Genomic DNA, 183,308 nt, shown 5'->3' with positions numbered 1-183,308 from the left:
ACTGCGACCGGCTCTACCGGACCTTCGGCATTCGCCTGCCCTATTGGCGCGACAGCCTCGCCCGCACCGTCTCGGCCCTCGTGGCCGACACCCCCACGCCCTAGAGCGGCCGGCCGATGGATTCGATCCGTTTCATCGACGACATCGACTTCGCCGGGACGGTTGCGGAGGCGGCCCCCCTCCCGCCACGATGCCCGGCGGCCGACCGGCCCGCCGTTCCCGTGACCATCGTGCTGTCGGTCTACGACGGGGCGGCGTTCCTGCCCGCGCAACTCCGCTCGATCCTGGCGCAGACCTGCACGAACTGGACGATCCTGTGGCGCGACGACGGATCGTCGGACGGATCGGCCGAGATCATGCGCGCGTTCCAACGCGGCGACGGCGCGGGCCGGTGCGTCGAGATCGACGCGTCGGGCCGGCATCTGGGCATCGCGCCCTCGTACCTGCGGCTGCTGCGCGCGGCGCCACGCGGGTCGGTCGTCGCCTTCGCCGACCAGGACGATGTGTGGCTGCCCGACAAGATCCGGCGCGGGCTGGACCATCTGGGGCGCCTGCCCGCCCACCGGCCCGCCCTGTATTGCGGGCGGCAGATCCTGGTGGACGGCGAGTTGCGGACCATGGGTCTGTCGCCCGTCCATGCCGCCACGCCATGCTTCCTGTCGGCGTTGACGCAGAATGCCGCGACGGGCTGCACCATCATGCTCAACGACGCGGCGCGCGCCGTGATCGCGGCCTGCGCCCCGCCGCCGCCCATGGTGCTGCACGACTGGTGGGCCTATCTGCTGGTGCTGGGCGCGGGGGGCGTGGCGCATGTCGACCCCTGCCCGATGGTGCTGTATCGCCAGCATCCCGACAATGCCGTGGGCGCCCCCAGCCTGCCGGTTCGCGCCCTGCGCGCGCTGCGGCGCGGACCGCGCGCCTTCATGGGCGTATTCCGCCAGAATGTCGGCCAGTTGCTGGCCCAGGACGGCGTGCTGACCGACAGCGCCCGCCGCGACCTGGCGTGCATCGGCCGCGCCTTGCGCGGCCGCCGCCGCGACCGGCTGCGCCTGATCGGGGCACTGCCGGCGATGGCCCGCCACGGCGCGGTCGAAAACCTGGTGTTCCGGCTATGGCTGTTTGTCGGGTAGCGTCGGGCCTGCAAGACGCCGCTCGCCACCCCGCGCAGGTCGGTAGTCGGCGCGAGGTCGCGATTCTCGAAAAGCCGGCCCGGCCGCAATCCGGGGCATGTGCCGTGCAGGCGGCCCCGCGCGGCCGCCCAGCGATTTCATCCTTTCCTTACGCCACGCGATCGATCATGAAGGCGTATCGACGGAAGACGGATCGGCGACGTGAAGGTCAATCGCATGCCGGCCGACTGGATACCGCCACCCGGATCGTGGACCCACGCCCCCCGATGATCCTGCCCCTGACCATCATCCTGGTGATCCTGCTGACCAGCAGCAACTATATCGGCGCGTGGCTGCAGGATCGCCGGCAGGTGGCGATGCTGTGGATGACGGCGTCCGCCCTGCTGGTGGCGGTGTCCTTCGCCGTCCGCACGCTTCTGCCGCCCCTGCCGGGGATCGTCCTCTCCAATGTCGGGGTGATGGAGGCGATCGGCATCATCTGTGTCGCCTGCCGGAGGACGCGCGGGCGACGGGTCCCGCCATGGGTGGTCCTGGCGCCCGGAGTGGCCTGGCTGGCGCTGTACCTCGCCCTCGATTTTCCCGATCACCCCGACCTGCGGGTGGTCGTCACCAACCTGCTGGCCGGGTCGCTCTTCATCGTCGCCCCGATGGAACTGCTGCGCGGCGAAAGGGAGGGACTGGTCGCCGGATGGTGGGTGGCGGGCATCCTGGGCATCGAGAGCCTGTGCTGTTTCGGCCGCACGCTGATCACCGCCTGGCTGTCCGGCGGCGATCGGGCCGCCGAGGTGGCGCATGCCGGCCTGATCTTCGTCGGCCTGTCGTCGCTGGTCCTGATGATGCTGCTCAGCGCCGGCATGGTGGCGCTGGTAAAGGAACAGACCGAACAGTACCACCGCCGGATGGCCGGGCTGGACGCCCTGACCGGCCTGGGCAACCGGCGCCGCCTGAACGAGTGCCTGGAACAGGCGGTGCCGCAGGCCGGCCGAAGCGGCCGGCCCCTGGCCGTCATCATGATCGATGTCGATTCCTTCAAGGCCTACAACGACCACTATGGCCACCCGGCCGGCGACAACTGCCTGCGTGCCGTCGCCGACGCGCTGCAGGGCGGCCTGGTACGGCGCACCGACCTTGTCATGCGCTATGGCGGCGAGGAGTTCGTGGTGCTGCTGCCCGACACCTCCGCCGCCGAGGCCGAGCGCATCGCCGAACGGCTGCGCCTGGCGGTGCGTGGCCTGGGCCTGTGCCACGCCGGGCGCCACGCCGGGCGCGACGACGGCGTGGTCACGATCAGCCTGGGCGTGGCGGTGCTGGAGCCGGGTGCCGGGATGACGGACGGCGCGGCCCTGCTGGGGGCGGTGGACCAGGCCCTGTACGAGGCCAAGCGGCGCGGGCGCGACCAGAGCGTATCCTACCTGCCCCTACAGCCCGAACCCGTCGCGATCACCGCACCGTAACCGTCAGAGCCTGTTTGAAAATGTGGGCTGGCGAGCGAGAGCGGAACGCAGTGAAACGCCCGGCGTGTGTTTTCGAGCCCCGAAGCGGAGCGGCCTTATGGGCCGTGAGCATCGGAGCGCAGAAAACGCGCGTCGGATCGCCGCCAGCGCGCATTTTCAAACAGGCTCTCAGACCGTGTGGTGATCCAGCGCGTCGGGCGGCGGCAGGATATGCCTGCGCCAGCGTCGCGACAGCTTGCGCACGACCCACGCGCGGACGCGTTCCAGCAGCAGATAGACCACCGGCGTGGTATAGAGCGTCAGAAGCTGGCTCATCGCCAGGCCGCCGACCACGGCGATGCCCAGCGGCCGGCGCAGTTCGATCCCGTAGCCGGCGCTGACGATCAGCGGCACCGCGCCGAAGGCGGCGGCCAGCGTCGTCATCAGGATCGGCCGGAAGCGCTTGGCGCAGGCCTCGCGGATCGCGGCCTCGGGCGACATGGCGCCGTCGCGTTCGGCATGCAGGGCGAAATCCACCATCAAAATCGCGTTCTTCTTCACGATGCCGACCAGCAAAATCATTCCGATCATCGCGATCAGCGAGAATTCCTGCCCGCTGAGCCACAGGGCCAGCACCGCGCCCACCGTCGCCGACGGCAGGGTCGACAGGATGGTCAGGGGATGGATGTAGCTTTCGTACAGGATGCCCAGCGTCACGTACATCGTCGCCAGCGCCGCCAGGAACACCAGCAGTTCGTTGATCAGCGCGGTCTGGAACTCCGCCGCCTGGCCGGTAAACCCGCCCTGGATGGTGCTGGGGATGCGCATGCGCACCATGGTCGCCTCGATCTCGGCCGTGGCGTCGCTCAGCGTCCTGTCCTTGGCCAGGTTGAACGAGATGGCGCCGGACACGAACCCGCCGCGATGGCCGACCGAGATCGAGGTCGGCCGCATGTCCATCCGGGCCACCACCGGCAGCGGCACCATCGTCTCGACACTGGAGGACACGGCCGAACCGCTGGACGCCCCGGCGCCGCCGGCCAGCCGGTTGGCCACGGCGTTGCGGAACGACTGCTGGCTCAACGTCGTGGCCCGCGATGCCGCCTGTCCGTTATCGACGCGCACCCGCACCGTATTGGACACCGTGCCGCCGCCCGCCGTCCCGCCGGCGGTCGACACCCGGAAGGCCTGCATCACGTCCGGCGTGTCGCGATAGGACGGCGCGACCTCCATGACCACATGATAGGTCGCAAGCGGCGTCGAAATGCTCGACGCGCTGCGCTGGCCGTACGCGTCGTACAGCGCGTTGCCGATCAGCTGCGGCGTCACCAGGTAGCGCGCGGCGGTGTCGCGTGCGATCTCGACATGCACGGCCGAGGCGCGGTCGCTCAGGTTGGTGGTGATGTCGGTCATCACCTTGCTGCCCTGCAGGGCCTGGGTCAGCCGGGGCACCCAGGTATAGATATCCTCGGCATCGTCGCTGCGCAGGACATAGCGATAGGCGCCCTGCTGCTGCCGGCCGCCGCCGCCGTTGACATCGCCCGCCGAAAACAGCGACAGCCGCAAGCCCGTCAGGCCCGTCAGGCGCTTGCGGATGCGCGCGATCATCTCGTCCGGGCCGTCGGCGCGGTCGCGCTTGCCGATCATCTGGGCGAAAGCCTGGCCCTCGACCCGCGTATCGCCCGAGAAGGCGGCCACCGATTCGGTGTCCGGGTCGGCCATTATGGCGTCGCCCACCGCGCGGATCTTGCGGTCCATGGTCTGGAAGGACCCGGCCTCGTCCCCCCGGAAATAGCCAACGATCAGGGCCACGTCCTGCTTGGGGATGATGTTCTTGGGCATCAGGACGATGATGCCCACGGTCGCCACCAGGCTGAGCGGCAGCGTGGACAGCACCCACCAGCGATGCCGCAGCGCCCGGTCCAGCGAACGCACATAAAGATGCAGCACCGCCTCGAACATCGCCTCGATCCCGTCCGAGAGGCGGCGCAGCACACGGCGCACCCGCGACGCGCCGGGGGGCAACGGCGCATTGTGGCTGACATCCAGCAGCAGGCTGCACATCATCGGCGTCAGGCTGACCGACAGGAACAGCGACACCACCACCGTCACCGCCAGGGTCATCGCGAATTCGTAGAACACCTTGCCCGCCGTGCCGGGCATCAGCAGCAGCGGCAGGAACACCGCGACCAGCGAGATCGTGATCGACAGCACGGTGAACGCGATCTCGCGCGAACCCAGCAGCGCGGCCTCCAGCCGCCCCATCCCCGCCTCCATGTGGCGGGCGATGTTTTCCACCACCACGATCGCGTCGTCGACCACGAAGCCGGTGGCGATGGTCAGCGCCATCAGCGACAGCGTGTCCAGCGAGAACCCCAGCAGGTACATCGCCGCCAGCGTCCCGGCCAGCGAAATGGGCACCGTTACCGCTGGAATCAGCGTCGAGCGCGGCGCGCGCAGGAACACCAGCACCACCCCCACCACCAGCAGGACCGAGACCAGAAGCGTCAGCTGCGTGTCCGCCAGCGAGGCGCGGATGGTGATCGACCGGTCCATCGCCGGCGTCAGGGTCATGCCGGCGGGCAGCGCGCCCATCATCGCCGGCATCCGCTCGCGGATCTGGTCCATCACGCGGATGACGTTGGCGCCGGGCTGCGAGCGGACCACGGCCATGACTGCGCGATGGCCGTTGAAATAGCCCGTCTGGCGTTCGTTCTCGACCCCGTCGGCCACGGTGGCCACGTCGGCCAGCCGGACCGGCCGGCCGTCGCGATAGCCCACCACCAGGTCGCGATACTGGGCCGCCTGCCGGGCCTGGTCGTTGGTCGACAGGCTGTAGCGCTGCTGTCCGACATCGACGAAGCCCTTGGGCGTGTTGGCGTTGGCCGAGGCCAGGGCCGAGCGGACGTCCTCGAACCCCAGGCCGTACTTGAACAGGGGGAAGGGATTCATCTCGACCCGCACGGCGGGGGGCGAACTGCCGACCATCTCGATCCAGCCGACGCCCTTGATCTGCGCCAGCATCGGCTGGAGGCGCGTGGTCATGACGTCATGCAGTTCGGCCACCGGCCGTGTGTCCGACGTCAGCGCCATCACCATGATCGGGCTGTCGGCAGGGTTGGCCTTCCAGTATTGCGGCACCATCCGCAGGGTGGTCGGCATGTCCCGCGTCGCCGCCCGCAGCGCCGCCTGCACGTCGTTGGCCGCCCCGTCGATGTTCCGGCTGTCGTCGAAGGTCAGCAGGATGAACGAGGTACTGTCGGTGGAATCGGATTCGATCTCGCTGATGCCGGCGATCTGGCCCAGGCGCCGCTCCAGCGGCGTCGTCACCGAACTGGCCATCTGCTGCGGCGACGACCCCGGCTGGGTCGCGACGACATAGATGATCGGCACCGAGATGTTGGGCAGGTCGCCCACTGGCAGCACGCGATAGGCGAACATCCCCGCCATCACAAGCGCCAGCGAAATCAGGGTCGTGGCCACCGGCCGCAGGATGAAGGGACGGCAGGGATTCATGCGGCGCGGGTCATCGGCGGGTCACGATCCTTATTCATGGGGCGGCGACGTGCTTGCCCGCCCGGCGCCATACCACAGGGCCGCTCCGAAGAAGCCCACATAATAGCCGATGTCCGCCCCGCCCAGCCATTGCGCGACCGGACCGGTATAAAGCTGGCTGGTCGAGAACAGCAGGATCGTCGCCACCGAGGTAACGACGAAGATCGTCGCCCCGCGCGTCCAGCCCGGCGGCACCGGCCGGGGGGTCCTGTCGCCCAGGTACCAGTCCGCCAGCACGATGCCGATCCACGGCGCGATCCAGTACATCGTCACCACCAGATAGTCGGTATAAAGCGCGGCATAGCGCCCCGCCCCCGCGACCGCCAGCACATAGCCCAGCGTCGCCGTGATGATGGCGGCCAGCACGCGCGGCACATGGATGCCGGCGGAAATCAGGCTGTAGCTGGCCGTATTGTCGTTGAACGAATTGCCGGTGACCGACGACAGCGCGATCGCCGCCAGCACCACCGGCCCCAGCGGGCCGGCGGCGTGCTGCAGGCTGGCGATCACCGCCGTGGGCGACGGTTCGGCAATGCTGGCCGCCGTCAGCAGGCCCAGGATCTGGAACGGCACGGCCGACCCCAGCAGCCCCGCCAGCGCCAGCCCGACCACCCGGCGCGGATCGCTGTCGGCGGGCAGATAGCGCGTGTAGTCCGACGAATAGGACGCCCACGACAGGTTGAAACTGGCCAGGATCGCCACCGCCAGCAGAAACGTCGCCAGCCCCGGCGAATGGGCGGCCCGCGGCACCGCGATCCCGCGCGAGACGCATTCCACCCCGATCACCGTGAACGCCAGCAGCAGGACGCCGCCCAGATATTTCTGCAGCGCCTGCACCATGTCGTGGCCATAGATGCTGGCCACCATCTGCACCGACGCCAGGATGCCCAGCGCCACCCAGAACGGCAGGCCGACCCCCGCGATGATGGACAGGAACGCGATCAGCGCCGCCGCCGCCGGCACATTGTTCACCGCGTCCCAGCCGACGCAGTACACCCAGTTGAGGAAGGCCGGCGGGCGGATGCCGATCCGGCCCAGGGCGCGGCGCGAGGCCTCCATCTGCGTCAGGCCGGTCGCGGGGCCGATCGACGCCGCCAGCGCCACCGGCAGCGCGCCGACCACGTTCCCGATCAGGATCGCCACCAGGCCCGCGCGGAAATCCAGCCCCAGCGACACCAGCAGCACGCCCGTCACCCACCCGCCGGGGCCGAGATTGGGGGAAAAATGGCTCCAGAACACGCGATCGACGGGCATGGTCTTGCGCGCGGCCGGCACCGGGCGGGACACCGCCGCGACGCCGAGTTCCTCCATCAGGGGCGGGCGCGGAAAAGGCATCGTCACAGGTTCCGATCGCGCGGGGGAATGGCGGTGCAATCGTTGCGTGAATAGATCCTTATGGCAAGTCGGCGGCGATGCCGCCCCCCGTCTCGGGCATCGAGCCCGCCCGTCCGGCGGGCTGGCGGAAATAGAACGCATCCGCCACGCGCGGCGGCAGCAGATCCATCATCCGCGACCCCGCCGCCAGCCACCACGGAAAGGCGAGGCGCCGCCGCCCGGCCGCCACCCCGCGCAGGATGGCGGCCACGGCATCGTCCATTTCGGTCAGGCCGGGCATGGGAAAGCAGTTGGCCGCGGTCATCGGGGACCGGACGAAGCCGCAGCACACGCTGGACATCAGGATGCCGTCGCGGGCCATGTTGCCGCCGGTCGCCACCATGAAGCGGTCCACCGCCGCCTTGGACGCGCAATAGGACGGCGTGCCGGGAAAGGCGACATAGGCCGCGACCGAGGCGATAGCGCAGATCCGTCCCCGCACCCCGCGCGCATCGCGCGCCTGCCCCGCCTGCACCGCCAGCGCCGGCAGGACGGTGTTGATCACCCCGCTCAGATTGGTGTCCATCATGCGGCGGACCTGGCCGTCCGGCTCGCACGGGGCGTCGCGGCCGGCGGGACGCGCGGTCGAGGCCGTGATTCCGGCGCAGGCGAACACCAGGTCCAGCGCGCCGGCCCCGCCGATCCATTCCTCCATGCCCGCGCGGTCGCGCACGTCCTGGCGGCGGATGCGCACCGTTGCCCCGCGCCCGGTGCAACGCGCGGCCACATCGCGCAACCGCGCCGGATCGCGCCCCCCCAGATGCAGCAGCGCGCCCGGGCGCGCCAGGGCCAGGGCGATGGACCGACCGATGCCGGACGATGCCCCCGTGACGAGAATCGTATCCTGTTTCATGTTCGCCAGATTAGAGACCGCCTGATAAAAGACCGCAAACCCGCGCCGCCGCGGGCCGATTGAGGATCTGAGGAATGTGCCGCCGATGACGCCCACCAGCGAACGCCAGGCCCACCCCGCGCGCCAGACGCCCGCCCGGACGCCGCTGGGGCAACCGATCGCGCGCCGGGGGGTCTGCCTGGTGATTTCCGCCCCGTCGGGCGCCGGGAAATCGACCATCGCCAATGCGCTGCGCGCCGCCGACCACCGGCTGCTGCATTCGGTGTCGGTCACTACCCGCCAGCCCCGCCCCGGCGAGACCGAGGGCGTCCATTATCATTTCCGCACCATGGACCAGTTCCAGCGCATGGCCGAGGAAGGCGAGATGCTGGAATGGGCGACGGTGTTCGGCCGGGGCTACGGCACGCCCCGCGCCCCGGTCGAGGCCGCGCTGGCCGCGGGACGCGACATGGTGTTCGACATCGACTGGCAGGGGCACCGGCAGATCCGCGATGCCCTGCCCGACGACGTGGTCAGCCTGTTCGTGCTGCCTCCGTCCCTGGCCGAACTGGAACGCCGGCTGTGCAACCGCGCGTCCGACCATGCCGAGGAAATCGCCCGCCGGATGAAGGCCGCCCGCGACGAGATCTCGCACTGGCGGGAATTCGACCATGTAATCGTCAATACCGAGCTGGACCAGGCGATCGCCGAGGCCCGCGCCGTGCTGGTGGCGGCGCGGCTGGAAACCCGGCGCCAGGCGGGGCTGGCCGGCTTTGTCGCCGGGTTCGACGCGGCCGGATCGGGCGCGTAACACCGTGGATTTCTCGTCGATCACGGTGCTGTGCATCGGTGACGTCATGCTCGACCGGTTCGTCTATGGCGAGATGGAGCGCATCTCGCCCGAGGCCCCGGTTCCCGTCCTGCGCCTGGGCCGCACGCGCGAAATGCCCGGCGGCGTCGGCAACGTGGCCAACAACATCCTGTCGCTGGGCGGGCGGGCGATCCTGATCGGGCTGGTGGGCCGGGACGCGCCGGGGGCGGCGCTGCGCGCGCTGCTCAGCGCGCGGCCGGGGCTGACCGACGCGCTGGTGGACACCGACGCCCGGCCGACGATCTGCAAGACCCGCTTCATCGCCGCCAACCAGCAGGTCGTCCGCGCCGACGAGGAAAGCCGCCTGCCGGTGCAGGAGCCCGAGGTCCACGCGCTGATCGCCGCGATCGACGCCCATATCGACGCCGCCACCATCGTCGTGCTGTCGGACTACGCCAAGGGCGCTTGCGCCGACCCGGTGATCCGCCACGCCATCGCCCGCGCGGGCGCGCGGTCGGTCCCGGTCTTCGTCGATCCGAAATCGCGCGATTTCTCGCGCTATCGCGGGGCCGCCTGCATCACGCCCAACGCCCGCGAACTGGCGCAGGCGACCGGCCTGCCGGTGGACAGCGACGCCGAGATCGAACAGGCCGCCCACGCCGCCATGATGCAGGCCGACGCCCGCGCCATCCTGGCCACCCGGTCGGAAAAGGGCATGGCCCTGGTCGAACGCGACGGCGCCGCCCAGACCGTTCCCGCCCGCGCGCGCGAGGTCTTCGACGTGTCGGGCGCGGGCGATACGGTCATTGCGACCCTGGCCCTGGCCGCGGGCTCGGGCATGACCCTGGCCCAGGCGATGCATGTTGCCAACGCGGCGGCCGGCGTCGTGGTCGGCAAGCTGGGCACCGCGACGGCCGACATCGCCGAGGTGCTGGCCGAACTGGATGCGCAGGACCACGCCCATGCGGGCGGCGCCCCCGTCCTGCTGTCGCGCGAGCAGGCGGCGGAGCAGGTCGCACGGTGGAAGGCGCAGGGGTTGCGGGTGGGCTTCACCAACGGGTGCTTCGACCTGCTGCATCCCGGCCATGTCGGGCTGCTGGCGGCGGCCCGGGCGGCGTGCGACCGGCTGATCGTGGCGCTGAACACCGATGCCAGCGTGACCCGGCTGAAAGGTCCCGAGCGTCCGGTCAATACGCTGCGCGACCGGGCGACGGTCATGACGGCGATCCGCCATGTCGACGCCGTCGTCGCCTTCGACGAGGACACGCCGCTGGATCTGATCCGGCTGCTGCTGCCCGACGTGTTGGTGAAGGGCGCCGATTACCGCCCCGATCAGGTCGTGGGCGCCGACGTGGTGCAGGCGGCCGGCGGCCGGCTGCTGCTGGCGCGGCTGGAGGACGGGCAGTCGACGACGCGGACCCTGGGCCGCATCCGCGCCGCCGGAACAGCCGGGACGCGCGATCAATGACCCCCTCCGTGCCGGCGCTGCCCGACGACATCCGCCAGGCCCATGCCGCGTTCGGATCGTGGCTGTTCGACCGCGCCCTGCCCGTCTGGGGGGCCACGGGGTGCGATGGCGACGCGGACGACCCCGCCCGGCTGGGCGCGCGCGAACAGCTGAACCCGGACGGCACAGCGGCCGATCCGGGCTTCAAGCGCCTGCGCGTGCAGGCCCGGCAGCTGTACGCCTTCACCCGCGCCGCCCTGTACGGCTGGCCCGGCGGCGCGGCGCGGGCCGGGGGCATCTATCGCTTCATGCGGCATGGGCTGCGCGACGACGGCGGATGGGTCAGCCGCCTGACCGCCGGCGGCGCGGTGCTGGACCCGACGGCCGACCTGTACGACCTGGCCTTCATCATCTTCGCCCTGTCCTGGTACGGGCGGCTGGACACGTCGGGCGCGCCGGTTCATCTGGCGCGGCAGACGGTCGCCTGGCTGCGGCGCGCCATGGCCACCCCCAACGGCGGGTTTCTGGACACCCTGCCGCGCGGGGACGGTCCCCGGCAGCAGAACCCGCACATGCATCTGCTGGAAGCCGCGCTGGCGCTGTTCGAGACCACGGGCGACGAGTCCGACGCCACCCTGGCGCACGACCTGGTCGATCTGTTTCGCACCCGCCTGTTCGACGAGCGGACAGGCACGCTGGGCGAAGCCTTCACCGATGACTGGCGGCCCGTGCCCGGCGCGGCCGGCGGGCTGGTCGAACCCGGCCACCAGTACGAATGGGTGTGGCTGCTGTGCGAGTACGGGCGCCTGACCGGCCGCGCCCTGTCCGATCACGCGCGCACCCTGTTCGGGTTCGGCCACCGCCACGGCGTCGATCCCGAGACCGGCCTGATCCGCGACGTGCTGCGCCGCGACGGTGCCATCGTGCGGGGGTCGGCGCGGCTGTGGGCGCAGACCGAGGGCCTGCGCGCGGAAATCGCCATGTACGACCCCGCCACCAGCGGGGCGCGGATCGTCCGCATCGTCGATAATCTGCTGGGCCGCTATTTCACCGGCTGTCCGACCGGCACGTGGAACGACCATCTGGACGATGCGCTGCGTCCGATAGGCGACCGGATTCCGGCCAGTTCCTTCTATCACATCGTCGCCGGCTACGCGGAACTGGACCGCCTGGTCCGCGGCTGAACAGGCGTCCACGGGACCGGGCCTGTAAAGTTATCCCCATGTTCCTTGGTTATCCACAGACCGGTCCACAGCCTGCGTCTGGTAAGAGGACCCTGTGAACCAGATCGACCCCTCCCCCGACGAGTCCCGCGACACGCTGCTCGGCCTGTCGCAGCGCCAGCCCCCCGCCAACATGCAGGCGGAGCAGGCGCTGCTGGGCGCGTTGCTGACGAACAACCGCGCCTATGACCGGGTGTCGGACTTCCTGACCGGCGAGCATTTCGCCGATGCCGTCAACGGCCGGATCTATGACGCCGTCGCCCGGCGGATCGAGGCCGGGCATCTGGCCGACCCGGTCACGCTGCGCGCCGAATTCGAACATTCCGGCCTGCTGGATGCGGTGGGGGGCACCGCCTATCTGGGCCGGCTGCTGACGGCGATGGTCGGCATCATCAATGCCGGCGATTATGGCCGCGCGATCCACGACGCCTGGGTCCGCCGGCAATTGATCGACATCGGCGAGACGGTCGTCAACAACGCCTTCGGCGCGCGGCCCGACCTGGACGGCGTGGACCAGATCGCCGCCAGCGAGGAAGCCCTGTTCCGCCTGGCCACCGAAAAGGGGCAGGAAGGCGGCTTCACCAGCTTCGACCGGGCGTTGGCCGATGCGCTGGACGTGGCGGAAAAGGCGTTCCACCGCACCGGCGACGTCGTGGGCCTGACCACCGGCCTGCGCGACCTGGACAAGAAGACCGGCGGCCTGCACCCGTCGGACCTGCTGATCCTCGCCGGCCGCCCGGCCATGGGCAAGACGGCGCTGGCCACCAAGATCGCCTTCAGCGCCGCGCGCGCGCTGATGCGCGAGGCGCAGGACGCCCCGCCCGGCACCCAGCCCAAGGGGTCGGTCGCGATCTTCTCGCTGGAAATGTCGGCCGAGCAGCTGGCCACCCGTATCCTGTCCGAACAGGCCAGCGTGTCGGGCGAGCGCATCCGGCGCGGCGATATCGGACAGAAGGAATTCGACCGTTTCGTCCATGTCACGCGCGAACTGGCGCAATTGCCGCTGCATATCGACGACACGCCCGCCATTTCGCTGTCGGCGATGCGCACGCGCTGCCGCCGCCTTGCCCGGACCAAGGGGCTGAGCCTGGTGGTGGTCGATTACCTGCAGTTGATGCGCCCCTCGGTCGGCACCCGCCCGGAAAGCCGCGTGCTGGAAATCTCGATGATCACGCAGGGGCTGAAGGCCATCGCCAAGGAACTGAGCGTTCCAGTGATCGCGCTGTCACAGCTGTCGCGCCAGGTCGAAAGCCGCGAGGACAAGCGGCCGATGCTGTCGGACCTGCGCGAATCCGGGTCGATCGAACAGGACGCCGACGCCGTGATGTTCGTCTATCGCGACCAGTATTACCTGCAGCAGCGCCAGCCCAAGGAAACCGCCCACGAGTCGAGCGAGAAATACCAGACGGCGATGGAAGAGTGGCAGCGCAAGATGGACCTGGCCCACAACCGCGCCGAGCTGATCCTGGAAAAGCAGCGCCACGGCCCCACCGGCACCGTGCATCTGTTCTTCGAGGGCGAATTCACCCGCTTCGGCGACCTGGATCTGGTGCACGACGCCTGAGAGCCTCAGGGCGTTGCCCTTGTCCCCCAAAGGGCCAGGCCCTTTGGAAACCCGGCACTTTATGAAACGAATGGGATGCAAGGGCCTAGGCCGACAGGCAACCTGTCGCCTGGTTCGCCGTTGAAAGCACTCACCTGCCAGAAGCATAGGCCGTGCCGATCCGGTCCCTTTCATCCCGCCCTTCGATGGTCGTCGCCATTCCGGTACGTGACGAGGAAACCCGCATCGGCCCCTGCCTGCTGGGCCTGGCGGTACAGGGCCGGCACACGCCCGACCATGTCGTCCTGCTGGTCAACAACACCACCGACGCCACCGTCGCCCGCGCCCGCGACATGTCGCCTTCCCTGCCCTTTGCGCTGACGGTGGCATGCCGCGTCTATCCCGACGCGCACGCCCATGCCGGCACTGCCCGGCGCGAGGCCATGGAGATTGCGGCCCAACGCGCCGGGGCCGGTGGTATCCTGCTGACCACCGATGCGGACGGCATCGTGGCCCCGGACTGGATCGGGCGCACCCTGTCCGCGTTTGCCGACGGCGCGCAGGTCGTGTGCGGGCGCGCGCTGATCGACCCGACGGAGGCCCTGGCCATCCCGGCGCACCTTCATCGCGACGACGACCGCGAGGTCGCCTACGGCACGGTGCTGGACCGCATCCATGACCTGGCCGATCCGGACCCGTACGACCCGTGGCCGCGCCATACCGAACATTCCGGCGCCAGCATTGCCGTCACCGTTGCCGCGTGGGCCCGGGCGGGCGGTGTTCCCGCCCTTCCCATTGCCGAGGACCGCGCTTTTATCGCGGCCCTCCGCCGGGTCGACACGCCGATCCGTCATGCCGCCGACGTGCAGGTCACCGTTTCGGGCCGCATCCGCGGGCGGGCCAGGGGCGGGATGGCCGATACCATCGCGCGACGGATGAAACGCCAGGACGAACTGCTGGACGACAGCCTCGAACCGGCGGACGACTGCCTGCGCCGGGCCCGCGCCAGGGCATGGCTGCGACATCTTCATGACGAACGGGGGATGGGCCTCGGCACGCGGGCGTCAACGGCCGACCTGGCGGCGATGCTGGGCGTCCCCGCGCATCATGTGGCCCATCGGATGATAGGGCCATATTTCGGCATGTGCTGGGAACGGCTGGAAGCCGAAACCCCGTCCCTGCGGCGGCGGGGCGTGCGCCGCAGCGACCTGGCATGGCATCACGCCCGGGCGGCGGACATCGTCGCCGGCCTGTCGGGCAGCAGGCCGATCCAATCCCCTCAGCCCGCCTTGATGTCACCGGCAAGCAGGTCGATCCGATAGCCGTCCTGCCTTTCGGAAAAGGCGCCGTTCATCCCGGCTCCGCAACACTGCCGTACGAAAAGATCGGCCGCTTCGTCGCCCGTACAGGGCGTATCCGTCGGCCCGGTCCAGTTCACCAGCAGGATCGCCGCATCCGATCGCCGCACCGTCAGAACCCGCTCCGCCAGGCCCCCGATGTCCGCCCGCGACAGGAAATACAGAAATTCCGAGACCACGATCAGGTCGCACGAACCCGGCGGCAAGGCCGGAAACGCGCCGGGCAAATGCCCCTGATGGAACGAGACCCCCGGCCAGCCCCGGCAGCGCGCGCGCGCGCGCAGCAATGCCGCTTCCGCCACATCCACCCCCAGCAGCCGGCTGCAATAGGGAGCAAGTTCCGCCGTCATCACTCCGATGGAGCAGCCGAGTTCCAGTGCGAAATCGAAACGCCGGCCGCCGAGCACCGCCAGCGTCCGGGCATATTTGCGGCGTTCATAGTCGCGGGTCTCGAACCCCCAGGGGTCGGGATGCCCGTCATACAGGCGGGCGAAGACCGATCCGGGCCAGGTCTCGCTACTCATGATCGAGAAAGACCTCGAAGGGCACATCGAAGACCGACAACAGCTTTTCCGGAAGATGGAATCCGGTCGGGTCATCCACGATCAGGCCGCCATACTGGCTTTCATGCGCGCGGATCGCCTCGGTCTTCGCCGGCAGATGGCGCGCGATATCGAGGCGCATTCCATGCGGTGGTGGCTGGTCCAGTTCGGTGTCCGGCGCAATCAGCCAGCCCCACACCGGATAGGCGAGCAGGGACAGATCGCACATTTTCCTCAACGCCACGCCCATTTTCCATACGGCCTCATGATCGCAGTGCGGGTCGTGACGCCAGGGGGCCAGCACCGTGCCGCACGCATGCCGCGCCGCCAGTTCGGCCAGGGTGGCCACCGCCCGATCGAATGCCGGCCCCTCATGCGGCGCGTCGGCGTCCGGCAGGCCGAGAAAGACGACGCGCCCGGGCGCGAGTCCCAGGAGGGAGACGGCATGCCGGGCCTCGGCCTGCCGCCGTGCCCGCAGGCGCGGGGCCGGCCACGCATGCGAATGGGGGTGCGAGGCCGCGCCGTCGGTCACGATGGCCACCACCGGCGGCCGCCCGGCGGCGCAGCACGCCGCGATCAGCCCCCCGCAGCCCAGGCTTTCATCGTCGGCATGCGGGGCCAGGATCAGGGCGGTGCCCGGCACGATCCGGTCGAGCGGCCCGAAGGGCAAGGCCCGGAACGCCGCCTGGACCAGCCCGGCCTTCATGCCGGCCCCTCCGGCTGGGGCAGGTCGCGCCGGGTGAACCAGCCGGCCGCCTCGACCAGCGTTTCGTCGGGCGCGGGCTGGCGCAGATAGGTCGCCAGATCCCGCAGGATCCGCTCGACGACATTGGCTTTCACGAAAGCCGACAGGCCGAGCCCCCGCTGCACGAGTTCGATGACATCCAGCCCGGCGCGCTCGGCCGCGATCCGGGCCAGATTGACCGTGGCGGCGACGTCGCCGGGGTCGAAGCCGCGCCCTTCCGCCACAAGGGCGGCCTTTCTGGCCCACTGCGCGGCCGTTTCCCGCGCGATCAGCGCCAGGCCCACGCGTACCCGCTGATGGGGATCGCCGTCGCGCGCCCTGTCCGCCAGTTGCAGGCGCAACAGATCCACCAACCGGTCGATCCCGCCCAACGCCACCGCGATGCCCCGCCATGCCCCGGCCGAGAATTCCGGCTGGCGCAGGTAATCGCCCGGCTGTCCGATCAGGGCGTCCGGCGTCAGGACCACCCCCGTGAAATCGCAGCGCCCCGTGCCCGCCCCGCGCATGCCGGTGATGCCGCCGATCGACAGGCTGGCCGCACTGGCATCGTCGCGCGGCACCAGGATCATGCGCGTGTCGCCGTCCGGCGCCCGCGCCGTGATCAAGGCCCGCGTCACCTGCAAGGCCCCGGAGGCGAACAGTTTTTCGCCGTGCAATATGATCGCCGCGCCGTCGTCGTGGAAACGAACGGGTTCGACCCCTTCCGTGACCCAGATGCCCAGCAGCGCCCCGTCGCGCACGTCCGCCGCCACCCGCCGCATGTGCGCGTCCGTTCCATAGCGGGCGACCAGCCGGATGGCGTTCACATGCCCTTCCAGCAGCCGCCCCACCGCCAGGCTGCCCTGCCCCACCATGCGCAGCAGCCGAAGAAGACCCAGCGCGCCCCCAGGCTCGGTTCCGTACCCGCGCCCACCCCATGCGGGCGGCAACGGGGCGGAGAACGCCCCCAGGCGTCGCAGATGCGCCATGCCGTCATGCGGAAACGCGGCGGCGCCGTCGTTTTCCGACGCTTCCTGTTCCAGGGCCGGCAGCAATTTGACCAGAGCGGCAAAGGGAAAACTCATGTCCGACCCAACGTCCTGCACGCCGGGATGTTTCAAATACCGGTCCGCGTCATGATCGGGTCCAGGGCCTCAGGCTCTCCTCACGTGGCCTCGTCGTCCACCACGCGCGGCACCGACTGCCCGCGCGTCAGGTCGGTGATCCGCGCCACGGCCTCGGTCATCCGGTCGTCGGGGACGGCGATCACCAGCGCCGCCCCGGTCGCGTCGAACGCCTCGTCCTCGACCGTCGCGTCCAGCGCGCCCAGCCGCGCGCGCAGCAGGGCCAGATCGGCGAAGCCGCAATGCAGGGCCAGGCGCGTCATGGGCACGATCGGCAGCCGGGGGGCCAGGCGCAGGCATTCCGCCGCCGTCCCGCCGTAGGCGCGGACCAGCCCGCCCGCGCCCAGCTTGATGCCGCCGAACCAGCGCGTGACCACCACCACCGTCCGGTCGAACCCCTGCCCGTCGATCACCTGCAGGATGGGCCGGCCGGCCGTGCCGCCGGGTTCGCCGTCATCGTCGCTGCGGTAATCCTGCCCGATGCGGTACGCCCAGCAATTATGGGTGGCGTCCGCAATGCCGACCGCGCGCACGAACGCCAGCGCCTCGGCCGGCGAGGCGACCGGGGCCGCCTGCGCCAGAAACAGGCTTTTGCGGACCTCGCGCTCCAGCCGGGCGGGCGCGGTCAGCATGACGCGCCCGGCGGTCATGCCGCGTCCCCGTCCTCCTCCACGCCGCCGAACAGCGCCACCAAGTCGCCCAGATGCCCGATTTCGTTCAGGTGCAGCCCCTCGGGCGCGACCAGCCGCGTGTTGCCCCGGGCAACCCGGCGCGGCAGGAAGGCGGCGTCGAAGCCCAGCTTCTGCGCTTCCTTCAGGCGGGCATCGGCCTGCGCGACCTGCCGGACCTCGCCCGACAGGCCGACCTCGCCGAAATAGACCGCCCCGGCATGGGTCGGCCGCCCGGTGGCGGCGGACACCAGCGCCGCCGCCACCGCCAGATCGGCCGCCGGCTCCAGCACCCGCAGGCCGCCGGCAATGTTCAGATGGACGTCCATGCCCTGCAGCTTCATGCCGCAGCGTGCTTCCAGCACCGCCAGCAGCATGTTCAGCCGCGAGGAATCCCAGCCGACCACCGCGCGGCGCGGCGCGGAATCGCCGGATTTGGGCGACAGCAGGGCCTGGACCTCCAGCAGCACCGGGCGCGTGCCCTCGATGCCGGCAAAGACCGCCGATCCGGCGATGTGGCCGCGCCGTTCCGCCAGGAAAAGGGCCGAGGGGTTGGGAACCTCGACCAGCCCCTGGTCGGTCATGGCGAAGACGCCGATCTCGTCCGTGGCGCCGAAGCGGTTCTTGGCGGCGCGCAGGATGCGGAACTGGTGGCCGCGATCGCCCTCGAAATACATCACGGCGTCGACCATGTGTTCCAGCACGCGGGGGCCAGCCAGCGCGCCCTCCTTGGTCACGTGCCCGACCAGGATCAGGCTGAAGCCCCGCTGCTTGGCCAGGCGGATCAGTTCGAACGCCGTGGCGCGGACCTGGCTGACGGTGCCGGGCGCGCTGTCCACGCTTTCCAGCCACATCGTCTGGATCGAGTCGATGACGACCAGCGTCACGTCGCGCTCGGCCTCCAGCGTGCCGGCGATGTCGGTCACGTTGATCGCCGCCGCCAGGTCCAGCCCGGGCGCGTCCAGCCCCAGCCGCCGGGCGCGCAGGCGGATCTGGTCCACCGCCTCCTCGCCCGAGATGTACATGACCCGCCGGCCGCTGCCTGCCAGCGCGCAGGCCGCCTGCAGCAGCAGCGTCGATTTGCCGATGCCCGGATCGCCGCCCACCAGCACCACCGAAGCCGGCACCAGCCCGCCGCCCAGCACCCGGTCCAGCTCGCCGATGCGGGTGCCGATGCGCGGCGGCGGCTCCGCCTGGCCGTCGAGGCTGACGAAGGCGATCTTCGCCCCCCGGGCACGCCGCGTGGCCGGCGCACCGGTGGCCGACGGCGTCGCTTCCTCCTCGACGATGCTGTTCCACGCGCCGCAGGCCTCGCAGCGGCCGGCCCATTTCGGGAAGGCCGCCCCGCAGGACTGGCAGACAAATCGGGGCGACGACGGACGACGGGCCAAGCGACGTAACTCCGGAACGGAAAACGGACGGGGCGGAGCGCGTGCTAGCGGCGCAGTTCCATGCTGATCGGCCCTTCGCGCCGGCCATGCGTGAACTGGTCCACCATGGGGTTGCCGCTGTTCAGCAGCGCCGATGCCGCCCCCTGCCAGATCAGCTTGCCCTGATAGAGCATGGCCGCCCGGTCGCCAATCCGCTGGGCCGAGGCCATGTCGTGGGTGATGGCGATGGCGGTCGACCCCAGCCGGCGCACGCAATCGACGATCAGCCCGTCGATCACCGCCCCCATGATCGGGTCCAGCCCGGTGGTCGGTTCGTCGAAGAACAGGATGTCCGGCTGCGAGGCGATGGCGCGCGCCAGGCCCACGCGCTTCTGCATGCCGCCCGACAGTTCGGACGGGGACAATGCGCCGACCGAAGGATCCAGCCCCACCTGTTCCAGCACCCGTCCGGCATGGGCGCGGGCCTCGGCACGGGCCATGCGCGCGCCGTGCCGCCGCCCGGCGGCCATCAGGCCGAAAGCCACGTTTTCCCAGACGCTGAGGCTGTCGAACAGGGCGCCGTTCTGGAACAGCATGCCGATCTTCTCGATCGCACTTTCGCGCCGGCGCGCAGGCAAGGCCAGGATATCCACGCCGTCGATCTCGATCGAGCCGGAATCGGGCGTGATCAGGCCCAGGATGCAGCGCAGCAGCACGGACTTGCCGCTGCCCGACCCGCCGATGACGACGCACGACGTCCCCGGCATGACGTCGAGGTCGATCCCGTCGAGCACCCGTTTCGGGCCGAAGGATTTGGTCAGGCCGCGAATGCGGATCTTGGGTGTTGCGTCCGTCATTGCGAGAAGAACACGTCGGTCAGCAGGTAATCGAACGCCAGCAGCAGGATCGAGGCCCCCACCACCGCCGAGGTCGTGGCGGCCCCCACCCCTTCTGCGCCGCCGCGGCTGTGGTAGCCATGATAACAACCCATCAGCGCGATCAGGAACCCGAAGACCGCCGCCTTGGCCAGCCCCACGGTGATGTCGATCGGCTTCACCGTCGCCAGGGTCGCGGCGATATAGGCGGGGGCCGAGAAATCGAGCTTGACGACCGACACGGTGAACCCGCCCAGAACACCCAGGATGTCGGCCACCAGCACCAGGAACGGCAGCGCCAGCGTCCCGGCCAGCAGCCGGGGCGTCACCAGATATTTCACCGGGTTGGTCGAAAGCGTGGTCAGGGCGTCCACCTGGTCGGTGACGCGCATCGTCCCGATTTCCGCCGCCATCGCGGCGCCGACCCGCCCCGCCACCATCAGCCCGGCCAGCACGGGCCCGAGTTCGCGCGTAACCGACAGCACCACAATCCCGGCGATGGCGCTTTGCACATGGTACTGGGCGAAGCCGGTATAGGATTGCAGGGCGATGACCCCGCCCGAAAACAGCGCCGTCAGCGCCACCACGGGCAGCGAGAAGAATCCGATCTCGACCAGCGACCCCAGGAAGATCCGCCAGTAGAAGGGCGGGCGGATCAGATGCGACAGGCCGGCCAGGCCGAACAGGGCCATGGCCCCGGCCATCCGGACCAGATTCAGCGCCGCACGGCCCAGCGCCGCGATGAAATCGAAAATAGCGTTCACGAGAGACGCCGGGAAACGCGCGTCGGATCGCCGGCAAAAAGCGTTTTCAGACGGGCTCGGGCAGGTCGATGGGGCATGACACTGCCGTAGCGCGGGACGGCGGGCACGTCAAAACAAGGACGACCGACCGGCGCGGAAAACGGTCCCGAATAAAAAAAAGCGGCGTCCTGAAACGCCGCCGTAGTTTAGGGAGGAAACGTCCATGAAGCGCGCGCAGCGCCACTTCATGGCGTATCTATGACCGGGCGACCGTCGGCGGGTCAAGCAAATTGTGCGGCGCAAAAATACGCCGCCGGTGCGCGAACGCGAAGGCGGGCCCCGCGCGCCTCTGGCCAAATCGGACCCCGCGCCCCATAGTCCGGCGCAACCGGGAATTTCCCTGTCTTTTCGGGAGAATGTCTGTGCGCATCGCAATGATCGGCGGAGGATATGTCGGCCTGGTCTCGGCAGCCTGCTTCGCCGAGTTCGGCAACGATGTTTCGGTGGTCGAGATCGATCCCGCCCGCCTGGCGGCCCTGCGCGACGGCCGCATCCCCATCTACGAACCCGGGCTGGATACGCTGGTCGCCGACAATGTCCGCGCCGGCCGCCTGTCCTTCGGCCATGACATCGCCGCCGCCGTGCGGGGGGCGGAAGCGATCTTCATCGCGGTCGGCACCCCGCCGCGCAACGGCGACGGCCAGGCCGACCTGACCTATGTCCACGAGGCCGCGCGGCAGATCGCCCGCGCCATGTCGGATTATGCCGTCATCGTCACCAAATCGACGGTACCGGTGGGCACCAGCCGCCGCATCGCCGAGATCATGCGCCAGACCTGCCCCGACCTGGCGTTCGACGTCGCGTCGAACCCCGAATTCCTGCGCGAAGGCAATGCGATCGGCGATTTCATGAAGCCCGACCGCGTCATCGTCGGGCTGGACGAGGACGCGCCCGACGGCGGCGCCCGCGCCCGCGCGGTGCTGAGCAGCCTCTACCGGCCGCTCTACCTGATCGAGGCCCCGGTGCTGTTCGTGAAGCTGGAAACCGCCGAACTGACCAAGTACGCCTCCAATTCGTTCCTGGCGATGAAGATCTCGTTCATCAACGAAATGGCCGACCTGTGCGAGCGCGTGGGGGCCAACGTCCACGACCTGGCGCGCGGCATGGGCCTGGATGGACGGATCGGCAGGAAATTCCTGCATCCAGGCCCGGGCTACGGCGGGTCGTGCTTCCCCAAGGACACGCTGGCCCTGACCCGCATCGCGCAGGAAGCCGGCGCGCCCACGCGCCTGATCGAGGCCACCGTCGGCGTCAACGACGCGCGCAAGGTGGCGATGGCCAGCCGGATCATCGCAGCATGCGGCGGCGCGGTGCAGGGCAAAACCATCGCGGTGCTGGGCCTGACCTTCAAGCCCGAGACCGACGACATGCGCGAGGCACCGTCGATCCCCATCCTGGTCCGGCTGGCGGAACGCGGGGCCGATATCCGCGCCTTCGACCCGGTCGGGATGGCGCCCGCCCGCCCCCACCTGCCGCCCGGCATCACCTATTGCGACAGCGCGCTGGACGCGGCGCGGGGTGCCGACGTCCTGGTCGTCCTGACGGAATGGAACGAATTCCGCGCCCTGTCGCCGGCCCATCTGGCCGCGGCGATGCGTGGCCGGACGATCGTCGATCTGCGCAATATCTTCGACCCCGCCGCGATGCGCGGCGCGGGCTTCACCTACGATTCGGTCGGGCGGCCCTGACGGCCCCCTACCCCGCCTCGGCGTGACGACGGTGCCACAGGCCGCAGGCCAGCATCCCCGTAATGCCCATCATCATGACGCCGACCATCGGCAGCACCGTATCCATCGGCAGGCAGCCCAGCAGCGCGCCGCTGAGCGAGCCCACCGTGAACTGCAACGTGCCCATCAGGGCCGAGGCGCTGCCGGCGTGGTGCCCGTGCCGCGTGAACGCCAGCACCGTGGCGTTGGGGTTGACGAAGCCCAGCGAGCCGGTGACCAGGCTGATCATCACGCAGACCAGCACCGGATGGGCCGGCCCCGCCAGCCCCGCGATGGCCAGGGCCAGGAAAAGCGCCCCCGCCAGGGCAGAGAAGCAGACGCCCCGCAGCAACAGCACATGCAGCGGCACAAGATGCACCAGCCGGGCGTTGATCTGCGCCCCCGTGATGAACACGGCGGCATTTATGCCGAAGAACAGGCCGAACTGTCCGGGCGTGAAGCCCAGGATATGTTCGAAGACGATCGGCGCGCTGGCCAGGTAGCCGAACATCACGAAGGCCGAGCACCCCATCAGCAGCGCCGCCGACAGGAACATCGGCTCGCGCACGATGGTGACATAGCGCCACAGCACGTTGGAGACCGACATCGGAATCCGCTTCTCGCGCGGCATGGTGTCCGGCAGCGTCCAGGTGATGGCGATCACGCCCAGCACGCCGTAGATGACGGCGATCCAGAAGATCCAGCGCCAGTGGCCGAACGACAGGACCAGGCTGCCCAGGCTGGGGGCCAGGATCGGCATCAGGCCGAACACCAGGGTCAACTGCGACATGATCCGCGCGCCCTGCACGCCGGTGGCGATGTCGCGCACGATGGCGCGCGGCACCACGACACCCGCCGATCCGCCCACCGCCGCCAGGAACCGCCACATGCAGAACATGTGATAATCGTGCGACATGGCGCAGCCCACCGAGGCGATGCTGAACACCAGCAACCCGCCGATCAGCGGCACGCGCCGCCCCAGCCGGTCGGAAATCGGCCCCTGCGAGAACTGCCCCACCGCCAGCCCCGCCAGCCACGCCGCCAGGGTGATCTGCGCCGACCCCGGCCCGCCGCCCAGATCGCGGTCGATCGCCGGAAAGGCGGGCAGGTACATGTCGGTGGCCAGCGGCCCGATCGCCGTCACCAGCCCCAGCAGGATGACCTGCCACACGGGCAGGGTGCCGACGGGAATGCGGTGACGATAGGCCAGCGAAGTGGTGGTGGACGACATGGGCGGCGCCGTAAACCCGATAGATGGGGCACCGTGTTTCCTGCTTTCCCGGCCGCTTGTCCATGCCATTCTGCGGTGCCTGCCCCCGCCAGGGGCATGGCTGCCACGCAGGGCGCGTTCAGGCGCGGGCGGCCATCCGCCGGCCGGTCCGGATGCTCCAGCGCACCAGCACGATCGGAATGACGATCCACAGCACATGCATCGCCCCCAGCAGCACCGGGTTGGGCCACCACAGCACCACGGCCAGCCGCAACGCGGCCTCGCCCAGCAGCAGCGCCGCCCAGGCCAGAGTCAGCAGCCGCATGAAGCGGCGGAAGGACGGAAAGGCCCACCGCCCCTCGAACGCCGCCACCCGTTCGGGCGTCGTCCCCACCGTCGCGCGCGCCAGGTCATAGACCAGCGGCCGCCGCCGCAGCAGCGAGCCCAGGAAGACCAGCCCGATTATCCCGGTCACCAGCGAGGATTGCGCCAGAACCAGGCGCGGCGTGGTGAACCACAGCGCGCAGGCCGCCCCCGCCAGCGTGGCCGCCAGGGCCAGCAGCGTCATCGCATCCAGGCGGCGCCGGTGCAGCAATCCCGCCAGCATCACCACCAGCATCGCGCCCGTCGCCGCCAGGCTGGCGGTCAGTGCGCCATACCCCAGACGGGCCGCGCCGGTCACGATGCCCCATGGCAGCGCGACGTTCAGCGCGATTTCCCGCACCAGGCCGCCGGTTGTCAGACTCATCGACGGCAGGCCGGCCGACGGGGCGGAAGCGGGAGTCGGGTCCTGCACGATCATGGAATGCCCTTTCGCGATGCCCGTCCGGTGGAGGGGTCGCCGGGACGATTCCACATCAATCTTTACATTGTAAAGATAAAAACTCCGGGCTAGGCTGCCCGTCATGTCCACACCCCCCTATCACCACGGCAATCTGCGCGCGGCCGTGCTGGAGGCCGCCGAACGCCTGCTGGACCAGGGCGGGCCCTCCGCCCTGTCCCTGCGCGGCATCGCGCGGGAAGCCGGCGTGTCCGCCACCGCCCCGGCCCATCATTTCGGCGATCTGTCCGGCCTGCTGAGCGACCTTGCGGCCATCGGCTTCCAGCGCCTAGCCGAGACGATACGCCGCGCCGCGACCGACCCCGCGCCCCGCGCGCCGGTCCATGCCTATGTCCGCTTCGCGCAGGACAATCCGGGGCTGTATACGCTGATGTTCCGGTCCGACCGGCTGGATTACCGCCGGGAGTCGCTGGCCGCCGCGTCGCAGGCCTCGTGGGCGGTGCTGCTGCGCTCGGTCGGGTCGGAGGCGCGAATGCCGGCCGAATCCGATCTGGCGACCCTGGGCCAGGTCACCTTTCGCTGGTCGCTGCTGCATGGCTTCTGCACCCTGCTGCTGGACGGGCAGCTTCGGCCCCTGCTGGCCAACCCCGCCTGCAACGGCGACCCGCATGTGCTGCTGGACGTGATGGTCCCGCCGCCCGCGCCGGTCAGGCCGGGACCGGTTCCGACGCAGGCGCCATCGCCATGACCCGCACCGGGATCGATTTCGCCGCCGGGGTGCCGCTGATCTCGTCGAAATGGTCCAGCGGCAGCAGGGGGTTGAGTTCGGGGTAATAGCCCGCCACCGCTCCGCGCGGCAGGGAATAGGGCAGCGCGCACAGGTCGGCCACCCGCCGCACCACGCCGTCGTCCGACAGGGTTTCCACCACCACCCGGGTTTCGGGGGCGATGGCGCGGTCGCGCATGTCGTCCGCGTTCATCAGCAGCACCATGCGGGTGTCGTACACCCCGCGATAGCGGTCGGTATTGCTGTAGATGGTGGTGTTGTACTGGTCGTGCGAACGCACCGTGGCCAGGCGCAGCATGGCGGGGTCGGCCACCGGCGGGTCCATCGCCAGCCCGGCGAACGGCAGGAAATTGGCCTTGCCCGTCGGGGTCCGCCATTCGCGGTGGCGCGGCGGGTTGTACAGATGGAAGCCCTTGGGTTCGCGGATGCGTTCGTTGAAGCCCGCGAAATCGGGATAGACCTCGGCGATCTTGTCGCGGATCAGATTGTAATCGTCGATATAGGTGCCCCACGGCACCACGCTGTCGGGCAGGGTCGCCTTCGCCATCCGGCAGACGATCTCGACTTCCGACAGCAGGTGTGGGCTGGCGGGCTCCAGCACCCCCCGCGACGCGCCGACATTGGACATCGCGTCCTCGATCGTCACGAATTGCGGGCCGCTGGCCTGCGTGTCGATTTCCGACCGGGCGATCACCGGCAGGATCAGCGCCTGCCGCCCATGGACCAGGTGCCCGCGGTTCAGCTTGGTCGCGATGCCCACCGTCAGGTCCAGCCCCGCCATCGCCCGGTAGCCAATGGGCGTGTCGGGGATGGCATGGATGAAATTGCCGCCCATGCCGATGAAGACGCGCGCACGCCCGTCGATCATCGCCTTCACGGACTCGACGACGTGATGGCCGTGTTCGGTCGGCGGGGTGAAGCCGAAGGCGGCCTGCAAGCGGGCCAGATAGGCGGCGGTGGGCTTTTCGTCGATGCCCACGGTGCGGTCGCCCTGGACGTTGGAATGACCGCGCACCGGGCAGAGCCCGCCCCCCTTCTTTCCGAAGTTCCCCTTCATCATCAGAAGGTTGGCAATCTGCTGGATGGCGCGCGCGCCCTGCTGGTGCTGGGTGATGCCCATGCCGTAGCAGATGATGCTGGCGTTCGCGCGGGCATAGATGGCGGCGATACGGCGGATCTGCGCTTCCTCCAGCCCCGACACGGCGACGATGTCGGCCCAGTCGGTGGCCCGCGCGTCCTGCGCCACCACATCGAACCCATGGGTGTGGATGGCGATGAAATCGGCGTCCAGCACGCGCGGCGCACCGGACGCGCGGGCAGCGTCGTCCAGTTCCAGCAGCGTCTTGATCATGCCCTTGATCACGGCGATGTCGCCGCCGATCCGGACCTGGCAGAATTCGCTGGCGATCTCGGTGGAGCCGAAGGTGGCCATCTTCACCGGGTCCTGCGGCTCGGTGAAGCGCATCAGCGCGCGTTCGGGCATGGGGTTGATGACCACGATCGGCACCCCGCGTTTGCGGGCGTGGACCAGTTCGGTCATCATCCGGGGGCTGTTGGTGCCGGTATTCTGGCCGATGATGAAGATCGCCTCGGTGCTGGCGAAATCGCCGATGACCACCGTGCCCTTGCCGATGCCGATGGACGGTGGCAGGCCCCGGCTGGACGGTTCGTGGCACATGTTCGAGCAGTCGGGGAAATTGTTGGTCCCGAATTCCCGCACGAACACCGAATAGAGGAACGCGGCCTCGTTCGACGTGCGGCCCGAGGTATAAAATTCCGCCTGGTCCGGATGATCCAGCGCCCGCAGCGTATTGCCGATCAGAGTGAAGGCCGCATCCCACGAACAGGGCACGTAATGGTCGGTGGCCGCGTCATAGCGCATCGGCTCGGTCAGGCGGCCCTGTTCTTCCAGCCAGTAATCGCTGCGCCCCATCAGCTCGGTGACGGTATGGGCGGCGAAGAATTCACGCCCGATGCGCCGCTTCGTGGCCTCGACCGCCAGCGCCTTGGCCCCGTTCTCGCAGAATTCCAGGGTCTTTTCCCGGTCGGGGTTGGGCCAGGCGCAACTGGGGCATTTGAACCCGTCGGGGTGGTTCATCGACAGCAGTGCGCGCGACCCGGTGGTGACGACGCTCTGCTCCAGCAGGACCTTGGCCGTGGCCTTCGCCGCGCCCCAGCCGCCTGCGGGATGGGTATAGGGCCGGAATTTCACCTGTTCGGACATGCTGCCTCGCCGGGATCGTCGTCAGCCGGCCGTGTCGATGCGGCCAGGATGGGTGAATATCATCTGCGCGTCGGGTCGTGCCAGCGCAACCAGCGTCAGCCCTGCCGCCTGCGCCATGTCCACCGCCCGGCCGGTGGGGGCGGAAATCGCGACAAGGGCCGGAATCCCGGCCATCGCCGCCTTCTGCACCATCTCGTACGAACACCGGCTTGTGATCAGGCAGAACCCGTTCGCGAAGCCGTCCTGTCCCATGCTACTTCCAGGCGTGCCGCCCGCCAGCCCGGCGCCGATCAGCTTGTCCAGCGCGTTGTGGCGGCCGACATCCTCGCGCACCAGTTGCAACGCGCCGTCCACGTCGGACCACGCCGCACCGTGGACCATATGCACCACCGCGTTCAGCACCTGCCGCCCCGCCAGGGCATCCAGCGCGCGGCGGATCGCCGACAGCGCCAGGCGCGGCCCGGCCGCCACGCGCGGCGGGGGCGGGTCCAGCGCCGCCAGGTCCTCGACCCCGCAGACACCGCACCCGGTGCGGCCGGTCACGCGCCGGCGCCGCCCCAGCAGGCGTGCGAAATCCTCGCCGGGGATCCGCACCCCGATTTCCACCCCGCGCGGCCCGACATCGACCCGCAGGTCGCGGATGGCGGCGGCCGAGGACACGATCCCCTCGGTCAACGAGAAACCGATGGCGAAATCCCGAAAATCGGCGGGCGTGGCCATCATCACCGCGTGCGGCACGCCGTTGTAGGCCAGCGCTACCGGCACCTCCTCGGCCAGCGCCAGCGCGCGGTCCCCGGCCCCGTCCGGCCCCAGCCGCCGGGCGACATGCCGCCGCCAGCAACCCTCGGTGCTCATGCCCGGGGGGCGAGGCGGTTGGATTGACGGCCGGGAACCGCTATGTCAGCGCACATGATCGTCACCCTGCAAAGGTCAGCCCGATGAGTGATACCCCCCCAGACCGCCTGTCCGCCAACCCCGAAAGCCCGTTTCACGACGCGGCCCTGCTGGAACGCGGCATCGGCGTCCGCTTCAAGGGCATCGAGAAGACGAATGTCGAGGAATATTGCATCAGCGAGGGATGGGTCCGCCTGGCCGTCGGCAAGACGACCGACCGGCGCGGCAACCCCATGACCATGAAGCTGCAAGGCCCGGTCGAGGTCTGGTTCAAGGCCTGACCGCCCCCGGCCCCGGAACGACCTGACCTGTATCAAGGACCGGCCCGCCCCGGGCTGTAGTCTGCCGCTGAAAGCAGCCGGCCCCGCGCGGTTCCCGGGTCCCCCACCGATCTCAATCAAGGAGCGTGTCCCATGGTTTCGACTCAGCCGGATATCCCGGACACCGACCGCTTTACGGTCGTCATCGTCGGCGGCGGGGCGGCGGGAATCACCGTCGCGTCGCAGTTGAAGCGCAAGCGGCCCAATCTGTCGATCGCGATCATCGACCCCGCCACCACCCATGCCTACCAGCCGGGCTGGACGCTGGTCGGCGCGGGCGTGATGAAGCTGAAGGACACGCTGCGGCAGGAAGGCGGGCTGATCCCCAAGGGTGTGCGCTGGCTGCGCGCCGCCGTCGCATCCTTCACGCCCGAGGAAAACACCGTCACCCTGGCCGATGGCCGGCGGATCGCCTATCGCCGCCTGATCGTCTGCCCGGGCCTGCAGCTCGACTGGTCCAAGATCGCCGGGCTGGAGGAAACGCTGGGCCGCAACGGGGTATGCAGCAATTATTCCCGCGAGTCGGTCGAATATACTTGGTCGTGCATCCAGTCGCTGTCGGGCGGGACCGCCCTGTTCACCCAGCCGGGGATGCCGATCAAATGCGCCGGCGCACCGCAGAAAATCGTCTATCTGGCCTCGGACCACTGGCGCCAGAGCGGCGTGCTCAGCCGCATGAAGGTCGAGTTCTGCCTGGCGGGGGACGCCCTGTTCGGCGTGAAATATTTCGTGCCGTCGCTGCAGGACGCGATCGACTATTACGGTGTCGACCTGCATTACAAACATAATCTGGTCGCGGTGGACGGGCCGAACCGCACGGCGACCTTCGCCGTCACCGGGCCGGACGGCAGCAGCACGACCGTCACCCGCAGCTTCGACATGCTGCACGTCACCCCGCCGCAGAGCGCCCCCGATTTCATCAAGGCCAGCCCGCTGGCCAATGGCGGCGGCTGGCTGGACGTCGACCCCGCGACGCTGCGCCATGTGCGCTTCGACACCGTGTTCGGCCTGGGCGACGTGGCCGGCACCAGCAACGCCAAGACCGCCGCCGCCGTCCGCGCGCAGGCCCCGGTGGTGGTGGCGAACGTGCTGGCGTCGCTGGACGGACGGCCGCTGGACAAGACCTATGACGGGTACGGCGCCTGCCCGCTGACGGTGTCCTATGGGCGGGTGGTGCTGGCGGAATTCCTGTATGGCGGCGTGCCCGCCCCCAGCTTTCATTACGACCAACGCAAGCCCAGCCGCTTCGCCTGGTTCCTCAAGACCCAGGTCTTCCCCCGGCTGTACTGGAACATGATGCTGCCCGGCCGCGACGTGACCGTGCCGCACAAGCCGCTGGACGCCGGCTGACGATCTGCCTCGCCCCCTGTGCAGGCCGGCGGCCTGCACAGGGGGACCCTCAGGAAGGGCAGGCCCTGCCCGAGGCCGCGGCCCTGCCTTCGCCTAGCGTTCGTCGATCGCCCGCTTCGGCAGCAGTGCGGGCACGAAGATCAGCGTCGCCAGCAGCGTGCAGCTCAGCGACAGCAGCAGCAGCCGGCCCATGCTGGCCGTCCCCGGATGATGCGACGCGGCGAGCGAGCCGAAGGCCGTCCCCGTGGTCAGCGCCGAGAACAGGACCGCCCTCGCCGTGGGGCTGGACAGCGGCGCACGCACCCCGGCCCGCCAGTTCATCACGAAATAGATGTTGAACGACACGCCGACGCCCAGCAGCAGCGGCAGCGCGATGATATTGGCGAAATTCAGCTGTTCCGGCACCAGGACGATCAGGATGACCGTCATCAGCGCCGACAGCAGCAGCGGCGCCAGCACCAGCGCCATGTCCAGAAGCCGCCGCAGCGCCACCAGCAGGATCACCGCGATCATGACGATGGCCGACAGCGCGGCGAAGACGAAGGCGTGGACCATGGTCGTCGCACTTTCGACCACCTCGATCGCATCGCCGCCGGCATCGGGGGCGATGTTGCGGATCTGCGCGACATAGGCGTGCAGATCGGCGTTGCCCACCATTTCGCGTTTCGGATGGATTTCCACCAGCGCGCGTCCGTCGGGCAGCAGGTACTCCTGCCGGATCGAGGGGGGCACGTCCGCGATGGTGACCGGCTGCGCCGCCAGCATCTGGCGCAGTTGGTCCAGCTGCGCCGGCAGGAAGCGCACCAGCGCCGCATTTGCCGCCATCATCACCGGGTCGGGTGCGTGCGACAGGCGGTCCAGCGCCGACTGGATGCGGCGCAGCGGATCGCCGGGGGGCAGTTTGTCCAGCACGCCGCGCAGGTCCCGCGCCGTCTTGCCCGCCGACGCGCGCAGGGCGGCGGCATCCGGCGCCGGCTTCGGGGTGGGAACGATGAGGGTCGGCAGCAGGATCGACGCCGAATCCTGGATCATCGCCAGCTTTGCCGGCTGATCCTCCGGCACCATCGACCCCAGCCACATCGCATCGTCCACCAGCGGCAGGTGCGACAGGCGGCCGGCCAGGATTTCGGCCTGCTTCAGGTCCGGGGCCAGCACCTGCGCCCCGTAGGGCGAGGACTGCGGGTCGGTCATCAACTGGCGCAGCACCTGCATCCCTTCGGATTTCGGGTCCTTGGTATGCAGCGGATCGGCATCGAAGGTCAGGACCGGAATCAGCACCGCGCCCAGGACCGCCAGGAAGGTGAAGACGCTGAGGATGGGCACGCGATAGATGCGCACGGCGCGATCGGCCGGGCGGGCGACGGCGAAACCGGTCGCCGGGTGGTCCAGCGAAGGGCGGAACAGCCGCAGCAGCGCCGGCAGCAGCGTCAGCGTGCAGACAAACGCAATCAGCATGCCGAAGCCCGCGATCAGGCCCAGCTGCGCGACGCCGACGAAGGCGGTGGGGGTGAAGGCCAGAAAGCCCGCCATTGTCGCCAGCGAGGCGACCAGGATCTGGTGCCCGGTTTCGTCGCCGGTGCGCGCCAGCGCGTCATGCAGTCCCGGCAGGCCGCCGCAGGACAGACGCTGGGCGCGGAAGCGCACGGAAAACTGGATGGCGAAATCCACCGCGATGCCGACGAACAATACCGCGAAGGCCACGGAAATCAGGTTCAGCGTCCCCACGGCCAGCGCCGCGAAACCGGTGGTCAGCAGCAGGCCCGCCACCAGCGTGATGACGATGGGTACGATGATGCGCCAGGTCCGCACCGCCAGGAACAGCCACAGCGTGACCAGGGCCAGCGACCCCAGCAGGCCCGCGACCATGCCCTGCGCGACGGTGGCGAATTCCTCGTCATTGATCTGGACGTCGCCGGTCAGATGGACGCGCGCATGGCCCGACCGCACGAATTCCAGGCCGGCGATCGCCCGGCGCATCGCATCGCTGGCGGCCCCGCCCGGCTGGAAGGACCCGTAATCCAGCCGGGGCCGGGTGACCACGAACTGGAATTTCCCGCCCAGGTCGGCCAGGTCGCTGGCCAGCATCCGTTCCCACGACAGGGGCTGGGCGTGGCCGTCGGCCGCCTGCTCCAGCGTGGTGGCGAAGGCGTTCAGCGCCGGCTGGAAATTCTTGAGGTCCGCCTGGCCCTGCGACACGCCCAGCGCGATCAGCGACAGCGCGTCGAACAGCCCCCGCCCGGACGGATCGGCCGCCAGCCCGCCCAGGAAGGGCTGCGCCGTCACCGTGGTGTCCAGCACCGAGGCCAGGGTCTTGTTGTCCAGGAACATCAGCCCGTTGCGGACCAGGTACGGGTCCTGCTGGGGCAGGTCGACCGACTGGAAATGCGCCGTGTCGTCGCGCAGCCTGTCCGCCAGTTCGCGCGCGGTCACCTGCGCTTCTTCCGGCAGGTCGGCGTCGATCACCGCCACCAGGCGATCTTGGTTCTGCGGGAACAGGCGCGCCAGCTCGTTCGACCGCTTCTTCCACGGCAGGCTGGCGGAAAACATCGTGCCGGTGTCCGTCGTGACGTCCAGCCGCTTCATGCTGCATGCCACGGCGCCCCCGACCAGGACCACGAACAGCAGCAGCACGAGCACGGCGCGATGGGAACAGACCGCCACGAGGCGACCGATCGGAAGGGACTGCATGATGCGTAATTCGGCCCTTGAGAAGCTGACGGCGGAAACGAAGGAAGGAAAACTGGCGCAGGATGCCGGCTGAGGAAAGGGGGGCGGCGCGATGGCGGCGGGCATGACACCGCGCGATGCGGCATCGTTTGACCCAGGATGCGGTGCGGATGCAAGACGCATGTTCGGCCGTCAGCCCGGCGGCCGCCGCCCCAAACCCGGCAGGGGCCTCGGCCCCTGCATCCCATTCGTTTCATAAAGCCACGTGTTTCCAAAGGGCTATGCCCTCCGGCGGGTCAAGCCGGATCAGGACCCGGACAGGCCGACCCCGTGCCCCAGCCTGCCCTTGTGGCTAGGCCGCCAATGGGTTTCCATCCATTGCCAGCCCGCCAGCGACGGCAGGCCCCAGGCGATCTCGCGCAGGCGCTTGATCAGCGACAGGCCGATCGAGACGGCCGGCGGTAGGCCGAACAGGCTGCCGATGATGACGAACCCGCCCTCGGACACGCCTAGGGCGCCGGGGACGGCGAACCCCGCCGATTTCGCGGCCTGGCCCACGCTTTCGATCACGAAGCCGCTGGCCAGCGACCGGTCATGGCCCATGAAATGCAGGATCAGGCAGACCTCGACCGCGCCCAGCGCCCATCCCGCCAATTGCAGTGTCCCGGCGCGCAACGACCGGCCGGGCGCCTTGTACAGGCCCAGGATCTCGGCATGCAGGCCGCGTATGCCGTCCACGCCGCTCCATCCCAGATGGGCGGCGATGCGGATCAGCAGCCCCTCGACGATCGAGATCGCGCCCAGGCACTGGCTGCCCAGGAACACTGCGCCCAGCAGCAGCGCGACGCCGGCGCTTTCGACCAGTTCGTCGGTGAGGGCCGAACGCTTCACCAGGACCAGCAGGATGCCCAGGCCGGCCAGCGTGAACACCACCTGGCTGAGCAGTTCGATCGTCAGGTCGCAGATCGTCGCGGCGGCGGCCCGGCGCAGCCCGGCCCCCCGGCGGGCCAGCAGGCGGGCCGACATGACTTCACCCCCCACCTGGGCCACCGGCAGCAGATTGTTCACCCCCTCGCGCACGCAGCGCAGGGCGATCCAGTCGCGCAACGGCAGCGCCGGGGTGTCGTGCCCCGCGATGGTGCGCCACGACGCGGCCGCCAGCAGCACCTGCACGGCATGGAACAGGATGGCCGCTACGATGCCCCATCCGCCCTGCGCGACCAGTCCCAGGATCGCGTGAAACCCGAACCGCGACAGCAGCCAGACCGTCAGCGCCATGCCGAACAGCCCGGCCGTGAACGTAACCAGCCTCATCCCATGCCCCCGCGCCAGCCGGGTCGCCGTCCGGGCGACGGCGGCGGTCCGCGGGTCGAGCGTATCAGCCCTTGATTTTCTGTATCAAGGCCAGACTTTCCACGCAGGCCGCCGCGGCCTCGCGGCCCTTGTTATGTTCGTCCGCGCCCGAGCGCACGCGGGCCTGTTCGTCGGTGTAGGTGGTCAGCACGCCGAACGCGACCGGGACTTCGGTCGCCAGCGACGCCTGCATCAGCCCCATGGCGGCCCCCAGGCTGATGAATTCGAAATGCGCCGTGTCGCCCTTGATGACGCAGCCCAGGCAGATCACCCCGTCGTAGCGGCCGGTGCGGGCCAGCGTCTGCGCCAGCAGCGGCAGTTCGTAGGCCCCGGGGGCATAGAGCACGTCGCCCTCGGCCACCGTGATGTCGTGTTCGCGCAGCCACTCCAGCGCCCCGTCGCGCAGGCCATGGGTCACGGGTTCGTTGAAACGGCTGACCACGATCGCCAGGCGGGGCGCGCGCGCGAACGTCAGGTCGGGGGCGGGGGACGGGGTATGGGTGCTCATGTCAGGGTCTTTCCGATTTTATTATTCGGCCGCCGCGCTCAGGGCGGTGCACAGCTGGTGGCCCATGCGCGTGCGCTTGGCGTCCAGATAGGCGCGGTTGAATGGGTTGGGCGGAATTTCCAGCCCGATCCGGCTGCGGACGGCAAAGCCATGCCGTTCCACCGCCACGATCTTGGCCGGGTTGTTGGTCATCAGGTCCAGCGTCCGGACCCCCAGCGCCCGCAGGATCGCCGCCGCCGCCGTCCAGTCGCGGGCGTCGGTCTCGAACCCCAGCCGGTGATTGGCGTCGACCGTGTCGAACCCCTTGTCCTGCAAGGCATAGGCGCGGATCTTGTTCGCAAGGCCGATCCCCCGCCCCTCATGCCCGCGCAGGTACAGCAGCACGCCGCTGTCGGCCGCGCCGATGCGGTGCAGCGCGGTCTGGAGCTGCGCCCCGCAATCGCAGCGCAGCGAGCCCAGCGCGTCGCCCGTCACGCATTCGGAATGCAGCCGCACCAGCGGCACCGCGCCGGCCCGGCCCGGATCGCCCTTGACCAGAGCCACATGCTCGGTCCCGTCGGGGGCGCGGAAGGCGTGGATCACCAGGTCCTCGCCGCCGTAGCTGCTGGGCAGCGCGGCCTGGGCCACCTTCTCGATCCGTCCTTCGGAGTCGGCCGGCGTCGCGGCGCGGCGTTCCAGCCAGCCGACCAGTTCGGCGATCGACAGGATCGGCAGGCCATGGCGCGCGGCATAGGGACGCAGGTCGTCCATCCGCGCCATCGATCCGTCCTCGTTCATGATCTCACAGATCACGGCGGAGGGCGCCCGGCCCGCCAGGCGCGCCAGTTCGATCGACGCCTCGGTATGGCCGTTGCGCGCCAGCACGCCGCCGGGGACGGCGCGCAGCGGAAAGACATGGCCGGGCGACACCAGGTCGGCCGGGCGGGCATCCGCCGCCACGGCGGCCTGGATGGTGCGGGCGCGGTCGGCGGCGGAAATGCCGGTGTCCACGCCCTCGCGCGCCTCGATCGACACGGTGAACGCGGTTTCGCGCGGGCAGGTGTTCACCTGCGTCATCATCGGCAGGCCCAGGCGGTCCACCTGTTCGGCCTCCAGCGGCAGGCAGACCAGGCCGCGCCCGTGGGTGACCATGAAATTGATCGCCTGCGGCGTGACCAGGTCGGCGGCCATGACCAGGTCGCCTTCGTTCTCGCGATCCTCGTCATCGACCAGAACCACCATGCCGCCCGCCCGGATCGCCGCGATCGCAGCCTCCAGCGCGGGGCTCATCACCGATACTGACATAGGGTCTCCACATATTTCGCGATCACGTCGACCTCGACATTCACGGCGTCGCCCGGTGCCATGGTGCCCAGGGTGGTATGCGTCCAGGTATGGGGGATGATCATCAGGGCGACGGCGAAGGCGTCGGGGCCGGCGTCCCCGGCCCCGACTTCGCCGATCTCGTTCAGGGTCAGGCTGATGCCGTCCAGCGTGATCGACCCCTTTTCCACCAGATAGCGGCGCAGGCTCGCGGGGACGCCGAAGACGACGCGCCGTGCCTCGCCGGCCCGTTCGACCGACAGCAGGCACGCCGTGCCGTCCACATGGCCCTGCACGATATGGCCCGACAGGCGGGTGGCCGGGGTGACCGCGCGTTCCAGATTGACGCGGCTGCCTTCGGCCAGCAGGCCCAGCGTCGTGCGGTCCAGCGTTTCCGTGCTGATGAAGAACGCCGCGTTCCCCGTCGCGTCATAGTCGGTGACGGTCAGGCACACGCCGTTGACCGCGATGCTTTCGCCCATCGACAGGTCGCCGATGCCCGTCGCCACCCCGATACGCAGCGACCGGTCCCCATGGCTGGCGGCCGTGACGGTGCCCAGATGTTCTATGATGCCGGAAAACATGCTTCCTCCCTCGACGCAGCCAGGCCCGGGATCAGGCGCAGCGGCGTGTCCGTCCCGTTCCTGACCGTGATATCCATCCGTTCGCGCCCGTCCGGCGTGACCCCGATGGTCAGCCAGTCGTCCCAGATTCCGCCCGCCCGCATCGCGTCCAGCAGGGCCGGCCCGGCCTCGACCAGCGCCCACAGCGCGCCGGCCTCGCCCAGCAAAGCGGGGACCCGGGCCACGTCGTCGCAGGTCCGCACATCGAACCCCCGGGCCGTGGCCGCCGCGCGCCAGTCATCCGGCAGGCGGCCCCGCCGGTCGCACACCACCAGCAGGCGCCCGGCGCGGGCGGCATGGTCGGGCATCCGGCGCACATCCAGGCCCGGCCGGTCGGCCAGCACGGTGCCGATGCCGGTCACCACGGCGTCGGTCGCCCGGCGCAGGCGATGCGCCACGTCCAGCGCGCTGTCGGAGGTAAAGGTCGTCCGCCCCGCCGGCGGGATCATGGAGCCGTCGGCCGCGACGGCCTGCTTAACCGTCATCCACGCCCGGCCGGTGCGCGACCAGTGGACGAAGGGGGCGATCAGTGCCCGGCAGCCGGCGGCCAGGGCAACGGCATCGGGGCCGGCCAGATCCGCCAGCAGGCGGACATCGCATCCGGCCGCGCGCAGGCGCGCGGCCCCGCCGCCGGCAACCCGGGGATTGGGATCGGCGGCCCCGACCCAGACCGCGCGGATGGGCGACGCCAGGATCGCCTCGGAACAGGGGCCGGTGCGGCCGGTATGATTGCAGGGTTCCAAGGTCACGACGGCCGTCGCCGCGCGGTCGATCAGACCCTGCTGCGCGCATGTCCGCAGGGCCAGAGCCTCGGCATGGGGGGCACCGGCGCGGTGATGGGCGGCAACGGTCAGGATCTGGCCCTGGGCATCCAGGATGGCGCAGCCGACGGGGGGATTGGGAGCGGTGGCGCCCATGTGGCGCGACGCCTCGGCAAGCGCGGCCCGGAACGCCCGGCCGATGACGGGGGGAAGACCCGCCGGATCGCAATCCGGACGACGCACCCCTGAGCTTACCGAAACCTCAGCCAAGACAAGCGGTCCCATCCTTCGGACGGACCCGGGGCGCAACGGACCACACAGGACGCGCCACCACGTGGCGCCTCCGCGCGGACCTCGTTCTCTATCATCCGGACTATACCGTCGGCCCCGGAATCACACCGGGTCTGCTGTCCCCGCCCGGCTGGAAGGCCGTGCGGGCGCTCGCGGGCTGATGCGCCGGCCCGAAAACCGGGCGCAAATACCGCCGGTGGGGACTTTCACCCCGCCCCGAGAACGTCAATAACCCGGTCACACGAACCGGAATGCGCTATTATTGGGAAAGAATGAACCAAAAAGCAAGGCTCGCGTCACGCCTGAGGCGCGGGGCCATGCTCGACCGGCACGGATTCAAGCCGATGTTGCGGGCCTTCGGGGCGGGCAGCAAACCAACGGCAAGGGCTTTGCCCTTGACCCACCAAAGGGCTCGGCCCTTTGGAAACCCCCGACTTCATGCATGTCGGGGTGCAAGGGTCTCGGCCCTTGACGGCTCGGACGACAAAACTACTGGGGGGATGCGCCGGTCGAATGGGTGATATGTCCTTGCGTCGCGTTTGCCCCCCGCGAGACGTCATGACCGACCGAGCTGACGTCCTCGCCAGCCCCCCGCACGGTGTTGCAGGCCGACAGTCCCGCCGACACGCCCAGCATCGCCACCACCAGGAAAACGGCGCGGCACAGGCTGGATGTCGGAAAACGGTCGTGGCTCATGGAAGCCTCCTTTACAGATTGGTATCCTCCCAAAAACCCTGCGGGCGGGGCAAAGTTCCCTTCGGCCCTGCCCGGCCTCCGCCCCCGCCTCCGCCTTCCCTGCCCCGAACGGAGATCCATGTCCCTGACCGAACCCGCGATCATCGGCCTGTGCCTGCTGGCCCTCGCCGCCCTGTCGTTGCGCCTGTCGCGGGGGCGCACCGGCGCGCCGGACGGACGGCGGCCCCATGACCTGCCGACCTGGGCCATCTGCCTGTCCATCGTCGCCACCGAGACCTCGACCCTGACCGTCATCAGCGTGCCGGGGGTGGCCTACGGCGGCGGCCTGGTGTTCGTCGGGCTGGGCCTGGGCTACGTCGCCGGACGCATCGTCGTGGCGTGGCTGCTGCTGCCGCTGTATGCGCGCGACGGATTTTCCAGCGCCTACCAGTATCTGGGCGAACGGTTCGGACGCGGGATGCAGCGCCTGGCCTCGGCCGTCTTCCTGGGCACGCGGCTGCTGGCCGAGGGGGTGCGGCTGTTCGCCTCCACCCTGCCGATCTGCGCGCTGCTGGCGGCGGCGCACCTGCCCGCGGGGCCGCTGCCGGTGCTGGTCGGGCTGACGGCGCTGACCGCCGCCTATACCGCGGCCGGGGGGCTGCGGGCCGTCGTCTGGTCCGACAGCATCCAGTTCGGCCTCTATACGCTGGGGGCCATCCTGTGCGTCGGCCTGCTGTGGCCTTATGCCGACCGCGCGACGCTGGGGGCGGCATGGCGCGCCGGACGCCTCGCGGTCTTCCACGGCGACGGCGCCATCCTGACGTCGCCCTATGCCCCGGCGACGGCGCTGGTGGGCGGGGCGATCCTGTCCATGGCCTCGCACGGGGCGGACCAGCTGATGGTCCAGCGTGTACTGGCGGCCCGGTCGCTGCGCGCGGCGCGGATCGCCATGGTCGGCAGCGCGGTCGTCGTCACCGGCCTGTTCGCCCTGCTGTCGGCGGTGGGGGTGCTGCTGTGGATCCGCAATGGCGGGGCGTCGCCCGCCGCGCTGGGGCTGCGTTCGCCCGACGCGCTGTTTCCCGCCTTCATCGCCCGTGACCTGCCGCCGTCCCTGTCGGCGGTGCTGATCGCGGGCATCATCAGCGCCACGATGGGGTCGCTGTCCTCGGCGCTGAACGCGATGACCGGATCGACCCTGGCGGACCTGCTGCCGCCCGCGGCATGGCGGGGGCGGATCGGGGCAGTGACGCTGTCGCGCGGCATCACCGTGCTGTGGGCGGTGCTGCTGATCGGGGCGGCGTCGTGCTTTTCGAATACCGGTCGGTCGGCCGTGGTCTTCGGCCTGTCGATCGCAGGCTATTCCTACGGCGCGCTGCTGGGGGCGTTCCTGTTCGGGCTGCTGGTGCCGGGCGCGCGGCAGCGCGACACCGTTCCGGCCTTCGTCGGCACGCTGGCGGTCATGGCGGTGCTGATCCTGTTCGTGCATCCGGGCGGCCGCAACATCGCCTTTCCATGGCTGGTGCCGATCGGGGTGGCCGCGACCTTCGCCATCGGGCTGCCCTGCCGGCTGCGGCCCGGCCCGGCCTTTCGCGACGCGGCGGCCCGCCCTACGCTGGATCCGACCGAGATGGAGCACGAGACACGATGACGGTACCGAGCCGACGGACCATGCTGCGCCTGATGCTGGCCGCGGGCGGCGCCGGAATGGCGGGGGGCTGCGCGGCCGGCGTCGCCGGCCCGTTCACCCCGGTCGACCGGCTGGTGGACCGCGCGATCGCCGACGGGCAGACCCCGGGGGCCGTCATCGTCATCGGCCATGGCGGGCGGATCGTCCATCACCGCGCCTACGGGTGCCGCGCCCTGGTCCCGGCGCGCGAGGCGCTGGACGAAGGCACGCTCTATGACATGGCGTCGCTGACCAAGCCGGTCGCGACCACCGTCGCGCTCATGCAGTTTTACGAGGCCGGGGCCTTCCGGCTGGACGACCCGGCGTGCCGCTATCTCCCGGACTTCGCCCACAACGGCAAGGCGGCGATCACGATCCGCCACCTGCTGACGCATTATTCCGGCCTGCCGCCCGACCTGGACCTGTCCACGCCCTGGACCGGCCGCGACGAAGCCGTGCGCCGGGTCATGGAGACGCGCCCCGACCATCCGGCGGGCGAATGCTTCGTCTACAGCGACATCAATTTCATCACGCTCGGCCTGCTGGTGCAGCATTTCTCGCACGACACGCTGGACCATTACGTCCAGACCCGGGTGCTGGACCCGCTGGGCATGGCGCGCTCGCGCTTCCTGCCGCCGCCCGCCTGGCTGCCATCCATCGCGCCCACCCAGTTCGACGAGCATCACGTCATGCTGCGCGGGGTCGTCCACGACCCTACGTCGCGCCGCATGGGTGGGGTCGCGGGCCATGCGGGCCTGTTTTCGGACGCCGCCGACATGGCGGTCTATGCCCAGGCGCTGCTGGATCGCCGCGCCGGGCGGCCCAGCGCCTATCCGCTGAAGCCCGAGACGCTGGTGCTGATGACCACGCCGCAGCAGCCCGCCGGCCGGCAGGACCTGCGCGGCCTGGGCTGGGACATCCACACCCATTATTCGACCCCGCGCGGCGACGTCTTCCCGGTGGGGTCGTTCGGCCATACCGGCTTCACCGGCACGTCGCTGTGGCTGGATCCCGGCAGCGACAGCTATGTCCTGATCCTGACGAACCGGGTTCATCCCGAAGGCGGGCACAGCGTCGTGCGCCTGCGCCACGACGTCGCCACGGCGGCCGCGCGGGTGCTGCTTCCGGGAAGCTGATCCGGCGCGGTCACGGATTGTTTTCCGGCAGTTGTCCTGCCCCCGGCATCCGGGACCGACCTGCCGCGTAATGCGGCATGAGCCGGAGATCCCGCCGGGAGGCCGCCCCCCATGACCATCGCTGCCGCCACCGCCCGCATCCGCCATCCCGACACAGGGGCCGGATCGTGACCGCCGACCCCGCGCAGGACAGTTCGTCCCCGCCGGGCTTCGTCCCCCTGCCCGACCTTGCCCCCGGCGGGTTCGATGCCCTGTCGGGCGGCTTCCTGGTCGGCGTCGAAGCCGGGCAGTTGGTGGGCGGGTTCCGCGTCACGCCGGCCTGCTGCAATCGGGCAGGGCTCTGCCACGGCGGGAAGCTGGCCAGCGTCTGCGACACCTATCTGGCGATGGCCGCCCTGTTCCGCGAGGATTTGCAGACGGGCTTCCTGCCGACGATCTCGCTGAGCCTGGATTTCATGGCGGCGGTCCCGCGCGAAGTATGGGTGGAATTGCGGGCCGAAACGTTGCGCATCACGCGCAGCCTGGTCTTCGTCCAGGGATTGGCCACCGTGGACGGCACACCCGCCGTGCGGGCCGACGCGATCTACCACCGCCTGCCCCCCGGCGACGCCCACGAACCCGATATCGGCGCCCTGCTGCGCGGCCTTCTGGGCCACACCGTCGCCCCCCGCGGCGGCATGGCCCCGTAACGCGGGGTCCGATGTCCCCTGGGTGGCTCCGGAAAAAAAATGCGGAAGGGGGTTGCCGTTTCCCCGACACTCGGTTACACAGCGCCCCACAGCGCACCCGTAGCTCAATTGGATAGAGCACCAGACTACGAATCTGGGGGTTAGAGGTTCGAGTCCTTTCGGGTGCGCCAATTTTCCAAAATGCCTGCCAGCTTTGTCACCCCGATCAGGTTGGGTACTTCCGTGCCAGCCGTGGCAGGATGCGCGCCCTTCATGGACTGCCCCCGGCAGACGCAGTCGATGACGCGACCCGATGCCCCCGGACCATTCATGCAGCAGTCTTTTCCCATCTTTTATTAAGTATAATAACGTCTGAACTATTCAGAAACATCAGACTGTGCTTTATCGGCACATAATCCTCATAATCCTGTGGAGACGTGCCGCGCGGTCGGCGGACTGTCTGACGGCGATCGAGAAATGATTCAAGTCAAGAATCGACCCGCTCTATATGCATTTCGTCATGGACGGTCTTTTTAGCCTTCCTGATGGCGTATGCATCGTTATAAGGCGAGATGCAGGGGATATCGCATGGTCAAGCCGCCGGAGGATTTTTGTGCCTTTCCGCTTTAGTGTCATGACGGCATAACGCTTCCCATGCAGAACATATTGGCTGGTCTGAAGGGCCTTGGGCGCAAGCGACTGGCGGCGCTGGGGATCGCGGCTGCCGTTCTTCTCTCGGCAATCGGACTTTTCGTCTTTCGGGGCAGCGTCCAGCCCATGGCCCTGCTTTACGGCGACCTCGATCTTAACGAAGCCGCTGAAATGATCGACGATCTGGGAAAGGCCCATATCAACACCACGACCAGCTCCGACGGAACGAGCATCTACGTTCCGCGCGACAAGGTCGCCAGCGCAAGGCTTCTGCTTGCAAAGGATGGGCTCCCGAGCGGGGGGGCTGTCGGCTACGAACTGTTCGACAAGAGCGGGACGCTGACCAGCACGCAGTTCGAGCAGACCATCAACGAGACACGGGCCATGGAGGGCGAGCTTGAGCGCTCCATTCGTCTTCTCCATGGGGTGCGCAACGTCCGGGTTCACCTCGTTCTTCCGCATCGCGATCTCTTTTCGACCCAGACCAGCCCGTCTCAGGCCAGCGTCATCCTTGACATCGGCAGGGCGGGCCGCATGGCCCCCGACGGCATCCAGGCCATTCAGAACCTGGTCGCGGCGGCTGTCCCCAGCCTGCGCCCGCAGAATATCTCGATCGTCGATACGCGGGGCGATGTCCTGCTGAAGCCCGGCGACCCCGACAGCGCCGCCGGTCAGGAAACCACGGTCGAGAAGTTGCGCCACGCCGAGGAACAGCGTCTGGCCGAAGCCGTGGAAGACATGCTGGTGCCGACCCTGGGTGCGGGGCATGTGCGTGCCCGCGCAGCGGTCACCATGGATACGGACGAAATCCACGAGACGGACGAAAGCTACGATCCGAACCAGCAGGTTCTCCGCTCGCAGCAGACCAGTTCGGACAAGAGCGTCAATACCGAGGCCAACCCGAATACTTCGGTGTCGAACAACCTGCCGAACGCCAATGCGAACCAGGACAACAGGAACGGTTCGAACGACGACCGTGAGGAAGAGACCGACAATTACGAGATCGGCAAGCGCGTCCGCGTCATAAACCAGACACGCCCGCGGCTGGCCCGGATCAGCCTTGCCGTCATGGTCGACGGCACGGTGGTCAGAAGTGGCAGGAAAGACGTCTGGCAGCCGCTGGACAGCAGCGAGATCGAAAGACTCACCACGCTCGCGAAGACGGCGATCGGGTACGACAAGAACCGTGGCGACGAGGTGAATGTCGTTTCGATGCGGTTCATGCCTGATGGCGGGAATGAATTCGCGACCGCGGGCAGCAGCCTGTTCAACCGTGACACCCTTATCTACGTCGCGGAATGGGTCATCCCCATCATTCTGGCACTTGGAGCCATTTTCATAGCCGTCCGGCCGATGCTGCGGCGTGGCAAGGGGAATATTCTTGCCCTCGCCGGGCGGTCGGCGCATGAAGGCGCTCTGGGCATGTCCGCAAACGCCACCCGCCTGGCCGGCGGCGCCGCGGGGGCATTGATTCCTTCCGACGGAACCGGAGATGGAACGATCAGGATCGAGGGCGTCGAAGGAAAACTGCGGACCGAGGCGATCGCAAAGGTCTCGGATCGCGTTGAAGAAAGCCTCGACGAGAGCGTTCTGATCATTCGGAACTGGCTGGCCACACCCGAGCCAGGAAAACAGGCATGACCGAGGCCGCTATATCCCCCGTCGCTTCCGGCGGTCAGAATACTGTTACAGCGCATCTGAACGGCAGGCAGAAGGCCGCCATCCTCATGCTTGCCGTAGGGCGTGAGAAATCGGCCAAACTTCTGAAGATGCTGCACGAGGATGAAATCCGCGACATTTCCGTCACCATGGCCAGCCTCGGCCTTGTACGGGCCGATCTGGTGGAATCCGTCTGCCATGAGTTCAGCCGGAATTTTGAATCGGCCGACGGGTTGGTGGGCACGTACGAAACCACGGAAGAAATGCTGCGCAAGGCCCTGCCGGAAGATCAGGTCGCCAAGATCATGGACGAGATCCGTGGTCCGGCCGGCAGGACGATGTGGGACAAGTTGGGGAACGTTCAGGAAACCGTGCTGGCCAACTATCTGCGGAACGAATACCCGCAGACGGCCGCCGTCATTCTGAGCAGGCTCCAGCCCGCGCATGCCGCGCGCATTTTCGCGCTGCTTCCCGAAGACTATGCAACCGACGTCATGATGCGGGTCCTGCACATGGAAACGGTGCAGAGAGACGTTCTGGACAGCGTCGAGGCCACGCTTCGCTCGGAATTCATGTCGTCTCTGGGACGTTCGTCCAAGCGGAACAGCTACGAGCTTCTTGCGGAAATCTTCAACAATTTCGATCGCAAGACCGAGACACGCCTGATGGCGTCGATGGACAACCGCAATCACGACGACATGGAGAAGGTGAAGGCGCTGATGTTCACCTTCGAGGACATCAAGCGTCTGCCGCATGAATCCCTTATGCGGATCGTCAACGAGATGGATCGCGACAAATTGCCGCTGGCCCTGAAGGGGGCTTCCGAGACGGTACGGAAGATGTTCCTGCAATGCATGTCGAAACGTGCCGGGAGTATTCTCATGGAAGAGATCGAGGCCCTTGGGCCTGTCCGTGTCAGGGACGCCGACGCGGCACAGGCGGAAATCGTCGGCACCATCAAGAACATGGCAAATGCCGGTGAAATCGATCTCACCGAAAGCGGCGGCAACGACGAGATCATTCCGTGACAGCGGTGTCTGCCTCCCTGCAATCGGCGCCCGCGCCAGTCCGGCTGGAACTTCTCGATCTGGAAGATTTCGGGGCCGCCCCCGCGACGGACGCGGACACAGCAGCGGCGGAAGCGGATGCCGTTCCCGATCCCGACCTTGTCACGATGACCCATGCCCAGGTGGATGCCGTGCGTGAATCCGCGTTCCGCGAGGGGCTCGAGAAAGGATCGCGGGACAAGGAGGAGGCGCTGCAGGCGCGTTTTGCAGCCTGCGTTTCGTCCCTCACGGCAGCATTCAGTGCGGAGAACGAGCAGCGCAATCAGGTTCTGAGCGACGCCGCGAATGCCTTTCTGCTGACGGTCACGGATGTTGTCAGCAGCCTGACGGCGCTTGATGGGACCGTGCTGGCCGGCCTGCAGCGGGATCTTATTTCCGACGCATCGGCCTTCGCGAAGGAATGCGAGGGCGCCGTGACGGTCCAATGCGGCGAGGCCGACGCACAGCGCCTGCAGGCCACCTTCAAAGATGATGCGAACGTCCGCATAGAAGTGGCGCAGGATGCCGGAGCGGATACGATACGCGTCGTTTCTGTAACGAATACAATCGTTATTGATCCCGAACAGTGGCGAAAATCCGTTGCGGAGAAAATTATTGCCGCTGTTACGGCCCTCGCGCGGCAGCGCGGGGAACAGAGCGTGCAGAAGGCATAGGGCAGGCGGAGAGAACCATGAGCACAGGCAACGATATCGGACTTGAGGAGTTCGCCAGCACGTCGTCGGATCCGACCGGGACGGCGGATGGTGCCAAGACGGCTGGCCCCGAGCACCCTGCCGACGGTGCAGCGAGCGGGGTCAGCCAGATGGAGGCGGTTTACGACATCCCGGTGAAGATCACCGCCGTCATCGGCACGGCGACGATGCCGGTCAGCCAGCTTCTGCGGCTGGGACGTGGCGCTGTCGTGGAACTGGACAAGAAGCTGGGGGAAGCGGTGGACATCTACGCGAACAACCGGCTGATCGCCCGTGGCGAGGTGGTGGTTGTCGATGATAACCACATCGGTGTCACCATGACCGAAATCCTGTCGTCGTCCACCGCACCTGGATAGGAATCGGCGGTGTCCGGGGCAAATGCTCTCGCAGCCCCTCTGACGGGGTCATTTGCGCATGATCCGGGTACGTTCGGCGCCTCGTGGCTGACGTGCCTGCTGTCGTTCGTGATCGTGGTCGCACTCATCCTGCTCAGTCGCTACGGCCTGAAATTCCTGGAACCTTACCTGTCGCGGGGACGCCGGACGCGCAACCTTGCGGTGCTGGAGACTCTGGCCATAGATCCGCGCCGGCGCGTCAGCCTCATAAGCTGCGGCAAGAAAAAGGGCCTGATCCTGACGGGCGGCGGAAATGACCTGTTCCTTGGCTGGATTGAAGACGAGGCCGGCCATCTACCGCGCACAGTCCCCCCGGCGCGGCCCGACACCGATCCAGGCGAGTGATACGAGTAGTGGAGCGGACGCGTTGATATCAGGGTTGTTCACGGGACGGGTCGTCAAGGTCGGCACCATTGCCGCGTGCGTGGCCGTCGCCATGCTGGTTGTCATGCCGGCATGTGCGTACGCCCAGTCCGTGACGCTCGATCTCGGGAAGGGCATGGGTGATACGGGAACGACCAGCCGCCTTGTGCAGCTGACGGCCCTCGTTACGGTTCTCTCGTTTGCGCCCAGCCTGCTGGTGATGGTTACCGCCTTTACGCGGATCATCATCGTCCTGTCCTTGCTGCGCGGGGCGATCGGGGCACAGGGAACGCCGCCCAATACGGTCATGATCGGTCTTGCGCTGTTTCTGACGTTCTTCGTCATGCAGCCGGTTCTCGAACAATCCTGGACGCACGGCATCGTTCCGATGATGGATGGCCGCGTGAGCGAAATGGATGGTCTGGCCGCGGCGGCCGAACCCTTCCGGACGTTCATGCTTGCCAATGCGCGGCCTGCCGACATCACGACGTTTCTGCATCTTGCAAATCTGCCGCCACCCGCCGCCCCCGCCCAGACGCCATGGCGCGTGCTCATGCCGGCATTCATGATTGGCGAACTCAGCCGCGGTTTCGAGATGGGGTTCCTGCTCTACCTGCCGTTCCTCGTCATCGACCTCGTCACCTCGAGCGTCCTCATGAGCCTGGGCATGATGATGCTGCCGCCTGCCACGATCTCGCTGCCGTTCAAGCTGATTTTCTTTGTGATGGTCGACGGGTGGCAGATGGTGGCCGGAGGTCTGGTCAGAAGCTTCGGCGGCTAGGAAGCCGTCCGCGCCATAACGCGGGCGGTGCGTCCCGTGATGCCAGGATCAGAACGGCAGGACGCTGTCGAGAACCTGCTGCCCGTATCGCGGCGTCTGGAGCTTGGTCAGCTGGCCGCGCCCGCCGTACGAAATCCTTGCCTCGGCAATCCGGTCATGGGTCACCGTGTTGTCTTCCGTGATGTCCTGCGGCCTGACGACGCCACTGACCATGAGCTGACGGAGTTCGCCGTTAACCCTGACCTCCTGGCGCGCGACCACGACGAAATTGCCATTGGGAAGCACCTGCGTGATCGTCCCGGCCAGCGTCAGGACGACGGCGTCGGTCCGGGTGATCCTGCCCGTGGCCGTGTTGGCGCTTGCGCTGCTTGTGTTGACGGCGGATGCGCCGGTGATGTGCTGCAGCGCCGTACCGTGAAAGCCGAACAGGCTTGGAACACCGTAATCCTCGGACCCGCTGCCGCTGGCCGTCGTGTTGTTCGTCACCGCGGCATTATCGGCGATCCCGACCTTGATGGTCAGAAGGTCGCCGACCTGCGACGCCCTCTGGTCCTTGAAGAAGGCCCGGCTTCCGGGCCGCCACAGACTGCCGATCTCGGTGGGGGGCGCCTGAAGCGGCGGCATCGGCATTGTCACGGGGCGGTACTCAGGGGCCTGCGTCGGGTCCGACGTTGTGGTCATGCGCGGCGGGTGGCCCATCTCGCTGATTTCCGACAGGCCGGAACATCCCGACAGGCACAGCAATCCGGTCACGAGCGCACCCGGCAGGCGGTATTTTGTCAAAGCAGGTCTCCTGCGCACGCGGCGTCTACCGGATTGACAGGTCCGACCGCGTGTTTGCGCGGGCAGACGCGGTCAGACGCCGCAACATGTTCGGGTCCGAAGGAACGGCGCCTGACCCGGCATCGACATCGACCTGCGATGCACCTGCCACGCGGCCGGTCACGATCATGCTGCTCGCCAGGTTGAGGGCGTGCACGTACTGGCCGTTGCCCCCATCTTCCAAAGCCCTGCCGGTTGCAGTCAGATGAACGCCCGGGGCGGTAAAGACGATCAGGACGGGGTCCCCCTTGTGCATCAGCACGGTCCTGTGCAGATCGCGCTCAAGAACAGGTTCGCCGGCGACGACGGTGTGCAGAAGCGTCATGCCATCCACTTCGGTCTCATCCGTGAATATTTTCGCGGTCGCGTAGCCAGTATAGGATTCGTCTATATTGACATCAGACGCGGAAATCACGGCCCCGGCGGGCAGAGAGCGGGAAAACACCAGCACCCTGCGCGGGGCACGCACGATTCCGGTCAGGAGGAAGGAATCCTGCGTTATGTCGCCGGTCGGATGGGTCCGGTAGACGGTGGCGGAGAACCGCCCGGTCCTCTGGTCCCAATCGACGTCCGACAGGACGACCGGCTTCGGGTCGTCCGACGCAACCGTTATGGGATGGAAATCGGCAAGGTCGATCGAGACAGGACCCGTTCCGATGTCCGGCAGGCTTTTCTGCACGAGACCGACAAAGAATTCCTTGTCGAGGACACGGCCCGACCGTGTGATCGTCGCCATCGCCGACGGCGACTCGTCCAGCCAGTCAACGCCGTACTGGTCGGCGATGGCGATCAACTGCCGGCCGCCGACATAGATGCTGGCCCCGGGTTTGGGCGCCGGGCCGATGATTTTGTCCTGCCGCGGTTCCAGATCGGCAAAAAGATCCGACAGTTTTACAACGTCGGAGGTGATCACCGTGGCGCTTCGCAGCGTCGCCGCCGACAGGGTCGCCGTGCAGACTGTCATGATGCCCGCGGCGACCGCTGCCGCGATTGCTGCGCGCACGGGCATGCTATCTCAGATTCGTCAGCGTCTGGAGCATCTCGTCGGAGGCCGTGATGACCTTGCTGTTCATTTCGTAGGCGCGCTGCGCGGTGATCAGGTCCGTGATCTCGGTCACCACGTTGACCGAGGATTCCTCGATGAAGCCCTGGCGTACCGAGCCGAACCCCACGCTCTGGGGCGTGCCGGTGATCGGGTCACCGGAGGATGTCGTCGCCGTGAACAGGTTCTGACCCATGGCGGCAAGACCGTTCTCGTTCTGGAAGGTCGACATCTGGATCTGGCCGGCCACCTGCGCCGTCCCGTCGCCGGACACCGTATACTGGACCTGGCCGCTCTGGTCGATGGTCACATTCTCGGCGTTGTTCGGCAGGGTAATGTTCGGATTGAGGGGATAGCCGTCCGCCGTGACGATGGTGCCGTCCTCGGACAGCGAGAACGTTCCGTCACGGGTATAGGCGTATTCGCCGGACGGCAGCGTCACCTGAAAATAGCCGCGTCCCTCGATCGCAAGGTCGAGGGCATTGCTGGTCTGGGACAGCGTGCCCTGCTCGTTGATCCGGTAAATCCCGGCGGTACGCACGCCAAGACCGATCTGCGCGCCCGCCGGCACGAGGTCGCCCGTATCCGAGCTCATGGTCCCTGCCCGCCGGAGATCCTGATAGATGAGATCCTGGAACTCGGCACGGCGCCGCTTGTAGCCGGTGGTCGTCATGTTGGCGATGTTATTGGAGATCGTCTCGACGTTCGTCGTCTGAGCCTGCATGCCCGTGCCGGCGATATCAAGGGAACGCATCATAGGCGGACAGTCCTCCGGGTGTACCTTAACTTCGTGGTCATCCCACCACGCAGGCAGGAGGCATGTCATGCATGGCCATATATGCCCGAATGGTGCCCACGCTACGTACGGCTTGCGCCCGCAAGTAAGACCACGTTCACGAACATGGCAAGGTCTTTTCCGGAGAAAAGGCGGCCTTGTCGGCTTTCCTGCAGCATTCCTGCGATCAAGACCATGGGGCCGCGCATCGTATGTTGCCGTCCGGGTAATGATCCAATATCTTTCGAATAGCCGGCTTTCTGCCATATCTTCTACAAGACCACGGTCAGGAGGCGGGCGCGGCACCGGTCTGCCTGCGCGGACCCGATCCCCCTTCTGGAGGCAGACATTGGACAACACGACGTATATCGCCTTGTCCCGCATCGATGTGCTGACACGTGCCCTCGATCTGACCGTCAACAATCTTGCCAACGCCAATACCGACGGATTCAAGACGTCGAAACAGCTTTTTTCCGAATTTCTCGTTCACCAGAAGGACGTCCACGGCCTGGCCGGGGAAAAGGACGAGGCGTACACGCAGGACCAGGCGACATATCAGGACCACCTTCAGGGGGAGCTGCGGCAGACCGGAAACCTGACGGATTTCGCGATCAATGGCGAAGGTTTCTTTTCCGTTCGGACGACGCAGGGCGTTCGGCTGACCCGCAGCGGCCAGTTCCATATCCGGTCGGATGGGACGCTCACCGACGGTTCGGGAAACCCGCTTCTGGACACGAACGGCAGGAACATCGTCATCCCCCCGCAGGACGAGATCCTATCGGTGGCGTCAGACGGAACGATCTCCACTCAAAACGGAGTCTCCTCGACCATCGGCCTCGTCACCGTCGACAACCTCAACACGCTGCAACAGGAAGGTAATTATCTGCTCCGGCCGACGACGGCCACGCATACCGTGGCCCGAAAGGAAATACGGCAGGCGATGCTGGAGTCGAGCAACGTGAATTCGGTATCCGAGGCGACGAAAATGGTCGAGATCCAACGTGATTACGATCTGAACTTCCAGCTGATCCAGACCGAAGCCACCCGCCGCCAGAATGCGATAGACAAGATCACCACCGAACCGAGCGCGTAAGCCGCCTGATCCGAGGGGCGCCCTCGTAATCGGGAATGTTGATAGCGCGAAACAGCCTTGCTTTACGTAATCTACCGAAACTGCTAGCGTGCGCGGAACCTTGTAGCCGCAATTGACACCCGGCATATATCGTGGCTGTTGCAGAGCGAATACATAGTCAAGACTGCGCGGGGAAAACGAGATGGGTCTGACATCATCGCTGTCAATAGCTACCAGCGGATTGAGCGCGATCGAGTATCAGCTGGCCGTCACGTCTGAAAACGTTTCGAACGCGGGCACGGCGGGCTATGTGCGCGAGAACGCCACGGTGACAATGGCGATGGCGGGCCATGTCGGCGCGGGCGTCAAGATCGGCCAAACGTCGCTGAACGTGAACACGGCGCTGCAGACGGCCCTCTACAGCCAGAATGCCCAGGTCGCGTCCCTGACCGCGACGAGCAACTCGCTCGCGCCGCTGTCGTCCATCCAGGGATCGACGTCCTCGGATTCCGGCAGCACGGATACGCTTTCCGACGAACTGGGCAATGTGCAGAACGCCCTGATCTCGCTGACGGCGACCCCGCTGCAAAGCGCCTCGCAGTCGCTGGTGATCTCGACCGCGCAATCCCTGACCAGTACCATTCACACCCTTGCCGCGGCCTATACGGACCAGCGCCAGGCGGCGGAAGACAACACCGTTTCGACGGTATCCTCCATCAACTCGGGCCTGACGCAGATCGGGCAGCTTTCCAAGCAGATCATGAATCTCAAGGCCCTTGGCTCGGACACGGCCGACCTTGAGAACCAGCGCCTGGAAGTCATGTCCAGCCTGTCGTCCGATCTCTCGGTCACGTTTTCCGAGACGTCGAACGGCGATATGGTCGTCCGCACCGCGGACGGAACCGAACTTCCGACCCGTCCCGACCAGATCGGACAGAGCGACAGCACGGTTGCCCTGCCGACCAGCACCTGGCCGTTGTCCACGTCCGGCGCTGCCGTCACGTCGGCGATGTACTACAAGGCTGGAGATACAAACGCGCAGATCCCCGGGATCACGCTTGCGGGCAAGGACATTACGTCACATCTGACCGGCGGGACGCTGGGAGCGAACATCACGCTGCGCGATGTCACCTATCCCAAAATGCAGGCGCAGCTGGATTCGTTCTCCTACACGCTTGCCTCGCGGTTCAGCAATGCGGGGCTTTCGCTGTTTACGGATGGTACCGGCGCGGTGCCGTTATCAAGTGCGACCCTTCCACTCTCGGATACGACGAAGGCGGCAACGACACCCGCTGGGCTCGTTGGCCTTTCGTCAACGCTCACCGTCAGTTCGTCGTACGTCAACACACCTTCGTCGCTTGCGACAAACGGCGATGTGACGACCATTGCAGCGGTCCTCAGCACGGCGTTCGGAACCTCCTCGGACGACGTGAGCGGGTCTGATGGGTCTCTGGCGGCTCCCTCGACCGGCCTTGGCCCGACCGGCAGCCTGTCGACCGGATATTCCGGTACCCAGGGTCTGGTTGCCCTGGCCACGGCCCTGACCTCGGACCAGGGCGCGACCATCGGCCAGGCCAGCGATGACCTGACCTCCGCCACCTCGGTACAGACGACATTGCAGACGACGGTCACCAATGTCTCGGGCGTGGACGTGAACAATGAAATGTCCAATATCGTCGCGCTGCAGAACGCCTATGCGGCCAACGCCAAGGTGGTGACTGCCGTGCAGTCGATGTTCAGCGCATTACTTAACGCGATCGACTAAGAAGAGCGGAAGAGACTGTCATGAGCACGTCCATCGGCCAGTATGGAAACGCCGGCGCTGCCCTTATCCTTGCCGCAGGGATCAAGGAGATGACGCTGAGCCAGCAGACCCTGTCCTGGCAGCAGTCTGCGGGAACGCTTTCGGAAACCTACGCAGGGCTTGGCTCGACGCGGGCGTCCGCCATCAGCCTTACGCCGAAGATCACGCAGGTTCAGGCCTGGCAGTCCAATGTTTCGAGCGCGCAGAACAACCTGAGCGCCACATCGACTGCACTGCAGCAGATCGTGACACAAGCCCAGGCGCTGGCCACAAGCCTGCTGAGCATCGGGGGAACGACAACACCCACCACGGTCGCGGCCGCGACAACCCAGGCCCAGGATGCGCTGACCGCACTGGCAACGACGCTCAATACCTCAAACGGCGTCGGGTACGTCTTCGCCGGGCAGGCCTCGACTGAGCCTCCGCTCAAAGATCCGACGTCGATCTCAAGCGGCACCCTTGCCACGACGATCGCCGGCATCGTCGGTTCGCTCGGTTCTTCCGAGGACCCCGCGTCCGTCATGACGAAGACCACCTCGGCCGCGGCTGACAATACGGACAGTGTCTCGGTCTTCTCGGCGTCGCTGTCGGTTTCGGGGAGTGCGGCAACCGCGCTTCAGCAGTCGGTCCTCACCGGTGACAATACGGCAACCGTGATCGGCACGGTGGCGACACAGGGAACGTCCGCCACCTCGAATTCGACCGGGTCCCCGATCCGTGACCTGATGCGCGACATGATGATCGTTTCCTCGATGAACGGCATGTCGTCCTCGACGAACGGGTTTTCGGATCTGGTCAACCAACTGCATTCGTCTCTCGAAAGCACGATCAGCCAGCTTACGGACATGGAAACGTCGGTCGGCGTGACGCAGAATGCGCTGACGTCCAGATCCACCCTGCTGTCGAACATGGAGACGATGTTGAAGACGGCGCTTGGGAACTCCAGGAACGTCGACATCGCCGAAGTGGCCACGCAGTCGTCCAACCTCAGCACAAGCCTCAAGGCCTCGTACATACTGGTTGCCGACATGAAGGATATGACGCTCGCAAGTTACATCTGACGGCTCTGGGCGGCGGGGTCCTCAAGACGGGTGCGGGCGGGCCGGCAGACGGGGCTTTGCATTCGCCATGCGCTATCGTATCTCTTTACGCTATGTCCACGGTCGCGCGCTTGCGAGGATTTTTCGGCTGGACATCTGACATCCGGTCCCGTCGCATGGGCGTCGCACATGCGGCGCCTTCTGTCCTGACCGGAATGCGCCGACCATTCACGCATGGGCTGACGGCCGCAGGCGCACGGTGGCTAAAGATACCGACACGGACGCGATCAACGCCACGGCGCGCGAGGCAGCCGACGCCCGCGTGATCACATCGCTACCGTTTATACCCTCGTAACAGGACCCGACATGGACAAATTCTTCATCAGCCCAGCGCAGACTCCGGAACGCGCCGAAAGGTTCCTGGCGGTCAATGCCCACGTTCCGGGACTGGTGCATTCGCCTGGCGTCGACGGCAGCACGGTCGACGTCAATGAGATGAAAGAAAAAGGCCTCGTGGCGGACGCGTGCCAGTTCACACGCGAGGCGATCGGGTCGGGGCTTGCCCATGTCGCACTGTGGGGAAATATCGCGCAGAGAAATGTCCCGGCCCATATTTTTGAGGATGACGCCTTTCTCTGCCGCAATTTCGAGCAGGAGAGCGCGCGGATCATCGCCAGCCTGCCAGGCGATTGGGACATCATCCTGTGGGGGAGCAACTCGGACACCCCGCTTCAGTTCGAACTCCTGCCCGGAATCACGCAATGCGTTGCGGTGACCTCTGAAGAATCCGTCCGGAAAGGCGTCCAGACGTTCCGGGACATGGATGTAACGTCCGTTCCGCTCAGGCTGACCCAGGCCTTCGGCCTGTGCGGCTATGCGGTCTCGCCGGCCGGCGCCATGAAGTTAATCAAGAGCTGCCTTCCACTGACAACCGTCAACGTCTCCCACCCCTGCCTTGGGGGGCGCATCATTACGGCGAATTCCATCGACATCCTGATGAACCGCCATTACGCCGAGATGATGGCCTACACCAGCTTCCCACCCCTGTGCCTGACTGACAACGTCAGCGCCAACAGCCCCAATCTCTGACAGTCCGATGGTGCCAAACGCGCGTTCCCAAGGCCTGACGGCAAGACCGCATTGTTACGCGGCCCGGTTCATGGCCACGCTGCTCTGCGCAAGTCTGGTTGGATGCGCGCCGGCAAAACCTTACCTGGACAAGGGCATGACCTTGTCGGAAGCAGGCTTCATCGCCCATCCGGCCGACACGACCGCGCGCTACGCCATGATGAACACGCTTCCGCCGGGGCAGTTGACGTACCGACCCTCCCCGGCGGGATTTATCTATCTCTATGCCGACCCGATCGGCTGTGGCTGCGTCTATATGGGGTCGGAAGCGGCCTATAGAATATTCTCGACCGGACAGCAGAAAGGAAAGAAGCCAGCGCCTTTGCTGGCGGATATGCAGGCGATGGCGGCGGAGAACAGGCGTGACACCGCCGCGTGGGACTGGAGCGCCTGGTCGCCCAACGCCGACCCCGGCGGAAACCAGCCTCGACACGTGACCGGCGGATACTGGTAAGCATGTCCTTCGGCGCCGACGGCGATATGGGACTCGGAATTGCTTCGTAATTCTGTCTTTATTACTTTCATTTTATGAAAAACGGATGGTTTCCGGCAATCCAGCCTATGAAGGCTTGCCAGCTATTGCAGTACCTGTTCGGGTCCGTGACCTGCCGTTCAAGGGCGGATCCGGGGCGCGGAAATACGCCGGCCTTTCGAACCATCCTCTCCTTGCCTTGAGTCAGGATGATCCGGTGGCTAAACTAGCGACAAATATTTTATCCAACCATTCCGGAGCCACCCAGACATGAGCGAGACTGTAACCGGCGGCGCCCGCACCTCGCTGCTTGGAGGGGGGAAAGAGCCAGAGGCTGCCGGAATTGAAGCATCTCGCAAGGCTGATGGCAAGAAGTCGAAGGGGAAGCTGATCGTCGCCGGCCTCGCAGGTCTCATCCTGGTCGGAGGTGGCGCGACGGTCCTGGAAAAGGCAAAGCTGTTCCGGGTCGCGAGCGAAAGAACCCAGGCCGCTCTGCATCCGCCCATTATGCTGGGCATCCCGACCATCGTCTCCAACCTCGACAGCGGGGACGGGCGTCCGGTCTACGTGAAACTGACCGCCAAGGTCGAGATACAGGGGGCGAATGACGAAGCGTCCCTGCAGAACACGGTCCCTGAAATTCAGGACATATTTCAGACGTACCTGCACGAGACGCGGCCGCAGGACATCCGCGGCGACGGGATATACCGGCTGCGCGAGGCCATAACACGCCGCCTGAGGATCACTCTGTTACCTCTGCAGGTGACGAACGTGTATTTCGTCGAATTTCTCGTCCAGTAGATCGCAGGCTTCTGGAACACCGAACAAGGCACGCAGTTGGGAACCGGGGCGGCAGACGACATGCAGGATGAGAACGACACGACGGAAGGCGCCGAACACCACGAGGCGGCCGCCGAGGCGCAGCATGAGGCGACCAGCGCCCACGCCGCGCAGAAAGAGGCCCCGGAGTCGATGGGAAGCAACGTGCTGGGCGGCCATGTGCTGGACCAGTCCGAGATCGACAGTCTTCTTGGGCACAGTTTCGCCGGTTTTCCCGTCCGGGAAGAAAGCGGCATGGAACGGGTCATCAAGGCCGGTTTCGTCGCGTACGAACGCCTGCCCATGCTCGAGATCGTGTTCGACCGGCTTGTCAGGATCCTGTCGTCCACGCTCCGCAGTTTCACGAACGACAATGTCGAAATCACGATCGAGAGCATCCGGTCGATGCGCTTCGGCGACTACATGAATGCCGTGCCGTCATCATCCCTGTTCGCGGTCTTCAAGGCCGTGCAATGGGAGAATTACGGCCTCGTCGTGGTCGATTCCTCGCTGTCCTATTCGGTCATCGACACCCTGATGGGCGGCCTGCGCGGATCCGGCCACGCAGGTGTTGCGGGACGCCCGCACACCGCCATCGAGAGGTCGCTGATCGAGAAGCTCATCACACTGACGCTCAATGATCTTTCGATCGCCTTCAGCCCCGTTTCCACCATTTCCCTTGCATTCGAGAGGCTTGAGATCAGCGCGCGCTTTGCCGCGATCGCACGCGCCTCGAATGCGGTGGTGACGGCCAAGCTTCACATCGATATGGAGGACCGGAACGGCAATCTGGACCTCGTTATTCCCTATGCGACGCTTGAGCCCGTCCGCGACCAGTTGTCCCAGCAGTTCATGGGCGAAAGGTTCGGCCGCGATTCGATATGGGAGGATCATCTGGTTTCCGAGATTCTGGAAACCGACGTGCAGGTTTCCGCGGTGTTCGAGGAAAAGACCGTTGCCCTTTCCGAGCTTCTGGGCCTTCAGCCCGGCATGCGGATCACCTTTCCCCACCAGCGTGGAACGCCGATCCATGTCAGGCTTCAGAGCGGCCAGACCCCGCTGTTCGAGGGGCGACTCGGCAAACTGCATGGCAAGGCGGCCGTAAAGATCGAGCGGCGGCTGGTTCCGTCCGACAGCCAGCACCACAACGATGCGCACGCTCCCACCCCGCCCTCATCCGGCAGGCCCGAGAGCAAGGCCTGATCATTCCATTATCAGCCCGCAGCCGCGCAGCCGGACCAGACTGGAGACCATTGAGCAGATGCTGACACAGATCCAGATGATCATTGAGGTCATGCTGTCGTTCTTCCTGCTTTTGGGAATAATCTACAGCTTCTACCTCGGCCGGGTCCTGTCGAACCTGAAGCGGGACCGTTCCAGCCTTCTCGCTTTCGTCGAGAAACTGGAAAGCAGCGTACAAAGTGCCGAGGACTCCGTCGAGAAGCTGCGCATCGCCGGCGAGGTCAGCGGACGCCCGCTGAGCAGGATGATCGAGGAGGCCAAGATGGCGATGACGGAACTCGACGGCCTGGCGGGCAAGGCCGATGCCTCGGCCGATCGTCTCCAGGCGCTGGTCACCCAGGCCATCACCCGGGAGAGCCAGCTTAAAAATCTGATCGAGAAAGCCGAGAACGTCAGGGATCCGGGTCCCCATGCGGAGTCACCGCACACCCCGTCACACGTGAAAGCCGAGCCCGCCGACACGACCGCGCGCGCACCAGACCCATCCGATTCCGTCACCGGTTCTCAGGTCGACACGAATAGTGTGGCGATCGACACGGAAAAAGATGGGGCCGGCGCGTCCGTGCACCGCCTGAAGCCGGATACCCCCGCCAAGGAGGCGGCAATCGCGGACAGCGTCACCATTTCCGCGCCCAGCTCCATTACCCGCAGCCGGTCATACAAGAAGACGCTCAAAAAAAAGCTGTTTGCGGACTGATCCGGACCTGAAACGGCCTGGTGCCGATCCACGGGGATCATGATCCCGGGATTGCAGACGGCAATAGAACCATCTTGGTCCGCGCGCGCGGTGCGCGGGCGGAAAGGGCGGATCAGATCGCCGGCACGGCGTCTTCCGGCATTTTTTCTCGATGAAAATCCAAAAAAAGCCCCTCGCCTTACCTTCTCTTAGCCATTTACCGCTCTACTGAGCCTTGCACTGGCTTACCCGCTGGTCTGACTCGATATGGAGCAAACACCGTGTCTCTTTCCGTTAATACCAACCTCTCGGCGATGGTCGCCCTCGAGACCCTGAACGCGACTCAGACCCAGCTGAGCCAGACGGAAAACGCCGTCTCCACCGGCAAGAAGGTCTCGACCGCCGCCGACAACGCGGCCGCCTTCGGCATCTCGCAGCAGATGCAGGGCAACGTCTCCGGCCAGGGCGCCGTGAATGACGGCCTGTCCTTCGCGTCCCAGGTGGTCAGCTCCACGAATACCGCCGCCAGCAAGATCATTACTCTGCTGAACAGCGTCCAGGCGGCCGTTACCTCGGTGGGCGGCAACACGGGCGACCAGAACTCCCTCAACCAGATCAGCCAGCAGATCAACGGCTATCTCCAGCAGATCGACACTATCGCCCAGACCGCGACGACCAACGGCGTGAATCTGCTGGCCGGCACCACTGACAGCAGCGCAATCCAGTCGAACAACCTGTACTATGTGACGGGCCTGCAGGGCAATTTTGCAACCGTCAGTGGTTTCAACAGCACCATCAACGGCGACATGAGTGGCGCGACGGTCACGGGCACGACGGGCGCGTCCTTGACGGATGCACTGGGCCTGACATCCGGCCAGGCGGCCTCTGCCACCACGGTGACCTCGAACGTGTTTCTGGATGGAAGCGGCGGCATCGGCGCCGGCTTCTCCGCCGCTGCGAGCACCGGCGACGTCAGCACGATGATCGCCCAGGTGCAGAAGGCCATTGTTGCGATGACGAACGTCACGTCGCAACTCGGCTCCGCCACGAACCTTCTCTCCAGCATGGCCTCGTACGGCCAAAGCGTCTCGGACAACCTGACCGCCGGCATCGGCGCGCTGACGGACGCCGACATGTCGGCCGAGAGCGCGCAGCTGACCTCGCTGCAGACCAAGCAGTCGCTGGCGATCAAGTCGCTGACGATCGCGAACGGCCAGTCCCAGAACATCCTCTCGCTGTTCCAGGGCTAATCGTCTCCGCGCTCACAGCACGGAAAAATGTGCCTCCGACTTCGGTCGGGGGCATTTTTTTGTCGAGGAGGCCACGGATGGCGACCGCCCGCGTCTGCTGCTGCATATTTTGGGGTTTGGCTGCGCGTGGCGTACAGGACGACGCGGGACCACCTCGCCGAAAATAGTCCGTCGTTACCGAATGTGCCGCGCGCGCCCGTGCCACGCGGTAAAAGAAAAGCGCACGCTCTCGCTTACTTCATCAGGTTGATGGTACGTGTCAGCATGGAGCGGGTGATCTGCATGGTGTTGAGATTGGCCTCGTATGAGTGCTGGGCCTCATGCGTGTCCATGATCTCGACCATCGAGTTCACGTTCGGCATCTTGACATAGCCTTGGGCGTCCGCGGCCGGATGTGACGGGTCGTACCGCGTTTCGAACGGTGTCTGATCCTGCCCGATCTCTTTGACCTTCACGCTGGAAGCGCCGGATTCCTGATCCAGGGCCTCCTTGAACGTGATCGTTTTCCGCCGATAGGGATTCGCGCCGGGGGTCGTGCCCGTAGTGTCCTTGTTGGCTAGATTCTCCGCCGCGACCCGCAGCCGTTGCGCTTGCACACGCATCCCATCGGCGGAGACACCCATGGTGCTCGAGAAATCCATATCTTACTCCCGCCTCTAGGAATTTCCGCCGAGGGCGGTCGAGAACATTGACATGTAGCGGCTATATACGGTTGTCGCCAGACGCTGCTGGTCGTTGGTGTCAGCGACCTTCTCAAGCTGGTCTTCAAGCGAGACTTCGTTCCCGTCGGGCGACTGAGCGCCGCCGATCCGATCCGCCCGGACGCCTCCCCCCTGCCCCGACATATGGCCCGGTTCGGTCTGCGCAAGCGTCATGGTCATCTGCGTCTGCAGGACGCCGTGGAATGGCGAAACATCCTTCGCTACATAACCGGGCGTATTCGCATTGGCGACATTGCCGGCGAGCACGGACTCACGGGATTCGAGCCATTTCAACCGACGCTCGGCCAGCCCGAGCAGATCCGTCCCGCTTTGCGCTGACGCCGCCTGCGAGGATGATAATGCTTCGAGCATGTGACGCCCGTTTCCTTCCGCTTCTTCCTGCGCCATTCCACGGCATAGGCACGACGTCCGGCCACACCGAACGACGTTCGATTAACCCGATAACCATAATTTTCTCGAGGGTGCAACGCCGGTTGCACATTCCGACCCGTCCGCCAGCACAGCGGCCGGCACCTCCCGTCGCCACGCGCGATGGATGGACGCATCGGCGGCAACCGATTAGTCTTGAAGCATCTCATGCACACTGAAAGCGCGGGTACCGATCTGTAACGGACGCGGGCCGCCGGCAGGCCGCGCGACATAAAACCATTGGAATGAATATGCAGAAAGCAGAAACGGCGTCTCCATGCGAAAATGAGGCAAGCCAGCTCATGAACATCGCGCTTTGGAAAGATACCGTGCTGCGGTCCCCGACCCCGGAAAATCTCGTTCAGCTCTGCAGCACCCTGTTCTCGACAGGACAGGAGCTTGCAGCCGTCCGCCTGGCGCTTGAGGTCGTGTCCAGCCATCCGGACGATCTGCCCCTGACCACGGCGGCAGCAGGCGTGATCTCGAAGCACACGGCCCGGCACGACATCGTGGCGACGCTTCTGCGGAGCGTTCTGCTTCGTGTGCCGCATATTGTTTCGATGCAGGCTTTCCTTGCCTATACCCTTATCGCAGGCGACGATCTCACTGGAGGAATCGCGCTGTTCTCCGAGATGATGGCCCGGCACCCCGGGGAACGCACCAGCCTGTGCGAATATATCTCGACGTCGCTTCTCAACGCGGGATACCCCCTCGAGGCATTGGAAATCCTTGACCTCTGGCTCAAGGATGGAGAAATAACCGTCTGGCTCCTAAATAATATGGGATGTGCGCTCGTGCGCCTTGGCCGTTCGGCCGAGGCGCTCCCCTGGTACGAAAGGGCGCTGACGATGGCGCCGGATAACCCGGAAATCGCCTTCAGTTACGCGCTTACGCTGCTCAAGGCGGGAAAATTTCGGGACGGATTCGCGCGCTACGTCGACCGCGCCCCCATGACCAATGGCCAGGTAGGCTGGTTCATGTCGTTGCCGCGCCTGCGCCATGGCGACGACGTGGCCGGAAGGAAAATCATCCTCTATCAGGAGCAGGGTCTGGGAGACACGATCCAGTTCATCCGCTCGGTTCCCTATCTGCTGGAGCAGGGGGCGGAGGTGACGATCGCTGTCCCTGCGGGCCTGGTGCGCCTGCTGGCGCAGTCTTTTCCGGACGTATCCGTCAGGTCGATCGCGGAATTAGGCCAGGAGGACGGCTACAGCTATGCCGCCCCCATTCCGGACCTGCCTTTTATCGCCGGCGTGATGTCCGAAAGCGATATCCCCGCGCGCATTCCCTATCTCCGGGCCGATGCGGACGACATCGCGCGATTTGCCGCCATGCTGCCGGCCCGCCGGCCCCGGATCGGCCTGGTGTGGGCCGGGGATCGGCGCGTGAAGTCCGAGCATGTCGCCGCCGACAAACGCCGGTCCACGACGCTGGCCGAGATGGGCGCGGCCCTGTGCCCTGTCGACGCCACGCTGGTGAACCTCCAGTTCGGCCCCCCGCGCGCCGAGATCGAGGCGTGGCAGGGCCAGCCCCTGTTCGACCCGATGGGCGATGTCCGGGACATGGCCGACACCGCCGCCCTCATGGAAAGCCTTGACCTGATTATCTCCGTCGATACCTCGCCAGTTCATCTTGCCGGCGCGATCGGTCGTCCGGTGTGGCTGGTCAACCGCTGGGATGCCTGCTGGCGGTGGGGAGACGAAGGCGACAGCTCGCCATGGTACCCGGCCACGCGCGTGTTCCGCGCACGCGAGAAGAGCTTCGGCCCTGTCCTGCGCGAGGTCGGTGAAGCCCTGCATAAGTGGGTGGAAACCTGGAAGGCGGGTTGATCCAGCCTGCCGACAGGATGGGCGTTGCCCTGGACGCAAACCGTCGAAAAGTCATTCATAATGCAGATTGATACCTAAATGCAGAAAACAGGAACGGTGCCGCCAGGGAAAGACGCAGTGCTGCGGTCCCCGACCCCGGAAAATCTCGTTCAGCTCTGCAGCACCCTGTTCTCGACAGGACAGGACCTTGAGGCCCTCCGCCTGGCACTTGAAGTCGTGTCCAGCCATCCGGACGATCTGCCCCTGACCACGGCGGCAGCAGGCGTGATCTCGAAGCACACGGCCCGACACGACGTCGTGGCGACGCTTCTGCGGAGCGTTCTGCTTCGCGAACCACATGATATTCGGGCACAGTCCTTCCTTGCCTATACCCTTATCGCAGGTGGCGATCTCGCCGGAGGGATCGCGCTGTTCTCCGAGATGATGGCCCGGCACCCCGGGGAACGCACCAGCCTGTGCGAATATATCTCGGTGTCGCTTCTCAATGCGGGATATCCCCTCGAAGCGTTGCAGGTTCTTTTCCACTGGGTCACGGACGGGGAAGTGACTGCCGCGCTTCTGAACAACATGGGGTGCGCACTCGAGCGTCTCGGCCGCTCCGCCGAGGCGCTCCCCTGGTACGAAAGGGCGCTGACGATGGCGCCGGATAACCAAGCCATCGCCTTCGGGTACGCGCTTACTCTGCTCAAGGCGGGGAATTTTCGGGACGGATTCGCGCGCTACGTCGATCGCCCCCCGAGGACTGACCATGAGTGGTGGTTCCTGTCATTGCCGCGCCTGCGCCATGGCGACGACGTGGCCGGAAAGAAAATCATCCTCTATCAGGAGCAGGGTCTGGGAGACACGATCCAGTTCATCCGCTCGGTTCCCTATCTGCTGGAGCAGGGGGCGGAGGTGACGATCGCCGTCCCTGCGGGCCTGGTGCGCCTGCTGGCGCAGTCTTTTCCAGACGTATCCGTCAGGTCGATCGCGGAATTCGGCCGGGAGGACGGCTACAGCTATGCCGCCCCCATTCCGGACCTGCCTTTTATCGCCGGCGTGATGTCCGAAAGCGATATCCCTGCGCACATTCCCTATCTCCGGGCCGATGCGGACGACATCGCGCGATTTGCCGCCATGCTGCCGGCCCGCCGGCCCCGGATCGGCCTGGTGTGGGCCGGAGGCCGGCGCGTGATGTCCGAGGATGTCGCCGCCGACAAACGCCGGTCCACGACGCCAGCCGAGATGGGCGCGGCCCTGTGCCCTGTCGACGCCACGCTGGTGAACCTCCAGTTCGGCCCCCCGCGCGCCGAGATCGAGGCATGGCGGGGCCAGCCCCTGTTCGACCCGATGGGCGATATCCGGGACATGGCCGACACCGCCGCCATCATGGGAAGCCTCGATCTGATTATTTCCGTCGATACCTCGCTGGTTCATCTTGCCGGTGCAATCGGTCGTCCGGTGTGGCTTGTCAGCCGGTGGGATGCCTGCTGGCGGTGGGGCGACGAAGGGGACAGCTCGCCGTGGTATCCGACCATGCGCGTGTTCCGCGCACGCGAGAAGAGCTTCGCCCCCGTCCTGCGCGAGGTCGGTGAAGCCCTGCACAAATGGGTGGAGACATGGCAGGCCGACTGATCAGGCCTGCCGCCGCCTTTCCGGCGGGGCCTGCAAGGATGCCGGGGGCTTCCCGTCAGTACATCGGCCGCTGCGATCCGGCCAGCGCCACGGGCGCCGAGCGGTAGGATGCCAGCGTTCGCCCCCGCACGCCGCTCGTTACGGCCTTGTGCGTGGGGGCTTCGGCAAAATGCCTGTCGCCTTCATAGGGATGAAACACCCGTGCCGGCCCTGCGGCCGGTTTTCCGTCTTCCCCCGGCGCGGCCGCTACCATGACGGGCGTATGCCGTGCCGTGAGGGGGGCGACCGGATGCGGGAAGATTTGCGCCACGGCGGAGGGCGCCGTCTGCCCGCCCTTGCGCGGGAACGGCCGCGCACCTCGTCCATCCTGCGGAACGGCCCATTCTTCCAGCACCTTCCACTGATAGGACGGGCCCAGGCCGGGCGTCTGTGAATGATAGGCCGCCGCCGCCCGTGGCCAGCTTCCTGTCTTGTCGTGCATCTGGAGCAGGAAGGTCCCAGCGTAAAGCGCATTGCGGACAGGATCGAAAGCCTGCTCGAGTGACGGAAAGGCATCCGGGTGCTGTTGCAGGTTGACCTGCATGCAGCCGACGTCGATCGACGTGATCCCCTCCTGGCGAAACATCCGGACGGCAGCCATGGCTTCCTCACGGGTCGCGTAGTGATATCCGGCACCGGCCGCATTGACGGTCCATGGCCACGCCGAAATGACGCCGTCCGGCTCCAGCTTCCCACTTTCCACCCGGCTCATGGCGGCGAGGAACCCGTCGGGGATGCGCAGCGCCCGTTCAGCCTGCGCCGTCGCTGCCAGACACAGCGCGGCCTCCGGCGTCCGGCCCGCAGCCGCGGGCACATGAGGGAACAGAATGGCGGCAACAAGCGCCAGGCAGAGCGGACGGCGGATGGGGAAGACAGGCATGACGGGTCAGTCGGCCGATGATGGCCCGAGGCCCCCGGCGAGACCCGACGACCCGATTATCATGCCGGCGACAGGGGCCTGGCCGGGACAGCCGTTGAGATCATGCATGATCAGGTCATTATCCCGAAACTGTCCTTCCCGGCCATAGGCCGCAGCCCGCGAAGCCCACCCGGCGAATGGCCATCGCGGCGGATCATGACCAGGACGGACCCGATGTCCGTACCGGCCGCGCCGCACCGCTTATAGAGAACGAAACGAAATGAACAAGGACGTATAGTCTGTTCGGCTTCTTGCGCAAAGTCCGTCACCCTCGCGATTTCCCGCATTCATGACCGGGCATAGGACGGCGTGACCGCTGCCTGGACGCCATCTTTGTGCCGCGGGCACGAGCTTCCGAAGGCCGGCGTTACAGTCATGAGGCATTGAATGTCATGCCCGGCGGGCGTATTCTGCGGTGACGCTGTGGTATGTTCTCCGGAAGCCATTGGCTGGAATGCAAAGGTGACCGGTTCTATGAGGAATCGCCTTGAGGCGACCATTGAATGTGACGACCATGCCTGCCTGTAGCCGTGACAAGGGGTGCACTTCGCCGCACCGCCGGGAAGGAAAGAGGGCAGGTCTGTCGCGGTGGGTCCCCTCATTGATCGCGGCGGTCCTGGTCTGCGCCGGACTCTTCCCGATGACGGCAGCCCATGGCGCTTCGGTCCGAATCAAGGATATCGTCGATTACGAAGGCGTACGTGAAAACCAGCTTGTCGGATATGGCCTCGTTGTCGGTCTGCGCGGTACCGGCGACCGCCTGACCAACACGATCTTCACCCGCGAGACGCTGATCGGCATGCTGAACCGCCTTGGCGTGAACATCCGCGATCGTGAGATACAGCTTCAGACGCACGACGTGGCCGCGGTGATGGTCACCGCCACCCTTCCCCCGTTCTCGCACGGTGGCGGGCGCATCGATGTCACGGTGTCCGCCGTTGGCGACGCACGCGACCTGACGGGCGGAACCCTGCTTGTGACCCCTCTCCAGGCCGCCGATGGCGAGGTCTATGCCGTTGCCCAGGGGTCCCTGGTGACGAACGCTTTCACCGCCACCGGCGCGGCCGCCAGCGTTACGCGGAATATTCCGACCAGCGGCCATATCGCAAACGGCGGGGTGGTCGAGCGCGAAGTCCCTGTGGTGCTCGGAGCGGGTGGGATCATCCACCTTTCCCTGTTCAACCCCAATTTCACGACGGCGACACGCATCGCCAATGCCATCAACCGGCATATCGGCGGCGGCATGGCGCGGGTCGACGATCCTCGTACTATCTTCGTCGATCTCTCGGGTCGGGATATCGCACAGACACTCTATCGTATCGGTGACCTCATGATCGAGCCGGACACGATGGCCAAGGTGATTGTCGACGAGGCCAGCGGCACGATCGTCATGGGCGACAACGTGCGCATGACCACCGTCGCCATCGCCCAGGGGAACCTGACGATCCAGATCACGGAATTGCCGCAGGTCGTCCAGCCGGGCCCGTTCTCCAACGGAACGACCGCCGTGGCGCCACGCACGCAGATCAATGCAAGCACGGATAGCGAGCATCGTCTTGGGATATTGCGTGAGGGCCCGACCCTGGCCAGCCTGGTCGCGGGCATGAACGCCCTGGGGATGGGACCACGAGACATGATCGGCATCCTGCAGGCCATCAAGGCCGATGGCGCCTTGCAGGCCGATCTTGAGGTGAGGTAGCCAGAATCATGAGTGTAGGAAGCATCACAGGCGCCCTGTCATCCGTAGGCCAGCACCTGTCGTCCGCGCAGTCCGATACGGGCACCAGCGTGGTGGAGAAGGCGCGCAAGGCGGCCGTCGAGTTCGAGGGGATGACAATCGGCGAGCTTCTTCAGCCGATGTTCGACACCGCCGACACCTCGGAGGGCATGTTCGGGGGGGGCGCGGCCGAGCAGCAGTTCCGTTCGCTTCAGGTTCTGGAGATGGGCAAGCAGATCGCCAATAATGGCGGCATCGGTCTGTCCGACAGCATTTATCGCCAGATGCTGGCCATGCAGGAGAAAGCGCAGTCATGACGCGCGCGCGCGACAGATCGAAAGCCCGGCTCCTGCGCTGCTTTCAGGATGTCTGCGCCGTCCTTGAGCGCGAGAACGACTTCCTGACCGCCGGAAAACTGAAGGACGTGGCGGCCATGCTGCCGGAGAAGCAGAAGGAGATGACGGCGCTGGAAGAGGCGTTGTCCGCTCATGCTGGCAGCCCCCCTGGCGACGGGTCCTTGTCGCCCGAGCAGCAGCAGGCCCTGATCCCCCCCGACATGGCAGAGGCGGCAAAACTGTTCGGCGCTCTGGTGCGGACCAATCGCAAGCTCCTGAAAAACGCCATCGACGCACAGAACGCCGTCATCCGGCTTATTGTGGTGGATGCCGCTCAGGAATCATGTGCCGGCTACGCCCCTTCCGGTCGCTACGCGGTGGATTCCACCTCGGGAGGGGCGCTGACCTTGCGCAGCGACGTCTGACGGATACGGACAGGCGTGGATTGAATACCGCCTGCCTGACTGACTATCCGCGTCCGGAATGATCTCGCGGCGCTACACGATGTCCAGTGCGTCGGAAGGGACCATGATATTGATGCCCGGCGTCATCGGAATACTGGATTCCCTCGACACCTGCCCGATAATTCCGTCGATACCGTTCATCCTGGCCCCCACCGGGGCGAAGGCATCCTCGTTGAGGCGGTAGCCGATTCCCCATAGCGTCGTGAACGGCTCGTCAATGCCAATACTGCGCATCTTCTTCCTTACCTGGCAGATCATGACGTCAATGACCTTGCCGTGCGGTTCGCTCTGCCCGGCATAGAGATTGTCGAGAAGAGCCTCCTTGCTCAGCACCTGGTTCTTTCGCAGCGCCAGCAGTTCGACAATGTCGTATTCCCGCCGGGTCAGCGGAATCAGCTTCCCGTCGATATGGGCCTGCCGCCTGTCGACATGCACCGTCAGCCGTCCGATATGCAGGCTCAGGCTGTCATGTCCGCTGGCCCGCCGGACGATGGCGCGCAGGCGGGCCAGCAATTCCGTGGGATCGACCGACGCCGGCACGCAGTCGTCGGCGCCGACCGACAGAACCTCGGCAACACCCGCGGGGGTGATGTTCCGGGCGATGATCATGACGGGTGTCGAAAGGCGACTGTTGCGGATGTGGCGCAATAGCCGCACATCCGGCGACATCTGCTGGACAACCGCGATGTCGTACTGCGCGCGGCGCAACGTTTCCACAACCCCTTCGGGGCCCGACATCGTTATCGACACGGCTCCCTCGATCGCGGCTTTTGACAGGCCGGCGCAGGGCCGTCCATCGCCTGGGATCGAACTGTCACCGATGCATAATACCTGCATATTCACTTCCGTCATAAGTGCTGACAGCCATACACGCGCGGGGACATGGGGCCGTGACCACGCCGGGTTTGTCAGATGGTATTCTGGGTGGATAGAGCGGCTGCTGGCAAGGCTGCCATTTCACGATGCGACGCTGTTCTGCGTCGATCGCGGTTCATGACCGCTCTTTTCCGGCCTTGCTCAACACTCACGATAACGGTTACTTTCTCCCCTCTGGAAACATGGCCTCCATGCCCAGGTGACATATGGCCGGGCAGGTCGGCTTCCATGACAGACTGCGCCGGAAACACCTCGTTGCAAAGATGCGCAAAAGGGAAATCTAGTCCTTGAGTACTGCCGATGGCACTTCGGTCAAGAAACCGGTCGGCGGTACGCTGTCTGACAGAACCGCCGCGGCGCGACATAAGATTTCGTCCGCCTCGCGCAATCTGACACGTTCGGCCGAAACGCTGCGCAATGGCGGATGGCGCGACGTGCCCTGGCGGTCCATGATCCCCGGCACGGACATCGGCCTTGCGCTTGGCGTGGTCCTTCTGCTGTCCATCCTCATTCTTCCGCTGCCGACGCTGGTCCTGGACATGGGCCTGGCGCTGTCGCTCACGTCGTCGGTGCTGGTGCTCATGGTGGCGCTGTTCCTTGAGCGCCCGCTTGATTTCACGTCGTTTCCCACCCTGCTGCTGCTGACGACCCTGCTGCGCCTGTCGCTCGAAATCGCGACGACGCGCCTCATCCTCAGCCATGGCAGCGAGGGCGCCTATGCCGCGGGCCACGTGGTGGCCGCCTTCGGCGGGTTCCTGATGGGCGGCGACGTCGTCATCGGCGGGATCGTGTTCTGCATCCTGCTGGTCGTGAACTTCATGGTCATCACGAAGGGGTCGGGGCGCATCGCCGAAGTGGCGGCACGCTTCTTCCTCGACGCCATGCCCGGCAAGCAGATGGCCATCGATGCCGACCTGTCGTCAGGGGCGATCAACGAACGTACGGCGCGTGAAAAACGCAAGGAACTGGAAGCCGAAAGCACCTTTTACGGCGCGATGGACGGCGCGGCCAAGTTCGTGCGCGGCGACGCCGTGGCCGGTATCATCATCACGGCGATCAACATTGTCGGCGGGCTGCTGATCGGTGTCCTGCGACACGGCATGCCCGTGAGCGAGGCCGTCAACACCTTCACCATGCTGACGGTCGGCGACGGGCTGGTCTCGCAGATCCCCGCTCTTCTGGTTTCGACCGCCTCCGGTATCGTCGTCACCAAAGGCGGAACGGACGGATCGGCGGACGTGGCGCTTGTCCGCCAGCTGGGCGGCAATACCAAGCCGCTGGCCCTGGCCGCAGCACTTTCGGCCATCTTCGCCCTGATGCCCGGTCTTCCCGCCTTCCCGTTTCTGGCCATCGCAGTCTCGGCCGGCGCCGGCGCGTGGCTGCGCCACAAATCCCCGGTCAGGGACGCGGACGGAGACGTCACCGAAACATCGGCGCAGCCGACAGTGGCGCCCATTTCCGAGATGCTGAAGCTGGATCTGCTGCGTCTGGAGTTGGGCTTCGGCCTTCTGCCCCTGACGAGCGGCGAAAATCCGCAGCTTACCGAGCAGATCAAGGCGCTGCGCAGGACGATCGCCTCCGAGATGGGGTTCGTCACCCCCCCGGTGAGGATACAGGACAACATCCATCTTCCGTCGGACAGGTACGTCATCAAGCTCAAGGAGATCGAGATCGGCTCGGGCGATGTGAAGCCGGCGAAGCTGATGGCCATGAGCCCCTCGGGCGGCGCACCGGCCCTGCCGGGCGACAAGGCCACGGAGCCCGCATTCGGCCTTCCCGCCGTATGGATCGACCCGTCGCTCAAGGCCAAGGCCGTTGCGATGCAATGCACCGTGGTGGACCCGCCCAGCGTCATCGTCACGCATCTCAGCGAGACGGTCAGGCAGAACCTTCCGGACCTGCTGACATACGTCGCCACCCAGTCCCTTCTGGATGACCTGCCGCGTGAACAGCAGAAGCTTGTCAATGACCTGATTCCGTCGCAGGTTCCGGTCAGCACGGTCCAGCGTGTCCTGCAATCGCTGCTGGCCGAGCGTGTCTCGATACGCGACCTTCCGACCATCCTGGAGAGCATTCAGGAAGGGTGCAGCCTCGGCCTGCGCGGCGTGCAGGCCCTGACCGGCCATGTGCGGATTCGCCTGTCCCGGCAGATATGCAACGCCCTGGTCGGCCAGGCCGGATACATCCCGATGATTACGCTGTCGCCGGAATGGGAGGGGGAGTTCATAGCGCATATGACCGGACCGGCAGACGACCGGCGCCTGGCCATGCCCCCCTCGGTGCTGAACGCATTCGTGGGCAAGCTCCGCGACACCTTCAACGCGGTCTCCACGGGCGGAGAGGTGCCTGTCATCGTCGTTTCGACGCCGGTACGCGACCCCATGCGTTCCATCGTGGAGCGCGTGCGCCCATCGGTTTCCGTTCTTTCGCAGTCCGAGATCTATCCGCGTTCCCGCATCAAAACGGTCGCGACAATTTCCTGAGTGCGGGACCGCAGCCAGCAGAAGCGCGATAGAATACGCAGGCCAGCCCTGTTCGCGAAGCGGGACGCCGGGAAACCGTCTCGAAAAGGGGGCGGTCATGCAGAACATTCGACGGCAAATGATCCGGATCAAGGACAACGGCCCCGCGCGGCGAGAACAGTATCGCCGCGTTGTGTCGTCGGCAGTCTATTGCTGAAAACATGTATTCTTGATGAACAAGGGAATTCGGTCACGGGCCAGGCATTGACGCATGGCTACCCGTTCGGACATAGAGATGATTGCCTGGTTCATGACCTGATGGGACTGCCCCGCAGCATCCGAATTGTCCTGGATGCGGCAAGGCGTTCCCTCTCTTCCGTGGACGACGGGAGGGGGCGTGAAACGGCCGTCGGTGCCGGACGTGCCATCCGAAGAGGGGATTGGTGCGCGGGTAGCTCCATGCGCGGCGTCCCGAAAAATATGAAGGAAGTTGCAGCGGCATGTTGAAGTGGCTGAACAAGGACGCCCCGCTCCGCGTCAAGATCAGGGTCGTGATGCTGTGTCTGGAAGCGTATCTTATGCTCCAGATCATTATCGAGGCGGTCGGATATTTCATCAGCGAGCCGGTCGAGCATATGTTCATCATGAACATGGCTGCCCTCGGGTTTGGCGAACTGGTCGTGTTCGCCATCTGGGGCCTGCTGACGCTGGTGGTGACCACGCCGCTTGAAACCCTTGTCGATATCGGCGAGCGACTGGGACGCGGTGAAGTCCGGGGCGATGTTCCGTTCCTCGACAACAAGGACGGTACGGGACGCCTGGCCCGCGTGATGGTCGAGTTCACGCGCAGCGTGCGGGAGCAGGCCGAGGCCAAGACGCGCCAGGAGGCGATGAGCGCCGAGATCAGGGACGCCCTTGCAAACAGCCGTGAACGTGACAACCAGACGCATGAAGTCATCGACGCCCTGGGCTCGGCGCTGGCGGAAATGGCCAAGGGCGACCTGCGGATCCGGATCAAGGCGAGCATCTTCGATAAAGAGTTCGCGCCGCTGCGTGATGCGTTCAATCACTCGGCGTCGCGCCTGAGCGAGGCGCTGCGCGCCGTCGCCAGCAATTCCGACCTGATCGCCACCGGCGCCAGCGAGATTTCGACCGCATCCGACGATCTTGCGAAGCGGACCGAGAAGCAGGCCGCGAACCTGGGCCAGACGGCCGCGGCCGTCCGTACTATCGCCGATGGCGTGCAGCGCACCGCCAAGACATGCACGGCCGCCAGTACCGAAACGAAGGATGCCCTGGAAAAGGTCAAGTCGGCCACCGGCGTCATGGTCCTGACGACGCAGGCGATGGACGGGATCAAGAAATCGTCCGACGCCATTGGCGAGATCATTTCGGTCATCGACGGCATTGCTTTCCAGACCAATGTCCTGGCCCTGAACGCGGCTGTCGAGGCGGCACGCGCAGGTGACGCGGGGCGCGGCTTCGCGGTGGTGGCCCAGGAGGTTCGCTCTCTTGCCGAGCAGTCGGCAAAGTCTGCCAGCGAGATCAAGCGCCTGATTTCCGTTTCCGCCGATCAGGTCGGCAAGGGCGTCGACCTGGTGCAGCAGACCGGCACCTACCTGACCGAATTCGCCGGAAGCACGCAGAACATCTCGATCCGTGTCGAGGAAATTTCGGTCTCCGCGCAGGATCAGGCGCAACGCCTGTCCGAGATCACGGCGTCGATCGGCGACATGGACCAGGTGACGCAGCAGAATGCCGCCATGGTCGAGCAGACGACGGCCGCCAGCCACAACCTGACCGCCGAAACCAAGACGCTGGCGCAGACCCTCAGCCGGTTCAAGATCAACAATGGCCGGGACAGCGCCGCAGTCAGCGAGGCCCTTTCGGCCTTCTCGCCCCCGCGGCCGGTCGAGAAGGCCAACCGTGCCCCCGCCCCCATGCTGAGCAGCCCGCTTCCGACAACATCGCCCGACCAGGGATGGGAGGAGTTTTGATGGCGTCCAGTTCTCTGCTGAGAGAGCACGGGACGTCGTCATCCTCCAAGGTGGATGCCACCCCTTCCGATCCTGCGGTCTGCCTGACACTGCCCGAGCGCCTGGATACCTCCGCCGCCTTCGCTCTCAAGGAGATGATTGCCAAGGGGCGGAAACAGGCCGGGGCCGGTAAGGTCCATCTCGATGCATCGGGTGTCACCTATATCGGCGGCCTGTGTCTGCAGATTCTCATCGCAAGCGGATGCCCTTTCGTCGCTCCGTCAGAGCAGATCAGGGAAGCTTATGTCCTCTTCGGGGCCAGCGAGTTTCTGTCGGAACTGCCCATGCCTCCCAAGGAGCAATGAATATGGTGGGAAAACAGGCCATACGTGTCCTGACGGTTGATGATTCTCGGACCATGCAGGGCATGCTGCGCAAGGCCTTGGAGGGTGGCGGATACGACGTCATCCAGGGCGAGGATGGGGTGGCGGGGCTGGAAGTGCTGCAGGCCGCAAACCCGCCGCCCAACGCGATCATCACCGATATCAACATGCCGCGCATGGACGGCTTCGGGCTGATCGAGGCTGTCCGCAAGATGGATCAGTTCCGGCATATCCCGATCATCGTCCTGACGACGGAGAGCGGCCCCGAGAAGAAGGCCCGCGCGCGCGAGGCGGGCGCCACGGGGTGGATCGTGAAGCCGTTCAGCACCGACAGTCTTGTTGCGGCGATCCGCCGGGTTACCGCCTGAACGGGAGGAGCACTCAGAATGAGTGGTGACATGGGCGACATCCTCCTGGTCTTCTTCCAGGAGTGCGACGAGCAGCTTCAGGAACTCGAGCGCGGGCTGTCGGCGCTGTCGGACGGCGAGTCCGAGCAGGAAACCATCAACGCCGTCTTTCGTGCCGTGCATTCCATCAAGGGCGGCGCGGCGTCGTTCGGCCTCGAAAACCTCGTGCGTTTCGCACATGTGTTCGAGAGCTCGCTCGACGGTGTGCGATCGGGTCGTGTTGCGCCCACGCAGGACGTCGTCAAGATTTTCCTCAAGGCGATGGACGTACTCAGCGACCTGGTGGTCGAGGCGCGCGACGGCGGCCCGTCGGTGGATCCGGGACGCATCGCCGAGAGCCAGATCGAACTTGAGTCCATCATCGGGGGCAACGCGGAGGCGCATAAGACCGACGACGTCGTCCCCTCGGATTTCGTTCCGATTCCCATGGATTTCGTGCCCGTCCCCATGGATTTCGAGCCGGTGCCGGTGGATTTCGGGCTGGATTTCGGATTCGACCCCGCCCCCGTTCAGGCCCCTGCGCCGCTGATCGTCACGTTTTGCCCGCATGACGCCATGTACGCGCGCGGGGATGACGCCAGGAACATCCTGATCGGCCTTACAGACGCGGCGGTGGCCGTCGAGGGCGGCGAGATCACGGTGACCTGTGACGCGTCGGCTCTTCCGCCCTTCGACGCGCTGGAGCCCGACCGGTCCTATCTGTCGTGGCGCGCCGTTCTTCCCGCAGAAGTGTTGGAGGACACCGTCCAATCGGTGTTCGACTGGGGCGGCGATGTCTGCGACTTCACGATTTCCCGCGAAGGCGACCCGGCGTCGGAAGGCGGCGAGGCAATAGCTGCCACGGATGCGCAGCCGTCGGGCGAGACCCCGCTGGATGTCGCGCCGCCGGAACCGGCTGTCCCTGCTCTTGCGGAGACATCTTCCGCTGTCACGGCGGCGCAGGCCACCCCTGCCGTATCCCGCCCCGACGCCATTCAGCCCGCGGCTGTCGCGAGCGGCGCGAATGGAGCGAATGTCCGGCGGACCGAACAGGCCACGATCCGTGTCGATCTCCCCCGGATCGACAATCTGATGGATCTCGTCGGCGAGCTGGTCATCGCCCAGGCGGCGCTTGAATCCCAGTGTCGCCGGAACAATGCTTCGATGCCGCGCGAACTGGGGGAGTGCATCGCCAGCATGCAGTCCCTGACACGCGACATTCAGGATGCCGTCATGGCGGTCCGGGCCCAGCCGGTACGCAGCGTGTTCCAGCGCATGCAGCGCGTGGTGCGCGAGGCCTGCTCCATGACCGGGAAGGACGTCGTCCTGACGCTTGAGGGGGAGGATACGGAAGTCGACCGGACGCTGGTCGAAAAGCTGTCCGACCCGCTGACCCACATGCTGCGCAATGCGATCGACCACGGTATCGAGAAGGTGGAGGATCGCCTTGCGGCCGGCAAGCCGGCGATCGGCCATATCCTTCTTTCCGCCAGCCACCGATCGGGGCACATCCTGATCACGATCAAGGACGACGGGGGCGGCATCAATCGCGAGCGTGTCCTTGCGACGGCCATCAAGCGCGGCATCATCGCGCCGGACGCGGTCCTGACCGACGACGAGATCAACAATCTCATCTTCGCACCCGGCTTCTCGACAGCCGATACGATATCGAATCTTTCCGGCCGTGGGGTGGGGATGGATGTCGTCAAGCAGGCGATCCTCAGCCTGGGCGGCCGGATCACCATCCAGAGCGTGCCGGGCAACGGAACCGTGTTCTGCCTCAGCCTGCCGCTGACGCTGGCCGTTCTCGACGGCATGCTGATCGTTGCCGGCGGCGCCACGATGGTCATTCCGGTTTCGTCCGTGGTCGAGACCATGATCATCAAGCCGCAGGACACGTATGTCCTGCCGGACGGAAAGAAAATGGTTTCGATCCGCGGCGACTGCATACCGCTGGTGCCGCTGGGATCGGAATTGGGCCTGTCGGCTGCGGTGTCCGACGAACCCCGGGACGGCGCCGTCATGCTGATCGTCGAGAACGAATCAGGCGCACGGGCGGGCCTTGTCGTGGACGAAATCCGTGATCAGGCGCATGTCGTCATCAAGAGCATGGAGAAGAACTACCGGCGGATACCCGGCGTGTCGGCGGCGACCATTCTGGGCGATGGCAGCGTTTCCCTGATCCTGGACGCCCCCGCGCTGATCGCCTCTGCCGTCGGGCGCATCAATACCAAATTATCAGACGCCCGCGCAGTGCTGGCGGCGTAATAAGCAACATCAGAGCGATCAGCATTTGAGTGGGAAGCCGGACATGACGGAAGAAGAAAAGGCCGCGGAGTCCAAAGCGGTGAAGATGATCGTGTTCGCCGTGGGCGACCAGGAATATTGCATACCAATCCTCAGCGTCCGTGAAATTCGGGGATTTGAAAAAACGACCGTCCTGCCTTTCGCCCCGCCTTATGTATGCGGCGCCATCAATCTGCGCGGCATCATCCTGACGCTGATTGACCTGGCGATTTATCTCAATGTGCCGCCGCAGCTCGATAACCCGCGCCGCGTCGTGGTGATTGTCGAATCGACACAGGGCATCATGTGCGGGCTTCTGGTCGATCGTGTCATCGACATGGCCGACATCCAGGGCAGTGACATCCAGTCGGTGTCCGACGACTGCAGCAGTCTTAGCGGACTTGTCATGATCGGCAACCGGATGATCGGCGTCCTTCGACTGGAATCCGTCGTCAACCAGCTTGTCGAAGGTGTTGCGTCTGAATGAACACCATGCGGCCGGCCGGTGAGCCTGACTATACGGACGCCGATTTTCAGCGCGTGCGACGTATAGCGCAGGAGGAAGCCGGCATATATTTCCCGGACACGAAGCGCACGCTTGTGTATTCGCGCGTTTCCCGCAGGGTACGCGAGGCCGGCCACGCCTCGTTCCAAAGGTATCTCGATTTCGTGCAGGCGCCTGGCGGCCGGAACGAGATGGAAAAGCTCATCTGCGCCCTGACGACGAACGTGACGAGCTTTTTCCGGGAAAAGACCCATTTCACGCATCTGGAAGAGGTCGTTGTGCCGCGTCTCGCCGCGCAGGTCCGCGCCGGGGGGCGAGGAAGGCTGTGGTCGGCCGCCTGTTCGACGGGCCAGGAGCCGTGGAGCATCGCCATGTCTGTCCTGTCGGCCTTTCCGGACGCGCACGGGCATGACGTGCGCGTTCTGGCGACGGACATAAACTCCGACGTTGTCTCGCAGGCCGCGGCCGGCATCTACCCGAGGGCGGAAGCCGAGGCCATTTCGGCCGAGAAGCAATCCCGGTTCATGGAACCCTATGGCGACGACGCGCTGCGCTTCACGGGCGGCATTCGCAGCCTTCCGGCGTTCCGTGTTCTCAACCTCAATGCCGACTGGCCGATGAAGGGTACGTTCGCCGCCATCTTCTGCCGCAACGTCGTCATCTACTTCGACGAGGCCACGCGCGAACGTCTGTGGTGTCGCCTGGCCGAGCGGCTTGAACCTGGCGGTTTCCTCTATGTCGGTCACTCCGAGAGGGTGGCGTCCAAAAATCAGTGCGGCCTGGAGCAGGTCGCTCCGACCATCTACAGGAAGGAACCCTGAACCATGGAGAAGCCGGTCAAGGTTCTTATCGTCGATGATTCGCGGACGATGCGGGCGCTCATCAGGCGGTCTTTCGACCAGCAGCCCGAGATTGTCGTGTGCGGCGAGGCGGCCAACCCGATCGAGGCCCGGGACCTGATCATCCAGGACCAGCCGGATGTGATCACGCTGGATGTCGAGATGCCGGGGATGAATGGTCTCCAGTTTCTCGAGAAGATCATGCGGCTGCGCCCGATTCCGGTGGTCATGGTGTCCAGCCTGACGGCACGGGGCGCCGACACGGCGATAACGGCGCTGCAGATGGGCGCGTTCGACTGTTTCCCCAAACCGGCCTCGGTCGTGGGCGGGGATGCCTTCGCCGGGCTGGCACGGCTGGTCATCCAGGCGGCGCACTCCCATCCGGACGCCAGGCCCCCGCGCCGGAGTGCCGAGCCCGTGCTCCACCGGCCGAAGACATGGGGGGACTCGATCGGCCTGGTCGCGATCGGGGCCTCGACAGGCGGGGTGGAGGCGCTTGGGGAAGTGCTTTCGGGATTTCCGGAACAGAGCCCGCCCGTGATCGTCTGCCAGCACATGCCCGCCCTTTTCACGGCGAGTTTCGCCAGCAGCCTGGACCGGAAGATCCCGGCCCTGTCCATATGCGAGGCAAGGGATGGCGAGGTGCTGACGCCCGGCGCCGTCCGGATCGCGCCGGGTGGGGACAGGCACACGGTGGTGGAGCGGCGTGACGGGGGATATGCGACACGGCTGGTCAAGTCCCCGCCGGTCAACGGCCATTGTCCATCGGTCGATATATTGTTCGATTCCGTCGCCAGGCAGGCCGGCAAGGATGCGCTCGGCATCATCCTGACCGGCATGGGGCGGGACGGGGCGGAAGGGCTTCTGGCCATGCGCCATGCCGGCGCCCGCACGATCGCGCAGGACAAGGCGTCGGCAGTCGTCTATGGCATGCCGCGGGTTGCCGCCGAGATTGGGGCGGCGGCACGGATTGTTTCTCTTGGCCAGATCAGCGCCGCTGCCATGACCAGTCAAATGTATTGATATGACATATCGGCGGGAAACCGCAAACAGCGATTGACGCCGGCGACAATGACCGGAATGTGCAGGAAGAGAGAACGAGAAGACAATGCCAGCCGCTTCACAGATCAAGGCACTCATCGTCGACGACCAGTCTTCCATTCGCCAGGTCCTGGCCAACAGCCTGGCACAACTTGGTTTCATGAGTATCGCGCAGAGGAAGGACGGCAAGGAGGCGCTCGAGTATCTCGATCAGAACCCGACGCATCTTGTCATTTCGGACTTCAACATGCCGGTCATGGATGGCCTTGCATTGCTGCGCGCCGTCCGAGGCAACCCGAAGATCCAGAAAGTCGCATTCATTATCCTGACCAGCGAGGCAAGCAGGGACCTTGTTCAGGACGCCGTCAAGGCCGGCGTGAACAACTTCCTGGCCAAGCCATATACCGTGGCGAAACTGCGCGAGGTTCTGGAAAAGGTGTTCGGGCCTATAACGTGACGCACACGTCCAAAGTCACGACCGTTGTGCAGGGCGATGTCGCGATCTCGGACGACCCTTCGGTCGTCCTTGGTACCGTGCTGGGGTCCTGCATCTCGGTCTGCATGTTCGACCCCATCGCCCATGTCGGCGGCATGAATCATTTTCTGCTGCCTGGCGGCGGCGAAAGCCACGATGAAATGGCAATGCGGTTCGGCGTCCATTCGATGGAAAGGCTGGTGAACGGAATTCTCAAGGCGGGCGGAAGTCGCAATCGTCTGCTGTGCAAGGCGTTCGGGGGCGCCGCCGTCGTGCCCACCCTTGGCCGCATCGGGCAGGAGAACATCTATTTCATCCAGCACTATCTTTCGGACGAAGGCATAAACTGCGTCTCGCAAAGCCTCGGCGGCACGCAGGCCCGGCGGGTCCGTTTCTGGCCGACCACCGGGCGGGCGCAGCAGAATCTGGTGCACGACGCACAGGGCATCGGGCGTCAGGAGGTCGACTACAGCCGGCGCGAGGCGGAAGCCGAGCGCAAATGGGCAAGGGAGTGTGGCTCCGATATCGAACTGTTCTGACCCGCACGGCATGGAGAGGGAGACCACGATGGAAATGCATTCCGCCATTGCGCAGGACAGGCCAAGCCCGGAGATCACGGTGCAGCAGGTCCTCGGGCGGGCGGCGTCGCTTCTGGACCAGGCCTGCGGGGACCTTCTGGATGCGCAGCGTGCGGTGGACGAATGCTTGCAGAATCATGCACTTGGCGACAAGGGGGCACGCGATCTGCAGAAGCTGGACCTGGCGACGCAGACGATTGATGCTGTCGCGACGGTTCTGAGGAACCTGATGTCCTGCTCCGAGGCTGAAACCCCAATCCGGGTGGCCGGCCTGTATGACGGGGTGAAGCTTGGCGAGGTCGTGCGGGTGTTGCGCGGCGACAACGCGCCGGGCACGACGCAGCGTTCCGGCGAAATCGATCTGTTCTGACGGGCGCGGCATTCGCCGTGGGCCGGTGCATGCGGCCATGCGCGGGCCTTTATTCCACCGGCCATATCTGTATGGTAGGGGGTATGGGAAGCGTATACTGACTTCCAGTGGAAATGTCGTGTCCTGTCTGTCGCGGTCACGAATGAAGGATTGGACCGATGGCCATCAGCAGTATCTCTCCGGTAGCCGCGTATATCAGCGCCGAAAAGGATGAAGAGACCGCGGCCGCGAACTATGCCAAGACGGATGCCACGACCAGAAACGAGACGGCCGCTTTCGAGAAGGCCGCGCCCTCGATCACCTCCGTCGATGGTCTTCTGAAAAACTATTCGGCGCTGCAGGTTGTGCTCGGCGCCTATAATCTCAGCTCCATTTCCGGAGAGACCGCCCTGATCAAGGACCTGCTGACGCAGGACCCGACATCCTCCACGTCGCTTGCGAAGAAATCCGGCAATGCGACATGGCTGGCCTTTGCCGACGCCTTCACCACGTGGGGCCAGAACAACGGGACGGCGAGCACCACGCCATTCACGTCGGACACCATCAGTTCGATCGTCACGATGTTCCAGGAGCGCCAGTTCGAGAACAGCGACAGCAATCAGGACAACGGAGTCGGCAACGCGCTCTATTTCACGCGCAAGATGAGCAGCGTCACGACACTGTCGCAAGTGATGTCGGACCCCACCCTGCTGAAGGTCGTCGAGACGGTTTCCGGCTATGATCCCGATCAATTCGGGGCGCTCGACTATAGCCAGCAGGTCCGCCTGCTGCAGAACAAGGTTGATTTCACGAAGCTGTCGACCCCTCAGGAAATCCAGCAATATGCCGAGCGATATCTCGCCATGCTGCAGATCAATCCCCAGACGCCGGACAAGCCGGCCAGTCTGATGGATCTGTTCGGAGGCGACACGAGCGACGAAGGGATCCTGGCGTTGTTCGACACGAGCAGCTCCTCAACGTCGACGGGAAGCATCTACTCCGGGCTGTTCTAAGAGCCGGTTTGAAAATGTGGGCTGGCGAGCGAGAGCGGAACGCTGTGAAGCGCCCGGCATGTGTTTTCGAGCACCGAAGCGGAGCGCAGAAAATGCGCGTCGGATCGCCGCCAGCGCGCATTTTCAAACAGGCTCCAAGATACGGGTTGAGCGGGATGCCATGTACCGGCATGTCCGACCTGACGCCATAACCCCAGCATGTCGTCCGCCACAATAAGCACGCACGCCCCTCCGCCCTCTCCGTCCATGGGGGCCGCGTCCGACCTGCCGGATATTCTGGCGGCGATCCGGCATGCCGTCGCCGAGCCGCGTCACGATGTCCCTGTTGGCGTCCTTGAAGGACGCGTGACCGGGCTTTCCGGATTGTCCGTTTCCCTCAGCGGCCTGCGGGATTTCACCGGCGTGGGCGATCGCGTGACCCTCTTCGGCCTGGACGGGCGTGAGACCGGGGCCGAGATCGTCGCCTTCCGCGACGACACGGCAATCGCCATGCCGTATGGGTCGCTGGAAGGCATCGGGTCCGGTTGCCGGGCCATTTTCCATCTGTTCGACCAGACGCAGAGAAGACGTCGGGCCGGTGGTACGCTGAGCATCAACGGGTCCTGGCAGGGGCGCGTCGTCGACCCCATGGGCAGGCCCATAGATGGGAAAGGGCCACTGCCGCCTGACGGCGTGCCGCAGAGGCTGCATGCGCCGCCGCCCGACGCAGCACTCCGGGCGCGTCTTGGCCCGCGCATTGATCTGGGCGTACGGGCGCTCAATCTGTTCACGACGTGCCGCGAGGGACAGAGGCTGGGTCTGTTTGCCGGCTCAGGCGTCGGAAAATCGACCCTGATGGGCATGCTCGCCCGTAATACGGACTGCGATGTCGCCGTGATTGCCCTGGTCGGAGAGCGAGGGCGGGAAGTCAGGGAATTCGTCGAGGATGATCTTGGCCCCGACGGGCTGGCCAAATCGGTCGTCGTCGTCGCCACATCCGACACGTCGCCGCTGATGCGCCGGGAAGCGGCCTATGCCGCGATGGCCGCCGCCGAATATTTCAGGGACCAGGGCAAGTCGGTCCTCATGCTCATGGACAGCGTCACCCGGTTCTGCCAGGCCCTGCGCGAGATCGGCCTGTCGTCCGGCGAGCCGCCTGCCACCCGGGGCTACCCGCCGAGCGTATTCGCCGAATTGCCCCGTCTGCTGGAGCGCGCCGGCCCGGGCCCCGTCGGCCCGAACGGCACGGCCGGCCAGATCACGGCCATGTTCTCGGTCCTTGTCGAGGGCGATGACCACAACGAACCGATCGCCGATGCGGTTCGCGGTATTCTGGACGGGCATGTCGTCCTGGAGCGCCGGATCGCGGAGGCCGGCAGATACCCCGCCATCAATGTTCTTCGCTCCCTTTCGCGCACCGTTCCCGGATGCAATGCCGCCGAGGAGAACATCCTCGTCCAGGAAGCGCGCGCCGATCTGGCCACCTGGGAGGAGATGCAGGACATGGTCCGCCTTGGGGCCTATCGGGCTGGAAACGACCCGAAGGTAGACAAGGCGGTCCATGTCGCGCCGGCCATTGAAGATGTCCTGAAGCAGTCGCGCGGCGAGAAAGCCACGATTGCCGAAAGCTTCGATGCCCTGCGTGGCGTCCTCTCGTTACGTGAGACAACGTGACGGATAGCAGGACACGAACGTTGCATGCCCTGATCCGCCTGCGGAAAACGGAGGTTGATAAGGCGCGCGCCGCACTGGCCAAGGCAATGGCCGAGGAGAATGCGGCCGCGGCCAATGTGGCGCGGCGCCGCGCCTTGATAGACAGCGAGCGACGCGAAGTCTCTTGCGGGCATGCGTCGCTGGATGATTTCCGCCTGTGGCTGCCCGCTGGCGAGAACGCTGTCGAACGCGCCGAGCAGGCCTTGCGCATCGTCCGTCAGGCGTCCGATCAGGCGCGCGAAACCCTTGTGCAGGCCAACGCGGTCCTGAAGGCGGCGCAGACGATCCTGGACAGGCGACTGGAAATTGAAAAAGAGATACGCGGCCGCCGGGAGCAAGCCGAGATCGACGATCTGTCACGGCGAAACAATATTGCTTCCGTATAGTCTTGCAACGGTCATTATTGACGCCGTCACTGCGGATATCGATCCACTAAAGACGGTCCGGCGGGTCCCCGCTCACGTTTCGCCCTTGAGAAACCGGCATGCGCCCGCTATCGCTTTCTGACAGGGGCGGAATGTGATCAGGCCAGATGCAACCCGGTTTATCCCTCGGGCCATGAGCGATTAGGAAAGTGCATGCAACAGACACAGCAGCCGGATGCGAAAATATTCGTCGCCACGCCCTGCTTCGGTGGTGTGGTGACGCAGGAATATATGGAATCCGTCGTTGCCTGCGCCGGCGTGTTGCGGGTTCCGATGACTCTTTCGCTGCTCGGCGACGACGCGATGATCAGTCGGGCCCGAAATACTCTGCTGCACAAGTTCCTGACGCTGTCGGATGCCTCCCATATCCTTTTCATCGATGCCGATATCGGCTTCCCGGCGGAAGCGCCCGCGCGGCTTCTGGCCGCCGGCAAGGATGTCATAGCGGGCATGTATCCGATCAAGGACCGTTTCTGGGACAAGACGACCCAGGAGAACGTGCTGCGTGGCGAAGCGCAGGACACGGCGTCCCTGCGCTATGTCGGGGAAACCGAAGCCATGCACCAGACATGGGAGAAAGGCCCCCTCATCCAGACCCATTTCGCGGGAACGGGGTTCATGATGATCAGCCGGCGGGCCATCACCATGATGGCCAAGAGCTATCCCGAAACGGCGTATCGCCGGATTGACGCGGCAGGCGAGACGGGGGGCGAACATTACGCCCTGTTCGACGGAAGCATCGATCCCGAGACCGGAACATTTCTGAGCGAGGATTTCACGTTCTGTCGCCGCTGGCGCGAAATCGGCGGCGAGGTCTGGCTGGACACGTCCATCTGCCTGACACACGCGGGGCGTGCCGCATTCCGCGGAAATCCGTCCTGCCGGGTCGGCACGGCACAATACAGGGGCGCATGACGCCGCGGTAGCACCACATGGCGAAGAACGATAAACGCCCCGTCATCATCCGGCGAGACGACGATACGGGCACGGAAAGTCACCACGGCGGAGCGTGGAAGATCGCCTATGGCGACTTCATGACGGCCCTGATGGCGTTCTTTCTTGTCATGTGGCTGCTCAACGCGACGACGGACGAGCAGCGCCAGGGCATCGCGCAGTTCTTCAATCCGATGGCCGAACAAGGGGCGCATCTGCAAGCGACGAACGCGATGCTCGACGTCCAGCCGTCGCCCCTGACGGGAGGAACGTCGGTCAGCCGTGTCAAGGACGGCGAGACGTCGGAAACGGAGCAGAACCAGCAACCGGGGGCACAGGAATTCCCCCGAGCGTCGCCTGAGGGCGGGTCTGCCGACGACATAACGCGCGGCATCGCCACGCACCTCACGCCGTCGCCGCTTGCCATTGTTCCGATCGGCGGTCCGGAAACCGGCGCGGCCAAAGGCGTGGGCTATATTGGCGCGGATAATACGACGGGCACGGCCGCGGAACAGGCGAACATTCAACACATGGCCGACGGTCTTCAAAAGGCGGTCGAGCAGAGTCCTGTCCTGCGGGACGCCACCGGCAACATGTCCGTCCGCGTCGAAAGGGACGACATCCGGATCGAGCTTCGGGACGCGAATAATTTTTCGATGTTCGACCCGGGGTCGACCGCCGCGAACCGTCTGGGCAGCAAGATGCTGGCCGAGATCGGGCAATGGCTTGCGCCCCTGCCCGAACGCATATCCATTATCGGCTATACCGATGGGGCCCCCTACCGCGCCGGCCAGAAATCGGGCATGTCCAACTGGACCCTGTCCGCTCTACGGGCCGATCAGGCCAGGAAAATTCTTGTCCAGGCCGGCTATCCGGACCGCAACATTCTGGACGTCTCGGGCCGCGCCGACAGGGATCTCGCCATTCCATCCGATCCGGCGGCCGCAGGGAACCGCAGGGTCGTGATTATCCTGCACAGGCGATATCCCGACCCTGCCGCCCCGGCGGCAGGTAGCGGCGACGTCATGCCCGCCACGCCCACCCCGTCCGACGGGGCAGCCGGTCCGGGAACGCCGAAAGAAACAACGCCCCAATAGACATGGACCGGTATGCACCAGCATGGATCCATCCCGCGCGCGGCGCCGGATGACCTGGCGGGAAGGACCGTGAACTGCCGCAGATGGCGCTTCTGCTGCGCGGCTCAAGTGGATGGAAGTGGAGACTGCTAAATGCTTTTCATCGGGGGGCTGGTCTTTGCGCTGGTCTGTGTCTTCGGCTCGTTCGTGGGCTCCGGGGGAGCTCTGGCGCCCCTGATGAAGTCGATGCCCTTCGAACTGCTCACGATCGTCGGGTCGGCGGTCGGAATATTCGTGATGGGGAATTCCAAGGAAGCGCTCAAGCAAACTCCTGGCTACCTGAGGCTGACGCTTACCGGGGCGCGCTATGACAAGGCGGCCTATTTCGAACTGCTCGTCACGCTCTTCCGGTTCATGCGCCTCGCACAGGCCAAGGGCAACATGGCCCTTGAGGAACATATTGAGAATCCGAACGACAGCAGCATCTTCGCCCTGGCACCCGGTGTCCGTGAAGATACCGAGACCCGCAACATGATCTGCGACTACCTGCGGCTGGTCAGTCTCAATATGGGCGATGCCTATCAGCTGGACGAGGTGATGGCCCGCGAGCTGAAGAAGAACCTTACGGAAAAGCTGCACATCTCGGACTGTCTTCAGAGCATTGCCGATGCATTGCCCGCGCTGGGCATTGTGGCTGCCGTTCTCGGCGTCATCAAGACGATGGCGTCGATCAGCAAACCCCCCGCAGTTCTTGGCGCGATGATCGGCGGCGCCCTTGTCGGTACGTTCCTGGGTGTGCTCTTGTCCTATGGTGTCGTGGCCCCTCTGGCGGGACGGATGCGTAATGTGGTAATGCAGGACGGTCGCTATCAGGACATTATCCGGATTGTTCTGGTGGCGCATCTTCAGGGCAATCCGCCCCAGGTCAGTGCGGAAATCGGGCGCAAGGATATCCCGCACGCTTTCATGCCGTCGTTCAGCGAACTCGATGCCGCTCTGGCAGAGTCATCGAACTCACCCGTGGGGGCCTGACGGGGCGACGGGCTGGCCAGAAGCTTGGAGTGTCTGATGGGTATTACGGTGGCGAAACCTGCGACCATTAAGAATCAGGCACAGGCAATGCCGTTGTCGTCCCCACTTCTTTCCGTGTCGCCGCAGACGAATACGGCAACGGTGACTCCATCGTCCGGCACCGCACGGAAACCTGCGGCCAGGGGGAATGGAGCCTTCGGTGCGATCGTCAAGGACCTGACAGCGTCGCGCGACCATGAGGGGCAGGGACACACGGCGGCGACGCGGGACGCTTCGGCGATCACATCGGCTTCCTCAACGGATCACAGCGCCAGCGCACCACCGGGCACCGTGCCGGCACCAACGTCTCAGCAGGCTGCTACCCCCGCCACGTCCCCGGCACATGATGCAGACGACGAGCAGCCGGGGCGTGCCGCAGATGATGCGCGGAAGGTAAGGCAGCAGGCGCAGAACACGCTGGCATGGCCTGCCGTCGCCCTGATGCAGATGGCCGCGCCCATGCAGGTCGCCCCTCCACCGGAACAGCAGCCAAAGGAAAAAGCCGGCTCATCAGATGCTGGCGACGGGACGTCCGACACGGCGCCGGCAGGCACATCGTCAAGCGCCTCCCTGACCGGAACCGCCAGTTGGGCCGATATCGCGGCTGCCACCGCCGCTCTTCTCGTCTCACAATCATCCCCGGCCGTGCAGGGAAGCCAGAGCAAGGCATCGACGAATTCCGGTGCGGAGATAACCGGCACCGATTTTTCCCAGGTCCCTGCCCCCCCCGCAGCTGCGCCGGCGGCGGCCGTAACGACCGGGTTGGCTTCGTCCGCAGCCCTGCCCCAATTCCGGACGGCGTCGGCCTCGTCGGGTCCCGTGACCTCTTCTACGGTCAACGCCGGGCCAGCCGGAGACATTGCGGGCGCAGGAACGGATGCACGGGCGCTGACGACCGGCCTGGCTTCCTCCGCAGCCCTGCCCCAATTTCAGGCAGCATCGGCCTCGCCGGGTCCCATGATCTCTTCGAAGGTCAGCGCGGGGCCAGCCGTAGGCATTGCGGGCACGGGAACGGATGCCCTGACGTTGGCGACCGACCTTGCTTCCTCCGCAGCCCTGCCACAGCTTCAGGCAGCGTCGGCCTCGGCCGGTCCCATGGTCTCTTCGGGAAGCGCCGCGGCGTCCGGCGTCGGCGCACCCTCCGACCAGACGCCGCAGAATGCCGCCGGGCCCATGACCCTGCCCGTTCAGGTGGTTGCAGGGCAGAGCAGCGCATCGACGACGTCAGGCGCTGATGGCGTTCAATTCATTGCGGCGGCGGCAGGAACAGATGCGCAGCCGTCGGCGACCGCGCTGGCTTCGTCCACGGCCCATTCCGGTTCCAGCGCATCTTCCGCCGTCGGGACCGGGCCATCCGGAGGCGCTGCGGCGTCCGTGCCCGCCACTGGCCCAGTGGCCGCCCAGATGCCGCAGGACGTCGCCGGGGTCATCCCCCAGCAGGATCAGGCGACCACCGTCAGCAGCGTCGCCATGGCGGCATCCAGCCAGAACGACAGGCTGACGCCATTCCCCGCCTCTGCAGACCATGCGGCGTCCTCGGGATACAGTGTCGCCCCGCCTCCGACGGGCGGGATGGAAACTGTCGCGGCAACCGATTTTCAGAATGGGATGGCCGGAAATTCGGATGCATCCGACGGCGAACCGGAAGGGAACGGCCAGAAGGCAGAGGCCGAGGCCCCGAACACGCTCGGCCTCTCCATCGGAGTGTCCCAGCCCGGTTCGTTCTCCGTCGCCCACGAGGCGAAAGCTGCCGATGCGCATCCGGATCACGCCGAAGCTCAGAGGAACGGCGACGTCGACACGGAGGGCCAGATCATTTCGTCCCCATCCCTGTCACGCCCCTCCGCCGGCCCGACGTCTGTTTCCATGACCGTTCTGACGGCCGATTCGACCCCTGTTCATATTCGTCTCGAAGGGACGGATGGCGTCACGACCGGCGTTGTTCTTCACAGTGCGGACGAAGCAACCGCCCGCCATCTGGCGAACAACAGGCATGAACTGGTCGCCGCGCTGGATGCGACCGGCATGGAGACGCACAACCTGAAGATCGATGTCGTGAACGCCGGCGATAGTGGCGGAAATATCAACGACCAGGGGGCCGGAGGGCAGGCTGCATATGACGGGAGCTCCTCCGGGGGAGCTCCCGGCAACGGGGCCGGGCAGAATGGAAGGCAATCGCCCGGAAGTGGTGCATGGAGCGCCGGGGGCGTCTTCGCCGGCCAGGCGGGTAATGACACTAACGGCGGCGACGGGGCCAGGGGACTTGTCCGGGCATATGGCGGGCCGGGAATCAACATTACCGCATGACCTGGATGAAGGTCGCAGTCACAGGAAGGGAAAGAGGAAATGGCCACGTCAGCCATCACCAATGAGAACACACTGATCCGGGCGGCTGAGGCCTCTGCCAGGAGTGCGGCGAACTCGTCCGCCACCAGCGCGAGCGGAACAAGCAGTTCCACGGCGGCGCTGACGTCGCTGGCCGACAACTACACCACCTTCCTGACCCTGCTGACGACGCAGCTGCAACATCAGGATCCCAGCAGCCCCATGAGTTCCGACACCTTTACGCAGGAACTTGCGCAGTTTGCCGGGGTGGAGCAGCAGGTCCAGACAAACAAGAATCTCGCCTCGCTGATCTCGCTGAACGAGGGCAGCCAGTTGACGTCCGATGCCAGCCTGGTCGGGCAGACGGCAACCGCCAACACGACGACATTGCCCCTTCAGAATGGTTCGGCCTCGCTCAGCTTCGAAGGAAGCTCGGGGCAAACGGTTGCCATCGCCGTGGCCAACTCGGCCGGCGTGATCGTCAAGGACGTCGTTGCCTCGGCCAGCAACGGCACCAATACCTGGACCTGGGACGGAACGGACAATAACGGCAACCAGCTTTCGAACGGCGCCTACAGCGTGGCGGTCGAGACGGTCAGCAGTTCCGGCACCACCTCCGATGTACCGTTTACGGTCAGCGGCACCATCACCGGCGTGGCGAAGGGTGACTCCGACATGGAAGTGGAGATGGGCGACGCGCATATTCCGTTGTCCGACGTGACGAATGTGTCCAGCGCCACCACCAGCACCGGCACCAACTCGGGCAGCACGGGTTCCTGATCATCGCCGCCGTGGAACCACGCCGGGTCTGTTGGAGCGAAACCCTTCCGACAGACCCCTGACAGGGTACGGAATTTACCACGGCAGCCCGCGGGTTGCCGATGCTCATCGTGGCGTTTTTCCGGGCCGGACAGCCTTGTGATCGCGGAATGGCTAGGTTATGGACCCTTTGGATAATTGGCAGGAGTGCACTTGCGGTCTCGGCTGAGACCCGCGGGGGCTGGGCGCGGACACGATGATAAACGATATCACCACACGCGGTCTCGATGCGGTCAACGCCTATGGGTTGACGCAGAAAGCCATGCAGGCGTCCGCCAACACGCAGGACGCCGATGGAGGCACGCAATCGTCCGACGTGGTGTCCGGGTTCAGCGATGCACTGCAGAATGCGCTCAAGGGTGCCATCACGCAGGGGAAGACAGCCGAGGCGCAGACCGCGGCCGGGCTGTCGGGCCAGGGCAACATGACGGACATCGCAACGTCGGTCGAAGAGGCAAAGCTGACCCTGCAAACCGTGACAACGATCCGCGACCGCATTGTTCAGGCCTATCAAGACGTCATGAGAATGTCGATCTGACGGGCAGCCTCCTGGGTCACAGAAAATGGGGCAGGTCGGGCTTTGCCCGAACCCACCAGGGCCTGAGGCCCTGGACCCCGATCATGGACCTTTGGCGGCCCCCGAAGAGTTATTCGAAACGCGGATTGGTATATGCATCATTCGGTCGATATCCATGAGGTGCTGCGCCAGACACTCCTGGTGGCCGTGAAGATGGGGGCCCCGTCCCTGCTGGCGTCGCTGTGCGCCGGCATGCTGGTCTCGTTGTTTCAGGCCATGACGCAGGTGAGCGAGGCGACGCTGTCCTTCGTGCCGAAGTTCGCCGCAGCCATGGCCGCCCTGCTGCTGACGGGATCGTTCATGTATTCCACGCTGAATACATACGCTCACCTCATCTTCGACCAGATGGTCATGGTCGGTGGCTCGTGAAAGACGGGCGGGCGGCAAAGGCGGCCTCGCCCGCATGACGGGTCATCCGTCTTTCCTGGACGGATCGGTGGCCGCTCTCGCCGCCATGTTTCTTGTCGTCCTGTGCCGTGTCAGCGCCCTGGTCATGACGGCCCCCGGTCTCGGCGAAACCACCTCCCCGATGGTGGTCCGGGCCGGGATCGCCCTGTCCACGACCTTCGTTATCCTGCCGGTGGTCCAGGACCGTCTCGTGGAGGTATCGGGGGACGCCTTGCGTATGCCCTCCGTGGCGGTGGCGGTCATCGCGGGCGAACTGCTGTGCGGCGCATTCATCGGGTGGCTGGCGCGGCTTATCGCGGTGTCGCTGAATATCGCCATGCAGATCATCGCCGTTTTCACCGGCCTGTCCAGCGTGCTCCAACCGGACGCCGAACTCGGTGCATCAAGCACGGCGATCAGCAGCATGGCGTCAATGCTGATCCCGGTCATTTTTCTGTCGACCGGCCTGTATGTGTTGCCGCTGGCCGCCGTCACGGGCTCATACAGCCTGTTCCCTCCCGGGCACATGCCCATGGTCGGCGACATGGCGCGCAGTGTCACGGAGGCCACGTCGCAGGCTTTCGCCCTGGCGATCCAGCTGGCCGCGCCGTTTGTCCTGATCGGAACCTTATGGCCCGCGATGCTGGGCGTGCTGAACCGGCTTATGCCGGCGATTCAGGTCTATTCCATTGCCATGCCGGCCCAGTTGCTGGGCGGGGTGCTGCTTCTGGCCATGCTCATCCAGGTGATGACAGGCGTGTGGCAGGAACGGGCGGGGGATCTTCTTGTCGGCCTGCCCGGGATAGGTGCCGGCACATCGCACCGTTGAACGTCCGTTTGTAAACGGATTCCGAGGACCTGCGCGCATGGCTGATGAATCGACCGGCGAACGGAGCCAGGCCCCCACCGGCAAAAGGCTTCAGACCGCGCGTGACGAGGGCAACGTCGCCCAGTCCCGCGAAGTGCAGATGCTGGTGGCACTTGGCGCATTCCTGCTCATCTTCACCACCGTGACGGCCGTCACATCAGGACGCAGGTTTGTCGCGCATATGGGCGGCATCATGGGCCATTTCGACAGTATCCCGCCGGATATGACGTCGATTTACCGGGTGACCATACAGATGGGCCTGGAAGGGGCGCAGTTCGCGGCGCCGCTGGTGCTGGGCAGCGTCGTGGTGACCGTTGCATGCAGCCTGTTCCAGACGAGCCTTCTGTTCCGTCCGCAGGCACTTGTCCCCGATCTCACGCGCCTGTCGCCCCTGCGGGGTCTCAAACGCATATTCAGCCTCAACAACGTGATCGAACTGCTCAAGAGCATCACCAAGTTCTCGGTGTTTGGATTTCTTCTCTACGGCGTGGCGAAGGGGACGCTTGGCGTGGCGCCGGAGGCCGAGCGATGGACGGTTACCCGCCTCGCCTCGGAACTCGTCTCGTGGTTCGCCTATGCCACGCTGGTCATCCTTGTCGTGCAGGCCGTCATAGCGGTTCTCGATGACCTGTGGACGCGCTACGACCGGATACGCAAGCTGCGCATGAGCTTTCAGGACATCAAGGAAGAGTTTCGCCAGTCGGAAGGCGATCCCAAGGTGAAGGGACGGCTGCAGCAGATCCGCCGCAAGCGTGCGCGGCAACGCATGATCCAGGCCGCCAAAACGGCCACGGTCGTCGTGACGAATCCGACACATTACGCCGTGGCCCTATTGTACGAGACCGGTTCGGGGGGCGCGCCACAGGTTGTCGCCAAAGGGATCGACGAACTGGCGGTACGCATCCGGCATGCCGCCGAGGACGCAAAGGTGCCCACGGTGTCGAACCCGCCCCTGGCCCGCGCCCTTTATACGCTTCCTATGGATTCCGAGATCCCGCCCGAATATTTCCAGCCGGTCGCGGCGATTATCGCGTACGTCACGAAGCTCAAGACACCCGGCGCGCGCGCGCCGCAGCAGACGTAACGGCCCGCCTGAGCGCATTGCCACGGTCTTGGCCTGCGCATTATGTCCTTGTTTTCGTCGGTTGTATTACTCTGTTACAGGAAACAAATCATCGCTGTCCCGTGAAGGAAGGCCTTGCATTTCATGGGGCGCATGCTACTCAACACTCAAAGTTAAGGCACAGGTGACGCGCTGGGGATGTTTCGGCCGCCATTCCATGCCCGTAAGGCCCATCAGCTTATGTTCGCTTTACCCTGAACGGTGAAGCAAGCGGCATTGTGATGCGTTGTGCTCACGATGAAAGCAATGGTTCTTTTCTGCCGGATGGCGGACGGGCCAGACAGCAGCTCGCACGAGGCAGGGACGGCTTATGTCAGTTTTTAATGCCCTTTCCACGGCTGTCAGCGGCATCAACGCGCAGTCAACCGCGTTCACGAACCTCAGTAACAACATCGCCAACAGCCAGACAGTGGGTTACAAGGCCAACTCGACGGCGTTCCAGGACTTCGTGGCCGGATCGATGGCCGGCTCCTCGACGTCTCAGGACGTTTCGGATTCGGTCAGCGCCGTCACCGTGCAGCATGTGAGCCAGCAGGGCACCGCCTCTGCCAGCACCGATGATCTGGCCATGGCGATATCCGGCAGCGGTCTGTTCGACGTGTCGAAGGAGACCGGCCAGGCCACGTCCGGTACCACGCAGTTCGAGAACCGGCAGTACTACACGCGGAACGGCGAGTTCTACGAGAACAAGGCCGGCTATCTGGTCAACACCAGCGGCTATTACCTTGATGGGTACCAGGTCGACCCCAAGACCGGCGCCCTTGGAACGTCCCTGACGCAGCTCAACATCGCCAACGTCGCCTTCCGCCCGACGGAGACGACCACCCTGACGCTGTCAGCCGCCGTTGGAACATTGCCGAGCAGCACGTCCACGGGTCCCTACAACCAGAGCTATACGACGGCGCCGGCCACCACGTATGACGCGAACGGCAATGCCTCCAAGGTTGCGCTGACCTGGGCGCAGAGTTCAACAAACCCTCTGGTCTGGAATGTCAGCGCCTATGACGCGGACGGCACCGGAAAGATTGCCTCGAACGATTTTCAGGTGACCTTCGACAGCAATGGCGCCCTGGCCTCGGTCACCGGCACCAGCGACGGCGCCCCTTACAATTCTTCGACCCTGAGCGGGGCGTCTGTCGAGCCGACCATCACATCGACGAGCGCCAACGGGATTTCGCAGAACATAACGCTCGACCTCGGCACGATCGGGGGGACCAGCGGCACCACGATGGCCGCCGCCACGGGCACCCCGAGCACGCCCCAGGCCTCCGGCCTGACGCTCGACACAACACCGACTCCTCCCACGCTGACGATGGCGGCGACCACCCTGGGGACCAAAACAGGGTCGCAGCAGACGTACATGACGACGCCGACGGATGTTGGCGGAACCCCCGTATCGGCCGCGTGGACCCAGACGTCCGCCGCGCCTCCGACGTGGACGGTTCAGGCGGTTGATCCTTACGACGCCTCAGGGACCTCGCCGGTCAGTTCCGTCCCTTACAGTGTCGTTTTCAACGCTGACGGCACCACAACCGTGACAGACATCTCGAACCCGGCGTCGCCGACGGCGGTTCCTGGTGGATTGGGCGCTCTGAGCGCGACCGTTAACGGCACAACTTATGCCATGAATCTCAGCGGCGCCTCCCTGTCCGCGACCGCCCTGAGCACGGATTCCACGGCACTGACCAGCGACAGCGTCGCCAGCGGCACATATCAGGGGGCCGAGATCCAGGACGACGGCTCGGTCATGGCCGTGTTCGACAATGGCGACACGCAGCTTATCGGCAAGGTCGCGCTCACCAATTTTGCCAACCTCGATGGGCTGAACGCCGTCGACGGCCAGGCCTATACGGCCACGGCGTCGTCCGGCGCCGCGCGGACAGGTACCGTTGGTGAAAATGGGACGGGAAGCCTGTCGGTCGGCTACGTCGAGTCCTCGACCACGGATCTGACCAGCGACCTGTCCGCGCTGATCGTCGCGCAGGAGGCTTATTCGGCCAATACGAAGGTCGTCACGACAGCCGATCAGCTGCTTCAGAGCACGATCGCGATGAAGCAATAATGATGGTCCGGTCGGCCTGCCGATAGGGGCGGGCCGACCTTTTCGTATTCGACGGCGGGTTTCCTTCCCGAAGATTCGGGACCCGCGTGCGACGCGGCCGTTTTTCTCTGAACGATCATTCGCGGGCAATGCGGCCAAGAAGGGCCGCGTAACCTGCCTCAGACGCCTCTCCGCTTCGGTGGCCCCGCCTGCCGTTGCCTTAGAGATGGATGTCGGTGTTGAATTCCTGCTCACTGTCGCTCACGACTGCCTCCAGACCGGAGCGAACGTTTTCCGCGATCTCAATCAAGGGGGTGAGAGGCAAATCGGGCTCCAGCATGGCCTTGATCGCGTATCTCTGGGCCTGATTTGCCAGAGTGACAAAAAGTTTGCGCTCATCGAGCGGGGTGAGGCCTGCATCCAGGGCATTCACCTTCATAATCATCGACCAGAGCCGCTGATGCCTCGACAGAGCCTTCAGCCGGACAGTCGGATCGGCACTCGCCGCGGCGGTCTCAAGTTCATTGGCGAGCATTTTGAAACATGCTGCGTCGGCCTGTCTTCCTGTCAGGGAAGTGTCCGCGACGCTGCGGTAAGCCTTCATTGCGGGGTGAGTCATCATCGCACCGTCTGCCGTCCGTTACTCTTTACCATCGGTTATGAAATTCTGGCGTGTCACCACAAACCGTTTCTACACCTGGCCCACGATCCTGACCATCCTGACCCGCCTTTGGCCGTCACTCCGGGACGCGTTCCCCCGTGACAAACCCGGCGAGGTTCATGGCTATTGCCGCGAAGGTTTCAGCGGCCCCTGCTCGGCCAGCCGCTGCGTGGGCGGGTTCCGCGACCACCAGGGCGATGCCCCGATATCGGCCGCCTGCTCCGCCTTGCCGTCGTCCGATGCATGGGTCGTGTGGAAACTCCTCACGCCAGCCAGGAATTGTGAAACCAGGTTCACACGTTCCGGCGTCATGTACCCCATGATGGCTGAAACCTTCCGAGGGCTCATCGTGTTGGCGAGAGACACCAGCACATGGATATCCATGATGTTGAAGACCGCCGCAGCCTCCTTGGCGGGCATGTCCTCGTATATCCTCACCAGCCTGTCGGTCTCGGCCAGCATGATCTCGCGTTGTGCCGCCTGCTTTTGGGCAAGCTGCGCCATGGACGCGTCGAGGTCGCGCATTCGCTGGTCAAGCGCGGCATTGGCCGCATTGAGGACATGCCTCTGATCGTCCAGAGTCTTCTGTTCACTGTCGATGCCGGATCGGCGCGCCAGAATATCCCTGACCAGGTCCGCCTCGGCCTTGCCGACCTTGGGATCGACATCCCCGTCCGGGCCGGTCGCCGCCGATGCTGTTCTTGCGCAGGGCACGCCCGGCTGGCACCCCCCTTCGGACGCGGACGCCTTCTTCGCCTGCGCGGAGGGGGAAACCGCGTTTACGGCTGTGCCGTTCTCATCGGACGTCAGAAGGGACATCCACCCCTGGGCATCATTGGTGCTTTTGATGGCCTCCCTGCCGCCGGCCTGGGTCGGGGAATCCTGGCCGGACGGCTGAGGATCGTCCGAACCCGTCCCGGCAGCCGGCCCTTCCGCTGCCTGGGCCTGAGGCATGATGGTCGGCTCGGTCGCGTCCGCGCCATCGTCTTTAAAGTGGCTGGCAAGCGCATGCATGTTCATCGCCAGCAGAAGCGTCATCAGGCTTGACGAAATGGGTACAAGTTTTCCGAATGACAGACGGGGTATTTGCATCACGACCTGGTCCACTCGTGGTTTTCTGACGGCTGCCACAAGCAATGTCCCCGGCACCGGCCAAGGGCACGAATATTTATACAGTCCACAGGCTGTCCATCAGGTATTGCCCTGCCGAACGCCGGTCCACGCTACTTATACCATCTGTGCCGGTTATGCCACCTGCCGCGATCCGCTGCCACAGCCTGCGGAACGGGGGACGTAACGTCATGCGCGCGTCGCCCATGGAGAACGGCTGGACAGCCCCCGGCTGGTCTGGTCCGGCCCAGTCGCCCTGCCGAACACATGATCACCGTCCCTCATACCACTTCCCTTGGATTTTCCCTGCCTGGCCATGCTCGCGCCGTCCATTCCCGGCGGTCCGGCCCCCTCACACCCCTGGATCGGCAGCGTTGCGGTTCGGCCTGTATTGCTAGCCCTCGTAAGCAGAAAATCAGACGTCGTACAGAATACTGATGGGGTGGAATGGTCGCTCCTGTCAAGCCATGCAGAATTTTCAGCATCAGCCTGAACCTCTCGCCCCCGCCGTGGAAAGGTCGGTGATCGGGCCAACGGGCGTGCCGTCGCGGTAATCGCTGGCCGTGTCCCGACGCTGAAATTCGTTTGCGCATTCGCCAACGGCAGAATGGCAGCCATTTTCCAAATTTTCACGGTTACTGCGGATCGGCCTCAGATCCATTGCGTCAGGTCCGCACTCTATCACCGGCCCGCATCGTTACATTTCTTAAATATTTGCTCCGTGGGAAAGGACGGGGGACAGAGGCCAAAAAACACCTTGGCTAAGGCATGGCCATCCCATAATCTGAGGTGGTATAGGTCAGCCATGGCTCATGGCATGGCGGCCGTTGTGGACGGTCCTGTCGATGCCGGGGGTCAGCGGTCGCTGCCGGAACATGATGAACCAGGAAAGACGCATCGTGCCTGACAGGGATCATAAAGCAGGAAGCTACAATCCGGCGGCACGTTTGCCGTTCGGTCCGTTTCGGCTTCTCTGCCGGGAAGATCTTTGCTTTCCCTGTTCTTTCTCCGACTTTGAAGGGCGATAAAGATGGCAGACACTTCGGCGGCCGCGGCGCTGGCTTCCAGCATGCGTGCAGCGACCACGGAAATGACGCATGCGGCCTATCGGGCCGCGAAGCCGGAACATGCGGCGGCCACCGGCATGAATATCGTGTCCAGAAATGTCGATGGGTCGACGTCGTCCGCACAGTTCGATGCGACGGGACAGATCATTCCCTCGACGACGTCGCACAAGCAGAATTCCGCAACGGCAAGTTTCGTCAACCTGCTCGCCTGACCGGCGCCCGCACGTGCGCGGTTCCGTCAGATGGGTTCATCACGCGTAGGGTGGGTGCCTTCGTTTCGCCGCCGTCGGTCATCATCGCTTCATGCGCCGTCACCGACGAACCGGGCTGCGGATGATTTTCGCCACAGCGCCCAGGCATTCAGCCTTCAGGATTGACGACACGTGCATTTCAAAGCCTCGCGCGTGAGAGGTCGCATCGCGCTTCCGGTTATCATGCTGCTGTCATGCTCGGCTATGACTCCGGTGATGGCCGCCGGGCGCCACCCCGCCCCCACCTCTGCCCCTGCCCCGACCCAGGTGCAAGGCGCGCCGCAGGATAACGATCCCTCCGAAGCGGGGCTCCCGAAAGGACTGCCGTCTTCATGGAAGGCGACGGTTCTTGATGTTCCTGCCCCGCCTTCGAAGGCGGGCGCCGGCAACAGGAGCAGGAACGCCAGGGTCAGGACCACGGCCACGACCGCCGCCACGGGGGCGAACGTGCCGCCTCAGGCCGAACCCTCGCGGAATCGCGTTCTGATACCGCTGCCTCCGCACATGGGAATCGCCGGGTTCCCTAGTGGCGACAATTTCGTCATCGTCGTCGACAATGCCGAGCCGATGGACACCAGCGCGTTGCGCGGCGACGGCATCTTCTCGACACTCACCGTCAATACCCTGCCCGATGCCACCGTGATTCAGGTGCGCCTTCCCGACACCCGGCATCTCTACCTGTCGCAGCAGTCCGAAGGATGGGTGCTTGGAGACAAGCCCCCGCCCGAAGCCGATTACAACGACAGGCCCGTCATCAACCCGCGGCAGGGCGACAGCGGGGGCATCCTGTACCCGATGCGCCGGCCTGGGCGCGTGCTCTCGATCACCGACCCGACCTCGGGCGCGCGACTTCTTGTCGGCACCTCGGCAAGTGACGACGGCGGCATCCTTTCGCTTCGAAACGGAGACGGGTACGACGTGTGGCCGACGACGGAGGGGGTGGTCGTTGCGGCCCGGTCTCCGGACATCGGCCTGAAGGCGACGCCCGAGGGCGCCCTTCTGACCTCGTCCGGCACATCCGTTCCCGACAGTGCGGCGGCGGTCTACGGCAGTGACGTCGACCTGCACTGGCTGGACCTTCGAAACCTTTCGGGCAAGGCGCTTGGGGCACGCTTCCATAATGCGACCATCGCCGCCGCGGATTCCCAGCCGGCACAGCGCTTCGCGCGCCGCCTTGACGCCGCACGGGCCGCATTCGGCGCCGGAGCCTTCGTGGAAGCGCGCGGCATCCTGACCGTCGCCCTGCAGGATGACCCGGAAGAAGGGGCCCGGTCGGATGTCCGGTTCCTTCTCGCGGCGTCCGAACTGCTCAGCGGGAGCACGGAAGAAGCGTCCTTGCTGGCCGGACCATGGCCGGACGACCAGGTGCGTGCGACGCAGGTCTGGCGCGGTCTTTATCTAGCGTCCACGGGGGGGCATGACACGGAAGCCGCGTCCCTTCTGGCGCGGGATTTCGCAAGGCTGAAAAACTATCCCGATACCGTGCGTGATATCGTTCTTCCGATCGCCGCCGAAGAGATCGGGCGCTACGGGTCACCGGATGAGCTGTCCGCGCTGGACGGCATGCCGGCAGGCGCACCGTACCTGCTGGCCGCCGCGTTCAAGGAATTGCGGACCGGCAAACGCGACCGGGCCTACGCGGCGTTCCGGAAGCTGGTCGACAACAGGAACCCGATCATTTCCGAAAAGGCCCTCGAGCAGGTGATCTCGCTCGACCTTGCCGATGGTCGCATAACCCCCGACTCGGCAGCCGAGCAGTTCGGCTCCATGATCCCGGACGCACGTCTGGCCGGCCGGGAAGCCGCCGTGCGTCTGTTGCAGGCCGATGTGTATGGACGGATGGAAAAATGGAGCGACGCGCTGACCGCCATTGATCAGGCGCAGGCCGCATCGTCCCTGGTATCGCACGATATGGTCGCTCCGCTTCTTTTCCAGACCCTTGCCGAGATTGCCGACGCAGGGGCAAAGGGAACGGACCAGGGCAGCCTGCTGCACAATACGGCGCTGCTGAGGGCGCATCTGCCGGAGCTGCCGCCCGGGCCGAAGAAGGGGGACATTCTGGTTCCCTATGGCAAGATGCTTCTTGCGCTCGGGCTGCCGGACGAAGCGGCCCAGGCGTTCTCCGACGCAATCCCGATGCTTGATTCTCCTGCTGTCCGCGCGCTGGCGGGCGAGGAGCTTGCGAACGCCGATATCGCGAGGAACCTGCCGAAGGACGCGGCGGAGGCACTGGCAAGAACGGACGATCCCGGTCTTCCGGTTGAGCTGAAAGCGAACGAACGCAGGATATTGGCAAAGATAGCCCTGGCGACGGGCGACCAGACGGCCTCCCTTTCCCTGCTGCGGGGGGATACGAACATGGCCGCGCTGGACATGAGTGCGCGCATTCATGAAGGGAAGGACGAGTGGGCCGCGGCGGTGCGCGATGTGCGCAGGATCGCGGAAACCGAAATCCCGAAGAAAAACCCGCTGACAAGGAAACAGCAGGCTCTTGCGCTTCGTCTGGCGTCGGACGCCGCGCAGGCGGGTGATCGGCCCACGCTGGATTGGATCACCGACCGGGTCGGGGACAGGCAGATGGAACATAACAGCGAGCGCGTGTTCAAGCTGCTGACAAAGCGTCAGGAAGTAACGTCCTCGATAAATTCGATTTCCCTGCCCGAGTAAGGCCGGCGCCGCCGGCCGCCCACCGCCCTACGGAATATATGCGTTCGTCGGCGGGACCTTCTGGACGGGCATGTTCAGCCTGTTCGCGTTCTGGTCCTGCGTCAGACCCGTCGGCCCTTCCGCGACCTCGCGGGCGACGTTCGGCATAAGGTCGGGGCGGCTCCAGCAATCCACGCCATTCCAGCTCTGCGTGCAGTAGGGCTGCGGGGCCGGTGGCCTGGCCTGTGGCGCGCACCAGTCCTCGCCTGCCTGGATATAGCCGGCATTGCAGTCGCGTCCGGTCAGGCGCTTGGCAATATTGTCCGGGGCGCACCCGGTAACAGCCACGGCCAGGAGTAACGTAATCCTGCGCTTGATCATCATAGATACCAGTTTGCGTCCCTCAGAGGCTGATTTGAACTGCGGCCTGTCAAGCAAGAGTGCCGCCGCGCAGCGGGGCGCGAACAGGACATGGTTCAAACCAGTCTCTCAAGATTTTGCGCATGCCACGCGGTGTTGGACAAGTCCAGCCGGTGGCCGCTACGCCACCGGATCGAGGAACGTGACGATCGATGCGCCGCCTTCGACCAGTGTCTTGATCGCATCGTTGAAACGCCGGCCATGCGCCATGCCGATATGGGCCTCGAACGCGGCCGCATCGCGATAGGTCTCTTCCACATGGAAGAACGCCGGGTCGCTTTCCAAGCGGTAGACGACAAAGCGCACGCAGCCGGGTTCGGCACGGACATCGCGCGCCAGGTCCCGCAGCAGGCCGGCAAGATGCTCCGCCTGTCCCGGCAGCGCGCGCATGGTGGCGTAGAGGGATTTTTGCATCCGGTTTCACTCCCCGGGTCATGAAGTTGGGCGTCCATGCTACCCTATCATGCCGCAGCACGTCTCAGGGCGCTGCTCGCCGTGTCATTGTTCGGGCAGGGCGCTGTTGTCGGTTTCCGGCGCGGCCGTGAACAGCGCCAGCACCGCCAGCCCCAGCGCCGCGCCGGTGACGGCGAAGACCGGGGCCGTGCCGCCGCGTTCGGCGATCAGGCTGACGCCGAACACCCCGCCGATGGCCCCCAGGCGGCTGATCCCCGACGCCAGGCCCATCGCGGTCGCGCGGATGCGGGTGGGAAACAGTTCGGGCGTGTAGGCGTACAGCGCCGCGACCGCGCCGTTCAGTCCCGCCGAAAGCCCCATGGCCCCCGCCAGCAGGCCGGCGACGCCCTCTGCCCGGACCAGCAGCAGCGCCGACAGTGCGGCCAGCAACAGCGCGCCGATCATCACCCGCCGTCGCCCCAACGGGCCGTTCAGCCAGGCCGCAACGAAATATCCGGGGATCTGCGCCGCGAAGATCAGCAACGACAGGCCGAAACTGTCGGACAGGTTCAGCCCGTGCTTCAGCAACAGGCTCGGAATCCACGAAAAGAAACCGTAGAAGGAGAAGAACAGCCACGTCCACAGCCACACGCACAGCAGCACCCGCGAACGCCACCGCGCCGACCACACACCCGGACCGGCCGGCGAAGCCCCCTCCGCCCACGCCTGGTCCGGCGGAAGCCGATCGCGCCCTCTGCCCCCGGCAAATGCCTGGATGACCAGACGCGCCTCGGCATGGCGGCCCCGGATTTCCAGCCAGCGCGGCGATTCCGGCAGCGCGCGCCGCCACCACAACAACAGCAGGATCGGCAGGCCCGTCATCACCGAGGCCATGCGCCAACCCTCCGGCGCGGCCGAGACGACGAAATAGCCCAGGCACGCGGCCAGGAAATAACCGAACGAGAAGAACCCGACCACCGCCCCGCACAGTCGCCCGCGCAGGCGTGCCGGCAGGAATTCGGCGATATAGGGGATGATGACCACGGCCTCGGCCCCCGTGCCGATGCCACAGACCAGGCGCAGGACGAAATAGGACTGCCAGTCCTGTGCCAGGGCGCTGAGGCATGACGCCACGCAATACAGCGCCAGCGCCGACATCATGATGCGCCGGCGACCGATCCTGTCCGCCAGGAAGCCCGAGAGGAACGAGCCGATCAGATAACCCTGCGACGTGCTGGAGGCGATCAGCCCCGCCTGCACGCCCGACAGATGCCAGGCCCCGCGCAGGACCGGCAGGAAAAACGCCAGGGACGACCCGTCCAGACCGTCGAACAGATAACCCAGCCCCCCGATCAGCAGCAGGCGGACATGGACGCGCGACAGGGGCAACACATCGAGCACCGACGACATCATGACCGGCATATCACCCCTGTCCGCCTGCCTGTCCATATCGTCCCCTGCCCCGGTTGCCGCGTCGTTCGTCAGACCGAGTGTGGAACGATCCGCCGCCCCGATCCAGCGTTGCCGGATACGGCCAGGCGCATGGTCCGCCCGATTTGCGCCAAGGGCGAAGCCCGACCTTCCTTCTCCTACGGGGTCGTGCCTTTACGACCGGACCGGCGTCGGGACGCCCAGCCGCCCCAGCGGCGCGAAGGTGACCAGATTGCCCAGCAGGATCAGGATCACACCGGTCGTCATGCCCGATGTCCACAGCGTGCCTTCATAGACGATGGAGATCGCCAGCGCGACGACGGGCGACAGGATGGTGGTATAGGCCGCGCGGTCCGCGCCGATCCGATGCACCAGGTGAAGATAGGCCAGGAACGCCACCACCGATCCCGGGACCGCAAGATACAGCAGCGACCCGATCCATGCGGGATCGGTCGATCCGGCCAGTGACGACCCGCCCGCCAGGACCCGGACGGCCAGGAACACGCATCCCCACACCATGCCGCGAAAGACCGCGTTCGGCAGGTCGACCCCCGAAGCCACCGCCCGGCGGGACAGCATGTTGCCGCACGAGAACAGGAACGTGCCCGTCAACGCCAGGATGGTTCCGATGGGGGAAATACCGCCGACACCCGTCAGGCCGGTCAGGAACCCCACGCCCGCGATCGCGATGCACCCGCCCAGTACGCTGCGCAGGCCGGGGCGATGGCGGAAGAACACCCATTGGTTGAGCGTATTGAACAGGGTGGCCAGACTGAAGATGACCGAGACGGTGCCGCTGGCCAGATAGGTCTCCGACCCGTAGATCGCCAGGAAATTACACGAAAACAGGCAGGCCCCCATCGAGGCCAGCCAGCCATGAACCCGCAACGGGACCGGCCGCCACCGTCCCGACAGACGCAACCACGCCCCCATCACCAGGGACGCCAGAAGAAAACGCCAGAAAATGGCCGTTTGAGGCGTCGTCACGCCGACCTGGACATGAATGGCAAACCACGTCGTGCCCCAGATCAGGACGACCGCGAAGAACAGCAAGGCAAGCATGACCGGACCTTTTCTGGGCGGAACCTGATCCAGCCTAGCGGAAACAACCGGCCGGGGCCGGCCGGCCGCTGTCAGGATCATGCTGTTTGTTGGCGCCATCGTCGTTGAACCGGCCCCCCGGCGCTGTATGGTCGGTGCAGGAAGCCACGACCCCATGCCCAGTCCCGTGCGATGACCAGCCTGTCCGACCTGACCGTATTTCGCTGCCTCCACGACGCCGGCGTCGCGCTGCAGGCGTCATCGCAGATCGGCGACGGCCTGGCCATCGCGGTGTGGGACCGGAACGAAATTGCGTTTACCCGGTACGACAACCCCAACCACCATACCCTCAGCCTTTATCTGGAACATGGCGAAGGCTTCCGCAAACGGCTGAACGACGGGTGGAAGTGCAGCAACGGCGCGGGCGATCTGTGCCTGATGCCCGCCCGGGCGACCAGCGACTGGGAGGTCAGCGGGCCGATCCGGATGTTCCATCTCTATATCGCGCCGCATGCCTTCGACCGCGCGACGTGCGAGATGTTCGACATGGACCCCGCCCGCGTCAGCCTGCGCGAGGACGCCTATTTCCGGCATGGCCCGCTCGAGGACGTGGTGCGGTCGGCCATCCTGCCGCTTCAGTGGTCGCGGCCCGCCGACCGGGTGGCTGTGGGCCAGGCGGCGACGGGCCTGATGGCCTACCTGCTGGCCCACATGACCGACCGGCGTCCCGACCTGCCACGGCGAGGCGGCCTGTCCATGGCGGCATTCCGCCGGGTCGAGGCGCTGGTCGATGCCCATATGGACCACCCCCTCTCCCTCGACGACCTGGCCGGAGCAGCGGGGTTGAGCAGCTTCCATTTCGCGCGCGCCTTTCGCCAGTCGCGCGGCGAGACGCCCCACGGCTTCGTGACGCGCCGGCGGATCGAACGCGCGCAGACCCTGCTGCGCCGGGGCTGGCCCCCATCGCGGATCGCCATCCTGTGCGGCTTCAGCAGCCACAGCCACCTGACGGCCCGCTTCCGGACGCACACCGGGCTGACCCCCACCGAATATGCCCGCCATCACGGGCGGACGCCGATTGGATTTGAAGACAAGGGCGTTGTCCTTGACCCACCAAAGGACATAGCCCTTTGGAAACCCCAGACTTTGTGAAACGAACGGGATGCAAGGGCCGAAGCCCTTGCCGGGTTCGGGCAGAGCCCGACCTTCCTTTTCCTTATAATTTGGCACCCAGGGGCCAATCCCTTGAGGCGGGAAGACCCCTGAACCGGTTCCTAATCCCGATGGACGTCCAGAAGCTTCCGCGCCTCTGCCGCCGGACAGGGGTAGCTGAAGAAAAATCCCTGGATTTCGGAACAATTCACCTGCTTCAGGTAATCGAACTGCGCCTGCGTCTCCACCCCTTCGGCGGTCGCCACCACGCCCAGGCTGCCGCACAGGCCGGTAATCGCCCGGACGATCGCCCCGCCGTCGCCCATGCCGTTGCCCATGTCGCGGATGAAGCTGCGGTCGATCTTGATGCGGGTGAAGGGCAGGCTGTGCAGGAAGCTGAGGGATGAATAGCCCGTCCCGAAATCGTCCAGCGCGATCTGTACGCCCATGTCGCGCAACTGGCGCAGCACGCGGCCCGCATGGGGTACGTCGTCGATCATCGCGGTTTCGGTAATTTCCAGTTCCAGACGCATCGCATCCAGCCCCGAGCATGCCAGGGCGCGCTTCACCGTTTCGACCAGCCCGCCATGTCGGAACTGGGCCGCCGACACATTGACCGAGACGACGGTATCGGCCGGCCAGCCGACCGCCTCGCGACATGCAGCATCCAGCGTCCAGACGCCGATGTCGTACATCAGGCCCATGCTTTCGGCGGCCGGGATGAAATCACCAGGCGAGACCAGGCCCCGCTGGGGATGCTGCCACCGGATCAGGGCCTCGAAACCGACGATGCGGTTGGTCTTGAGATTCAGGAACGGTTGGTAATACAGGACGAATTCGTCCCGCTCCAGCGCAAAGCGCAGGTCGCGTTCCAGCTCCATGCGCCGGCGCCGCGCCTCATCCATGTCCGGATCGTAGAAACGGATGCGGCTGGCGTCTCCATCCTTCGCGTGCTGGAGCGCGATATCGGCGTTCCACAGCAGGGTGTCGCGATCGGCACCGTCCTCGGGGAAGCGAACGATGCCGATACCGACGCCGACCGTGACCTCATGCCCCAGAACGGCAATCGGTCGCGTCAGGGCGGTGCGCAGGCGGCGCGCCAGAGCGTCGATCCCCCCATCTTCCTGTTCCGAATGCGCGACGATCGCGAATTTGTTGCCGCGAAGATGCGCGCCCAGATCGGACGATCCCAGGATCGCCCGGATACGACCGGCGGCAATCCGCAGCAGTTCGTCCCCAGCCGCATGCCCCATCGTGTTGTTGACACGCTTGAATCCGAAAAGATCAAAATAGAAGACGGAAAACCGGTTGCCGGGCCGCGCGCAATGTATCTGCAGATGCCGCTGCAAACCGTACAGGTTCGCCAGGGCCGTCAGGGGATCGTGCTGTTCGAGGTAGGTTGCCCGGCTTTCCGCCTGCCGCCGGGCGGTCATGTCGTCGCAGGTCACGACGCGGCGGCCGTCGGGCAGCACGAAACACGACAGCAGGACCGAACGATCCAGGCGCCGGATCTCGATCGTCCAGTCGCGCTGCTCCTCCAGTCCCACATGAGTCTGATGCAGGACCATCGCATCGCCCCCATCGCCGGGGACGCCCATCAGTTCGGACAGCAGTTGGTCGGACGACGTTCCGTATCGAAGAAGGTCCTCCGACAGGCCGAGAATGGCGCCGAAGCGGGCATTGCAATAGACGAGCCCATGGTCGGCCCCGAACAGCGCAACCCCTTCGGACAGTTTTCGCAGAATGATATCCAGCGCCGTATCAGCCGGGCAGTGCGGCCCGGCCGGCAGTTTCTGAACCGTCAGGTCGCGGATGAAGGCCGCGGCCCCGACCGTCGGCCGGCCCTGGTCGTCGGTAAAGGCATGGACGACGACCTGCGCGCGGAAACGGCTGCCGTCCTTGCGCCCGGCCGTGCCGGTTCGTTCGCCTCGCCCCCAGTTCCACGCGGCCTCCAGCGCCTGCGACAGCACACCCACCCCACCCTGGTCGGACGGAAAGAGATCGGAGAACGGCCGGCCCAGGATATCGGCCGCCCGATAGCCCGAGATCCGCTCGGCATCGGCGCTCCAGCCCGTGATGTCACCGGCATGATCGAGAAGACAGATGAAATGGTCAGGCAGGACCGGCGCCGCGGCAAGGCCGATCGGTACCGGGCAGAGGAACAGCGATGAATCCGTCAGGAACGCCATGTCCATCCACTCGATCCAGATTTTCGCCGCTTCGCCCCGAAGACATGCGCGCCGACGAAAGAAACCGACAGTATACGTGCAGGGCCGGAAACAGATCCGCACGTGCGTATAAGAACCGGGCCGTCACCCCTCGCCCCGATCCGTCCCGGATCTGTCGCATTCCCTGATGGAAAAAACCGAAAAGATTCCGAAACGGCTATCCTTGCCGGCCCTTCGCATGATGTCCCTCCTGGACGTCCGGACACATCCACCCCATCACCGAAATTCCGCCGGGATGCCCGCATGCGACAGAAGCACTCCGTAAACACTAGGGACACCAGATTGACGAAGTCAATATGACATCGAAATATATACCGATCACCGAGGCGGGCGGCTGGTCACGCACAGGGATTCGGCGACGGACGGCGATGCCGGACGATGGTTCATGTCGGACAATCCATGGCCAGGCGGCCCAGAAAGACGCGGGAGCGTTACAATAGGCGCAAGCCTCGGAAATTCAAGGCCTTCTATCCGATGGGGCGCCCGCCCTGCGATACGTCGGACCGTCCGGCCCGCGCCGCCTTCCACGCGGCCTCCAGCGCATCGGGCATGGTGTCGTGAAATGCGCTCCATTGCGGTGGGGCGTCGGGCAGGCCGACCGCGGCACGCCAGCGCAGGACCGCATCGGCATCCGCCACTTTCTCGATCCGGACCGCCCAGTCGTCCGGTATCCGCGCCATCAGGCGGGCCAGACGTCTTTCGGGTGTCAGCGGCATCGCATAATTATGGGACACAGCACGGCCCTCCTGCACCCGCAGACTGGCCGATTCAGGAAAGCGGAACAAGACAACTCGGTATGCCCTGTTGCGCCGCGCGTCCCGATTGGCTTCAACCCTGTAACCGACGACCAACCGGAAGGCGCCCCATCTTGTCCCCCTTTCCCGCCCTGCTCCCCGACGAACCCGTCGACAGCGTCGCCCATCTGATCCAGACCGCGCTGACGCCAGTCTTCATGCTGTCGGGCATCGGCACGCTGCTGAACCTGTTCAACACGCGCCTGGCCCGCGTGTCCGACCATATCGAGAAAGCGACCGAAACCCTGGACCAGGCCAACAGCGCCACGCAGCGCCGCCGCCTGCGCCAGCACCTGAAGCACTTGCACCGCCGCACCCTGCTGCTGGACGCCGCCATCCTGCTGGGCGCCATCGGCGGGGCATCGGCCTGCGGCGCCGCCTTCGTCCTGTTCCTGGGCAGCCTGCGGGATTCCGCCGTCGCCTGGTGGCTGGTCCTGATGTTCGGTGTCGCGCTGACGTGCACGGTGGGCGCGCTGGGCATGTTCCTGTGCGACAGCCTGGTGGCGTGGCATGGGCTGCGCATGACGACATCCTGGATGCGGCTGCCCAAGCCGAAAAACTGACCGGCATCACGGGCAGGGGATATTCCCCGGCCCGCCGATACCAGCGAACTTTTTTCGATCACATCGGCGTGTGGTGAAAAATAAATCATTCTGCTTAAAATTAAGTCACTTTCCGGGGCCTCATTTGGTCCTGCACCGGTTATCGCCTAGAATCGCGTCAGGATTCCCTGCGATCTATTCCGTCGACGAACCCAAGTAAACGACCACATGTTCACAGAATGAACAGAATATTCATGTGTCGTTTACTATGCATTTTTCAGCTATCAGACCCCATATTCTTTCCTGTTGCGCAGGCCCGGGATTCGGTGTTGGTTCCCGCCCCAACACCAATCCATAGGATTTTAGATAATGCTTATTCAGGAAATCGGTAACCTTGTCGCCAACTCGATGGGCGTCGCGTCGTTCCTGCCGCTGGTTGCCTTTCTGCCGATCGTCGCCGCCCTGGTGGTCGCCACCGCCGTGTCCGACCGCATCGCCTGACTCCCACGCCGTCCGGCAGGGCCCGGCGCCCTGCCCTACACTGGCAGGACGGGTCGGGCGTTGACCGAACCCTACCAGGGCCTGAGGCCCCGGACCCCCGAGGGCAATGCCCCGAGAAAACCATTCATGACGCGACGTGCCATGACACCACGCCCTACGGCGTGCCGTCCGCCGGATCGACGGCGTAGGCCGACAGCGCCAGGTCCCGTCGCACCACACCCCGTTCGCGCAGGAAGGCCATGAACGCCCGGTAGCGCCGGCCGTTCAGTACTGACGGCTGCTTGCACACGCGCGGCAGGATCGCCGTCCAGGCCGCGCGATTCAACGGCGTGTCCAGTTCGGGATGCTCCTTGATGGCCTGCGCCAGGATTGTGTCGGGGTGGTTCAGCAGGGTGTTCGTCCCCTCCTCCAGCGCCGCCATGAACCGGACGATCCGCGCATCGTGCGCATGGTCGCGCGCCGCGACGAAGATCAGTTCGTCATTCAGGGGCACCCCGTGCTCCTCGGGGTAGAAGGCGACCGGCGAGACGCCCTTCTGCTGCAGGTCAATCAGCTCGTAGGTGCGCGTCGCGCCGATCACGGCATCGACCGAATGCGACATCAGCGCCTGTTCCAGCTGGAAATTCACGTTGACCTGCCGCACGTCGGACAGCGACAGCCCCACCGACCCCAGCATCGTCGCCAGCACGGCGTCGTCCACCCCCGCCATCGAGATCCCGATCGTCCGCCCCTTCAGGTCGGCCAGCGAACGGATACCCGGCGCCGCGATCAGGGTATCGAGCGGCGTGTCGATCAGCGTACCGACCCGCAGCAACGGAATGCCCTGCTCCGCCAGCATGCCCAGTTGCGTCTGGTAGGAAATCGCCAGATCCGCCTGCCCTGCCGCCACCAGCCGCGCCGGCGATCCGGGGTCGGCCGGCGCGATCAGCTTGACCCGCAGCCCGTGGCGACGAAACGCGCCGCCATACTCCGCCGCCAGCAGGGCCGCGTGATCGGCATTGAGAAACCAGTCGAGGATGACCGTCACGGTTTCCGGTGCGCTGTCCGGCGCATCCGCGCGTGCCGCCGGCCCGGCCAGGATCGTGCCCAGGATTGGCACGATCGCAAGCCCCGACAAAGCCTGTTTGAAAATGCGCGCCGGCGGTGATCCGACGCGCGTTTTCTGCGCTCCGTGGCGGGCGGCCGATAAGGCCGCTCCGCTTCGGTGCCCAAAAACATACGCCGGGCGCTTCACTGCGTTCCGCTCTCGCTCCCCAGCCCACATTTTCAAACAGGCTCCAAGCAGGCGCAGCAGCTTTTTCATCATGTCGGCTCCGGTCGATGGAGGGATCAGAACGCGCTGGAACCGGTCAGCATCACCGCAAAGCCGCCGCCGACGTAATAGGTCGGGGCCTCGCCCGCGATCGTCGTGCCGTACCGGCCGGTGGTGTCGCGCGCGTTGAGGGTGGGGTTGGCGACGCCGGACAGATAATGGCTGTCGGTGATGTTGATGAAGTTCAGGCGGAATTCCGGATGACGCGCCACGCCGATCGACGACATCCGGTAGCCCAGCGTCAGGTTTCCGGTCGTATGGTCGGGCATGCGTTCGTCGTTCATGAAGGTCGCATATTGGTGGCCGACATATTTGACGCTGGCCATGCCGAAGAACGTACCGTCGTCATAGGTCAGGCCGACCGCGGCCTGCAGCGACGGGCTGCGCACGGCCGTCTTGCCCTGAGTGGGCAGCACGTCGCCGTCCATCGTCATGTCGTTGTCGATGGTGGCGTGCAGGTACTCGCCGGATACGTACGGGCTGAAATGATGCCAGGGCCGCAACCCGGCTTCGACATCGATGCCACGCGACGTCTGGCCGCCGGCGTTGACGGTCGATCCGATCAGCGACCCGTTATGCGACACCACCGTCTGGATCTGCCGGTTGGTGAAATTGTAATTGAAGAAGGTGACGCTGCCGATCACCCGCTGGCCAGCATAGCGGTAGCCGATTTCCTCGGAAATCGAATATTCGTTGCGTAAATTGGTGTTGGCCGCATTGACCAGCGCCCCGCTGGCGGGGTCGTACGCGTCGTACAGCGAGGATTCCGCCGGGGCACGAAAATTCGTGCTGACGCTGGCGAAAATCTGATGCTGCGGATTGATCTGGAACCGCGCCCCCAGCCTGGGCAGCGGTTCGGCCACGTTCATGGTCGACCGGTATTGCGGGCCCGGCAGGTTGTTGGTGCCGTCGCGCGACAGCATGACCTCCTTGAACCCGGCCTCGATTGTCAGTCGCTGGTCCAGGAACGACATCGTGTCGCCTACGAACAGGGCGCTGACCTGCGAGATCGTGTGGTTGTCGCCGCCCAGAAGCTGCCGCCCGTCGGGCAGCAGGATCGTGCCGTCGGCCGAATCCGCCCAGATATTCCCCGGATGGCCGTTGCTCGGCAGCGGCGAGAAGGGCTGGGTTTCGGTATCGTCCGAATAGTCGTACCAGTACCCCATCGTCAGGCGATGGCGCCCCAGCCGCCAGTCCAGCGCCGAGGTGAAGCCGGTGCGATAGCTGGATTGGGTATAATCCGCCATCACCGTCGCCATGCCGTCCTGCGCGCCGGGAATGGACACGGCATACGGCAGCGCCTCGGTTCCCTGCCGGTTGCCGGTGGTGGACAGCACGGTGCCGCCGGGGGCGTTGCCGTACCCCCACTGGGCATAGGGCGTCACCGACAGGTGCAGCGCGCGCGTCAGCGTGAAGCGCGACGGCGCCGCGACATAGAACAGGCGGTACGGGTCCTGATACAGCCGCCAGTAATCCGTCCCGGCGGCCGCGTTTCCGGGGTCGTAGGTGCTGGCGTAATTGTTCGGGCCGGAGACGCCATAGGCATGCCAGTCGGCCATGCCGATCTGGGGGTAGTTGCTGGTCACTGCGTCGTTCCAGGTGCCCAGCACCGACACGCGGTTGCCATCCCCCCACTCCTTCACCGCCTTGAAGTCGATATGCTGGCGCCGGTCGCGTCCCGAGCCGCGCCAGTTGCTGGTCTCGCCATGGGAATAGGACACGAAGGCGCGGATGCCGCTGTGCCCGATCTCGCCGGTGTCGATCCGGGCGAATGCCCGGTCGGTGTGATACGATCCGTAGGAGGCGTCGACCATCCCGCCGGCGTCGTGCGACGGGTCGCGGAACCGCAGGGACATCAGCCCGCCGGAGGCATTCAGGACCGGGCTGTCCAGGTCGGCCGATCCCTGGGCCAGGGCGATTTCGTCATAATTCTCGTTGTCCGCGAACTGGCCCGGATAGCCGGAATAATAGGCGATGTCGTTCAGCGGCATCCCTTCCAGCACATAGCCGATGGAATCGCCGGACAGGCCGCGCACATTGAGGTTGGTCTGCGCCGCGAACCCCAGCGGGTCGGAGGAACTGACGTTCGCCCCCGGCAGCAGGGCCACCATGTCGAACGCGCTGGCGCTCGGCGCCTGCCGGGCAATGGCGTCCGCCGACAGGGTGCTGACCGACCGCGTGGCGGTCTCGGGCCGGATCAGCCCACCGCCGGGCTGGTTGCCGATCCGCCCGTTGGCGGTGGCGAAGGTGCCGTCGCCCGTCACCACGATCCGTTCGCCGGCGGGACGACGGACCGGCGTGCCCTCCGGCACCGTCCCGGACGATGCGGCCGGGGCAGCAGGGACCGGGGGGGACGCGGCAACGGCCAGGGCGGGAATATGGGACAGGACAAACACGCCCGAGAGCGTGCGCGCATGTCTGCGCATGCGTTTCATGATCTTCTCCCTACGCTGGCATGACCCAGGTCAGGTACAACGGGTTTGATCTCAGCCCGCGTTTGCGGACACCCCGGTTCATCGCGATAGATGATGGAAAGGCGTACGCCGCGTCAAGTTGCCGCGGTCAGACAGACGGCGGCCCTTCTTTTTGCGTGAGCCCCCGAATGCCGTCTTCAAACAGGCCGGCAGCCCCCCATATCCTGGCGATCGGGAGGCACTTTCCTCCCGGCAGGAGGGTCCCATGTTGAGGGGAGTGAGCCGTTACGGGCACGGCAGCACATATCGCGCCCGGTCGTTCAATATCTGGGATTTTGTCGGCGTCCTGGCCCTTGCGGTCGCCTTCGGGTTGTCGACCGCGCTGATTTTCTTCAATGGATGATCGTACGTAGGTCGGGCTTTGCCCGAACCCACCAGGGCCTGAGGCCCCTGGACCCCGATCAGGGATAAAACGACCGGGTTTCCAAAGGGCCATGCCCTTTGGTGGGTCAAGGGCAAAGCCCTTGTCGAAGCAACGTCAGGGGGATGAAGGCGCGAACAGCCCGATATCCAGGCGCTTGCCGGTCGAATAGTTCAGGCCCGCCACGCGGCCGAATTCGACGGCGTCCAGCCCGTTCTGGCGCAGGCGGGCGCGAAAGGCAGGTTCGTCCCTGCGGTCTACCAGCGCCAGGCCGCAGGCCCGGTTGTCCCGCAGCAGGTCGGCCGCCCCGACCGGGCCAACAAGGGCGGTGTTCTGGCCAACCAGGAACACCAGGCTGGGTTCCGAGAACGAGGGCGAGGCCACGACCGTGTCCGGACAGGGACGGTAATCGTCCACCAGCGCCGCCAGACGCGGGCTGAGCCAGATCGTCTGCAATTTCGGGATGACGGTCAGAAACAGGCCGACGTGGATGATCACGGCGGCGGCGATCGCGCTCATGGTCGCGCGCAGTGCGTCACCCCGCAGCAGCAGCCACAGCGCCACCCCCAGCAGCGGCAGGGCGCCGGCGGGCACGATCAGCGCCGCCGGTTCGGTGGCATGTTCCAGCCGCCACAGCAGGACCGGCCCCGCCAGACAGAGCGCCACCCCCAGCACGAACCAGATTGTCCCATAGGCCGCAAGCACGCCCCGCCCCCACCGGCTGGCCGGCCAGGACCAGCGATGCGGCATTGTCATGATTGCGGCGGCCGTCAGCAGGGCGATGGCCGGATAGGTCGGCAGGACGTAATGCGGCAGCTTGGTCGCGATCGCCTCGAACACCAGCCAGTGTGGTACGATCCAGCACAACAGGAACCGCACCGACGGCAGACGCCGGCGGGTCCAGACGAACGGTAACGCCATCGCCGCGAAGATCGAACCCGGCCAGAACGCGACGGCGAACACCGCCAGGTGATAGCCCGGCGGCAGCCCGTGCGCCTGCTGGCCACTGGCGACCTTGCCCAGGAAGTTGGTCCCCACCGCCCGGGAAAAGAAATCGCCGTGGCTGAGGACGCCGATGGCGATGCACCAGGGCAGGACGATCGCCAGCATCAGCGCCCATCCCCAGGCCGGCCGCAGCCGGCGCCACCAGTCCGCCCGCCGTTCCACCAGTGCCAGCGCCAGCGGCGTGCCGAAGCCCGGGATCAGCACCACCGGCCCCTTGAGCATCAGCCCCACCCCCAGCGCCGTCCAGTACAGCAGGGCGGCGGACAGCGGGGTCGGCCGGTCGCGTTCCCGGTCCAGATAGGCGCGCAGCAACCCGGTTTCGGCCAGCAGAACCACCAGCAGCAAGGTGGTGTCGATCGTGGCCATGCGCCCTTCGGCCGTCATCAGCACCGAAACCGCCAGCAGCCCCGCCGCCAGCAGCCCGCTGGCCGGCCCGAACAGCGTGGCCCCGATCCATGCCGTCAGCACGACCGAGCCCGTCACCGCCAGCAGCGAGGGAATGCGATAGGCCCATACCGCCTTCTGCCGCAGCGTGCCGGTGGCGGCCACCGACGCGGCCTCCAGCCAGTAGATCCCGGCGGGTTGCAGGTAGCGCGGCTGGTCCTGGAAGCGGACGTCGATGAAATTGCCGCTGCGCAGCATCTGCGCGCTGGCTTCCATATAGCGGGGTTCGTCGCGGTCCAGCGGCGGCAGGGTGGCCCGGCCGGGCAGGAAGATCAGGAACGCGCACAGCGCGAGCAGCACATAGTGGCGCAAGGTCAGCCGCGTCATCCGGCACGCCTCCTCAGCGTTCGATGACGCGATGGGGCAGCCTCGTGCGGTTGTTCAGCCACATCACGCCCAGAAGGTCCCGGATGCCGACCAGCGCCCGGTTCAGGTTCGTGTATTTGGAATGCCCGTGCAGGCGGTTGCGATGCCGCACGGGCAGGCACAGCAGGGGCACGCCATAACGCCCCATCAGCGAGGGCAGGAAGCGGTGCAGCCCTTCGAACTGCGGCAGCCGCATGAAATCGTCGCGCAGGAACAACTTCAGCGGCGCGCCGGTATCGGGGCAGCCATCGCGCAGCAGGCGCCGGCGCAGGCCGTTGGCAAATCGCGTCGCCATCCTGCGCGACAGCGTGTCGCGCCGGCGCAGCCGCACGCCGACCACCAGGGGCGGCCGCCCGGTCGCGGCCATGGCCAGGGCCAGCATGCCGGCGATTTCGGTGGGGTCGTCCTGGCCGTCGCCGTCGATGGTCGCGATCCAGCGGCCGCGCGCAGCCTCGATGCCGGTGCGCAGGGCCGCGGACTTGCCCAGGCGGCGATCGTGGCACAGCACCCGCAGGCCGGTCAGGATGCCCTGCTGCCGGACCGCCAGCAGGGCGTCCACGGTCCCATCCGTGCTGCCGTCGTCGACGAAGACGAATTCGCAGTCCGGCAGGGCCTTGGAGGCCTCGGCCATTTCGACGCAGACGGGACGGATATTGTCCGCCTCGTTCAGGACCGCCACCACGATGGTGAGAGCAGGGTCCGGACGGGCGGAGGACGCGGGCGCGGTCAGAAACTGCGGCCCGTCAGGCGGCGTGACGGGTCAGGGCCGACGGCAGGTCGGCAATGGCCCGGTCAATGATCGTCTGGCCGGCCTCGGCGGGCAGAGCGGCGGCCAGAGCGTCGCGCGTCGCCTGCATGGCGACGTCGATCGCCGCCAGCCGGACCTCGCGCACCGCGCTGCGTTCGGATGCCGTGATCCGGTCGCGGGCCATCTGTTCGCGTCGGCGGGCGACGGCCTCGGCTTCCTTGCGGGCTTCCTCGGCGATGCGCGCCGCCTCGGCCAGCGAATGCTCGACCAGGGCGCGGGCCTCGGCCAGGGCCAGTTCGCGCTCGCGCGTGGCGTCCTCGAGCATCTGCTCGGCTTCGCGGCGCAGGCGCGCGGCTTCGTCCAGATCGGCGCGGATGCGCGCCGCCCGGCCGTCCAGCGCATTGACCAGCGGCGTCCAGACCTTCTTCCCGAACAGGACGAAGAACAGAACGAATGCGACGGCCGACCAGAAACGGGGTTCGTGCAGCATGGTCTTGGACCTGTTCCTATTACGCCCCGGTCAGAAACCGTGGGCCGTCGCGGCGTCGTTCACCCGGCTGGCGAGCACGTCGCCCGGAACCGAAGCACCCGACACCTGATGAACCAGAGCCTGCGCCGTCTCGTCGGCGATCTGACGCAGGGACCCCAGGGCCTGGGCCCGGGCCGCGGCGACGCGCGCCTCGGCCTGGCGGATATCCTCCGCCAGACGGGCGTTCATCTCCTGCGTCTGGCGCAGGGCGGCCAGGCGGGCGTCCTCGACCACCTTCTCGACGTTGGCCTGCGCCTCGGCCATCGCCGAACGACGGGCCTGGTGCAGGTCATTGACCGCGGTGTCGGCATGAGCCTTGGCGCGGTGGGCGATATCCAGATCGTTCTCGATCGTCAGGCGACGGGTGGCAAGAACCTTCTCGACTTTCGGCAGCGCCGAACGGCTGAGAAGCAGATACAGCACCAGAAAGATGACGCCGCCCCAGATCACCTGGCCGGTGACGAGGGGGTTGGCGAAGTCAAGCTGCGGCATGCCCACGGCGCGCGCGCCCGGCGCGGCCATGGCCATCAGCGGCAGGGCCAGCGCGGACGACGTCACAAACGACGCCGCCTTTCGGGTGATCGACACCGCGGAACGTGCCACGTCGGCCTCCGATGCTCAGACGAACAGGATCAGGAAGGCGATCAGCAGGGCATACAGGGCCACGGCTTCCGTCAGGGCGAAGCCGAGCATGCCCAGGCCGAACACGTGCGGACGCGCGGCGGGGTTGCGGGCGATGCTGCTGACCAGCGTGGAGAAGATGTTACCCAGGCCGATGCCGACGCCGGCGAGGGCGATAACGGCGATACCGGCACCAATTTCCCGGGCTGCAGCGATGTCCATAGCGAGGCTTTCCTTGTTTGTTCAGGCGTTCAGGTGAGGCTGGGGATAGGTCGCGATCAGTGTGCGACCGCCTCCCGCAGGTAGATGCAGGTGAGGATCGCGAACACGTAGGCCTGGAGCGCACCCACCAGCAATTCGAGCGCCATCAGCGCGATATTGATGGCCACCGGTCCGACGGCGAGCACGTCGCCGACCAGCCCGAGCCCGGCCAGCATGATCGTGAAGGCGGCGAACATCTCCAGCATCACATGGCCTGCCACCATGTTGGCGAACAGTCGGATCGACAGGCTGACGGGACGGGAGAGGAACGAGAGGATCTCGATCGGCACCAGCAGCGGCGCCAGGGCGACCGGCGCGCCGGCAGGCATGAAATGCGCGAAGAATTTCGCGCCCTGCGCCTTGAGCGAGACGATGACCGAGAGGACGAACACCAGCAGCGCAAGCGCGAGCGTGACGGCGACATGGCTGGTGAACGCGAAGGAAAAGGGCAGCAGGCCGAGATAATTGCCGGCCAGGATGAAGAAGAACAGGGTAAAGACGAACGGGAAGAAGGCGCGGCCTTCCGGGCCGATCGTGTCCACGGCCATGTTGTAGATGAAATCGTAGCAGATTTCCGCCGCGGCCTGCAGACGGCCCGGCACGACGGCGGCGGGACGCATGCCGACATACAGGAACGCCAGCACCAGGATGGATGCGACGATCATCATGACCGGCGACTGGCTGAAGTGCAGCGACTGCCCAAGCCCACCCAGCATGGGGTGGAGTTCGAACTGACCGAGTGCGTCGATGGTGGATCCGGCCGCCAACTTCGTCTTCCCTATACCGTTCCGGCCCCTGTCACGGGCCCGGCTTGTCCCCCGGCGTGTCGATGGTCCTGACCAGACGCCAGACATTCAGCACGCCCGCAGCGCCGCCTAGGAACGTGAACAGGATCAGGAACGCCGGGCGCGAGCCCAGCCATCGGTCCAATCCCCATCCGATCGCGACACCGACCACCAGGGCCGATACCATCTCGGTGCCGGCCCGAAGGACAACCCCGAGGTCGGACATGTCGCCCCCCGCCGCCTTCGGCTGCGTCGCCCGGTCCGGCTTCTGCCGGTCCATGGCCTGTCGCAACCTGCGGTCGAAGGACTCCTGGGAGTCGTCCGGATCCTTACCCAAATTTCACACCTCCAGGCGGGTGCAGGCGCTAGCTAACGAGGTGGCAATAAGCTGTCAAGCAAACGCTGGCGTTTCCTGCCGAGGAAAACAGCCATCTTTCCCAATGAGGCAGCCCCGCTTCCCCTGTTGGCACGGACCGGGCGACCGACCGGACGGCCGATCCACGTTCACGGCCCGCCCTTTGACATGCGGATATTACAGACCTGACACGCAATTGGCGCATATAATATCCTCCGCCAACCGCAATGTTACAGCCGGCGGGATGGGTCGGGCAATCACGGCCGGGACGTGGCGCCCGGGATTTCGTCATACGCGGCGCTGCCGGGAAAGGCGCCGGCCATCGGCGCGTCGGCCGGCGCGACGCGGATGGTCTGGCCGGGCGCGGGTCCGATGTCGCGCGCGTCGATCGCCCGCCCCAGCGCGCCCGTGCTGCCATTGCCCACGGCATGCAGCGTGCGCCCCGGCTGCAGCCACGCCGCCAGGCGCGTGGCCTCGGCCGGCGTCAGATACACGACGCTGTAATCCTGCATCACCGCCCCGATCAGCTGGCCATGCAGGGAATAAAGGGGCGACCGCACCGTGCCGGTCACCACGATATCCGGCCCGCTGGTCGGCGTGGGCAGCCGCATCGAGGTCGCCCCCGCGTCCTCGACCCGCCGGCCGCGCGGGCTGGTCACCGCATAGGCGCGGACGATCGGCAGGTCGCGGCCCTTCAGCCCGCTGACGGAAATCCGGTCGCCCGGCTTCACGATGCTGGCGATGGCAAGGCCCAGTTCGTGCGAGCACAGGACCTGGGTTCCATCAGTCAGCATCAGCCCGTCGACATCCCCTGCCGGCGTCGGCAGGTACTGGGCGACGACGCCTGTCGTCACCGGCAGCGGCGCGAAATCATAGGCCGATATCGGATGGCTTTCCTGGGCCGTCATCGGCGCGACCGGCGCGGCCGCCCTGGCGAATGCCCCGGCGGACACGAACAGCCCGGCGGCCGCCAGAAGGCAGGAGGCGGGAAGGAGGAGGAAACGCCGGGAAGTGTCCATGCCAGTGCTCGTCTCTGTCGTCTTGCATCCGTCCCGGTGCGGCGGACGCGGCACGGGCGGGACAGTGAAATGGATCCCGTCCCGCCCCGCAATCCCCGCCGCCGGGGGATCAGTGCCGGAAGTGACGCATACCTGTGAACACCATGGCGATGCCCGCGCGGTCGGCCGCGGCGATGACCTCGTCGTCGCGGATCGATCCGCCGGGCTGAATCACGGCGGTGGCGCCGGCCGCGATGGCGGCTTCCAGCCCGTCGGCGAAGGGGAAGAACGCATCGGAGGCCACCACGCTGCCCGTCGTCAGCGGCTGGTCCAGGCCGGCAGCCTTCGCGGCCTCGGCGCCCTTGACCGCGGCGATGCGCGCGGAGTCCACGCGGCTCATCTGTCCGGCGCCAATGCCGGCGGTCGCCTGCCCCTTGGCGTAGACGATGGCGTTCGACTTCACATGCTTGCCGACGCGGAAGGCGAAGATCAGGTCCGCCATCTCGGCCTCGGTCGGCGCGCGGGCCGTCACGATCTTCAGGTCGGCGGGTGCGATCCGGCCGTTGTCGCGCGTCTGGGCCAGGAAGCCGCCGGCGACCGAGCGGATGGTGACGCCGCCTTCGGCCGGGTCGGGCATCGCGCCCGTCAGCAGCAGGCGCAGGTTCTTCTTCTTCGCCAGGATGGCGCGGGCCTCGTCGGTCGCGTCGGGGGCCACGATGACCTCGGTGAAGATGGCGGCGATGCGCGACGCGGCTTCGGCATCCAGGGTGCGGTTCAAGGCCACGATCCCGCCGAAGGCCGAAACCGGGTCGCAGCGCAGCGCGAGGTCCCATGCCGCCGCCAGCGTGTCGGCCGTGGCGACGCCGCAGGGGTTGGCATGCTTGACGATGACCACCGCCGGGCCGTCGAACTCCGCCACGGCCTCGAACGCCGCGTCGGTGTCGTTCAGGTTGTTGTAGGACAGGGACTTGCCCTGCACCTGGCGGGCGGTGGCGACGCCGGGGCGCGTGCTGCCGTCGGCATAGAAGGCGGCGTGCTGATGCGGGTTCTCGCCATAGCGCAGGCTTTCGCGGCGCAGGCCCGCCACGGTCAACCGATCGGGCAGCACGTCGCCGCGCTGGGCCGCGAACCAGGTGGCGATGGCGGAATCATACGCGGCGGTGCGGGCATAGGCCGCCCCCGCCAGCGCGCGCCGCGCCGCCAGCGTCGTGCCGCCGGCGGCCAGCGCGTCGATGATCGCCGGATACTGGGCCGGATCGGTCAGCACGGCGACATGGTCATGGTTCTTGGCCGCCGCGCGGATCAGGGCCGGCCCGCCGATATCGATATTCTCGATGCAGTCCTCGGGGCCGGCGCCCGAGGTCACCGTCGCCTCGAACGGGTACAGATTCACCGCGACGAGGTCGATCGGCGCAATGCCGTGCGCCTGCATCTGCGCCAGATGCGCGGGCAGGTCGCGGCGGCCGAGGATGCCGCCATGGATCTGCGGCACCAGCGTCTTGACGCGGCCGTCGAGGATTTCGGGGAAGCCGGTGTGGTCCGACACCTCGGTCACCGGCAAGCCGGCCTCGCGCAGCGCCTTGGCCGACCCGCCGGTCGACAGGATTTCCGCCCCATGGGCGACAAGGGCGCGGGCAAGATCGAGCAGTCCCGTCTTGTCGGAGACGGAAATCAGGGCGCGCCGGACCGGCACGGGCGTCTGGGTCATCGGGGGCGACCTTTCACGAGGGGGTGCAAAGCCCGCGTCCCTTATCCAACCCGGATCGCAGGGGCAATCGTCCAGTGCAAGATTCAGGCGCAGGCGGGGCCTGCCCGGTCATGGTCCCGTGTCGGCATGGTTCGATATCGCAACACTATGTATCCCAAAAGACACACCCCCTGGAAATGGGTTGAAACGTGTATTTAAAAAATTCACGATCGTATGGAGCGATGATACAAGTCACTAATCTTAATGGTGGTATTTTTTATATCAACATTATCTTTTGGTGAATTATGGAGACGCCCCTTGCCCTCACTCGTTGCACCAACCACGAATCCCGCCCGTATCGGCAAGGCGATATCCGTTCTGAATGGCAGCTTCCGGTGCACGCTGCTTGCCGCCTCCATTCTGTCGTTCGAGCCGATGATGCAGGCAAGGGCTGCCCCCACGCCTGACACGACACCCGGGCCCGCACATGCACGGACGGTGAATGCGCCTGTGCGCACGTCCGGCCGACCCGTTCAGGCGGCCGATGCCGGCGAGACCATTATCGTGACCGGCACGCGCGAGATAGGAAAAAAGGCGCGGGACAGCGTGGCGCCGATCGACATCGTTTCAGCGAAGCAGATTTCCGAGACGGGGCAGCCGAATCTTCGTCAGGCGCTCGGCCTGCTGCTGCCGTCCCTTACGCTTCCCACCGGCGGATTCGACACCGGCGCCCTGACATCGGCCTTCAGTCTGCGCGGGCTGAGCCCCAACGAGACCCTTGTCCTGGTGGACGGCAAGCGGCGCCACACCACGGCGAATCTCTATGCCGACGGCGGGCCGCAACAGGGCACGACCCCTGTTGATATCGACATGATTCCCCTTGCGGCCATCGATCACGTGGAAGTCCTGCGCGACGGAGCCTCGGCCCAGTATGGGTCGGACGCCGTCGCCGGCGTGGTGAACGTCATTCTCAAGAAGCAGAATCATGGCTTCAATGCCCAGTCGATCAGCGGCATCACCGCGGCGAAGGACGGCTTCCAGCAGGGTGTCTATCTTGATGGCGGCGCGAAGCTCGGCGCACGCGGATTCATGCATGTCAGCGGCGACTTCGTTCACCAGGATCACACCTACCGCAGCGCACCCGATCTCAGGACGGGGACGAAAATCAACAAACTTCAGGGCCAGCCGGAGCAGACGCGCGAAAGCGTGGCGATCAAGGCAGGCTATAATCTGACCGACGATATCCAGGCTTACGCACTCGCGACTTATGCCCACCGGCATGCGGAAGCGTATCAGAACTATCGCCTGCCCGGCTCTCTGACCAATTACCCCGCGTACGCGGCGATTTATCCCAGGGGTTACTCGCCTCTCGAGACGATCGACGAGAACGACTGGGAGGTCACGGCGGGGGTAAAGGGCATTCTTCTTGGCTGGAACTGGGATCTTTCATCGGTCTATGGACGCGACTATGACGCCATCGGCCTCAAGGACTCGGCAAATTTCGCTGTCGCACGCGACACCGGCCGCACGCCGACAACCATTCAGGCGCAGGGCTTCAACGACGCGCAGTGGAGCAACACCTTCGACCTGAGCAGGGCGTTTCATGTATCGGGCTGGCCGCATAGCATCAACGTGGCCGGCGGCGCGACATATCGCTACGAAAGCTATTCGGTCGGCACGGGTTCTCCCGATTCGACCTATGGCAGCGGTTCCGACGCCCTGGCGGGAACCAACCCGGGCAACGCCGGAAATTACAACCGGGATGTGGTTGGCGGCTATATCGATGTCGCCACGCATCTTCTGAAAAACTGGCAACTGGATCTCGCGGGCCGGTACGAGCATTATACCGATGTCGGCGATACGGAAACGGGCAAGGTCTCCACCCGTTACGATGCCTTCAAATGGCTTGCTTTCCGCGCCACCCTCTCGAACGGTTTCCATGCGCCCACGCTGGCGCAGGAGCATTACAGTTCGCTGACCATCTCGCCCACGGCGGCGCGCGGGCTGATTGCCGCGAATTCGCCCGGCGCCCTGGCCAATGGCGCCGCGCAGCTGAAGCCCGAGCGGTCCACGAACGCCACGGGCGGCATCATCATCGAGCCCGTGAAAAACCTGCATGTGACCGTCGACGTCTATCAGATCAATCTGCGGGACCAGATCCTGCCGGGCGGCAATATCATCGGCAATCCGGCGCGTTCCGCTCTTGCCCTGAACGGCTTCACCTTGCCCGATGGATCGGACAACTGGGCGGACGCCTCTCTTTCGGCCAACTGGTTTGCGAACGTGGCCAGCACGCGCACGCAGGGGCTGGACCTGACCGCCACTTACCCGACCCGACTGGGCAATGTCGGCACGATCAACTGGGATGTCGCCATCAATCTGAACCGCACCCGCCTTTCGCATCAGGCGGACGGTACGACTGGGCGGCCCCTTCTGTCGGCCCAGAGCATCGCATATCTGACGACGGCCTATCCGCGCAGCAAGATCATATTCGGCGGACGTTTCACGAACGGGGCGTGGACGGTCGGCGTGCACGAGATCCGTTACGGCCAGACCACGTCCGAACTGACCTATTATACCGGAGCGGCCAATACGGGCGCCCTGTCCAATTCGGTCTTCCTTCCGTTCCGGAACACGCCCAAATTCATCACGAACCTGGACATCACCTACCGTGCCAACCGGAACTGGTCGTTCACGCTTGGGGCGGACAATATCTTTGATGCGCGGCCCAGCAGGGTACCGGACAAGAACCGCTATCTCGGCGTTCCGCAGTATTACATGAGCACTTCGCAGCTCGACATGAATGGCGGATATTATTATCTGCGCGCGAACCTTACCCTGTAAGCACGACCTTCCGACCCGCCAAAGGCCCCGCGCCTTTGGAAATATCCCCCATCGGGGTCCAGGGCCTCAGGCCCTGGTGGGTTCGGCCAAAGCCCGACCTGGTATTCCTACGAATACACACAGGCCCGCATGGCGTCCGCCATTCCCGCGTTACGCGCCAGGACCACCCCGTCCAGACGGGCGACCTCGCGCACCGACAGGCTGCTGGTCAGGAACACGCCGTCGGCCTGGCGCAGATCGTCCAGTTCCAGCGGGGCCTCGTCCAGCATCCCCGCCGCCAGCAGGACCGCACGTGCAATGCCCGGCAGCGCGCCCTCGGCCACCGGCGGCGTCACCAGCCGGCCCTGGCGGTGGATGACGACGGTGCTGGCCGAGGCCTCGGCCACCCGGCCGGCCAGGTTCAGCATCAGCGCCTCGTCGCCGCCCTGCCGGGCGGCTTCCAGCCGCGCCAGGATGTTGGGAAGGTAGTTCAGGCTCTTGATCCGCGAGAGCGGCGAGGCCTCGTCCCGCCGGATCTGTGTGCTGACGATCATGTGCGCGGGCGGCGGCGGGGTGGCGGGCGGCAGGGCGGGCGTGACCAGCAGGGTCGGCGACGGCTGGGCCGGGGGCATGACCCCGCGCGGGCCGCAACCGCGCGTCAGCGTCAGGCGCAGCGATCCGTCCGTCATGTCGTTGCGCCGTACCACCTGGCGCAGCGCGTCTTCGACCCGGTCCAGGTCCGGCCTGGGGAACATCAGCACTTCCGCCCCCTGGCACAGCCGGTCCAGATGCCGGGCGACATGGGCGATACGGCCGTGGGCCACGCGCATCGTCTCGAACACGCCGTCGCCCAGGGTCAGGCCGCGATCACCTGGGTCGATGCGCGCTGCATCGGCCGCCACCAGCCCGTCATTCAGCCACAGCCACCTCATGATCCGGCCGTCCCGTCGAACAGAGACAGCAGCGGCGCGATCTTCAGGCACATTTCAGCATATTCCCGATCCGGATCGGACAGGATGGTGATCCCGCCCCCCGCCGCGGCCTCGATCCCGTGCGGGGTCGTCGCCAGCGCGCGGATGATGACCGAACTGTCCATCGCGCCGTCGGTTCCGATGCGAAAGACCGCCCCACAATAGGCGTGCCGGGCCGAGGCTTCCAGCGTGTCGATGATCCGCATCGCCTGCTGCTTGGGCGCGCCCGTGACCGAGCCCGGCGGCAGGGTGGCGCGCAGCAGGTCGAAGGCATCCCGCCCCGGGGCCAGGACCGCCCGCACCTCGGACACCAGGTGATGGACATGGGCGAAGCGTTCGACCGCCAGCAGTTCGGGGACATGGACGCTGCCGATCCGCGCCACCCGGCCCAGATCGTTGCGCATCAGATCCACGATCATCACATTTTCGGCCCGTTCCTTGTCGTCCGCCGCCAGTTCGGCGCGCAGGGCCGCGTCCTCGTCGGCGGTGGCGCCGCGCGGGCGGGTGCCCTTGATCGGCCGCGTCCGCAGGGTGCCGTCCGCCCCCAGATGCACGAACCGTTCGGGCGACGCCGACAGCAGGCCGAAGCCCGGCCCACAGGCCAGCCACGCCCCGAACGGCGCGGGCGAGGCGCGGCGCAGCGCGCGATAGATGTCGATATCCGCCAGGCCGCCGGGACGGACGGCGCGCATGCGCCCGGTGATGTTGACCTGGAAGATGTCGCCGGCGGCGATCCGTTCCACCGCGCGGGCCACCGCCGCGACGTAGTGGTCGGGCGTCTGGTCGGGCACGAAGCGCAGGTGCGGCAGGGGGGCGGGCGGCGGCGCGGTCGCGATCGCCTGCCACTCCGCCATGGTGCGGGCGAAGAGGGGGCCGGGTTCGGCACGAATGCTCGCCAGATGCACCCGCCGCGCCATGCGGTCGAACAGCAGGGCATGATCGTAATAGCCCGCCGCCAGATCCGGACAGGCCGGATCCGGGGCATGGCGGGTCGCCACCCCTTCCAGGCGCTGCCCCACCGCGTAGCCCGCGAAGCCGATCAGGCCGCTGGCGAACGGCCAGTCGCCGGCCGGGATGCGCGGCGGCAGCAGGCCGCGCAGGACCGCCAGCGGGTCGATGTCTTCCCCCGCCCCCTGGCCCGCGACCGGCACGCCGTCCAGGCGGCAGACCCCGCCGCGCCAATCGACCACATGGATCGGCCGGCGGCACAGGATGGTCCAGCGTGCGCGCGGGCCGACCTCTCCACCGCTGTCCAGGCAGGCCAGCCACGGTTCGTCCCGCCAGGACCACAGCACATCGTCCGGATCCCGCCAGGGCAGTTCGACCGCACGGACTGTCATCACCATCGGGGCGATGATCGGGCTTTGCCCGAACCCACCAGGGCCCCCTGGCCGGACGCCAACCACGCCCCGGACATCATTCGCCGGCGGCGAAGGCGTCGATCAGGGCGGTCACTTCATCGACGCCCGACACCTGCATCACGCGATGGGCCAGGCGCCGGCAATCCTCGAACGACAGGGCGCGCACCACCCGCTTGACGCGCGGCACCGCCGAGGCGGTCATCGAGAACGACCGCAGGCCCAGCCCGATCAGCAGCGGCACCACCCGGGGGTCGCCCGCGATCTCGCCACAGACCGAGATCGGCCGATACTGGCGCAGCGCAGCCTCGGTCACCGTCTGGATCAGGCGCAGCACGGCGGGATGCAGCGGGTGATACAGCGACGCGACCTCGGCCGAGGCCCGGTCCACCGCCAGGGTGTACATCGTCAGATCGTTGGTGCCGATGGCCAGGAACTCGGCCTCCTGCGCCAGGGCGTCGCCCATGATCGCGGCAGCCGGCGTTTCCGCCATGATGCCCAGCGGCGGCAGGGTGTCGCCCAGCTTCACGCCCCGGCGGCGCAGGCGGCGGGCGACGCGATGATAGATCTCGCGCGCCTCGCGGATTTCGTGCGCCGAGGTCACCATCGGCAGCATGACGCGAACCGGGCCGGCCGCCGACGCCCTGAGAATGGCGGCGAACTGCGTTTCGAGGATCGCGGGATGGCGCAGCAGCAGGCGCAGCCCCCTTACCCCCAGCGCGGGGTTGAGATTGTCGCCCGCGTCCGCCAGGCCCGCGCGGGTCAGGGCCTCGCTCTGCTTCTCGCCGCCCCAGTCGACGACGCGGATGGTGGTGGTATCGCCGGCCATCGCCGCGATCACTTCGGTATAGACCGCTTCCTGTCCGTCCTCGTCGGGCATCGTCTGGGCGTTGATGAACAGGAATTCGGTGCGCAGCAGCCCGATGCCCGACGCACCGGACTGCGCGATCAGCGGCAGTTCGGCGGGCAGTTCCAGGTTGGCCTGCAATTGCAGCTTTTCGCCGCTGGACAGTTTGGCCGGCAGGCGGCGCAGACGGCCCAGCGCCTGGCGTTCGCGCGCGTAGTCGGCCACGCCGCGACGGGCGGCCGCCAGCGTGTCCTCGCCGGGGTCGATCACCACCGTGCCGGCGCTGCCGTCGACCACGATGGTGGCGCCGTCGCGCACCCGCGCCATCAGCCCGTGGACGGCCAGCACGGCGGGAATGCCCAGCGCGCGCAGCATGATCGCGGTATGGTCGGTCGACCCGCCCTCTTCGGTCACCACCGCGACGATGCGCGACGGGTCGATCAGGGCGGCGTCGGAGGGGCGCAGCTGTTCGGTCACCAGCACCGCGCCCACGGGCAGCGCGTTGAACGAACGGAAAGGCATCTGGCCCAGATTGCGGACCAGCCGGCGCCCGATCTCGCGGAATTCGCCGGCGCGGCGCTGGGCGGCGGCGGCGTCCTCGCCGGCCGGCGCCGGGCGACCGGGCCCGCCCAGCATGGCCTGCGCCAGGGCCTCGGCCTCCTGCCGGACGGCGGCCTCGGCCAGCAGCCCGTCCTGGGCGATACGCTGCCGGATGCCGCGTTGCAGCCGCGACGGGCCCAGCATCCGGCGATAGACCTCCAGCAGCGACCCGATTTCGAGCTTGCTGTCCTCGGGCAGCAGGGCCAGCCGGTCGCGCAGGCGTTCGACCTGCCGGATCGACCGTTCGATCGCCTCGGTCAGGCGGGCCTGTTCGTGGGCGGGGTCGTCGGCGCGCGCGGCCTCGTCGATATCGGGCGCGGGGCCTTCGACGGCCATCGCCGTGGGGCCGATGGCGACCCCATGCGCGGTCGCGTCCCCTTCCAGCCGGTATTCCGCCAGCACCCGGGTCCCACGGTCGGCGGCACGCGCGCGCCGGCCGCGTCCTTCGGCGGGGACGGCGCCCGAAACGCCGCTGGACATGCCGTCAGTCGTCTTCATGGAAGCCGGCCTCGACCAGGGCCACAAGGGCCTCGACCGCCGCATGGGCATCCCATCCCGTGGCCAGCAGCATGATCGATTCCCCCCGTCCCGCGCCCAGCATCATCAGCCCCATGATCGAACGGGCCGAGACGCTCTGGTCGGCGCGCGCGACCTCGACATTCGCGTCGAACTGCTCGGCCACCGTGACCAGCTTCGCCGCCGCGCGCGCATGCAGGCCACGGCGATTGACCATGGTCACGGTGACGGACAGAACTTCGGGGTCCTGGGGATCAAGCCCGGCCGTGGACATGCCCGGATCAGCCGGCGGCGACCCGCCGCGGCGCGGCGCGGTACGCCACCTGGGGCGGCACCTCTGCCGGGCGGTCGCCATACAGGCAGCTGCGCGCGCCGCCCAGGCACTGCGGCGGCAGATGCGAGGCGGTGGAGATGTATTTGCGCCCCGCGCCTTCGGCCAGGTCCGCGCATTCGGCCAGCGTATGGCCGTTGCGGATCTGCGCCAGCTTCACCAGCATCGGCACGTTGACGCCGGCCAGAACCTCGACCCGTCCGTCTTCCAGGGTGGAAATCGCCAGGTTGGACGGCGTGCTGCCGAACATGTCGGTCAGCAACAGGACGCCGTCGCCAGTATCGACGCCGGCGATCGCCGCCTGCAGATCCCCGCGACGCAGCACGGGGTCGTCCTCGGCCTCGATATTCAAGGTGGACAACTGGCGCTGGGGCCCCACCACGTGTTCCATCGCGCGTTTCAGGGTTTCCCCCAACTCGCCATGGGTGACGAGAACCATACCGATCATGAAGAATATCGTCCTTCCACGACGTCCGTCGCGTATTCCTTCGGCCGGCTGGCCCATCGCCAGCTGCAGCGTCCCTGTCGGGCGAGCTCGCGGTGCATGACGATGACCGGCCATGCCCCCCGCCCATCCGCCATAGCCGATTGCACATCGGGCGGGCCAGAGGCCTTTTCAATATGGGGGGCAGATTCCGTTCTGTCACGCTCGGCAAGCCGTCCGGCCAGGGCTTCGACCAGCGTCACCGACCGGTGCCGCCCGCCCGAGCAGCCGATGGCGATGGTGGCGTATTTCTTGCCCTCGCGCACGAAGCGCGGCAGCACCAGGTCCAGCATTCCGTCGATCTGGTCCAGGAAGCGCAGATAATCGGGATCGGCGCCGACATAGGCCGCGACCGGGGCGTCCAGCCCCGTCAGGCTGGACAGGGCGGGGTCGTAGTACGGATTGCGCAGGAAGCGGGCGTCGAAGACCATGTCGGCCTCGCGCGGCAGGCCGGCGGGAAAGGCGAAGGACATCAGGGCGACGGTCAGGCCCTCGGCCATGCGGCCGCCCCACTGGCCGAAGCGCGTTTCGACGATCTGCCGCAGTTCCGGCGGCGGCAGGTCCGAGGTGTCGATCACCACGTCCGCCGCCGCCCGCAGCCGGGCGGTCAGCGCGATCTCGGCCTCGATGCCTTCCTTGACCGTGCCGCGCATCGCCAGCGGATGGCGGCGTCGCGTCGCGGTATAGCGGCGCAGCAGCACGCTTTCCTCGGCGGTCGCATAGATCAGTTCGGCCTGCAATTCCGGATTGACGCGCAGCCGCGCCAGCGCCGCCAGTACCGCCGTGGCGTCGAACCCCCGGGTGCGGGAATCCACGCCGATGGCCACCGGCTGTTCCGCACGGGTCACGATCTCGTCCAGCATGCCCAGCGGCGGGTTGTCGATCACCTCGTGGCCCAGATCCTCGAGGATGCGCAGAATCGAGGATTTTCCGGCCCCGGACAGGCCGGTGACCAGCAGGATGCGACGTGGCGCCGGCACTCCGTCATGTGAAGAATCCGTCACGGGAAATCCTGGCTGGACAACGGGCCGAACCGTTCGGAAACCGCGAACGGTCGTCGCGCCGCACATGGATAGGCAGTCGACGCCCCTGCATCTGACACCGAACGGGCGGGCAAGGAAAGAACCGCACGCATCACATCTGCTCGGACGTTAACATTTTGCAACGCCCATCCAGGCAGTCAAGGGCCAGATTGACCCGTGCCACGGCCGACGGCAAAGCGGGATCGATCCGGATTTCCGGCAGGCCCGTCACCCCGTCCTGTCCGGGCACCGGCAGGCGGTCGGGCCATTGCCCCGGCCCGACCAGGCGCACCATCAGCACGGCGCGCGCGCGGGCCAGGAACGGCATCCGCGCGATCCCCATGCCGCGGACTTCGATCAGCCCCGCCAGACGCGCCGGGGCCGAGGCCCACCCGTCCAGAAAATCGACCCGGTCGTCGGCGACCAGATCGTAGCCGGCATCCACCAGCCGCAGCAGCAGGTCCGATTTCCCCGCCCCCGACGGCCCCGTCAGCAGGACGCCTTCCCCGCCGCGCGCGGCGCAGCTTGCATGAAGCTGCACGCCGCCCAGACCGCCCCGATCCATTTTCACCCTCCCCGCTTGTCCCGACATGCGGACGACCGACATGATCATTGCCGTTATGGCCGCAGGGGCACAGGCTGGACCGGAAGCGCATTTCAGCGGTTGAAATTCATCGGAAACGGAATATGACGATTCCGTTATTTTTGCGATAGGCAAAGGAGCGTCCGCACGACATGACGGGACAGGACATCCATGTTCACCATCTGACGGGGATCGACCGGGCAACCGGCCAGGCCGGCCCCGGCCTGGTCGAGCAATGCCGCCTGGCCCTGGACCACGGCGCGGCGGTCCTGGCGCGGAGCGGCCATGCCATGCAGGACGTGACGCGGGTTGTCTTTCTGCTGAACAACACCGATGGCTTCGCCGCCTGCTTTCCCCACCTGCGCGAAGCGTTCGGAGCGGGCCGCCCGGCCACGACCCTGCGCCTGGTCCCCGGTTTCGACGATCCCGAGGTCCTGATCGAGATCGAACTGGTGGTGGGACAGCCCGACGCCTGAGGCCCGCTGTTCCCCTATCGGCGCTGTTGCAGGATGCAGGCCAGGGTGAACAGCCGGCGCGCGGTTTCGGCATCCATTTCGATCTTGCCCCGCAGACGAGCGATCATCAGTTCGGCGCCGTCATTATGCAGGCCGCGCCGCCCCATATCTATGGCGCGGACCCGCATCGTGTTGCCCTCGGTCACCGCTTCGTCGAAACTGTCGACCAGCAGGATGTAATCCTTGATCAGCCGCCGGAACGGCATCAGCGAGACCCGATAGATCCGCAACGGCCGGTCGTCGTCGGCGTGACGCAGGTCGAAGATCAGCCCGTTGGTCTGGACCGACAGATGCAGGTTGAACGGCCCGGTCAGCCCCTCGGGCATGAAACGGGCCGTCTGCCGCAGGTCGGCGATCGCCTGGTCGACCTCGTGCCGCCGGGTCTGGCTGGCCAGTTGCCCGTCATCCAGGTCGTCGAGGATGACATGGGCCAGGGTTCCCGGCCCCGCGTCAGGCCCCGTGTCAGGCGATGAATGCACCGAAAACCCTTCCTGTGGTCCCAGGCCCCGACACGCCCCGGGGCCGGGAACCGCACCGGGGCGTCCTCATGCTACACGACCGGGGTCAGCAGCGACTCCCCGGCGAACCAGGCCGCAAGGTTGCGCACGACCAGGTCGCCCATGGCCAGGCGCGTCTCCACCGTGGCACTGGCGCGATGGGGCTGCAACACGACATTGTCCATCGTCTTCAACGCGTCGGGCACATGCGGTTCGTGCTGGAACACGTCCAGCCCGGCGCCACCCAGCGTACCGGCCTGCAGGGCGGCGACCAGCGCGTCCTCGTCAACCACGCTGCCGCGCGCCACGTTGATCAGCACGCCCTCGGGGCCCACGGCTTCCAGCACCGCCTGGTTGACGATGTTGCGCGATTGCGCGCCGCCGGACGCCGCGACGACAAGGATATCGCTGGCGCGCGCCAGTTCGACCAGGTCGGCATGGTAGGTGTAGCCGGTCTCGGGGAATTCGCGGATGTCGTGATAGGCGATGGGCATGCCGAATGCCTGGCCCCGGGCTGCGATCGCGCGGCCGACCTGGCCCAGGCCCAGGATCCCCATCTTCTGTCCCGTGACGGTGTGGCCCAGCGCCAGCGGCGCCGTACCCCACGACCCGGCCCGGACATAGCGGTCGCCGACCGCCAGCCCACGGCAGGTCGCCAGGATCAGGCCCAGGGCCATGTCGGCGACATCGGCGGTCAGCACGCCGGGCGTCGTCGTTACACGGATGCCGCGTTCACGCGCCACGTTCAGGTCCACCGCGTCGGTACCGATGCCGTTGATCGCCACGATCCCCAGTTCCGGCAATGCCGCCATCACGTCGGGCGGCACGCCCACGCCCCCGCCCGTCGCAATCCCGCGGATGGACGACGCGACCCCCTTCAGGGCCGCCACGTCGGTGAAGCGATGCACGGTATAGGCATCGTCCAGCGCCTTTTCGATCTGCGGCATCATCGGTTCGAGCAGGAGAATGTCGGGTTTCATTCATGGTCTCCGGTCTTCGCCCGGCATGGCGGGCGGGGGAATGGAACAGGGTTGAGGCGGCCGGGCCCGGCAGATGCCAGAGTCAGCAGTGCCAGGGTCAGCAGGTGATCGACAGCGTGCCCAGATGCGCGAAGGTCGCGCTGACGCGGGCGCCGGGTGCGACGAAGATGGTGCCGGTCGTCGACCCGGTGGTGACGATCGCGCCTTCGGCCAGGCCGCCGGCGTACCGCGCGGCGTGCCCGGCCAGCCAGACCAGCGTGCGGATGGGGTCGCCCGCCGAATTGCCGCCGACATGATCGGCGACCACCTTGCCGTCGATCGTCAGGATCACCCGTTCCTCCAGCGGAACAAGCGATTGCCAGTCGGCGACCGCGGGGCCGACGAACAGGGCGCCATGGCTCTGCTGGTCGGCCAGATGGTCCAGCGCCGGCTGGCTGCCGGGGGTGACGAAGCGCGTGTCCACGATTTCGATCGCCGTGTGGACCGAGGCGATCGCGTCGCGGATTTCGGCGGTGGTGTAGGGTTCGTCGCGCGGGGGCAACGCGCGGCCGAACCGGTAGGCGATCTCGGCCTCGACGCCGATATGGCGGCACAGGCCCGGCGGCAGGACCGTGGTGTCGTCGAACAGGGTCGCCTGCAGGATCGGGGCAGCGAAGGGCTCGGCCTCGGGGGTGCGTGCCCCGACCTTCCATCCGGCGATCCGCCCGCCCAGGGCGCGGATGGTTTCGTGCTGCACCGCATAGGCGTCGGCGGCGGACACGACCCGGTACCCCTCGGGCAGGCGGGCCAGGGGCGGGGCACCGGACCGGACCCGGAGAAAGGACCCGGCCAGATGATCGACTGAAGCGGTCACGTAAATACTCCTGCACGCCAACTCGGAACGACGCCACGATACCGCCCCCGGCGGCGAAAGCCATCCGGGGGCGGCGCGGCTCTTCAGCTATTGATCAGGTCCCGCCGGTCCAGCAGGTCGCGATCGCGCGGTTCGGGCGCGAACAGGGTCGCCACGATGGTCATGCAGGCCAGCAGCATGACATACAGCGCCAGCGGCAGCCACGAGATCAGGCCCGGACGGGCCGCGTCGGCATAATGGCTGGACACCATGGCGATGATCACCGACCCCACCAGCGGGGCCAGGCCGCCCGACAGCACGGCCGAGATCTCGCGCGTCATCGACACGCCCAGATACCGGTGACGGCTGCCGAACATTTCCGGCAACAGCGCCCCCTGCGTTCCGAACATCCCCCACGTGGCGCAGCCCAGCGCGATCGACAGGGCCAGGATGGTCAGCGGCAGGTAGCCGAGGCTGAGGGTGTACCAGACCGGGATCGCCGCCACGAGTTGCAGGATCGCGAAGGCGCGATAGACCTTGATCCGCCCGAACCGGTCGCTGAGCATGCCGGCGGCCGGCACGACGAACGCCCCCACGATCGCGGCGCACAGCAGGGACAGCGCGCCGGTCGCGTTGCGCATGCCCACAACATTGACCGAATAGCTGACGGCCAGCACCTGGTAGATCGAGGACCCGCCGTTTTCCGCCATCCGCAGGCCCATGCCCAGCAGGATCGTCTTCCACGATTCCCGCACGACCTCGGCCAGGGACTGCGACTGCGCGCGCTCCTCTTCCTCGATCTCGGCGAAGGCCGGCGATTCCTTCAGCTTCACCCGCATGTACAGCGCCACCACCAGGATCAGCGAACTGAGCAGGAACGGCAGGCGCCACATCCAGCTGTCCAGGACGTCCCGGACATGGAACAGCAGCCCGAAATATACCACCGCCGCGACGACGGTGCCGATCTGGATGCCCAGGAACGGCAGTGCGGCATAGAATCCCCGCTGTCCCTTCGGCGCGTATTCGGTCATCAGCACGGCGGCGCCCGCCTGTTCCGCGCCGGCCCCCAGCCCCTGCAGCAAGCGCAGCACGATCAGCAGGACCGGCGCCCAGATGCCGATGCTCTGGTAGGTCGGGATCAGGCCGATCGCGGTGCTGGCGCCGCCCATCAGGGTGACGGTGATCAGCAGCACCATCTTGCGCCCGTACCGGTCGCCCATCATCCCGAACAGGATGCCGCCCACCGGCCGGACGGCAAAGCCCAGGAAATAGGTGCCGAAGCTGGAGATCAGCGCGATGCTGGGGCTCTGGTGCGGGAAGAAGAGCGGCCCGAACACCAGTGCCGCCGCCAGGCTGTAAAGCGCGAAATCGTAATATTCGAGGGCGCTGCCCAGGGAACTGGTCCACGCCGCGCGGCGCAGGTCCGCCGTCGTCACGGTGTGGTGCGCCATCCCCGCATCCCGGGTCGCGGCGCGCGGCAACGGACCGGCGGCGCGCATCTGCGCGGCCCCGGCAAGAATTGGCTGTTTCATGTCACGTCTACCCCGATCTCGCGTCCGGTTCTGGCGGATTCACGCAGGGCCAGCGCAATGGCCAGCGAGGCAACCCCATCCTCGCCGGTGGCGGCCGGCAGGCCGCCGCCATGGATGGCATCGGTGAACAGTTCCAGGGCTCGGTGGTAAAGATTATGGTGCTTCAACGGAATTTCACGTTCGCCATCCCCATCGCGCACCGACACGGTGCCGATCGGGCGCTGGCTCATGCAATCGCGGCCGATGATGACGCCGCGCTCGCCCATGATCTCCACCCCGCCCGGGGCATAGGGCACGGTATAGCCGCCATGGATCTGGACCAGCATGTCGTCGGGAAAGCGCAGGACGGCCATGATCCCGTCCTCGATCCCGTCCTGGGCCAGACGGCCGCTCTGCGTCATGGCGAAGACGCTGATCGGGTTCTGGTCGAACAGGAAACGCAGGGTGTCGATATCATGGATGGTGCTGTCCAGGATCACCCCGCCGCCCTGGTCGTTGACGCGCCAGCCCTGCAGGGCGGCGGCCAGGAAATTGGCGTGGAAGACCCGTCCGGCGATCAGCCGCCCGACCCGCCCGTCCTCGATCATGCCGTGGATCGCGATATGGGTCGCCGCGTTGCGCAGATGGTGGTTGGTGCCCAGCACGACGTTGCACGCACGGCAGACGCGGACCATCTCGTTCGCATCCTCGACCGACAGGGCAAGGGGTTTTTCGCACAGCACATGCTTGCCTGCCCGCGCCGCGGCGATGGTCTGCTCGAAATGCAGGCGATTGTTCGTGCTGATGTACACCGCGTCGATGTCCGGCCTGGACAGCAGATCGTCCAGCGACGTGGTGTGATAGGCAATGTCGTTGTCGCGGGCGAAGGCGGCGCCGCGCTCGGCACTGCTGCTCAGAACCGCGCGGACCTCGCCTCCGGGCTGTGCCCGGATCGCGTCGATGATCCATTCCCGTGCGACATTGCTGGCACCTATCAGACCCCATCCGGTCGGATGCGTCATTCCGTCCTCCCTCGAGGCGCCAGGCCCCGGTCCGTTCCCGTTATGTTATTGTTGAGATTGCCGTGGCGGTCGGACGTTGCACCAAAAAACACGATACGGCGCCGAGAGTTCCACAGGGCCGTATCCGGCCCCCTCCCTCGCGTTGCAGTCCTGTCTGTCGGTCGTCCGGGCAACCCGTTTCCCGGGAACGGCATGGCCGCCGCCCCCGCAGGATACGCATTGGCATGATAGAGGGCATCGCCCCATGCGCCGCAAGCACCCGCGGAGGCGATCTACTTCACAAATTCGTATTTGTGCGCTGCAAAATTTATAAACGCAATCAGGGCTGAAGCTGAATCCCATTCACCGGGACGTCCAGGAACGCGCCCAGCGCCTCGACCACCAGCCGGTGGTCCTCGCGTTGCGGCAGGCCGGACACGCAGACCGTGCCCACCACCCCGACCCCGCGCACACGCAGCGGAAAGGCGCCGCCAAAGGGGGCGTACTCGGCCTCCGGCAGGCCGAAACGCGTGGTGATGGTCTTGCCTTCCTGCTGCAGCAGCAACCCGATCGCATAGGAAGGGCGATGAAAGCGTTCGGCCACGCGGGTCTTGCGCGCGATCCAGCCCAGATTGTCCGGCGTCGCCCCGTCCAGGCACGCGCTGAACAATGTCTGCCCGCCGCGCCGGATGTCGATCGCGATCGGGTGGCCGCTGTCCGCCGCCGTACGCCGCAGCCAGCATCCCAGTTCCCAGGCGTCGTCCTCGGTCAGGCCGGGCAGGACCAGATCGCCCTCCTGCCGGGCGATCAGTTCCAGGTCCCTGACCACCGACGACACGCCGCTGGCCGCCCCGCCCGTTCCTGCCTGATCCGCCATCCATGTGCTCCATGCCTGTACGACGCCGCGATGCGGCGACATGATGTGCCGCGATAGCACCGAAAACCTCGTGGCGGCCGAGAGTGACTTTATCGTGATTTCTGTCGCCCCCCATCCGGATCAATAGTCGCGGCACGCCTTGCCGGCTCCCCCTTTTCACTGCGGATATCGACGCGATGGATCTCATGACGGATCTTTCCACCACCGACGCCCTGGTCATCCATGGCGCGGGCGACCTGCGGATCGATTCGATCGCACTTCCACCGCCCGGCCCTGACGAGGTCAGTGTCCGCATCGCCTGGGGCGGCATCTGCGGATCGGACATGCATTACCTGCACCATGGGGGGGTGGGCGCATCCGTCCTGCGCGAACCCATGGTGCTGGGGCATGAGGTGTCGGGCATCGTCGTATCCTGCGGCGCCAACGTCACCGGTTTCCAGGCCGGGGACCCGGTCGCGATCCACCCGGCCCGCCCGTGCGGGACATGCCCCGAATGCCGGCGGGGGCTGCATAACCTGTGCCGCAACATGCGGTTTTTCGGCAGCGCGGCCTACCTGCCCCACACCCATGGCGGGTTCCGCCGGACCATGACCGTCGCCGCGTCGCAACTGCATCATCTGCCGCCGGGGCTGGATCTGCGCCGCGCGGCACTGGCCGAGCCGTTCGCGGTGGCGCTGCACGCCATCGCCCGTGCCGGGAATTGCGCCGGGGCCTCGGTGCTGGTCCAGGGGTCCGGCCCCATCGGGGCGCTGATCGTCGCCGGCCTGGCCGTGCGGGGGGCCGCCCGCATCGTGGCCACCGACCTGCATGATTTTCCGCTGTCGGTCGCCCGCCGCCTGGGCGCGACCGAGACCTGGAACACCGCCACCGCCGCCCCGGACGAGGAATTCGACATCGTGTTCGAGGCCACCGGCGTCGTCCGGGCCCTGCCCTTCGCCATCGCGCATACACGCCGGGGCGGCGTCCTGGTCCAGGTCGGGATGTTCCCTCCGGGCAATATCGAAGTGCCGATGGCGCAGATCATCGCGCGCGAACTGGATTTGCGCGGATCGTTCCGATTCGATTCCGAATTCGCCGACGCGCTGGCCCTGCTGGCGACGCATCCCGACATCGCAGACGGGCTGGTCACCCACGAATTCGGCTTTACGTCCTATGACGCCGCCTTCACCGCGTCGTCCGACCGGCAGAGCGCGTCGAAGGTGCTGCTCAGTATCGGCGAATAAGGCGGCAAGGGGCGATGCCCCTTACGGTTACAGCAGCGATTGCGCGCGGCTGAGGACCATGTTGCAGATTTTCTGTGTCATCTGCTGCTTGATGCCCTGACCGGCGCCGGCCAGCGAGAATGTCCCGCCATTTCCGGTATCCAGCAGGCCGCGCTGCCCGGCCTGGTACTGGCTGCTGTCGGTGCCGGTCTTCTGGCCCAGGGCGCTCATGACCGGGGACGCCGCGCCGGCACCCAGGTAGTTGTTCTGCACGCAGAACCCCAGCACGCCCGCCAGATTGCCCGGCGCCGCCGACGTCACGGACGGCATCCCCAGCCCACTGCCCATATTCATGCCGGGCATCCCGGGCATGCTCGGCATCTGCGCCCGCGCCGCCCCGATACCCGCAGCGAGCGCCAGAACGGCAAGAGCCGACGAAACGGCGATACGTCCGGTCATGGCCATGTCCTTTCTCTTGTCACGCCGGCCATCGTGGGCCGGAATTATGTCCGCTTCGTGAAGGATGAAAATTGCCCGTCTCTCAGGGTATGCCGCCGATGATCAGGGCAAAATAAAGCTGCCGCAGCAACGGGGTGAGCAGGTATTGGATCAGCAGCAGCAGCACCAGCGGGCTGAAATCCATGTTGCCCATTGCCGGCAGGATACGGCGGATCGGCTGCAGGACGGGTTCCGTCAGGCGATTCAGGAAACTGCCGATATTCCACACGATCCGGTTACGGGGATCGAGCACGCCGAATCCATAGAGGAAACTGAACACGCACGAGATCACCAGCACCCATGTGTATAGCCGGATCAGTTCGAACAACAGGGTGAAGACAAGAGTGATCAACGCGGCAATCCCCTGCGATGGCTGGACGGAAATCCTATCGCCAGCCGCAGGCCGGCACAACTCCACCCCGCCCCCGGATCGCCGCTTGACAAACGCCGGCGTGCCGTTATTTATCCAGCGCGTCAGGCAGTGGGGCTGTAGCTCAGTTGGGAGAGCGCCTCGTTCGCAATGAGGAGGTCAGGGGTTCGATTCCCCTCAGCTCCACCACTGGCTGACTATTTTCCTCAAAAAATCAGAGCCTTGAGAGAAAAGGGTAAATCCTGCCCTTCTTGCTGCCCCTCCCGCGCGACCAACGTCGCACGGTCGAGCAAACAGCAGTGCATCACGGCCCTGCCCCGTCAGATGACCTCGTAGGCGAAGAAGGTCGAGATCAGCGCGATCGCGATCAGCCCCAGCAGGAAGCACAGGTCGGCGGAGGCCTCGCACAGGGCGCCGAGACGCGGGCGGTTAGGATGCCGCATCGCAATATAGGACCATAGTGCGCTGGCCAGGAAAAGCAGCGAGGTCAGGGCGGCATATTCGTCGACATGAGAGGGGCCGACACGGGCCTCGACGACCTTGACGAGCCCGATCAGCGTCACGCAGACGCCGATCATCGTCCCCGCGCTCTGTAAGATATGGTGCGAAAGCGTGGCTGGCCGGTTGTTCATGTTATCGCCCTTTCATCCCCATCCCCCGGCCAGACAACGTTGCTGTACGGCGACGGTTATGCGGGTTCGACGCGGACGCGCCCCATGGCCCGGTTTGGATTTGGGGCGCCGCGCCCGCATCAGGGTGCGCTCGACCTCCACCGACAGATCTGTGAAAATCTTCGCCTAACGCGGTTCTCTGCCGGCAGGAAATTCGGGCTTTGCCCGAACCCGCCAGGGCCTGAGGCCCTGGACCCCGATCATGGATAAGCGGGCAGCGCCCTGGTGGGTGCCGCTACCGCCACGTGCTCACGCGTGGCGGAGGGGCTTCGACAACGTGGTCGTTGAAGAGGGAGTAGCCGTTGCGCCCCGACGCCTTGGTCATATAGAGGGCGATATCGACCCGACGCATGATGTCGTCGGCATTGATGCTGTTCGATTCAATCGTCGCCGCGCCGATACTGGCGGTGACCGACCGTTCGATCCCGAAAAACAGATACGGTTCGCGCAGGCTGTCCGACAAGGAGGCGCAGAGAAGATCGAGCTTTTCGTATGAGAACGTCCCGGGAATGATCGCCGCGAATTCGTCGCCCCCATAGCGGGCCACGCAGCCCTGGAAGCCTTTGATCAACTCGATCAGTCTTGCGCTGAACACCCTGAGAAAATCGTCTCCCGCCTGGTGTCCCAGACTGTCGTTGATGCCTTTGAAATCATCGATATCGATGAACAGTACGGCGCCGGGCGTGGCGTTCCTGATCATCGAACGGAGGGCGGTTTCGAACATCTGGCGATTCATCGCCGACGTCAGCATATCGTGCGTCGCGACGTGTTCCAGATTGACTTTCATCAGCAGGAGCCTGCGGGTATAGCGCCGTCTCTCGCCAATGGCATTGTTGATCGGCAACACCACCAGGAACAGCGAGAACAGGTACGGCTGCAGCATATCCTCGCGCATGAGATGCCCGTCCGGCGACAGCTGGGCGATCGGCCCGAAGCCGTGCGCCGTCAAAGCCGAGGCAAAGATCGAAACGAAGAAGATCGAGATAAGAATCCAGATCGGCCTGGCATGGAAGCCCAGCATCGCCAGCACCGGATAGACAAACAGAAACAACGGCGATCTGGACCAGGAGAAACTCAGGATCGTCAACAGGATGCACAGCATAAGCAGGGTAACGGCCTTGCCGTCGGGATCGGGGTAGGGACGCGCGCGCAGTGACGATCGCACCAGATGAAGGGCCGCAGGCGTGGCCAGCATCAGGCCGAGCGCGTCGCACAAAACCCATTGCAGCCATTCCGCGAACGGCGTGCCGGGGTCGTTCAGGAACACGGTCTCGATCAGGACGCCGATCCCGGCCTCGGTGGCAGCGGACAGCATCGCGATGATCGTGAACGCCACGAAACGGTGCGGACGGGTCAGGTCCGTAAGCGCACCACAGAAACGCCGGGTGAACGGCGCGGCAAGCAACACCAGAATCACGTTGAGAATGCATGCGAGCAATGACTCGGGCGGCGACAGGGCGCTCAGCTTGTTGATGAAGAAATTCAGGAGCAAGCACGCCACCACGACAAAGACCGAAAGGCGTGCCCGCAGGGTGAGCAGGGCGACAAGCATCGCCGCATTTGCCGGCCAGAAGGAAGAATAGCCGAACTCGTCAGAGCAGAGGAAGCGCGTGGTCAGGGCGCTTACCCCGAAGGCCGCCACCAGCAGGACGGCGCTCTTGATACCCCGTTTGGACTCAGCCGGTCGGCAAGGTCTCCAGCCCAATCAGGTTCTCCACATCAACGAGACGGTGACAGACCGAAGTTGCCGGCGATCCCGTGCCTGCCGTGTTCCTGTGGTAGCGTACGCCTCTTCCTTGTTCCTTTTCAATACTTGGCGGACATCAGGGGCAAAACCTTTGGACGCAATATCGCGACCCTGTGTCCAGATATTGCGATGCTGAATTCCAGAGGGCGGCGGGTCAAGGAGGATAATCCTCCTTATTGTATTGTTTCCGACACAAAAGCCAGGATCTTCGTGATCACGCGGATCGCGCTCTGCCCCCTGCGCGGACATTCGGCGATCGGGAGTTCATTTCTCCAGGCTCATCGTCACTGCGGCATGGGCATGGAGCGCGGTGGTGTCGTACAGCGGCACCGGGCTGTCCTGCGGGCCGAGCAGCAGCATGAGTTCCGTGCAGCCCAGGATGATTGCCCCGGCCCCGCGTTCCACCAGCCGCCCGATGATCTCGCGGCACGCCTGGCGCGAGTCCGGCAGCAGACGCCCCTGCACCAGTTCCTGAAAGATCACCCGATGGATCGTCTGGCGGTCGCCCGCGTCCGGGACCAGCACGTCCAGGCCGTGCCGCCCGGCCAGGCGGCCCTTGTAGAAATCCTGCTCCATAGTGAAGGCCGTGCCCAGCAGGCCCACGCGATGCAGCCCGTCCGCGCGGATGCGTTCGGCCGTCGGGTCGGCGATGTGCAGCAGCGAAACGCCGATGGCGTCCTGCACGTCGTCGGCCATGCGGTGCATGGTGTTCGTGCAGATCATTACGAAGGCTGCCCCGCCCCGTTCCACCCGCCGCGCCGCGTCGATCATCAGCGCCGTCGCGTCGTCCCAGCGATCGGCGCGCTGAAGGGCCTCGATCTCGGCGAAATCGAACGACCACATCAGGCAGCGCGCGGAATGCAGCCCGCCCAGGCGCTGGCGCACGCCCTCGTTGATCAGGCGGTAATAGACCGCCGAACTCTCCCAGCTCATGCCGCCGATCAGGCCGATCGTCTTCATCGCGCGGCGGCCTCCTGCATCAGGGGGTAGAGCGACGCCACCAGCAGCAGCGCCATCGCCAGATTGAAGCCGCGCAGGATGGCCGGCCGCGCCAGCCAGCGCCGCATGCCCGCGCCGAACCCCGCCCAGAGGCCGACCGTCGGCAGGCTGATCGCCCCGCAGATCAGGCAGGCGACCAGCAGGTTGAACAGGAATTCGTCGCGGGGCGTATAGGCGGACACGATGCCGATGGCTATGACCCAGGCCTTCGGGTTCACCCACTGGAAACCGGCCGCCTGAAGAAAGCCCAGCGGCCGCCCGGCCCCCGACGACGACGCCCCGGCGCCCGCCTGCGCGATCTTCCACGCCAGCCACAGCAGGTAGACCGCGCTGACATATTTCAGCAGCACATACAGCCAGGGCAGCCGGTCGAAGACCGTGTCCAGCCCCACGCCCACCAGCCCCACCATGACCACGAAGCCGGCCGAGACGCCCAGCATATGGGGCAGCGTCCGCCGGAAGCCGTGCGTCAGGCCCGACGCCGCCAGCATCGTGTTGTTCGGCCCGGGCGTGATCGACGCGACCAGGGCGAACACCGCCAGGGGGCCGAAACTGTGCCAGAAGGCGGACATGGGTAAATCTCCGTTTGCGGGAAGGTGCCTGCCGACAGTATTGACGATCTGGCCGGAACAGGACCGGTACAGTTAACCCCCCTTTCGCCATACTGTACCGGGAGTTGGACCATGCCAGTTGAACACCCCCGCCCTTCGGGCCTTCTGCCCCGCTGGCAGCCGGTGCGCGGGGGCGACCGGACGCTGGTCGCGCAGTTGGAAGACGAGCTTTCGGCCCGCATCGCCGACCATGCCCTGCGCCCGGGCAGCCGCCTGCCGTCGGTACGGCGCATGGCCGACAGCGCCGGCGTCAGCCGCTTTACCGTCGTCGAGGCCTACGAACGGCTGGTGGCGCGCGGCCTGGTCGAACCCCGCCACGGGTCGGGCTATTTCGTGCGAACGCGGGCGGCGGCGGCGCCGATCGCCGATGCGGTTTCGCCGGCCGGCGTGCCGTCATCGCGACTGGATGTCGCATGGCTGCTGCGGGGCATGTTCGATGACGGCGCGCCGGTCGCCATTCCGGCCGCCGCCGGCCTTCTGCCCCCGGGCTGGCTGGATGCGGAGATGATCACCGCCGCCATCCGCGCGGTCGGTCGCCAGGCCGGCACGGAATTCCTCGATTACGGCCATCCGCGCGGACATCCGCCGCTGCGCGCGCAACTGGCCTCGACCTTGCAAAGCCAGGGCATCGCCGCCCATCCCGACCATCACCTGATGACGACGGCCGGCGTGACCCAGGGGCTGGATTTGGTCCTGCGCCTGCTGGTGCAGCCCGGCGACACCGTTCTGGTCGAGGACCCCGGCTGGTTCCTGCTGTTCGGGCGGCTGGCAGCCTATGGCACGCGCATCGTCGGCGTGCCGCGCGGCCCGGACGGACCCGACCTGGAGGCGCTGGACCGGCTGGCCGCGGCGCACCGGCCCCGGTTGTTCCTGATCAACAGCGCGGTGCATAACCCGACCGGCCATACGCTGGGCGCGGCGGCGGCCCATGACGTGCTGCGCCTGGCCGAACGGCATGATTTCCTGATCGTGGAAGACGACACCTATGCGGATTTCCACCCGGGCGTGCCCATCCGGCTGGCGACGCTGGACCGCCTGCGCCGCGTCATCCTGGTCGGGGGCTATGCCAAGACGCTGGCGGCGGGCCTGCGGGTGGGGATGCTGGCCGCGCGGCCGGACCTGATCGCGCGCCTGACCGAACTGAAGCTGCTGGCCGGGCTGACGACGCCGCGCCTGGGCGAAAGCGTGGTGCATCGCCTTCTGCACGAAGGCCATTATGCGCGACACCTGACCCGTGTGCGCCAGCGTGTCGACCAGGCGCGCCATCACTGCATCGAGGCCCTGACCGGCTGCGGCCTGATGCTGCCGCACCTGCCCTATGCGGGCATGTTCGTATGGGCCGATTGCGGGCGCAATTCCGAAACCGTCGCGCGCCTGGCCGCGGAACACGGCGTGCTGCTGGCGCCCGGCTCGCTGTTCTCGCCGATGCAGGCCCCGTCCACCATGCTGCGCTTTACGGTCAGTGTCGCCGACCAGCCGAAATTATGGCCGGTCCTGCGCGCCATCCTGGCCGAGGCAGGCGCACAGGCGGCCTGAATTCCCCCCGCCCCTGCCTTCCGACCTTACGGTGTCTAAGCGATCGCGTTTCTGTTACCTTGGCCTCATAGGATAGACAGAGGCGGACCGAGATGATTTCCCGAATACCAGGCTTCCTGCAGACGGCGAAAGCATTCGACCTGTTCGAAGAATGCGCGATGCTGGTGCTGACGTTCCTGATCGTCATCATTGCCAGCCTGTCGCTGTTCCATGTCGTGGTGGCCGTCGGACACATGCTGCTGACCACCGGCCTGTCGCCCACCAGCCCGCAGGTGCTGCAAAGCGTATTCGGCATGTTCTTTACCGTCCTGATCGCCCTGGAATTCAAACATTCCATCCTGGTACTGCCCGACGTCCAACCGCACAGCATGGTCCGCATGCGCTCGGTGCTGTTGATTGGGATGATGGCCACCGTGCGGAAATTCATCGTCCTTGACCTCAACGGCGTGAATGTCCTGGAAATGTTGGCGCTGTCGGCCGCCGTCCTGTCCCTGGGGATCGTCTACTGGCTTATCCGCACGCCGGCCCCGGCATCGTCCACGGCGGATGACATCCACCACGCGGAACACCCCTGACGAGCGCCGCAACCGGGCATGCGATGCCGCGTTAGACCGGGTCTGGAGCATTGGAGAAAATCCGATGGTTGACCTGACCCGGATCAAGGAACATGCCGATGTGATCGGTGCCGACGGCGTGCATGTCGGCACCGTCGATCATGTCGAGCACCATCGCATCCGACTGGCGAAAGCAGACGCCGCGGACGGCAAAAATCACTACATCTCGATCGGCCTGATCGCCGGCGTCGAAGGCGACACCGTGCGGCTGTCGGCGAATGGGGACGTCGCGGTGACGTTCGAGGAATAACACCGGCTGGCGAGACAGCCCGGGCTCTGCCCGAACCCGGCAAGGATTTCACCCTTGCCTTCGCCACCCGATTATCAGCCCGCGTCCAGCAATTCCGGTCTGTTGTTGCGTGTGTTGTTAACGGCCACGCCGATCGGCCAGAAGCGCAGGACATCATCCCCGGTCCCATGCAGCAGATCGCCCGCGACCTGAGGCGGGGCGTTCAGCCACGTGTCCTGGTCCCGGTCGGCGATGAGGACAGGCATCCGGTCATGGATCGGCCGCATCGCGTCGCTGGCCTGGGTCGTGATGATCGCGAACGTGCGCAGAATATCGCCCTCGTATTCCCACGACTCCCACAAGCCGGCCAGCGCCAGCGGCGCCCCGTCGCGCCGCGCAAAGGCATAGGGCGCGCGGGGGTGCGAACCGCTCTTCCATTCATAATAGGCCGTCGCCGGGACCAGGCACCGCCGCGATCGGAACGCCGCGCGAAACATGCCGGAGGTCGCCACCGTTTCGGCACGCGCATTGATCGGCTGCCGATCCATGCTTCGTGCCCAGTTGGGCACCAGGCCCCACATCAGCAGATCCAGCCTGCGTTCGCCCGTTGCCGGATGACGCCGCACGACCGGCGCGGGCTGTCGTGGCGCGATGTTCCAGGATGCCAGCCACTCCGGCGCCGGGCCCGTCGTCCGAAAGATCTGTTGCATCAGCTCTTTCGGCAGATCGTTGGCAAAACGTCCACACATTGGAAAACGACCGTATTCAAATCGGGCTTTGCCCGAACCCACCAGGACCTGAGGCCCTGGACCCCGATCATGGATAAAAACGACTGGGTTTACAAAGGGCGATGCCCTTTGGCGGGCTTCAGGGCAGCGCCCCGAGATATGCCGCCGAAGAATCATTCATACTACGGATTGAGACCAGGCTCCAGTCTTACCGACCATGCGGCGGTCCAGCTTTGCCCGGGCGCGATATGCAGCAAACCCGGCTTCGTTGCGAAATCCCCTGAAAAACCCACCGGACTGGCAAAACCATACCACGGTTCGATGCACAGGAAATCCGTCCCCGGCTTCATCCACAGACCCAGTTGCCTGAAGCCGTGCCATGCCATCGTCAGCCCCTGGCCATCCGGCGTGCGGAACGTGACCTGCCGGCTGGCCGGATGATCCAGAATCAGCGCATCGGCCGCGAACAGATCTTCGGACAGGGGCAGCTCCCGCCCTTCGATCGGCGAAGGAAACAGGTCGGGCAGCAGTAATCCCTTGGCCAGCCGCCGGACCGGCGCGGGTTCGGGATGGGCGAATTCCAGGATGTGATCCTCCTTCGCCACGTCGGGACGCAAGGGCCACGCAAAGGCGGGATGCGTGCCCAGCGACGCGTGCAGGACGACGTGATCATCGGGATTGTGCAGCGTATAGCCGACATGCAGCACGTTCCCGTCGACGCGATACGTGATCGTCAGGGAAAAGCGGAAGGGAAAGATGTGCCGGCTGGCCTCGTCATCGGTCAGGACCAGCGTGCATCCGGCCCCGGTCCGCTCGACCCAGTTGAACATCCGGTCGCGGGCGAAACCGTGCTGGGTCAGGTGGTAGGGCTTGCCGTCGATCCAGGCCGTATCGTCGGCCAGTCGTCCGACGATGGGAAACAGAACCGGCGCATGGCGCGGCCACGCCGGCAGGCCGGGCCAGATGTGCTCGCGCCCCGCCGCATCGCGCAGCGAATGAAGCTCGGCCCCCGCCGCGGCGACGCGAACCGTTATCCGGTCGGTCCCGAACGCATGATCCGTTACATCCATTGTCGCTGCCCCCATCCTGACAGGCCGAACCTATCGGAAAACATATGGCGGCGTCATTTCACAAGGGCTTTGCCCCCATAGGCATTGAAAGGAAGATCGGGCGCTGCACTTGCCTGAACCCGACCGTCAGAACGGCCGGACGATCACCATGATGACAACGACCATCATCAGCACGGTCGGAATTTCGTTTGCTGCGCGATAGAAATTTTCCGGCCGCGTGTTGCGGTCGGACTGGAATTGCCGCCGCCAGGAGGCGCAGGCGCCGTGAAAACCCGCCAGGCCCAGCACGCCGGCAATCTTGGTGTACCACCAGCCGGCATGCCAATCGACGGTGCCCGGCGTCAGGGCCAGCAGGATGCCGAACAGGAACGTGCAGATCATCGCCGGCGTCATGATCTGCCGCAGCAACTTGCGTTCCATGATCTTGAACCGTTCGCTTTCCGCCGACCGGGGCGCGACCTGGCAATGATAGACGAACAGGCGCGGCAGGTAGAACAGGCCCGCCATCCACGCGATCAGGGACATCACGTGCAGGGCCTTGAACCATGCCAGGAACGGCAGGAACCCCTCGATCAAGACCGTCCCCCGTCCCGGCCCTGCGATGCCAGGATCCGTTCCAGGAACGGTGCGAATTCGGACAGGTGCCCGATGCGGAACAGGCCGGGCCAGTCCGGCGCCGGATGGTCCAGCGGGCGCAGCAGCACGCAGGCCATACCCGCCGCCTGTGCCGCCCGCGCGCCGGTATCGGTGTCTTCCAGCACGATACAATCGTCCGGGGCTACGCCTTCGATTTCCGCGGCGTGCAGATAGACCGCCGGATCGGGTTTGGGCTTGCCCATGTCCCGCGCCGAATGAATGCGGTCGGCCACGAACTGGTCCAGGCCGGTACGACCGAATTTCACATCCATTTCCGCGATGGACGAATTGGAGCCGACGCGCACCGGCAGGTCCAGCCCGACCACCGCAGTCAGCATGCCGTGCGCCCCGTCGATGGTCCGGGCTTCCCGCCGCATCAGTTCGACCAGCTTGCCCTGCATCGTCGCGGCCCAATCCGCCGGCAGCGCGCGGCCGGTTTCGGTCTCGGCTTCGATCTTGATCGCCGTCAGCGCCTTGCCGGCAAAGCGATGGACCGCCGCCTCATCGTCCAGATCCAGCCCGATCTGGCGCAGTTCGTGCGCAACCGCCCGGCAGGACGGCCCCTCGCTGTCGATCAGCACCCCGTCGCAATCGAAGATGACGAGGCGCAGGCGCCCGTCCGGCCGAACAGCCCTGGGCAGCATGCTCACCCCTCCCTGACGATGCGTACGAGTTCGCCGACATGTTCCGGCGGGGTGGGGGGAACGACCCCGTGCCCCAGGTTGAAGACATGCGGCCGGCCTTTCATCGCATCGCGGATCGACCGGGCCTCGGCCGCCATCGCGTCGCCGCCGGCCAGCAGCAGCAGCGGGTCGAGATTGCCCTGCAAGGGCAGGTCCGGCACCAGGCCGGCCATCGCCGCCATGTCGGTTCCGGTATCCAGCGCCATGGTTTTCACGCCGGTGTCGCGAGCATATTCCGCGGCCATGATGCCCGCCAGACGCGGGAAGCCGATGACCGGAATGCCAGGGCGACGGGTCTGGATTTCCTGCACGATGGCCCGCGTGGGCGCGATGACATGACGGCGGAACTGCGCCGGCGGCAGCAGGCCGGCCCAGCTGTCGAACAGCATCACGGCCTCGGCCCCGGCATCGATCTGCGCGCACAGCATGTCCGCCGTCGCCCGCGTCAGCATGTCCATCAGTCGGTCGAACAGCATCGGGTTGGCATAGGCCATGCCCCGCGTCGCCTCGAAATCCCGCGAACCATGGCCTTCGACCATGTAGCACGCGACGGTGAAGGGCGCGCCGGCGAAGCCCAGCAGCGCCACCTTGCCGCCTTGCGCCGCGCCGATCGGGTCGGGGCCGTCCAGGGTCGCGCGCAGGCGCGACAGCGTTTCCATCACGGGCGCCGTCGCGTCGGCAACGCGCCGGGGGTCGAGCCGCGCCAGATCGGCCTCGGACCGGATCGCACCCAGCACCGGCCCCGTGCCCTGCACGAAATCCAGCGACTGGCCCATGGCCCAGGGCAGGATCAGGATGTCGGAAAACAGGATCGCCCCGTCCATCGCATAGCGCCGGATGGGTTGCAGCGTGATCTCGGTCGCCAGATCCGGCGTCATGCAGCGGGTGATGAAATCCGCCTTGTCCCGCAACGCCCGGAATTCCGGAAGATATCGCCCGGCCTGCCGCATCAGCCACAGCGGAGGTGGCCAGACGGCCTCGCCCTGAAGCACCCGCAGCAGAGGTTTGCCTGTTTCCGTCATCGCCCTGTCGTTCATTCCTGTCATCGGGGGAATATTCCGTACTTTCGCCGAAGATGACAGGACCGTCGTGAACGTCCGGTACGTCGTCACCAGCTTTCGGGTCCCACCTCTAAACATGAAATAAGAAGAAAGAAATGCTGTTGAGGGTTATAGGGCCTGTGGATGACGGGGTACCCACGTTTCCAAAAACGTACCCCGTCTTTCCCACAGGGTGTACAGTTTGCAGGCGATTGATCTTCAAGGGGTTAGCGAACTTATCCAGAAACTACCGACAAGGCGCTGTGTACAACCCACCGTACGGAGCCCGATGGACGTTGTCCACGGTACTCGGTACGGTCAAGAAGCGTCCGGAGTACTATCCCCATGTACCCCAGTACTCGTTCGGGCCGAACAAGCCCTTTGATTATCGCAGTACGGAGGCACCGATCATGAGCGACTCGTCATTAGTACCTACCCCCGCCCGGTTACAGGCCGAGTCGCCCCGGATAGTACTGGCCAGCCAGTCCCGAACCCGCAGAATTCTGCTGGAACAGGCTGGATTGTCCGTTGAATCCCGCCCCGCCCGCGTCGACGAGCACGCCATTCGGGAATCGGCGCTGGCCGAGGGCGCGTCGCCCGACGAAGCGGCCTTGCTGCTGGCCGAAATGAAGGCCGGGCGCATCGACGATCCCAACGCGGTGGTTATCGGCGCCGACCAGATCCTGGCCTGCGACGGCGAATGGTTCGAAAAGCCGGCCGATCGCGATGGTGCGCGGGTGCAACTGCTGCGGCTGCGGGGGCGGACGCATGTGCTGCATACGGCAGTCGTGGTGCGGCGTGGCGGCCAGACGATCTGGCGGCATGTCGCGCGGCCGCAATTGACCATGCGGCCGTTTTCCGAGGCCTTCCTCGACCGCTACCTGGCGGCCGAGGGCGAGGCGATCCTGTCGTCGGTGGGGGCCTACCTGCTGGAAGGGCGCGGCGTGCACCTGTTCGACCGGGTGGAGGGCGAGCACGCCGCCATCCTGGGTCTGCCGCTTCTGAAGCTGCTGGGTTTCCTGCGCCAGCATGGGGTGGTGATGTCGTAAATAGGGGGTTGCCAAGGGGTCGGACGGCAGTTATACCCCGCGCACTCACACGGCGCCGGACGGATTGGCGACGGTGACGGCGGGGCCATAGCTCAGTTGGGAGAGCGCCTGAATGGCATTCAGGAGGTCGTCGGTTCGATTCCGATTGGCTCCACCAGTTCCTGCCGGTTTTTCACAAAAAATCAGTATATCGGGTTGAGGGGCAAAACGCTGCCCCTCTTTCTACCCGTTTTGGCGATTTGGTCTGTCAGCGCCTTTGGGCATATTGACGGATAATCGCCGCGTCGCGACCTTCCCTGTTATCGATAGACAGATCTCCGATGTCCGAGCCGCCTGCGGTCCTCGCGGGATCATGTTTTGATGTCATGTCTGACCTGCCCCATCAGTTGAGGGGAGAGCGGCGACGCCAAACGGCCTGCATGGCAGGAAGGTAGACATGGACGTAACGTCACCCGGGCGCCGGGGACTGCGGATTTTGGGCCTCGGAGCCGGATCCGTGGGGGCATTGGCGGTTGGCGCGCTCTCGGTCGGCGCCTTGGCCATCGGGGCCGTCGCGATCGGGCGGCTGGCGCTGGGACGGGTCACCATCCGGGACATGCGGGTCGAGAAGCTGACGGTCGGCGAATTGAAAGTCGAACGGCGGCCTTGAGTCTCAGGGCGCTGCCCTGAAACCCGCCAAAGGGCATCGCCCTTTGGAAACCCAGTCGTTTTATGATCGGGGTCCAGGGCCTCAGGCCCCCAATCCGGGATAACGGGTGGGTTCGGGCAAAGCCCGACTTGTCTAACGTCGGTTACGCCCGGCGGCGCGCAGGGCCCAGCGGCAGAACAGCATCCCCGAGCCGATCATCGCAACCAGCGTGCCCGACAGGGTCAGGGCCAGGTCGGTCCATGCGCCGGTCCAGGGCATATGCAGGACGCCGCGCGTCACCAGCCAGGCGATGAGCGTGCCCAGCCCCGCCGCGCACAGGCCGGCGGCCAGCCCCAGCACGATGAATTCCACCAGCCAGATCGCCCGGATCTGCCCCGCGCCAGCCCCCAGCGCCCGCAGGGTGGCGGCCGTGGCGACGCGCTGCCGCCACCCTGCCGCCAATGTCGCCGCCAGCACCAGGCCGCCCGATGCCAGGACGACCGAGGCCGCCGCCGCCAGCGCCACGGCCAGACGACCCACCAGCGTTCCCAGTTCGGCCAGCACGTCGGCGACCCGGATGCCGGTGACACCAGGCAGGGCGTCGGTGACGGCCGCCAGAACGGCGGCGTCCTGATCCGGCCGGCCGGAGGTCATCACCGTCGCCACGAAGGTGTGCGGGGCGTGCGACAGCAGGCCCGGCGACACCACGAACGCGAAATTCAGCTGCAGCGACCGCCACGCCACCGTGCGCAGGTTCGCCACCCGGAAATCGATCGACCGGCCCAGGACGTTCAGCCGCACGACCGAGCCGATTTTCACGCCCCATCCGGCGGCCAGCCCGGAATCGAGCGACAGCAGCGGCGGCCCGTCATAATCGGCCGGCCACCATGCCCCGGCGGCAAGCTGCGTGCCGGGCGGGGGTGTCGCCGACAGGGTCAGCCCGTGATCGCCGCGCAGGGCCCACTGGGTCTGCGGCGTGGCCGGCACCCGTTCGGCCGGCACCCCGTCGATCGCGACGATGCGCGTGCGCATCGACGGAAGCTGGCGGATTTCGCTGACCGAGGGCTGGGCGCGCGCCACGCGGTCGAACCGGTCGAGGTCGTCGGGCTGGATATCGACGAAATAGAAGGACGGCGCCTGGCGCGGCAACTGGTCGCGCAACTGCGCCATGATGGCGCCTTCGACCAGCACGATCGTGGCCATGCCCGCCAGCCCCGCGCCCAGTGCCACGACCAGGCGGGCCGTCGGCGCGCCGGGGCGGGCGAACAGCGCCAACCCCAGGCGCAACACACCACGTTCCGTCCCCATGTGCCGTACCATCCGGCCGACGACGCGGCGCAGCCCCAGCCCGACCAGTGCCAGGGCGCCGGCCGCCGCCAGCGCCACGCCGACGAACCCGGCGACGAACAGGTGACCGGGCGTCATCGCCTCGGCCAGCAGGCCCAGCAGGATGGCACAGGCCGCCAGCGCGGCCCCCGTCCGGATCCGGCCGGCGCGGTCCAGCCCCCGCCTGCGTCCCTGGTCATGGAACAGGGACGCAGGCGGGGTCGCAGCCGCCCGAACCAGCGGCAGGATGGCTGAAAACGCGGCCACCAGCGCGCCGAACAGGCCCGCCAGCAGCACGGGCCGCACCGCCACCGTCCGCGTGGGGGCCACCGGCAGCAGGCCCGACAGAGCGTGGGCCCCCACCGACGGCAGCAGCAGGCCGGCCGCCATGCCGGCGGCGATGCCGATGCCGCACAGCCCCATGATCTGCAGGCCAAAGGTCAACGAGATCAGCCGGGCCGGTGCCCCCAGGCAGCGCAGGACCGCGATGGTGCGCCCCCGCCCCTCCAGCCATGAGGCGACCCCCGCCGATACGCCCAGCCCGCCCAGCAGCAGGGCTGTCAGGCCGGTCAGGCTCATGAACCGCGCGACCTGGTCGATCGTGCGTGTCAGGCCGGGGGCGGCGTCGGCCACGCCCCGGATTCGCCAGCCCTGGTCGGGGAAGTGCCGGGCGATGGCGTCGGCCAGCTCCGCCGCGCGCGCGCTTCGCCCCATGTCCGGCCCGTCGAGCGCGATCCGCAGCGACCGGTTGGCCAGCGCGCCGACCTGCAGCAGGCCGGCGGCGTCCAGGGCCCGGCGGTCCATCATCACGGTCGGCGCCAGCACCACGCCGCCGGCATTGTCGGGACTGTGCGTCAATGTCCCCGCCAGGCGGAACCGGGCCGAGCCGATCCGCAGCAGGTCCCCCGGTTTCAGGCCCAGCCGGTCGATCACGATCGGCTGGGCCAGCACGCCGGGCGGGTCGGTATCGGCGAACAGCGCCTGCCCGGGCGGCCGGGACGGCGTGCTGGCGACAGCGCCCACCAGCGGATAGGCCCCGTCGACGGCTTCGATTTCGACCAGCATCCGTCCACCCGGCCCGGCCTGGCTGTCGGCCGCGACGTCGTGCGGGGCATACAGCATCGAACGCATGCGCAGTACATGCGCGATCCGCCCCCCATGCGCCGTCACGAAGCGGGAGAGCGCGTCGGGCAGCGGGTCGCTGCTGTCGATCGCGAGGTCTCCGCCCAGCAGCGTGCGCTGCTGGTCCGCGATCCCGTCCTGGATCATGGCCCGCAACCCGCCGACGGCCCCGATCGCCGCCACCCCCAGCGCCAGGCACAGCAGCACGATCCGGAATCCGCCGATGCCCCCCCGCAGGTCGCGCAGCGCCAGCCGCGCCGCCAGCCGCAGCGCCGCCAGGCCCGTCGGCCCGGCGTCCTGGGTGACGACGTCGGGCGTGAGGCCGGGCGTCGGGGCCGGGCTCATGGATCGTCCCGCCGCAAGGGATGATCGGCCGTTACCCGGCCGTCGCGGACATGCAGCCGGCGGTCGCATCGGGCGGCCAGTGCCGGGTCGTGGGTAATCAGCACCAGGGTGGTGCCGTAGTGCTGCTGCAGGCTGAACATCAGCGCCATGACGCTCTCGCCGGTGCGGGTGTCCAGATTGCCCGTCGGTTCGTCCGCCAGCAGCAGGCGCGGCCGGGTGACGAACGCGCGCGCCAGCGCGACGCGCTGCTGCTCGCCGCCCGACAGTTCGGTCGGCAGATGTCCCAGACGCCCGTCCAGCCCCACCGACGCCAGGGCGGCCGTCGCGGTCGCGACCCCATCGGCGCGGCCGGCCAGTTCCAGCGGCACCAGCACGTTTTCCAGCGCCGTCATGGTCGGGATCAGCTGGAAGGACTGGAAGACGATGCCCGTGGTCCGGCGGCGGAAGCGGGCCAGGGCGTTTTCGTCCAGGTCGCCCAGCACCGTGTCCGCGATCCGCACTCTGCCCCGCGTCGGACGTTCCAGCCCGGCCAGCAGCATCAGCAGCGAGGTCTTGCCCGACCCCGAGGGGCCGACGATTCCCACGGCCTCGCCCTCGCCGACCCGCAGGCTGACGCCGGACAGGATGTCCAGGCCGCCGGCCCTGTCGTTCTGGCCGCCGCCCTTCGGGTTGACCCCCGCCGGACGGGCCGGCACTGTCAGCCACAGGTCCTCCGCCTCTATCAGGGCCGGTCGTCCGCTGGGGAATCCTTCGCCGTCCATGCGTGCTCCTTCCGACAATCCGGTTTGCCTCGTTTCATACGCTACATGGCGCGGGCGAATGGCCCGAACCCTTTTTGCCGTCCTGTGCCTGTGCGGCGCGGTCTGCATCGGTTCGTCGGGCCGGGCGGCGGACGGCCCTGCCCGCCCGGTCCGGATCCTCGCGCTGGGGGATTCGCTGACGGCGGGCTATGGCCTGGCGCATGGCGACGGGTTCGTGGTCCGGCTTCAGGCCGCGCTCGATGCGCGCGGCGACCGCATCACCATTCTGGATGGCGGGGTGTCGGGCGACACCAGCACCGACGCCCTGGCGCGGCTGGACTGGGCGCTGGGCGACCGGCCGGACGCGGTCATCGTGGAACTGGGCGGCAATGACGGGTTGCGCGGGCTGGACCCGGCGCTGATGGAGCGCAACCTGACGGCCATTCTCGATCGCCTGCAGGCGCTGCGTCTGCCGGTGCTGCTGTCGGGCATGTATGCCCCGCCCAACATGGGCACCCCCTACGGCCAGTCCTTCCGCGCGGTGTTCGACCGCCTGTCGCACCGCCCCGGTATCCTGTGGGACCCGTTTTTCCTGGACGGCGTCGCGGCCCACCCCGCTCTGGTGCAGGCCGACCATATCCATCCCAGTCCGGACGGCGTCCGGCAGATCGTCCGCCGCCTGACCCCGATGGTCGAGCATCTGGCGGCGATGGCGCAGGGGTAGCCGGAAGGCCCCAGGCCCCGAACCCCGATCATGAATAAAACAGGTCGGTTTCCAAAGGCCGCCGGCCTTTGGCGGGTTTCAGGGCAGCGCCCTGAGGCATGCCGCTGAAGGTGCGGATGAGAGCGGAGCCTGCACGAACTGAATGCTGACCGTCACCGCCCATGCGGTTCCGCACCAGGGCCTGTTTAGACCAGATGCACGGGAAGCATCGAGCAATTCACCCAGAGCACCTGGCTTTCACCGTCATGGGCATTCATGAAGCGATGAGGCCGATCGCTCGTGAAGCGGAAGCTGTCGCCCTGGCCCACCAGCATCTCCCGGTGTTCCACGATCAGCCGGATCCGGCCCTCCAGAACCAGTCCGGCCTCGATTCCTTCATGAGCGTATAATTCGTCGCCCGTCGTACTGCCCGGCGCCAGGGTCACCATGAACATTTTCAGCGGCGCCTCCTCATGCGGCGTCAGCAGCAGTTTCGTGATCCCGTTCTTCAGCGCGACAGGCGGCCGCTGCGCATGCCGCACCACAATCCGGTCCCGCGACGGCTCTTCGAACAGGTCCAGGAATTCTCCTGCCGAAGTTTGCAGAATTTCTGCGATACGAATCAGGTCCCGCACGGACGGCGAGGACATGCCGCGTTCGATCTGGCTCAGATGCCCGACCGAAATCCCGACCTGATCGGCAATCTGCTGTAGCGACAGACCCCGCGACTTTCTCCGCTCACGCAGGCGCCGCCCCAGGGCGCCGTCCAGATTTTCCATGCACATCCTTCACGAACCGATAATCATACGTCCGGATACAGCCAATTTTTCACGACAGTAAAAAATCTTGCATTCGTTTCGTCACGATACTACAACGAATTCATCGCTCACTCACTGTTTGCGTCTTTCCCGCCGTCCGGCATGCCTGCTACCGCAAAATACCGGGCCGTCAGGAAACATGCTACGGAGTTGTACGTCCATGTCCGACCGCCCCGATCCAAGGCCCGGATGCCCGCCCCCCAGGTCAGGACCAAGGTCCGCGATCACGCGGCGGGATTTCATCAACGGCGTCGCGACTGCCGCGGCATGCGCCAACATCTCCTGCAGCACATTTCCCGCTTTCGGCGCCACCGACCCGGACAGCGTGCCTCCGCCCCGCAGAACCGGCCTGCGCGGCAGCCACCCCGGCGCGTTCGAAGCCGGCCACGCCTTGCGCGACGGTACCCTCCGGCCAACCGGCGGGCATGACGACGGCGAACTCTACGATCTCGTCGTGGTCGGCGGTGGCCTCAGCGGCCTTGCCGCCGCCCACTTCTTCCACCGGTACGCAGGGTCGGGCAAATCTGTTCTGATCCTCGAAAATCATGATGATTTCGGCGGTCATGCGAAACGCAATGAATTCATCGTCGATGGCCGCCTCCTGGCCCTCAACGGCGGCACGCTCGAAATCGAGTCCCCTGCCCGCTACAACGAATGGGCAAAACGCATTCTCGACGAGATAGGCGTCGATATTTCCGCCTACCTGCGCGAGAACCGGCGGGAGGCCGGCCTGTACGAACGGCTCGGCATGGATCGCGCCTTTTTCTTCGACCGGGAAAGCTGGGCCGCGGACACCCTGGTTCCCAGACACGTCCCGCCCGGTACATCGTGGTATGGCTTCGGCCCCGATTTCGTCGCGAAGGCGCCGCTCGGCGAAAAAGCCTGCGCAGATCTGGCCAGGCTGCTGGCATCGCGGCAACCCGACTATCTCGCCGGTGCCAGCGTCGCGGAAAAGAAGAAACGCCTCGCGACCATGGCCTATGACCGTTATCTGCGCGATTGCGCCAAGGTCGATCCGTCCGTCGTGCGGATCTTCAGCAAGGCCGGCGCGGGCGTTTTCTGTGTCGGCGCCGATGCCATGCCGGCCCTGTTCGCCTGGGCGATGGGCTATCCCGGCTTTTCCGGACTCGGACTGGGTACGTTGCCCGAAGGCCTGCTGTCCGATCTCCCCGGCGGACAGCACGGCAGACAGGCCGAAAGCGGTGAGTCCGTGCATTTTCCGGACGGAAACGCCACCCTGGCCCGGCTCCTGGTCGCCTCGCTCGTCCCTGGCGCCACCAGGGCGCGGACCCAGGATGAGATGGGAACGGCGACATTCGACTATGCGAAGCTGGATCTCGCCGGCAATCCGACGCGCATCCGCCTGTCCACCCTGGCACTGAACATCGCGCACGACGGACCGCCCGATCAGGCTGAAACCGTTTCCATCCTCTGCGCCCCGGCCGGCGACCCGCATCCGGACGCGATCACCCGCATTCGCGCCCGGCAGGTCGTGCTTGCCTGCTGGAACATGGTCATCCCCTATCTTGTGCCGACCATGCCGGCGAAACAGAAGGACGCCCTCGCCTACGGCGTCAAGGGGCCGATCGTCTACGCCAACGTAGCGATCCGGAACTGGCGCGCCTTCCATAAACTTGGTGTCGCCGACATCGATTGTCCGACACTGTATTTCGAACAGGTGCAGCTTGCCGAAGCGGCGTCGCTCGGCGGCCTCAAGGCACCATCCGACCCCGCGATGCCGAACGTCGTGCGCATGATCAAGACCTTCGGGGTGCCCGGCCTGCCGACGAAACGCGATCAGCATCGCGCCGGCCGCGCCATGCTCCTTGCCACCTCCTTCGACACTTTCGAGAAGGAAATACGGGGGCAGCTGCAACATATCCTCGGACCAGGCGGCTTCGACGCGGACAGGGACATCGCCGCGATCACCGTCAATCGCTGGCCGCACGGTTATGCCTATACCTACAACAGCCTCTACGACCCGCCCGAATGGGTTTTCACCGCATCGGAAAACCGCCCCTGCGTCACCGGCCGCCAGCCCTTCGGCCGCATCGCCATCGCCAATGCGGATTCCGCCGCCAGCCCCCATACCGACGCCGCGTTCGAAGCCGCTCATCGCGCCGTCGCCGAACTGCTCGACCGCCAGATTTTTCCTTTCGTCCCGCCATCCCCCGGTCCGGCCACCTTCTGAACCGGATGCCCGCCCCAACAGGCGACATTGCATCACCCGTGGAAAGAGGTTTCCGAAATGACAAGATCCTCCATAACACGACGAGACTTCATAAACGGTGTATCCGCCGCCACCCTCTCCGGCCTGCTGGCCGGACCAAACGCCGCCTCGGCAGCGGATTCCACCATCGCCCGTGCAGACGATCCCCCGCTGAAGCAGGGTCTGCGCGGCCAGTATCCCGGTTCGTTCGAAATCGCCCATGTCGCACGCGACGGCGGCTTCACCGGGCCCGTTCAGGCCCGCGACACCGGCGAACATTACGATCTTGTCGTTGTCGGCGGCGGGATTTCCGGGCTCAGCGCCGCCTGGTTCTATCGTCGCGCGCTCGGGTCGGCCACGCGCATTCTCGTCATCGACAATCACGACGATTTCGGCGGGCATGCCAAAAGAAACGAGTACCGTATCCGGGGGCGCACGCTGCTGTCCTATGGCGGCACGATGAGCATCGAATCGCCGTTCCCCTACAGCTTCACGGCAAAGTCGCTGCTTTCCGAGCTCGGCATCGACCTGTCCCGCACGGGCGGAATCGAGCAGCCCAGGATATTCTCCGGCATGAATCGGGGTGTCTTCTTCGATAGCGACCATTTCACGGCCGATCGCATCCTGGCGGGCTACACACCGAATGCACCGGCGTCGTTCTGGAAGGACGCCCCGCTGGACGAACCGTCCCGCCGGGCGCTCATCCATCTGCATGATCCGCGCGTCAACTTCCTGCCCGGGATGACGCCGCGGGGCCGCCGCACCCTCCTGCAATCCATCAGCTATGAAACCTTTCTTCGGGACTACGCGAAACTTCCCGACCAAGCCGTCGCCTTCTTCCATGGCGACGGATATCGCAACAACATGCGTGTCGATAGCTGTCCCGCCTTCATGGCCATGCGCTACGGCGCGCCGGGCTTCGCGGGCATGAGGATCGAGCAGGACCCCGTCGACGATTCCCCGGTCTTTCATTTCCCCGACGGCAACGCCTCCATCGCCCGCCTGCTTGTCGGCCAGCTGGTTCCCGCGGTCTTCGGGACGCCGCAGACCATGGAAAGCATCGTAACGGCCCAAGCGGATTACGGCGAACTGGACAGAGCCGGGTCGCCGGTCCGCATCCGGCTCGGACAGATGGTTGTTCGTGTCGAGCATGTCGGGGGGGCAAGCGCGCAGGACAAGGCCGCCGGAAAGGCGCCGGTGCGTATCGTGTATCAGAAGCCGGACGGTTCCGACCCGGTACGTCACGCGGTCACGGCCGAGAACGTGGTCCTGGCCTGCTTCAACAACATCATTCCCTACATCGTTCCGGAATTGCCGGACCCTCAGAGAGAGGCGCTGAAATACCCGTCGAAAGTGCCGATGATGTACACCAGCGTCGTCCTCAGCAACTGGCATGCCTGGAAGCAGGCCGGTATCAGCAGCCTCAGCGTCCCGCACGGCTACTATCAGCACCTGCTTCTCGACAGCCCGGCGCGCTTCGGCGCATTCGAGACGGTTCTCTCGCCTGACGAGCCCGTCACGCTCCACATGCTGCGCAATCCGAATTTCCCCGGCCATCCGCGCAAGGAACAGAACCGCATGGGCCGGGCGGAAATGCTCGCGACACCGTTCGAAACCATAGAAAAAGAAACACGCCTGCAGCTTCAGCGTATTTTCGGACCTTATGGTTTCAGGGAGGAACAGGATATCCTCGGCCTGACCGTCAACCGGTGGCCGCACGGATACGCATACACATACGACACGCTTGGCGATCCCGAATTCCCGGAGGCCGAACAACCGCATGTCGTCGGCCGCCGCCCCTACGGCCGGATCGCCATCGCCAACGCCGATTCAGGTGCGTCGGCCTTTACGAATATCGCAATCGACGAGGCGGAACGCGCTGTCCAGGAATGCCTGGTCAGCCGGGGCTATACCTAGAAAGATACGTCTCCGAAATTCCGCGCTGTCTCATCCCGGCAAAGATAGAGTAATAATCATGGCATATACTTACCGCGCGACGTCGCGCTTTTCGTCATGCCTGCTCGTTCGCTGCTCCACAGGCATTTTCTCGGCAGTGCTTCTCACATCCACCGCCTGGGCTGCCACCGCCTCTCCCGGAACATCCGCGACATCCCATCGGCATCCCGTCGGAACGGCGCCAGCCAGTCCGGTTACGACTCGCCCGAACGGAGCCGCGCGAACACGGCATCTGCCCCCCGCGGCACCGAAGCCGGACAGCGAATCCATCGTGGTCCAGACCAGCCGCGCCGTCTCGCGCGGCAGCGAGGAAGCCGTCGGCAAGGCCGTCATGGAACAGTTCGTGGAAGGCACGAACCCGCTCAAAATCCTCGCCGCCCGCACGCCGGGTCTGAGCTTCAGCTCCGGCGACGCGCTGGGGCTCGACGCCTGGTCCAGCAGCCTCTACATGCGTGGCTTTTTCTGGGACCGGCTGGGCATGACGCTCGACGGTGTCCCGCTTAATGATCAGTCCTACAATACGATCAGCGGCCTGAATGTCAGCCAGGCCATCATCACCGACGATATCGGCTTTATGTCGGTCTCCCAGGGCGGCGGCGCCGTCGACGTTCCGTCGAACACCAATCTCGGCGGCGCGATCCGTTTCGTCAGCGACGACCCGGCAGACAAAATGGGCGGAAAACTCTCGCAGGTTTTCGGAAGCAACTCCTCCTTCCGAACGTACGGCCGTTTCGATACCGGCGCGATGAACCGGACCGGCACGAAGATGTACCTGGCCTATGCACGCTCTGACACGCAGAAATGGAAAGGCTACGGCAACCAGCTTGGGCAACAGGCGGAGGCGAAGCTTGTCCAGCCCGTCAATAACGCGTCCAAGGTGTCCGCCTTCATGAACTGGTCGAACAACTCGCAGTGGGGTTATGCCGACCAGTCTCTTGAAATCCTGAACAATCTTGGCTGGAGAACGGAATATTTCTATCCAGACTACGCCACCGCCTATCACGTTGCCCAGGGGACCTACCTTCCGCCGGGATACGACAAAATCACCGGTCAGGAGCCCTGGTCGGTCAGCCTCTATGACGGCGGGCAGCATCAGGTTTCCTATCTCGGCGCGCTCAATCTCGATTTCGAGATGACCGATCACCTGCGCTGGCAAACCAACTTCTACGGAAACAGCGAAGTCCTCTACACCACTTACGGCGACCCGTGGCAGCCCTCGGCCACCGGTGCCCCCTTCTCCGAACAGGTGTGGGAATCGCGGGAGGTTCGCTACGGCATGACCTCCGCCGTCCGCTACGACATCGCACGCAACAGCCTCAACTCCGGAATCTGGCTGGAAAACAACAATCAGGAATCGGGCCAGTATTTCTTCAACGAACCGCTTCTTGGACAGGGTGCTCCCCTCAAGACGATAGGGCCGTATAACACGTACGGTCCTGCCTTCCTGACGTCCTATGACTTCAAATGGACGACCAACACCTTCCAGTATTTCCTGGCAGATACCTATCATGTCCTGAAAAACCTGGATATCCACGCGGGATTCCGCAGCATGATCGTCAGCACATCGGGCGGTGCGAATTACAACAACACCGATTACACCGGTGAGGCCGCGCTGGCGAACGGCAGCATGACCGCCGCGTCCGCCTTCCTGCCCAACGTGAGCGCGAACTGGCGGTTCCTCCCCGGCCATGAACTGTATTTCGACGTGGCCGAGAACATGCGGGGCTATACCGTCGCACCCTGGGGCAGCGGCTCGCTCTGGGGCGTGCAGAATCAGGACGCCTTCAAGACGCTCCAGCATTCGGTGAAACCGGAAAAGGATTGGGTTTACCTTGTCGGATACCGCTACACCTCGCCTGTCGTGACGGCCTCGCTGGACGGTTACCACGCCGACGTCCGCCATAGGCTTCAGCAGGCGACCGAGGGCACACTGAATTTCCCCATCACGACCATGGTCGATACCGGCAGCATCTCGATGTACGGGATGGACGCGGGACTGACTTTCCGACCGTTCCGCGGGCTCTCCATCTACAACAGCGTGAGCTACAATCATTCCACCTACGGTCGCGACCTCGTTGAACCGGATGCCGTCTACGCCATGAAGGGCAAGAAGGTCGTCAATTTTCCGCAGGTCATGTACAAAGCCAGCCTGAGCTATGCCTGGAGAGGCGCCGAAGCGCATATCGACGCCAATTACTACTCAAAACGCTATTTCTCCTACGTCAACGATACGTCCGTCCCGGCCTACTGGCTCGTGACGCTTGGGGCGAAGTACCACTTCGGAGATTACGGGCCGCTGAAGAATCTGTCCCTCGGATTCAACGTCTATAATCTGCTGAATACAAAATATATTTCGATGATGGGCGAAAACGGCAACCCGCTGAGTGGCGACTATCAGTCGCTGGAACGTGGCGCGGTCCGGCAGTTTTTTGGTACCGTCAGCGCGTCATTCTGAACGGGCCGGAGAAGCTCGCGCCGGGCCATCCATCCGCAGGGCCGGGCGAATGGCCCGAACCTGGCAACTCCCGGGAACGATCAGTGATGAAGCATCCCCATACCGGCCTGCATGCCCGTCTGCATGGCGGTGTGGAGAATATCCGACCAGATGCCCTGGCCACCCCGACCGCCGGCCGAGCGGTTTGCGCGTGGGCCGTCGATGACGGGCAGGCCGTCATCGTCGCGTGGCACAGGGGGGGAGGCGCATCCCGCCAGCAGCGCCAGGACACAGAGACAGGGCAGCATGCGCGTCACGATGAACCGGGCGTCAGCGGGGGTCGCCAATGTGGATATCCGAGGGGGTGATGGTGTCCTGCCTGCCGGGTCGACCGCCCTGCGCGCTCGAGGATCGTCGGTCCGGTTCATTGCCCGGCCGCGGTCGGCAGCGGCTTGACCCGCCGTCCTGACGGCCCGGACCAAAGCCGCCGAGGCGGCCGCTCATCATGCCGCCACCGAAACCGCCCATGCCCGCGCCTCGCATGCCACCGAATCCGCCATGACCGCCCTCCCTTCTCTGCGATCCGGCCGGCGGATCGCGCCGGCATTGCGACGAATTTTCGTCCGGCGACTGGTCGCAGGCCGCCAGGGTTGCAAGAAGGACCAGACAACCGAGTATCGGTGTCGCGCGCCTCGTACTCTTTTTCTGCCGGGCATGGGGGATGACGGTTCGGTTCGGCATCGGAGACTCTCTGTTCGGGCAGGACCATGATCGTTGAAAGAAGCGCGGCGGACGAGTCCGGGAAATGTCACGAAATGTGATAATCCGCGCTTTGTTCACGAGGGATTCGAAAGGCGATGTCCAGTATCCCGGTTGGGGTCAGGGGGCATCGGTGCGCCGGAAGAAGCTGAACTGTACCGGTTCAAAATCGCCAAAATCATTACCGATGTAGTAGGTACAATCCAGGCTTGAAAATGCCTTGTCGCGATAACGGACGGTGCATGTGCTTTGCGGCGCCGTCTTCGAACGAAAGGCATCGACGCCGAAATCCAGATGCGTGAAGCGGGATTTCAGCGTGCGCAGGGCATAAGTGGCGTGGTCGTCGTCCTCGTCCAGGACGTTGCCGTCCAGCACGGCCGGGCTGCCATCCTTCAGCAGGTTGGTCATGTCCACCGTCAGGCTGCCGTTCCCGGTCGTGACGCCAAGGCGGGAGCAGGCGAACCGGCCGCCGCACTGTCCGGGATAATATGTCGGCGACGCCTCGCCTTTGAAATCGTCCGTCGAAAGTGTGGCCGCGCTGGCTGGACCCATGACGGCGTCCAAAACCAGGCAGGCCAATCCAGCGAAGATATGCCGCAGCATGAAGGTTCCATCGTGACAGGGTTATCCCTGTCACGATAAGGCGCCCGGCCGCGAAGTCATGATTCAAAGAGAAACAATGCACCCGCCCCGGAACGACTGGATTTCAAAGGCGGCACCCTTGATGGGGTCCAAGGGGCAAAGCCCCTTGAACTGCCCTCACTCGCCCCGCTCGGCGGCGCTTTCCGCGCGGATGGCGGCGAATTCGGAACCGGTCTTCCATTGCGGCCAGGCATGCGAGAACGCCACGTCACGTCCGACATAGTAGAGCAGCGCCGTGTCCTCGGCCGCGCCGTGCAGGTCCCAGTTCGCGCTCCAGGCGTCGCAGGCCTGATGGTAGCAGGCCATATAGGCCTTCAGCCACGCTTCGCCCGCCGCGACACCGCCCGACAGCAGGTCGTAGGGGCCGGCCATGCCCATCATGGCCACGACCGGCACGCCGGCGCGGGCGAAGGGCAGATGATCGGCGCGATAGAATGCGCCGCGCTCGGGCCGGGTTTCGGGTTGCACGATGCGGCCCTGCGCGCGGGCGGCGACCGCCAGATCGTCCTGCAGGCTGTCCTGCCCCGCGCCGATCACGAAGGCATTATGGGCGGGGCCGGCCATCTGCAGCACGTCGATGGTGAAATTCGCCGCCGTCTTCGCCAGCGGCGCCAACGGATGCGCCGCATACCATGTCGAGCCCAGCAGCCCGCGTTCCTCGGCGGTCCAGGCGGCGAACATTACCGTCCGGTCGGGTTTCGCACCTGCCTTGAACGCACGGGCGATTTCCAGAACGGCAGCGATTCCCGACCCGTCGTCGATGGCGCCGCGCCGGATCACCGGCCGGCCCTGCGTGTCGGTACCGACGCCGAAGGCATCCCAATGCGCGCCATACATGACGGTCTCGCCAGGATATTTCGCGCCGGTCAGCTTGCCGATGACATTGCGGCTGCGCAGGTGCGCGACCGAAACCGGCACGTCGGCGGTCAGGGTCGCGCCCGGAATCGTCACCGGCTGGAACGCCGGGTCGCGCGCCTTCACGCGCAGGGCCGCAAGGTCCAGCCCCGCGCGGGCGAACAGGCGCGTCGCGGCATCGCCTTCCAGCCAGCCCTGAAGCGGTACCGGTTTGTCGCTTGCGGCGTCACGCACGATGTCGAACGCCTCGCCGCCCGGTGCGATCACGGTCGTCCACGGATAGGAGGCGCCCGGCGTGTCATGCACGATCAGCGCGCCGATGGCGCCGCGGCGCGCGGCCTCTTCATATTTGTAGGTCCAGCGGCCGTAATAGGTCATCGTCCGGCCGCCGAACCGTCCGGCGACGGGCTCGCCAGGCTGGGCGTCGAAATCCGGATCGTTGACCAGGAAAACCGCGATCTTGCCTTTGAGATCGACGTTTTTGTAGTCGTCCCACTGGCGTTCGGGCGCGTGCACCCCATACCCCACGAAGACCAGCGGCGCCGAATGGACCTGGAGCCGTTCGACGGGCGACAGGGTGGCCAGATAGATGTCCTTCTTCAGTTCCAGCGGCATGGCCGCCCCGCCGATCGTGACGTCGAGCCGCGACGGCGTGCCGATCCGCGTTCGCAGCAGCGGCACGTCCTGGGTCCAGCCGCCGGCCTCGCCACCGGGTTGCAGCCCGATCTTCCGATATTGCGCGATCAGCCAGGCGACCGTCCGCGCCTCGCCTTCCGTCGCGGGGGCGCGGCCCTGGAAATCGTCGGAGGCCAGCGTGCGGATCGCGGCGGACATGCGGGCCGGGTCGACCGGTGCCCAAGGGGAAGATGCCGGCGACGCGGCGTGCGCGGACGTCAGCGTCGCAAGGGCCACGGCGGGAAGGAGGGCTGCGAGGGGGCGACGAGGGCTCATGGAATGCATCTCGTGATTCTGAATGGAGTTTTCGGGAAGATCGGGGCTCTGCCCGAACCCCCCAAAGGGCATTGCCCTTTGGAAACCCGGTCGTCTTATCCATGATCGGGGTCCAGGGCCTCGGGCCCTGGTGGGTTCGGGCAAAGCCCGTTGTCTTCCTAGTGCGACAGGCTGGTGAACAGCGACCGGTAGTAATCGATCGCCAGCGGGATGCCTGCGATCGGCGTGCGCTCGTTCAGGCCGTGGCTGAAATTCTCGGACTCCTTGAGGAAGAGCGCGCTTGCGCCATAGCTGGGTACGTGCCGATTGCGAAACCACATGCTGTCGCTGGCGCCCGAGGACATGCTGGGAAATACCGGAACCCCCGGATAGGTCGCGTTCAGGGCCTTGTCCACGGCCGCGATGAAATCGGGGCGCATGGGTGAGGCATCGGTGGCGACCGATCCTGCGCTGACGTCGGTGAAATGGACGTTCGGGTCGGCGGCGACTTTCTCCAGTTCCGCCATGATGGCGGCGCGGGGATGGCCGGGGAAGATGCGGCAATTGATATTGGCGGTCGCGCGTTGCGGCAACGCATTGAGCGCATGGCCACCGTTGACCATGGTCACGACGCAGGTGGTGCCGATCTTGCCGATCATGGACGGGTCGGCCGTCAGGGTGGCGATGGCCTTCCTGTCGGCAGGGTTCGCGGCAAAGGCGCGCATCGCGATGCCGATTTTCGCCGGTTCCCATTTTGCGGCGCTCAGGAAATAGCCGCGGGTCAGATCGTTCAGTTCCGGCTTGAACTGATAGTGCTGGATCCGCAGCAGTGCCGCGGCAAGCTGGTCGATCGCATTTTCGGCGCGCGGTTCCGAGGAATGGCCCCCCGGATTGGTGACCGTCATTTCAAAATCGGCGTAGGTCTTCTCGGCCCCCGTCCAGGTGAAATAATCGGGCTTGCCGGTATGTTCGTCCAGGACGCCGCCGCCGCTGTCGATATTGAGCACGAGGTCGGCATTCACCAGCTTGTCGGCGATGATGGCGCTGGTCTTCATCGCCGTTTCCTCGTCGCCCGAGAATTCGATGATGATGTCGCGGCGGGGCTTGTACCCTTCGCGTTTCAGTTCGCCCAGCGAGGCGATGGCCAGCGTGCCGTCCAGCTTCATGTCCGTGGCGCCTCGGCCGAACAGATAGCCGTTTTCGACCACCGGCTTGAACGGATCGCGCTGCCAGTCGGCCGGCTTGGCTTCCACTACGTCCATGTGCCCGGAAATGACCAGCGGCTTCAGCGACGGATCGCTTCCCGACCAGCGTGCGATCAGATAGGCCGTGTCATCGACCGGCGTGATCGTGATGTCCCGATCGGCAAAGCCGCCCGCAACCAGCGCCGCCTTGTAGAGTGCCGCGACCTGGGACGTCTGGTTTCCCGGCCCGGCGACCGACCGCAGCGCGATGGCCTTTTCCGCGAGGTCGAGCGCCTGGGCGTCGGCCTGGGGATGTTCCATGGGGGCCGCATGGGCGCCCCCCGCCATCGTCGCCGTCATCGTCGCCGCCATCGCCATGGCGGTTATCGCTACTCGCATCGAAACCGTCTCCTGTCCAATGCGCCAGAGTAACGTCATTTGGGTGACATACGCCAGTGAGGGGCGAACCGGCACGCTGCGTTCAGGATGGTGCCAGAAGGGTACTGACGAAATCCGTAAAGGCGCGGGCTTTCGCGCTGGTCAGCCGGGCCGCGGGAAAGACCGCCCACAGGTCGATCGGCGGCAGCGTCCACTCTTCCAGCACACGCGCGACGCGGCCATGTTCCAGTTCCGGCGCGAACATCCAGTCGGAGGCGATGGTCAGTCCCAGATCGGCCAGGGTCGCGGCCCGGATGCCCTCGGCGGCGCTGAGACGCAGGCGGCCGCGCAGCGTCACGGGGCAGTCGCGCGTTCCCTGCCGGAACGTCCAGGCGGTGCCCCGGCCCTGGGTGTAGATCAGGGCGTCATGCCGTTCGAGGTCGCCCGGCGTGCGCGGCCGGCCGGCACGATCGAAATAGGCCGGCGTCGCGATGACCGACCGCCGTCCCCGCGCGATCTGGCGGGCGACGAGGCTGGTGTCCTCCATCGGGCCGACGCGCAGGCACATGTCGATCCCTTCCGCCACCAGATCCACGCGCCGGTCGTCCAGCACGATCTCCAGATCCAGGTCCGGGTGGGCGGACAGGAAGCCGCCCAGATGCGGGATGATGTTCTGGCGCGCGAAGGTGGTCGGCGCGGATATGCGCAGCCGCCCGCCCAGCCCCGCGCCGCTGCCGCGTGCCGCGCGTTCGGCCGCGTCGGCTTCCTCCAGCGCCCGGGTGGCGGCCTCGACATAGCGCAGCCCGGCCTCGGTCGGTGTCAGGCCGTGGGTCGAGCGCAGCAGCAGCCGGACGCCCAGATGCTGTTCCAGCAGCGCCACCGCCTTGGACACCGCCGGCTGGCCCACGTTCAACTGCCGGGCGGCCGCCGAGAACGAACCCGTTTCGACGACCCGCACGAGGTACGTCATGGCCTGGAGACGATCCATGGTTATTCCTTTTGGGAATGAACGTTAGGTCTGCCGGCCGTCTGCCGCCTTGGCAAGAGAATAGGCATGGTCCTGTCCAGCGGCGGAGCCCTTGGGGCGGTTCGCCGGATCGACAAGGACGAATTCGATGTCTCAGCTTCTGTTCACGCCGACGCGGGTCGGCCCGGCCTCCCTTCTGCATCGCGTCGTGATGGCGCCGCTGACGCGGATGCGCTCCAGCCCCGGCAACCTGCCGAACGATCTGATGCGGGACTATTACCGCCAGCGCACTACCGAAGGCGGCTTGCTGATTACCGAGGCGACGCCCGTGTCGGTGAAGGGATACGGGTTCGAGCGTGCGCCGGGGATCTATGATGATGCGCAGATTGCCGGCTGGCGGCGCATTACCGACGCGGTGCATGCCAGGGGTGGTCGGATGTTCCAGCAATTATGGCATGTGGGCCGGCAATCGGCGCGGGCGCTGCAGCCGAACGGCGAGGCCCCGGTGGCGCCGTCCGCGATCCGGGCCGATGGCCAGGCCTGGACGCTGCAGGGGCCGATCCCCTTCGACATGCCCCGGGCGCTGGAACGGCATGAAATCCCGCTGATCGTCGAGGAGTACCGTCGCGGGGCGGAACGCGCACTGGCGGCCGGGTTCGATGGGGTGGAAATCCACGGCGCGAACGGCTACCTGCCCGACCAGTTCCTGCAGGACGGCACCAACCGGCGCACCGACGACTATGGCGGGCCGATCGAGAACCGCGCGCGCTTCCTGCTGGAGGTCACGCAGGCCGCCATCGACATCTGGGGGGCGGACCGCGTGGGGGTCCGGCTGACGCCAAGCGGCGCCTACGGGTCGATGGCCGACAGCGACCGTCACGCGACATTCGGCCATGTCGCCGCGGCGCTGGACCGTATGGGGACGGCCTATCTGCACATCGTGCAGCCGCGGATCGGCGGGGATGCCGAGCCCGATCCCGTGGACGCGGGGGTGCTGCGCCGCAGCTTTTCGCGCACGATCATTGCGGCGGGCGGTTTTTCCCGTGACAGCGCCGAGGCCGTCCTGGCGTCGGGCGATGCGGACCTGGTGGCCTTCGGCCGGTCGTTCATCGCCAATCCGGACCTTCCGGCGCGGCTGCGCGAAGGATGGACGCTGAACCGCTATGATCGCGCCAGCTTCTATGGTGGGGATGCGCGCGGATACACGGATTATCCGTTTCATACGGCTTCGGAACGGGTGGCCTCGTAAAAGCCTCGTAAAAGAGGCAAAGGAAGGTCGGGCGCTGCCCGAACCCGGCAAGGGCCTCGGCCCTTGCATCCCATTCGTTGGTTTCGATCAGGAATCGCGGTTCAACGGGCAGTCATGCCACCCCGATCGTGACAGGGCGTATTCATGCTCGGTACTGGATGCGCCTTTGAAATAATCCGCGCCCTTGACGGTTCCGATGCGACGAAAGCCGAACTTTTCGACCAGGCCGATGGATCCTTCGTTGCGTGTGTCGATGAGGGCGGCGATGTTTTCGACGCCGTCGGTCGAAAACAGCCGGCATATCGTTGCCTGGAGCGCGGCGGTCGCGAGGCCCTGTCGCCAGAAGCTGGGAAAGATCTGATGGCCGATCAGCGCCCCGTCGCCCTGAATCGTCGCCTGGATATACCCGGCTGCGCGTCCGTCGTCTGCACGCCGGACGACCCAGTTCAGCCACTGCTGTGTCACGTCCGGCGACCGGCCCGCCGCCTGCCGCGTATAGCGCGACCGTAATGCCGCCATCGTGTCCGGCGGGTCATCGGAAAGGAAACGGTAGGCGGCGGGATCGGACAGCCCGTCGAACATTTCCAGCGCATGTTCGGGGCACAATGCGTCCAATTTTATCCTGTGACCGGGCATTCCCCGATGAGGAACGAGAAAGGCGAAAGAGGCAACCGTCCCGCAGGTCGGGGCGGCCGTTCGGACGCCGGAGTTCATATAAAAAATAGAAACAAACAGTTTATATTGTTTCTATTTTTCCGGAGCAGGCAGGACGATACGGTTCCAGACAGACAGCCGCGATGACCGCAGCATGTGCGGGCCTGCCCGGTCCGAATAGCACAGAAACTGAAAGAGTATGCCATGTTCACGATGAATGCATTTTCGCGCGATACGCTCCTTCTGGTCGCCCGAATCCTTCTGGCGACATTGTTCCTGGTCATGGGCTGGGGGAAATTGAGCGATTTCGGCGGTGCCGTCGCTTATATGGCGCAGACCCGTGCCCCGTTTCCGGAACTGGCGGCGGTTCTTGCGACGCTGACGGAACTGGGGATCGGGCTGGCCCTCGTGGCCGGGGTGCTGACCACGCCGCTGGCCCTGATTCTGGCGGGCTATACGTTGGTGACCGGCCTGATCGGCCATCCGTTCTGGGCCATGTCCGGCATGCCGCGCTATGACAACATGATCCATTTCTACAAGAATATCAGCATTATCGGTGGTCTGCTGGCGTTAGCCGCCGCCGGACCGGGCCGCTTCGCCCTGACCGCGGGCCGGCGGGTCGGAACCCATGCACCGGGGGCCATCGCGTCTGCGGGTGTGCGTCCCGGTGCGATCGGGTGATGCCTCTCGTGACCTGATGACGGCTATTCGTTTCAGGAAGAGACTGCCAAGGGTATTCAGATGCCGCCAATGAGGGGGCAAGCGCCGTCTTCGTCCCTTTCCCGGCTGTCGCTGGCCTATCCCTCCCGGCGTGGCGTAGAAAGGGTCTTGGAAGCGGGAAGTGAGCGATGACAGGCTACAGGAACGAGAACGACGACGCGGTACGGGCGCAACTCCAGATTCTAATTTCCGAATTGCAGGCCGACGTCGAGAAAATGGCAGTCCTGCTGGACCAGACGCAGGCCAGTGATGACGTGAAGCACCTGATGGCGAGCATTGCCGATCGGCTCGACGGGGTGGCTGATCTGGCGGATCAGAGGTAGCGGCTGGGCGGATCTGCGCGCCGCGCAGATTTATCCCCTGATTGTTTCGATACGATCCGCGGTCAGACGCGCGACTGTCGTTGCGATCGACCCCTCATGCGTGCATGGCGACCCTGAGAGGGTCGCAGGCTTGCGCCTTTTTGGGGCTACAGCAGGAAATAATGAATTTATGAGGGCTCCATGGTGGGCGCACAAGGACTCGAACCTTGGACCCGCTGATTAAGAGTCAGCTGCTCTACCAACTGAGCTATGCGCCCATGGAGTTGGCCCTTTCGGGTGACGCGCTTCTAACAGCGCACCACCAGGAGGGCAAGGGGTTTTGTTGAAAAAAATCCCCCTGTTTCCAGACGGTCCATCAGCCATTCAGGCGGGCCAGCACCGCATCGAACTGGTCCAGCGAATGATAGAGGATGCGGATCGATCCCCCCTTCCCGTCGAAGGCGATCTGCACCTTCAGGCCCAGACGCGCCGACAGGTCGCGTTCCAGCACCTGGATTTCCGGGTCCTTGCGTTCGGCGGCGGCGGGTGCGGGCTTTTGCGCCTGGCGGGTGGTCTTCTGGATCAGGGCCTCGGTCTGGCGGACGTTCAGGCCCTGGTCCAGGACGATCTTCAGCGCCGCCACCGGGTCGGGGTGGGCCAGCAGGGCGCGGGCGTGGCCGGCGGTCAGCTCGCCATTGCGCAGGGCGTTGCGTACCGCCCCGGGCAGATTCAGCAGCCGGACCATGTTGGCGACATGCGACCGCGATTTGCCCAGGGCGCCGGCCAGTTCGTCCTGCGTCAGGCGATAATCCTGCAACAGCCGTTGCAGGCCCTCGGCTTCCTCGATCGCGTTCAGGTCGGCGCGTTGCAGGTTTTCGACCAGGGCGGCGGCCATGGCGTCGCCGTCGTCCAGCGTGCGGATATGCACCGGGACGTCGTGCAGCGCGGCCATCTGTGCCGCGCGCCATCGCCGTTCGCCCGCGATGATCTGAAAGACGTTCTCGCGCTCGGGGTGCGGGCGGACCAGGATCGGTTGCAGGATGCCGCGCGTGCGGATCGAATCCGCCAGCTCGCTCAAGGCCTCGGGTTCCATGACCTGACGCGGTTGGAACGGGCCGGGTTCCAGCAGATCGACCGGCAGGGTGCCGGCCCGGTCGTCGGTCGCCTTGCCCGACACGCGGGCAATGGCGGGGGCCTGGTCGCCTAGCAGCGCCGCCAGCCCCCGGCCCAGACGCGGGCGGGCCTGATCCTTCTTCGTGCTCATGCCCGGGCGGCCTTCCGTTTGGGTTTGCTGATGCCCATCCGGGCCACCACTTCGTTGGCCATGGCCAGATAGGCCATCGCGCCGCTGGATTTCGGGTCGTAGGTCATGGCCGGGCGGCCATGGCTCTGGGCCTCGGAAATACGGATGTTGCGCGGGATCAGGGTGTCCATCACCTGGTCACCGAAGAAGCCGCGCGCGTCGGCGGCCACCAGTTCCGACAGGTTGTTGCGCCGGTCGTACATGGTCAGCACGATGCCCGCGACATGCAGGTCGGAATTGAAGGCACGGCGGATGCGATCGACCGTGCGGACCAACTGGCTGATGCCTTCCAGCGCGAAGAATTCGCATTGCAGGGGCACGATGACCCCGTCGGCCGCGACCAGGGCGTTCAGGGTCAGCAGGCCCAGGCTGGGCGGGCAGTCGATCAGGATGACATCGAACCCCTGCCCCGCCCGCGCGATGGCGTCGCGCAGCCGGAATTCCCGCCGGTCCTGCATGACCAGTTCCAGCTCCGCGCCGGCCAGTTCGGTATCCGCCGCCACGATCGACAGGTTCGGAATTTCGGTGGCCTGGATCAGATCGTCCGGTGGGGTTTCGTCCATCAGCAGGGCGTAGGTGCCAAGCCGGCGGGCGTCATAGCCGACGCCCAGCCCGGTCGAGGCATTGCCCTGCGGATCGATGTCGATCAGCAGGACCGAAAAGCCCTGCTCGGCCAACCCTGCGGCCAGGTTGATCGCCGTCGTGGTTTTGCCGACGCCGCCCTTCTGGTTCGCGAGGGCAAGAATACGAGGAGCGCGCACGGCGTCATGGACCCGCTGCACGTTCTTCTGAGTGTCTGACACGCCTGATATCGCCCAATCTTAGAATGGTACCGTCCGCGTTGGTGCGGCTTGGTAATCGGGATATGGCCATGTGCCAGTCGGCAGCGGCCGAGGTCAACTCATCCTCGACGTTTCTGCCCTTCAGGAACAGACAAAATCCGTCGGGGCTCAGGAAACGGGTGGCCCAGTCCAGCAATTGCGGCAATGCGGCCAGCGCGCGGGCGGTGACGACCTGCACCGGCGCGATGTCCGCCCGTTCGATCCGCTGGGCCACGATGGTCGCGCGCACGCCCACCAGGCGTGCGGCCTCGCGCAGGAAGGCGGCCTTGCGGACGTCGGATTCGATCAGGGTCACGTCGGCGTCGGTCGCCATGGCGACGATCAGGCCGGGGAAGCCCCCGCCCGACCCCATGTCCGCCAGCCGGACCCCGGGCGGGATCAGGCCGGCCAACTGCAGGCTGTCGGCGATGTGGCGGTCCCACAGATGGGGCAGATCGCGGGGGGACACCAGATTGATGCGCCCGTTCCACCTGGTCAGGATCTCGGCGAACAGGTCCAGCCGGCGGCGCAGTTCGGGCGACGGCGCGGCCTCGCCTGCGGGGTTCGGTTTCACGTGAAACATCATGCCACCTGCCGTAGGTGCGACAACAGCGCCACCAGCGCCGAGGGCGTGACACCGGGAATGCGCTGCGCCGCGCTGAAGCTGGCCGGGCGGGCGGCGGCAAGACGTTCCTGCATTTCGGTGCTCAGCCCGCCGATGCGGCGATAATCGAGGTCATGGGGCAGCGCGATGCGCGTGTCGGCCTCCAACTGCCGGATCTCGCGCGCCTGGCGGGATAGGTAGCCGCTATAGCGCGCTTCGGTTTCCACATGGCGGCGAACGCGGGCCGGCAGGTCGGCGAACCAGGGGGCGACCCGGTCGATGGCATCGGGCGCCGCCGCCGTGGCCAGCACGTCCAGCAGGGTACGCCGTCGCCCGTCGGCCGAGACCGGGACGCCGGCCTGGTTCAACGTATCCGGCAGGAAATTTTCGCTGGCCGCGCGTTGCATCGCGCCGTCGATGGCATCGCGGTCGGCCTGAAAAAGGCGTGCCCGCTCGGCCCCGATGCAGCCCCATTCCAGCCCTCGCCCGGTCAGGCGCAGGTCGGCATTGTCGGCCCGCAGGCTCAGCCGGTATTCGGCGCGCGAGGTGAACATGCGATAGGGTTCGGAAACCCCTTGCGTGGTCAGGTCGTCGATCATGACGCCGATATAGGCCGCCCCCCGGTCGATGCTGACGGGTGCCGACCCGCCGACGCGGCGGGCCGCGTTCACGCCGGCCAGCAGGCCCTGGGCGCCGGCTTCCTCATACCCCGTGGTGCCGTTGACCTGTCCCGCCAGGAACAGGCCCGGCAGGGCGGCCAGCTCCAGGCCGGGCGTCAGCTGGCGCGGGTCGACGAAATCATATTCCACCGCGTAGCCGGGCCGCACGATGGTGCAGTGTTCCAGTCCGGGGATGGAGCGGATCATCTGGGCCTGCACGTCGGCCGGCAGGCTGGTGGAAATGCCGTTCGGGTAGACCAGATCGCCGCCCGGATTGCCCGGCAGGGCTTCGGGCTCCAGGAAGATCTGGTGGCTGTCGCGTTCGGCGAAGCGGACCACCTTGTCCTCGATGGATGGGCAATAGCGCGGCCCCCGCCCCGCGATAGCCCCGCCATAGACCGCCGACAGATGCAGATGCGCGCGGATCAGCTCGTGCGTGCGGGCCGTGGTGGCGGTGATCCGGCAGGACAGTTGCGGGTTGCCAAGGGAGGTAGTCAGCCGGCTGAACGGTTCGGGCACCGCATCGCCCCGGTCTTCCGCCAGAGCGTCCCAGTCGATGGTCGCGCGGTCCAGGCGCGCGGGCGTGCCGGTCTTCAGCCGCCCCATCGTCAGGCCCAGCACCTGCAGGCGCTGACCCAGGGCCTGGGCCGGCGCCTCGCCCACCCGCCCGGCGGGGGTGCTATCATGGCCGATATGGATCATGCCGCGCAGGAAAGTCCCCGCCGTCAGCACCACGGCGCCGGCGCGTAACTGCCGCCCGTCCTCGCACACCACGCCGGCCACGTGGCCGGCGGCATCCACGATCAGATCGCCGGCGGCCCCTTCCGCGATGTCCAGGTTCGGGGTTTCGGCCAGCAGGTCGCGGATGGCCTGGCGATAGAGCGACCGGTCGGCCTGGGCGCGCGGCCCGTGCACCGCCGGCCCTTTCGATCGGTTCAGCAGCTTGAAATGGATGCCGGCCCGGTCGGCCGCCCGGCCCATCAGCCCGTCCAGCGCGTCGATCTCGCGCACCAGATGGCCCTTGCCGATGCCGCCGATCGCCGGGTTGCACGACATGGCGCCGATGGTCTCCAGCCGGTGCGTCAGCAGCAAGGTGCGCGCCCCGCTGCGCGCGGCGGCGGCGGCGGCTTCGCACCCCGCGTGGCCGCCCCCGATGACGATGACGTCGTGCTGGCCCTTCACCCGAGAATTCCTTTTCCTACTTGCCGATGCAGAACTGGCCGAAGACCGTGTCCAGCACCTCCTCGACGCCGACCGCGCCGGTCAGGCGGCCCAGCGCCCGCATGGCCTGGCGCATGTCTTCGCCGCGCATCTCCGGCCAGTCCATATCCAGTGCGGTGGCCAGATGGGAAGCTGTTTCTTCGATCGCCGCGCGATGGCGCGCCCGGGTCAGCGGCGGGCCGGCCGACGCCGCCGTCAACGCCCGTGCCTGCTCGGCCAGGGCGGCGCGCAATACATCCATGCCACGGTCCTGATGGATGCTGATGCCAATGGTGCCGCCGGGCGCCGGCCCCAGATCGATCTTGTTGCGGACCAGGATCGCCCCCTGGGGCACATCGGCCGGCGGCGCGTCGCCGTCGAACATCGCGATCACGCAGTCGGCGTGTTTCACGTGAAACAACGCCCGGCGCACCCCCTCGGCCTCGATTTCGTCCTGGGTGTCGCGCAGGCCGGCGGTGTCGATCAGGGTCACCGGCACTTCGCCCAGCACCACCCGCACCTCGATCGCGTCGCGCGTGGTGCCGGCGATGGATGACACGATGGCGGCCTCGCGCTCGGCCAGCGCGTTCAGCAGGCTCGATTTCCCGACATTGGGCGCACCGACGATCGCGAACGTCAGGCCCCGCCGCAGCTTCTCGCCGCGTCCGCCGTCGTCCAGATGGGCCTGCATCTCGCATCGCAGGGCAGCCAGATCGCCCAGCAGCGCCTGTTCGATCTCAGGCGGCAGGTCTTCGTCGGGAAAGTCGATCAACGCTTCCTGATGCGCCAGCAGAACCCGCAGGCGGGCCGCCCACCCATCATACAGGCGGCTCAGCCTGCCGTCCGACTGGTCCAGCGCCTGACGGCGCTGGGCTTCGGTCTCGGCCGCGATCAGGTCGGCGATCCCTTCGGCCTCGACCAGATCCAGCCGGCCTCCGGCAAAGGCGCGGCGGGTGAATTCCCCCGGTTCGGCCGGGCGTGCCCCCAGCGCCACCAGGGCGTCGGACACGGCCGCGATCACCGCGGGGCCGGCATGCAGGTGCAGTTCCGCGCTGTCCTCGCCGGTATAGCTGCGCGGCGCGGGGAACCACAGCACCAGCGCCCGGTCCAGCAGGACGGGGCCGGACGGATCGTCGCGGCGCCACAGGCCGCGCAGCGATGCCTGCCGGGGCGCGGGCAGCGTGCCGCACAGGGCGCGCAGAATGTCGTCGCACCCTGCCCCGCTCAGGCGCATGACCGCGATCGCCGCCCGTCCGGCGCCGGTGGCCAGTGCGAAGATCGGTGGGTGTCCTGCCAATGCCGTCATGGGGTATGCGTCCGTCCCTGCCCTGTTCGTGGGGCCACCGTGGGCCGGCGATCCCGTGCTATCCTCTTGCATGTGGCGTCATCCGGCGGAAGAGTACAGAGTCACCGTCGCGGCGGATATGGGTTCGTCGGGCACGGATGGATGACGCAGGGCCAAGGGCCAGGGACAACGGAATGCCGCAACTCTCGATACACTCGCCGCTGGGCGACCTGACCTTGTCGGAAGACGACGGCGCGATCGTGGCGCTGGACTGGGGCTGGGGCCGCGACCAGGACGAGACGCCCCTGCTGCGCACCGTCCGCGATCGTCTGGACGCCTATTTCGACAGCGGGGCCGATCCGTTCGCCGACCTGCCGCTGGCGCCGTACGGCACGGCCTACCAGCAGAGGGTGTGGCAGGCCCTACGCGCCATTCCGGTGGGCCAGACGCGGACCTATCGCGATATCGCGCTGCTGGCCGGCGGGTCGCCCCGTTCGGTCGGGCAGGCCAACAGCGTCAATCCCATCCCGATCCTGATCCCCTGTCACCGCGTCGTCGCCGTCCAGGGCCTGGGCGGCTATTCGGGCGATGGCGGCCTGGACGACAAGCTGTTCCTGCTGGGGCTGGAGGGGGCCGCCGTTCCGGCCCTGGCGTAGACGCAACAAGAACCTACGGAGAAAACGCGATGTTCAGGGCAATTCGCATCCATGACTACGGCGGCCCCGAGGTTCTGAAGCTGGAAGCGCTGCCCACGCCCGTCCCCGGGCCCGGGGAAATCCTGATCCGGCAGGAGGCGATGGGGGTCAATTTCATCGACACCTATTTCCGCAAGGGCCTGTACAAGCTGCCGACCCTGCCGGCGGTCCTGGGCATGGAAGGCGCGGGCGTGATCGAAGCCGTCGGCGCCGACGTCACCGACATGGTCCCCGGTGACCGCGTCGCCTACCCCACGGCCCTGGGCGGCTATGCCGAAGTCCGGACCATCGCGGCCGATCGTGTCGTGCCCCTGCCGCCCTTCATATCGTCGGAGGTCGCGGCGGGCGTCATGCTGCGCGGGCTGACGGTGCACGCCCTGCTGCGCGAGGTGTACGACGTCAAACCGGGCGAGACGATCCTGGTCCATGCCGCGGCCGGCGGGGTCGGGTTGCTGATGTGCCAATGGGGGCGGCATCTGGGCGCGCGGGTCATCGGCGTGGTCTCGACCGAGGAAAAGGCCGAACTGGCCCTGCAGAACGGCGCGGCCGACGTGCTGGTCGGCCATGACAATCTGCCCGCGCGCGTGCGCAAGCTGACGGACGGGGCGATGGTGCCGGTGGTCTATGACAGCATTGGCAAGGATACGTTCGTGGCCAGCCTGGATTGCCTGGCGCCGCGCGGGCTGATGGTCAGCTACGGCAACGCGTCCGGCGAGGTCACGGGCGTATCGGTGGGAATGCTGGCCACGCGCGGCAGCCTGTACCTGACCCGCCCGGGGCTGACGACCTACATTGCCCAGCGTTCGGCCCTGCTGAAGGGGGCCGAGGAACTGTTCGGCCTGATCGGCCAGGGTGTGCTGTCGGTGCGGATCGGCCAGCGCTTTGCCCTGGCCGACGCCGCGGATGCCCACCGCGCCCTGGAAGCGCGGGTGACGACCGGCAGTACGATCCTGCTGCCGTGATCGGTGAAGTCGGGCTTTGTCCGAACCCACCCGTTATCCAGATTCGGGGGCCTGAGGCCCTGGACCCCGATCAGGGGTGAAACGACCGGGTTTTCAAAGGGCGATGCCCTTTGGCGGGTTTCAGGGCAGCGCCCTGAGGCGGCGCCCTCAATAGCCCGTATAGCGGCCCGGCCGGTGCCAGGTGAACAGGATGCCGTGGATGGCCAGCACGCTGCAACTCGACCAGATCAGGCCGGCCGCGCCCAGCAGCAGGCCCGAAACCGTCAGGATCACCACGTCGAACGCCATCGACACCAGGCCTGCATTCCACCCCCGCTGCCGGTAGAGCCACAGCGCCAGAACGCCGGTCCCGCCGACGCCCGCACCGTGCCGGGCCAGGGCCAGAATTCCCATACCGATCGCCGTCCCGCCCGCCACCGCCGCGAAGGCCGGATGCACCCAAGCGATATGGATGGCCCGCGCGGTCACGAATGACGACAGCGAGATCAGGATATTCACCAGAAACGATTTCAGGGCGAAAACCCGGCTCATCGCCCGGGCGGCAAACAGGAAGAACGGCAGATTGACCAGGGTGAACAGCAAGCCCACCGGCAGGTGCACCGTATAGGACAGCAGCAGCGCGATCCCGGCCGTGCCTGCCGTGACCAGGCCCGCCGTCTTCAACAGCAGCAGCCCCAGGACGATCAGCGTGCAGCCCACGATCAGCGCATAGACATCCTCGGCCCGGGTATGGGGGCGGGGCGGTGTGATGCCCGGATTCGACGCGTCTGCCATGGATGGTCTGTCACCTTTATCATCGTGCACCCCGTGGGGGACGCCGCCGCATGGAGTACTGCATGCCCGCGCCATTTTCCATGGTCATCGGGCGTCATGGCCCGTCCGCTTCCGGGTGGGGCAGTCCGGAGGCCAGGCCTCTGGCTATCGGTCGGGTTGTGCCGCAAGGGGAATGACGTGCAGATTGGCGTGGTGGACGCCGCGCTGGGTCGTGATCGTGTCCGAAAGCTTTTGAAGCGCCGAGGCCGGCCCCCGCAGGACCGTCGTTTCCAGACAACGATCATGGTCGAGGTGGATATGCATGCTCGCCACCGACAGGTGGTGATGCGCGTGCAACTCATGCGTGAGGCGCTGGGCGAGCGACCGCGTCTCATGGTCGTAGACGTAATCCAGCACGGCCACGCAGACGCCGTTGCGCGACAGCACATCCTCGCGCGACGCCGCGTCGCGGATCATGTCGCGGATGGCTTCCGAGCGGCTGGCATAGCCGCGCCGGGCCATGACGCCGTCCACGATCGCCAGCAATTCCGCATCGATCGTGATCGTAATGCGCTCCATTCCCCTCGCCTCCCTGTCAGTCGCGCTTACGCGGTATGACGTATTCAAATATTAGTATGATAATGCCAAAAACTGGCGCCCAGGCCGTTCGCGCCTGTCCCCCGCGTCTGGATGAAAGGCCCGAAGCGTTCCATGAAGTCCCTGCGTCCGATCGTGGGTGTCGGTCTTCTCCATGTCGTTCTGACATCCTCCGCGCTGGCCGCACAAGAGACGCCTGCCCCTGCGGGCAACCGCCCCGCACCACGGCAGACCACGCCCGCCGCCACAAAGAGCAGCGTGGACGAAACCATCACCGTGACCGCCTCCCGCCTCAACCTGCTGGGGGGCGCGGTCTCCGCGGCCCAGGGCACCATCACGCGGGAGGAACTCCAGCTCCGCCCCGCCTATCGCGTGGGACAGCTTCTGGAAGCGGTGCCGGGACTGGTCGTCACCGCCCATTCCGGCGAAGGCAAGGCCAACCAGTTCCTCATGCGCGGCTTCAATCTCGACCATGGCACGGATCTCGCCAGCTTCGTGGACGATATCCCGATCAACGAGGTCACTCATGCCCATGGGCAAGGCTATACGGACCTCAACTTCCTGATCCCCGAACTGCTCGGCTCGATCGATTACACCAAGGGGCCGTTCAACGCCACGACGGGCGATTTCGGCGTGGCGGGATCGGACCGCGTCCATCTGGTCGATGACATGCCCACTACGATCAGCGGCAGCGGCGGGACGTTGGGCGACGCGCGATTCTTCACCGGCGGGACCGCGCATTTTCCCAACAAGGACCGTCTGGTCGGCGCTTTCGAGATCGACCACGCGGACGGTCCGTGGACGTATCCCGACAATTTCCGCGCGATCAAATCCGCCGCGCGCTACGTCCATGGCACTGCGACCAACGGGTTCGACCTGACCGGCATGTATTACCGTGGGCAATGGCGGGCGACGAACGATCAGCCGCTTGAAGCGATTCAGCACCATCTCATCAGCAGATTCGGCTCGCTCGATCCCAGCGATGGCGGCTTCACCGAGCGCTATAGCCTCTCGGGCCATTACCGGCTGGGCGGCGACCGCCGGAAATGGGTCACGAGCTTCTTTGCCGATCACAGCCGCCTCGCGCTGTGGAACAACTTCACCCATTATCTGGTCGATCCCGTCGATGGCGACCAGTTCGGGCAGGACGAGACCCGGACCAAGGTCGGGGGGACGGCCAGCTACATGCGGACAGACCTGGTCGGTGCCCTCCGGACCGAGACCGTCTTCGGCCTCGACGGGCGCTATGACACGATCTTTATCGACCGTCGGCATACGCGCCAACGTGTGGTCCTGCCCACCTGCCCGGACAGCCCCTATGGCGGCGGGCTGTATGTCTGCAACGCAGACAACGTTCAGGAAGGGCGGGTGGCGGGCTATGTGCAGAACACGACGCACTGGCTGCCCTGGCTGCGCACCGTCGTGGGCCTGCGCGAGGAATATTATCACGGCGCCGACCACAGCCTCGTCACAGGCTATTTCGGCCGCGTCGGGCAGACACTCTTCCAGCCCAAGGGCAGCCTGATCTTCGGCCCCTGGCAGAAGACGGAACTCTATCTCAGCGCCGGACGCGGCTTCCATTCCAACGATTTGCGCGGCGTCGTCGGCACGTTCTCGGGCGATCGCTTCCTGGCCGGGTCCGTGCTCGCCCCGCTCATGACAAAGGCGGTCTCGGAGGAGATCGGCATCCGCTCGACGCCGCTGCGCCGCCTCAACACGCAACTCGCCTTCTGGCGGATCGATTTCGATTCCGAACTGATGTACGACGCCGACGAGGGCGTGAACGAGGCCGGGCCGCCAAGCCGCCGGCAGGGCGTCGAGTTCTCGGCCCAGTACAACCCGCTGTCCTGGGTCGAACTCAACACCGATATCGCCTATTCCCATGCCCGCTACCGGACGCATGATCCCGAATATTACGGGATCGGCGGCACTTATGTCGCCAACGCTCCCAACTTCATCTGGTCCTTCGGCGTACTTCTCGACAACAAGGGGCCGTGGTTCGGCGGCCTGCAGGTGCGCTGGCTGGGCGGGTATCCTCTGCTGGAAGACAATAGCCTGCGCGCAAAGGGCTATCGCGAGGTCAATCTGGATGCCGGCTATCGTTTCTCCAAGCGGCTGAAGCTGACCGTCTCGATCTTCAACCTCACCAACTCGCACGATAATGCCATCGAATATGGCTATGACTACCGCATCACGCCGATGGCGCAGGCCATCACAGGCGCGACCGTCCACCCTCTGGAGCCGATCTCGGCGCGCTTCGCGCTGACCCTCACTCTGTAAGCCACGTCCGGTATGATTTGAATGACGATGATGGGTGCGGGCGGCACGCTGGGAAGACGCACGCGTCATTGACGCCATGCAGGCCTGTTCGACTGGGGGCTGCCCCAATCACCGTTTTTACATCGCCCATGAAAAAACCCCGGTACCGTCATCCGGTACCGGGGTCTTTCCGTGCGGCGTGGATCTGCCGGTCAGGTATTCATCGCGTCGAAGAAATCGCGGTTGGTCTTGCTGTACTTCAGCTTGTCCAGCAGGAAATCCATCGCATCCATCGTCCCCATCGGGGCCAGGATGCGGCGCAGGACCCACATCTTCGACAGTTCGGACCGTTCGACCAGAAGCTCTTCCTTGCGGGTGCCGCTCTTGGTGATGTCGATGGCGGGGAAGGTGCGCTTGTCGGCCAGCTTGCGGTCGAGGATGAGTTCCGAGTTACCGGTACCCTTGAATTCCTCGAAGATGACCTCGTCCATGCGGCTGCCGGTGTCGATCAGCGCGGTGGCGATGATCGTCAGCGATCCGCCTTCCTCGATATTGCGGGCCGCGCCGAAGAAGCGCTTGGGCCGCTGCAGGGCGTTGGCGTCCACGCCGCCGGTCAGCACCTTGCCCGACGAGGGCACGACGGTGTTGTAGGCGCGGGCCAGGCGGGTGATGGAATCCAGCAGGATGACGACATCACGCTTGTGCTCGACCAGGCGCTTGGCCTTTTCCAGCACCATCTCGGTCACCTGGACGTGACGGGTCGCCGGTTCGTCGAAGGTCGAGGACACGACCTCGCCCCGGACCGAGCGTGCCATGTCCGTGACTTCTTCCGGCCGTTCGTCGATCAGCAGGACGATCAGGAAGACTTCGGGGTGGTTGGCGGAAATCGACGAGGCGATGCTTTGCAGCATCACGGTCTTGCCGGTGCGCGGCGGGGCCACGATAAGGGCGCGCTGGCCCATGCCGATCGGCGAGACCAGGTCGATGACGCGGGGGGTGAAATCCTTGGTCTGGCCCTTGCTGCCCTTGGTGCCCTTTTCGGGTTCACCGCCGACGGCGTTGGCCTCGACCTCCATCTTCAGCCGGCGCTCGGGGTAGAGGGGCGTCAGATTGTCGAAATTGATCCGGTGGCGGACGGCCTCGGGCGGCTCGAAATTGATCGTGTTGACCTTGAGCAGCGCGAAATACCGTTCGCCGTCGCGCGGGGCGCGGATCTGCCCCTCGACGGTGTCGCCGGTCCGCAGGCCGAAACGCCGCACCTGGCTGGGCGAGATATAAATATCGTCCGGGCCCGGCAGGTAGTTGGCTTCCGGCGAGCGCAGGAAACCGAAGCCGTCGGGCAGGATTTCCAGCGTGCCCTCGCCATGGATCGCCTGATCATTGTCGGCAAGGGTCTTGAGGATGGCGAACAACATGTCCTGCTTGCGCAGGGACGACGCGTTTTCGATTTGCAGGCTTTCGGCGTAGGCCAGAAGGTCTGCGGGCGTTTTGGCCTTGAGTTCGGCGAGATGCATTCACGATGCCTTGAATGGGCAGGTCACGATCGGGGAGAGAACAGGTTGACCCGAAGGAAGGTGCATGGACACCTGCCGAATGAC

At 66.1% G+C, this 183,308-nt stretch carries 171 protein-coding genes, 4 tRNA genes and 2 riboswitches; of the genes, 86 read left to right on the top strand and 89 right to left on the bottom strand.

Annotated features, from left to right (window positions below; genetic code table 11):
* Positions 1 to 116: 116 nt before the first annotated feature.
* Together HLH34_RS05880 and HLH34_RS19755 are read left to right on the top strand one after the other, a co-directional pair.
* A complete protein-coding gene (locus HLH34_RS05880; protein WP_183118637.1) occupies positions 117 to 1,130 on the top strand; it encodes a glycosyltransferase in 1,014 nt (337 codons plus the stop codon).
* Between the two features lie 248 nt (positions 1,131 to 1,378).
* Positions 1,379 to 2,584 (top strand): GGDEF domain-containing protein, encoded by a 1,206-nt coding sequence (locus HLH34_RS19755; protein WP_183118636.1) that lies wholly within the window; start codon positions 1,379 to 1,381, stop codon positions 2,582 to 2,584.
* A 168-nt stretch (positions 2,585 to 2,752) separates the two neighbouring features.
* On the opposite strand, the gene HLH34_RS05870 is transcribed toward HLH34_RS19755, so the two are convergent.
* The 3 genes from HLH34_RS05870 to HLH34_RS05860 are packed head-to-tail and all read right to left on the bottom strand — an operon-like array spanning position 2,753 to position 8,345.
* Positions 2,753 to 6,079, bottom strand: a complete 3,327-nt coding sequence (locus HLH34_RS05870; RefSeq protein WP_183118635.1) for an efflux RND transporter permease subunit — start codon at positions 6,077 to 6,079, stop codon at positions 2,753 to 2,755.
* 30 nt (positions 6,080 to 6,109) lie between these two features.
* Positions 6,110 to 7,453: a purine-cytosine permease family protein gene (locus HLH34_RS05865; RefSeq protein ID WP_240162024.1), complete on the bottom strand. Its 1,344-nt coding sequence runs from the start codon at positions 7,451 to 7,453 to the stop codon at positions 6,110 to 6,112.
* Positions 7,454 to 7,511: 58 nt separating this feature from the next.
* Positions 7,512 to 8,345, bottom strand: coding sequence for an SDR family NAD(P)-dependent oxidoreductase (locus tag HLH34_RS05860; protein WP_183118634.1), 834 nt, complete (start codon positions 8,343 to 8,345; stop codon positions 7,512 to 7,514).
* Positions 8,346 to 8,430: 85 nt separating this feature from the next.
* On the opposite strand from HLH34_RS05860, the gene gmk reads away from it, so the two are divergent.
* From gmk to HLH34_RS05835, 5 genes are all read left to right on the top strand, one after another.
* Positions 8,431 to 9,135, top strand: coding sequence for a guanylate kinase (gmk, locus tag HLH34_RS05855; protein WP_183118633.1), 705 nt, complete (start codon positions 8,431 to 8,433; stop codon positions 9,133 to 9,135).
* 4 nt (positions 9,136 to 9,139) lie between these two features.
* A complete protein-coding gene (gene rfaE1 / locus HLH34_RS05850; protein WP_183118632.1) occupies positions 9,140 to 10,603 on the top strand; it encodes a D-glycero-beta-D-manno-heptose-7-phosphate kinase in 1,464 nt (487 codons plus the stop codon).
* A complete protein-coding gene (locus HLH34_RS05845; RefSeq protein WP_183118631.1) occupies positions 10,600 to 11,766 on the top strand; it encodes an AGE family epimerase/isomerase in 1,167 nt (388 codons plus the stop codon). Before rfaE1 ends, HLH34_RS05845 begins: the two co-directional genes overlap by 4 nt.
* Positions 11,767 to 11,860: 94 nt before the next feature.
* On the top strand, positions 11,861 to 13,369 hold the full coding sequence (locus tag HLH34_RS05840) for a replicative DNA helicase (protein ID WP_183118630.1): 1,509 nt from the start codon (positions 11,861 to 11,863) through the stop codon (positions 13,367 to 13,369).
* A 152-nt stretch (positions 13,370 to 13,521) separates the two neighbouring features.
* Complete coding sequence (locus HLH34_RS05835; protein ID WP_264784499.1) at positions 13,522 to 14,670, top strand: glycosyltransferase; 1,149 nt, start codon at positions 13,522 to 13,524, stop codon at positions 14,668 to 14,670.
* On the opposite strand, the gene HLH34_RS05830 is transcribed toward HLH34_RS05835, so the two are convergent.
* The 7 genes from HLH34_RS05830 to HLH34_RS05800 form a co-directional block, all read right to left on the bottom strand.
* Positions 14,628 to 15,230: an SAM-dependent methyltransferase gene (locus HLH34_RS05830; RefSeq protein ID WP_183118629.1), complete on the bottom strand. Its 603-nt coding sequence runs from the start codon at positions 15,228 to 15,230 to the stop codon at positions 14,628 to 14,630. The genes HLH34_RS05835 and HLH34_RS05830 overlap by 43 nt on opposite strands.
* Entirely contained in the window at positions 15,223 to 15,954 is a 732-nt protein-coding gene (locus HLH34_RS05825) for a PIG-L deacetylase family protein (protein ID WP_183118628.1), read from the bottom strand. The genes HLH34_RS05830 and HLH34_RS05825 overlap by 8 nt, the downstream gene beginning before the upstream one ends.
* Positions 15,951 to 17,057, bottom strand: a complete 1,107-nt coding sequence (locus HLH34_RS05820) for an acyl-CoA dehydrogenase family protein (protein ID WP_183118627.1) — start codon at positions 17,055 to 17,057, stop codon at positions 15,951 to 15,953. Before HLH34_RS05820 ends, HLH34_RS05825 begins: the two co-directional genes overlap by 4 nt.
* 80 nt (positions 17,058 to 17,137) lie before the next feature.
* On the bottom strand, positions 17,138 to 17,746 hold the full coding sequence (locus HLH34_RS05815) for an IMPACT family protein (RefSeq protein WP_183118626.1): 609 nt from the start codon (positions 17,744 to 17,746) through the stop codon (positions 17,138 to 17,140).
* Positions 17,743 to 19,155, bottom strand: a complete 1,413-nt coding sequence (gene radA / locus HLH34_RS05810) for a DNA repair protein RadA (RefSeq protein ID WP_183118625.1) — start codon at positions 19,153 to 19,155, stop codon at positions 17,743 to 17,745. The genes HLH34_RS05815 and radA overlap by 4 nt, the downstream gene beginning before the upstream one ends.
* A gap of 44 nt (positions 19,156 to 19,199) precedes the next feature.
* Positions 19,200 to 19,991 carry an ABC transporter ATP-binding protein gene (locus tag HLH34_RS05805; RefSeq protein ID WP_183118624.1) on the bottom strand — a complete coding sequence of 264 codons (792 nt, stop codon included), beginning with the start codon at positions 19,989 to 19,991 and terminating at the stop codon, positions 19,200 to 19,202.
* On the bottom strand, positions 19,988 to 20,773 hold the full coding sequence (locus HLH34_RS05800; protein WP_183118623.1) for an MlaE family ABC transporter permease: 786 nt from the start codon (positions 20,771 to 20,773) through the stop codon (positions 19,988 to 19,990). Before HLH34_RS05800 ends, HLH34_RS05805 begins: the two co-directional genes overlap by 4 nt.
* 413 nt (positions 20,774 to 21,186) lie before the next feature.
* Between HLH34_RS05800 and HLH34_RS05795 the strand changes: the two genes are divergently transcribed.
* Positions 21,187 to 22,500: a UDP-glucose dehydrogenase family protein gene (locus HLH34_RS05795; protein WP_220792062.1), complete on the top strand. Its 1,314-nt coding sequence runs from the start codon at positions 21,187 to 21,189 to the stop codon at positions 22,498 to 22,500.
* 7 nt (positions 22,501 to 22,507) lie between these two features.
* On the opposite strand, the gene HLH34_RS05790 is transcribed toward HLH34_RS05795, so the two are convergent.
* Positions 22,508 to 23,749, bottom strand: a complete 1,242-nt coding sequence (locus HLH34_RS05790; RefSeq protein ID WP_183118622.1) for a multidrug effflux MFS transporter — start codon at positions 23,747 to 23,749, stop codon at positions 22,508 to 22,510.
* Between the two features lie 118 nt (positions 23,750 to 23,867).
* On the bottom strand, positions 23,868 to 24,476 hold the full coding sequence (locus HLH34_RS05785) for a VC0807 family protein (RefSeq protein ID WP_240162026.1): 609 nt from the start codon (positions 24,474 to 24,476) through the stop codon (positions 23,868 to 23,870).
* A 157-nt stretch (positions 24,477 to 24,633) separates the two neighbouring features.
* Between HLH34_RS05785 and HLH34_RS05780 the strand changes: the two genes are divergently transcribed.
* Positions 24,634 to 25,257 carry a TetR/AcrR family transcriptional regulator gene (locus tag HLH34_RS05780; RefSeq protein ID WP_183118620.1) on the top strand — a complete coding sequence of 208 codons (624 nt, stop codon included), beginning with the start codon at positions 24,634 to 24,636 and terminating at the stop codon, positions 25,255 to 25,257.
* On the opposite strand, the gene HLH34_RS05775 is transcribed toward HLH34_RS05780, so the two are convergent.
* Both HLH34_RS05775 and fdhD read right to left on the bottom strand, forming a co-directional pair.
* Complete coding sequence (locus HLH34_RS05775) at positions 25,217 to 27,520, bottom strand: FdhF/YdeP family oxidoreductase (protein WP_183118619.1); 2,304 nt, start codon at positions 27,518 to 27,520, stop codon at positions 25,217 to 25,219. The two genes, HLH34_RS05780 and HLH34_RS05775, sit on opposite strands and share 41 nt — an antisense overlap.
* Before the next feature lie 21 nt (positions 27,521 to 27,541).
* Positions 27,542 to 28,375: a formate dehydrogenase accessory sulfurtransferase FdhD gene (gene fdhD / locus HLH34_RS05770; RefSeq protein WP_373318643.1), complete on the bottom strand. Its 834-nt coding sequence runs from the start codon at positions 28,373 to 28,375 to the stop codon at positions 27,542 to 27,544.
* An 83-nt stretch (positions 28,376 to 28,458) separates the two neighbouring features.
* Here fdhD and HLH34_RS05765 point away from each other — a divergent pair, with 83 nt between their 5' ends.
* Positions 28,459 to 28,695, top strand: a complete 237-nt coding sequence (locus tag HLH34_RS05765) for a DUF3297 family protein (protein WP_182943410.1) — start codon at positions 28,459 to 28,461, stop codon at positions 28,693 to 28,695.
* Positions 28,696 to 28,827: 132 nt separating this feature from the next.
* Positions 28,828 to 30,084: an NAD(P)/FAD-dependent oxidoreductase gene (locus tag HLH34_RS05760; RefSeq protein ID WP_183118618.1), complete on the top strand. Its 1,257-nt coding sequence runs from the start codon at positions 28,828 to 28,830 to the stop codon at positions 30,082 to 30,084.
* 93 nt (positions 30,085 to 30,177) lie between these two features.
* Here HLH34_RS05760 and HLH34_RS05755 read toward each other — a convergent pair whose 3' ends face one another.
* The 7 genes from HLH34_RS05755 to HLH34_RS05725 all read right to left on the bottom strand — a co-directional run bounded on the left by HLH34_RS05755 (position 30,178) and on the right by HLH34_RS05725 (position 38,285).
* On the bottom strand, positions 30,178 to 32,772 hold the full coding sequence (locus tag HLH34_RS05755) for an MMPL family transporter (RefSeq protein WP_183118617.1): 2,595 nt from the start codon (positions 32,770 to 32,772) through the stop codon (positions 30,178 to 30,180).
* A gap of 285 nt (positions 32,773 to 33,057) precedes the next feature.
* Positions 33,058 to 34,065 (bottom strand): lysylphosphatidylglycerol synthase domain-containing protein, encoded by a 1,008-nt coding sequence (locus HLH34_RS05750; protein ID WP_183118616.1) that lies wholly within the window; start codon positions 34,063 to 34,065, stop codon positions 33,058 to 33,060.
* A gap of 64 nt (positions 34,066 to 34,129) precedes the next feature.
* The gene (gene ribH, locus HLH34_RS05745) at positions 34,130 to 34,612 is read right to left on the bottom strand and encodes a 6,7-dimethyl-8-ribityllumazine synthase (RefSeq protein ID WP_183118615.1); all 483 of its coding nucleotides are present in this window, start codon (positions 34,610 to 34,612) and stop codon (positions 34,130 to 34,132) included.
* Between the two features lie 21 nt (positions 34,613 to 34,633).
* Complete coding sequence (gene ribB / locus HLH34_RS05740) at positions 34,634 to 35,881, bottom strand: 3,4-dihydroxy-2-butanone-4-phosphate synthase (protein ID WP_183118689.1); 1,248 nt, start codon at positions 35,879 to 35,881, stop codon at positions 34,634 to 34,636.
* Positions 35,881 to 36,498 carry a riboflavin synthase gene (locus HLH34_RS05735; RefSeq protein WP_183118614.1) on the bottom strand — a complete coding sequence of 206 codons (618 nt, stop codon included), beginning with the start codon at positions 36,496 to 36,498 and terminating at the stop codon, positions 35,881 to 35,883. The genes ribB and HLH34_RS05735 overlap by 1 nt, the downstream gene beginning before the upstream one ends.
* A complete protein-coding gene (ribD, locus tag HLH34_RS05730; protein ID WP_264784500.1) occupies positions 36,480 to 37,499 on the bottom strand; it encodes a bifunctional diaminohydroxyphosphoribosylaminopyrimidine deaminase/5-amino-6-(5-phosphoribosylamino)uracil reductase RibD in 1,020 nt (339 codons plus the stop codon). The genes HLH34_RS05735 and ribD overlap by 19 nt, the downstream gene beginning before the upstream one ends.
* A 151-nt stretch (positions 37,500 to 37,650) precedes the next feature.
* A riboswitch (FMN riboswitch) is annotated at positions 37,651 to 37,817 on the bottom strand.
* A gap of 261 nt (positions 37,818 to 38,078) precedes the next feature.
* Positions 38,079 to 38,285: an entericidin A/B family lipoprotein gene (locus HLH34_RS05725; RefSeq protein ID WP_183118612.1), complete on the bottom strand. Its 207-nt coding sequence runs from the start codon at positions 38,283 to 38,285 to the stop codon at positions 38,079 to 38,081.
* Positions 38,286 to 38,403: 118 nt separating this feature from the next.
* On the opposite strand from HLH34_RS05725, the gene HLH34_RS05720 reads away from it, so the two are divergent.
* The 10 genes from HLH34_RS05720 (at position 38,404) to fliP (ending at position 47,342) form a co-directional block, all read left to right on the top strand.
* Positions 38,404 to 39,912 carry a sodium:solute symporter gene (locus HLH34_RS05720; protein ID WP_183118611.1) on the top strand — a complete coding sequence of 503 codons (1,509 nt, stop codon included), beginning with the start codon at positions 38,404 to 38,406 and terminating at the stop codon, positions 39,910 to 39,912.
* Complete coding sequence (locus tag HLH34_RS05715; RefSeq protein ID WP_373318642.1) at positions 39,909 to 41,066, top strand: serine hydrolase domain-containing protein; 1,158 nt, start codon at positions 39,909 to 39,911, stop codon at positions 41,064 to 41,066. The genes HLH34_RS05720 and HLH34_RS05715 overlap by 4 nt, the downstream gene beginning before the upstream one ends.
* A gap of 167 nt (positions 41,067 to 41,233) precedes the next feature.
* Positions 41,234 to 41,755, top strand: coding sequence for a PaaI family thioesterase (locus HLH34_RS05710; RefSeq protein WP_264784498.1), 522 nt, complete (start codon positions 41,234 to 41,236; stop codon positions 41,753 to 41,755).
* Between the two features lie 93 nt (positions 41,756 to 41,848).
* A tRNA-Arg gene (locus HLH34_RS05705) sits at positions 41,849 to 41,925 on the top strand.
* A 463-nt stretch (positions 41,926 to 42,388) separates the two neighbouring features.
* The gene (gene fliF / locus HLH34_RS05700) at positions 42,389 to 44,026 is read left to right on the top strand and encodes a flagellar basal-body MS-ring/collar protein FliF (protein WP_183118609.1); all 1,638 of its coding nucleotides are present in this window, start codon (positions 42,389 to 42,391) and stop codon (positions 44,024 to 44,026) included.
* Positions 44,023 to 45,072: a flagellar motor switch protein FliG gene (gene fliG / locus HLH34_RS05695; RefSeq protein WP_183118608.1), complete on the top strand. Its 1,050-nt coding sequence runs from the start codon at positions 44,023 to 44,025 to the stop codon at positions 45,070 to 45,072. The genes fliF and fliG overlap by 4 nt, the downstream gene beginning before the upstream one ends.
* Complete coding sequence (locus HLH34_RS05690) at positions 45,069 to 45,764, top strand: hypothetical protein (RefSeq protein WP_264784497.1); 696 nt, start codon at positions 45,069 to 45,071, stop codon at positions 45,762 to 45,764. The genes fliG and HLH34_RS05690 overlap by 4 nt, the downstream gene beginning before the upstream one ends.
* Positions 45,765 to 45,781: 17 nt before the next feature.
* Positions 45,782 to 46,159 (top strand): flagellar motor switch protein FliN, encoded by a 378-nt coding sequence (gene fliN / locus HLH34_RS05685; protein WP_183118607.1) that lies wholly within the window; start codon positions 45,782 to 45,784, stop codon positions 46,157 to 46,159.
* A gap of 9 nt (positions 46,160 to 46,168) precedes the next feature.
* Positions 46,169 to 46,543: a flagellar biosynthetic protein FliO gene (locus HLH34_RS05680; protein WP_183118606.1), complete on the top strand. Its 375-nt coding sequence runs from the start codon at positions 46,169 to 46,171 to the stop codon at positions 46,541 to 46,543.
* Between the two features lie 91 nt (positions 46,544 to 46,634).
* On the top strand, positions 46,635 to 47,342 hold the full coding sequence (fliP, locus tag HLH34_RS05675; RefSeq protein ID WP_183118686.1) for a flagellar type III secretion system pore protein FliP: 708 nt from the start codon (positions 46,635 to 46,637) through the stop codon (positions 47,340 to 47,342).
* A gap of 48 nt (positions 47,343 to 47,390) precedes the next feature.
* Here the strand turns inward: fliP and flgH are convergent, their stop codons facing one another.
* From flgH to flgG, 3 genes are read right to left on the bottom strand one after another with little or no spacing between them, the layout of a single operon-like run.
* Positions 47,391 to 48,125: a flagellar basal body L-ring protein FlgH gene (gene flgH, locus HLH34_RS05670; protein ID WP_220792043.1), complete on the bottom strand. Its 735-nt coding sequence runs from the start codon at positions 48,123 to 48,125 to the stop codon at positions 47,391 to 47,393.
* A gap of 25 nt (positions 48,126 to 48,150) precedes the next feature.
* The gene (gene flgA, locus HLH34_RS05665) at positions 48,151 to 49,173 is read right to left on the bottom strand and encodes a flagellar basal body P-ring formation chaperone FlgA (protein ID WP_240162027.1); all 1,023 of its coding nucleotides are present in this window, start codon (positions 49,171 to 49,173) and stop codon (positions 48,151 to 48,153) included.
* Position 49,174: 1 nt separating this feature from the next.
* Positions 49,175 to 49,960, bottom strand: coding sequence for a flagellar basal-body rod protein FlgG (flgG, locus tag HLH34_RS05660; protein ID WP_183118684.1), 786 nt, complete (start codon positions 49,958 to 49,960; stop codon positions 49,175 to 49,177).
* A 370-nt stretch (positions 49,961 to 50,330) separates the two neighbouring features.
* Here flgG and flgF point away from each other — a divergent pair, with 370 nt between their 5' ends.
* The 10 genes from flgF to HLH34_RS05615 all read left to right on the top strand — a co-directional run bounded on the left by flgF (position 50,331) and on the right by HLH34_RS05615 (position 59,484).
* The gene (gene flgF, locus HLH34_RS05655; RefSeq protein ID WP_183118604.1) at positions 50,331 to 51,074 is read left to right on the top strand and encodes a flagellar basal-body rod protein FlgF; all 744 of its coding nucleotides are present in this window, start codon (positions 50,331 to 50,333) and stop codon (positions 51,072 to 51,074) included.
* Positions 51,075 to 51,255: 181 nt separating this feature from the next.
* The gene (gene flgK, locus HLH34_RS05650; protein WP_183118603.1) at positions 51,256 to 52,818 is read left to right on the top strand and encodes a flagellar hook-associated protein FlgK; all 1,563 of its coding nucleotides are present in this window, start codon (positions 51,256 to 51,258) and stop codon (positions 52,816 to 52,818) included.
* A gap of 20 nt (positions 52,819 to 52,838) precedes the next feature.
* Positions 52,839 to 53,918, top strand: a complete 1,080-nt coding sequence (locus HLH34_RS05645; protein WP_183118602.1) for a flagellin — start codon at positions 52,839 to 52,841, stop codon at positions 53,916 to 53,918.
* Positions 53,919 to 54,263: 345 nt separating this feature from the next.
* Complete coding sequence (locus tag HLH34_RS05640; RefSeq protein WP_183118601.1) at positions 54,264 to 54,986, top strand: glycosyltransferase family 25 protein; 723 nt, start codon at positions 54,264 to 54,266, stop codon at positions 54,984 to 54,986.
* 136 nt (positions 54,987 to 55,122) lie between these two features.
* On the top strand, positions 55,123 to 55,479 hold the full coding sequence (locus HLH34_RS05635) for a hypothetical protein (protein WP_244959671.1): 357 nt from the start codon (positions 55,123 to 55,125) through the stop codon (positions 55,477 to 55,479).
* Positions 55,480 to 55,564: 85 nt separating this feature from the next.
* Entirely contained in the window at positions 55,565 to 55,771 is a 207-nt protein-coding gene (locus HLH34_RS19155; protein WP_220792042.1) for a hypothetical protein, read from the top strand.
* Complete coding sequence (locus HLH34_RS05630; RefSeq protein ID WP_183118599.1) at positions 55,768 to 56,298, top strand: flagellar basal body-associated FliL family protein; 531 nt, start codon at positions 55,768 to 55,770, stop codon at positions 56,296 to 56,298. The genes HLH34_RS19155 and HLH34_RS05630 overlap by 4 nt, the downstream gene beginning before the upstream one ends.
* A gap of 60 nt (positions 56,299 to 56,358) precedes the next feature.
* Positions 56,359 to 57,519 carry a flagellar motor switch protein FliM gene (gene fliM, locus HLH34_RS05625; protein WP_183118598.1) on the top strand — a complete coding sequence of 387 codons (1,161 nt, stop codon included), beginning with the start codon at positions 56,359 to 56,361 and terminating at the stop codon, positions 57,517 to 57,519.
* 58 nt (positions 57,520 to 57,577) lie between these two features.
* Complete coding sequence (locus HLH34_RS05620) at positions 57,578 to 58,255, top strand: DUF6468 domain-containing protein (RefSeq protein WP_183118597.1); 678 nt, start codon at positions 57,578 to 57,580, stop codon at positions 58,253 to 58,255.
* Positions 58,256 to 58,515: 260 nt separating this feature from the next.
* The gene (locus HLH34_RS05615) at positions 58,516 to 59,484 is read left to right on the top strand and encodes a flagellin (protein ID WP_183118596.1); all 969 of its coding nucleotides are present in this window, start codon (positions 58,516 to 58,518) and stop codon (positions 59,482 to 59,484) included.
* A 233-nt stretch (positions 59,485 to 59,717) separates the two neighbouring features.
* On the opposite strand, the gene flgC is transcribed toward HLH34_RS05615, so the two are convergent.
* Together flgC and HLH34_RS05605 are read right to left on the bottom strand one after the other, a co-directional pair.
* On the bottom strand, positions 59,718 to 60,125 hold the full coding sequence (flgC, locus tag HLH34_RS05610) for a flagellar basal body rod protein FlgC (protein WP_183118595.1): 408 nt from the start codon (positions 60,123 to 60,125) through the stop codon (positions 59,718 to 59,720).
* A gap of 15 nt (positions 60,126 to 60,140) precedes the next feature.
* Complete coding sequence (locus HLH34_RS05605; RefSeq protein ID WP_183118594.1) at positions 60,141 to 60,557, bottom strand: flagellar basal body rod protein FlgB; 417 nt, start codon at positions 60,555 to 60,557, stop codon at positions 60,141 to 60,143.
* A gap of 359 nt (positions 60,558 to 60,916) precedes the next feature.
* Here HLH34_RS05605 and HLH34_RS05600 point away from each other — a divergent pair, with 359 nt between their 5' ends.
* Positions 60,917 to 62,443 (top strand): tetratricopeptide repeat protein, encoded by a 1,527-nt coding sequence (locus HLH34_RS05600; protein ID WP_244959669.1) that lies wholly within the window; start codon positions 60,917 to 60,919, stop codon positions 62,441 to 62,443.
* Positions 62,444 to 62,560: 117 nt separating this feature from the next.
* Entirely contained in the window at positions 62,561 to 64,057 is a 1,497-nt protein-coding gene (locus HLH34_RS05595) for a tetratricopeptide repeat protein (RefSeq protein WP_264784492.1), read from the top strand.
* Positions 64,058 to 64,112: 55 nt separating this feature from the next.
* On the opposite strand, the gene HLH34_RS05590 is transcribed toward HLH34_RS05595, so the two are convergent.
* Positions 64,113 to 64,976 (bottom strand): transglycosylase SLT domain-containing protein, encoded by an 864-nt coding sequence (locus HLH34_RS05590; protein ID WP_183118591.1) that lies wholly within the window; start codon positions 64,974 to 64,976, stop codon positions 64,113 to 64,115.
* Between the two features lie 679 nt (positions 64,977 to 65,655).
* Between HLH34_RS05590 and HLH34_RS05585 the strand changes: the two genes are divergently transcribed.
* From HLH34_RS05585 to HLH34_RS05575, 3 genes are read left to right on the top strand one after another with little or no spacing between them, the layout of a single operon-like run.
* Positions 65,656 to 66,714: a flagellar basal body P-ring protein FlgI gene (locus HLH34_RS05585; protein ID WP_240161475.1), complete on the top strand. Its 1,059-nt coding sequence runs from the start codon at positions 65,656 to 65,658 to the stop codon at positions 66,712 to 66,714.
* Between the two features lie 8 nt (positions 66,715 to 66,722).
* Positions 66,723 to 67,049, top strand: coding sequence for a rod-binding protein (locus HLH34_RS05580; RefSeq protein ID WP_183118589.1), 327 nt, complete (start codon positions 66,723 to 66,725; stop codon positions 67,047 to 67,049).
* Positions 67,046 to 67,492: a hypothetical protein gene (locus HLH34_RS05575; protein ID WP_183118588.1), complete on the top strand. Its 447-nt coding sequence runs from the start codon at positions 67,046 to 67,048 to the stop codon at positions 67,490 to 67,492. Before HLH34_RS05580 ends, HLH34_RS05575 begins: the two co-directional genes overlap by 4 nt.
* Before the next feature lie 72 nt (positions 67,493 to 67,564).
* On the opposite strand, the gene HLH34_RS05570 is transcribed toward HLH34_RS05575, so the two are convergent.
* Entirely contained in the window at positions 67,565 to 68,269 is a 705-nt protein-coding gene (locus HLH34_RS05570) for a response regulator transcription factor (protein ID WP_240161476.1), read from the bottom strand.
* Between the two features lie 587 nt (positions 68,270 to 68,856).
* Here HLH34_RS05570 and flhA point away from each other — a divergent pair.
* The 24 genes from flhA to HLH34_RS05450 all read left to right on the top strand — a co-directional run bounded on the left by flhA (position 68,857) and on the right by HLH34_RS05450 (position 94,058).
* Positions 68,857 to 70,890 (top strand): flagellar biosynthesis protein FlhA, encoded by a 2,034-nt coding sequence (flhA, locus tag HLH34_RS05565; RefSeq protein WP_183118683.1) that lies wholly within the window; start codon positions 68,857 to 68,859, stop codon positions 70,888 to 70,890.
* Positions 70,891 to 71,369: 479 nt separating this feature from the next.
* Positions 71,370 to 72,866, top strand: coding sequence for a methyl-accepting chemotaxis protein (locus tag HLH34_RS05560; RefSeq protein WP_183118586.1), 1,497 nt, complete (start codon positions 71,370 to 71,372; stop codon positions 72,864 to 72,866).
* A complete protein-coding gene (locus HLH34_RS05555; protein ID WP_240161477.1) occupies positions 72,866 to 73,210 on the top strand; it encodes an STAS domain-containing protein in 345 nt (114 codons plus the stop codon). Before HLH34_RS05560 ends, HLH34_RS05555 begins: the two co-directional genes overlap by 1 nt.
* A gap of 2 nt (positions 73,211 to 73,212) precedes the next feature.
* Positions 73,213 to 73,596, top strand: a complete 384-nt coding sequence (locus HLH34_RS05550) for a response regulator (RefSeq protein WP_183118584.1) — start codon at positions 73,213 to 73,215, stop codon at positions 73,594 to 73,596.
* A 30-nt stretch (positions 73,597 to 73,626) separates the two neighbouring features.
* The gene (locus HLH34_RS05545) at positions 73,627 to 75,882 is read left to right on the top strand and encodes a chemotaxis protein CheA (RefSeq protein WP_244959667.1); all 2,256 of its coding nucleotides are present in this window, start codon (positions 73,627 to 73,629) and stop codon (positions 75,880 to 75,882) included.
* Between the two features lie 43 nt (positions 75,883 to 75,925).
* Positions 75,926 to 76,387 carry a chemotaxis protein CheW gene (locus HLH34_RS05540; RefSeq protein WP_183118582.1) on the top strand — a complete coding sequence of 154 codons (462 nt, stop codon included), beginning with the start codon at positions 75,926 to 75,928 and terminating at the stop codon, positions 76,385 to 76,387.
* Positions 76,384 to 77,226, top strand: a complete 843-nt coding sequence (locus tag HLH34_RS05535; RefSeq protein ID WP_183118581.1) for a CheR family methyltransferase — start codon at positions 76,384 to 76,386, stop codon at positions 77,224 to 77,226. The genes HLH34_RS05540 and HLH34_RS05535 overlap by 4 nt, the downstream gene beginning before the upstream one ends.
* A 3-nt stretch (positions 77,227 to 77,229) precedes the next feature.
* Positions 77,230 to 78,267: a protein-glutamate methylesterase/protein-glutamine glutaminase gene (locus HLH34_RS05530; protein ID WP_183118580.1), complete on the top strand. Its 1,038-nt coding sequence runs from the start codon at positions 77,230 to 77,232 to the stop codon at positions 78,265 to 78,267.
* Positions 78,268 to 78,352: 85 nt separating this feature from the next.
* Positions 78,353 to 78,742 (top strand): response regulator, encoded by a 390-nt coding sequence (locus tag HLH34_RS05525; RefSeq protein ID WP_183118579.1) that lies wholly within the window; start codon positions 78,353 to 78,355, stop codon positions 78,740 to 78,742.
* Positions 78,739 to 79,299: a chemotaxis protein CheD gene (locus HLH34_RS05520; RefSeq protein ID WP_264784491.1), complete on the top strand. Its 561-nt coding sequence runs from the start codon at positions 78,739 to 78,741 to the stop codon at positions 79,297 to 79,299. The genes HLH34_RS05525 and HLH34_RS05520 overlap by 4 nt, the downstream gene beginning before the upstream one ends.
* 28 nt (positions 79,300 to 79,327) lie before the next feature.
* The gene (locus tag HLH34_RS05515) at positions 79,328 to 79,708 is read left to right on the top strand and encodes a hypothetical protein (protein WP_183118578.1); all 381 of its coding nucleotides are present in this window, start codon (positions 79,328 to 79,330) and stop codon (positions 79,706 to 79,708) included.
* A 158-nt stretch (positions 79,709 to 79,866) separates the two neighbouring features.
* On the top strand, positions 79,867 to 80,700 hold the full coding sequence (locus HLH34_RS05510) for a DUF1217 domain-containing protein (RefSeq protein ID WP_183118577.1): 834 nt from the start codon (positions 79,867 to 79,869) through the stop codon (positions 80,698 to 80,700).
* Between the two features lie 246 nt (positions 80,701 to 80,946).
* Complete coding sequence (fliI, locus tag HLH34_RS05505; RefSeq protein WP_183118681.1) at positions 80,947 to 82,353, top strand: flagellar protein export ATPase FliI; 1,407 nt, start codon at positions 80,947 to 80,949, stop codon at positions 82,351 to 82,353.
* Positions 82,354 to 82,373: 20 nt separating this feature from the next.
* A complete protein-coding gene (locus HLH34_RS05500) occupies positions 82,374 to 82,778 on the top strand; it encodes a flagellar FliJ family protein (RefSeq protein WP_244959665.1) in 405 nt (134 codons plus the stop codon).
* A 192-nt stretch (positions 82,779 to 82,970) separates the two neighbouring features.
* On the top strand, positions 82,971 to 83,732 hold the full coding sequence (locus HLH34_RS05495) for a hypothetical protein (protein ID WP_183118575.1): 762 nt from the start codon (positions 82,971 to 82,973) through the stop codon (positions 83,730 to 83,732).
* 17 nt (positions 83,733 to 83,749) lie between these two features.
* Positions 83,750 to 84,847: a flagellar motor protein MotB gene (locus HLH34_RS05490; protein WP_183118574.1), complete on the top strand. Its 1,098-nt coding sequence runs from the start codon at positions 83,750 to 83,752 to the stop codon at positions 84,845 to 84,847.
* A 132-nt stretch (positions 84,848 to 84,979) separates the two neighbouring features.
* Positions 84,980 to 85,858: a flagellar motor stator protein MotA gene (gene motA / locus HLH34_RS05485; RefSeq protein ID WP_183118573.1), complete on the top strand. Its 879-nt coding sequence runs from the start codon at positions 84,980 to 84,982 to the stop codon at positions 85,856 to 85,858.
* A gap of 36 nt (positions 85,859 to 85,894) precedes the next feature.
* Complete coding sequence (locus HLH34_RS05480) at positions 85,895 to 88,204, top strand: hypothetical protein (protein ID WP_183118572.1); 2,310 nt, start codon at positions 85,895 to 85,897, stop codon at positions 88,202 to 88,204.
* 39 nt (positions 88,205 to 88,243) lie between these two features.
* Complete coding sequence (locus tag HLH34_RS05475; protein WP_183118571.1) at positions 88,244 to 89,002, top strand: flagellar hook assembly protein FlgD; 759 nt, start codon at positions 88,244 to 88,246, stop codon at positions 89,000 to 89,002.
* A gap of 235 nt (positions 89,003 to 89,237) precedes the next feature.
* Entirely contained in the window at positions 89,238 to 89,579 is a 342-nt protein-coding gene (locus HLH34_RS05470) for a flagellar hook-basal body complex protein FliE (protein WP_183118570.1), read from the top strand.
* 132 nt (positions 89,580 to 89,711) lie between these two features.
* On the top strand, positions 89,712 to 89,987 hold the full coding sequence (locus HLH34_RS05465) for a flagellar biosynthetic protein FliQ (RefSeq protein WP_183118569.1): 276 nt from the start codon (positions 89,712 to 89,714) through the stop codon (positions 89,985 to 89,987).
* A gap of 34 nt (positions 89,988 to 90,021) precedes the next feature.
* Entirely contained in the window at positions 90,022 to 90,834 is an 813-nt protein-coding gene (locus HLH34_RS05460; protein ID WP_183118568.1) for a flagellar biosynthetic protein FliR, read from the top strand.
* 37 nt (positions 90,835 to 90,871) lie between these two features.
* Positions 90,872 to 91,957, top strand: a complete 1,086-nt coding sequence (locus HLH34_RS05455) for an EscU/YscU/HrcU family type III secretion system export apparatus switch protein (RefSeq protein WP_183118567.1) — start codon at positions 90,872 to 90,874, stop codon at positions 91,955 to 91,957.
* A 349-nt stretch (positions 91,958 to 92,306) separates the two neighbouring features.
* Positions 92,307 to 94,058 (top strand): flagellar hook-basal body complex protein, encoded by a 1,752-nt coding sequence (locus tag HLH34_RS05450; protein WP_183118566.1) that lies wholly within the window; start codon positions 92,307 to 92,309, stop codon positions 94,056 to 94,058.
* A 199-nt stretch (positions 94,059 to 94,257) separates the two neighbouring features.
* Here HLH34_RS05450 and HLH34_RS05445 read toward each other — a convergent pair whose 3' ends face one another.
* Together HLH34_RS05445 and HLH34_RS05440 are read right to left on the bottom strand one after the other, a co-directional pair.
* On the bottom strand, positions 94,258 to 94,659 hold the full coding sequence (locus tag HLH34_RS05445) for a flagellar biosynthesis regulator FlaF (RefSeq protein WP_183118565.1): 402 nt from the start codon (positions 94,657 to 94,659) through the stop codon (positions 94,258 to 94,260).
* Positions 94,660 to 94,821: 162 nt separating this feature from the next.
* Entirely contained in the window at positions 94,822 to 95,805 is a 984-nt protein-coding gene (locus HLH34_RS05440) for a MotE family protein (protein WP_342354496.1), read from the bottom strand.
* Positions 95,806 to 96,838: 1,033 nt separating this feature from the next.
* Here HLH34_RS05440 and HLH34_RS05435 point away from each other — a divergent pair.
* Positions 96,839 to 97,087 (top strand): hypothetical protein, encoded by a 249-nt coding sequence (locus HLH34_RS05435; RefSeq protein WP_183118564.1) that lies wholly within the window; start codon positions 96,839 to 96,841, stop codon positions 97,085 to 97,087.
* 543 nt (positions 97,088 to 97,630) lie between these two features.
* A complete protein-coding gene (locus HLH34_RS05430) occupies positions 97,631 to 99,793 on the top strand; it encodes a tetratricopeptide repeat protein (RefSeq protein ID WP_240161480.1) in 2,163 nt (720 codons plus the stop codon).
* A gap of 27 nt (positions 99,794 to 99,820) precedes the next feature.
* Here the strand turns inward: HLH34_RS05430 and HLH34_RS05425 are convergent, their stop codons facing one another.
* From HLH34_RS05425 to HLH34_RS05410, 4 genes are all read right to left on the bottom strand, one after another.
* Positions 99,821 to 100,156, bottom strand: a complete 336-nt coding sequence (locus HLH34_RS05425; RefSeq protein WP_183118563.1) for a hypothetical protein — start codon at positions 100,154 to 100,156, stop codon at positions 99,821 to 99,823.
* Between the two features lie 156 nt (positions 100,157 to 100,312).
* Positions 100,313 to 100,606, bottom strand: a complete 294-nt coding sequence (locus HLH34_RS05420) for a putative quinol monooxygenase (RefSeq protein ID WP_183118562.1) — start codon at positions 100,604 to 100,606, stop codon at positions 100,313 to 100,315.
* An 84-nt stretch (positions 100,607 to 100,690) separates the two neighbouring features.
* Positions 100,691 to 102,007, bottom strand: a complete 1,317-nt coding sequence (locus HLH34_RS05415; RefSeq protein WP_183118561.1) for an MFS transporter — start codon at positions 102,005 to 102,007, stop codon at positions 100,691 to 100,693.
* A 183-nt stretch (positions 102,008 to 102,190) separates the two neighbouring features.
* Positions 102,191 to 103,078, bottom strand: coding sequence for a DMT family transporter (locus HLH34_RS05410; protein WP_183118560.1), 888 nt, complete (start codon positions 103,076 to 103,078; stop codon positions 102,191 to 102,193).
* A gap of 171 nt (positions 103,079 to 103,249) precedes the next feature.
* Between HLH34_RS05410 and HLH34_RS05405 the strand changes: the two genes are divergently transcribed.
* A complete protein-coding gene (locus HLH34_RS05405) occupies positions 103,250 to 104,209 on the top strand; it encodes a helix-turn-helix transcriptional regulator (protein ID WP_183118559.1) in 960 nt (319 codons plus the stop codon).
* Between the two features lie 122 nt (positions 104,210 to 104,331).
* Here HLH34_RS05405 and HLH34_RS05400 read toward each other — a convergent pair whose 3' ends face one another.
* Together HLH34_RS05400 and HLH34_RS05395 are read right to left on the bottom strand one after the other, a co-directional pair.
* Positions 104,332 to 106,404, bottom strand: coding sequence for a putative bifunctional diguanylate cyclase/phosphodiesterase (locus tag HLH34_RS05400; RefSeq protein WP_244959663.1), 2,073 nt, complete (start codon positions 106,402 to 106,404; stop codon positions 104,332 to 104,334).
* Between the two features lie 500 nt (positions 106,405 to 106,904).
* Positions 106,905 to 107,171, bottom strand: a complete 267-nt coding sequence (locus tag HLH34_RS05395; protein ID WP_183118558.1) for a hypothetical protein — start codon at positions 107,169 to 107,171, stop codon at positions 106,905 to 106,907.
* Positions 107,172 to 107,305: 134 nt separating this feature from the next.
* On the opposite strand from HLH34_RS05395, the gene HLH34_RS05390 reads away from it, so the two are divergent.
* Together HLH34_RS05390 and HLH34_RS19605 are read left to right on the top strand one after the other, a co-directional pair.
* Positions 107,306 to 107,794: a DUF2721 domain-containing protein gene (locus HLH34_RS05390; protein ID WP_240161482.1), complete on the top strand. Its 489-nt coding sequence runs from the start codon at positions 107,306 to 107,308 to the stop codon at positions 107,792 to 107,794.
* 348 nt (positions 107,795 to 108,142) lie between these two features.
* A complete protein-coding gene (locus tag HLH34_RS19605; RefSeq protein WP_264784490.1) occupies positions 108,143 to 108,274 on the top strand; it encodes a hypothetical protein in 132 nt (43 codons plus the stop codon).
* Between the two features lie 154 nt (positions 108,275 to 108,428).
* Here the strand turns inward: HLH34_RS19605 and HLH34_RS05385 are convergent, their stop codons facing one another.
* Together HLH34_RS05385 and HLH34_RS05380 are read right to left on the bottom strand one after the other, a co-directional pair.
* Positions 108,429 to 109,373: an ABC transporter substrate-binding protein gene (locus tag HLH34_RS05385; protein WP_456305548.1), complete on the bottom strand. Its 945-nt coding sequence runs from the start codon at positions 109,371 to 109,373 to the stop codon at positions 108,429 to 108,431.
* Positions 109,374 to 109,603: 230 nt separating this feature from the next.
* On the bottom strand, positions 109,604 to 112,021 hold the full coding sequence (locus HLH34_RS05380) for a TonB-dependent receptor (protein WP_183118556.1): 2,418 nt from the start codon (positions 112,019 to 112,021) through the stop codon (positions 109,604 to 109,606).
* A riboswitch (TPP riboswitch) is annotated at positions 112,012 to 112,107 on the bottom strand. It overlaps the preceding gene by 10 nt.
* Before the next feature lie 158 nt (positions 112,108 to 112,265).
* Here HLH34_RS05380 and HLH34_RS05375 point away from each other — a divergent pair.
* Positions 112,266 to 112,403: a hypothetical protein gene (locus HLH34_RS05375; RefSeq protein WP_183118555.1), complete on the top strand. Its 138-nt coding sequence runs from the start codon at positions 112,266 to 112,268 to the stop codon at positions 112,401 to 112,403.
* 135 nt (positions 112,404 to 112,538) lie between these two features.
* Here HLH34_RS05375 and HLH34_RS05370 read toward each other — a convergent pair whose 3' ends face one another.
* From HLH34_RS05370 to purH, 9 genes are all read right to left on the bottom strand, one after another.
* A complete protein-coding gene (locus HLH34_RS05370) occupies positions 112,539 to 114,197 on the bottom strand; it encodes an ArnT family glycosyltransferase (protein ID WP_183118554.1) in 1,659 nt (552 codons plus the stop codon).
* Positions 114,198 to 114,210: 13 nt separating this feature from the next.
* Entirely contained in the window at positions 114,211 to 114,966 is a 756-nt protein-coding gene (locus tag HLH34_RS05365) for a glycosyltransferase family 2 protein (RefSeq protein ID WP_183118676.1), read from the bottom strand.
* Positions 114,967 to 114,979: 13 nt separating this feature from the next.
* Positions 114,980 to 115,474: a F0F1 ATP synthase subunit B family protein gene (locus HLH34_RS05360; RefSeq protein WP_183118553.1), complete on the bottom strand. Its 495-nt coding sequence runs from the start codon at positions 115,472 to 115,474 to the stop codon at positions 114,980 to 114,982.
* A 30-nt stretch (positions 115,475 to 115,504) separates the two neighbouring features.
* A complete protein-coding gene (locus tag HLH34_RS05355; protein ID WP_183118552.1) occupies positions 115,505 to 116,116 on the bottom strand; it encodes a F0F1 ATP synthase subunit B family protein in 612 nt (203 codons plus the stop codon).
* Between the two features lie 15 nt (positions 116,117 to 116,131).
* Entirely contained in the window at positions 116,132 to 116,356 is a 225-nt protein-coding gene (locus HLH34_RS05350) for an ATP synthase subunit C family protein (protein ID WP_012224283.1), read from the bottom strand.
* Positions 116,357 to 116,412: 56 nt separating this feature from the next.
* A complete protein-coding gene (locus HLH34_RS05345; RefSeq protein WP_183118551.1) occupies positions 116,413 to 117,162 on the bottom strand; it encodes a F0F1 ATP synthase subunit A in 750 nt (249 codons plus the stop codon).
* Positions 117,163 to 117,193: 31 nt separating this feature from the next.
* Positions 117,194 to 117,517, bottom strand: a complete 324-nt coding sequence (locus HLH34_RS05340) for an AtpZ/AtpI family protein (protein ID WP_183118550.1) — start codon at positions 117,515 to 117,517, stop codon at positions 117,194 to 117,196.
* Between the two features lie 275 nt (positions 117,518 to 117,792).
* Complete coding sequence (locus tag HLH34_RS05335) at positions 117,793 to 118,554, bottom strand: hypothetical protein (RefSeq protein ID WP_183118549.1); 762 nt, start codon at positions 118,552 to 118,554, stop codon at positions 117,793 to 117,795.
* 109 nt (positions 118,555 to 118,663) lie between these two features.
* Complete coding sequence (gene purH, locus HLH34_RS05330) at positions 118,664 to 120,241, bottom strand: bifunctional phosphoribosylaminoimidazolecarboxamide formyltransferase/IMP cyclohydrolase (protein ID WP_183118548.1); 1,578 nt, start codon at positions 120,239 to 120,241, stop codon at positions 118,664 to 118,666.
* A gap of 414 nt (positions 120,242 to 120,655) precedes the next feature.
* Here purH and HLH34_RS05325 point away from each other — a divergent pair, with 414 nt between their 5' ends.
* Positions 120,656 to 123,064 (top strand): TonB-dependent receptor plug domain-containing protein, encoded by a 2,409-nt coding sequence (locus tag HLH34_RS05325; protein WP_244959691.1) that lies wholly within the window; start codon positions 120,656 to 120,658, stop codon positions 123,062 to 123,064.
* A 107-nt stretch (positions 123,065 to 123,171) separates the two neighbouring features.
* Here HLH34_RS05325 and HLH34_RS05320 read toward each other — a convergent pair whose 3' ends face one another.
* From HLH34_RS05320 to HLH34_RS05290, 7 genes are all read right to left on the bottom strand, one after another.
* Positions 123,172 to 123,975, bottom strand: a complete 804-nt coding sequence (locus HLH34_RS05320) for an aminotransferase class IV (protein ID WP_183118547.1) — start codon at positions 123,973 to 123,975, stop codon at positions 123,172 to 123,174.
* A complete protein-coding gene (locus HLH34_RS05315) occupies positions 123,972 to 125,360 on the bottom strand; it encodes an anthranilate synthase component I family protein (RefSeq protein WP_183118546.1) in 1,389 nt (462 codons plus the stop codon). Before HLH34_RS05315 ends, HLH34_RS05320 begins: the two co-directional genes overlap by 4 nt.
* 70 nt (positions 125,361 to 125,430) lie before the next feature.
* Complete coding sequence (gene ptsP, locus HLH34_RS05310) at positions 125,431 to 127,317, bottom strand: phosphoenolpyruvate--protein phosphotransferase (protein ID WP_183118545.1); 1,887 nt, start codon at positions 127,315 to 127,317, stop codon at positions 125,431 to 125,433.
* Positions 127,304 to 127,609: an HPr family phosphocarrier protein gene (locus HLH34_RS05305; RefSeq protein WP_182944679.1), complete on the bottom strand. Its 306-nt coding sequence runs from the start codon at positions 127,607 to 127,609 to the stop codon at positions 127,304 to 127,306. The genes ptsP and HLH34_RS05305 overlap by 14 nt, the downstream gene beginning before the upstream one ends.
* Positions 127,610 to 127,616: 7 nt before the next feature.
* Complete coding sequence (locus HLH34_RS05300) at positions 127,617 to 128,114, bottom strand: PTS sugar transporter subunit IIA (protein WP_183118544.1); 498 nt, start codon at positions 128,112 to 128,114, stop codon at positions 127,617 to 127,619.
* A complete protein-coding gene (gene rapZ, locus HLH34_RS05295) occupies positions 128,111 to 129,154 on the bottom strand; it encodes an RNase adapter RapZ (protein WP_264784260.1) in 1,044 nt (347 codons plus the stop codon). Before rapZ ends, HLH34_RS05300 begins: the two co-directional genes overlap by 4 nt.
* A gap of 130 nt (positions 129,155 to 129,284) precedes the next feature.
* On the bottom strand, positions 129,285 to 129,737 hold the full coding sequence (locus tag HLH34_RS05290; protein WP_183118542.1) for an HPr kinase/phosphorylase: 453 nt from the start codon (positions 129,735 to 129,737) through the stop codon (positions 129,285 to 129,287).
* Positions 129,738 to 129,907: 170 nt separating this feature from the next.
* Between HLH34_RS05290 and HLH34_RS05285 the strand changes: the two genes are divergently transcribed.
* Positions 129,908 to 130,231: a Rid family hydrolase gene (locus HLH34_RS05285; RefSeq protein WP_183118541.1), complete on the top strand. Its 324-nt coding sequence runs from the start codon at positions 129,908 to 129,910 to the stop codon at positions 130,229 to 130,231.
* Positions 130,232 to 130,245: 14 nt separating this feature from the next.
* Here the strand turns inward: HLH34_RS05285 and HLH34_RS05280 are convergent, their stop codons facing one another.
* The 6 genes from HLH34_RS05280 to HLH34_RS05255 all read right to left on the bottom strand — a co-directional run bounded on the left by HLH34_RS05280 (position 130,246) and on the right by HLH34_RS05255 (position 135,968).
* Positions 130,246 to 130,749 carry a UPF0262 family protein gene (locus HLH34_RS05280; protein WP_264784258.1) on the bottom strand — a complete coding sequence of 168 codons (504 nt, stop codon included), beginning with the start codon at positions 130,747 to 130,749 and terminating at the stop codon, positions 130,246 to 130,248.
* Positions 130,750 to 130,820: 71 nt separating this feature from the next.
* Positions 130,821 to 131,747: a 2-hydroxyacid dehydrogenase gene (locus HLH34_RS05275; RefSeq protein ID WP_183118540.1), complete on the bottom strand. Its 927-nt coding sequence runs from the start codon at positions 131,745 to 131,747 to the stop codon at positions 130,821 to 130,823.
* Positions 131,748 to 131,844: 97 nt separating this feature from the next.
* Positions 131,845 to 132,600 carry a 2-keto-4-pentenoate hydratase gene (locus HLH34_RS05270; protein WP_264784257.1) on the bottom strand — a complete coding sequence of 252 codons (756 nt, stop codon included), beginning with the start codon at positions 132,598 to 132,600 and terminating at the stop codon, positions 131,845 to 131,847.
* Between the two features lie 83 nt (positions 132,601 to 132,683).
* Positions 132,684 to 134,111 (bottom strand): MFS transporter, encoded by a 1,428-nt coding sequence (locus HLH34_RS05265; protein WP_183118539.1) that lies wholly within the window; start codon positions 134,109 to 134,111, stop codon positions 132,684 to 132,686.
* Positions 134,108 to 135,112: a Gfo/Idh/MocA family protein gene (locus HLH34_RS05260; RefSeq protein ID WP_183118538.1), complete on the bottom strand. Its 1,005-nt coding sequence runs from the start codon at positions 135,110 to 135,112 to the stop codon at positions 134,108 to 134,110. The genes HLH34_RS05265 and HLH34_RS05260 overlap by 4 nt, the downstream gene beginning before the upstream one ends.
* A 319-nt stretch (positions 135,113 to 135,431) precedes the next feature.
* Positions 135,432 to 135,968: a heme-degrading domain-containing protein gene (locus tag HLH34_RS05255; protein ID WP_183118537.1), complete on the bottom strand. Its 537-nt coding sequence runs from the start codon at positions 135,966 to 135,968 to the stop codon at positions 135,432 to 135,434.
* Between the two features lie 185 nt (positions 135,969 to 136,153).
* On the opposite strand from HLH34_RS05255, the gene HLH34_RS05250 reads away from it, so the two are divergent.
* Positions 136,154 to 137,191, top strand: a complete 1,038-nt coding sequence (locus HLH34_RS05250; RefSeq protein ID WP_183118536.1) for an L-idonate 5-dehydrogenase — start codon at positions 136,154 to 136,156, stop codon at positions 137,189 to 137,191.
* A gap of 27 nt (positions 137,192 to 137,218) precedes the next feature.
* Here HLH34_RS05250 and HLH34_RS05245 read toward each other — a convergent pair whose 3' ends face one another.
* Both HLH34_RS05245 and HLH34_RS05240 read right to left on the bottom strand, forming a co-directional pair.
* Positions 137,219 to 137,629, bottom strand: coding sequence for a YjjA family protein (locus tag HLH34_RS05245; RefSeq protein WP_183118535.1), 411 nt, complete (start codon positions 137,627 to 137,629; stop codon positions 137,219 to 137,221).
* A gap of 82 nt (positions 137,630 to 137,711) precedes the next feature.
* Positions 137,712 to 138,020, bottom strand: a complete 309-nt coding sequence (locus HLH34_RS05240) for a YggT family protein (protein WP_183118534.1) — start codon at positions 138,018 to 138,020, stop codon at positions 137,712 to 137,714.
* Positions 138,021 to 138,151: 131 nt separating this feature from the next.
* On the opposite strand from HLH34_RS05240, the gene HLH34_RS05235 reads away from it, so the two are divergent.
* A tRNA-Ala gene (locus HLH34_RS05235) sits at positions 138,152 to 138,227 on the top strand.
* Positions 138,228 to 138,358: 131 nt separating this feature from the next.
* Here HLH34_RS05235 and HLH34_RS05230 read toward each other — a convergent pair.
* The 4 genes from HLH34_RS05230 to HLH34_RS05215 form a co-directional block, all read right to left on the bottom strand.
* Positions 138,359 to 138,670: a hypothetical protein gene (locus HLH34_RS05230; protein WP_183118533.1), complete on the bottom strand. Its 312-nt coding sequence runs from the start codon at positions 138,668 to 138,670 to the stop codon at positions 138,359 to 138,361.
* A 274-nt stretch (positions 138,671 to 138,944) separates the two neighbouring features.
* A complete protein-coding gene (locus tag HLH34_RS05225; protein WP_220792041.1) occupies positions 138,945 to 140,414 on the bottom strand; it encodes a diguanylate cyclase domain-containing protein in 1,470 nt (489 codons plus the stop codon).
* A 306-nt stretch (positions 140,415 to 140,720) separates the two neighbouring features.
* Complete coding sequence (locus tag HLH34_RS05220; RefSeq protein WP_183118531.1) at positions 140,721 to 141,416, bottom strand: aspartate/glutamate racemase family protein; 696 nt, start codon at positions 141,414 to 141,416, stop codon at positions 140,721 to 140,723.
* Positions 141,413 to 142,027, bottom strand: a complete 615-nt coding sequence (locus tag HLH34_RS05215) for a LysE family translocator (protein WP_183118530.1) — start codon at positions 142,025 to 142,027, stop codon at positions 141,413 to 141,415. The genes HLH34_RS05220 and HLH34_RS05215 overlap by 4 nt, the downstream gene beginning before the upstream one ends.
* A gap of 111 nt (positions 142,028 to 142,138) precedes the next feature.
* On the opposite strand from HLH34_RS05215, the gene HLH34_RS05210 reads away from it, so the two are divergent.
* The 3 genes from HLH34_RS05210 to HLH34_RS05200 all read left to right on the top strand — a co-directional run bounded on the left by HLH34_RS05210 (position 142,139) and on the right by HLH34_RS05200 (position 144,466).
* Positions 142,139 to 143,602 carry an aminotransferase-like domain-containing protein gene (locus HLH34_RS05210; RefSeq protein WP_183118529.1) on the top strand — a complete coding sequence of 488 codons (1,464 nt, stop codon included), beginning with the start codon at positions 142,139 to 142,141 and terminating at the stop codon, positions 143,600 to 143,602.
* Positions 143,603 to 143,694: 92 nt separating this feature from the next.
* On the top strand, positions 143,695 to 144,177 hold the full coding sequence (locus HLH34_RS05205) for a phosphate-starvation-inducible PsiE family protein (protein ID WP_183118528.1): 483 nt from the start codon (positions 143,695 to 143,697) through the stop codon (positions 144,175 to 144,177).
* Positions 144,149 to 144,466, top strand: coding sequence for a DUF2171 domain-containing protein (locus tag HLH34_RS05200; protein ID WP_244959661.1), 318 nt, complete (start codon positions 144,149 to 144,151; stop codon positions 144,464 to 144,466). The genes HLH34_RS05205 and HLH34_RS05200 overlap by 29 nt, the downstream gene beginning before the upstream one ends.
* Before the next feature lie 74 nt (positions 144,467 to 144,540).
* Here HLH34_RS05200 and HLH34_RS05195 read toward each other — a convergent pair whose 3' ends face one another.
* The 5 genes from HLH34_RS05195 to hemE all read right to left on the bottom strand — a co-directional run bounded on the left by HLH34_RS05195 (position 144,541) and on the right by hemE (position 148,584).
* The gene (locus HLH34_RS05195) at positions 144,541 to 145,194 is read right to left on the bottom strand and encodes an SOS response-associated peptidase (protein ID WP_183118526.1); all 654 of its coding nucleotides are present in this window, start codon (positions 145,192 to 145,194) and stop codon (positions 144,541 to 144,543) included.
* A 161-nt stretch (positions 145,195 to 145,355) separates the two neighbouring features.
* Complete coding sequence (locus HLH34_RS05190) at positions 145,356 to 146,243, bottom strand: aldose 1-epimerase family protein (RefSeq protein WP_183118525.1); 888 nt, start codon at positions 146,241 to 146,243, stop codon at positions 145,356 to 145,358.
* A 126-nt stretch (positions 146,244 to 146,369) separates the two neighbouring features.
* Positions 146,370 to 146,819: a protoporphyrinogen oxidase HemJ gene (gene hemJ / locus HLH34_RS05185; protein ID WP_183118524.1), complete on the bottom strand. Its 450-nt coding sequence runs from the start codon at positions 146,817 to 146,819 to the stop codon at positions 146,370 to 146,372.
* Positions 146,816 to 147,523: an HAD family hydrolase gene (locus HLH34_RS05180; protein WP_183118523.1), complete on the bottom strand. Its 708-nt coding sequence runs from the start codon at positions 147,521 to 147,523 to the stop codon at positions 146,816 to 146,818. Before HLH34_RS05180 ends, hemJ begins: the two co-directional genes overlap by 4 nt.
* A gap of 2 nt (positions 147,524 to 147,525) precedes the next feature.
* On the bottom strand, positions 147,526 to 148,584 hold the full coding sequence (hemE, locus tag HLH34_RS05175; RefSeq protein ID WP_183118522.1) for a uroporphyrinogen decarboxylase: 1,059 nt from the start codon (positions 148,582 to 148,584) through the stop codon (positions 147,526 to 147,528).
* 428 nt (positions 148,585 to 149,012) lie between these two features.
* On the opposite strand from hemE, the gene HLH34_RS05170 reads away from it, so the two are divergent.
* The 3 genes from HLH34_RS05170 to HLH34_RS05160 all read left to right on the top strand — a co-directional run bounded on the left by HLH34_RS05170 (position 149,013) and on the right by HLH34_RS05160 (position 150,300).
* Positions 149,013 to 149,651, top strand: a complete 639-nt coding sequence (locus tag HLH34_RS05170; protein ID WP_244959659.1) for a Maf family protein — start codon at positions 149,013 to 149,015, stop codon at positions 149,649 to 149,651.
* An 81-nt stretch (positions 149,652 to 149,732) separates the two neighbouring features.
* Positions 149,733 to 149,808: transfer RNA gene (locus tag HLH34_RS05165), tRNA-Ala, on the top strand.
* Between the two features lie 339 nt (positions 149,809 to 150,147).
* Positions 150,148 to 150,300 carry a hypothetical protein gene (locus HLH34_RS05160; protein WP_204737250.1) on the top strand — a complete coding sequence of 51 codons (153 nt, stop codon included), beginning with the start codon at positions 150,148 to 150,150 and terminating at the stop codon, positions 150,298 to 150,300.
* Positions 150,301 to 150,432: 132 nt separating this feature from the next.
* Here HLH34_RS05160 and HLH34_RS05155 read toward each other — a convergent pair whose 3' ends face one another.
* On the bottom strand, positions 150,433 to 153,072 hold the full coding sequence (locus HLH34_RS05155) for an ABC transporter permease (RefSeq protein ID WP_244959657.1): 2,640 nt from the start codon (positions 153,070 to 153,072) through the stop codon (positions 150,433 to 150,435).
* Positions 153,069 to 153,833, bottom strand: a complete 765-nt coding sequence (locus HLH34_RS05150) for an ABC transporter ATP-binding protein (protein ID WP_183118519.1) — start codon at positions 153,831 to 153,833, stop codon at positions 153,069 to 153,071. Before HLH34_RS05150 ends, HLH34_RS05155 begins: the two co-directional genes overlap by 4 nt.
* Before the next feature lie 58 nt (positions 153,834 to 153,891).
* Between HLH34_RS05150 and HLH34_RS05145 the strand changes: the two genes are divergently transcribed.
* The gene (locus HLH34_RS05145; RefSeq protein ID WP_183118518.1) at positions 153,892 to 154,536 is read left to right on the top strand and encodes an arylesterase; all 645 of its coding nucleotides are present in this window, start codon (positions 153,892 to 153,894) and stop codon (positions 154,534 to 154,536) included.
* A 185-nt stretch (positions 154,537 to 154,721) separates the two neighbouring features.
* On the opposite strand, the gene HLH34_RS05140 is transcribed toward HLH34_RS05145, so the two are convergent.
* Complete coding sequence (locus HLH34_RS05140) at positions 154,722 to 155,294, bottom strand: helix-turn-helix domain-containing protein (protein WP_204737253.1); 573 nt, start codon at positions 155,292 to 155,294, stop codon at positions 154,722 to 154,724.
* Positions 155,295 to 155,724: 430 nt separating this feature from the next.
* Here HLH34_RS05140 and HLH34_RS05135 point away from each other — a divergent pair, with 430 nt between their 5' ends.
* The 3 genes from HLH34_RS05135 (at position 155,725) to HLH34_RS05125 (ending at position 161,953) form a co-directional block, all read left to right on the top strand.
* Positions 155,725 to 157,524 (top strand): NAD(P)/FAD-dependent oxidoreductase, encoded by a 1,800-nt coding sequence (locus tag HLH34_RS05135; protein ID WP_244959655.1) that lies wholly within the window; start codon positions 155,725 to 155,727, stop codon positions 157,522 to 157,524.
* A gap of 57 nt (positions 157,525 to 157,581) precedes the next feature.
* Positions 157,582 to 159,459 (top strand): NAD(P)/FAD-dependent oxidoreductase, encoded by a 1,878-nt coding sequence (locus HLH34_RS05130; protein ID WP_183118516.1) that lies wholly within the window; start codon positions 157,582 to 157,584, stop codon positions 159,457 to 159,459.
* 310 nt (positions 159,460 to 159,769) lie between these two features.
* Positions 159,770 to 161,953, top strand: coding sequence for a TonB-dependent receptor (locus HLH34_RS05125; RefSeq protein ID WP_264784238.1), 2,184 nt, complete (start codon positions 159,770 to 159,772; stop codon positions 161,951 to 161,953).
* Positions 161,954 to 162,033: 80 nt separating this feature from the next.
* Here the strand turns inward: HLH34_RS05125 and HLH34_RS05120 are convergent, their stop codons facing one another.
* The 5 genes from HLH34_RS05120 to HLH34_RS05100 all read right to left on the bottom strand — a co-directional run bounded on the left by HLH34_RS05120 (position 162,034) and on the right by HLH34_RS05100 (position 167,668).
* Positions 162,034 to 162,279: a hypothetical protein gene (locus HLH34_RS05120; protein ID WP_244959653.1), complete on the bottom strand. Its 246-nt coding sequence runs from the start codon at positions 162,277 to 162,279 to the stop codon at positions 162,034 to 162,036.
* Positions 162,280 to 162,811: 532 nt separating this feature from the next.
* Complete coding sequence (locus tag HLH34_RS05115; protein WP_183118515.1) at positions 162,812 to 163,243, bottom strand: hypothetical protein; 432 nt, start codon at positions 163,241 to 163,243, stop codon at positions 162,812 to 162,814.
* Positions 163,244 to 163,450: 207 nt separating this feature from the next.
* Positions 163,451 to 165,148 (bottom strand): M28 family metallopeptidase, encoded by a 1,698-nt coding sequence (locus HLH34_RS05110; protein ID WP_220792040.1) that lies wholly within the window; start codon positions 165,146 to 165,148, stop codon positions 163,451 to 163,453.
* A gap of 149 nt (positions 165,149 to 165,297) precedes the next feature.
* Complete coding sequence (locus HLH34_RS05105; protein WP_183118513.1) at positions 165,298 to 166,701, bottom strand: M20/M25/M40 family metallo-hydrolase; 1,404 nt, start codon at positions 166,699 to 166,701, stop codon at positions 165,298 to 165,300.
* 82 nt (positions 166,702 to 166,783) lie between these two features.
* Positions 166,784 to 167,668 (bottom strand): LysR family transcriptional regulator, encoded by an 885-nt coding sequence (locus tag HLH34_RS05100; protein ID WP_183118512.1) that lies wholly within the window; start codon positions 167,666 to 167,668, stop codon positions 166,784 to 166,786.
* 127 nt (positions 167,669 to 167,795) lie between these two features.
* Here HLH34_RS05100 and HLH34_RS05095 point away from each other — a divergent pair, with 127 nt between their 5' ends.
* Positions 167,796 to 168,896, top strand: coding sequence for an alkene reductase (locus HLH34_RS05095; protein WP_183118511.1), 1,101 nt, complete (start codon positions 167,796 to 167,798; stop codon positions 168,894 to 168,896).
* An 87-nt stretch (positions 168,897 to 168,983) separates the two neighbouring features.
* Here HLH34_RS05095 and HLH34_RS05090 read toward each other — a convergent pair whose 3' ends face one another.
* On the bottom strand, positions 168,984 to 169,511 hold the full coding sequence (locus HLH34_RS05090; RefSeq protein ID WP_183118510.1) for a GNAT family N-acetyltransferase: 528 nt from the start codon (positions 169,509 to 169,511) through the stop codon (positions 168,984 to 168,986).
* Between the two features lie 243 nt (positions 169,512 to 169,754).
* Here HLH34_RS05090 and HLH34_RS05085 point away from each other — a divergent pair, with 243 nt between their 5' ends.
* The gene (locus HLH34_RS05085) at positions 169,755 to 170,231 is read left to right on the top strand and encodes a DoxX family protein (RefSeq protein WP_183118509.1); all 477 of its coding nucleotides are present in this window, start codon (positions 169,755 to 169,757) and stop codon (positions 170,229 to 170,231) included.
* 167 nt (positions 170,232 to 170,398) lie between these two features.
* Positions 170,399 to 170,593, top strand: coding sequence for a hypothetical protein (locus HLH34_RS05080; protein WP_183118508.1), 195 nt, complete (start codon positions 170,399 to 170,401; stop codon positions 170,591 to 170,593).
* 181 nt (positions 170,594 to 170,774) lie between these two features.
* Here the strand turns inward: HLH34_RS05080 and HLH34_RS05075 are convergent.
* The 6 genes from HLH34_RS05075 to mnmE form a co-directional block, all read right to left on the bottom strand.
* A tRNA-Lys gene (locus HLH34_RS05075) sits at positions 170,775 to 170,850 on the bottom strand.
* Between the two features lie 98 nt (positions 170,851 to 170,948).
* Complete coding sequence (locus tag HLH34_RS05070) at positions 170,949 to 171,836, bottom strand: ParB/RepB/Spo0J family partition protein (protein WP_183118507.1); 888 nt, start codon at positions 171,834 to 171,836, stop codon at positions 170,949 to 170,951.
* Positions 171,833 to 172,678 carry a ParA family protein gene (locus tag HLH34_RS05065; RefSeq protein WP_304608204.1) on the bottom strand — a complete coding sequence of 282 codons (846 nt, stop codon included), beginning with the start codon at positions 172,676 to 172,678 and terminating at the stop codon, positions 171,833 to 171,835. The genes HLH34_RS05070 and HLH34_RS05065 overlap by 4 nt, the downstream gene beginning before the upstream one ends.
* A complete protein-coding gene (gene rsmG, locus HLH34_RS05060; RefSeq protein WP_244959687.1) occupies positions 172,641 to 173,279 on the bottom strand; it encodes a 16S rRNA (guanine(527)-N(7))-methyltransferase RsmG in 639 nt (212 codons plus the stop codon). The genes HLH34_RS05065 and rsmG overlap by 38 nt, the downstream gene beginning before the upstream one ends.
* A complete protein-coding gene (gene mnmG / locus HLH34_RS05055) occupies positions 173,279 to 175,141 on the bottom strand; it encodes a tRNA uridine-5-carboxymethylaminomethyl(34) synthesis enzyme MnmG (protein WP_183118505.1) in 1,863 nt (620 codons plus the stop codon). Before mnmG ends, rsmG begins: the two co-directional genes overlap by 1 nt.
* A 16-nt stretch (positions 175,142 to 175,157) precedes the next feature.
* Positions 175,158 to 176,465: a tRNA uridine-5-carboxymethylaminomethyl(34) synthesis GTPase MnmE gene (gene mnmE / locus HLH34_RS05050; RefSeq protein ID WP_183118504.1), complete on the bottom strand. Its 1,308-nt coding sequence runs from the start codon at positions 176,463 to 176,465 to the stop codon at positions 175,158 to 175,160.
* A gap of 173 nt (positions 176,466 to 176,638) precedes the next feature.
* Here mnmE and HLH34_RS05045 point away from each other — a divergent pair, with 173 nt between their 5' ends.
* The gene (locus tag HLH34_RS05045; RefSeq protein WP_183118503.1) at positions 176,639 to 177,100 is read left to right on the top strand and encodes a methylated-DNA--[protein]-cysteine S-methyltransferase; all 462 of its coding nucleotides are present in this window, start codon (positions 176,639 to 176,641) and stop codon (positions 177,098 to 177,100) included.
* 29 nt (positions 177,101 to 177,129) lie between these two features.
* On the top strand, positions 177,130 to 178,101 hold the full coding sequence (locus HLH34_RS05040; RefSeq protein WP_183118502.1) for a quinone oxidoreductase family protein: 972 nt from the start codon (positions 177,130 to 177,132) through the stop codon (positions 178,099 to 178,101).
* Between the two features lie 147 nt (positions 178,102 to 178,248).
* Here the strand turns inward: HLH34_RS05040 and HLH34_RS05035 are convergent, their stop codons facing one another.
* Both HLH34_RS05035 and nikR read right to left on the bottom strand, forming a co-directional pair.
* On the bottom strand, positions 178,249 to 178,875 hold the full coding sequence (locus tag HLH34_RS05035) for a YitT family protein (RefSeq protein WP_183118501.1): 627 nt from the start codon (positions 178,873 to 178,875) through the stop codon (positions 178,249 to 178,251).
* Between the two features lie 144 nt (positions 178,876 to 179,019).
* A complete protein-coding gene (nikR, locus tag HLH34_RS05030) occupies positions 179,020 to 179,433 on the bottom strand; it encodes a nickel-responsive transcriptional regulator NikR (protein WP_183118500.1) in 414 nt (137 codons plus the stop codon).
* A 132-nt stretch (positions 179,434 to 179,565) separates the two neighbouring features.
* Here nikR and HLH34_RS05025 point away from each other — a divergent pair, with 132 nt between their 5' ends.
* A complete protein-coding gene (locus tag HLH34_RS05025) occupies positions 179,566 to 181,731 on the top strand; it encodes a TonB-dependent receptor (protein WP_220792039.1) in 2,166 nt (721 codons plus the stop codon).
* 191 nt (positions 181,732 to 181,922) lie between these two features.
* Here the strand turns inward: HLH34_RS05025 and rho are convergent, their stop codons facing one another.
* Positions 181,923 to 183,224, bottom strand: a complete 1,302-nt coding sequence (gene rho / locus HLH34_RS05020; RefSeq protein ID WP_182944386.1) for a transcription termination factor Rho — start codon at positions 183,222 to 183,224, stop codon at positions 181,923 to 181,925.
* Positions 183,225 to 183,308: the final 84 nt, after the last annotated feature.

The organism is Gluconacetobacter azotocaptans, assembly GCF_014174355.1.
GTDB lineage: Bacteria > Pseudomonadota > Alphaproteobacteria > Acetobacterales > Acetobacteraceae > Gluconacetobacter > Gluconacetobacter azotocaptans.
Note: the sequence above shows the minus strand (reverse complement) of the source record. Positions and strands in the feature narration are given on the sequence as shown.

Coding starts and splice junctions, on each gene's coding strand:
- HLH34_RS05210 (WP_183118529.1), top strand. CDS start 142,139: ATGCCAGTTGAACACCCCCGCCCTTCGGGCCTTCTGCCCCGCTGGCAG.
- HLH34_RS05545 (WP_244959667.1), top strand. CDS start 73,627: ATGGGCGACATCCTCCTGGTCTTCTTCCAGGAGTGCGACGAGCAGCTT.
- HLH34_RS05140 (WP_204737253.1), bottom strand. CDS start 155,294: ATGGAAAATCTGGACGGCGCCCTGGGGCGGCGCCTGCGTGAGCGGAGA.
- fliM (WP_183118598.1), top strand. CDS start 56,359: ATGCAGGATGAGAACGACACGACGGAAGGCGCCGAACACCACGAGGCG.
- HLH34_RS05150 (WP_183118519.1), bottom strand. CDS start 153,833: ATGGACGGCGAAGGATTCCCCAGCGGACGACCGGCCCTGATAGAGGCG.
- ribH (WP_183118615.1), bottom strand. CDS start 34,612: ATGAGCACCCATACCCCGTCCCCCGCCCCCGACCTGACGTTCGCGCGC.
- HLH34_RS05105 (WP_183118513.1), bottom strand. CDS start 166,701: ATGCGAGTAGCGATAACCGCCATGGCGATGGCGGCGACGATGACGGCG.
- HLH34_RS05825 (WP_183118628.1), bottom strand. CDS start 15,954: ATGAAGGCCGGGCTGGTCCAGGCGGCGTTCCGGGCCTTGCCCTTCGGG.
- ptsP (WP_183118545.1), bottom strand. CDS start 127,317: ATGAAGACGACTGACGGCATGTCCAGCGGCGTTTCGGGCGCCGTCCCC.
- HLH34_RS05170 (WP_244959659.1), top strand. CDS start 149,013: ATGAGCGACTCGTCATTAGTACCTACCCCCGCCCGGTTACAGGCCGAG.
- gmk (WP_183118633.1), top strand. CDS start 8,431: ATGACGCCCACCAGCGAACGCCAGGCCCACCCCGCGCGCCAGACGCCC.
- fdhD (WP_373318643.1), bottom strand. CDS start 28,375: ATGAGCACCGAGGGTTGCTGGCGGCGGCATGTCGCCCGGCGGCTGGGG.
- HLH34_RS05860 (WP_183118634.1), bottom strand. CDS start 8,345: ATGAAACAGGATACGATTCTCGTCACGGGGGCATCGTCCGGCATCGGT.
- hemE (WP_183118522.1), bottom strand. CDS start 148,584: ATGACGGAAACAGGCAAACCTCTGCTGCGGGTGCTTCAGGGCGAGGCC.
- HLH34_RS05320 (WP_183118547.1), bottom strand. CDS start 123,975: ATGAGGTGGCTGTGGCTGAATGACGGGCTGGTGGCGGCCGATGCAGCG.
- HLH34_RS05325 (WP_244959691.1), top strand. CDS start 120,656: ATGATGCAGGCAAGGGCTGCCCCCACGCCTGACACGACACCCGGGCCC.
- HLH34_RS19605 (WP_264784490.1), top strand. CDS start 108,143: ATGCTTATTCAGGAAATCGGTAACCTTGTCGCCAACTCGATGGGCGTC.
- HLH34_RS05300 (WP_183118544.1), bottom strand. CDS start 128,114: ATGATCGGTATGGTTCTCGTCACCCATGGCGAGTTGGGGGAAACCCTG.
- HLH34_RS05200 (WP_244959661.1), top strand. CDS start 144,149: ATGACATCCACCACGCGGAACACCCCTGACGAGCGCCGCAACCGGGCA.
- fliN (WP_183118607.1), top strand. CDS start 45,782: ATGAGCACAGGCAACGATATCGGACTTGAGGAGTTCGCCAGCACGTCG.
- HLH34_RS05360 (WP_183118553.1), bottom strand. CDS start 115,474: ATGCTGCACGAACCCCGTTTCTGGTCGGCCGTCGCATTCGTTCTGTTC.
- HLH34_RS05550 (WP_183118584.1), top strand. CDS start 73,213: ATGGTGGGAAAACAGGCCATACGTGTCCTGACGGTTGATGATTCTCGG.
- HLH34_RS05335 (WP_183118549.1), bottom strand. CDS start 118,554: ATGGACACTTCCCGGCGTTTCCTCCTCCTTCCCGCCTCCTGCCTTCTG.
- HLH34_RS05495 (WP_183118575.1), top strand. CDS start 82,971: ATGCAACAGACACAGCAGCCGGATGCGAAAATATTCGTCGCCACGCCC.
- HLH34_RS05870 (WP_183118635.1), bottom strand. CDS start 6,079: ATGAATCCCTGCCGTCCCTTCATCCTGCGGCCGGTGGCCACGACCCTG.
- HLH34_RS05205 (WP_183118528.1), top strand. CDS start 143,695: ATGATTTCCCGAATACCAGGCTTCCTGCAGACGGCGAAAGCATTCGAC.
- flgC (WP_183118595.1), bottom strand. CDS start 60,125: ATGGATTTCTCGAGCACCATGGGTGTCTCCGCCGATGGGATGCGTGTG.
- HLH34_RS05535 (WP_183118581.1), top strand. CDS start 76,384: ATGAACACCATGCGGCCGGCCGGTGAGCCTGACTATACGGACGCCGAT.
- HLH34_RS05095 (WP_183118511.1), top strand. CDS start 167,796: ATGTCTCAGCTTCTGTTCACGCCGACGCGGGTCGGCCCGGCCTCCCTT.
- HLH34_RS05560 (WP_183118586.1), top strand. CDS start 71,370: ATGTTGAAGTGGCTGAACAAGGACGCCCCGCTCCGCGTCAAGATCAGG.
- fliI (WP_183118681.1), top strand. CDS start 80,947: ATGGGGGCCGCGTCCGACCTGCCGGATATTCTGGCGGCGATCCGGCAT.
- HLH34_RS05410 (WP_183118560.1), bottom strand. CDS start 103,078: ATGCTTGCCTTGCTGTTCTTCGCGGTCGTCCTGATCTGGGGCACGACG.
- ribB (WP_183118689.1), bottom strand. CDS start 35,881: ATGAGCCCCGCGCTGGAGGCTGCGATCGCGGCGATCCGGGCGGGCGGC.
- HLH34_RS05760 (WP_183118618.1), top strand. CDS start 28,828: ATGGTTTCGACTCAGCCGGATATCCCGGACACCGACCGCTTTACGGTC.
- HLH34_RS05275 (WP_183118540.1), bottom strand. CDS start 131,747: ATGAAACCCGACATTCTCCTGCTCGAACCGATGATGCCGCAGATCGAA.
- rsmG (WP_244959687.1), bottom strand. CDS start 173,279: ATGTTTCACGTGAAACCGAACCCCGCAGGCGAGGCCGCGCCGTCGCCC.
- HLH34_RS05405 (WP_183118559.1), top strand. CDS start 103,250: ATGACCAGCCTGTCCGACCTGACCGTATTTCGCTGCCTCCACGACGCC.
- HLH34_RS05460 (WP_183118568.1), top strand. CDS start 90,022: ATGACGGGTCATCCGTCTTTCCTGGACGGATCGGTGGCCGCTCTCGCC.
- HLH34_RS05475 (WP_183118571.1), top strand. CDS start 88,244: ATGGCCACGTCAGCCATCACCAATGAGAACACACTGATCCGGGCGGCT.
- HLH34_RS05480 (WP_183118572.1), top strand. CDS start 85,895: ATGGGTATTACGGTGGCGAAACCTGCGACCATTAAGAATCAGGCACAG.
- HLH34_RS05145 (WP_183118518.1), top strand. CDS start 153,892: ATGGCCCGAACCCTTTTTGCCGTCCTGTGCCTGTGCGGCGCGGTCTGC.
- HLH34_RS05040 (WP_183118502.1), top strand. CDS start 177,130: ATGTTCAGGGCAATTCGCATCCATGACTACGGCGGCCCCGAGGTTCTG.
- HLH34_RS05575 (WP_183118588.1), top strand. CDS start 67,046: ATGACGCGCGCGCGCGACAGATCGAAAGCCCGGCTCCTGCGCTGCTTT.
- flgK (WP_183118603.1), top strand. CDS start 51,256: ATGGGTCTGACATCATCGCTGTCAATAGCTACCAGCGGATTGAGCGCG.
- HLH34_RS05635 (WP_244959671.1), top strand. CDS start 55,123: ATGACCTTGTCGGAAGCAGGCTTCATCGCCCATCCGGCCGACACGACC.
- HLH34_RS05715 (WP_373318642.1), top strand. CDS start 39,909: ATGACGGTACCGAGCCGACGGACCATGCTGCGCCTGATGCTGGCCGCG.
- HLH34_RS05630 (WP_183118599.1), top strand. CDS start 55,768: ATGAGCGAGACTGTAACCGGCGGCGCCCGCACCTCGCTGCTTGGAGGG.
- mnmE (WP_183118504.1), bottom strand. CDS start 176,465: ATGACGGCATTGGCAGGACACCCACCGATCTTCGCACTGGCCACCGGC.
- HLH34_RS05785 (WP_240162026.1), bottom strand. CDS start 24,476: ATGAGTCTGACAACCGGCGGCCTGGTGCGGGAAATCGCGCTGAACGTC.
- HLH34_RS05455 (WP_183118567.1), top strand. CDS start 90,872: ATGGCTGATGAATCGACCGGCGAACGGAGCCAGGCCCCCACCGGCAAA.
- HLH34_RS05605 (WP_183118594.1), bottom strand. CDS start 60,557: ATGCTCGAAGCATTATCATCCTCGCAGGCGGCGTCAGCGCAAAGCGGG.
- HLH34_RS05525 (WP_183118579.1), top strand. CDS start 78,353: ATGCCAGCCGCTTCACAGATCAAGGCACTCATCGTCGACGACCAGTCT.
- fliF (WP_183118609.1), top strand. CDS start 42,389: ATGCAGAACATATTGGCTGGTCTGAAGGGCCTTGGGCGCAAGCGACTG.
- fliG (WP_183118608.1), top strand. CDS start 44,023: ATGACCGAGGCCGCTATATCCCCCGTCGCTTCCGGCGGTCAGAATACT.
- HLH34_RS05250 (WP_183118536.1), top strand. CDS start 136,154: ATGACGGATCTTTCCACCACCGACGCCCTGGTCATCCATGGCGCGGGC.
- HLH34_RS05645 (WP_183118602.1), top strand. CDS start 52,839: ATGAGCACGTCCATCGGCCAGTATGGAAACGCCGGCGCTGCCCTTATC.
- HLH34_RS05540 (WP_183118582.1), top strand. CDS start 75,926: ATGACGGAAGAAGAAAAGGCCGCGGAGTCCAAAGCGGTGAAGATGATC.
- HLH34_RS05790 (WP_183118622.1), bottom strand. CDS start 23,749: ATGTCGTCCACCACCACTTCGCTGGCCTATCGTCACCGCATTCCCGTC.
- HLH34_RS05305 (WP_182944679.1), bottom strand. CDS start 127,609: ATGTCCACGGCCGGGCTTGATCCCCAGGACCCCGAAGTTCTGTCCGTC.
- HLH34_RS05620 (WP_183118597.1), top strand. CDS start 57,578: ATGCTGACACAGATCCAGATGATCATTGAGGTCATGCTGTCGTTCTTC.
- HLH34_RS05100 (WP_183118512.1), bottom strand. CDS start 167,668: ATGGATCGTCTCCAGGCCATGACGTACCTCGTGCGGGTCGTCGAAACG.
- fliP (WP_183118686.1), top strand. CDS start 46,635: ATGCTGGTTGTCATGCCGGCATGTGCGTACGCCCAGTCCGTGACGCTC.
- HLH34_RS05470 (WP_183118570.1), top strand. CDS start 89,238: ATGATAAACGATATCACCACACGCGGTCTCGATGCGGTCAACGCCTAT.
- HLH34_RS05735 (WP_183118614.1), bottom strand. CDS start 36,498: ATGTTTTCCGGCATCATAGAACATCTGGGCACCGTCACGGCCGCCAGC.
- HLH34_RS05435 (WP_183118564.1), top strand. CDS start 96,839: ATGGCAGACACTTCGGCGGCCGCGGCGCTGGCTTCCAGCATGCGTGCA.
- HLH34_RS05805 (WP_183118624.1), bottom strand. CDS start 19,991: ATGACGGACGCAACACCCAAGATCCGCATTCGCGGCCTGACCAAATCC.
- HLH34_RS05590 (WP_183118591.1), bottom strand. CDS start 64,976: ATGCCTGTCTTCCCCATCCGCCGTCCGCTCTGCCTGGCGCTTGTTGCC.
- HLH34_RS05450 (WP_183118566.1), top strand. CDS start 92,307: ATGTCAGTTTTTAATGCCCTTTCCACGGCTGTCAGCGGCATCAACGCG.
- HLH34_RS05070 (WP_183118507.1), bottom strand. CDS start 171,836: ATGAGCACGAAGAAGGATCAGGCCCGCCCGCGTCTGGGCCGGGGGCTG.
- HLH34_RS05510 (WP_183118577.1), top strand. CDS start 79,867: ATGGCCATCAGCAGTATCTCTCCGGTAGCCGCGTATATCAGCGCCGAA.
- HLH34_RS05315 (WP_183118546.1), bottom strand. CDS start 125,360: ATGGTGATGACAGTCCGTGCGGTCGAACTGCCCTGGCGGGATCCGGAC.
- HLH34_RS05490 (WP_183118574.1), top strand. CDS start 83,750: ATGGCGAAGAACGATAAACGCCCCGTCATCATCCGGCGAGACGACGAT.
- HLH34_RS05370 (WP_183118554.1), bottom strand. CDS start 114,197: ATGACGCGGCTGACCTTGCGCCACTATGTGCTGCTCGCGCTGTGCGCG.
- HLH34_RS05465 (WP_183118569.1), top strand. CDS start 89,712: ATGCATCATTCGGTCGATATCCATGAGGTGCTGCGCCAGACACTCCTG.
- HLH34_RS05110 (WP_220792040.1), bottom strand. CDS start 165,148: ATGCATTCCATGAGCCCTCGTCGCCCCCTCGCAGCCCTCCTTCCCGCC.
- HLH34_RS05025 (WP_220792039.1), top strand. CDS start 179,566: ATGAAGTCCCTGCGTCCGATCGTGGGTGTCGGTCTTCTCCATGTCGTT.
- purH (WP_183118548.1), bottom strand. CDS start 120,241: ATGACCCAGACGCCCGTGCCGGTCCGGCGCGCCCTGATTTCCGTCTCC.
- HLH34_RS05425 (WP_183118563.1), bottom strand. CDS start 100,156: ATGATGATCAAGCGCAGGATTACGTTACTCCTGGCCGTGGCTGTTACC.
- HLH34_RS05035 (WP_183118501.1), bottom strand. CDS start 178,875: ATGGCAGACGCGTCGAATCCGGGCATCACACCGCCCCGCCCCCATACC.
- HLH34_RS05765 (WP_182943410.1), top strand. CDS start 28,459: ATGAGTGATACCCCCCCAGACCGCCTGTCCGCCAACCCCGAAAGCCCG.
- HLH34_RS05180 (WP_183118523.1), bottom strand. CDS start 147,523: ATGCTGCCCAGGGCTGTTCGGCCGGACGGGCGCCTGCGCCTCGTCATC.
- HLH34_RS05820 (WP_183118627.1), bottom strand. CDS start 17,057: ATGAGTTTTCCCTTTGCCGCTCTGGTCAAATTGCTGCCGGCCCTGGAA.
- HLH34_RS05260 (WP_183118538.1), bottom strand. CDS start 135,112: ATGACGCATCCGACCGGATGGGGTCTGATAGGTGCCAGCAATGTCGCA.
- HLH34_RS05430 (WP_240161480.1), top strand. CDS start 97,631: ATGGGAATCGCCGGGTTCCCTAGTGGCGACAATTTCGTCATCGTCGTC.
- HLH34_RS05775 (WP_183118619.1), bottom strand. CDS start 27,520: ATGTCCGAACAGGTGAAATTCCGGCCCTATACCCATCCCGCAGGCGGC.
- HLH34_RS05580 (WP_183118589.1), top strand. CDS start 66,723: ATGAGTGTAGGAAGCATCACAGGCGCCCTGTCATCCGTAGGCCAGCAC.
- HLH34_RS05380 (WP_183118556.1), bottom strand. CDS start 112,021: ATGAAACGCATGCGCAGACATGCGCGCACGCTCTCGGGCGTGTTTGTC.
- HLH34_RS05155 (WP_244959657.1), bottom strand. CDS start 153,072: ATGAGCCCGGCCCCGACGCCCGGCCTCACGCCCGACGTCGTCACCCAG.
- HLH34_RS05190 (WP_183118525.1), bottom strand. CDS start 146,243: ATGGATGTAACGGATCATGCGTTCGGGACCGACCGGATAACGGTTCGC.
- HLH34_RS05555 (WP_240161477.1), top strand. CDS start 72,866: ATGGCGTCCAGTTCTCTGCTGAGAGAGCACGGGACGTCGTCATCCTCC.
- HLH34_RS05045 (WP_183118503.1), top strand. CDS start 176,639: ATGCCGCAACTCTCGATACACTCGCCGCTGGGCGACCTGACCTTGTCG.
- HLH34_RS05570 (WP_240161476.1), bottom strand. CDS start 68,269: ATGTCGGGCCCCGAAGGGGTTGTGGAAACGTTGCGCCGCGCGCAGTAC.
- HLH34_RS05245 (WP_183118535.1), bottom strand. CDS start 137,629: ATGACCGGACGTATCGCCGTTTCGTCGGCTCTTGCCGTTCTGGCGCTC.
- HLH34_RS05080 (WP_183118508.1), top strand. CDS start 170,399: ATGACAGGCTACAGGAACGAGAACGACGACGCGGTACGGGCGCAACTC.
- HLH34_RS05285 (WP_183118541.1), top strand. CDS start 129,908: ATGACGGGACAGGACATCCATGTTCACCATCTGACGGGGATCGACCGG.
- HLH34_RS05725 (WP_183118612.1), bottom strand. CDS start 38,285: ATGAGCCACGACCGTTTTCCGACATCCAGCCTGTGCCGCGCCGTTTTC.
- HLH34_RS05115 (WP_183118515.1), bottom strand. CDS start 163,243: ATGGGTCCAGCCAGCGCGGCCACACTTTCGACGGACGATTTCAAAGGC.
- HLH34_RS05845 (WP_183118631.1), top strand. CDS start 10,600: ATGACCCCCTCCGTGCCGGCGCTGCCCGACGACATCCGCCAGGCCCAT.
- HLH34_RS05780 (WP_183118620.1), top strand. CDS start 24,634: ATGTCCACACCCCCCTATCACCACGGCAATCTGCGCGCGGCCGTGCTG.
- rho (WP_182944386.1), bottom strand. CDS start 183,224: ATGCATCTCGCCGAACTCAAGGCCAAAACGCCCGCAGACCTTCTGGCC.
- HLH34_RS05255 (WP_183118537.1), bottom strand. CDS start 135,968: ATGGCGGATCAGGCAGGAACGGGCGGGGCGGCCAGCGGCGTGTCGTCG.
- HLH34_RS05815 (WP_183118626.1), bottom strand. CDS start 17,746: ATGACCGCCGGGCGCGTCATGCTGACCGCGCCCGCCCGGCTGGAGCGC.
- motA (WP_183118573.1), top strand. CDS start 84,980: ATGCTTTTCATCGGGGGGCTGGTCTTTGCGCTGGTCTGTGTCTTCGGC.
- HLH34_RS05515 (WP_183118578.1), top strand. CDS start 79,328: ATGGAAATGCATTCCGCCATTGCGCAGGACAGGCCAAGCCCGGAGATC.
- flgG (WP_183118684.1), bottom strand. CDS start 49,960: ATGCGTTCCCTTGATATCGCCGGCACGGGCATGCAGGCTCAGACGACG.
- HLH34_RS05415 (WP_183118561.1), bottom strand. CDS start 102,007: ATGCCGGTCATGATGTCGTCGGTGCTCGATGTGTTGCCCCTGTCGCGC.
- HLH34_RS05290 (WP_183118542.1), bottom strand. CDS start 129,737: ATGGATCGGGGCGGTCTGGGCGGCGTGCAGCTTCATGCAAGCTGCGCC.
- HLH34_RS05795 (WP_220792062.1), top strand. CDS start 21,187: ATGATCGGCGGAGGATATGTCGGCCTGGTCTCGGCAGCCTGCTTCGCC.
- HLH34_RS05265 (WP_183118539.1), bottom strand. CDS start 134,111: ATGAAACAGCCAATTCTTGCCGGGGCCGCGCAGATGCGCGCCGCCGGT.
- HLH34_RS05750 (WP_183118616.1), bottom strand. CDS start 34,065: ATGAGGCTGGTTACGTTCACGGCCGGGCTGTTCGGCATGGCGCTGACG.
- HLH34_RS05085 (WP_183118509.1), top strand. CDS start 169,755: ATGTTCACGATGAATGCATTTTCGCGCGATACGCTCCTTCTGGTCGCC.
- HLH34_RS19155 (WP_220792042.1), top strand. CDS start 55,565: ATGGTTTCCGGCAATCCAGCCTATGAAGGCTTGCCAGCTATTGCAGTA.
- HLH34_RS05215 (WP_183118530.1), bottom strand. CDS start 142,027: ATGTCCGCCTTCTGGCACAGTTTCGGCCCCCTGGCGGTGTTCGCCCTG.
- HLH34_RS05865 (WP_240162024.1), bottom strand. CDS start 7,453: ATGCCTTTTCCGCGCCCGCCCCTGATGGAGGAACTCGGCGTCGCGGCG.
- HLH34_RS05220 (WP_183118531.1), bottom strand. CDS start 141,416: ATGAAGACGATCGGCCTGATCGGCGGCATGAGCTGGGAGAGTTCGGCG.
- HLH34_RS05375 (WP_183118555.1), top strand. CDS start 112,266: ATGTTGAGGGGAGTGAGCCGTTACGGGCACGGCAGCACATATCGCGCC.
- flgA (WP_240162027.1), bottom strand. CDS start 49,173: ATGCCCGTGCGCGCAGCAATCGCGGCAGCGGTCGCCGCGGGCATCATG.
- HLH34_RS05130 (WP_183118516.1), top strand. CDS start 157,582: ATGACAAGATCCTCCATAACACGACGAGACTTCATAAACGGTGTATCC.
- HLH34_RS05195 (WP_183118526.1), bottom strand. CDS start 145,194: ATGTGTGGACGTTTTGCCAACGATCTGCCGAAAGAGCTGATGCAACAG.
- HLH34_RS05530 (WP_183118580.1), top strand. CDS start 77,230: ATGGAGAAGCCGGTCAAGGTTCTTATCGTCGATGATTCGCGGACGATG.
- nikR (WP_183118500.1), bottom strand. CDS start 179,433: ATGGAGCGCATTACGATCACGATCGATGCGGAATTGCTGGCGATCGTG.
- HLH34_RS05830 (WP_183118629.1), bottom strand. CDS start 15,230: ATGAGTAGCGAGACCTGGCCCGGATCGGTCTTCGCCCGCCTGTATGAC.
- HLH34_RS05640 (WP_183118601.1), top strand. CDS start 54,264: ATGGACAAATTCTTCATCAGCCCAGCGCAGACTCCGGAACGCGCCGAA.
- HLH34_RS05755 (WP_183118617.1), bottom strand. CDS start 32,772: ATGCAGTCCCTTCCGATCGGTCGCCTCGTGGCGGTCTGTTCCCATCGC.
- HLH34_RS05350 (WP_012224283.1), bottom strand. CDS start 116,356: ATGGACATCGCTGCAGCCCGGGAAATTGGTGCCGGTATCGCCGTTATC.
- HLH34_RS05420 (WP_183118562.1), bottom strand. CDS start 100,606: ATGCAAAAATCCCTCTACGCCACCATGCGCGCGCTGCCGGGACAGGCG.
- HLH34_RS05400 (WP_244959663.1), bottom strand. CDS start 106,404: ATGGACATGGCGTTCCTGACGGATTCATCGCTGTTCCTCTGCCCGGTA.
- HLH34_RS05585 (WP_240161475.1), top strand. CDS start 65,656: ATGACGGCAGCCCATGGCGCTTCGGTCCGAATCAAGGATATCGTCGAT.
- HLH34_RS05600 (WP_244959669.1), top strand. CDS start 60,917: ATGAACATCGCGCTTTGGAAAGATACCGTGCTGCGGTCCCCGACCCCG.
- HLH34_RS05445 (WP_183118565.1), bottom strand. CDS start 94,659: ATGATGACTCACCCCGCAATGAAGGCTTACCGCAGCGTCGCGGACACT.
- HLH34_RS05230 (WP_183118533.1), bottom strand. CDS start 138,670: ATGAACAACCGGCCAGCCACGCTTTCGCACCATATCTTACAGAGCGCG.
- flhA (WP_183118683.1), top strand. CDS start 68,857: ATGATCCCCGGCACGGACATCGGCCTTGCGCTTGGCGTGGTCCTTCTG.
- HLH34_RS05720 (WP_183118611.1), top strand. CDS start 38,404: ATGTCCCTGACCGAACCCGCGATCATCGGCCTGTGCCTGCTGGCCCTC.
- HLH34_RS05880 (WP_183118637.1), top strand. CDS start 117: ATGGATTCGATCCGTTTCATCGACGACATCGACTTCGCCGGGACGGTT.